Source organism: Serratia sp. B501, from assembly GCF_051172315.1.
GTDB lineage: Bacteria > Pseudomonadota > Gammaproteobacteria > Enterobacterales > Enterobacteriaceae > Serratia > Serratia ureilytica.
The window spans coordinates 1-229,513 of sequence record NZ_JBPIZB010000003.1 but is presented as its reverse complement, the minus strand read 5'-3'; the positions used below and the strand labels follow the sequence as shown (position 1 = coordinate 229,513).

198 protein-coding genes, 4 tRNA genes, 6 pseudogenes and 1 riboswitch (1 of these 209 cut by a window edge) are annotated in these 229,513 nt (G+C 60.3%); of the genes and pseudogenes, 121 read left to right on the top strand and 87 right to left on the bottom strand.

Translation table 11 applies throughout. The annotated features are described in order from the left end of the window. The 4 genes from ACSBQV_RS11670 to ACSBQV_RS11655 form a co-directional block, all read left to right on the top strand. Positions 1–83, top strand: partial view of a FecCD family ABC transporter permease gene (locus tag ACSBQV_RS11670; RefSeq protein WP_099782245.1) — the final stretch only. 928 nt of this gene lie to the left of the window's left edge; only the last 83 of its 1,011 coding nucleotides appear in the window; the start codon falls outside the window, past its left edge; its stop codon occupies positions 81–83. Then, complete coding sequence (locus ACSBQV_RS11665) at positions 70–837, top strand: ABC transporter ATP-binding protein (protein WP_046896420.1); 768 nt, start codon at positions 70–72, stop codon at positions 835–837. Before ACSBQV_RS11670 ends, ACSBQV_RS11665 begins: the two co-directional genes overlap by 14 nt. 102 nt (positions 838–939) lie before the next feature. After that, a complete protein-coding gene (gene hchA, locus ACSBQV_RS11660; protein WP_033643728.1) occupies positions 940–1,815 on the top strand; it encodes a glyoxalase III HchA in 876 nt (291 codons plus the stop codon). Further along, positions 1,812–2,540: a PA1136 family autoinducer-binding transcriptional regulator gene (locus tag ACSBQV_RS11655; protein WP_042784996.1), complete on the top strand. Its 729-nt coding sequence runs from the start codon at positions 1,812–1,814 to the stop codon at positions 2,538–2,540. Before hchA ends, ACSBQV_RS11655 begins: the two co-directional genes overlap by 4 nt. On the opposite strand, the gene ACSBQV_RS11650 is transcribed toward ACSBQV_RS11655, so the two are convergent. Beyond that, entirely contained in the window at positions 2,537–3,427 is an 891-nt protein-coding gene (locus tag ACSBQV_RS11650) for a LysR substrate-binding domain-containing protein (RefSeq protein WP_099782243.1), read from the bottom strand. The genes ACSBQV_RS11655 and ACSBQV_RS11650 overlap by 4 nt on opposite strands. 129 nt (positions 3,428–3,556) lie before the next feature. Here ACSBQV_RS11650 and ACSBQV_RS11645 point away from each other — a divergent pair, with 129 nt between their 5' ends. Next, entirely contained in the window at positions 3,557–4,129 is a 573-nt protein-coding gene (locus ACSBQV_RS11645; protein WP_099782241.1) for a hypothetical protein, read from the top strand. Positions 4,130–4,180: 51 nt separating this feature from the next. Here ACSBQV_RS11645 and ACSBQV_RS11640 read toward each other — a convergent pair whose 3' ends face one another. Next, positions 4,181–5,887, bottom strand: a complete 1,707-nt coding sequence (locus tag ACSBQV_RS11640) for a hemolysin (RefSeq protein WP_099782239.1) — start codon at positions 5,885–5,887, stop codon at positions 4,181–4,183. Positions 5,888–6,407: 520 nt separating this feature from the next. Here ACSBQV_RS11640 and leuE point away from each other — a divergent pair. Beyond that, positions 6,408–7,052 carry a leucine efflux protein LeuE gene (gene leuE, locus ACSBQV_RS11635; protein WP_099782237.1) on the top strand — a complete coding sequence of 215 codons (645 nt, stop codon included), beginning with the start codon at positions 6,408–6,410 and terminating at the stop codon, positions 7,050–7,052. Positions 7,053–7,192: 140 nt separating this feature from the next. Here the strand turns inward: leuE and ACSBQV_RS11630 are convergent. The 3 genes from ACSBQV_RS11630 to dpiA form a co-directional block, all read right to left on the bottom strand. Next, positions 7,193–7,268 (bottom strand) — tRNA-Asn (locus ACSBQV_RS11630). A 114-nt stretch (positions 7,269–7,382) separates the two neighbouring features. Further along, positions 7,383–10,472, bottom strand: coding sequence for a beta-galactosidase (locus ACSBQV_RS11625; protein WP_434991444.1), 3,090 nt, complete (start codon positions 10,470–10,472; stop codon positions 7,383–7,385). Positions 10,473–10,574: 102 nt separating this feature from the next. Further along, a complete protein-coding gene (gene dpiA / locus ACSBQV_RS11620; protein WP_033654924.1) occupies positions 10,575–11,261 on the bottom strand; it encodes a two-component response regulator DpiA in 687 nt (228 codons plus the stop codon). A 313-nt stretch (positions 11,262–11,574) separates the two neighbouring features. Here dpiA and citC point away from each other — a divergent pair, with 313 nt between their 5' ends. The 11 genes from citC (at position 11,575) to dhbA (ending at position 22,737) form a co-directional block, all read left to right on the top strand. Further along, positions 11,575–12,645, top strand: a complete 1,071-nt coding sequence (gene citC / locus ACSBQV_RS11615; protein WP_004940809.1) for a [citrate (pro-3S)-lyase] ligase — start codon at positions 11,575–11,577, stop codon at positions 12,643–12,645. After that, the gene (gene citD, locus ACSBQV_RS11610; RefSeq protein WP_046687418.1) at positions 12,645–12,953 is read left to right on the top strand and encodes a citrate lyase acyl carrier protein; all 309 of its coding nucleotides are present in this window, start codon (positions 12,645–12,647) and stop codon (positions 12,951–12,953) included. The genes citC and citD overlap by 1 nt, the downstream gene beginning before the upstream one ends. Beyond that, on the top strand, positions 12,937–13,857 hold the full coding sequence (citE, locus tag ACSBQV_RS11605; RefSeq protein ID WP_049272699.1) for a citrate (pro-3S)-lyase subunit beta: 921 nt from the start codon (positions 12,937–12,939) through the stop codon (positions 13,855–13,857). Before citD ends, citE begins: the two co-directional genes overlap by 17 nt. Further along, on the top strand, positions 13,857–15,362 hold the full coding sequence (gene citF / locus ACSBQV_RS11600; RefSeq protein ID WP_028130661.1) for a citrate lyase subunit alpha: 1,506 nt from the start codon (positions 13,857–13,859) through the stop codon (positions 15,360–15,362). The genes citE and citF overlap by 1 nt, the downstream gene beginning before the upstream one ends. A gap of 3 nt (positions 15,363–15,365) precedes the next feature. Then, positions 15,366–15,914 (top strand): citrate lyase holo-[acyl-carrier protein] synthase, encoded by a 549-nt coding sequence (gene citX, locus ACSBQV_RS11595; RefSeq protein WP_099782233.1) that lies wholly within the window; start codon positions 15,366–15,368, stop codon positions 15,912–15,914. Further along, a complete protein-coding gene (gene citG / locus ACSBQV_RS11590; RefSeq protein WP_033651844.1) occupies positions 15,895–16,779 on the top strand; it encodes a triphosphoribosyl-dephospho-CoA synthase CitG in 885 nt (294 codons plus the stop codon). The genes citX and citG overlap by 20 nt, the downstream gene beginning before the upstream one ends. A 25-nt stretch (positions 16,780–16,804) precedes the next feature. Next, the gene (locus ACSBQV_RS11585) at positions 16,805–18,268 is read left to right on the top strand and encodes an anion permease (protein WP_033643712.1); all 1,464 of its coding nucleotides are present in this window, start codon (positions 16,805–16,807) and stop codon (positions 18,266–18,268) included. A gap of 146 nt (positions 18,269–18,414) precedes the next feature. Beyond that, the gene (agp, locus tag ACSBQV_RS11580; RefSeq protein WP_043143150.1) at positions 18,415–19,644 is read left to right on the top strand and encodes a bifunctional glucose-1-phosphatase/inositol phosphatase; all 1,230 of its coding nucleotides are present in this window, start codon (positions 18,415–18,417) and stop codon (positions 19,642–19,644) included. 161 nt (positions 19,645–19,805) lie between these two features. Next, entirely contained in the window at positions 19,806–20,498 is a 693-nt protein-coding gene (locus ACSBQV_RS11575) for a 4'-phosphopantetheinyl transferase family protein (RefSeq protein WP_099782231.1), read from the top strand. A 189-nt stretch (positions 20,499–20,687) separates the two neighbouring features. Beyond that, the gene (locus tag ACSBQV_RS11570; protein ID WP_033643708.1) at positions 20,688–21,878 is read left to right on the top strand and encodes an isochorismate synthase; all 1,191 of its coding nucleotides are present in this window, start codon (positions 20,688–20,690) and stop codon (positions 21,876–21,878) included. A gap of 100 nt (positions 21,879–21,978) precedes the next feature. Next, positions 21,979–22,737 carry a 2,3-dihydro-2,3-dihydroxybenzoate dehydrogenase gene (gene dhbA / locus ACSBQV_RS11565; RefSeq protein WP_099782229.1) on the top strand — a complete coding sequence of 253 codons (759 nt, stop codon included), beginning with the start codon at positions 21,979–21,981 and terminating at the stop codon, positions 22,735–22,737. A 1-nt stretch (position 22,738) separates the two neighbouring features. On the opposite strand, the gene rarD is transcribed toward dhbA, so the two are convergent. After that, entirely contained in the window at positions 22,739–23,617 is an 879-nt protein-coding gene (gene rarD / locus ACSBQV_RS11560) for an EamA family transporter RarD (protein ID WP_033643705.1), read from the bottom strand. A 139-nt stretch (positions 23,618–23,756) separates the two neighbouring features. Here rarD and alkB point away from each other — a divergent pair, with 139 nt between their 5' ends. Further along, the gene (gene alkB / locus ACSBQV_RS11555) at positions 23,757–24,404 is read left to right on the top strand and encodes a DNA oxidative demethylase AlkB (RefSeq protein WP_099817884.1); all 648 of its coding nucleotides are present in this window, start codon (positions 23,757–23,759) and stop codon (positions 24,402–24,404) included. On the opposite strand, the gene ACSBQV_RS11550 is transcribed toward alkB, so the two are convergent. Beyond that, on the bottom strand, positions 24,387–25,322 hold the full coding sequence (locus ACSBQV_RS11550; RefSeq protein WP_099782226.1) for a LysR family transcriptional regulator: 936 nt from the start codon (positions 25,320–25,322) through the stop codon (positions 24,387–24,389). The genes alkB and ACSBQV_RS11550 overlap by 18 nt on opposite strands. An 85-nt stretch (positions 25,323–25,407) precedes the next feature. On the opposite strand from ACSBQV_RS11550, the gene ACSBQV_RS11545 reads away from it, so the two are divergent. Continuing rightward, entirely contained in the window at positions 25,408–26,037 is a 630-nt protein-coding gene (locus tag ACSBQV_RS11545; protein WP_099817885.1) for a hypothetical protein, read from the top strand. A 5-nt stretch (positions 26,038–26,042) separates the two neighbouring features. On the opposite strand, the gene ACSBQV_RS11540 is transcribed toward ACSBQV_RS11545, so the two are convergent. Beyond that, entirely contained in the window at positions 26,043–26,285 is a 243-nt protein-coding gene (locus tag ACSBQV_RS11540) for a hypothetical protein (RefSeq protein WP_015378427.1), read from the bottom strand. Between the two features lie 319 nt (positions 26,286–26,604). Here ACSBQV_RS11540 and ACSBQV_RS11535 point away from each other — a divergent pair, with 319 nt between their 5' ends. Beyond that, the gene (locus tag ACSBQV_RS11535) at positions 26,605–27,360 is read left to right on the top strand and encodes a glycosyltransferase family 2 protein (RefSeq protein ID WP_094143562.1); all 756 of its coding nucleotides are present in this window, start codon (positions 26,605–26,607) and stop codon (positions 27,358–27,360) included. 112 nt (positions 27,361–27,472) lie between these two features. On the opposite strand, the gene ACSBQV_RS11530 is transcribed toward ACSBQV_RS11535, so the two are convergent. The 4 genes from ACSBQV_RS11530 to ACSBQV_RS11515 all read right to left on the bottom strand — a co-directional run bounded on the left by ACSBQV_RS11530 (position 27,473) and on the right by ACSBQV_RS11515 (position 33,661). Continuing rightward, the gene (locus ACSBQV_RS11530) at positions 27,473–29,113 is read right to left on the bottom strand and encodes a Na+/H+ antiporter (RefSeq protein ID WP_099782220.1); all 1,641 of its coding nucleotides are present in this window, start codon (positions 29,111–29,113) and stop codon (positions 27,473–27,475) included. 194 nt (positions 29,114–29,307) lie between these two features. Then, on the bottom strand, positions 29,308–31,647 hold the full coding sequence (locus ACSBQV_RS11525) for a membrane-bound PQQ-dependent dehydrogenase, glucose/quinate/shikimate family (RefSeq protein ID WP_232099495.1): 2,340 nt from the start codon (positions 31,645–31,647) through the stop codon (positions 29,308–29,310). 457 nt (positions 31,648–32,104) lie between these two features. Next, on the bottom strand, positions 32,105–32,278 hold the full coding sequence (locus ACSBQV_RS11520; protein WP_154219870.1) for a hypothetical protein: 174 nt from the start codon (positions 32,276–32,278) through the stop codon (positions 32,105–32,107). Between the two features lie 495 nt (positions 32,279–32,773). Next, positions 32,774–33,661 carry a helix-turn-helix domain-containing protein gene (locus tag ACSBQV_RS11515; RefSeq protein ID WP_033643699.1) on the bottom strand — a complete coding sequence of 296 codons (888 nt, stop codon included), beginning with the start codon at positions 33,659–33,661 and terminating at the stop codon, positions 32,774–32,776. A 696-nt stretch (positions 33,662–34,357) separates the two neighbouring features. On the opposite strand from ACSBQV_RS11515, the gene ACSBQV_RS11510 reads away from it, so the two are divergent. After that, positions 34,358–35,206: a helix-turn-helix domain-containing protein gene (locus ACSBQV_RS11510; protein ID WP_223524802.1), complete on the top strand. Its 849-nt coding sequence runs from the start codon at positions 34,358–34,360 to the stop codon at positions 35,204–35,206. Between the two features lie 717 nt (positions 35,207–35,923). On the opposite strand, the gene ACSBQV_RS11505 is transcribed toward ACSBQV_RS11510, so the two are convergent. Then, positions 35,924–37,843, bottom strand: coding sequence for a sigma-54-dependent Fis family transcriptional regulator (locus tag ACSBQV_RS11505; protein WP_099817886.1), 1,920 nt, complete (start codon positions 37,841–37,843; stop codon positions 35,924–35,926). A 280-nt stretch (positions 37,844–38,123) separates the two neighbouring features. Here ACSBQV_RS11505 and ssuD point away from each other — a divergent pair, with 280 nt between their 5' ends. Beyond that, positions 38,124–39,296, top strand: coding sequence for an FMNH2-dependent alkanesulfonate monooxygenase (ssuD, locus tag ACSBQV_RS11500; RefSeq protein WP_099782214.1), 1,173 nt, complete (start codon positions 38,124–38,126; stop codon positions 39,294–39,296). Next, positions 39,296–40,675, top strand: coding sequence for an FAD/NAD(P)-binding protein (locus ACSBQV_RS11495; protein ID WP_099782212.1), 1,380 nt, complete (start codon positions 39,296–39,298; stop codon positions 40,673–40,675). The genes ssuD and ACSBQV_RS11495 overlap by 1 nt, the downstream gene beginning before the upstream one ends. Positions 40,676–40,703: 28 nt before the next feature. On the opposite strand, the gene ACSBQV_RS11490 is transcribed toward ACSBQV_RS11495, so the two are convergent. Beyond that, on the bottom strand, positions 40,704–41,333 hold the full coding sequence (locus ACSBQV_RS11490) for a flavodoxin family protein (RefSeq protein ID WP_099782210.1): 630 nt from the start codon (positions 41,331–41,333) through the stop codon (positions 40,704–40,706). Between the two features lie 115 nt (positions 41,334–41,448). On the opposite strand from ACSBQV_RS11490, the gene ACSBQV_RS11485 reads away from it, so the two are divergent. The 3 genes from ACSBQV_RS11485 to ACSBQV_RS11475 all read left to right on the top strand — a co-directional run bounded on the left by ACSBQV_RS11485 (position 41,449) and on the right by ACSBQV_RS11475 (position 43,426). After that, on the top strand, positions 41,449–42,345 hold the full coding sequence (locus ACSBQV_RS11485) for a LysR substrate-binding domain-containing protein (protein WP_099782208.1): 897 nt from the start codon (positions 41,449–41,451) through the stop codon (positions 42,343–42,345). Between the two features lie 69 nt (positions 42,346–42,414). Beyond that, complete coding sequence (locus tag ACSBQV_RS11480; protein ID WP_033643691.1) at positions 42,415–43,002, top strand: nitroreductase family protein; 588 nt, start codon at positions 42,415–42,417, stop codon at positions 43,000–43,002. Positions 43,003–43,132: 130 nt separating this feature from the next. Next, positions 43,133–43,426: a DUF2623 family protein gene (locus ACSBQV_RS11475; protein WP_033643690.1), complete on the top strand. Its 294-nt coding sequence runs from the start codon at positions 43,133–43,135 to the stop codon at positions 43,424–43,426. A gap of 12 nt (positions 43,427–43,438) precedes the next feature. Here ACSBQV_RS11475 and ACSBQV_RS11470 read toward each other — a convergent pair whose 3' ends face one another. Next, entirely contained in the window at positions 43,439–44,008 is a 570-nt protein-coding gene (locus ACSBQV_RS11470) for a helix-turn-helix domain-containing protein (RefSeq protein WP_099782206.1), read from the bottom strand. 38 nt (positions 44,009–44,046) lie between these two features. On the opposite strand from ACSBQV_RS11470, the gene ACSBQV_RS11465 reads away from it, so the two are divergent. Further along, positions 44,047–44,565 (top strand): GNAT family N-acetyltransferase, encoded by a 519-nt coding sequence (locus ACSBQV_RS11465; RefSeq protein ID WP_099782204.1) that lies wholly within the window; start codon positions 44,047–44,049, stop codon positions 44,563–44,565. A gap of 17 nt (positions 44,566–44,582) precedes the next feature. Then, positions 44,583–45,023 (top strand): DMT family transporter, encoded by a 441-nt coding sequence (locus ACSBQV_RS11460; RefSeq protein WP_033651828.1) that lies wholly within the window; start codon positions 44,583–44,585, stop codon positions 45,021–45,023. Positions 45,024–45,080: 57 nt separating this feature from the next. Here the strand turns inward: ACSBQV_RS11460 and ACSBQV_RS11455 are convergent. Further along, positions 45,081–45,156: transfer RNA gene (locus ACSBQV_RS11455), tRNA-Asn, on the bottom strand. 328 nt (positions 45,157–45,484) lie between these two features. On the opposite strand from ACSBQV_RS11455, the gene nac reads away from it, so the two are divergent. Beyond that, positions 45,485–46,408 carry a nitrogen assimilation transcriptional regulator NAC gene (gene nac, locus ACSBQV_RS11450; RefSeq protein ID WP_033643686.1) on the top strand — a complete coding sequence of 308 codons (924 nt, stop codon included), beginning with the start codon at positions 45,485–45,487 and terminating at the stop codon, positions 46,406–46,408. Between the two features lie 36 nt (positions 46,409–46,444). Here the strand turns inward: nac and ACSBQV_RS11445 are convergent, their stop codons facing one another. Together ACSBQV_RS11445 and opgB are read right to left on the bottom strand one after the other, a co-directional pair. Beyond that, a complete protein-coding gene (locus tag ACSBQV_RS11445; RefSeq protein WP_099782202.1) occupies positions 46,445–47,908 on the bottom strand; it encodes an AMP nucleosidase in 1,464 nt (487 codons plus the stop codon). A gap of 139 nt (positions 47,909–48,047) precedes the next feature. Continuing rightward, positions 48,048–50,351, bottom strand: a complete 2,304-nt coding sequence (opgB, locus tag ACSBQV_RS11440; protein WP_099782200.1) for a phosphatidylglycerol--membrane-oligosaccharide glycerophosphotransferase — start codon at positions 50,349–50,351, stop codon at positions 48,048–48,050. 286 nt (positions 50,352–50,637) lie between these two features. Here opgB and ACSBQV_RS11435 point away from each other — a divergent pair, with 286 nt between their 5' ends. Continuing rightward, the gene (locus ACSBQV_RS11435) at positions 50,638–51,378 is read left to right on the top strand and encodes a transporter substrate-binding domain-containing protein (RefSeq protein ID WP_033651824.1); all 741 of its coding nucleotides are present in this window, start codon (positions 50,638–50,640) and stop codon (positions 51,376–51,378) included. Here ACSBQV_RS11435 and ACSBQV_RS11430 read toward each other — a convergent pair whose 3' ends face one another. The 4 genes from ACSBQV_RS11430 to ACSBQV_RS11415 are packed head-to-tail and all read right to left on the bottom strand — an operon-like array spanning position 51,379 to position 54,534. Beyond that, positions 51,379–52,314 carry an ABC transporter substrate-binding protein gene (locus ACSBQV_RS11430; protein WP_099782198.1) on the bottom strand — a complete coding sequence of 312 codons (936 nt, stop codon included), beginning with the start codon at positions 52,312–52,314 and terminating at the stop codon, positions 51,379–51,381. A gap of 35 nt (positions 52,315–52,349) precedes the next feature. Further along, positions 52,350–53,117 carry an ABC transporter permease gene (locus ACSBQV_RS11425; RefSeq protein ID WP_042784966.1) on the bottom strand — a complete coding sequence of 256 codons (768 nt, stop codon included), beginning with the start codon at positions 53,115–53,117 and terminating at the stop codon, positions 52,350–52,352. Further along, complete coding sequence (locus tag ACSBQV_RS11420; protein ID WP_099782196.1) at positions 53,114–53,854, bottom strand: ABC transporter ATP-binding protein; 741 nt, start codon at positions 53,852–53,854, stop codon at positions 53,114–53,116. The genes ACSBQV_RS11425 and ACSBQV_RS11420 overlap by 4 nt, the downstream gene beginning before the upstream one ends. Next, complete coding sequence (locus ACSBQV_RS11415; protein ID WP_099782194.1) at positions 53,851–54,534, bottom strand: TenA family protein; 684 nt, start codon at positions 54,532–54,534, stop codon at positions 53,851–53,853. The genes ACSBQV_RS11420 and ACSBQV_RS11415 overlap by 4 nt, the downstream gene beginning before the upstream one ends. 62 nt (positions 54,535–54,596) lie before the next feature. Further along, positions 54,597–54,699, bottom strand: a riboswitch (TPP riboswitch). A 149-nt stretch (positions 54,700–54,848) separates the two neighbouring features. Here ACSBQV_RS11415 and ACSBQV_RS11410 point away from each other — a divergent pair. From ACSBQV_RS11410 to gap, 4 genes are all read left to right on the top strand, one after another. After that, entirely contained in the window at positions 54,849–55,871 is a 1,023-nt protein-coding gene (locus tag ACSBQV_RS11410) for an LLM class flavin-dependent oxidoreductase (protein WP_042784962.1), read from the top strand. A 12-nt stretch (positions 55,872–55,883) separates the two neighbouring features. Further along, positions 55,884–56,618, top strand: a complete 735-nt coding sequence (locus tag ACSBQV_RS11405; protein ID WP_099782191.1) for an SDR family NAD(P)-dependent oxidoreductase — start codon at positions 55,884–55,886, stop codon at positions 56,616–56,618. Between the two features lie 126 nt (positions 56,619–56,744). Continuing rightward, positions 56,745–57,719, top strand: coding sequence for a GlxA family transcriptional regulator (locus ACSBQV_RS11400; RefSeq protein ID WP_099782262.1), 975 nt, complete (start codon positions 56,745–56,747; stop codon positions 57,717–57,719). A 77-nt stretch (positions 57,720–57,796) separates the two neighbouring features. After that, positions 57,797–58,807, top strand: coding sequence for a type I glyceraldehyde-3-phosphate dehydrogenase (gene gap, locus ACSBQV_RS11395; RefSeq protein ID WP_096242382.1), 1,011 nt, complete (start codon positions 57,797–57,799; stop codon positions 58,805–58,807). A gap of 54 nt (positions 58,808–58,861) precedes the next feature. Here the strand turns inward: gap and ACSBQV_RS11390 are convergent. Beyond that, positions 58,862–58,937: transfer RNA gene (locus ACSBQV_RS11390), tRNA-Asn, on the bottom strand. Positions 58,938–59,036: 99 nt separating this feature from the next. Then, positions 59,037–59,837, bottom strand: a complete 801-nt coding sequence (gene mtfA / locus ACSBQV_RS11385) for a DgsA anti-repressor MtfA (RefSeq protein WP_033643675.1) — start codon at positions 59,835–59,837, stop codon at positions 59,037–59,039. Positions 59,838–59,929: 92 nt separating this feature from the next. On the opposite strand from mtfA, the gene ACSBQV_RS11380 reads away from it, so the two are divergent. Next, positions 59,930–60,019, top strand: a tRNA-Ser gene (locus ACSBQV_RS11380). 112 nt (positions 60,020–60,131) lie between these two features. Here ACSBQV_RS11380 and ACSBQV_RS11375 read toward each other — a convergent pair. After that, entirely contained in the window at positions 60,132–61,505 is a 1,374-nt protein-coding gene (locus ACSBQV_RS11375) for an MFS transporter (RefSeq protein WP_046687396.1), read from the bottom strand. Between the two features lie 256 nt (positions 61,506–61,761). Further along, on the bottom strand, positions 61,762–63,657 hold the full coding sequence (locus ACSBQV_RS11370) for a bifunctional sugar phosphate isomerase/epimerase/4-hydroxyphenylpyruvate dioxygenase family protein (RefSeq protein ID WP_099782189.1): 1,896 nt from the start codon (positions 63,655–63,657) through the stop codon (positions 61,762–61,764). 229 nt (positions 63,658–63,886) lie between these two features. Here ACSBQV_RS11370 and pcaH point away from each other — a divergent pair, with 229 nt between their 5' ends. The 3 genes from pcaH to ACSBQV_RS11355 are packed head-to-tail and all read left to right on the top strand — an operon-like array spanning position 63,887 to position 66,236. Beyond that, on the top strand, positions 63,887–64,624 hold the full coding sequence (pcaH, locus tag ACSBQV_RS11365; RefSeq protein WP_016927158.1) for a protocatechuate 3,4-dioxygenase subunit beta: 738 nt from the start codon (positions 63,887–63,889) through the stop codon (positions 64,622–64,624). Next, positions 64,624–65,244: a protocatechuate 3,4-dioxygenase subunit alpha gene (gene pcaG, locus ACSBQV_RS11360; protein WP_016927159.1), complete on the top strand. Its 621-nt coding sequence runs from the start codon at positions 64,624–64,626 to the stop codon at positions 65,242–65,244. The genes pcaH and pcaG overlap by 1 nt, the downstream gene beginning before the upstream one ends. 59 nt (positions 65,245–65,303) lie before the next feature. Next, positions 65,304–66,236, top strand: a complete 933-nt coding sequence (locus tag ACSBQV_RS11355) for a LysR substrate-binding domain-containing protein (protein WP_069100813.1) — start codon at positions 65,304–65,306, stop codon at positions 66,234–66,236. 9 nt (positions 66,237–66,245) lie between these two features. On the opposite strand, the gene pcaDC is transcribed toward ACSBQV_RS11355, so the two are convergent. The 5 genes from pcaDC to ACSBQV_RS11330 are packed head-to-tail and all read right to left on the bottom strand — an operon-like array spanning position 66,246 to position 71,311. Further along, the gene (gene pcaDC / locus ACSBQV_RS11350) at positions 66,246–67,400 is read right to left on the bottom strand and encodes a bifunctional 3-oxoadipate enol-lactonase/4-carboxymuconolactone decarboxylase PcaDC (RefSeq protein ID WP_099782260.1); all 1,155 of its coding nucleotides are present in this window, start codon (positions 67,398–67,400) and stop codon (positions 66,246–66,248) included. Then, a complete protein-coding gene (locus ACSBQV_RS11345) occupies positions 67,391–68,740 on the bottom strand; it encodes a 3-carboxy-cis,cis-muconate cycloisomerase (RefSeq protein WP_033651812.1) in 1,350 nt (449 codons plus the stop codon). Before ACSBQV_RS11345 ends, pcaDC begins: the two co-directional genes overlap by 10 nt. Positions 68,741–68,743: 3 nt before the next feature. Then, positions 68,744–69,946 (bottom strand): 3-oxoadipyl-CoA thiolase, encoded by a 1,203-nt coding sequence (gene pcaF / locus ACSBQV_RS11340; RefSeq protein WP_099782187.1) that lies wholly within the window; start codon positions 69,944–69,946, stop codon positions 68,744–68,746. 10 nt (positions 69,947–69,956) lie between these two features. Then, positions 69,957–70,610, bottom strand: a complete 654-nt coding sequence (locus ACSBQV_RS11335; protein ID WP_046687390.1) for a 3-oxoacid CoA-transferase subunit B — start codon at positions 70,608–70,610, stop codon at positions 69,957–69,959. A gap of 11 nt (positions 70,611–70,621) precedes the next feature. Next, on the bottom strand, positions 70,622–71,311 hold the full coding sequence (locus tag ACSBQV_RS11330; RefSeq protein WP_016927165.1) for a 3-oxoacid CoA-transferase subunit A: 690 nt from the start codon (positions 71,309–71,311) through the stop codon (positions 70,622–70,624). A gap of 189 nt (positions 71,312–71,500) precedes the next feature. Between ACSBQV_RS11330 and ACSBQV_RS11325 the strand changes: the two genes are divergently transcribed. The 3 genes from ACSBQV_RS11325 (at position 71,501) to ACSBQV_RS11315 (ending at position 74,319) form a co-directional block, all read left to right on the top strand. Beyond that, a complete protein-coding gene (locus ACSBQV_RS11325; protein WP_033643667.1) occupies positions 71,501–72,313 on the top strand; it encodes an IclR family transcriptional regulator domain-containing protein in 813 nt (270 codons plus the stop codon). A 127-nt stretch (positions 72,314–72,440) separates the two neighbouring features. After that, positions 72,441–73,073 (top strand): helix-turn-helix domain-containing protein, encoded by a 633-nt coding sequence (locus tag ACSBQV_RS11320; RefSeq protein ID WP_033643666.1) that lies wholly within the window; start codon positions 72,441–72,443, stop codon positions 73,071–73,073. A gap of 283 nt (positions 73,074–73,356) precedes the next feature. Continuing rightward, positions 73,357–74,319, top strand: a complete 963-nt coding sequence (locus ACSBQV_RS11315; protein WP_099782185.1) for a hypothetical protein — start codon at positions 73,357–73,359, stop codon at positions 74,317–74,319. Positions 74,320–74,367: 48 nt separating this feature from the next. Here the strand turns inward: ACSBQV_RS11315 and ACSBQV_RS11310 are convergent, their stop codons facing one another. Next, complete coding sequence (locus tag ACSBQV_RS11310; protein ID WP_099782183.1) at positions 74,368–74,802, bottom strand: DoxX family protein; 435 nt, start codon at positions 74,800–74,802, stop codon at positions 74,368–74,370. Positions 74,803–76,411: 1,609 nt separating this feature from the next. On the opposite strand from ACSBQV_RS11310, the gene ACSBQV_RS11305 reads away from it, so the two are divergent. The 18 genes from ACSBQV_RS11305 (at position 76,412) to ACSBQV_RS11220 (ending at position 100,207) form a co-directional block, all read left to right on the top strand. After that, positions 76,412–77,377 (top strand): ImpA family type VI secretion system protein, encoded by a 966-nt coding sequence (locus ACSBQV_RS11305; RefSeq protein WP_033643664.1) that lies wholly within the window; start codon positions 76,412–76,414, stop codon positions 77,375–77,377. Between the two features lie 24 nt (positions 77,378–77,401). Then, positions 77,402–77,959: a type VI secretion system contractile sheath small subunit gene (tssB, locus tag ACSBQV_RS11300; RefSeq protein WP_033643663.1), complete on the top strand. Its 558-nt coding sequence runs from the start codon at positions 77,402–77,404 to the stop codon at positions 77,957–77,959. Further along, positions 77,956–79,482, top strand: coding sequence for a type VI secretion system contractile sheath large subunit (tssC, locus tag ACSBQV_RS11295; RefSeq protein ID WP_033643662.1), 1,527 nt, complete (start codon positions 77,956–77,958; stop codon positions 79,480–79,482). Before tssB ends, tssC begins: the two co-directional genes overlap by 4 nt. 231 nt (positions 79,483–79,713) lie before the next feature. Further along, the gene (locus ACSBQV_RS11290) at positions 79,714–80,238 is read left to right on the top strand and encodes an Hcp family type VI secretion system effector (protein WP_004935369.1); all 525 of its coding nucleotides are present in this window, start codon (positions 79,714–79,716) and stop codon (positions 80,236–80,238) included. 81 nt (positions 80,239–80,319) lie between these two features. After that, positions 80,320–80,766, top strand: a complete 447-nt coding sequence (locus ACSBQV_RS11285) for a type VI secretion system baseplate subunit TssE (RefSeq protein ID WP_015378391.1) — start codon at positions 80,320–80,322, stop codon at positions 80,764–80,766. An 11-nt stretch (positions 80,767–80,777) separates the two neighbouring features. Next, positions 80,778–82,619: a type VI secretion system baseplate subunit TssF gene (gene tssF, locus ACSBQV_RS11280; protein WP_033643661.1), complete on the top strand. Its 1,842-nt coding sequence runs from the start codon at positions 80,778–80,780 to the stop codon at positions 82,617–82,619. Further along, complete coding sequence (gene tssG / locus ACSBQV_RS11275) at positions 82,612–83,640, top strand: type VI secretion system baseplate subunit TssG (RefSeq protein WP_099782181.1); 1,029 nt, start codon at positions 82,612–82,614, stop codon at positions 83,638–83,640. The genes tssF (ACSBQV_RS11280) and tssG (ACSBQV_RS11275) overlap by 8 nt, the downstream gene beginning before the upstream one ends. A 16-nt stretch (positions 83,641–83,656) precedes the next feature. Continuing rightward, the gene (gene tssH, locus ACSBQV_RS11270) at positions 83,657–86,242 is read left to right on the top strand and encodes a type VI secretion system ATPase TssH (protein WP_099782179.1); all 2,586 of its coding nucleotides are present in this window, start codon (positions 83,657–83,659) and stop codon (positions 86,240–86,242) included. A 64-nt stretch (positions 86,243–86,306) separates the two neighbouring features. Further along, positions 86,307–88,568 carry a type VI secretion system tip protein VgrG gene (vgrG, locus tag ACSBQV_RS11265; RefSeq protein WP_099782177.1) on the top strand — a complete coding sequence of 754 codons (2,262 nt, stop codon included), beginning with the start codon at positions 86,307–86,309 and terminating at the stop codon, positions 88,566–88,568. Positions 88,569–88,580: 12 nt separating this feature from the next. Beyond that, positions 88,581–90,806 carry a DUF2169 family type VI secretion system accessory protein gene (locus tag ACSBQV_RS11260; protein ID WP_168177251.1) on the top strand — a complete coding sequence of 742 codons (2,226 nt, stop codon included), beginning with the start codon at positions 88,581–88,583 and terminating at the stop codon, positions 90,804–90,806. Continuing rightward, the gene (locus ACSBQV_RS11255) at positions 90,796–91,950 is read left to right on the top strand and encodes a pentapeptide repeat-containing protein (RefSeq protein WP_232095693.1); all 1,155 of its coding nucleotides are present in this window, start codon (positions 90,796–90,798) and stop codon (positions 91,948–91,950) included. The genes ACSBQV_RS11260 and ACSBQV_RS11255 overlap by 11 nt, the downstream gene beginning before the upstream one ends. Continuing rightward, positions 91,943–92,557: a DUF3540 domain-containing protein gene (locus ACSBQV_RS11250; RefSeq protein WP_033643657.1), complete on the top strand. Its 615-nt coding sequence runs from the start codon at positions 91,943–91,945 to the stop codon at positions 92,555–92,557. Before ACSBQV_RS11255 ends, ACSBQV_RS11250 begins: the two co-directional genes overlap by 8 nt. 6 nt (positions 92,558–92,563) lie before the next feature. Beyond that, entirely contained in the window at positions 92,564–92,929 is a 366-nt protein-coding gene (locus tag ACSBQV_RS11245) for a PAAR-like domain-containing protein (protein WP_046896502.1), read from the top strand. Positions 92,930–92,938: 9 nt separating this feature from the next. Beyond that, positions 92,939–93,445, top strand: coding sequence for a type VI secretion lipoprotein TssJ (locus ACSBQV_RS11240; protein ID WP_033643655.1), 507 nt, complete (start codon positions 92,939–92,941; stop codon positions 93,443–93,445). A 1-nt stretch (position 93,446) separates the two neighbouring features. Further along, positions 93,447–94,805: a type VI secretion system baseplate subunit TssK gene (tssK, locus tag ACSBQV_RS11235; RefSeq protein WP_021505816.1), complete on the top strand. Its 1,359-nt coding sequence runs from the start codon at positions 93,447–93,449 to the stop codon at positions 94,803–94,805. Further along, positions 94,802–96,313 carry a type IVB secretion system protein IcmH/DotU gene (icmH, locus tag ACSBQV_RS11230; RefSeq protein ID WP_033643654.1) on the top strand — a complete coding sequence of 504 codons (1,512 nt, stop codon included), beginning with the start codon at positions 94,802–94,804 and terminating at the stop codon, positions 96,311–96,313. The genes tssK and icmH overlap by 4 nt, the downstream gene beginning before the upstream one ends. A gap of 35 nt (positions 96,314–96,348) precedes the next feature. Then, complete coding sequence (gene tssM / locus ACSBQV_RS11225) at positions 96,349–99,828, top strand: type VI secretion system membrane subunit TssM (RefSeq protein ID WP_033643653.1); 3,480 nt, start codon at positions 96,349–96,351, stop codon at positions 99,826–99,828. Positions 99,829–99,853: 25 nt separating this feature from the next. Next, positions 99,854–100,207 (top strand): DUF6277 family protein, encoded by a 354-nt coding sequence (locus tag ACSBQV_RS11220; protein ID WP_033632662.1) that lies wholly within the window; start codon positions 99,854–99,856, stop codon positions 100,205–100,207. Between the two features lie 265 nt (positions 100,208–100,472). On the opposite strand, the gene ACSBQV_RS11215 is transcribed toward ACSBQV_RS11220, so the two are convergent. Continuing rightward, positions 100,473–100,700, bottom strand: a complete 228-nt coding sequence (locus ACSBQV_RS11215) for a hypothetical protein (RefSeq protein WP_004935320.1) — start codon at positions 100,698–100,700, stop codon at positions 100,473–100,475. A 245-nt stretch (positions 100,701–100,945) separates the two neighbouring features. Here ACSBQV_RS11215 and ACSBQV_RS11210 point away from each other — a divergent pair, with 245 nt between their 5' ends. The 18 genes from ACSBQV_RS11210 (at position 100,946) to ACSBQV_RS11125 (ending at position 124,443) form a co-directional block, all read left to right on the top strand. Next, on the top strand, positions 100,946–101,236 hold the full coding sequence (locus ACSBQV_RS11210) for a hypothetical protein (RefSeq protein ID WP_004935318.1): 291 nt from the start codon (positions 100,946–100,948) through the stop codon (positions 101,234–101,236). A gap of 706 nt (positions 101,237–101,942) precedes the next feature. Then, positions 101,943–102,518: a helix-turn-helix transcriptional regulator gene (locus ACSBQV_RS11205; protein ID WP_004935315.1), complete on the top strand. Its 576-nt coding sequence runs from the start codon at positions 101,943–101,945 to the stop codon at positions 102,516–102,518. A gap of 108 nt (positions 102,519–102,626) precedes the next feature. Continuing rightward, on the top strand, positions 102,627–103,496 hold the full coding sequence (locus tag ACSBQV_RS11200) for a hypothetical protein (protein WP_033650782.1): 870 nt from the start codon (positions 102,627–102,629) through the stop codon (positions 103,494–103,496). Between the two features lie 34 nt (positions 103,497–103,530). Next, positions 103,531–109,317, top strand: coding sequence for a non-ribosomal peptide synthetase (locus tag ACSBQV_RS11195; protein ID WP_099782173.1), 5,787 nt, complete (start codon positions 103,531–103,533; stop codon positions 109,315–109,317). Between the two features lies 1 nt (position 109,318). Beyond that, positions 109,319–110,146, top strand: a complete 828-nt coding sequence (locus ACSBQV_RS11190) for a Cof-type HAD-IIB family hydrolase (RefSeq protein ID WP_033643650.1) — start codon at positions 109,319–109,321, stop codon at positions 110,144–110,146. A gap of 131 nt (positions 110,147–110,277) precedes the next feature. After that, positions 110,278–110,511: a hypothetical protein gene (locus ACSBQV_RS11185; RefSeq protein ID WP_004935304.1), complete on the top strand. Its 234-nt coding sequence runs from the start codon at positions 110,278–110,280 to the stop codon at positions 110,509–110,511. Positions 110,512–110,595: 84 nt separating this feature from the next. After that, the gene (locus ACSBQV_RS11180) at positions 110,596–110,994 is read left to right on the top strand and encodes a hypothetical protein (protein WP_042784953.1); all 399 of its coding nucleotides are present in this window, start codon (positions 110,596–110,598) and stop codon (positions 110,992–110,994) included. 69 nt (positions 110,995–111,063) lie between these two features. Beyond that, a complete protein-coding gene (locus ACSBQV_RS11175) occupies positions 111,064–112,572 on the top strand; it encodes a PhoPQ-activated protein PqaA family protein (RefSeq protein ID WP_099782171.1) in 1,509 nt (502 codons plus the stop codon). A gap of 639 nt (positions 112,573–113,211) precedes the next feature. Further along, positions 113,212–113,751, top strand: a complete 540-nt coding sequence (locus tag ACSBQV_RS11170) for a fimbrial protein (protein WP_004935293.1) — start codon at positions 113,212–113,214, stop codon at positions 113,749–113,751. A gap of 56 nt (positions 113,752–113,807) precedes the next feature. After that, entirely contained in the window at positions 113,808–114,491 is a 684-nt protein-coding gene (locus ACSBQV_RS11165) for a fimbrial biogenesis chaperone (RefSeq protein ID WP_033632666.1), read from the top strand. Between the two features lie 54 nt (positions 114,492–114,545). Beyond that, positions 114,546–117,122 (top strand): fimbria/pilus outer membrane usher protein, encoded by a 2,577-nt coding sequence (locus ACSBQV_RS11160; protein WP_099782169.1) that lies wholly within the window; start codon positions 114,546–114,548, stop codon positions 117,120–117,122. 42 nt (positions 117,123–117,164) lie between these two features. Beyond that, positions 117,165–118,106, top strand: coding sequence for a fimbrial protein (locus ACSBQV_RS11155; protein ID WP_033643645.1), 942 nt, complete (start codon positions 117,165–117,167; stop codon positions 118,104–118,106). A 137-nt stretch (positions 118,107–118,243) separates the two neighbouring features. Beyond that, the gene (locus tag ACSBQV_RS11150) at positions 118,244–118,603 is read left to right on the top strand and encodes a hypothetical protein (RefSeq protein ID WP_004935280.1); all 360 of its coding nucleotides are present in this window, start codon (positions 118,244–118,246) and stop codon (positions 118,601–118,603) included. A 73-nt stretch (positions 118,604–118,676) separates the two neighbouring features. Further along, positions 118,677–119,972, top strand: a complete 1,296-nt coding sequence (locus tag ACSBQV_RS11145; protein ID WP_099782168.1) for an HlyD family secretion protein — start codon at positions 118,677–118,679, stop codon at positions 119,970–119,972. After that, positions 119,959–122,094, top strand: coding sequence for a peptidase domain-containing ABC transporter (locus tag ACSBQV_RS11140; protein ID WP_004935271.1), 2,136 nt, complete (start codon positions 119,959–119,961; stop codon positions 122,092–122,094). Before ACSBQV_RS11145 ends, ACSBQV_RS11140 begins: the two co-directional genes overlap by 14 nt. A gap of 115 nt (positions 122,095–122,209) precedes the next feature. After that, positions 122,210–122,410 (top strand): hypothetical protein, encoded by a 201-nt coding sequence (locus tag ACSBQV_RS11135; protein ID WP_015378375.1) that lies wholly within the window; start codon positions 122,210–122,212, stop codon positions 122,408–122,410. Between the two features lie 86 nt (positions 122,411–122,496). Beyond that, positions 122,497–122,895 carry a type II secretion system pilot lipoprotein GspS gene (gene gspS, locus ACSBQV_RS11130; protein ID WP_099782166.1) on the top strand — a complete coding sequence of 133 codons (399 nt, stop codon included), beginning with the start codon at positions 122,497–122,499 and terminating at the stop codon, positions 122,893–122,895. A 114-nt stretch (positions 122,896–123,009) separates the two neighbouring features. Further along, positions 123,010–124,443: an EmmdR/YeeO family multidrug/toxin efflux MATE transporter gene (locus tag ACSBQV_RS11125; RefSeq protein WP_099782164.1), complete on the top strand. Its 1,434-nt coding sequence runs from the start codon at positions 123,010–123,012 to the stop codon at positions 124,441–124,443. Positions 124,444–124,501: 58 nt separating this feature from the next. On the opposite strand, the gene ACSBQV_RS11120 is transcribed toward ACSBQV_RS11125, so the two are convergent. Both ACSBQV_RS11120 and ACSBQV_RS11115 read right to left on the bottom strand, forming a co-directional pair. Continuing rightward, positions 124,502–124,765, bottom strand: a complete 264-nt coding sequence (locus ACSBQV_RS11120) for a FaeA/PapI family transcriptional regulator (protein WP_096242373.1) — start codon at positions 124,763–124,765, stop codon at positions 124,502–124,504. 11 nt (positions 124,766–124,776) lie between these two features. Further along, positions 124,777–124,980, bottom strand: a complete 204-nt coding sequence (locus ACSBQV_RS11115; protein ID WP_143557030.1) for a hypothetical protein — start codon at positions 124,978–124,980, stop codon at positions 124,777–124,779. A gap of 559 nt (positions 124,981–125,539) precedes the next feature. On the opposite strand from ACSBQV_RS11115, the gene ACSBQV_RS11110 reads away from it, so the two are divergent. The 10 genes from ACSBQV_RS11110 to ACSBQV_RS11065 all read left to right on the top strand — a co-directional run bounded on the left by ACSBQV_RS11110 (position 125,540) and on the right by ACSBQV_RS11065 (position 133,899). Further along, entirely contained in the window at positions 125,540–126,064 is a 525-nt protein-coding gene (locus ACSBQV_RS11110; RefSeq protein ID WP_033643642.1) for a fimbrial protein, read from the top strand. 84 nt (positions 126,065–126,148) lie between these two features. Then, a complete protein-coding gene (locus ACSBQV_RS11105; protein WP_042784946.1) occupies positions 126,149–126,694 on the top strand; it encodes a fimbrial protein in 546 nt (181 codons plus the stop codon). A gap of 56 nt (positions 126,695–126,750) precedes the next feature. Continuing rightward, positions 126,751–129,291, top strand: a complete 2,541-nt coding sequence (locus ACSBQV_RS11100) for an outer membrane usher protein (protein WP_099782162.1) — start codon at positions 126,751–126,753, stop codon at positions 129,289–129,291. Positions 129,292–129,324: 33 nt separating this feature from the next. Then, the gene (locus ACSBQV_RS11095; RefSeq protein ID WP_033643639.1) at positions 129,325–130,083 is read left to right on the top strand and encodes a fimbria/pilus periplasmic chaperone; all 759 of its coding nucleotides are present in this window, start codon (positions 129,325–129,327) and stop codon (positions 130,081–130,083) included. A gap of 84 nt (positions 130,084–130,167) precedes the next feature. After that, positions 130,168–130,737, top strand: coding sequence for a fimbrial protein (locus ACSBQV_RS11090; RefSeq protein ID WP_099782258.1), 570 nt, complete (start codon positions 130,168–130,170; stop codon positions 130,735–130,737). A gap of 9 nt (positions 130,738–130,746) precedes the next feature. Continuing rightward, the gene (locus ACSBQV_RS11085) at positions 130,747–131,238 is read left to right on the top strand and encodes a fimbrial protein (RefSeq protein WP_226886093.1); all 492 of its coding nucleotides are present in this window, start codon (positions 130,747–130,749) and stop codon (positions 131,236–131,238) included. Between the two features lie 15 nt (positions 131,239–131,253). Next, positions 131,254–131,745, top strand: a complete 492-nt coding sequence (locus ACSBQV_RS11080; protein WP_099782160.1) for a fimbrial protein — start codon at positions 131,254–131,256, stop codon at positions 131,743–131,745. Then, positions 131,742–132,299 (top strand): fimbrial protein, encoded by a 558-nt coding sequence (locus tag ACSBQV_RS11075; protein ID WP_099782158.1) that lies wholly within the window; start codon positions 131,742–131,744, stop codon positions 132,297–132,299. Before ACSBQV_RS11080 ends, ACSBQV_RS11075 begins: the two co-directional genes overlap by 4 nt. A gap of 39 nt (positions 132,300–132,338) precedes the next feature. After that, the gene (locus ACSBQV_RS11070) at positions 132,339–133,181 is read left to right on the top strand and encodes an MrpH family fimbial adhesin (RefSeq protein WP_099782156.1); all 843 of its coding nucleotides are present in this window, start codon (positions 132,339–132,341) and stop codon (positions 133,179–133,181) included. A gap of 112 nt (positions 133,182–133,293) precedes the next feature. Then, positions 133,294–133,899, top strand: coding sequence for a helix-turn-helix transcriptional regulator (locus tag ACSBQV_RS11065; protein ID WP_099782154.1), 606 nt, complete (start codon positions 133,294–133,296; stop codon positions 133,897–133,899). 46 nt (positions 133,900–133,945) lie between these two features. Here the strand turns inward: ACSBQV_RS11065 and ACSBQV_RS11060 are convergent, their stop codons facing one another. The 4 genes from ACSBQV_RS11060 to pqqU all read right to left on the bottom strand — a co-directional run bounded on the left by ACSBQV_RS11060 (position 133,946) and on the right by pqqU (position 139,198). Beyond that, positions 133,946–134,125 carry a hypothetical protein gene (locus ACSBQV_RS11060; RefSeq protein WP_015378373.1) on the bottom strand — a complete coding sequence of 60 codons (180 nt, stop codon included), beginning with the start codon at positions 134,123–134,125 and terminating at the stop codon, positions 133,946–133,948. Next, on the bottom strand, positions 134,122–134,307 hold the full coding sequence (locus tag ACSBQV_RS11055) for a hypothetical protein (protein ID WP_033643635.1): 186 nt from the start codon (positions 134,305–134,307) through the stop codon (positions 134,122–134,124). Before ACSBQV_RS11055 ends, ACSBQV_RS11060 begins: the two co-directional genes overlap by 4 nt. 226 nt (positions 134,308–134,533) lie before the next feature. Further along, entirely contained in the window at positions 134,534–136,906 is a 2,373-nt protein-coding gene (locus ACSBQV_RS11050; protein ID WP_099782152.1) for a glucose/quinate/shikimate family membrane-bound PQQ-dependent dehydrogenase, read from the bottom strand. 147 nt (positions 136,907–137,053) lie between these two features. Continuing rightward, a complete protein-coding gene (gene pqqU / locus ACSBQV_RS11045) occupies positions 137,054–139,198 on the bottom strand; it encodes a TonB-dependent receptor PqqU (protein ID WP_046896518.1) in 2,145 nt (714 codons plus the stop codon). Positions 139,199–139,724: 526 nt separating this feature from the next. Here pqqU and ACSBQV_RS11040 point away from each other — a divergent pair. Together ACSBQV_RS11040 and ACSBQV_RS11035 are read left to right on the top strand one after the other, a co-directional pair. Further along, positions 139,725–149,741 (top strand): non-ribosomal peptide synthetase, encoded by a 10,017-nt coding sequence (locus ACSBQV_RS11040; RefSeq protein ID WP_099786181.1) that lies wholly within the window; start codon positions 139,725–139,727, stop codon positions 149,739–149,741. Between the two features lie 59 nt (positions 149,742–149,800). Continuing rightward, positions 149,801–149,962: pseudogene (locus ACSBQV_RS11035) on the top strand (aldo/keto reductase); the annotation flags it as partial. Here the strand turns inward: ACSBQV_RS11035 and ACSBQV_RS11030 are convergent. Then, a pseudogene (locus tag ACSBQV_RS11030) lies at positions 149,955–150,296 on the bottom strand (LysR substrate-binding domain-containing protein); the annotation flags it as partial. The pseudogenes ACSBQV_RS11035 and ACSBQV_RS11030 sit on opposite strands and share 8 nt — an antisense overlap. Before the next feature lie 214 nt (positions 150,297–150,510). On the opposite strand from ACSBQV_RS11030, the gene ACSBQV_RS11025 reads away from it, so the two are divergent. Beyond that, on the top strand, positions 150,511–152,427 hold the full coding sequence (locus tag ACSBQV_RS11025; RefSeq protein WP_099786207.1) for a hypothetical protein: 1,917 nt from the start codon (positions 150,511–150,513) through the stop codon (positions 152,425–152,427). Positions 152,428–152,564: 137 nt separating this feature from the next. Here ACSBQV_RS11025 and gabD read toward each other — a convergent pair whose 3' ends face one another. Continuing rightward, on the bottom strand, positions 152,565–154,040 hold the full coding sequence (gene gabD / locus ACSBQV_RS11020; RefSeq protein WP_099786180.1) for an NADP-dependent succinate-semialdehyde dehydrogenase: 1,476 nt from the start codon (positions 154,038–154,040) through the stop codon (positions 152,565–152,567). A 211-nt stretch (positions 154,041–154,251) separates the two neighbouring features. On the opposite strand from gabD, the gene ACSBQV_RS11015 reads away from it, so the two are divergent. Continuing rightward, on the top strand, positions 154,252–154,467 hold the full coding sequence (locus ACSBQV_RS11015; RefSeq protein ID WP_004935234.1) for a glycogen synthase: 216 nt from the start codon (positions 154,252–154,254) through the stop codon (positions 154,465–154,467). Between the two features lie 37 nt (positions 154,468–154,504). On the opposite strand, the gene ACSBQV_RS11010 is transcribed toward ACSBQV_RS11015, so the two are convergent. Together ACSBQV_RS11010 and ACSBQV_RS11005 are read right to left on the bottom strand one after the other, a co-directional pair. Continuing rightward, positions 154,505–155,419, bottom strand: a complete 915-nt coding sequence (locus ACSBQV_RS11010; RefSeq protein ID WP_099786179.1) for a pyridoxamine 5'-phosphate oxidase family protein — start codon at positions 155,417–155,419, stop codon at positions 154,505–154,507. Positions 155,420–155,423: 4 nt separating this feature from the next. Next, the gene (locus tag ACSBQV_RS11005; protein ID WP_099786178.1) at positions 155,424–156,041 is read right to left on the bottom strand and encodes a glutathione S-transferase family protein; all 618 of its coding nucleotides are present in this window, start codon (positions 156,039–156,041) and stop codon (positions 155,424–155,426) included. Between the two features lie 98 nt (positions 156,042–156,139). Here ACSBQV_RS11005 and ACSBQV_RS11000 point away from each other — a divergent pair, with 98 nt between their 5' ends. The 5 genes from ACSBQV_RS11000 to ACSBQV_RS10980 all read left to right on the top strand — a co-directional run bounded on the left by ACSBQV_RS11000 (position 156,140) and on the right by ACSBQV_RS10980 (position 161,033). Then, a complete protein-coding gene (locus ACSBQV_RS11000) occupies positions 156,140–157,051 on the top strand; it encodes a LysR family transcriptional regulator (RefSeq protein WP_094142872.1) in 912 nt (303 codons plus the stop codon). 147 nt (positions 157,052–157,198) lie between these two features. Beyond that, positions 157,199–157,996 carry an alpha/beta hydrolase gene (locus ACSBQV_RS10995; protein WP_060660544.1) on the top strand — a complete coding sequence of 266 codons (798 nt, stop codon included), beginning with the start codon at positions 157,199–157,201 and terminating at the stop codon, positions 157,994–157,996. A gap of 1 nt (position 157,997) precedes the next feature. Continuing rightward, positions 157,998–158,369, top strand: a complete 372-nt coding sequence (locus ACSBQV_RS10990) for a RidA family protein (protein WP_033643621.1) — start codon at positions 157,998–158,000, stop codon at positions 158,367–158,369. Between the two features lie 58 nt (positions 158,370–158,427). Beyond that, positions 158,428–159,615: an aromatic amino acid transaminase gene (locus tag ACSBQV_RS10985; RefSeq protein ID WP_099786177.1), complete on the top strand. Its 1,188-nt coding sequence runs from the start codon at positions 158,428–158,430 to the stop codon at positions 159,613–159,615. A 20-nt stretch (positions 159,616–159,635) separates the two neighbouring features. Further along, the gene (locus ACSBQV_RS10980) at positions 159,636–161,033 is read left to right on the top strand and encodes an amino acid permease (RefSeq protein ID WP_069100630.1); all 1,398 of its coding nucleotides are present in this window, start codon (positions 159,636–159,638) and stop codon (positions 161,031–161,033) included. 37 nt (positions 161,034–161,070) lie between these two features. On the opposite strand, the gene paaY is transcribed toward ACSBQV_RS10980, so the two are convergent. The 13 genes from paaY to paaA form a co-directional block, all read right to left on the bottom strand. Next, entirely contained in the window at positions 161,071–161,667 is a 597-nt protein-coding gene (gene paaY / locus ACSBQV_RS10975) for a phenylacetic acid degradation protein PaaY (protein ID WP_033643617.1), read from the bottom strand. 12 nt (positions 161,668–161,679) lie between these two features. Beyond that, entirely contained in the window at positions 161,680–162,618 is a 939-nt protein-coding gene (paaX, locus tag ACSBQV_RS10970) for a phenylacetic acid degradation operon negative regulatory protein PaaX (RefSeq protein WP_046687375.1), read from the bottom strand. 78 nt (positions 162,619–162,696) lie between these two features. Beyond that, positions 162,697–164,004 (bottom strand): phenylacetate--CoA ligase PaaK, encoded by a 1,308-nt coding sequence (paaK, locus tag ACSBQV_RS10965; protein WP_099786176.1) that lies wholly within the window; start codon positions 164,002–164,004, stop codon positions 162,697–162,699. 15 nt (positions 164,005–164,019) lie between these two features. After that, on the bottom strand, positions 164,020–165,225 hold the full coding sequence (pcaF, locus tag ACSBQV_RS10960; RefSeq protein ID WP_099786175.1) for a 3-oxoadipyl-CoA thiolase: 1,206 nt from the start codon (positions 165,223–165,225) through the stop codon (positions 164,020–164,022). Then, a complete protein-coding gene (gene paaI / locus ACSBQV_RS10955; RefSeq protein WP_099786174.1) occupies positions 165,222–165,662 on the bottom strand; it encodes a hydroxyphenylacetyl-CoA thioesterase PaaI in 441 nt (146 codons plus the stop codon). The genes pcaF (ACSBQV_RS10960) and paaI overlap by 4 nt, the downstream gene beginning before the upstream one ends. Beyond that, positions 165,659–167,191, bottom strand: coding sequence for a 3-hydroxyacyl-CoA dehydrogenase (locus ACSBQV_RS10950; protein ID WP_099786172.1), 1,533 nt, complete (start codon positions 167,189–167,191; stop codon positions 165,659–165,661). Before ACSBQV_RS10950 ends, paaI begins: the two co-directional genes overlap by 4 nt. Before the next feature lie 2 nt (positions 167,192–167,193). Further along, positions 167,194–167,985, bottom strand: a complete 792-nt coding sequence (gene paaG, locus ACSBQV_RS10945) for a 2-(1,2-epoxy-1,2-dihydrophenyl)acetyl-CoA isomerase PaaG (protein WP_047025413.1) — start codon at positions 167,983–167,985, stop codon at positions 167,194–167,196. Positions 167,986–167,988: 3 nt separating this feature from the next. Continuing rightward, complete coding sequence (paaF, locus tag ACSBQV_RS10940; protein ID WP_099786170.1) at positions 167,989–168,762, bottom strand: 2,3-dehydroadipyl-CoA hydratase PaaF; 774 nt, start codon at positions 168,760–168,762, stop codon at positions 167,989–167,991. Between the two features lie 8 nt (positions 168,763–168,770). Beyond that, a complete protein-coding gene (paaE, locus tag ACSBQV_RS10935; protein WP_099786168.1) occupies positions 168,771–169,829 on the bottom strand; it encodes a 1,2-phenylacetyl-CoA epoxidase subunit PaaE in 1,059 nt (352 codons plus the stop codon). 13 nt (positions 169,830–169,842) lie between these two features. After that, positions 169,843–170,340: a 1,2-phenylacetyl-CoA epoxidase subunit PaaD gene (gene paaD, locus ACSBQV_RS10930; protein WP_033643609.1), complete on the bottom strand. Its 498-nt coding sequence runs from the start codon at positions 170,338–170,340 to the stop codon at positions 169,843–169,845. A gap of 9 nt (positions 170,341–170,349) precedes the next feature. Further along, positions 170,350–171,108 (bottom strand): 1,2-phenylacetyl-CoA epoxidase subunit PaaC, encoded by a 759-nt coding sequence (gene paaC / locus ACSBQV_RS10925; RefSeq protein ID WP_033650808.1) that lies wholly within the window; start codon positions 171,106–171,108, stop codon positions 170,350–170,352. Positions 171,109–171,116: 8 nt separating this feature from the next. Beyond that, positions 171,117–171,404, bottom strand: coding sequence for a 1,2-phenylacetyl-CoA epoxidase subunit PaaB (gene paaB, locus ACSBQV_RS10920; RefSeq protein ID WP_099786166.1), 288 nt, complete (start codon positions 171,402–171,404; stop codon positions 171,117–171,119). Between the two features lie 21 nt (positions 171,405–171,425). Then, positions 171,426–172,364: a 1,2-phenylacetyl-CoA epoxidase subunit PaaA gene (gene paaA, locus ACSBQV_RS10915; protein WP_181937697.1), complete on the bottom strand. Its 939-nt coding sequence runs from the start codon at positions 172,362–172,364 to the stop codon at positions 171,426–171,428. A gap of 317 nt (positions 172,365–172,681) precedes the next feature. Between paaA and paaZ the strand changes: the two genes are divergently transcribed. Next, complete coding sequence (gene paaZ, locus ACSBQV_RS10910) at positions 172,682–174,745, top strand: phenylacetic acid degradation bifunctional protein PaaZ (RefSeq protein WP_099786162.1); 2,064 nt, start codon at positions 172,682–172,684, stop codon at positions 174,743–174,745. Between the two features lie 43 nt (positions 174,746–174,788). On the opposite strand, the gene ACSBQV_RS10905 is transcribed toward paaZ, so the two are convergent. Both ACSBQV_RS10905 and ACSBQV_RS10900 read right to left on the bottom strand, forming a co-directional pair. Continuing rightward, positions 174,789–175,682: a Kdo hydroxylase family protein gene (locus tag ACSBQV_RS10905; RefSeq protein WP_047025418.1), complete on the bottom strand. Its 894-nt coding sequence runs from the start codon at positions 175,680–175,682 to the stop codon at positions 174,789–174,791. Between the two features lie 494 nt (positions 175,683–176,176). Then, positions 176,177–177,730 (bottom strand): sensor domain-containing diguanylate cyclase, encoded by a 1,554-nt coding sequence (locus ACSBQV_RS10900; RefSeq protein ID WP_060660554.1) that lies wholly within the window; start codon positions 177,728–177,730, stop codon positions 176,177–176,179. Positions 177,731–177,890: 160 nt separating this feature from the next. Here ACSBQV_RS10900 and ACSBQV_RS10895 point away from each other — a divergent pair, with 160 nt between their 5' ends. After that, a complete protein-coding gene (locus tag ACSBQV_RS10895; protein ID WP_033643602.1) occupies positions 177,891–178,085 on the top strand; it encodes a hypothetical protein in 195 nt (64 codons plus the stop codon). Between the two features lie 15 nt (positions 178,086–178,100). Here ACSBQV_RS10895 and yjdN read toward each other — a convergent pair whose 3' ends face one another. Both yjdN and ACSBQV_RS10885 read right to left on the bottom strand, forming a co-directional pair. Next, positions 178,101–178,520 carry a VOC family metalloprotein YjdN gene (gene yjdN, locus ACSBQV_RS10890; RefSeq protein WP_046687369.1) on the bottom strand — a complete coding sequence of 140 codons (420 nt, stop codon included), beginning with the start codon at positions 178,518–178,520 and terminating at the stop codon, positions 178,101–178,103. A gap of 176 nt (positions 178,521–178,696) precedes the next feature. Then, positions 178,697–179,617: a Kdo(2)-lipid IV(A) acyltransferase gene (locus ACSBQV_RS10885; protein ID WP_033650814.1), complete on the bottom strand. Its 921-nt coding sequence runs from the start codon at positions 179,615–179,617 to the stop codon at positions 178,697–178,699. 628 nt (positions 179,618–180,245) lie between these two features. Between ACSBQV_RS10885 and ACSBQV_RS10880 the strand changes: the two genes are divergently transcribed. From ACSBQV_RS10880 to ACSBQV_RS10870, 3 genes are all read left to right on the top strand, one after another. Further along, positions 180,246–180,446, top strand: a complete 201-nt coding sequence (locus ACSBQV_RS10880; RefSeq protein WP_033643599.1) for a glycine zipper domain-containing protein — start codon at positions 180,246–180,248, stop codon at positions 180,444–180,446. A gap of 11 nt (positions 180,447–180,457) precedes the next feature. Then, positions 180,458–180,706: a GlsB/YeaQ/YmgE family stress response membrane protein gene (locus ACSBQV_RS10875; RefSeq protein WP_004935146.1), complete on the top strand. Its 249-nt coding sequence runs from the start codon at positions 180,458–180,460 to the stop codon at positions 180,704–180,706. 95 nt (positions 180,707–180,801) lie between these two features. Further along, on the top strand, positions 180,802–181,191 hold the full coding sequence (locus tag ACSBQV_RS10870; protein ID WP_019453502.1) for a YidB family protein: 390 nt from the start codon (positions 180,802–180,804) through the stop codon (positions 181,189–181,191). A gap of 3 nt (positions 181,192–181,194) precedes the next feature. Here ACSBQV_RS10870 and ACSBQV_RS10865 read toward each other — a convergent pair whose 3' ends face one another. After that, positions 181,195–182,127 (bottom strand): LysR family transcriptional regulator, encoded by a 933-nt coding sequence (locus ACSBQV_RS10865; protein WP_099786160.1) that lies wholly within the window; start codon positions 182,125–182,127, stop codon positions 181,195–181,197. 110 nt (positions 182,128–182,237) lie between these two features. Here ACSBQV_RS10865 and ACSBQV_RS10860 point away from each other — a divergent pair, with 110 nt between their 5' ends. After that, on the top strand, positions 182,238–183,290 hold the full coding sequence (locus tag ACSBQV_RS10860; protein WP_099786158.1) for an SDR family oxidoreductase: 1,053 nt from the start codon (positions 182,238–182,240) through the stop codon (positions 183,288–183,290). 43 nt (positions 183,291–183,333) lie between these two features. Here ACSBQV_RS10860 and ACSBQV_RS10855 read toward each other — a convergent pair whose 3' ends face one another. From ACSBQV_RS10855 to ACSBQV_RS10845, 3 genes are all read right to left on the bottom strand, one after another. After that, positions 183,334–184,341, bottom strand: coding sequence for an NAD(P)H-quinone oxidoreductase (locus ACSBQV_RS10855; protein ID WP_033643596.1), 1,008 nt, complete (start codon positions 184,339–184,341; stop codon positions 183,334–183,336). Between the two features lie 156 nt (positions 184,342–184,497). Beyond that, positions 184,498–184,707, bottom strand: coding sequence for a hypothetical protein (locus tag ACSBQV_RS10850; protein WP_004935132.1), 210 nt, complete (start codon positions 184,705–184,707; stop codon positions 184,498–184,500). A 509-nt stretch (positions 184,708–185,216) separates the two neighbouring features. After that, a complete protein-coding gene (locus ACSBQV_RS10845; protein ID WP_099786156.1) occupies positions 185,217–185,594 on the bottom strand; it encodes a hypothetical protein in 378 nt (125 codons plus the stop codon). Between the two features lie 375 nt (positions 185,595–185,969). Between ACSBQV_RS10845 and cspE the strand changes: the two genes are divergently transcribed. Both cspE and dsrB read left to right on the top strand, forming a co-directional pair. Continuing rightward, positions 185,970–186,182, top strand: a complete 213-nt coding sequence (gene cspE / locus ACSBQV_RS10840) for a transcription antiterminator/RNA stability regulator CspE (RefSeq protein ID WP_004935122.1) — start codon at positions 185,970–185,972, stop codon at positions 186,180–186,182. A gap of 319 nt (positions 186,183–186,501) precedes the next feature. Continuing rightward, a complete protein-coding gene (dsrB, locus tag ACSBQV_RS10835; protein ID WP_033643594.1) occupies positions 186,502–186,702 on the top strand; it encodes a protein DsrB in 201 nt (66 codons plus the stop codon). A gap of 217 nt (positions 186,703–186,919) precedes the next feature. On the opposite strand, the gene rcsA is transcribed toward dsrB, so the two are convergent. Then, entirely contained in the window at positions 186,920–187,549 is a 630-nt protein-coding gene (gene rcsA, locus ACSBQV_RS10830) for a transcriptional regulator RcsA (protein WP_019453510.1), read from the bottom strand. A 794-nt stretch (positions 187,550–188,343) separates the two neighbouring features. On the opposite strand from rcsA, the gene ACSBQV_RS10825 reads away from it, so the two are divergent. Continuing rightward, entirely contained in the window at positions 188,344–188,985 is a 642-nt protein-coding gene (locus tag ACSBQV_RS10825) for a GNAT family N-acetyltransferase (protein ID WP_033643593.1), read from the top strand. A gap of 12 nt (positions 188,986–188,997) precedes the next feature. Here the strand turns inward: ACSBQV_RS10825 and ACSBQV_RS10820 are convergent, their stop codons facing one another. Next, positions 188,998–190,437 carry a pyridoxal phosphate-dependent decarboxylase family protein gene (locus ACSBQV_RS10820; protein ID WP_434991443.1) on the bottom strand — a complete coding sequence of 480 codons (1,440 nt, stop codon included), beginning with the start codon at positions 190,435–190,437 and terminating at the stop codon, positions 188,998–189,000. Between the two features lie 101 nt (positions 190,438–190,538). Between ACSBQV_RS10820 and ACSBQV_RS10815 the strand changes: the two genes are divergently transcribed. Then, positions 190,539–191,414, top strand: a complete 876-nt coding sequence (locus ACSBQV_RS10815; RefSeq protein WP_099786154.1) for a LysR substrate-binding domain-containing protein — start codon at positions 190,539–190,541, stop codon at positions 191,412–191,414. On the opposite strand, the gene ACSBQV_RS10810 is transcribed toward ACSBQV_RS10815, so the two are convergent. Continuing rightward, positions 191,411–192,796 carry a CoA transferase gene (locus ACSBQV_RS10810; protein ID WP_099786152.1) on the bottom strand — a complete coding sequence of 462 codons (1,386 nt, stop codon included), beginning with the start codon at positions 192,794–192,796 and terminating at the stop codon, positions 191,411–191,413. The genes ACSBQV_RS10815 and ACSBQV_RS10810 overlap by 4 nt on opposite strands. A 61-nt stretch (positions 192,797–192,857) precedes the next feature. Next, complete coding sequence (locus tag ACSBQV_RS10805) at positions 192,858–195,044, bottom strand: glycoside hydrolase (RefSeq protein WP_099786150.1); 2,187 nt, start codon at positions 195,042–195,044, stop codon at positions 192,858–192,860. Between the two features lie 501 nt (positions 195,045–195,545). Here ACSBQV_RS10805 and ACSBQV_RS10800 point away from each other — a divergent pair. Both ACSBQV_RS10800 and mgtA read left to right on the top strand, forming a co-directional pair. After that, positions 195,546–196,244 carry an MgtC family protein gene (locus ACSBQV_RS10800; RefSeq protein ID WP_025303346.1) on the top strand — a complete coding sequence of 233 codons (699 nt, stop codon included), beginning with the start codon at positions 195,546–195,548 and terminating at the stop codon, positions 196,242–196,244. Between the two features lie 243 nt (positions 196,245–196,487). Beyond that, entirely contained in the window at positions 196,488–199,187 is a 2,700-nt protein-coding gene (gene mgtA, locus ACSBQV_RS10795; RefSeq protein WP_099786148.1) for a magnesium-translocating P-type ATPase, read from the top strand. Positions 199,188–199,235: 48 nt separating this feature from the next. On the opposite strand, the gene ACSBQV_RS10790 is transcribed toward mgtA, so the two are convergent. The 4 genes from ACSBQV_RS10790 to ACSBQV_RS10775 all read right to left on the bottom strand — a co-directional run bounded on the left by ACSBQV_RS10790 (position 199,236) and on the right by ACSBQV_RS10775 (position 202,206). After that, entirely contained in the window at positions 199,236–200,009 is a 774-nt protein-coding gene (locus ACSBQV_RS10790; protein ID WP_033650823.1) for a DUF3307 domain-containing protein, read from the bottom strand. 2 nt (positions 200,010–200,011) lie between these two features. Next, entirely contained in the window at positions 200,012–200,608 is a 597-nt protein-coding gene (locus ACSBQV_RS10785; protein ID WP_094142847.1) for a hypothetical protein, read from the bottom strand. Between the two features lie 213 nt (positions 200,609–200,821). Next, positions 200,822–201,001 (bottom strand): hypothetical protein, encoded by a 180-nt coding sequence (locus tag ACSBQV_RS10780; RefSeq protein WP_004935085.1) that lies wholly within the window; start codon positions 200,999–201,001, stop codon positions 200,822–200,824. Between the two features lie 95 nt (positions 201,002–201,096). Then, positions 201,097–202,206 carry a YbdK family carboxylate-amine ligase gene (locus ACSBQV_RS10775; protein WP_099786146.1) on the bottom strand — a complete coding sequence of 370 codons (1,110 nt, stop codon included), beginning with the start codon at positions 202,204–202,206 and terminating at the stop codon, positions 201,097–201,099. 150 nt (positions 202,207–202,356) lie between these two features. On the opposite strand from ACSBQV_RS10775, the gene ACSBQV_RS10770 reads away from it, so the two are divergent. The 3 genes from ACSBQV_RS10770 (at position 202,357) to arsC (ending at position 204,488) form a co-directional block, all read left to right on the top strand. Continuing rightward, positions 202,357–202,683 (top strand): metalloregulator ArsR/SmtB family transcription factor, encoded by a 327-nt coding sequence (locus ACSBQV_RS10770; protein WP_033650826.1) that lies wholly within the window; start codon positions 202,357–202,359, stop codon positions 202,681–202,683. Between the two features lie 69 nt (positions 202,684–202,752). Continuing rightward, positions 202,753–204,042: an arsenic transporter gene (locus ACSBQV_RS10765; protein ID WP_099786144.1), complete on the top strand. Its 1,290-nt coding sequence runs from the start codon at positions 202,753–202,755 to the stop codon at positions 204,040–204,042. A 14-nt stretch (positions 204,043–204,056) separates the two neighbouring features. After that, positions 204,057–204,488: a glutaredoxin-dependent arsenate reductase gene (gene arsC, locus ACSBQV_RS10760; protein ID WP_047574689.1), complete on the top strand. Its 432-nt coding sequence runs from the start codon at positions 204,057–204,059 to the stop codon at positions 204,486–204,488. A 26-nt stretch (positions 204,489–204,514) separates the two neighbouring features. Here arsC and ACSBQV_RS10755 read toward each other — a convergent pair whose 3' ends face one another. Genes ACSBQV_RS10755 through fdhD form a run of 3 tightly spaced genes read right to left on the bottom strand, consistent with a single transcriptional unit; the run spans position 204,515 to position 207,330 of the window. Beyond that, positions 204,515–205,477 (bottom strand): Dyp-type peroxidase, encoded by a 963-nt coding sequence (locus tag ACSBQV_RS10755; protein WP_033643584.1) that lies wholly within the window; start codon positions 205,475–205,477, stop codon positions 204,515–204,517. Positions 205,478–205,511: 34 nt separating this feature from the next. Further along, positions 205,512–206,429 (bottom strand): bestrophin family protein, encoded by a 918-nt coding sequence (locus ACSBQV_RS10750; RefSeq protein WP_033643582.1) that lies wholly within the window; start codon positions 206,427–206,429, stop codon positions 205,512–205,514. A 58-nt stretch (positions 206,430–206,487) separates the two neighbouring features. After that, the gene (gene fdhD / locus ACSBQV_RS10745) at positions 206,488–207,330 is read right to left on the bottom strand and encodes a formate dehydrogenase accessory sulfurtransferase FdhD (protein ID WP_033650829.1); all 843 of its coding nucleotides are present in this window, start codon (positions 207,328–207,330) and stop codon (positions 206,488–206,490) included. A gap of 295 nt (positions 207,331–207,625) precedes the next feature. Between fdhD and ACSBQV_RS10740 the strand changes: the two are divergent. From ACSBQV_RS10740 to ACSBQV_RS10705, 8 genes and pseudogenes are all read left to right on the top strand, one after another. After that, a pseudogene (locus ACSBQV_RS10740) lies at positions 207,626–207,817 on the top strand (DNA polymerase V); the annotation flags it as partial. A 14-nt stretch (positions 207,818–207,831) separates the two neighbouring features. After that, positions 207,832–208,077 carry a hypothetical protein gene (locus tag ACSBQV_RS10735; protein ID WP_016927225.1) on the top strand — a complete coding sequence of 82 codons (246 nt, stop codon included), beginning with the start codon at positions 207,832–207,834 and terminating at the stop codon, positions 208,075–208,077. A 117-nt stretch (positions 208,078–208,194) separates the two neighbouring features. Further along, positions 208,195–208,407 (top strand): annotated as a pseudogene (locus ACSBQV_RS10730) (resolvase); the annotation flags it as partial. A gap of 75 nt (positions 208,408–208,482) precedes the next feature. After that, positions 208,483–208,854 (top strand): hypothetical protein, encoded by a 372-nt coding sequence (locus tag ACSBQV_RS10725; RefSeq protein WP_126502249.1) that lies wholly within the window; start codon positions 208,483–208,485, stop codon positions 208,852–208,854. Positions 208,855–209,167: 313 nt separating this feature from the next. Further along, positions 209,168–209,347 (top strand): annotated as a pseudogene (locus ACSBQV_RS10720) (SOS response-associated peptidase family protein); the annotation flags it as partial. Positions 209,348–209,535: 188 nt separating this feature from the next. Then, positions 209,536–209,970: a translesion error-prone DNA polymerase V autoproteolytic subunit gene (gene umuD, locus ACSBQV_RS10715; RefSeq protein ID WP_046687360.1), complete on the top strand. Its 435-nt coding sequence runs from the start codon at positions 209,536–209,538 to the stop codon at positions 209,968–209,970. A gap of 2 nt (positions 209,971–209,972) precedes the next feature. Continuing rightward, positions 209,973–211,325, top strand: coding sequence for a translesion error-prone DNA polymerase V subunit UmuC (gene umuC / locus ACSBQV_RS10710; protein WP_232098136.1), 1,353 nt, complete (start codon positions 209,973–209,975; stop codon positions 211,323–211,325). 378 nt (positions 211,326–211,703) lie between these two features. Continuing rightward, a complete protein-coding gene (locus ACSBQV_RS10705; RefSeq protein WP_099786142.1) occupies positions 211,704–213,053 on the top strand; it encodes a colicin-like pore-forming protein in 1,350 nt (449 codons plus the stop codon). A 52-nt stretch (positions 213,054–213,105) separates the two neighbouring features. On the opposite strand, the gene ACSBQV_RS10700 is transcribed toward ACSBQV_RS10705, so the two are convergent. The 4 genes from ACSBQV_RS10700 to ACSBQV_RS10685 form a co-directional block, all read right to left on the bottom strand. Further along, complete coding sequence (locus tag ACSBQV_RS10700; protein WP_033643572.1) at positions 213,106–213,522, bottom strand: RbsD/FucU domain-containing protein; 417 nt, start codon at positions 213,520–213,522, stop codon at positions 213,106–213,108. Positions 213,523–213,568: 46 nt separating this feature from the next. After that, the gene (locus ACSBQV_RS10695; protein WP_099817838.1) at positions 213,569–214,333 is read right to left on the bottom strand and encodes an SDR family NAD(P)-dependent oxidoreductase; all 765 of its coding nucleotides are present in this window, start codon (positions 214,331–214,333) and stop codon (positions 213,569–213,571) included. 21 nt (positions 214,334–214,354) lie between these two features. Next, positions 214,355–215,590 (bottom strand): MFS transporter, encoded by a 1,236-nt coding sequence (locus ACSBQV_RS10690; RefSeq protein ID WP_226772921.1) that lies wholly within the window; start codon positions 215,588–215,590, stop codon positions 214,355–214,357. 269 nt (positions 215,591–215,859) lie between these two features. Next, the gene (locus tag ACSBQV_RS10685) at positions 215,860–216,897 is read right to left on the bottom strand and encodes a LacI family DNA-binding transcriptional regulator (RefSeq protein WP_099786052.1); all 1,038 of its coding nucleotides are present in this window, start codon (positions 216,895–216,897) and stop codon (positions 215,860–215,862) included. A 294-nt stretch (positions 216,898–217,191) separates the two neighbouring features. On the opposite strand from ACSBQV_RS10685, the gene kynA reads away from it, so the two are divergent. Continuing rightward, on the top strand, positions 217,192–218,034 hold the full coding sequence (gene kynA, locus ACSBQV_RS10680) for a tryptophan 2,3-dioxygenase (protein WP_099786050.1): 843 nt from the start codon (positions 217,192–217,194) through the stop codon (positions 218,032–218,034). A 22-nt stretch (positions 218,035–218,056) separates the two neighbouring features. Next, positions 218,057–218,524, top strand: a complete 468-nt coding sequence (gene sbmC, locus ACSBQV_RS10675; RefSeq protein ID WP_099786048.1) for a DNA gyrase inhibitor SbmC — start codon at positions 218,057–218,059, stop codon at positions 218,522–218,524. A gap of 188 nt (positions 218,525–218,712) precedes the next feature. Here the strand turns inward: sbmC and ACSBQV_RS10670 are convergent, their stop codons facing one another. The 8 genes and pseudogenes from ACSBQV_RS10670 to ACSBQV_RS10635 form a co-directional block, all read right to left on the bottom strand. Further along, positions 218,713–220,641 carry a type VI secretion system Vgr family protein gene (locus ACSBQV_RS10670; RefSeq protein WP_042784895.1) on the bottom strand — a complete coding sequence of 643 codons (1,929 nt, stop codon included), beginning with the start codon at positions 220,639–220,641 and terminating at the stop codon, positions 218,713–218,715. Between the two features lie 141 nt (positions 220,642–220,782). Next, the gene (locus ACSBQV_RS10665) at positions 220,783–222,228 is read right to left on the bottom strand and encodes a serine/threonine protein kinase (protein WP_099786046.1); all 1,446 of its coding nucleotides are present in this window, start codon (positions 222,226–222,228) and stop codon (positions 220,783–220,785) included. Positions 222,229–222,277: 49 nt separating this feature from the next. Beyond that, positions 222,278–224,932, bottom strand: coding sequence for a type VI secretion system ATPase TssH (gene tssH, locus ACSBQV_RS10660; RefSeq protein WP_033643564.1), 2,655 nt, complete (start codon positions 224,930–224,932; stop codon positions 222,278–222,280). A 56-nt stretch (positions 224,933–224,988) separates the two neighbouring features. Further along, entirely contained in the window at positions 224,989–226,059 is a 1,071-nt protein-coding gene (tssG, locus tag ACSBQV_RS10655) for a type VI secretion system baseplate subunit TssG (RefSeq protein WP_060660567.1), read from the bottom strand. After that, positions 226,056–227,942: a type VI secretion system baseplate subunit TssF gene (tssF, locus tag ACSBQV_RS10650; protein WP_099786044.1), complete on the bottom strand. Its 1,887-nt coding sequence runs from the start codon at positions 227,940–227,942 to the stop codon at positions 226,056–226,058. Before tssF (ACSBQV_RS10650) ends, tssG (ACSBQV_RS10655) begins: the two co-directional genes overlap by 4 nt. Before the next feature lie 4 nt (positions 227,943–227,946). Continuing rightward, on the bottom strand, positions 227,947–228,522 hold the full coding sequence (locus tag ACSBQV_RS10645) for a type VI secretion system baseplate subunit TssE (protein ID WP_074053859.1): 576 nt from the start codon (positions 228,520–228,522) through the stop codon (positions 227,947–227,949). 2 nt (positions 228,523–228,524) lie between these two features. Further along, positions 228,525–229,346, bottom strand: a complete 822-nt coding sequence (locus ACSBQV_RS10640; RefSeq protein ID WP_275087400.1) for a type VI secretion system accessory protein TagJ — start codon at positions 229,344–229,346, stop codon at positions 228,525–228,527. A 14-nt stretch (positions 229,347–229,360) separates the two neighbouring features. Further along, a pseudogene (locus ACSBQV_RS10635) lies at positions 229,361–229,513 on the bottom strand (type VI secretion system-associated protein); the annotation flags it as partial.

The following is a 229,513-nucleotide window of genomic DNA, read 5'->3' as shown; positions in this document are numbered from 1 at the left end:
CGATCGGCATCCTGACCGCGCTGATCGGCGCGCCGCTTTTCGCCCTCCTTTTTATTATGAGCAGCAAACATGATCACCGTTAGCCAGTTGACCCTGGGGTTCAAAGGGTGTGAGCCCATTCTCGACAACGTCAGTTTTCATCTGAAACGCGGTGAGATCCTCAGCGTGCTCGGGCCGAACGGCGCCGGTAAAACCACGCTGCTGAGACATGTCGCGGGCCTGTGCCGGCCCTTGTCAGGCGTGTGCCAGATCGGCCGCATCGACAATCGGCCCGCCCGACTGGCCTATGTGCCGCAGGCGAAAACGCCGCATTTCGCGTATGGCGTGCTCGATTTTGTCACTTTCGGCTGCGCTCGCCAGGCGGGGTGGTTCGCCGGGCCGCGGCGGCAAGATTTCGCCAAGGCGCAGGCGGTGTTGCACGCGCTGGAGATCGCGCCGCTGGCGCAGAAAAACATCAATCAGATCAGCGGCGGGGAACTGCAGATGTGTTATTTCGCCAAGGCGCTGGCGGCGGACCCCGACGTCATGATCCTCGACGAACCGGAGTCGAACCTGGATTTTTACAATCAGGCTAAAATGATCGAGATGCTCTGGCGCCTCGCCAAAGAGCGGCAGATGACGATCGTGCTGAATACGCATTTTCTGCATTACGCCGATCGCATCTCCGACAAGTGCCTGCTGATGAATAAGCGACAGTGCATGTTTGGCGATAAAAACGCCTTGCTGCAAGAGGATATCCTGGAGCGCTACTTCCAGGTGCCGGTGAGAAAGTGCCGGTACGAATATGCCGGCGTCAGCGAAGAAACGTTCATTGTCGCGCTACGGCACCCCGCTTGAGCGCCGCCAGTGCGAGGGCGATTGAGGGATATCCCTCATTGCGGCCCCGCCGGCGGTTATTTAAGCTGAAAGAGAAATGCAACGGTGAATATGGAGATAATCATGACTGATTCAGTATCCAACGATCGTAATCCCACCCCGGATGTGGCGGAAGACAACGCGTTCTTCCCATCACCTTACTCCCTCAGCCAGTACACCTCGTCCAAAACCGACTTCACGGGCGCCAGCTACCCGAACGCCTATCGCGGCGGCAAGTGGAAGGTGCTGATGATCGCCTCGCAGGAGCGCTACCTGCTGATGCAAAACGGCAAGTTCTTCTCCACCGGCAACCATCCGGTCGAGATGCTGCTGCCGATGTATCACCTGGATCTGGCCGGTTTCGAGATCGACATCGCCACGCCGTCCGGCGATCCGGTGAAGCTGGAGATGTGGGCGTTCCCGCATGAAGACCCAGCGGTCAAGGCCACCTATGAGAAGTACCGCAGCCAACTCAAGCAGCCGAAAAAGCTGACGGAAGTCGTGAAGGATCTGGATGGCGGCAACTACCTCGGCGTTTTCATTCCCGGCGGCCACGGCGTGCTCAACGATATCCCGTTCAGTGAAGAGGTGAAAAAGACGCTGCACTGGGCCCATGACAACGATCGCTACGTGATCTCGCTGTGCCACGGGCCGGCCGGTTTGCTGGCGGCGGGCATTGGCGAGAGCAAAGACGATTTCCTCTATCGCGGCTATGAGATGTGCGTGTTCCCGGATGCTCTCGATACAGGCGCCAACATCGACATCGGCTATATCCCCGGCCCGATGCCCTGGCTGGTGGGCGAACGCCTGCGTGAGCTGGGCGTGAAGATCGTCAATGCCGACATCACCGGCAAGGTGCATAAAGATCGGCGCCTGCTGACCGGCGACAGCCCGCTGGCTTCCAACAACCTCGGTAAACTGGCGGCGGAGACGCTGCTGGCCGACGTCGCTGCGCGATGAGCGACGAGATCGCGCAGCGCGCTTTCCAGACGGCGTTGGCGATGGACCACGAGCGAACCCTGTCCGCCATTCAGGGGCGGGTTCGCGCCTTCGCCGCGCCGTTCGGCTTCGATCGCTTTGTGCTGTTTTCCGCTTCCGCCACGGCGGAGGCGGGGATCGAGCATATCTATTGGGTCGAAGGCGACTGGTTCGGCGAGGGGGAGGCGGTCGATGCGCTGACCTACGTGCGGCACTGCCCGGTGACTCGCCACATGCTGCGGGCCAGCGAGCCGTTCTTCTGGACCAAGACCCGGGCGCAGCAGGGAGAGCGCTACCGGATTGTGCGCACGCCGCGCGGCGCGGGCCTGCACGGCGTGCAAATCCCGGTGTTCGGCCCCGCCGGCCTGGAGGGTGCCGTCAGCCTGGGAGGCGAGCGCATCGACGCCTCGCCGCCGGTGCGGTTGGCGCTGTCGCTTGTGGGCACGGCGGCCTTTTTGGCAGCGCGGCGGTTGTTCGAACCGGCGGCCGGCAAAGAAGAAGGCCGGCTGTCGGCGCGCGAACGTGAGGTGCTGAGCTGGACCGCCATCGGCCGACGACAGGCGGATATCGCCGCGATGCTCGGCCTGTCTGAACGCACGGTGGAAAACCACCTGCGCCGCATTCGCCGGCGCCTTGGCGCCGCCACCACCGCGCAGGCGATCAGCGTGGCGATCCGCCTGGGCGAAATTGCCCCCGAGAGCCGTTAGCCTGCCGCCATTTGCCGCAGCAGCCACTCGCGCAGCGCAATGATATCGGGGCGCTGCGCGGTCTCTTCGGTGGTCATCAGATAGTAGTTGGCGCCGGGTAACGCCATCTCGAACGGTGCGGCCAGCACGCCGCGCTGCAACAAATCGCGCGCCAGCAGCCGGCTGGCGATCACCACCCCCTGGCCGGCCACCGCCGCCTGCAGCGCATGGGTTTCGTCGCTGAAGGTCAGCCCGGCTTCCACGTTCAACCCTTCCGGCCCGTAGCGCCGCCGCCAGTTCTCCCAGGTCGGCGAGTCGGCGGGCACCTGCCGATGCGCCACGTGAAACAACGTCACCCGCTGCAAATCCTCGATGCGCGCCAGCGCCAGCGCCGGGCTGGCGACCACGATAAAGCGATCCTCATGCAGCAGGGTGCAGTGCAGATCGGTTTCCGGCGTTTCACGGTAGCGGATGGCGACGTCCACGGTGCGCTGGCTGAGATCCACCCGCTCGACGCTGGTGTGCAGGCGCAGATCGATGGCGGGAAACTCCGCCTTGAAATCCGCCAGGCGCGGCACTAACCAATGGGTGAGAAAATTGGAGGTGGTGGTGACGGTCAGCGCCGGCGGCTGCCGGGCGCGGGTGATTTGGGCGACGGACTGTTCCAGCGCGGCGAAGGCGCGCTGGGTGCCGGCATACAGGATCTCGCCGGTCTCGGTCAGGCTGACGCCCTGCGCGCTGCGCTCGCACACCCGGCATTCCAGCACCGATTCCAACAGCTTGATCTGGTGGCTGACCGCCGTCGCGCTGACGCCCAGCGCCTCGGCGGCCAGTTTGAAGCTGCGGCAGCCGGCCACGGCGTGGAAAGCGCGCAGCGCGCCCAGCGGCGGCAAACGGGGTTTTCTCATGGCTGAGTTATTCTCATCTAAGGCTGAAAACTATGAGTTTGTCTGACCGATTATACAAGAGATAGGCTACTGACATGTGAAAAGGGAAATGAATTTATTTCATCATTTCCACCCTATCGGGAGTGAGCGATGAGCCTTTCTATCAACAACGGCGCCCTGGGCGCCATGACACACACGGGAACGGCGGCGAGCGCCCTGGCGCTCAGCGTGCCGGTCGCGGCGGGCGCTTTGCTGCTGGAGGCGGAGAGCCTGCAGGGCATCGGCGCGACCCTGATGCTGCTGACGGCATTGGCGCTGGCGTTTCTCGGCGGCGCCGCACTGGCCCGCTGGCAGCCGCTGCGGAACCGGCCTGCGCTGGCGATTCTCCGCCACGGCTTTTTGCTGGCGGCGGCGGGATGGCTATTCACATTGCTGATGCTGTTTGGCGGCCATGACTGGCCGGCTCTGCTGGCGGGTCTCGCCCTCGGCGGCCTGGGGCAGGGCGTTGCCTACCGCACGGCGGTGGAGGAGAAAGCGGCGTTCGCCGTGGCCTGCAGGCTGACGACGGTGGTGACTATCGTGGCCGTAGTGATTGCCGCTTCGCTGGTGCAAACCTACGCCGCGCCGGGCGTGAGGGGGAGCTGTTTCGCGCTGGCGTTGCTGGTCGATCTGGCGTTGCTGGGGGCGTTGCTGGCGCGGGTGGCGGAACGGGATGGGGAATGAACTGTCACGCTGAAGGTAAACAGCCCGCCCGGGGGAATGGGCGGGCTTCGCTTAGGCGGCCGCCAGTTCTTGCGGCGTAACGGTTTGCAAACCGACAAGCTGAATGGCCGGCTGCTCCAGATTGATGCCAAAGTATCCTTGATCCCAATTGTAGATATTGACGATGTGCTGATTGAGCGCGCTTTCGCCCTGCATGAATATCGACAGATCCTGCGTATGGGTTTGCGCGTTGTAGTTCAGTGAGAAGCTGCTGTTTGATCCTTCGGCGCCGAAGGCCAGCAGGTGGTTGTCGATAGACAGGGAGGAGGACTGTAAAAAGCCCAGCTCGAAGCTGTCGTCGATGTAGATATTGTGGGTCTGCTTCACGGGAATATTCAGCAGGCTGTTGGGGAAAGGCACATCGTTGGACAACATGCTCAGGTTCACGCCGAGATAATCCTGCGGCGCGCTCCCTCCCGGCGCAGTGGTATAACCGTGCTCGAAACGAATCTCGCTGGAGCCTTTGCCCAGGTTGACCTCCAGGCCGTTGGCCGGCGTCAGCACCCGATCGTTAAAGGTGACGTTGTCCTTAAAGTCGGTCAGTTTCACCGCTTCGATGTTGTACAGCCCGTCCTTAAAGCCATACAGCCCGATGCCGTTTTTCTCGATCACCCCGCGTCCGCCGTAGCTGCCCTGGGCGTCAAACTTCAGGTTTACCCCGTGCGACAGGCTGGAATAATCGACCGTATCGTGGCCGCTGCCGCCGTCGATCACCGTCCAGCCGTAGTTGCCGGCGTTGTTTTGCCAGCCGCGCGGCACGCTGATGATGTCGTCGCCGCTGCCTGTGTTAACGGCGATATTGCCGAACGCCAGCGTGAAATCGTCGTCATGCAGCGTACCGACGCGGTACAGATTCGGCGTAGACAGCACGTCGGCAATGTCGTTGAAAATCGCCGAGCCGATATCCAGCTTGCCGGGAATGAGGCTGCCGCCGCCGGTCACGCTGCTGCCGTAGGATTCGGTGTAGAAATCACGCGCCGCTTCGGCGGCGAGGCGGATGGTTTCGTGGCCAATGCCGAGGGTGGTCAAATAGGTGGGCACTTCGCCCGCCAGCAGCGTTTCAACTACGTAGCTGAGGTTTTTCATCTGCATGGAGACCTGCGCCGCCGCAATCAAATCGTAGGTGCCGCTTTCGACCTTAAAAGGTGAGGTGTCGTTGGTCGCCACCCATTCGGTAAAGAACGAGGTGTCGCCTAAATAAGAGAACAGCGTGGTGCCGGCCCAGGGGGAATAGTTGGGGGCGCCGGTCGAGGAGGCGTCGGTGAACACTTCGGACGCCGCCGCGCCGGCGTCGATCAGGCCGACCTCGTGAATGTCCGGCACTTTGGCGCTGGTGGGCGGGGCATCCGGCAGCGGCGCGTTGGGATCGCTGCTCAGATCGACGCCAAACAGCGTTTTGGCGAAGTTTTTGGCGATGTTGTCGGAGGCATTCTGAATGCGCGCCTCCCAGTCATCGGGCACATGCCCGGTGCGCAGCTCATACTGCAGCTTGGTTTGGTCGCGAATGTAATGGGCAAACGCCCCCTGATTCGAGTTCACGCCATAGGCGCCTTTGATCCAGGTATACACCGCGATATCCACGCCCTCAATGGGTTGGTTGGCATGGTTGGGATCGGTGAGCGCATCGACGGATGCGGCATACACGGCCGGCCAGTCGCCGGCTTTGGCGGCCTCCCAAATCGCTTGCAGTTTTTCTCGGTCGGTAATGACGTAAGCCATATAAACACTCCTTGTTGCTGAGAGATTGCTGTGAAATTCAACATGATGAATGGAAGCGCGCGATGGAATAAACCGAAACCCGAACAGCCAGAAACGCGCATGCCGCGATCTGCAGCGAACGATGGGCGGCAGGCGCCCATAGCGAAAGGATAGACGCAACTTGCTGAGCGAGAGAGATTGGCTTATCGATTGTTTTTTCAGGATTATTGCTGTAAATCGGCGGGTAAATCCGCGTATTGGCGTCAGGAAGGCATTTCCGTCAGCTCGGTTAGGAATCTTCTTAGATAAAAGAGTGGGTTTCGCTGGAGGGATTGGCCAAGCGTTGGCGGCATTGCGGTGATGGATGCAGGGAGGGGGATTGCCCAGGGGCGAAACGGGTAGGGAAAGGTTGACTGAGTAATCTGACGGTCGGCTTTGAGCCAACAGCAGACATTGGCTGAATAATGCAGCCGTGATGTGTTTTCATTAACGCCGGTTACGTTAGAATAGCCTCGTTGAAAGTGAGAACACTGGAGTAAAAATGTTTGCTGATTTTGGTGTCGTGAATTTCTGGACGTACCTGCTTGGTGCGACGCTGATAGTCCTTGCGCCTGGCCCTGAAACCATGTTCGTGATTAAAACGAGCATCACCAGCGGCATCAAGCGGGGCTTTGCTGCAATATTTTCCATTCTCCTGAGCGACGTTATTCTGGTTCTGCTGGCATGGTGTGGGCTGGCCGCGGTCATAAGCTCAACCCCTGCTTTGTTTAACGCCATCAAATACGCAGGCGCTGCTTATCTTTTCTATCTCGGTGTCCAGACGCTACGCGCTATCTTTAAGCCAGCTGCCGAAACGAGTGAGGAAAAGAAATCTTCAGCTGATGCCGGGGGGATCATTGGACGCGGAATGCTGGTTACTCTACTGAACCCAAAGACGCTGCTGTTCTATATCTCTTTCTTCGCCCAGTTCATCAATGTTCAGGCTGAACACTCTTGGATGGCGTTTATCATTCTTGCAGCAGTGATGTTCGCAATTACTCTCGTTTATTTCGGCTTTCTCGTTTTCTGCGGCTCTTATCTGCTCAGCCGTGTAAAAGGTAACCGTAGGTTATCTGCCATCGGAAACGCGCTGGTAGGTATGTTCTTCATTGGATTTGCAGCACGACTTGCAAGCGCAACTTCCTAACTGGATAGCCTCACCGCCGTGAGGCGGTTTTTTTACGTTCTTTCGCTGGATGGACTTCTGCTCTTCGCTCATAACCGCCCATGGCTAACGCCAAAAGCAAAAAGCCCGCTTAAGTTTCCTTAAGCGGGCTTCTCTAAATATGGCTCCTCTGACTGGACTCGAACCAGTGACATACGGATTAACAGTCCGCCGTTCTACCGACTGAACTACAGAGGAATCGTGTGAACGGGGCGAATAATAGCGAGGCGCCGTCGGCATGTCAAAGGCGGATTACACATTCTGTGACTGTTTGCTTACAGAATGCGCAACCCGTTGAGTTTTTTGGCAGATTTAGCCCTCGGGCGCTCGCTGCAGGCGCAGCTGATAGCGGTAAACGCCGGCGGTGAGCAGGTAATCCCGGTGCACGCTCGGGCTCCAGGAGTCGTCGCCGCCCACCCCCATATGGAAACCGTCCAGATGCAGCCAGGTGCCTGCTTCCGGCTGCAGCAGATGCTGGTGGCTGCAGGCCATCAGCTGTTGCAGGCCGTAGCGGCTGAGCGAGAAGTGGAAGCGGCCGTCGATGCGCCAGTCGCCGTAGCGCAGGCTGCGGGTGTCGCAGCGCAGGCCGTTCTCGCCGGGGAAAATATACGGCGTGTGCAGATCCGCCAGCGGCAGGCGCCAGCGCCCGTGCTGCGCGGCCAGGCGGCGATCCGGGTAGTTCTCGTGTGGGCCCAGGCCCAGCCATTCCGCCTGCGGCTGCACCGTCGCCAGTTGGCAGTGCAGGCCGATGCGCGCCGGCGGCGGCAGGGCGTCGGCCACCTCGACCTCCACGTTCACGCTCACCGCGCCCAGCGTGTCGAACAGCCACTGCTTGCGGCTAATCAGCAAAATCTGCCCGTCCACGCCGAACTGGTGTTCGCTCACCACCCGCACGCCGTTTTGCAGCGCATCGGCCTGCAACTGCGTGCAGCGCTCTTCCAGCCGGTACAGGCCCGCCAGCTTCCAGCGTTCGATCCAGGCGTTGGGATCGATATGGTCCGCTTCGCTGACGCCGATGTCGTTATCGATCGGCGCGCGCGCAAAACCGTCGCGCAGCGGCGTCAGCAGCTGCGGCTGCTGGTTCTGCCACCACTGCGTCAGGTGGCCGCTGCTGCGCTCGAAGCGCCAACGCTGGTCGCCGTGGGTGAGCGTCAGCCCCTGATCGTCTTCAATCAGCGTGGGCGGCACGCCCTGCGCCGGCGGCGGCGCGGGATGCAGCGCGCGCGGCACCCGCCACTGATCCCAGGCGCAGCGGTGGTGCGCTTCGGACCAGTCGGTGGCCTGCGGCTGCACCACTTCCACGTTCAGCCACAGCTCGCCGGGCTGATGCAGCATCGGCAGCCGGTCGAGCAGGGTGACGCGAGTGCTGCCCTGCGGCGGCAGCGCCAGATCGAAGCTGCCGCTGGCGCGCTCCACGCCGTCCAGCTCCAGCCGCCAGTTGAGCTGTTCGTTGTCGGTGTGGCGGAACAGGTAATCGCTGGTGACGGTCAGCGTCAGCGAGGCGGCGTCGAAGGCGAAGCGGAACAGCTGCTGCGCCCGCTGCGCTTCGAACAGCGCCGGGTGCGGGGTGCGATCCGCGAACACCAGCCCGTTCAGGCAGAACTGGCGATCGTTGGGGGTGTCGCCGAAGTCGCCGCCGTAGGCCCAGAATTCTTCGCCGCGATCGTCGCGTTTGATCAGCGCCTGATCGACCCAGTCCCAGACAAAGCCGCCCTGCAGGCGCGGATATGCGTGGAACGCGCGCCAGTAGCGCTCGAAACCGCCGAAGCTGTTGCCCATCGCGTGGGCGTATTCGCACAGGATCAGCGGGCGCGGCTCCTCCGGCAGGCCGATCCACTTGCCGATCGCCCATTTGGGCACCGCCGGGAACGGCTGATCCTGATCCACTCGCGCATACATCGGGCAGATGATGTCGGTGGCGGCGGTGTCGGCGCCGCCGCCTTCATATTGCACCGGGCGGGTCGGATCCTGGCTTTTCACCCAGCGGTACAGCGCGTCGTGGTTCGCGCCGTGGCCGGACTCGTTGCCCAGCGACCAGATAATGATGCAAGGATGGTTGCGATCGCGTTGCACCATGCGGGTGACGCGCTCGCTCATCGCCGGCAGCCACAGCGGATCGTCAGCCAGGCGGTTCATCGGCTGCATGCCGTGGGTCTCGATATTGGCTTCGTCCACCACGTACAGCCCGTAGCGATCGCACAACCGGTACCACAGCGGGTGGTTGGGGTAATGCGAGCAGCGCACCGCGTTGAAGTTGTGCTGCTTCATCAGCAGGATGTCGTGGCGCATCGTCGTCTCGTCCATCACCTGGCCGTGGCGCGGATGATGCTCGTGGCGGTTAACGCCGCGGATCAGCAGCGGCTGCCCGTTGAGCTTCAATAGCCCGCCGCTGATCTCTACCTGGCGGAAGCCGACGTCATAGGCCTCCACCTCGATAATCTCCCCTTCGGGCGAGAGCAGGGCGACGGTGGCGCGATACAGCGCGGGCGTTTCGGCGCTCCACAGCGCCGGGCGTTCCACCGGCAACCGCAGCGTGACGCGATCGTCATAGGCGCCGCGCTCGTCCACGATCTCGCTGCCGAGCGGCTGGGTGCGTTCGGCCACCCGCGAGCCATCGCGCCACAGCTGAACCTGCACCTGCAGCGGGCCGGGCCGGCTGGCGCGCGCCGTCACCACCAGTTCGCCGCGGGTAAAGCGGTCATGCAGCGGCGTGGTGATGCGCACATCGCTCAGGTGGGCGGCGGGTTTGTGCAGCAGGCTGACGTCGCGGAAGATGCCGCTCATGCGCCACATGTCCTGATCTTCCAGATAGCTGCCGTCGCACCAGCGCAGCACCATCACCGCCAGCCGGTTTTCACCCGGCCGCAGCCACGGGCTGAGATCGAACTCCGCCGGCAGGCGGCTGTCCTGCGAATAGCCGACCCAATGGCCGTTGCACCATAAATAGAACGCCGAGTTGACGCCGTCGAAGATGACGCGCGTCTGGCCGGCGGCCAGCCAGGCCGGATCGACGCTGAAGGCGCGCGAGTAGCAGCCGGTTGGGTTGTCTTCCGGCACGCGCGGCGGATCGACCGGGAACGGGTAGCGCACGTTGGTGTAGATCGGCGCGTCGTAGCCGGCGAGCTGCCAGTTGCCCGGCACCGCCAGCGGGGCGGCGTCCGGCAGATCCTGCTGCAGCCAGCTCTCCGGCGCCGCCTCTGGGCGCGGGAAATAGCTGAAGCGCCACTCGCCGTTCAGCGACCGGCGGCTGGCGCTGGGGGCGTCGTCGCGCGCGTCTTCCACCGTGCGCCAGCTGGCGAACGGTGGGTGGGCGTCCAGCCGGCGGTAGTGGGTGCAGGCGGGGTTTTGCCAGTCACGGCGGGCGAGGATCTCGGTCAGGGAAGCTAGGGGCGCAGCAGGCATCGGCGATCGTCCAGTCGGCTAGGTGATGCTCACCAAGATGCTGACCGGCGCATAAAAAGTAAAGCGGTTACACGCAACCTTGCAAGGGCGATCAAATAACCGTTAATGCGGCTCGCCGGCACGATAGATCCGCTGTGGGCGGCCTACCTTGCCGTAAATGATCTCGGCGCGCAGCTGCTGCGCGGCGGTGCAAAACTCCAGATAACGGCGCGCGGTGGTGCGGCTGAGCCCCATTTTTTGCGCAACGCTTTCAGCGGTGTGCCGCGCGGCAGGTTCGGCGAACAGCGCGCGGACCTTGCCCAGCGTCAGCTCGTCGATGCCGGCGGGCAGCGCCGCCTGCTGCTCGCCGCGGGCGTAGGTATTGAACATCTCGTCGATGCGGCGCTGGTTGAGGCGCGCTTTGTCCTTCAACGCTTCGCGGCGCTGGCTGAAGCGCAGCAGCGTCTGGCTCAGCCGGTCATAGGCCAGCGGTTTGATCAGGTAGTCGAACACGCCGTAGCGCAACGCCTCGGCCACGGTGGCCATGTCGCTGGCGGCGGTGATGAACACGATGCCGCCGCGATACCCGCTCAGCGTCAGTTCGCGCAGCAGGGTGATGCCCTGGCCGTCCGGCAGAAAGTTGTCCAGCAGGATCAGATCCGGCTTGAAGCGTTCGGTCATGGCGCGCGCCTGCGCCAGCGTGCCGGCCAGCCAAATCTGGCGGCAGCCGCCGTTCTGGCGGATAAACTCCGCGTGCATCTCCGCCAGCGGCGTTTCGTCTTCAACGATCAGGATGTTCAGCCATTCCATAGTGCGACCCGTAATTGCAATAAAAATGCTAAGTGAATGTAAGTGAATTGCGGCGCCAAATAAAGATTATCTCAATAATAAACACCATAAGATTAATTAAGCAAATAAAGAACATTAAATAACTTATTAACCGGGATCGGTTTGTGAAATAGGTCAATAATCCGCGTTTTTTTTCTGCTTACCATGGGTTTATAGAACGAGAGGATGATTTTATCTTCATGGTTTTTAAGGTTTTAATTGCTATTTCTGATGTTAATTAAAATGCCTTTTTGTATTTCATTTGTTGTTTGCCAGTTAACCCAGAGAGCGTGTTATGTTAGGCGATGCCGTATTTAATCGGGTAAAGCGATCGGATCATAAAGCGATTTCGGAAATAAGCGCCTTCTTGCGCAGTAACGATCTGAATATCGACACCACGGTTGAAATATTTATTACCGTTACCCAGCACGACAAATTGGTCGCCTGCGGCGGCATCGCCGACAATATTATCAAATGTGTCGCCATCAGCCCGCTGATGCGCGGCGAAGGGTTGGCGTTGGCGCTGGCGACCGAGCTGGTGAACCTGGCCTACGAGCGCCATCACACTCAGCTGTTTATCTACACCAAGGTGCAGAACGAGCCGCTGTTCCGCCAGTGCGGTTTCTACCCGATCGCCACCGTGCCGGGCATCGTGGTGCTGATGGAAAACAGCCCGTGCCGCCTGAAGCGCTACGCCGCCCAACTGGCGAGCCAACGTCGGCCGGGCGACACCATCGGCAGCATCGTGATGAACGCCAACCCCTTTACCCGCGGGCACCAGTATCTGGTGCGTCAGGCGGCCAAGCGCTGCGACTGGCTGCACCTGTTTCTGGTGAAGGAAAACACCTCGCGCTTCAGCTATGAAGACCGGCGCCGGCTGGTGCTGGCCGGCACCGCCGACATCCCCAACCTCACGGTACACGAAGGCTCGCAGTACGTGATCTCGCGCGCCACCTTCCCCTGTTACTTCATCAAGGACCAGGGCGTGGCCGACGACTGTTACACCGAAATCGATCTGAAGATCTTCCGCCAGTATCTGGCGCCCGCGCTGGGCATCACCCACCGCTTCGTCGGCAACGAGCCGTTCTGCGCGGTGACCGCGAAATACAACCGCGACATGCGCTACTGGCTGGAAACGCCGGCGCTGCCCAGCCCGCCGATCGCGCTGGTGGAAATCGAGCGTTTGCAATATCAGGGCACGGCGATCTCCGCCTCCTGGGTGCGCAAGCTGCTAGCGGCGGGGGACTTTCACGCCGCCGCGCCGCTGGTGCCGCCGGACACCCTGTACTACCTGCAGGATCTGCAAACGCAGCGCCGGGCCAAGGCGGCCCCGCATCCTTTTGAGTCCGCACAATCAGGTGAATGATGAAAATTATCCGAGAAGCAATGGCCGGCACGCTGGAATCCAGCGATGTCATGGTGCGCATCGCGCCCGCCGAGGGGCCGCAGCACGATCTGTTGATCGCCAGCAGCGTGGAAAAACAGTTCGGCGCGGCGATCCGCCGCACCCTGCTGGAGGTGCTGCAGCGTTATGAGGTGGAGCCGGTGCAGGTGATCGTCGACGACAAAGGGGCGCTGGACTGCGTGCTGCGCGCCCGGCTGGAAACCGCGCTGATGCGCGCCTGCGAGAGCGGCCAATTGCCGTGGGAGGCGAAAGATGAAAACGCTGAATAAAACCCGGCTGCGGCGCAGCATGCTGTTCGTTCCCGGCGCCAACGCGGCGATGGTCAGCAACGCCTTTATCTATCAGGCCGATGCGCTGATGTTCGATCTGGAAGACTCGGTTGTCCTGCGTGAAAAAGACGCGGCGCGCCGGCTGGTGTACCACGCGCTGCAGCACCCGCTGTACCAGGAGGTGGAAACCATCGTGCGCGTCAATGCGCTCGACTCCGCCTACGGCCTGGCGGATTTGCAGGCGGTGGTGCGCGGCGGCGCGGACATCGTGCGCCTGCCGAAGACCGACAGCGCGCAGGACGTTGTTGACATGGAGCGCGAGATCGCCGCCATCGAGGCGGCCTGCGGCCGGCCGGTCGGCAGCACCGGGCTGCTGGCGGCGATCGAATCGGCGCAGGGCATCACCAACGCGGTGGCGATCGCGCACGCTTCGCCGCGTCTTATCGGCATCGCGCTGGGGGCGGAAGACTATGTGCGCAACCTGCGCACCGAACGCTCGCCGGAGGGCATTGAGCTGCTGTTCGCCCGCTGCTCGCTGCTGCAGGCGGCGCGCGCCGCCGGCATTCAGGCGTTCGACACCGTGTATTCCGACGCCAACAACGAGGCCGGCTTCCTGCAGGAAGCGGCGCTGATCAAACAGCTCGGCTTCGACGGCAAATCGCTGATCAACCCGCGCCAGATTGAGCTGCTGCACAACCTGTACGCGCCGACCGCCAAAGAGGTGGCGCACGCGCAGCGGGTGGTGGACGCCGCCGAAGCGGCGGAGCGGGAAGGGCGCGGCGTGGTGTCGCTCAACGGAAAAATGGTCGACAGCCCGGTGATTGAACGCGCCCGGCTGGTGCTGGAGCGCGCCGCGCTGTCCGGCTTACGGGAAGAACCGGCGCAGCACGGGGAGGAAGCATGATGAACCGCCAACAACGATTGATGACCTTCGCCAACCCGGCGGATCTGCCGGGCTATCAGGACGTGTCCAAAGCCAACCTGCAGGCGCGTAAACCGCGCGATCTCAAGCTGTGCGACTCCTTGCAGGAAGCGGTGCGCCGCAGCGGGCTGCAGGACGGCATGACCATCTCCTTCCACCATGCGTTTCGCGGCGGCGATCTGGCGCTCAATCAGGTGATGGAGACGCTGGCGGCGATGGGGTTCCGCAACCTGACGCTGGCCTCCAGCTCGCTGACCGACTGCCATGCGCCGTTGGTTGAGCATATCCGCCACGGCGTGGTGAGCCGCATTTACACCTCCGGGCTGCGCGGCCCGCTGGCGGACGCCGTTTCGCGCGGCCTGCTGGCGGAGCCGGTGCAAATTCACTCGCACGGCGGCCGGGTCAATCTGATCGAATCCGGCGAGCTGAAGATAGACGTGGCCTTCCTCGGCGTGCCGGCCTGCGATGAGTTCGGCAACGCCAACGGCTACAGCGGTGAAGCCTGCTGCGGCTCGCTCGGCTATGCGCGGGTGGACGCCGAGGCGGCGGGCACCGTGGTGTTGCTGACCGAGCAGCTGGTGCCGTATCCGCATCATCCCGCCAGCCTGGCGCAGGATCGGGTGGATCTGATCGTGCAGTTGGAGCGGGTGGGCGACGCCGACAAGATCGGCGCTGACGCCACGCGCATGACTTCGAACCCGCGCGAGCTGTTGATCGCCCGCCGCGCCGCCGAGGTGATCGCCGGTTCCGGCTACTTCACCGAAGGGTTCTCGCTGCAAACCGGCACCGGCGGCGCCTCGCTGGCGGTGACCCGGTTCCTGGAGGACAAGATGCGCGCCCGCGGCATTCGCGCCGCGTTCGCCCTCGGCGGCATCACCTCGACCATGGTGGATCTGCACGAGAAAGGGTTGATCGGCAAGCTGCTGGACGTGCAGAGCTTCGATCGGGCGGCGGCGACCTCGCTGGCGCGCAACCCGCGCCATATCGAAATCAGCGCCAATCAGTACGCCAACTTCAGCTCCAAGGGGGCGTCGGTCGATCGGCTCGACGTGGTGGTGCTGAGCGCGCTGGAAATCGACACCGGCTTCAACGTTAACGTGCTGACCGGCTCCGACGGCGTGCTGCGCGGCGCGTCCGGCGGCCACTGCGACACCGCCGCCGCCGCGCGGCTGGCGATCATCGTCGCGCCGTTGGTGCGCGGGCGCATCCCGACGCTGGTGGAGCAGGTGACCACCTGCGTCACGCCCGGCTCCAGCATCGACATTCTGGTGACCGACCACGGCATCGCCGTCAACCCGGCGCGGCCGGAGCTGGCGCAGCGCCTGCGGGAGGCCGGGCTTGAGGTGGTGAGCATCGACTGGCTGCGCGCCCGCGCGCTGCAGCTGACCGGCGAACCGCAGCCGATCGCGTTTACCGACAAGGTGGTGGCGGTGGTGCGCTACCGCGACGGCTCGGTGATCGACGTGGTGCATCAGGTGGCGGAGTAAACGATGGCCGCCGTCGATCCTCAACTGGCCGCCGAACGTGCGGTCAGCCTGCCGGAGCTGCTCACCAGCCGCGAATGCCGTCAGGCGCGCCAGCAGGCGTGGCTGGCGCAGCACGAGTGCACGTTGCTGGTGCTGACGCTGGTGGTGCCCGGCCCGGTGAAGGACAGCGCGTTGACGCGCGGCATCTTCAACCTCGGGTGGGCGGCGCTGCTGCGGCTGTGCGCCGAACAGGGCTGGCCGAGCCCGCAGGCCGAGGCGCTGGCGCTCGCCACCGGCTGCGAAGGGTTTGTGGCGCTGTGCGCCGACGCCCAACGGGTAAAAGATTGCGCCATGCAGCTGGAGGTGAGCCGCCCGATCGGCCGGCTGTGGGATATCGACGTGCTGGATGCGCAGGGGCGAATTCTGTCGCGCCGCGACATCGGTCTGCCGGCGCGGCGCTGCCTGCTGTGCGGCCAACCGGCCAAGATCTGCGCCCGCCAGCGGCGGCACGGCAGCGAGCAGCTGCTGCAAGAAATGGAAAGGATGTTCAACGATGCGATCTCTGCCGATTAATCCACCCGCCCGCCGAGCCGAGCCGGCCTGCGACTTCGCCCGCGCCGCCTTTCGCGCGCTGTTGGTGGAGGTCAACCTCACGCCCAAACCGGGGCTGGTGGATCGCCATAACACCGGCGCCCATCGCGACATGGATCTTGGGCATTTCTACCGCAGCGCCCGCGCCATCGGCGTGTGGCTGCCACGTTTTATCCAGCGCGGCCGCGAAGACGCCTGCCGGCCGGCGGAGCGGCAGTTGGCGCGGCTGCGGCCGCTCGGCCTGGCCTGCGAAAACCAGATGTTTCGCGCCACCGGCGGCATTAACACCCATAAGGGCAGCGTGTTCTCACTCGGGTTGCTGTGCGCCGCCTTCGGCCGCCTGCAGCAGCAGGGCCGGGCCATCAGCGCCGCATCGTTATGCGCCGAAGTGGCGGCGATGTGCCGAGGGCTGGTGGACAGCGAACTGCGATGCAACAACGCCGGGCAGACCGCCGGCCAGCGCTTGTTCGCTGCGTATGGCCTCAGCGGCGCGCGCGGCGAGGCGGAATCCGGTTTTCGGTTGGTGCTTGACGGCGCGCTGCCGCTGTATCGGCAACGGCTGGCCGCCGGCGGCGACGAACAGCGGGCGCTGCTGGACAGCCTGCTGTGGCTGATGGCCCACAACGATGACACCAACGTCGCCTCGCGCGGCGGCCTGCGCGGGCTGCGCTGGCTGCGGCGCCGGGCGGCTTTGCTGCTGGCGCAGGGCGGCTCGGCGGGGGAGGCGGGCCTGGCGCGCCTGCGGCGCTTCGATGCCGATTGCATTGCCCGCAACCTCAGCCCCGGCGGCAGCGCCGACTTGTTGATAGTGACCTGGCTGCTGGCGCAGCTGGGTGCCCAAGAATAATAACCAAGCCTTCAGGAGAGTCCCTATGTCCCAAACCCAGGAAAAGATCTGGAAAGCGATAGCGCCGCTGGCGGTGCTCGCGATCCTGTTATTGATACCGGTGCCCGACGGCATGCCGCCGCAGGCGTGGCACTATTTCGCCATCTTTGTGGCGATGATCGTCGGCATGATTCTGGAGCCGATCCCGGCCACCGCCATCAGCTTTATCGCGGTGACCGTCAGCGTGCTGAGCGCCAACTGGGTGCTGTTCGGCGCGCAGGAACTGGCGGAGCCGGGCTTCAAGGCCGGTAAAGAGGCGCTGAAATGGGGGCTGGCGGGTTTCTCCAGCACCACCGTCTGGCTGGTGTTCGGCGCCTTTATCTTCGCGCTGGGCTACGAGGCCACCGGGCTGGGGCGGCGCATCGCGCTGTTCCTGGTGAAATTCATGGGCAAGCGCACGCTGACGCTGGGCTATGCGGTGGTGATCATCGATATCCTGCTGGCGCCGTTCACGCCGTCCAACACCGCGCGCACCGGCGGCACGGTGTTCCCGGTGGTGAAAAACCTGCCGCCGCTGTTCGATTCCTTCCCTAACGATCCCTCTTCGCGCCGCATCGGCGGCTACCTGATGTGGATGATGGTGGTCGGCACCAGCATCAGCTCCTCGATGTTCGTCACCGGCGCCGCGCCGAACGTGCTGGGCATCGAGTTCGTCGGCAAGATAGCCGGGGTGCACATCAGCTGGATGCAGTGGTTCCTGGCATTCCTGCCGGTCGGCCTGTTGTTGCTGATCATCGCGCCGCTGATCTCCTACTACCTCTACAAGCCGGGCGTGACCCACAGCAGCGAAGTGGCCGCCTGGGCGAATACCGCGCTGGGGGAAATGGGCAAGCTGACGCGCAAGGAGTACACCCTGATCGGCCTGGTGCTGCTCAGCCTGTGCCTGTGGGTGTTCGGCGGCAAGGTGCTGGACGCCACCGCGGTGTGCCTGTTGGCGGTGTCGCTGATGCTGGCGCTGCACGTGGTGTCGTGGAAAGACATTACCAAATACTCCAGCGCCTGGAATACGCTGGTTAACCTGGCGACGCTGGTGGTGATGGCCAACGGCCTGACGCGCTCAGGCTTTATCGACTGGTTCGCCCAGACCATGAGCACCCACCTGGACGGCTTCTCGCCGAACATGACGGTGGTGGCGCTGGTGCTGGTGTTCTACTTCGCCCACTACCTGTTCGCCAGCCTGTCGGCGCACACCGCCACCATGCTGCCGGTGATCCTGGCGGTCGGCAAAGGGTTGCCGGGCGTGCCGATGGAGCAGCTGTCGATGCTGCTGGTGCTGTCGATCGGCATCATGGGCGTGCTGACGCCGTACGCCACCGGGCCGGGGGTGATTATCTACGGCTGCGGCTATGTGAAGTCGAAAGACTACTGGCGCCTGGGCGGCATTCTCGGCGTGGTGTACATCGCCGCGCTGCTGCTGATCGGCTGGCCAATCATGAGCCTGTGGTACTGAGTTGACGCACAGCGGCCGCCGCCCGGTGGCCGCTGGTACGATCTTTTCTCGTGAACCCTGTCACACACTTGTCACACTAACCCCGCCATCATACGCAGGCAAACGCTAACACCTTAAAAATAATCATTTTCCGGGAGCCTCTGCGGATGAGAAAAAAAACGTTATTGCTGTGCCTGCCTTTGTTATTCACCGGGAACGCGCTGGCGGACGCCGGCGGTTATCAACTGGAACAGGTGCTGGTGATGAGCCGCCATAACCTGCGCGCGCCGCTGGCCAACAACGGCAGCGTGCTGGCGCAGTCCACGCCGAAGGCCTGGCCGGCCTGGGAAACGCCGGGCGGCCAGCTGACCACCAAGGGCGGGGTGCTGGAAGTGTATATGGGGCACTATTTCAACGCCTGGCTGAAGCAGACCGGCCTGTTGCCGCAAGAGGGCTGTCCGACCGCCGGCAGCGTGTACGTCTACGCCAACAGCCTGCAGCGCACGGTGGCCACCGCGCAGTTCTTCAGCAATGGCGCATTCCCGGGCTGTGACGTCAGCGTGCACCATCAGGACAAGATGGGCGAGATGGATCCGACCTTCAACCCGATCATCACCGACACCAGCGAAGCCTTCAACCAGCAGGCGCTGGCGGCGATGAACGCCGCGCTGGGATCGCTGAAGCTGGACGCCTCTTATCAGCAGCTGGCGAAGATCATCGACTACAAGGATTCCGCCGCCTGCAAGACCGACAAACACTGCGACCTGACCAAAGAAGCCAGCGTGATGAGCGCGGTGCCGGGCAAAGAGCCGGGCGTCTCCGGCCCGCTGCGGGTGGGCAACTCGCTGGTGGACGCCTTTATGCTGCAGTACTACGAAGGTTTCCCGATGAAAGAGGTGGCCTGGGGCAAAATCGCCACGCCGCACCAGTGGCAGCAGCTGGCGCAGTTGAAAGACGGCTATCAGGATTCGCTGTTCACCTCGCCGGTGGTGGCGCAGAACGTCGCCAAGCCGCTGCTGACCTACATCAACAACGCGCTGCTGGGCGAGCGCAAACCGGACGCGCCGAAGCTGACGGTGCTGGTGGGCCACGACTCCAATATCGCCTCGCTGCTGTCGGCCATGCAGTTCCAGCCGTATCAGCTGCCGCAGCAGTACGAGAAAACGCCGATCGGCGGCAAACTGGTGTTCCAGCGCTGGCGCGACGCGCAGAACGACCGGGAATTGCTGAAGATCGAGTACGTCTATCAGTCCACCGAGCAGTTGCGCAAGGCGACGCCGCTGACGCTGCAAACCCCGCCGCAGCGCGTGACGCTGGCGCTGAAAGGCTGCCCGATCGATAAAGACGGCTTCTGCGCCTGGAGCGATTTCGAGAAGACCATGAAAGGCATCTTGTAATGCCCGGCCTCTCTCCCGAATGCGGGGGAGAGGCCTTTTCCCACTTCGTCCAACGCGCCGCCGCGCGGGACTTAACGCCATTTATTTTGCCCAGGGTCATTGTTGCAGGCCGTTTCGGGGGCTAACATCATCAGCCTGCCTGCTTATCATGGATACCGCCGTTGCCCACTTTTATCCGCAATATCGAATTTTTCACGCCGGACGGCTATCCGGGCCAGGTGGCGCGCTGCCAGTTTGCGCTGGCGGAGTATCGCGACGACAGTTTTCCCGGGGCGGGCTTTGCGCTGCCGGATCATCTGGCGCGCGCGGTGCCGAAACGCCGCGCGGAGTATCTGGCCGGGCGTGTTCTGGCGCGGCAGCTGCTGGCGCCGCTCGGTTTCGCCGACTTCACCCTGGCGCGCGGCGAAGATCGCGCGCCGCAGTGGCCGCCGGGTATCGCCGGGGCGCTGAGCCATAATTCGCATACCGCGCTGTGCGCCGTGCACCCTGAGCGCGGGCTGGGCGGTGTTGGGCTGGATGTGGAGACGCTGCTGTCCGTGGCGCGAGCGGAGGAGCTGTGGAGCGCGATCGTTTCACCGGCGGAGCGCGAGACGTTGCTGGGCGAAACGCTGCCGTTCAACGAGCTGCTGACGCTGACGTTTTCCGCTAAAGAGAGCCTGTTCAAAGCGCTGTACCCGCAGGTGCGCCGATATTTCGATTTTCTTGATGCGCGGATGGTGGCGGTGGATGCGCAGCGGCAGACGTTCGAATTGGCGCTGCTCACCACGTTGACGCCGCATTGCTGCGCCGGACGGCGTTTCGCCGGGCGGTTTTGGCGTGAAGGTGACGATGTCACGACTTTTATTTTTTGCTAAAACACAATAATAACAGTGTGTTATTTCTTGTTGTGGCGTAACGCGAATTTGCCGCGGCGTGCGGAAAGATTCATTCATCGGAGATTGACCGACGGTGGGGATCCGGTGTAATTTACCCACCCTTTACAGCTAATGATAATTATTCGCATAAACATTATCATTGGTGAGGCGCAACAAAGGAGTGGTCTTGTGGCGACACTGACGACAGAAAACCAAACCTTCTCCGGGTTTGAGTACGCCGAACAATCGACCTTTTTGTACCGGTCAGAATTCCGTTCCCTCTCCGCCCACGGCGTGTTTGAGCGTATCGAGACGCCGGCGTTCGGCGGCGAGCAGGAAGGCAGCGCGCTGGCGCAGCATATTCGCCAGGCGCTGGCGCGCGCCAAAGCCGCCGGCCAGGCGGCCCCGGTGGTGGTGGGCGCCATTCCGTTCGACACGCGCCGGCCTTCCTGCCTGTATATACCTGAAGAAAGCCGATTCGTCGCCAACGACAGCTTTATCCGCGCCGCGCGCCCGATGCTGCAACAGCCGCATCGCCTGGTCGCCTGCACCAGTATTCCGGACGAGCCGCGATTCAAACACGCGGTCGCGGAAGCGGTCAGCCGTTTTAAACAAGGCAAGCTGGACAAGGCGGTGCTGTCGCGCATCCTCGATATCGAGCTGGAGCAGCCGGTGGCCGGCCACCGGATCCTCAATAACCTGATGGTGCAGAACCCGACCGGTTACCACTTCTCTCTGCCGCTGGCCGATGGCAGCGTGTTGATCGGCGCCAGCCCTGAACTGCTGATCCGCAAGCAGGGCGGCGAGATCCACACCAATCCGCTGGCGGGCTCGGCGCGCCGGCAGGACGATCCGCAGCAGGATCGCCTCGGCAGCGAGCGCCTGATGCGCTCGACCAAAGACAAATACGAACACAAGCTGGTGATCGACGACATTCGTCGGCATCTGACGCCGCTGTGCGCCACCCTGAGCGTGCCCAGCGGCCCGTCGCTGCTCAGCACCGGCACCATGTGGCACCTGTCCACCCGCATTCGCGGCGAGTTGCTGAACCCGGCTCTCAACGTGATGCAGCTGGCCTGCCTGCTGCATCCGACGCCGGCGCTGTGCGGCTTCCCGACCGAAAGCGCCCGCCAGCTGATCGCCGCTCTGGAACCGCACGATCGCGGCTTGTTCAGCGGCATCGTCGGCTGGTGCGACGCCAACGGCGACGGCGAGTGGGCGATCGTCATCCGCAGCGGGCTGCTGCGCGGCAACCGGGTGCGGCTGTTCGCCGGCGCGGGCATCGTTGCCGCCTCGACGCCGCAGTCCGAGTGGATGGAAACCACCGCCAAACTGGGCACCATGCTCAACGCTTTCGGCCTGAACAGCGGCGCGCTGTAGGCCTCTTTGCGGCGCAGTCCGCGCCGCGTCATAGCCTTTCGCAGGAGACAACGATGAACAACAACATGACCTGGCGGTGCGCCCGGATGGCGGTGCGCGCATGAGCATTCAGATGGATTTCACCGGCAAACGCGTGTGGGTGACCGGCGCGGCGCGCGGCATCGGCGAGCAGATCGCCCGCCACTTTTTAACCCAGGGCGCCGAGGTGGTGGGGTTTGACCGAGAATTCGCCAATTCGGATCTGCCTTACCCCTGCGTGACGCTGGACATCAGCCGGCCGGAGCAGGTGGAGTCGGTGTGCCGCCAACAGCTGGCGGAGAACCCGCGACTGGACGTGTTGGTCAACGCCGCCGGCATTCTGCGCATGGGCAATACCGAAGATCTGAGCGTGGATGACTGGCACCAGTGCATCAACGTCAACGCCTCGGGGGCGTTTTACCTGTTCCGCGCCGTGCTGCCGCACTTCAAGGCGCAGCGCAGCGGGGCGATCGTCAGCATCGGCTCCAACGCCGCGCACGTGCCGCGCGCGCAGATGGCGGCCTACTGCGCCTCCAAGGCGGCGCTGACCAGCCTGAACCACTGCGTGGGGTTGGAGATGGCGCCGTTCGGCGTGCGGTGCAATCTGGTGTCGCCGGGCTCGACCGACACGCCGATGCAGCGCGGCATGTGGCAGACCGACGATGCGCAGCAACGCACCATCGCCGGCTTCCCCGAGATGTTCAAGCTGGGGATCCCGCTGGGTAAAATCGCGCGTCCGGACGAAATCGCCAACGCGGTGCTGTTCCTGGCCTCGGATTTGGCCAGCCACATCACCATGCAGGACATCGTGATCGACGGCGGCGCCACGCTGGCCGCCTGAGTCAGACCCGCTGGCGGCGCAGCAGGTGCCGCGCGCCTTCCGCCGCCAGCAGCAGCACCGCCAGCCAGATCGCCAGATAGGTTGGCCATTCGCTTTGGCTGATGCTCTCGCCGAGCAGCAGCGCGACAAGCACCAGCAGCACCGGTTCCACATAGCTCAGCAGGCCGAACAGGCTGAACGGCAGCATGCGGCTGGCGAGGATGTAACACACCAGTGCCACGGCGCTGATGACGCCGAGCAGCGGAATGCGCCAATACAGCTCGGCATTGATCTGCAGCGCCGCCGCGCCGCCGTCGCCGAAGGCGAACCAGGCCGCCGCCGGCAGCATCAGCGTCAGCTCGCACCACAGGCCGCCGAGATTGTCGGTGCCGAAACGCCGCCGCAAAATAAAGTAGAGCGGATACCCCAGCGCTACCACCAGCGTCGGCCACGATACGCCGCCCGCCTGATACAGCTCATTGCCCACCCCCGCCACGGCGCACGCCACCGCCAGTTTTTGCAGCAGCGACAGCCGATCGCGGTAGATCAAACGGCCCGCCAGCACCATGGTCAGCGGCAGCAGAAAATAGCCGAGCGACACGTCGAGCGCCTTGCCGTGCAGCGGCGCCCACAGGAACAGCCACAGCTGCACCCCCAGCAGCGCCGAGGTGAGCAGCAGGCCCAGCAGACGCGGCGGCCGTTGGCCGATCCCGACCAGCGTGTCGCTCACCTTGCGCCAATCGCCGGACAGCGCCATGAACAGCGTCAGGAACGGCAGCGTCAGCAGCGTGCGCCAGCCGTAGACCTGTTCGCCGTTCAGCGGGGTGAGGGTAGAGGTGAAGTAATACATCGCGCCGAACAAGATGGAGGCGACGACCGAAAGAGTGATGCCCTTAATCACGCGCATTCCTGGTGAGTGATTGATTTTATGGCGGCTACTGTAGAGAAATTTGCCGCCAACGACAATGGCGCAGCCGGGCGCTGGACAATCGGCGGCGGCGGGTTACAATGGATACTGTGTATTCATACAGGTTTTGGCGATGACAATCGATCTTTTTGAAGACGCGCTGCCGCCGCCGTGGCGTGAAGAGATCGCCCCCGGCGCGGTGGTGATGCACGGCTTTGTGCGCGATCACGGGCCGGCACTGCTGGCGGCGGTGCGGGGCGTGGTGGCGCAGGTGCCGTGGCAGCATTTGACCACCCCCGGCGGGCACGTGATGTCGGTGGCGATGAGCTGGTGCGGCAACGGCTGGACCAGCGACAGCCGCGGCTACCGTTACTCGGAACGCGACGCGCGCAGCGGCAAACGCTGGCCGGCCATTCCGCCTATTCTGATGGCGTTGGCGGACGAAGCCGCGCAGCAGGCGGGCTTTGGCCCCTTCGTGCCGGATTCCTGTTTGATGAACCGTTACGAGCCGGGCAGCAAGCTGTCGCTGCATCAGGATAAAGACGAGCACGACTTCGGCGCGCCGATCGTCTCGGTGTCGCTCGGGTTGCCGGCGGTGTTTCAGTTCGGCGGCCTGCAGCGCAGCGATCGGGCACGGCGCATCCCGCTGGCGCACGGCGACGTGGTGGTGTGGGGCGGCCCGTCGCGGCTCTGTTTCCACGGCATCCTCCCGGTCAAGGAAGGCTACCACTCGCTGGTGGGGCCGCACCGCATCAACATCACGCTACGCAAGGCGCTTTAGCTGCGGCTCCTGTGCCAGGCAGGCGACGAGATAGTCGATAAACACCCGCAGTTTGGGCGGCAGATACTGGTTGGGCGCGTAAAGCAACCACAGGCCGCCGTGATAGCTGCTGAGGAAATCCCATTCCGGCAGTACCTGCACGATCTCGCCCTCGTCGAGCGCCTGGCGGGCGGTAAAGTACGGTAGGCTGCCGATGCCGATATGCCGTTTCACCGCGTCCAGCCGCACGCCGGTGTGGTTGGCGGCGTAGCGGCCGCGCACGTTGACCGTCACCGTTTTGCCGCTGCGGCGGAACTTCCATTGCGCGTCGCTCGGCGTTTCTCCCAGATAGATGCAGCTGTGTGCCGCCAGATCGTGCGGGTGCTGCGGCGCGCCGTGCTGCGCCAGATAGTGCGGCGTGGCGCACAGCAGGTGGTCTATTCGCATCAGCTGACGGCCGATCAAGCCCGGCGACGGGCGATCGGTAATGCGTAGCGCCAGATCGACGCGGTCGTCGATCAGATCCATATAACGATCTTCCAGCCGCAGCCTCACGTCCACCTTCGGGTAACGCCGCAGGAACGCCGGCATGTGCGGATGCAGGACGAAACGGCCTACCGCCTTGGGCACGCTGACGCTGACCAGCCCTTCGGGCTCTGCGGCGCCGCGCCCGCCGATCGCCATCACCGCGTCGGCCGCCGCCAGCAGGGTGCGGCAGTGCGCAAACGCCTCTTCGCCGCTTTCGCTCAGCCGCAGTTTACGGGTGGTGCGATGCAGCAGCTGCAGCGTCAGCGCCTGTTCGAGCTTCGCCACGCTGCGGCTGACGGCGGAAGGTGAAGCGCCCAGTTTGCGGGCGGCGGCGGAAAAGCTGCCGCTCTCCACGACCTGGACGAAAACGGCCATTTCGGCCAACAGCGCGTAAGAAAGATTTGTGCTCATGACGCAAAGGTCCATTGTGATGGCGACGGATTATGCTCCGATTATGACATGAATATAATGGCTCTTCGAACCGAGGAGAAAAATGATGACCGAGCGACGTTATTACTACAGCGACGATTTACAGGGCCAGGCGCAGGTATTGAGCTGTGAGCCGGCCGAGGCGGGCGCTTACGCCGTGGAACTGGACGCCACGCTGTTTCACCCGCAGGGCGGCGGGCAGCCGGCCGACGTGGGAGCGTTGAACGGCGTCGCCGTGCTGCGGGTGCAGCAGCAGGGGGATAGGGTGTTGCACTATACCGCGGCGCCGCTGCCGATCGGGCCGGTCAATATGCAGGTCGACGAAGCGCAACGCCGGCTGCACGCCCGCTGGCACTCCGGCGGCCATCTGATCGGCTGGCTGGGGGAAACCCGCGGTTGGCGGCCGATGAAAGCGCATCATTGGCCGGGAGAAGGGCGCATCACGTTCACGCCGGGGCCGGACGTACAGACGCTGGAGGCGGCGTTTTTACACGCGGAGCTGGCGCGCCTGATCGCCGCCGATTTGCCGCGTCGCCAACAGGCGGTGGACGGGATGCGCCAGATCGGTTTCGGCGATCTGCCCGCCTACGGCTGCGGCGGCACGCATGTCGCCACGTTGGGCGAGGTGGGCGCGATCGCGATTACCGGCGTAAAGATGAAGAAAGGGCAGCTGATCGTGCAGTATGCGCTGGGATAAAAGCGTCAGCGCCCGGCCTGCCGCAGCTGGGTGCAGAAGGCGCACTGGCATCCCGCCACCGGCACCGCCTCACAGCGGCCGATATTCACCGGCTGGGCATCCATAGCGTGAAAGCCGTAAAACAGATTTTCGATGTTCTGTTCCGCCGCACGCGCCTGTTCGGTGCGCGGCTCGGGCACTTTTGACTGAAACGCCGCAGCCTTGCCGGCCAACAGGCTGAGAAACAGCAGCGACAGCTGGATTTTCATCGTCGTCTTCCCTTCGCTTTTTTTGATACGTTATAACAAAACCAAAGCGCCGCCAAGCGCCGCTCTCGTGTTCGGCGCCCGCCGGCGCGTGAGACGGTGCGGTGAATGCCCGAGCTCAATTTTTGTTACTCGTTGATTTTATTGAAATTGATGAAATAGTCAGATGCCATCATCCAGGGCATGACAGGGCAGCCAATATTCTAAATACTTAATCGAAGAGGCGCTCGGGGCAGGAGAAGCGCTTTGGGCGCGCGTTTTTGCACGGCGCGCCCGCCGTTTTTGGCATGGACTGCATTTTCTCAGTGTCGTGGATTGTAAAATGGATTTTTGTAACCGGATTTCCGTGTGTTTATTGACGTTTAATTCATCGCGCCTGCTGCGTGACGTGTTGCAACCTGTGGCGGCGTTCGCCGATGAAATCATCGTGGTGGATTCGGGCAGTACTGACGGCACGTTGGCCATTTGCGACGATTTCAATATCAAGCCTCTTTATCACCCGTTTGAAACCCATGGCCGGCAAATGAATTACGCCATATCCCGCGCGCGACATGACTGGGTTTTGTGCCTGGACAGCGATGAGATCATGGATGATGAAGCGGTTGACGCGATGCGGCTTTTCAAGCGCACCCCAGGCCCCGACAAAAATAACGCCTATCGCATTCGTCGCGATTGGTTTGTGTTGGGACAGGCGGTCAGAACGCTTTATCCCGTCTCGTCACCGGATTTCCCCATTCGCTTTTTTCATCGCCAGGTGGTGAAGTTCAATGATGCGCCGGTAGATGATGCGGCGGAAGGGGGCGCATCCACCTTGATACTGGCCGGGCACGTTAAACACGACACTTTTTTCTCAATCGAGGAAGTGTTTGCCAAGCTGAATAGCTATACGGCGCGCGTGGTGAAATACAAGGCGATAAGGCCATCGATTCTCCGAGGGGTGATTAGCGCCATCGGCGCATTTTTCAAGTGGTACATTTTCAGCGGCGCCTGGAAAGCGGGCCGGGTCGGGGCCGTGACCGGCGTTTACGCGGTGTCCTACAGCTTTTTGAAGTATTTCAAGGCGTGGTACCACAGATAGCCGAACGGCGGGCGTGGCGTGAGAGCTCCCGTTCGATTGCGGCGCGCGATTGCGGCGTTGGGCCGGCAACCGCGCGCCGAAGGCGGGGGGTGAACCGCCTTCATCTCCTCGTTTAAACGCTGTCTTCAGCGATCAGCACCTCAGTAATATCAATGCGATGCAGCAGCTTTCTCTGTTTCTCATGGCTGATTTTCTTCATGCGGCGCAGCCGGTACAGCTCTTCTCTTTCTGCGTGCAACGAGGCTAAGTACAGCTGCTTTTCCAGCCGCTTCAGCGCCACGATATTCTTAACGTCTTCTTTGGTCAGAATTTTACGTTGCAGCACGTCCAGCATCCGCCGCGTCGTTTCTTCAATCAGCTCCGGCGTGGCGTCGTCCGGCGGGGCCACGAGCAGCTTTTCCTTGGTTTCGTTGACGGCTTTGGTCGCCGCGCTCGCCAAGGCTTCTGAAACGGAGAAAGCCTCTTCCTGATCCTCTTCCGGCGGCAGATTGCCGCGCAACAGGAAGGGCAGCGTGACGATGCCGACGACGATCGACAGCAAGATGACCCCCGAGGCGATAAACACCAGCTGATACCGCCCCGGGAATGGCGAGCCATCCAATAAAAACAGCGGAATTGACAGCACGCCCGCCAGCGTCACCGCCCCTCGCACCCCGGCAAAGGCGGCGACGAACAGATCGCGCGTGCTGAATTTTGCAAATAACAGCGGATCTTTGCGCATCAGGGTCGCGCTGCCGACCTTCATCAGCCACAGCCAAATCAAACGCACGGCGATCAAACTAAAATAGATGATCACCACGTAAGCCAGCAGCGTCTCCAGGCTGATGGAATGATCGATACCGGTTTGCGCCACGGTGAAGTTCAAGATGCCCGGCAGCTGCAGCCCAAGCAGAATAAACACCATGCCGTTAAACACGAACTCGAGCATTTCCCAAATGTTATTGGTGCGTAAACGCACCAGCGGCATGCTGCGATTCACTTTGGATTGGCCAATCATCATGCCGGCGCTGACGGCGGCCAGGATGCCGGATACGCCGATTCTTTCCGCAATCAGATAGCAGGAAAAGGGCAGTAACAGCGAGAAAATAATCTGGGTGGCGGAATCGTTATACATCCATTTATGGATGAACTTAACCATTTGATTATACAGAAAGACAATAATGATGCCGCACAGCACCCCGCCAATCGATACCTGTAGAAAGGTCAGAAAGGCGCTCTCCAGGGTAAACGCCATCGCGCCGAGCGCGACAGCGATGGAGAAGTTGAGGGAAACCAACCCGGAGGCGTCGTTCATCAGCGCCTCCCCTTCGATCACGCTCATCACGGGTTTGGGCATGCGCCCTTTACCGACGATGCCGGACAGCGCCACGGCGTCCGTTGGCGACAGAACGGCGGCCAGGGCAAATGCGGCGGCGAGGGGGATTGACGGGAGCAGGACGTGAATCAGATAACCCACCCCGACGACCGTGATGATCACCAGCACCAGGGCCAGACAAAGGATTTCTCTGCCGTAATGGATGAACTCTTGCGCCGGCGTTTTCCAACCGTCGGCGAACAGCAGCGGGGGAATAAACAGCATCAAGAAAAGCTCGGGATTGAAGTCGATATGCAACCCAAACTGCGGCCAGGCCAACATGGCGCCAACGATGATTTGCATCAGCGGAAGCGGGATTTGGAAGGGCAGTATGCGCGTCACGACGCCGGACAACGAGACGGTGAGCAATAAGATCAATATGGTGAAGAATGTTTCCATCGTGAACCTTTTGTGGATTTAATTTTTCTCGCCGTTATCACACGGTTTTTCTGCGTGCCGGCCTTCAGGCGGGCACGCCGGTCAAGGCTGAACAGCGGCCATGGCGGCCGCTGTCGATAAAGAAAGCGCAGTTGCGCAAGGCCGGCCTTCGCCCCGCTTGTCTGTGGGATGGCACAGGCAAACGGGGCAAAGGGTTAAGGTAGCGCAAACGCCATCACGTAATCGCCGGTTTCTGACGAATGCGCGGCGCCGCCGACCACAATAACGATGTATTGCTTGCCGGTTTTAGGCGAAACGTAGCTCATCGGCGTCGCGCTCGCGCCGACCGGCAGCGCATATTTCCAGACTTCTTTACCGGTGCTGCTGTTGTAGGCGCGCAGATAATAGTCCTGGAAGCCGGCGAAGAAGACCAGGCCGCCGGCGGTCGTCATGGTGCCCGCGTAGGTGGGCATGCCAACCGGCATCGGCAGGTGCGATCTGATGCCCAGCGGCCCCATTTTTTCGGCGGTGCCGGCCGGTATCTGCCAGGCGATCTTTTTGTTTTTGTAATCGACGGCGGTGATCGTGCCGTAAGGGGGTTGGTTGCAAGGCACTTCGAGCGGCGACATCCACATCAACGTGATCATGCCGTATGGCGTGCCGATCATGGGAGAAGGCCCGTGGCCATCGATCACTTTTTGCGGGTACTGCTTCGCGACGCGTTCATAGCTGTCGCGCGCCACTAACCAAAACACATTCGGGATGCGCACATCGTTCATGTAAGCCATATGGTTCACAGGATCAATCGACATGCTCCCCCAGTTGAGTCCGCCTAAATTGCCGGGCTGCTCGAGCGTTGGGTGGGTGCCGATCGGGGTCATGTCGCCCTGGTAATTCATCTGTTTGAACAGGATGCGGCAGGCCATCTGGTCAAACAGGGTGGTGCCCCACATTTTTTCTTCGGTCAGGCGTTCGGCGCCAATGGTCGGCATGCCGACGGAGAACGGCTGGGTTGGCGAGAGGCGCTCTTCCTCTGCGGCGCCTTGCGTCGGCACGGCTTTCTCTTCAACCTGCGCCAACGGTTTGCCGGTCTCCCGGTTCAGGTAGAAAATCTGCCCGCGTTTGGTGCCGAGCAAAAGGGCGGGCACCGGGCGATGTTGCTCATCAAAACCGTCCACCAGCGCGGGTTGGGACGCGAGGTCATAATCCCAAATGTCGTGATGCGTGGTTTGGAATTTCCAGCGCTCACGGCCTGTTTCAATATCAATGGCGACCAGGGCAGAGTTGTACTCATCCGAATTTTCCGGGCGATTCATGCCGTAATAGTCGGGCGTTGCATTGCCAAGCGGCGCATACAACAAGCCTAATTTGTCGTCATAGGCGGCGGTGGTCCACATATTCGGCGTGCCGCGCGTATAGGTGCTTCCGGCCGGCGGAGCCTTGGTGATGCCCGGATTGCCTAAGTCCCACGCCCAGTCCAACTCGCCGGTTTTGGCGTCGAACGCCCTGATGACGCCGGAAGGCTCGCCTTTCATTACGTTATCGATAACCCAGCCGCCGACGATAATCTTCCCTCTGGCGATGGTCGGCGCCGAGGTTTGGAAGTAATAACCCGGTTTGACTTCCCCCATATGCTGGCCGAGATTCACCTCACCGTTTTGACCGAAGGCGGGGCATTTCTGGCCCGTTTGGGCATCCAGCGCAATGAGGCGGGCATCGATCGTGGTGTGAACGATCGTTTTCTCGCACAGAGCGCCTGGCGCAACATCCTCATTTTTGTAGTAGCCAAGCCCGCGGCAGCGTTGCCAAACGGGGGAGGTGGAATGCGAGTCAAATTTCCAGCGCGCTTTACCCGTATCGGCATCGATAGCGGTGATAAGGCCGTTGGGCGTGCAGCTATACACCACATCATCAATTGCGAGCGGGGTATTTTGGTCCACGCCCGGCCGGAAATCGCCGGTGCGATACACCCAGGCGAGTTTCAGATCTTTGACGGTTGAACGGTTCACCTGATTGAACGGCGCGTAGCGCGTTCCTTCCGTCGTGCGGCCATAGGCGCTCCAATCGGCAGGCGCATTGTCGCTTTTGCTCTCGATAAACGTCACGTCGCCAGCAGGGGTAATTTCGCCATGGGGAAAGAAGGCGCCGATAAAGAAAGCGACAAAGGCCACGGATAATGCCGAACCGGCGATGTAAGCCTGCTTTTGACTCTTGGCGCCGTGCAGGTACGAGGGAAGTAAAAACGCGGCGATAATAGAGAGGCCGGCGGGCACCAGCAGACGAGGGAACAATGCCCAGTAGTTAAGCCCCGATTCCCAAAGCGCCCACAGCACCGTCATCAAAAACAGCAGGCCGGTTAAGTAACAAGCCGATTTGCTGCGCTTGAGGACCAGCACTGCGGCGGCGATGTAGCCTATCCCGGTAATGGCATAGTAGAACGATCCGCCGAGGGCGATCAGCCAAATTCCCCCCACGGTTAACGCGACGCCAGAAAAAACCAGCAAGCAAAAGAACGTGATTATTGCGGCTCTCTTACCAAACGATGTTCTAATCATATGTTTTCCTTTGACTTTTAAATCCACATTGGATCACCATCCCATCGCTGCCAACGCGTGAAAATGCCGGCGCGAAAGGCAAGGCATGTCCCGCCTTGAGACTTTTTATTCTTTAACGCTTTAGGGGCATTGAGTTGTCGTTTTGATATCCATTTCAACAGTGGCCATTGCGGCTTGGATCAGTCGCCAGACCAAGATAAGGGGTTTTTATTGGGCGATGACAGAACGCGCGCGATAAAAATAACCATCAACATTTTTATTTAATACCGGGTTGTAACCGTCTCGCAGAGATACGGTTTTGGGTGCGCTGGACAATCCGATATTTTATTGCAGTGATAAGCGCATTGAATGAAAGAGCCTCTCTGGACTAATTATTTAGAGTGATGATGAATGCGAAATTGCTTTTAATCACGAGGTTGCGTAGAGGTTTACCCTGCGTTGAGTTCAGGATGAAACGTCATTCTTTATCAAGCCGGTGTCGATAGAAACGGCGAAAAAAATGATTTAATGCCATTCTTTCCCCATCGACATAGACAATATAACCTTTCCCGCGTTCGCCGACGGTGACTTTTTCAACATTAACATTAGGATAGTGTTTTTTTAGGTTTTTAGACCATACTTGAATACTCATAATTCTATTTTCCTGACGCGCTTTATTCTTGTTTAAGGCATATTGATAGCACCCGTAAAAATAAGTCTCGTAGAAATAAAATATCGTCACTACCTGGGGATGTCTACAAGCGTGCGGGCGGGATAAAGCGAAAAATGCCGGTTGCGCTCAGGCGGGGTATTTAGTGCAAATAGAATAAAAACAATAAGTTATCCAATCGGCCGCACAAAAAGCAAATGTGGGTAACACATTGATATTTAAGGTTTTGGTACGTAAGTCATATCGAAGTCAACGCTTAACGGATAAGCGGTGATTCCTTGTGGGGGCGAGAAGAACTCATCTTGGCGCGATCTTCATGGCGATATTGATGTGTTTTCCAATTAGATAAGTCTTAAAGTTGGCGCTTTGCAGCGAGTGGGTAATGAGTGGTTTTGAGCCTAAATTCATCATAACTCTTTATTGTTTAATATAAATCATTACCCTTTTTAATAAATAGCAACGCCGATAGTGACAGGGTTACCGCGCTGGCCCTGGCGCTACCTCTTTCTCTCTGTGCTTGATAGGGAAGACAATGGGGATATAGGTCTTCATCTCTATTCTATCGCCGCCTTTGGGGGTGATAATTTCAATGAGAAAGCGATCGATCATGCCAACTTTATTTATCGGGAATGATTTGGTGTAGATACTTTGCGTGAATTTTTGCGCCTCATCGCTTGCGCCGTCATAACTGAACTCTGCATAAAGTTGCATGTCTTTTTTTCCCTGGGCGTCGGCCAGAGAGGCAAGCACGCTGCCAAGACAGTCCTCTTCAGAAATATAGAGGGTCTTCAAATAGATGCTGACGTAATTCTCTTTCTTGATGCTCGCGCCAAAATTGAAAAAGTTAATCACGCCGCTATCCGTTTTTTTCATGTTATCAATTGCCGCCAATCGCAGCGCGGAAACCGCAGGATGGAAGTGATCTATCTCTGCATCAACGCCATCCCCTGAATCGTCGAAAAATTTTGGCAGGTGCACATAGCGATGCTCGGGAATACCGTCGAGAAACAGCAATGGGATGGCGGAGGACACGTCCCACGATTTACTTTTGCGATACTGCATCGGCGAGGTTCTGAATTGCTTGCGAAACGCCCGTTCAAAGGATTGATATGACTGAAAGTTCAGCGCTTTAACGATATCGGAAATAGAGAGGTTCGTCGCTTTCAACATAAATGCGGCGCGAATGAGTTTTCTGCCCCTCACATAGCTCCCGAAAGTCATCCCTGTTTCATCTTTAAACGCTTTTTGGATATGCCCGCGTGAATATCCGCTTTTTTCTGACAGCATCTCAACGGTGAGCTTCTCATTGAACCCACTTTCTTCCACCCAGGCGAGCAGCTCCTCAATGACTTTGGTTATAAACATGCAGGAGCTCCCTTTTAGTTATCTGCCTAATGGTTGCGTTGGGTAAAATAACGCGTTATCGGTATTCAGCGATAAGCCCCCAATTTATCCGTTCTTTTAGGCAATATCCTGAGTATAGAACGCTTGCAATATTAACGCGGTAAATTAAAAAAAATGTACTTAAAAGTGTCATTTACCAGATAGCAGCGTATGGCGAAGAAGGAGAAAGTGCAGGGATACATTTTAAGTATATTAATTTATTGATTTTTATAAATTTATATGAATGAGCCAAGGTGGTGGGAGCACATTTTTTGCTCATTGATAGATAAAAACTCTATATGGCTGTCAATTTATTGACAGTAACATCTTTTCGAATCGAAATAATTAACTATTCTATGTTTAAGAGTGGGTGGTTAAGCGGTAAATAGGCCAGGCAGGGGATTGCGCAATTAAATAATGGTTAATCCAAGGGGGTATCAAGGATAATGACATTCAGGGAGGAGTATGAGGGGGGTATTTTCACGAAAAATAGCGTTTGCTATTTATCTTCTGGCTGTGGCCTGCGTTTTTTGAGGCAGAATAAACGCTGAGCGTTTTCTGTCTTGGCGTCCGTGGTTTATCAGCGTTTTTCCACACGACTTCTTTGTGAATCTCATCTTGTGCGAGAGGTGAATCGGCATCTTTCGCCCTGGAAATGATTTTTGTGCAACGTGATGCGTGGATATATTTGAACGGATATGGGAATGCCATTCTTCGAAAGAAAGCAAGCCGGACAGCTTTTGGTTCCGCAAGAAGAGAGATGCATTCAATAATAAAAATAGCAAGATGACAGGCTTTACTATGGATTGTTCTAACAAGTTCAGACGCAATATTTTAGATGAGATAATCGCTATCATTGAAAAAGCTATTGATACACAAAGCCATGTATCAATAAGGGCGCTATCCATTAAGTCAGGGTATTCCATCGGGCATTTACAGCGGATGTTCTATTTGTATGAAGGGATGAAGATAGGGACTTATATCAGAAAGCGCAGACTAAGCCGCGCGACGTTATTGCTGAAATGTACCGATATGAAGATCTATGAAATCGCGTTGCTCTCCGGATTTAGTTCTCAGCAATCATTTAGCCGTGCGTTTTCAAATCAATTCGGTTGCCCGCCGAGAACATTCAGAACCCTGCGCGATTGGCCTTTTCTCAATTATCAACCGATTATTGGCTTCGATAAAGAGCCTTTCCCCAGCAGCATCGTGTACTTGAATCTGCATGAGTATTACGAGAATAAAAGGATCGTGCAACTGCTTTCGCCGGTAATCAGCCGGGGGCAGATGAAGGTAAACGTAAAGAATCCAATAACCTGTAGCCTGTACAACGCATCAGCAAAGTACATTGCGATCAGACGCAATGAAAAAAAGATGAGCGAAAACGAGTTCATCCTATCGCTCTATGAGGGGGTGTTGGCTTCCCTGGATATCTTCATCACGCAAAGCGTAATCTTTAAAATTCACGATCACTGCCCAGGTGAAAAGGAAAACGTCAGCATGTGGTATTTCATCCCGATAAAATGAGATTTGTTTATCGCGCGCGGCAGAAGGTTGCCTGATCACAACGGAAAGCTTGGGTTATGCCATCGATATTTTGATGGCGCCCTCCCGTCAACGCCCCATAAGCCTGTTTCCGCCAACGGAAAGGTTGATGAGGAAGAAAAAAAACCGACCGCGAGGGTCGGTAAGCATGGGGTATTCAATAGGTATGACAACACTACAATTAAATAATAGCGCGCGTTGAGGTTTTTTCTTTACCGAAAAGTGTTATCTCACGGAACAATGGACTCGGCATGCGCGCATCCTCTTTGGCAATAAGACGTGGGGCCTGCGATGCGCAGGCGTCATGAAATGAAGATAAAAAAAGCCGGCGATTAACGCCGGCCAATGAAACATCGACAATCTCTCTGAGATGCACGGCCCTACACGGGAAATAAGGCCATGCAGTTGCTATGTAATCCTACCTGGCGCGCTTTTTTTTACCAAAAAACGATATTTTTGGCAGGGAAGCGGGGAAATAAAAAAGCCGGTCGTGACGACCGGCGAATGCGAAAATAACAGGGTAACGTTAATTGAAAGTGCACATAAAATGATAGCGAATTAATCCTAGCACTGACATCGGCGGTATATTTTACCTAAAAATGTCTTTGCGGCATTGGCATTACCGCCCGGCTCCGACGGCGATATGAGTTTGCGCGCAGAGGAGAAAGGGCGGCCGATGCTGCGCCCCCCGAAGCCAGGCTAAGATCCCAGCGGCCAAACCGCCTCGCGCACGGCGATCGCTTTGGGCAACAGCCCCAGGGCGTAGAAGCGGTCGGCGATGCTTTGCTGCTGGCGGATCACCTGCAAATCCATGGCGCGGATCTCGTGGCTGCGGCGCGACAGCGCGAGTTCCAGCGAGGCGCTCGCCAGCCCCAGTTCGTCGGAAAGGTGACGAGCGGCTTCTCTCGGCTGCGCGGCAATGTAGCGGCCGGTGTGCTGCAATGCTTGGATCAGCGGCTGCAACAGATCGCCCGAGCGCTCGGCGAACTCGCGGCGCGCCAGATAGAATTGCTGATTGAGCACCCGTTGGGTGCCGTCGGCGATCACGCGCAGTTCCCCGCTGCGCTGCGCGTCGCTGAGCAGCGGATCCCACATCATCCAGGCGTCCACCGCCTGCAGGTCGGTCGCCGACAGCGGATACTTCGGCGGCGCATAGACGATGCGCACATCGTTCAACGTCAGTCCCTGTTCGTCCAACATCTGCAGCAATAAATAGTGCACGTTGGAGCCTTTGTTGAGCGCGATGCGTTTGCCGCGCAGATCGGCGGCGCTGCGTATCGGGCTGTCTTGCGGCACCACCATCGCCACGCTTTGCGGCGCCGGCGGCTCAAACCCGACATACACCAGCGCGTTGCCCTGCGCCTGGGCGAAGATCGGCGGCACTTCGCCGGTGGTGCCGAAGTCTATTTCATCGCCGTCGAGCGCGTGCAGCAGCTGCGGCCCGGCGGGAAACTCGCTCCACAGTACGCTGATGCGCTGTGCGGCGAAGTGCTGTTCCAGGCTTTGCCGCGCCTTGAGCACGCCGAGGTTGCCAAATTTTTGATAGCCGATGCGCAGTTCGCGTTCGGGCAGCGGCGCTGCGCTGATGGCCGGCGAATGTGCGGGCGCGCCGACGCTGCGGCGGCGCGGTTTGATCAGGCCAAGATGCGCCAAATGGGTGCGCAGGGTATTGCGGCTGACGCCGAGCAAGGCCGCCGCCTGCAGCTGGTTGCCGCCGCTGCGTTCGAAGGCGTTGCGCACCAGCGCATCCAGCACCCGTTGGTAGAGCTGGGTACCGTCGCCTTGCAACTGCTGCTGCACGAAGCGATCGATGGCGTCGTCACCGCCGCCGCCGTGATCCGTCAGGCGTTGCGTGAGCCGCAGTTGCTGCGGGGCGATCGGCCCCTCCTGGCTCAGCAAGACCGCATTATGCAGCGTGTTCTCCAGCTCGCGCACGTTGCCGGGCCAGGGGTAGTCCAGCAGCGCCTGCTGCGCCTCCACCGTCAACTGTAGCGGCGGCCGTCCCAGCCGGCGGGCGTACAGCGCAAGAAAGTGTCTGGTCAGCGCCGGAATGTCCTCCGGCCGCTGGCGCAACGGGGGTAAGGTCACCGCCGCGACGTTCAGCCGGTAATAGAGATCTTCGCGGAAGCGCCGTTGGCGGATTGCGCCGGCCAGATCGACGTGGGTGGCGGCGATGACCCGCACATCGATCTTCAGCGGTTTGCGCGAACCGACGCGGGTGATTTCTCGTTCCTGCAACACGCGCAGCAGCTTGACCTGCAGCGACAGGTTGAGTTCGCCGATCTCGTCCAGCAGCAGGGTGCCGCCTTCCGCCGCTTCGAACCAGCCCTGATGGGTGCCGACGGCGCCGGTGAAGGCGCCTTTCTCATGGCCGAACAATTCGGCTTCCGCCAGGCTTTCCGTCAGCGCGCCGCAGTTGACCGCCAAAAAAGGGCGATGGCGGCGCGCGCTGTGGTGGTGCAGATAGCGCGCCACCACCTCTTTGCCGGTGCCGGTTTCGCCGACGATCAATACGGTGGCATCGGTGGGGGCCAGCCGATCGAGCACGCTTTGCAGAGCGAGCGACGCCGGATCGATCAGCACCGGTTTGTCGGCGGCGAACGGTTGGGGATCGTACATGGGCGTCTCCTGGCTGACGGCGAAGGGGGAAAAAAATCTTATCCCAGCCCATGAGCGGCCGCGAGAGGGTAAAAGGCGCATGGTGCTGCATTGGCAACAGCTTTTCGCCGCCGCCTGCTGCCAATGCAGCAGCGCTCGGGCGGTAATGTCTTTTCAACGCATTGATATGTATTGCTTTTTAAAATCCGCCACTGTGGCATGCATCCTGCTTTTCGTTTTATAACCAAGCAAGATTTTTCTATCGATAAATATTGAGAATAGTTATATAGGAAAAGCATAAATGACTGAGTCAGCGAAAGAACGCATCAACGTTTTCTGGTTTCTGCCGACCCACGGCGATGGCCGCTATCTGGGCACGGCGCAGGGCGGGCGCCCGGTAGACCTGCCTTACTTGCAGCAGGTGGCGCTGGCCGCCGATAACCTTGGCTATTACGGCGTGCTGATCCCAACCGGTAAAAGCTGCGAGGATTCCTGGCTGGTGGCGGCGGCGCTGGCACCGATCACCCGTCGGTTGCGCTATCTGGTGGCGGTGCGCCCCGGCCTGCAGCCGCCGAGTCTGGCGGCGCGCATGGCCGCGACGCTGGATCGGTTGTCGGACGGGCGCCTGCTGATCAACGTGGTGACCGGCGGCGATCCGGTGGAAAACAAAGGGGATGGCATCTTCCTCAGCCATGCCGAACGCTACGAGGTGACACAGGAATTTCTCACGGTGTATCAACGGCTGCTGCAAGGGGAGAAGGTGGATTTCAGCGGTAAGCATATTCGCGTCGAAGGCGCCGAACTGCTGTTCCCGCCGGTGCAGGAAAACGGCCCGCCGCTCTATTTCGGCGGCTCCTCGCCGGCTGCGCTCGACATCGCCGCCGGGCAGATCGACACCTACCTGACCTGGGGCGAGCCGCTGGCTCAGGTGGCGGAAAAGCTGGCGGCGGTGCGCCAGCGCGCCGAGCGGCAGGGGCGTAAACTCAGCTACGGCATTCGCCTGCACGTTATCGTGCGCGAAACCGAAGACGAAGCCTGGGCGGCGGCCGAGCGACTGATCGCGCATCTGGATGACGACACCATCGCGGCGGCGCAGCAGATCTTTGCGCGCATGGACTCCACCGGCCAGCGCCGCATGAGCGAGCTGCATGGCGGCTCGCGCGAGAGTCTGCGCATCGCCCCCAACCTGTGGGCCGGCGTCGGCCTGGTGCGCGGCGGCGCCGGCACCGCATTGGTGGGCAATCCGCAGCAGGTGGCGGCGCGCATACGCGAGTATCAGGCGCTGGGCATCGACAATTTCATCCTTTCCGGCTATCCGCATCTGGAAGAGGCCCACCGCTTCGCCGAACTGGTGATGCCGCTGTTGCCGCTGGCGCAGCCGGCCCATCAGACGGCCCGCACGATCAATACCGGCCCGTTCGGCGAAACCATCGGCGGCGATCGTCGTCCCGGCCCGGCGCAGCGGGAGGGCTGATGGCGAAGCGTGCCCATATTATCGTTATCGGCGGCGGTTTCACCGGCGCGGCGCTGGCGATCCAGCTGGCGCGCGGAGCGGTGGATGTCACGGTGATCGAACCGCGCGCCGCGCCGGGCTATGGCGTGGCCTACTCGACCACCGAACCGACCCACCGCATCAACGTCCCGGCCGATCGGATGCAGCTGGCGGATGAGCCGGCGGGGGATTTTGACCGCTGGTATCGCCTGGGCGGCGGATTGGTGGCCGATCCGCAGGCGTTGTGGCGCGACGGTAAAGCCTATCCGCAGCGCGGCGCCTTCGGCCGCTATGTCGAGGAACGTTTCCATCAGGCGGCGCAGTTTGGCCGGGCCCGCTTGCGGCACCTGCGCGATCGGGCGCTGCACCTGCAGCCGCAGGCGCAGGGCGCGACCGTCATCACCGCCGGCGGCGAACGGCTGTGGGGCGACTATGTGGTGTTGGCGACCAGCCATCCGCCGCCCGCGCTGCCGCGGCAGATCGCCCCGGAGCTGGCGCGCGATGCGCGTCTGATCGCCAATCCCTGGGCGGCGGAGGCGCTGGACGAAGTTGAACCCGGTGAGGCGTTGGCGATCGTCGGCACTGGGTTGACGATGGCCGATACGGTGGCGGCGTTGCACCGCCGCGGGCATCGCGGGCCGATTACCGCCTTCTCTCGTCACGGCCTGCTGCCGCGCCCCAATGCCGAAGGGGAGTACCCGACATGGTCGTTTGCCCCGCCCGCCGGACTGCGCGATGGGGTGCGGCAGGTGCGCCTTGAGGTGGCGCGCGCCGCTCGGCAACGGGTGCCGTGGCAGGCGGTGTTGGACGCGGTGCGCGCCCAGGGGCAGCGCCTGTGGCAAGCGTTGACGCCGACCGAACAGCAGCGCTTTCTGCGGCATCTGCGCGCCTATTGGGACGTGCATCGCTATCGCCTTGCGCCGCAGGTGAGCACGCTGCTGTCGGAGCAACAGGCGGCGGGCACGCTGCAGGTATTGGCCGCTCGTTTGCGTCGAGCGGAGCGAACGCCGCAGGGCGTAAGGTTGACGATTCTGCCGCGCCAAGGCGCAGAGCGGGCGCTGCAGGCGCAGCGGCTGCTGATCACCACGGGCCCGGCCCATGCCGGCCTGATCGCCGCCAGCCCCTTGCTCCGTTCACTGGCGGAGCAGGGGGCGCTGCGCGCCGATCCGCTGGGGCTGGGGCTGTGGGTCAATGCCGACAGCCAGGCGATCGGCGGCGACGGCCTGGCCAACCCGCGCCTGCTGGTGGCCGGCCCGACGGCGCGCGGCCGCTTCGGCGAACTGATGGGGCTGCCGCAGGTGGCGGAACACGCCGAAAGCGTCGCGCGTCATCTGCTGGCGGCGATCGCCGCCGGAGGGTGACAGCGCGGTTTGCCGGCAGACTCAAGCGTCAGTCCGCCCACACCTGCGTGCTGCGCGGGCTGTCCATCTGATAATCCGAATAGGGGCGAGTGAAGAACTCGCGCCCCAACTCGCGGGCGGCCCGCAGCGGGTTGCGTGGATCGCGGGCGATCTCGCCGCGTTGGTTGCCGGCGCTGTGCACCAGCCCGACGAAGGCGGAATGGGTGTAGCGGCTGAACTCCTGGATCTGATGCACGATGCCTAACGCCGCGCCGGGGTAGGTCTCTTCCGACGCCACCGCCAGCCCGATGCGCTTGCCGCTCATGCGTTGGTGCACGTCCGCCGCCTGAGGGTAGGCATTGGAATAGAAGCTGAATGAGCGATCGAAAAAGGCCTTGGTTTGCGCCGACATGCCGTACCAGTAAATCGGCGTGCAAAACACCGCGCCGTCGGCCGGCAGGAAATGTTCCAGAAACAGTTCGGCGTAGCGATCGGTCGGCGTGTGGCGCTCATCGCTCAGAAAACCGCTCAGGTAATCATCGAGAAAATACAGGCTGGCGGAAGTGCCGGCTTCGGCGGCGCCCGCCATGATCGCCTGCGCCAGCGTGGCGCTGTTGCCGTCGCGGCGCGGGCTGCCGACCAGCACCGCCAAACGCTTGTATTGATGAGTTGTATTCATGTCATATTCCCCTGTGTGAAATGAATTCAGCCTTACTCTAGAAACAAACCCCGACGGGCGACAAATGACGGCTTTTCTGCCAGGATGAATTCAACTCACCTGGAGAGGCTTCGCCATGTTCGCTACGCTGCCCGTCAACGCATTACGCACCTTCGAATCCGCCGCTCGCCTGCGCAGCTTCAAGCTGGCGGCGGCCGAGCTGGCGGTGACGCCGACGGCGATATCACACCAGATCAAAGCGCTGGAACAGCAGTTGGGGTTTGCGCTGTTCGAGCGGGTGCCGCGCGGCGTGCGGCTGACACCGAAGGGGGAAACGCTGTTTGCCGGGGTGCACGGCGCGCTGCTGGACGTCGCCGCCACGCTCGAAGGCCTGCGGCCGCAGCCCAGCGCAGGATCGCTGTGCGTTTCGGTGACGCACTCGTTCGCGGCGCTGTGGCTGGTGCCGCGCCTGGGGCGCTTCTATCAGGCGTATCCGCACTATCTGGTGCGCCTGGAGGCCTGCGCCGAGGTGATCGATCTGCAGCAAGACGCCAGCGTGGACGTGGCGGTGCGCTACAGCCGCGCGCACTATCCCGCGCTGCATCAGGCGGCGCGGCTTGAGGAAAGCTTTGGCGTCTACGCCGCGCCGGGGCTGGCCGCCGCCGAGCCGGAAAATCCGGTGCTGATCACCGTCAAGTGGGGGGATTCGGCGCTGTACGACAGCGGCTGGCATGACTGGTGCCGGGCCGCCGGGGTCGATTGGTGGCGACGCCATGCGGCGATGCGCAGCTATCACGAGGAGCATTACGCCCTGCAGGCGGCGGTGGCCGGGCAAGGGTGGGTGCTCGCCAGCTCGGTGATGGTGTCCGAGATGGTGGACAACGGCCTGCTGGTGGCGTACCGGCCGGAGGTGCGCGTACCGGGCGCCGCATACAGCGTGCTGTGCGCGCCGGGGCGCGAGCGGCATCCGCCGGTTAGGGCGTTTCTGGCCTGGCTGCAGCAGGAACTGCCGCAGGACAATGGCACGAAATAAAAGTTTTACCGTCCTAAGCTGTGGGAATATCAGCGAACTTTTGTTTTTACTTCACTGCGAGAACCTATCATGAGCCAGCCAAGAATCTCCGATTACCCGATTGATGCGCAATTTATCGAGCGCTGGTCGCCGCGCGCGATGACCAACGACGCCATCGACGATCAAACGCTGCTGAGCTTCTTTGAAGCGGCGCGCTGGTCGCCTTCGGCCTACAACATTCAGCCGTGGCGCTTTGCCTACAGCAAGCACGGCTCCGACAGCTGGGAGAACTACCTGGAGTTCCTGATCGACTTCAACCGCGGCTGGGCGCAACACGCCTCGGCGCTGGTGGTGATCGTCTCCAAAACCACCAGCCTGAACGGCGAGCGACTGGTGGACAACCCGACCCACGCGTTCGACACCGGCGCCGCCTGGGCCAACCTGGCGCATCAAGCGCACCTGAAAGGTTGGCTGACCCACTGCATGAGCGGCATTCACCACGACAAGATTAAGGCGGCGCTGCAGCTGCCGGACGACTATGCGGTGCACGCCATGGTGGCGATCGGCAAACCGGGCGACAAATCCCGCCTGCCGGATTTCCTGCAGGAAAAAGAGGCGCCGTCGGGCCGCCTGCCGCTGGGCAACACCGTCAGCGAAGGGCTGAATTTCACGCTGTGATCGCGCGTTCTCGCCGAGGCCCGCTTGGCGGGCCTTTTTTATGCGGCGAGTAAAACTTTGGGAGTATGTTCGCGTTCGCTCATTCGCTGTATATTTTGTTATATAGCGATTGCGTGATAAGGAGGAACCGATGGGGGATCATTTTGGCAAAGGGCTGTTGGCGGGATTAAAAGCGGACAACCTGAAACCGGAGGCGGAGCTGTCGCGCTTTTGCTCCGACTACAAGCGCGGTTTCGTGCTCGGCTATGCGCACCATTTGGCGCAGCGCTGCGGCGACGAGAACCGGGCGGCGTTCGAGGCCGGGCAGCTCAGCCGCGCCTATGGGCTTGGCAGCGAGCCGATGAGCGAGTTCTTCTCCGGTGGCGACAGCCGGTTGGCGGAGAAGTTTTTCCGCGCCGGCTATAACCGCCCGGCGCAGGGTTAGGGCAGACGGCCGTCAGGCGGCGCTCAGCACCGCCACCATATACACGCACGGTTGGTCGCTCTGATTTTCAAATCGGCAGTCCGCCGGCGGGCCGAGCTCAAGGCAGTCTCCCTCGGCCATCTCATGGCGCGCGTCACCCTCGATAAAGACCAGTGCGCCGGATAAGACCCAGATCAGCTGACGTTTGAACGCGTACACCGAAGCCGGCATCGGGATCGCCGCGCCGGCCGGCAGTTCGATGCGCACCAGATCGAGCGGCAAATCGGTGCGGGGCGACACGTGGCGCCGCACGTAACCGCTCTCGGGATCGACCCAGACCGGTTGATCTTCCCGGCGCAGCAGCCGGCCTTCCTGCGTTTCCGCTCGGGCGATCAGCTTGGACATGCTGAGGCTGAACGCGCCCGCCAGTCTGCCCAACAGCATCGCCGTCGGGCTGCTCTCGCCGCGCTCGATCTTATGAACCATTGCCCGTGAGACGCCCGCCCGTTCGGCCAAATCGGACAGCGACCAGTGGCGCGCTTCGCGTTCAACGCGAATGCGTGCGCCGATCAGCTGATTTAGATTGTCTAATTTAATATTCATATCGTAGTATTATAGTGGACAATTGGCCGGGGTAAACCATGATTATACGAAATGCGACGTTCAACGATAGCGCGGCGATTGCCGCTATCTATAACGACGCGGTGTTGAACAGCACCGCCATCTGGAATGAACAAACCGTGGATGCGGCCAATCGCGCGGCGTGGATCGGCGAACGGCAGGCGGCGGGTTACCCGGTGCTGGTGGCGGTGAACGCCGAGGACGAGGCGATCGGCTACGCGTCGTTCGGCGACTGGCGGGCCTGGGACGGCTATCGCCACACCGTGGAACATTCGGTGTATGTCCATCAGGCGCATCGCGGCGCAGGGATTGGCAAGGCGCTGCTGCTGGCGCTGATCGCACGGGCGCGGGAAATCGGCAAACATGTGATGGTGGCCGGCATCGAATCCGGCAATCGGGCCTCGATTAAGCTGCATCTGGTGCTGGGGTTCCGCGACGTGGGGCGCATGGAACAGGTGGGCGCCAAATTCGGCCAATGGCTGGATCTGACGTTCCTGCAGTTGAGGCTCGACGAACGGGCGACGCCGCCCGCGCGCTGATCCCGGGAGACAGGGCGATGAATATGCTGTTACTGCTGATCGCGGCCGGGATGGGGCTGGTGGTGCAGAATTTGCTGATGGTGCGCATCACTGAAAGCGTCTCGACCATCCTTATCACGCTGGTGATCAACTCCAGCGTCGGTTTGCTGCTGCTGGTGGGGTTGCTGCTGGCCAAAAACGGCCTCGGCGCGGTGGCGGAAGTGACCGGCGCCGCCAAATGGTGGATGCTGTTGCCGGGGCTGCTGGGATCGCTGTTCGTGTTCGCCGGCATCCTGGGCTACCAAAAACTGGGCGCGGCGGCCACCATCTCGATCCTGGTCGCCAGCCAGCTGTGCATGGGGCTGTTGGTGGACGTCTACCGCGCCGGCCCGGCGGCGCTGCGCGAGAATCTGCCGGCGCTGTTCGGCGCCTTGTTGCTGGTGGCGGGCGCCTATCTGGTGGCGAAGCGCAGCTTTTGACGGCGGCTGAAAGGCAAAAAGCCCGCTCGGGTTTCCCTGAGCGGGCTTCTCTAAATATGGCTCCTCTGACTGGACTCGAACCAGTGACATACGGATTAACAGTCCGCCGTTCTACCGACTGAACTACAGAGGAATCGTGTGAACGGGGCGAATAATAGCGGGGCGGTTGCGGCTTGTAAAGCGCGAAAACGCCCGGCGCGCGCGTTTGCTGCAAGATTGCCCAACCTGCTGCTTTTTCTCGCTTTTATCGCTTACCTCACGCGCAGCGCCGCCGGATTGCCCGCTGAGGCGGCGCCGTTGCCTGCCGGTGGTGCAACGCGTGCCCTGCGTTGTGGCGCGTCTCGCCCGATAATCGGCCATTTGCCGCCGTTTTTGGCCTTTTGACGACTCTGGCCTGGATCTTGCTGCGGTTGCATGACCGGATTTCGGCATTCTCAATTTAGCGGCTCGCTGGAGGCACTATGAATCTCAGACGTCTGAAGTACTTCGTGAAAATCGTCGATGTCGGCAGCCTGACCCAGGCGGCGGAGGTGTTGCATATCGCCCAGCCGGCGCTCAGCCAGCAGTTGGCGACGCTGGAGGGGGAGCTGAAGCAACAGCTGTTGATCCGCACCAAGCGCGGGGTGCAGCCGACCGAGGCCGGCAACATTCTGTATGCCCACGCGCAAACCATTTTGCGCCAGTGCGAGCAGGCGCAGAGCGCGGTCAACAGCGCCGGGCAGGCGATGAGCGGCCAGGTGTCTCTCGGGCTGGCGTCGGGCAGCACCGCGGCGCAGCTGGCGCTGCCGCTGTTGCAAACCCTGCGCGATCAGCAGCCGGGCATTTTGCTCAGCCTGCATGAAAACAGCGGCGCGGCGCTGGCCGGACAGGTGGCCAACCAGACGCTGGACATGGCGATGGTCTACGGCGCCAAAATGCCCGCCGGTCTGCACACCGTCGCGCTGATGCGAGAGGATCTCTATCTGGTGGCGACGCGCGCCGTGCCGCATCCCGGCAACAGCGTCGAGCTGCTGGACGTGGCGCGGCTGAACCTGTTCCTGCCGCGCGAGGGGGATGCGGTGCGCAACCAACTGGAGGAGGCGATGGCGCTGCGCAAGCTGGCTGTCAACGTGGTGGGGGAGATCGAATCCTCGGGCGCGCTGAGCGCTGCAATCGCCGGTGGGTTGGGGGCGACCGTATTGCCGGAGTCAGTGGCGCGCGCGATGATCGGCCCGGCCAAGGCCTGGATGGCGCGCATCAATGCGCCGACGATGTCGGTGCCGCTGTCGCTGTGCATGTCGGGTCAACAGTCGCTGTCCGCCCCGGCGCTGCTGGTGAAAGACCTGCTGCTGTCGATCGCCGGCGGCCGCAGCCAGGAGAAGCGCGCGCTGGCGCTGGTGCGTTGAGGAAAAAACGGCCCGCCGCAGCGGGCCTGAGCACCGTTATCGGAACGGCGGTTCGTTGAAGGTGCGCAGCTTGCGCGAGTGCAGGCGATCGCCCTCGGCACGCAACAGATCGATGGCGCAGATGCCGATCTGCAGGTGCTCGGAGATCGCCCCTTCATAGAAGCGGTTGGCCTGGCCCGGCAGTTTGATCTCGCCGTGCAGCGGTTTGTCGGAGACGCACAGCAGCGTGCCGTATGGCACCCGGAAGCGATAACCCTGAGCGGCGATGGTGGCGCTCTCCATGTCGACCGCCACCGCGCGGCTGAGGTTGAAGCGCCGCGCCGAAGCGGAGTAACGCAGCTCCCAGTTGCGATCGTCGGTGGTGACCACGGTGCCGGTGCGCAAACGCTGTTTGACCTCTTCACCGGGCATGCCGCTGACCATCTTGGTGGCGTCGTACAGGGCGCGTTGCACCTCGGCGATGCTCGGGATCGGGATATCCGGCGGCAGCACCGCATCCAGCACGTGATCGTCGCGCAAATAGGCGTGGGCCAGCACATAGTCGCCGATCTTCTGGCTTTCGCGCAGGCCGCCGCAGTGGCCGATCATCAGCCAGGCGCTGGGGCGCAGCACCGCCAGATGATCGCAGATGGTTTTGGCGTTGGACGGGCCGACGCCGATGTTGATCAGCGTGATCCCTTGGCCGGTGCGCGAGATCAGGTGATAGGCCGGCATCTGGTGGTTTTTCCACGCCAGATCGGACACCGCCTGTTCGGGGGCGCTGGTTTCCGGCGTGATGTAGGTACCGCCGGCGCTGGAGAGCGCGATGTACGGGCTGGCCGGATCGGCGATCTGCGCGCAGGCCCAGCGCACGAACTCGTCCACATAGCGGGTGTAGTTGGTGAACAGCACGAACGGCTGGAAATGCTCCACCGGGGTGCCGGTGTAGTGCCGCAGACGCGCCAGCGAGAAATCCGCGCGCAGCGCATCGAAATGCGACAGCGGGAAATGGTTGTCGGTGGCGTGATACAGGCCGTCGGCGGTCTCGTCACCGATCTGCGCCAGCTCGGTGGTGGGGAAATGCTGCGCGATACCGGCGCTCATTGAGCGATCGAGCGCCAGGCTGGAGCCGTCGATCACATAAGGGAACGGGATCTCCTGCTGCGACGGCGCCACCTCGATATGGGCGGCGTAGTCGTGTTCCAGCATCGCCAACTGTTCGGCCAGATAGTGGCGGAACAGCTGCGGCCGGGTCACGGTGGTGCTGTAGCTGCCGGGATGGGTAAAGCGGCCGAAGGCGCGGGTTTTGTTCGGGCCGGATTGCTGCCCGTCCCAGCTGACGCGCAGCTCGGGATACACGAACAGCCCGGCGGCGCGCGCCTGCGGCTCCGGCAGTGTGCCGTGGCTGATAAAGTCACTGACCGCCTGCCGCAGCGCGTCTACCGCGGCGTCATACAGGGCTTCCAGTTGATCGAGTGCCTGATCGGCGCTGAGGCCGCTGCGAGGTGGGGCATAGCTCATACTTTCTCCTTCGAGGTCCCGGCTCTGTGGCGGGATTGGCGGCGTTTCACCGTCACAGGTTAGCCGAAGCAGGGCGTAAAAGCTTGGTTGAAATGATGGGCGCGGCAAAGAAATTACCGCGCCCGTGAAGGCGGGGGGATCAGGAGGCGGGATCGGCCGCTTCGACCTTCAGCGATACCAGGCCGATGCCCAGCTTCTTCGGCGTGAAGCCGCCGCTGGCGCTCTCTTTCGGCTCGGTCGGTGCCGGCGGGGTAATGCTGATTTTCTGCGCGCCGCGCGGGTTGTCGAAACGCAGGGTGACGGTGCTGTCCTGCTCGCCGAGCGACACGAAGCGCTCTTCGTCGCCGACGCGCACCGAAATCGGTTCGCCGACGTTGTTGCCGTAGGCGCGGGCGCGCAGCACCAGATCGAAGGTTTTCGGCAGCGGATCGACATAATCGATGTCGACCGCCGGCGCCAGGTTGGCGTCGGACCAGCGGCCCCACTCCTCGACGGCGGAGACGCCGGTAATGGCTTTCACCTGTTCCGGCATGCCGGGCAGCATGAACTCGATGGCGTCCGCCCGGTACTTCATCGCCGCGTCGTCCACCTGCAGGCGGGCGACGGCGTTTTGGTAATCGGCGACGCTGTCCGCCGCCGGGCCGGTAAAGTTCACCTTGCCACGAAAGCGCTCGCCGCTGGCCTGCACGATCTGCGGCGGCGAGGCCAGGGTGCCGGAGGCCACGCAGATGTCGGTGCTCAGCGCCAGCTGCGGCGCCCAGACCCGGCCGATCTCGTAGCATTTATCGACCCAGACGAATTTCTCCCCCGCCCCCAGCCCGGCCAGCTGCTTGCGCAGCGGGGTGGAGAGGTAGACGTTGAACATCGGTTCGATGCGGTTGTCGCCCACCCGCAGAATGAACGGCACCTTGTAGGTGACGCCGGAGAAGCTGAAGCTGCGCTGGCGCGTGTCCACGCTGTAGTCGCTGATGCGGTTCGGCAGGCCCCACTGATTGATCACCGCCGGTTTCCAGCCGTTGATTTTCTCTTCGATATTCAGGAACACCGTAGACAGCGACGGCGCCGACAGGCTGCTGCGGCCGAGGCCGATATAGTTGTCACCGCCCATCACGTCCAGCACCGTGGCACCGTTATCCAGCGTGCTGCGTTTCTCGTTGCGCTGCTCCGCCTGCGGCCGGGTGCCGTCGATGATAAAGAACAGGTTGCGGCGCTTCTGTTTGGTCAGGATGTCGTAGGCGGTGTTGTTCATCGCCAGATGATCGGAGGACACCACGATCACGGTGTTGCTGAAATAGGGCGAGCGTTTGATTTTGTCGATCAGCGCGGCGATGTGTTGCTGGCTGCAGGCCACCGCGCTCAGCGAGCGGTTTTCCTTGTTCTGCCAGGCGTAGCTTTTCTTGCTGCAGCCGGCGGAGATAAAACCGTCCGGGTGATGGGTATCGACGGTCAGGGTAAACAGCGAGAACGGCTGGCGCTGTTTGGACAGCTCGACGAACTTGCCGTACACCACGTCCAGCACACTGTCGTCGTACCAGCCCCAGTCGTTTTTGTAGCTCGGATCGGCGACCTGTTCGCGCAGCTCTTTGAAACCGTAAACGTGGTCGAAGCCGTGGGATTTCAGGAAGGTGTCTTTACCGGCGAACGCCAGCTCGGCGCCCTGATAGAAAGAGTTGCTGTAGCCGGCGGCCTTCAGCACGTCGCCCAGGCAGACGTTCTCCGGGTAGAAGGTGGAGACCGCGCTGGAGGCGTTGCCGTCGAAGGGCGCGAACAGCGGAATGCCGCACTGTGAGGCGACCATGCCGGCGATGGTGTAACCGGTGCCCGGCAGCTGCTGGGTGTTGCTGAAATCGATGCTGTCTGCGCGCAGGGCGTTCAGCTCGTCGGCCAGGCCGGGAAACAGCTCGGTATCGAAGTAGGTGCGCTCCAGGCTCTCGGCATAGATGTACACCAGATTCGGCCGCTTGCCCTGCACGGTCTTTTTCGGCGCCTTGTAGTAGGTGGTGAAATCGGCGGTATCGCCGACGATCTGGCTCTTGACCAGCAGCGAGATGTCTTGAAACGCCGGGGTGGTGCCGACCGAAAACAGCGCCAGCAGCACGGCGACGAGGCTGTAGGCCACGCTGCTGCCTTTGGCCTTGCGGCGCAGCAGGCTGCGGGCCAGCACCGCGAAGATAAGCCCCAGCGCCGCCAGCAGGCCGATGAACGGCAGCACGTATTTGCTGATGCCCGCGCCTTTGAGGCTGCTGGTGACGGTGTAGATCACCGCATCGGTGATGCCGTCGCCGGTAAAGTAGTTGCTGGCGATCAGGATGACGTTCAGCACCAGATAGCTGCCGAGCAGCGTCAGCAGAATGGCGAACCACCAGCGGTTGGCGGCGGCTCGGGTGCGATAAATCAAAATCGACGCCAAAAAGAGAACAAACGAAACGACTGCTAAAACCATCCGCCAAACCTTGTCTGATTGGGAAAAAAACGTTGCTGCCCTGGTCTGCGCCGCCGACCGTGCCGCGGCGCGAAAAGTGAAGGGTATAGCCTATTGCCGGCGGCGGAACAACGCGCGATCTCCCGCTACGGCCGACGAACGGCGGCTATTGTACATTTTTATGACAATAGTGTGACGTTAATCACGCCGACGGCGGCCGCGGCGGCGAAAGCTTGCTGGTCGGAGGTTTCGCTCTACGCTTAATGAGCGCCACGACGGCGCGTCCATCAGCCATTCAGGAGGAAGTATGCAGACGATTTCCGCAGCGGTACTCGACGATCTGGCCCCGCAAGGCGTGTTGCGCGCGGCGATCAATCTCGGCAATCCGGTGCTGGCGCAGGCCGGGCCCGGCGGTAAACCGCAAGGCGCTTCGGTGGAGCTGGCCGCCGCGCTGGCTCGCGAACTGGACGTGGCGCTGGAGCTGGTGACCTATGACGCGGCCGGCAAGGTGTTCGCCGACCTGGACAGCGGCGCCTGGAACCTGGCGTTTATGGCCATCGAGCCGGTGCGCGCGGCGCAAATCGCCTTCAGCGAACCCTACGTGATCATTGAGGGGACTTACCTGGTGGCGAACGACGCGCCTTACTTTGAGGTGGCGCAGCTCGACAGGCCGGAGGTGCGCATCGCGGTCGGCCAGGGCGCCGCGTACGATCTGTTTTTGTCGCGTACGCTGCAGCAGGCGCAGCTGGTGCGGGCGGCTACTTCCGCCGAGGCGATAGCGCTGTTTTTCGAACGCGGGCTGGAGGCGGCGGCCGGCGTGCGTCAACCGCTGCTGGCCGCCGCGGCCGCCCATCCCGGCTACCGAGTGCTGGATGGGCATTTCACCGCCATTCGCCAGGCGATGGCGGTGCCGCGGCAAAAAACGCAGGGCGCCGCCTACGTGAACGCGTTTATCGAACGCTGCAAGGCCAACGGGCTGGTGAAGGCGGCCCTGCAGCGCAGCGGCCAGGGCGAAGTGACGGTGGCGCCGCCGGCCGCTTCGGCGTGATCAGTTCAGCTCCACCGCATACTGTTCCACCGGGGTGATTTTCTTGATCAGCTTGTTGTCGAACAGGAACTGTTCGTAAGCCTCATAGCGGGCCCGATCCAACTTGGCCGGATCGCGCGCGAACAGCGGCAGGCTGGCTTGCCACGCCTGTTTGTTCAGCTCGGTATTCAGCTCCGGGTGCGCCTTGGCGAACGCCAACCAGGTCTCCTGCGGGTGTGCATGCAGGTAGTCGCTGCCTTGCTTCAGCGCGGCGAGGAATTTGCGGATTTTCGGCTCGTTCACCGCATCGCGGTTGGCGACGATGATCAGCTCGTCGTAGGCCGGCACGCCGTAGTCTTCGACGTTAAACACCACCGGTTTTTTGCCCTGCAGCTTCAGCTCCAGCGCTTCGATATTGCGGTAGCCGCCGATCACCGCATCGACCTGGCCCGCCAGCAGGGCGCTGGTCAGCTGGAAGTTGACGTTGATGAGCTTGATGTCCTGCGGCTTGAGGTGCTCGTGTTCGACCATGGTGGCCAGCGTCGCCTGTTCGATGCCGCTGACCGAGTAGCCCACCGTTTTGCCCTTGAGATCCGCCGGCGACGTGATGTTTTTGTCCAGCGCGATCACCGTATTCAGCGGCGTGTCGATCAGCGTGCCGACGCGCATCAGCGGCAGGCCCTGATCGGCGAAGAAATGCAGCTGCGGCTGATAGGTGATGGCGAGGTCGGCCTGTTTGGCGGCCACCAGCCGCGGCGGCAGCGCCGGATCGGACGGCGGCACGATCTTGACGTCCAGCCCTGCGGCCTTGAAGGCGCCGATCTGCTCGGCCACCATAATCGGCGCGTGATCCGGGTTGATGTACCAGTCGAGCACCAACGTCAGCTTGTCGGCCGCGCCGGCCTGGCCGGTGAGGGCGGCGCCGAGCAGCAGCCCGCAAACGGTTTGTTTGATCATGGTCGTTCCTTTATCCCTGGTTATGGTTGCAATCATCAGTCGTTTTCCGGCGCCCAGGCGATCAGGCGCCGCAGCAGCGCATCCACCGCGGCCCACAGCAGCACGGTCATCAGCACCAAAATAAACAGCGCGGCGAAGCAGACGTCGGTCTGCATGCGCGCGTTGGCGTTCAGCATCACGTAGCCCAGCCCCTCGGCCGAGCCGACCCATTCGCCGATAATGGCGCCGATCGGCGCGACGGCGGCGGCCATGCGCAGGCCGGAGCCGAAGGCCGGCAGCGCCGCCATCAGCCGCACGTGCCGCAGCTGCGCCCAACGCGAAGCGCGCATCGTGCGCGCCAGATCGAGATAGTCGTTGTTAACCCGGCGCAGCCCGTCGAAAAAGGCCGACACCACCGGGAAGAAGATCACCAGCACCGCCATCGCCACTTTGGCGCTCATGCCGAAGCCGAACCACAGCACCAGCAATGGGGCTAGGGCGAACACCGGTATCGCCTGGCTGGTGAGCACCAGCGGCATCAGCCAGCGTTGCAGCCGCGGCGAGAAAATCATGCACAGCGCCAGCGCCGCGCCGAGCAACACGCCGAGCGCCAGCCCGCTGACGATCTCCGAAGCGGTGACCAGCGTGTGCCAGGCGAGATAGCCGCGCCCGTCCCACAGCGCCTGCGCCACTGCGCCCGGCGTGGGCAGCAGAAAGGCCGGAATGCCGCTTTGCGCCGCCAGCCACCACAGCAGCAGCAGGCCGATGAAGACCGTCAACCCACGCCGCAGGCGGGTGAAGCCGCGCTCTTTGGCGATATTCATTGCGCTGCCCTCACCATTTGCAGCAGCAGCTCGGCCTGGCTTTTCAGCAGGTCGGCGTCATCCGGCGCGCGCGGCGGTTGCCCGCTGATGCGGTGGGTATCGTCGAGGCCCAGCGGCCAGGGCGATAGCACCAGCAGCCGGTGGCTCAGGCGGCAAGCCTCCATCGGGTCGTGAGTGATCAGCAGCACGGTATTTTGCGCCAGCAGCTCGGCGGCCAGGCTCTGGATCTCGGCGCGGGTAATGGCGTCCAGCGCGGAAAAGGGTTCGTCCATCAGCACGATCGGCTGGCGTTCGTAGAGCGTGCGGGCGATGGCGGCGCGCTGGCGCATGCCGCCGGACAGCGCGGCGGGCAGGCTGCGGCTATGCGCGGCCAGGCCTACGCGTTCGAGCAGGTGCGCGGTCCATGCCCGATCCGGCGCTTCGCCGCGCAGCCGCGAGCCGAGGGCGACATTGTCTTCGACGCTCAGCCACGGATAGAGCAGGTCTTTTTGCCCCATGTAGGCGATGCGCCCGGCGATCGGCAGGCCGTCGCTGCCGCTCACCGTGCCCGAGCTGGCCTGCGCCAGCCCGGCGATGATCTTCAGCAGGCTGGTTTTGCCGGCGCCGCTGGCGCCGAGCAGGGAGACGAAGCTGCCGCCGACGATGTCGAAGCTCAGCCCCTCAAAGATCGTCTGTTGACCGAAGCGCAGAGTGAGATCCCGCACCTGGATGCCGGGCGGGAGGCGCGGGGAGATCATGAGGCGTTCAGCCCCATTTGCCAAAATGCCGCTTCCAGCTGAGTGGCGGTGGTGAAAATCTGCGCCAGCTCGGTAAAGCGGCTTTGTGCGCCGCGCTGGTGGCCGACGGTTTCCAGCAGTTCGATGGCGGCGCGCACGCCGGCCAGATAGCCCTCGTCGCCGTAGTTGCGGATCCAGGAGGCGTAAGGATTGCCCTCCATTTGGGTGGCGGGATCGTGCAGCAGCCGCAGGCCGATTTCGGCATAGCCGGCCACGCAGGGCAGCAGGCCGGCCAGCAGATCGAGGGCGTCGCCGGCATGGCCGATGTCCAGCACGTAGCGGGTATAGTTCATGGTTTCCGCCGCCTCCGGCTGGGCGGCGATCTGCGCTTCGCTCAACCCCCATTCGGCGCAGTAGGCCACGTGCAGCGGCAGCTCGGCGACGATGCCGTTGAGCGAGGCGGTGGCGGCGCGCATTTCCGGCAGGGTGCGCAGCTTGCTGACCAGTAGCGCATAGGCGCGGGCGAAGTGCAGCAGGAACAGGTAGTCTTGGGTCAGGTAACGGCGAAAAGCGCGTTCAGGCAAGGTGCCGGCGGCCAACTGCTGCAGAAACGGGTGATCGACGTAATTTTGCCAGTGGCTGCCGGCCTGTTGGCGCAGCCGGCCGTAAAGGCCGCTTTCGAACAGGGTGGTGATGGACATGGGACCTCCTTGAGTCAGTGGAGATCCGGGCACGCTGAGGTATGAACAGGCAACGGGTGATCGCGCGGTTGCCTAACCGTCCCTTCGCTGGCATGACCCAGATCAGGTTCAAAGGGTTCGGCTTACGCCATCTCAGCCCGTAACAGGACACCCCTCGGAGCTGCCTGTTATACGACATTTGTTTTTTGATTACAATCGCCGGGCGGCGCGGCGGCAATCGGTTCGTTTAGTGCGATCGGGGGCGATTTTGCTGGCGCAAAGCGCGCGATTTTTGTCACTGTAGGCCCATGTTTTGCCTTTGAGGACGATGCCCGATGAAAAAGATTGGTTTTCTCTCGTTTGGCCACTGGACGCCTTCTGCCCAGTCCGGCACCCGTTCAGCGGCGGATGCACTGCTGCAGTCCATCGATCTGGCGGTCGCCGCCGAAGATCTGGGCGCGGACGGCGCCTATTTTCGCGTGCACCATTTCGCGCGTCAGCTGGGATCGCCGTTCCCGCTGCTGGCCGCCATCGGCGCCAAAACCCAACGCATCGAGATCGGCACCGGCGTGATCGACATGCGCTATGAAAACCCGCTGTACATGGTGGAAGACGCCGGCGCGGCGGATCTGATCGCCGGCGGGCGGCTGCAGCTTGGCATCAGCCGCGGCTCGCCGGAGCAGGTGATCGACGGCTGGCGCTATTTCGGCTATGCCCCGGCCGACGGCGAAACCGACGCGGACATGGCCCGCCGCCATACCGAAGTGTTCCTGGAAGCGCTGCGCGGCGAAGGGTTCGCCGAACCCAATCCGCAGCCGATGTTCCCGAATCCGCCCGGGCTGCTGCGGCCGGAGCCGTTTTCCGCCGGGCTGCGCGACCGCATCTGGTGGGGCGCCGGTTCGAACGCCACCGCCGTCTGGGCGGCGAAGCTGGGCATGAACCTGCAAAGCTCGACGCTCAAGAACGACGAAACCGGCGAACCCTTCCATATCCAGCAGGCCAAGCAGATCCGCGCCTATCGCGCGGCCTGGCAAGAGGCGGGCCATGCGCGCGAGCCGCGGGTTTCCGTCAGCCGCAGCATCTTCGCGCTGGTGGATCAGCGGGATCGCAACTACTTCGGCGGCAGCGGTAAGGAAGGCGACCAACTGGGGTATATCGATGCGCAAACCCGGGCGATCTTTGGCCGCAGTTACGCCGCAGAACCTGACGCGCTGATCGAACAGCTGGCGCAGGACGAGGCCATCGCCGAAGCGGATACGTTGCTGCTGACCGTGCCTAATCAGCTGGGCGTGGATTACAACGCGCACGTCATCGAATCGATTTTAACCCATGTCGCGCCGGCGCTCGGCTGGCGCTAAACGGAGGATGGCATGTCACGCATTTTCATTACCGGTTCGGTGGACGGGCTGGGCCGCGCCGCCGCGCAAACGCTGTTGGACGAAGGGCATCAGGTGATTCTGCATGCGCGCGCACCCGGCCGTCTGGACGCGGTGCGCGATCTGCTGGATCGGGGGGCGCAGGCAGCGATCGGCGATTTGTCCGATGTGCAGCAGACTCGGCAGCTTGCCGAGCAGGTCAATCGCCTCGGCCGTCCGGACGCGGTGATCCACAACGCCGGCATGTTCACCGGGCCGCAGGTGATGCCGGTGAACGTCATAGCGCCCTACCTGCTGACGGCCCTGATCGAACGTCCCAAGCGTATCGTCTACCTGAGCAGCAGTATGCACTTTGACGGCGTGGCGGAGCTGAACGGCGTAGATTGGCTTGGCGGCGCCGCCGGTTCTTATTCGGACAGCAAGCTGTTCGTCACCACGCTGGCCGCCGCCGTGGCGCGCCTGTGGCCCGACGTCATCAGCAACGCGGTCGATCCCGGCTGGGTGCCGACCAAAATGGGCGGCGCGGACGCGCCCGACGATCTGGCGCTGGGGCATGTGACGCAGGCATGGCTGGTGAGCAGCGATGAACCTCAGGCCCTGGCGTCCGGCGGCTATTGGCATCATCAGCAGCGGTTCGAGCCTCACGCGGCGGTACACGACGAGGCGTTTCAAACGGCGCTGCTGGCGCAATTGGCGCGCGCCGGCGGGGTGACTCTGCCACAGATTTAAATGACTATTCCTTCCAGGCCCGTCGGGGTTATCGGCGGGCTTTTTTATGCCCGCAGGGTGAACCGGCGGCGCTTTTCTTATACAGTGGCTTCCTGACCTGTTTTGACCGTTCTCTCTATTATCGCCATGCACACATTCCTGATTATCGTCCCTGAAGGGGGCATGCTGTTCGAAGCGGCGGGCATCGCCGATATCCTGATGCAGGCTAATCGCCTGAGTGCTGCCGAGACGCCGCTGTATCAGATCGCGGTCGCCACTACGCAATCTCACCGAGTGGTGCACGGCCTGTCAGGCCTGAGCCTGCTGGCCGACCATCGCCTGGCGGATCTCGATCCGTTCCTGCCGCGCGATACCGTGATCGTCGCCGGCAAAGGGGCGAGCGAAGAAGAGGGCGCCCTGGTGGCGGATTGGCTGCACCGCGCGGCGCCGCAGACGCGCCGTATCGCCTCCGTTTGCGGCGGCGCACTGTTGCTGGCCGAAGCCGGGTTGCTGGACGGGCGGCGGGCGACCACCCACTGGCGGCTGGCGGAAACGCTGCAGGCGCGCTTCCCGCAGGTGCAGGTCGAAAACGGCCCGATCTACGTGCAGGACGGGCCGATTTGGACCTCCGGCGGCGTCAGCTCCGGCTTCGACCTGACGTTGGCGCTGGTAGAGGACGACTACGGTTTCGTGCAGGCGCGCGAAGTGGCGCAGGATCTGGTGATGTTTCTGCGCCGCCCCGGCGGGCAGGCGCAGTTCAGTCGCTACCCGCTCAACCAGGCCAAATCGCCGGGCCCGATCCGCGACTTGCAATCCTGGATCCTGGAAAACCTCGCCGACGATCTCAGCGTTGAACGGTTGGCCGAACGCGTGGCGATGAGCCCGCGCAACTTTACCCGCGTGTTCACCCGCGAGACGGGCATTTCTCCCGCCAAATTCGTTGAAGAAGGGCGGTTGCATACCGCCAGACAGCGCCTGGAGCAGAGTGCGCAAGGCATCGAACAGATCGCCCTGGCCACCGGCTTTGGCAACGGCCTTAACCTGCGGCGGGTGTTTGAGCGAAAACTGCAGCTGACCCCGAGCGAATACCGCGAACGCTTTCATGCGCGCAATTTGGCGTAAATTGATCGGTAAACGTCATTTACGCCGCTTCGGGGCAGGGCTAGAGTTGAGGCAAAGCCCAAAACGAGGAGTGCATCATGGTGAGAGTAGGCATTAATGGATTCGGCAGGATCGGACGCAACGTGCTGCGCGCGGCGCTGGGGCGCAGCGATTTTGAAGTGGTGGCGATCAACGATCTGACCGACAGCAAGACGCTGGCGCACCTGCTGAAATACGACACGCTTTCCGGCACGCTGGCGGCCAGGGTCGAAGCCGGCGACAACCAGCTGCTGCTGGACGGCCGGCCGATTCAGGTGTTTTCGCAGCGCGATCCCGCCGAGATCCCCTGGCACAGCGTGGGCGTGGACGTGGTGATCGAAGCGACGGGCTTCTTTACCGACAAGGCCAAGGCGGAAGTGCACATCACGCACGGCGGCGCCAAGCGGGTGATTATCTCGGCGCCGGCCAAGAACGACGACATCACGCTGGTGATGGGGGTTAACGATCACCTCTACGATCCGGCGCTGCATAAGGTGGTCAGCAACGGCAGCTGCACCACCAACGGGCTGGCGCCCGCCGCGCAGGTGCTGCATCAGGCGTTCGGCATCGAATACGGGTTGATGAACACTACGCATGCCTATACCAATAGCCAGGCGCTGCACGATCAGCCGGAAAAAGATCTGCGCGGCGCGCGGGCGGCGGCGGAGTCTATCGTGCCTTACTCCAGCGGTGCGGCCAAGGCGCTCGGCAAGGTGATCCCGGATCTCGACGGCAGGTTGACCGGTTACTCGCTGCGGGTGCCGGTGCCGGTCGTCTCCATCGTCGATCTGACGGTGACGCTGAAACGCCCGGCGACGGCGGAGGAGATCAACGCGGCGTTCCGCGCGGCGGCGGCATCCGGCCCGCTGAAAGGGATCCTGGGCTACAGCGATGAGCCGCTGGTGTCGAGCGACTACCGGGGCGATGCGCGCTCGTCGATTATCGACGGCTTGTCCACGCTGGTGATCGGCGGCAATCTGGTGAAGGTGCTTGCCTGGTATGACAACGAGTGGGGCTTCTCCAATCGGTTGGTCGATCTGGCGCTGCTGATGGAAAAGCGCGGGCTGTAAACGCCCAACAGCAAAAATCCCGCTTAAGTTGCCTTAAGCGGGCTTTTCTAAATATGGCTCCTCTGACTGGACTCGAACCAGTGACATACGGATTAACAGTCCGCCGTTCTACCGACTGAACTACAGAGGAATCGTGTGAACGGGGCGCATCATATCCAGCTGCCCCAGGTGTGTCAACGCTAAATTGCCCCAGGCGGTGCGACTGCTCGGTATCTGAGCAATGAGCCTGTCAATCAGCCCATTGCGCGTCGTTTTCCGCCTGGGCGCGCAGCAGGCGCGCCAGCGGATCCTGGCGGTAGAAGCGGCAAAAGTGCTGATACAGCGCCGGGAAGCGTTCGGCCAGCAGCTCGGGGGCGCTGAAGAAGTACTCCGACAGCACGGCGAAGCACTCGGCCGCATCGGTGGCGGCGTAGGCATCCATGCTGGCGGCCTCTTCGCCGACCATGTCGATCTCGTCCTGCAGGCTTTCCATCGCGGCGTGCAGATCGTGCTCCCAGGCGGCCACCTCGCGCAGCGGGATCGGCGGTACGCCGGTGGCGACGCCGCCGTTGCGCATATCCAGCTTGTGTACCGCTTCGTGGATCACCAGATTGAAACCGGAAAGGTCGAAAGAGTCCTGCACGTCTTGCCAGTTGAGCACGATCGGCCCCTGTTCCCAGCTTTGGCCGGACTGCACCACCGGCCCCGAGTGCACCAGGCCGATCTCGTCCTGCCATTCGTCTTCCACCACGAAGGGGGTGGGGTAGAGCAGAATTTCGTTGAAGCCGTCGAGGCACTCCGCGCCCAGCTCCAGCACCGGCAAGGCGAACAGCAGGGCGATGCGCGCCTGCATCTGCGAGGTGAGCTGCAGCCCCTGCAGCGGCACGATGCGCTTTTGCTGCAAAATCTGCCCGGCGACGGCCACCAGCCGCTGCCGCTCTTGCTCATTCAGCGGCGAGAGCAGCGGGATCGCCAGCGCGTCCCGCCACTGTGCCTGGGTATCCGCCTCGGGGTGAGAAGGTTGAGTCGCTTTCCACGGCCATTTAATCATCAGGTTGCTCGTAAAGTCGTCACTTGAACGTTCAGCGGTATGCTAATGCTGTAAAAATGCCGTAAAAGCGGGCATGATAGCAAGCGTTGTCAGGAGAGATGCCGGAGCGGCTGAACGGACCAGTCTCGAAAACTGGAGTAGGGGCAACTCTACCGGGGGTTCAAATCCCCCTCTCTCCGCCATTATTCAATCACTTACGAAAAAATCTTTCAACGATCCCCATCACAGTTAAAGCGCCCCGGCCCTGCAGGCCGACACGCCTTCCCCTTTGTTCTCGATTATTTCCCGACGCAATCAAACATCATTCGAACGCGCATCCAGATAGGCGGCATATTGATGCTCTGTCGCTTGACGCGCCTGATGACGCCGTTTGGCGACGATCATCGCCACCGTCAGCAGGGCGGGAAGCGCCAGGACGGCGAAAATGGTGCTGAAGCTCCAACCGAGCGCCAGCATTTCAGCCCCGGCCAGCGCGCTTAAGATAGCGCCCAAACGGCCGATGCCGTGCATCCAGCTGGAGCCGGTGGCCCGCGCTTCGGTGGGGTAAAAGCTGGCCGACAACGCGTTCATGCCGGTGTTGGCGCCCCCGATGCAGAACCCGATGGCCATCGCGCAGCCGCCCATCAGGAGGGGGTAACCCATCGCCATCCCCATCAGCAGAGTGAACAGCGCCCCCAACCCATAAATCGACGCCAACGCGCGATGCGGTTCGGATCTGTCCATCAACCACCCGGAAAATAGCGATCCTAATGTCCCGCCCGCCTGAAACAGCGCGGTGATGACCGCCGCTTGCGCGATGTTGAAACCGCTGTCTTTAATCAGCAGCGGCAGCCAACTGCCTAAGGTGTAGTACAGAAACAGCGCGCTAAAATACGCGCCCCACAGCATTAAACTGCCGAAGCGGTACCGTGCGCTCACCACCAGTTTAACCGGATGAGTGCAGACCTGGCCCGGCGGGGGCAGAACGACGGTAGAATGTCGAAAATCGCGATCGGGCGCCAGTTTCGCCAGAATGCGCTGAATGCCGCCCTGATCTGCCCGTTTCGCCACCAGGAAACACACCGATTCGGGTAACGCCGCCATCAGCACGGGCGCGAACAGCAGGGGCAAGATCCCGCCGAGCAGCAGCACGGCATGCCAGCCGAAGCGCGGCATCAGCCAGGACGCGGCGAATCCGCCCAAGGCGGCGCCAAAGGTGAAGCCGCAGAAAACCACGGTAATCAAGAAAGCGCGGCGTCGGGCGGGCGCGAACTCCGCCACCAGGGTGCCGACATTCGGCATGGCGGCGCCGAGCCCCAATCCGGTGAGCAGGCGAAATAACATCATCTGCTCCATATTTTGAGAAAACGCCGTCACCAGCGTCCAAACGCCAAAAAAGAACACGCTGTTGATGATGACGACTTTGCGGCCGAATCTGTCTGACAATGGCCCGGATAGCATCGCGCCCAGCGACAGGCCAATCAGCGCCGCGCTGATCACCAGCCCCAGTTCGCGGTTAGTGATTTGCCAATCCGCCTTAAGCTCTGGCGCAATAAATCCCATGATAACGATATCGAATCCATCCAGAGCAATGATGCAAAAGCCGAGCAGCACGATCATCTTTTGCCATTTGCCTAACGGGCGGTCGTCGATCAGCGCCCGAACATTGATTGCGTTGTTTCCCGACATGGGGGTGCTCCCGGTGCAGTAGTTGAGTGTCATCACTATAAGCAGCCCCTGGGTGGACGTTAAACGGCGATAATCGAAAAAATGTGCGTTTATCGGACAATCGAACCGGCGGTGAGTGACGAGGCAGTGTTAACTTTATGTTATGAAAAGGGATTGCCGTGAGAATGGCGGCGCCGGAGGCCACTGAGAGTGTGAGCGCGATCATTAACCTTTTCAGTAAGATGGAAGAACAGGCGGGCCTTGATGGCCCGCGCGATTAACGCATGGCGGTGAGCCGAACCGGGGCGTTGGCGGCCCCAAAGCCGCGGTAGCCGCCTCGGCGCTCCAGAAGTTCGAAGAAGAAGCGGCCTTTTTCATAGGGCACGGTGTAGACATGCAGCAATTCACCGCCCTGATCGTCTCGATCGTAGAGCACATTGCCCGCTTGCAGCTGTGAGAGGAAAGCGGGGTCCAGATCGAAACGCGCTCTGAGATCGTGATAGTAGTTATCGGGAATACGCAGCGTTTTTAATCCGCGCGCCTGCGCCGCTTTCACCATGCTGAACAGATCCTCGCAGCCAAAGGCGACGTGCTGCAAGCCTGCGCCCTGATAGGCGGTTAGCGCCTGGGCAATTTGCGTTTCCCGGCTCACCGACATATTCAGCGGCAGCCGGATGGCGTCGTTGGGGCTGCGCAAGACGCGGCTGCGAACCAAACCCAGCGGATCGGGCAATTCCCACTCGTTGTCCTGCACAAAACCCGGCACGCTGCGCAGGAACATGATCCAGTTGCCGCTCGATTCATCCGCCAGCGCAATCGCCAGGTGATCGATGCTTTGCAGCGCGGGCGGCGGCGCGCTGCGATGCGTCAGATGAAAATCGGCGTGATAAATATCGTTCTTGGGATCTTCGTCCGCTTCCACCAGATAAATCAGGCTGCCGTCCGGTGCGCACAGCGCGGGGATTTGCCGCTCGTTGGGGCCGGTTTCTCCTTGCCAGATGGCGTACCCGTAGTCTTGCGCCCGTTGCAGTAAACGCGCTACGCCGCGCACCCGCCACGCCACGGCGCACAGGGAAATGCCGTGCAGGTGATAATAGCCGCTGGCCTGGCTTTCCGGCTGGGCATTCAGAATGACATTCACTTTGCCGTTGCGATAGAGGGCGACGCTTTTGGAGCGGTGCTCGCCGGCGTGAACCAATCCCAGCTGCGTCAGCCATTGGCCCATCGCCAGCCCGTCGTTGTGCGAGACGGCAAATTCGATAAACTCCAGCGCCCGCAAGGGCGGATGCGGCTGCGAATGGAATAAGGAACGTTCCATGAGCGAGGCCATGGCGTTGGGCAGCAGAGGCTGTTTGGCCAACCAGTCATAGGTTTGCTCCTCCAGCCACAACAACGATCGGAAACCGTCCTGGGCCGTGGGGAGCACCGGCGAGGCGCGGAAACCATCGTTAAATATCTCCAGCGACCAGGCGCCGCGATAGCCATGCGCGGAAAGTTGGGTCATGAACTGGGTCAGATTCAGCTCCCCTTGGCCGGGGAAGCAGCGGAAATGGCGACTCCAGGCGAGCACATCCATCTTCAACAGCGAGGCGTCCGCCAGTTGGACAAACACGATTTTTTCGGGCGGCACGTCCTCGAGGCCATCGAGGTTATCGCCGCGCGACAGGATATGAAAACTATCGAGAATGATCCCCAACGCCGGATGATCTACGGCCTTCACGCGCGCCCAGGCGTCGCGCCACATATTCACGTGACGTCCCCAGGCCAGCGCTTCATAACCGACAGTAATATCATACTCGGCGGCCAACTCTGCCAACGCGCGCAAATCGCTCACTTGCGTGGCCATGTCTTCGCTGCTGTCGGGCGAGACATTGCTGCAGAGCAGCATGCGAGAACAGCCCAGTTGCTGCATGACTTCGAACTTGCGCGCCGCGCGGGAAAGGTTCTGCGCCAGCGTTTCGCGCGGGCCTCCTTCGAAGTCCCGAAACGGTTGGAACAGTAAAATTTCCAGGCCCAGTTCGGCGCACAACTCACGGATTTCCGCCGGTGAGCCGGGGTAGTAGACCAGATCGTTATCGAAAATTTCGACGCCATCAAAGCCTGCGGCGGCGATAGCCCGCAGTTTTTCCGGCAGCGAACCCGATACCGAGACCGTCGCGATAGAACGTTTCATCATTGCCTCCAGTTAAGCGGTCATGGATGACCTGAAAGCGACCATTCAGCAGCGAGGCGGACCACCGACGGGAATTGAATCATGTTATGGACCAAATGAAATGTTTCGTCAATTCAGAACATTCCATTACTTTTGGTTATATAAATCGATCGGTTTTCTCACTTTACTTTTACATATTGCGCTTCCTACACTCTGACGACATGTACCCTCAAATAATAAGGATACCGGGATGAAAAGTGATTGGATGGCGCGAGAACTGGTGCATCGCGATTACAGTCATCACCCGCCGGCGCTGGCGCCGCTGTATAAAACCAGCGTGCTGCGGTCGCCGCGCAATGCATTAATTTCATTGCAAAACTCGCTGTCTGAACTGACCGCCCCCGTCTTCACGCCAACGGATATCGGCCCGCTGGATCACGATCTGATTCTGAATTACGCCAAAGACGGCTTACCGATCGGCGAGCGGATCATCGTGCATGGATTTGTGCGGGATGCCTTCGGGGCGCCGGTGCGCAACGCCCTGGTCGAGGTATGGCAGGCCAATGCGGGAGGGCGCTATCGTCACAAGAAAGATCAGTATCTGGCGCCTATCGATCCCAACTTTGGCGGCTGCGGCAGGATGCTGACCGACGACAACGGGTATTACTGTTTTCGTACGATCAAGCCGGGCCCGTATCCCTGGCGCAATCAGGTCAGCGACTGGCGTCCGGCGCATATTCACTTCTCGCTCTCCGGCGAGGCGTTCGCGCAGCGGTTGATCACGCAGATGTATTTTGAAGGCGATCCGTTGCTCGTTCGCTGCCCCATCTTGCAGTCGGTAGGCAGTGACGATGCGATGCGCACGCTGATTGCCGAGCTGGATATGCACGCCGCCGTGCCGCTGGACAGCCTGGCTTACCGCTTCGATCTGGTGCTGCGGGGCCATCGAGCCACGTGGTTTGAGAACCGTACACAGGGAGCCGCGTGATGAAAAAGTACTTGTCTGAAACGGCCTCGCAAACCGCCGGGCCTTATGTGCACATCGGTTTGGCGCCGCATGCCGCCGGCTTTGATATTTTCGAGCGTAATTTCACCCATGTGTTGACGCAACCGGAGACGCGCGGGGAGCGCATCGTGGTGGAAGGGCATGTCTATGACGGCTCCGGCACGCCGGTTCGAGACGCGCTGGTCGAAGTCTGGCAGGCCAATGCCGCCGGGCGATATCAGCACCCCGCCGACGGCCAGTTGGATAAACCCGACGATCCGGCGTTTCGCGGCTGGGGGCGAACCTGTTCGGATTTCACCAGCGGCCTGTGGCAATTCGAGACGATTAAACCGGGGCGCGTGACGGGGCGCGACGGCCGGTTGATGGCGCCCCATCTCAATCTGTGGATAGTGGCCCGCGGCATCAACATCGGGTTGAACACGCGTCTCTACTTTGCCGACGAACAGGCGGCCAATGCCGAAGATCCGGTGTTGAATCTCATCGAGTGGGAAAAACGGCGCAGCACGTTATTGGCGCAAAGGCGGCAGCGCGGGGATCAGACGGTGTACCATTTCGACATCTGGTTACAGGGCGAGAACGAAACCGTTTTTTTTGATATTTGATCCTCCGTTCGCCCTGACAATGAGCTTGCCGCGCCGGCGGCAAGTTAATACTATAAATCATGAACATGACTTCTCGCTTTAGCCAACGCATCCGCCTTCGTCATCTGCACGCCTTTGTCGCTACCGCGCAACAGGGGACGTTGGTGCGTGCCGCACAGCAATTGGGCATCACGCAGCCCGCGCTCTCTAAAACGCTCAACGAACTGGAAAGCCTGGCCGGCGAGCGCCTTTTTTCGCGCAATCGGCAGGGGGCGGAACTGACCGCCGCCGGAACGCGTTTCCTGCAGGATGCCAGCCGTGTTTTGGATGCGCTGAATGTGTTGGGGCGCACGCTTGCCTCGGACAGCGAGGCGCTGCCGGCGCCGCTGCATATCGGCGCGCTGCCCACCACGCTGGTGAGCCTGGTCGCGCCGGTCGTGGTGGGGTTGCAGCAGCAATCCCCCGGCTGGCGCATGCAGGTTACGACGCTGGCCAACGATGCGCTGATGATGGCGGTGAGATCGGGGCAATTAACGTTAGGTATCGGGCGCATGTCAGACCCCTCCCGCATGGAAGGGCTCAACTTCGAGCTGCTGTACCATGAAACGCTGCGGCTGGTGGTTGCGCCTCATCATCCGCTGTTGCATTCGGATGTCTCGCTGGCGGAGGCGTTGAGCTGGCCATTGGTGCTCTCCCCGCGGGGTACGGTGCCGCGTCAGAATGCGGAGGCGCTCATTGTCAGCCACGGGCTGGCGGTGCCGGAAGGGTGCGTCGAGACGTTGTCGGTTACGCTGGCGCGCTGCCTGACGCTACAGTATGGCTATGTGTGGCTGGTGCCTTACGGCGCGGTGCGTGACGACTTGTTCAGCAATCACCTGCGTGCGCTGCCGTTGCCTACCCAGGGCATGGCCGAGCCGCTGGGCATCATTACCCGGCAAGAGACGCTCTCGCCCCCTGAGCAGCAGCGCCTGATTGCTGCGCTGCGCCAAAGGGTGCTGGATGTGCCGGTATAACCGCGTCTTCTAGTCGTCCGGTCGCCGCCCGGCGTCGTGTTCGGCAAAGACGGACTGCGCCAGATGAAAAGCGGCGTTCGAGGCGGGTAAGCCGCAGTAAAGCGCCGCATGCATCAGAACTTCTTTGATCTCTTCACGCGTGACGCCGTTATTGAAGGCGGCCCGGATATGCATTTTCAGCTCAGCTTCGCGATTCAAGGCGATCAGCATCGCGATGGTGATCAGGCTGCGGGTATGGCGCGACAAGCCCGGACGCGTCCATATTTCCCCCCAGGCGTAGCGAGTGATGAAATGCTGAAACTCCTCGTTGAGCGGCGACAGCGCCGCGAGGGTATTATCGACATGCTCATCGCCCAGCACCGCTCTGCGCACCGTCAGGCCTTGCTGATAACGTTGCCGCTGCGTGAGCTGCTCATCCAAAAAGGCCCGGAACGCGCGGTTAAATGCCCGCCAGGCTTCGATGCTGGACAGGTGGGCGGCGGGCAGGATGACGCATTGCGCGTCGGGAATGCCTGCCGCCAAGGCTTTTGCATCGTCGACGGTCGTTACCGCATCCTCATGTCCGGCGATAACCAGCGTCGGAACGCGGATGCCTGCCAGCTCGGCGCGTAAATCGGCGGTCGCCAGCGCGTCGCAGCAAGCGGCATAGCCCTCGGGATCGCAGGCGGTGAGCTGTTGCACGACGGTTTGCACCTTGACGGGGGCGGATTGGCAAAATGCCGGGGTGAACCAGCGCGCTGCCGCGCCATCGCTGACGGCGGACATGCCGTACTGGCGTACCCGCGCGGCGCGTTCTCGCCAATGCTCCGTCACCCCGATTTTCGCGGCGCTATTGGCGATCGTCAGCGTCAGCAAGCGATCGGCATGAAAGCGCGCCAGCCATAACCCCGTCAGCCCCCCCATGGAGATGCCGCAGAAATGAACCCGATCAATCGCCAGAGTGTCCAGCAGGGACAGCACCTGTTCACCCAGTCGCGCCAGCGAGCCGGGCCGTTCATCGGGCGCAGAGTCGCCGTGGCCGGCAACGTCGTAGCGCAGAATGCGATAGTGGGCGATGAACGCGTCGCGCTGCGGCTGCCACATTGCCAATGAGGTGCCCAGCGAGTTGCCAAACAGAATAACCGGGGCGTTTTCAGGCCCCTCAAGGACATAATTCAACATGATTGCTCCCTTTCGGCCATCGCCAGGACTTGTTGAATGAAACGCTGCGTGCTGCCGGTGGCATTGGCCGGATCGAGCAAGGTTTCCAGGGTTTCCCGGCTGAGTCGGGAAGAGACTTCCGCATCGGCGCACAGAAGGGTTAACAGGGGTTGCTGGGTGGCCAGGGCTTGCCGGCAGCACCGTTCTATATGATGGTGCGCCTGTTGACGGCCGAGGGTGGGGGCCAAGGCCAGGGTAACCGATTCAGCCATGATCAGCCCTTGCGTCAGCGCCAGATTGCGCCTCATCGCCGCTTCATGCACCTCCAGACCGTTAATGAGATCCAGGCTTTGCGCCAATGCCGCCCCGCTCAGCACCAGGAGCTGCGGCAGGCTTTGCCACTCGGCCTGCCAGCCGCCCAGCGCGCGTTCGTGCTCCTGCACCAGGCCGGCATACAATCCGGACATCAACGCAGGCAGACGGTTGGCCGCGCTGAGGATGGCAGCGCAAAGTACCGGATTGCGCTTATGCGGCATCGTGGAAGAGCCGCCGCGTCCGGGGGCCGACGGCTCGCTGATTTCAGCGACTTCGGTCTGCATCAACAAAGACATGTCGCGCGCCAGCTTGCCGAGCGAGCCCGTCAGGCCGGCATACCAACTCGCCAGCTCCAACAACCGATCGCGTTGGGTATGCCACGGCGTGGCGCTGCGCGGCAGGGCCAGCGCTTGCGCCAGCGCCCGCTCAACGCGCTCGCCCTGTTCGCCGAGCGAGGCGAGCGTGCCGGCCGCGCCGCCGAATTGCAACGCGAGCACGCGTGGCCGCATTTCAGCCAGACGAGCCCGATAGCGCAGCAAGGCGTCCAGCGTGCCGGCCAGCTTCAGCCCCAGCGTCGTTGGCAAAGCGTGTTGCAGCCAGGTGCGGCCCACCATTAACGTTGCGCTATGGCGCCGGCATTGCGCCGTCAGCGCCGCAATCAGCTGATTGAGCAGCGCGTCGGTTTTATCGAGCGCGCTGCGCAGTTGCAGCATCAGCCCGCTGTCAATCGCATCCTGACTGGTCGCCCCCCAGTGAACGAAACGCGCCGCTTCCGGTGAGGTTTGCGCCACCAACGCCGTCAATTGTTTGACGAGGGGAATGGCTAAATTGCCCGCCAATCCGGCGGACTGCGTCAGCGCGGCGGCGTCGAGCTTTTCCGCCTGGCAGTGGCTGCGTATGATCCGCGCGGACGCGTCATCGATAATCCCTGCAGACGCCAGGGCCTGCGCCAGGCCGGCTTCGAAATCAAGCATGCCCTGCAGCAGCGCCGTGTCGCTGAAGCAGGGCGTTAATGGCGAAGCCATAAACATTGCGCTATAGAGAGACATTCGTTATATCCGTTCCAGAATCAAGGCGACGCCTTGCCCGACACCGACGCACATGGTGCACAGGGCAAAACGCCCGCCGGTGCGCCGCAGTTGATAAGCGGCGGTCATGGCCAACCTGCCGCCGGATGCCCCCAGGGGATGCCCCAGCGCGATAGCGCCGCCGTTAGGGTTGACCCGTTCCGCGTCATCCGGCAGTCCCAGGGCGCGCGTCACGGCCAGCGCCTGGGCGGCAAAGGCTTCATTCAACTCGATGACGTCCATTTGCGCCAGGCTCAAACCGGTTTGCGCCAGCACTTTGCGGACCGCGGGAACCGGCCCGTAACCCATGATGCGCGGCTCTACGCCGCAGGCGGACATGCCGACCACACGCGCCAGCGGGGCGAGTCCATACTGCACCGCCGCGCGTTCGCTGGCAATGAGCAGGGCGCTGGCCCCGTCGTTGATGCCCGAGGCGTTGCCGGCGGTGACGCTCCCCTCGGGGCGCACGACGCCTTTTAGGGCGGACAGCGCGGCCAAAGAGGTGCTGCGGGGATGTTCGTCGCGAACCAGGCTGAGCGGCTCGCCTTTGCGTTGCGGAATGCTGACGGCGATCAATTCCTCATCAAACAGGCCCAGCTCCTGAGCGCGGGCGGTGCGCTGTTGGCTGCGCAATGCAAAGGCGTCTTGATCGGCGCGGCTGACGGCGAAATCGCGAGCCACATTTTCGGCGGTTTCAGGCATGGTTTCGACACCGAACCGCGCGCGCATCTGCGGGTTGATAAAGCGCCATCCCATCGTCGTATCTTCCATTTTCAGCGATCGGCTGAAGGCGCTGTCCGCTTTGCCGGTGACAAAGGGCGCGCGCGACATGCTTTCCACGCCGCCCGCGATGATGACCTCCGCTTCGCCGCATTTAATGGCGCGCGCCGCCATGCCTACCGCGTCCAATCCCGAACCGCACAGGCGATTGAGGGTGGTGCCCGGCACGGTGTGGGGCAATCCGGCCAACAGCAGAGCCATTCGCGCCACGTTGCGGTTGTCTTCACCGGCCTGGTTGGCGCACCCCAGAATAACGTCATCAATGGCGTGGGGATCCAACTGCGGCAGTCGGGCAAGCAGCGCCTTCAGGGGCAGAGCGGCCAAATCGTCGGCGCGCAGCGCGGATAATGCGCCGCCGTAACGGCCGAATGGCGTACGAACGGCATCGCAGATAAAAGCCTGTTGCATGGCGATTTCCTCAAGCGGGGATCAAGTCAGATTGCAGTAAACGTATCGGGGTTAACGCTTGCAGCGCGTCAAAGGTGAGCCCCGGACACAGCTCCAGCACCTGCGGGCCGTCCGGGGTGATATCAATGATTGCCATATCCGAATAAATGCGGCTGACGCAGGCCAATCCGGTCAGCGGGTAGCTGCACTGTTCCACCAGCTTGCATTCGCCGGTCTTGGTCAGGTAGTCCATCATCACATAGACTTTGCGCGCGCCGATGGCCAGATCCATGGCGCCGCCCACCGCCGGGATCGCGTCTTCGGCGCCGGTGCTCCAGTTGGCCAGATCGCCGGCAGCCGAGACCTGATACGCCCCCATCACGCAGATATCGAGGTGGCCGCCGCGCATCATGGTAAAAGAGTCGGCGTGATGGAAATAACTGCCGCCGGGCAGCAAGGTCACCCGTTCTTTACCGGCGTTGATGAGTTCCGGATCTTCTTCGCCCGGCGCGGGTGACGGCCCCATGCCGAGCAGGCCGTTTTCGCTGTGCAGAATCACCTCTTTGTCGGCGGGCAGGTAGTTAGCGATGCGGGTCGGCAGCCCAATCCCAAGGTTGACGTAGGCGCCTTCCGGAATATCGCGCGCTACCCGTTGGGCTAATTGGTCGCGGGTTAATTTTTGCATGTTATGACTCCTCAGGCAGAGAGGGAAAAGGTCGCGGGGTGCGCCACCGCCACCAGGCGCTGGACGAAGATGCCCGGCGTTATCACGTTTTCCGGATCCAGTGCGCCAAGCGGCACCAATTCAGCGACCTGCGCTATCGTCGTGGCGGCGGCCATCGCCATCACCGGGCCAAAATTACGCGCCGCTTTGCGGTAAACCAGATTGCCCCAGCGGTCACCCCGATGGGCCTTTATCAAGGCGAAATCCGCCTTTAAGGGCGTTTCAAACACGTAATGCCGTCCGTCGATTTCACGCGTTTCTTTGCCTTGCGCCAGCGGCGTGCCAAAGGCGGTTGGGGTGAAAATGCCGCCCAACCCGCTGCCGGCGGCCTGCATGCGGGCGGCAAGGTTGCCCTGAGGCACCAGTTCCAGCTCGATCGCGCCGCGGCGATAAAGGTCGTCAAAGACCCACGAATCGGCCTGGCGCGGGAAGGAACAAATCATCTTTCGCACACAGCCGGTCTTGAGCAGCGCCGCGAGGCCGCTGTCGCCGTTGCCGGCGTTATTGCTGATTACCGTCAGCTCGCGGGCACCGCGTTCAATCAGCGCATCGATCAGTTCCAGCGGCTGTCCCGCGGGGCCAAAGCCGCCAATCATGATGCTCGCGCCGTCCGGAATGATGGACACGGCGTCTTCCAGGGTGGCCACACTTTTATCGATCATCTGTTGTTCCTTTCATTCGGCGCCCGCCGGGGGAGTGTTTATCGTCAATGGGAAAAGTAGATCGTCCCTTTCAGGCAAACAATACCGATTATCGAAAAAGTGTGCGATTATCGGCTATTCTTTGAGGGGCATTCGCAGGTTGTGATGGTCGGCACACCGATATTTCAAGCAGACAGCGGGGTAACGAGAATGGAAAAAGAACAGGAAATTACGCGCAGCAGCACCGATCCCTGGAAGGGGGATCCCGACTTTATGGCCTCTTTGGCGCGAGGATTGGAGGTCCTGCAGGCTTTTACGCCGCAGCGGCGGCTGATGTCGGTGTCGCAGATTAGCCAGCGTACCGGCATTCCGCGCGCGGCGGTGCGCCGCTGCCTTTACACCCTGAGTAAGCTGGGCTTTGTGTACGCGGAAGACGGCAAGAATTATGAGCTGCGCCCGCGCGTCTTGTCGCTGGGTCACAACTGGCTGGGGGCTTCGCCGTTGGCCAACGCCGCGCAGCCGGTGTTGAGGCAACTCAGCCAGACGCTCAATGAGTCCTGTTCCATGGCCATATTGGACGGCGATGACATTCTTTATATCGCCCGCGCATCAACTTCGCGGATCATGACCATCGATTTGCACGTCGGCAGTCGCTTACCCGCCAGCACGACGTCGATGGGGCGGGTGCTGCTCAGCGGGCTCGCCAGTGAGACGTTGAACGACTATTTGGCGCGATTGACTCAACTGCGTTACACCAGCCATACCCTGGTGAGCGTCAGCGCATTGCGGGAAGAGCTGGCGCGCGTGCGTCAGCAGGGATATGCCATCAACGATCAGGAACTGGAGATTGGCCTGCGTTCACTGGCGGTGCCGCTCACCACGCCGGACGGCCGCATCGCCGCGGCGTTGAACGTCGGCGTGCATGCCGGCCAGGTTTCCGCAGAGCGTTTGCATCAGCACCACCTGCCTTTGTTGCGCTCGGCCGCCGAAGAGATATCGCTGCTGTTGCACGACTCACCTTGAGCGAGCGCGCAGGGGGCGTATGCGCCCGATTTTTTCCGCGTCTTGCGGCGCGATGCGGTGTTGTATTGTGGGCCGCGGGTAAGGTAATTTGCTGAGGGCATGATGACTGACGCGGGGGCCAACGGACATGAACGAAAGAATCGACTACCACATCGAGAAATACCATTTCGCGCCGCTGGATGAAGCCCCGCGGCTTGCGCGCCAGTGGAGCGAGGTGTTGAACGAGTGTCGCCAGACGCAGGCGGGCGCGGAAGAGCGCCTGCGCATTGCGTTGCTCAACGTGGACTATGTGACCAGTTTCGAATTGCCGTTTCGCTTATTGCTGGTGCGGGCGCCGCAGCTGATTGCCGGCCTGCGCGATGAGCTGTCGATCAGTCAAAAAAATGTGGTGTTCAACGGCAAGCGCTTTGGCTGCGTTTACAGCCTGAAGAGCGATTTAAGCGACGTGCCCGAGGCCTTCCAATACGGTCTGTCGACCCGCATTCACCGAACCTCGGCGTCGGGCGTGGACGCGCTGCCTTACCGGGAAATCGCCAAGGCGCTCAAGGCGCCGCGTGAGCGGCTTAAGCTGGCGCTGGAGCAGGGGCTGCGCGTCACGGCGCTGGACGGACTGTTCTGGTTCGGCATACAACGCATCGCCGCCGAAGTGCGCAGGCTAAGAAAAACCGGCATGACGATCGTGACGGCGGAAACGGAGATTTTCGACACCCTGACCGGCACGACGCGCAAGGTACCGGTTTACCGGCTGGCCGACCGTTAATGGCCGATGACTGGCGATTCATTATGCTGGTTTAAACCTGATTTCCGGCGGGGACAGTCTGACCCCGCGGTGGCTTCCTCTTTTTCTACCCTCATTTCCTCGTCGCTCGATAAGAAAATAGGCGCGATTTCTTCTCAAACCCTCCTCACCGTTCGATCGGCTGCAGCACAACGCAAACGGCGGGCCGTCTTCGATGGCGGGTGTCACGATAGCGTCTCCGGTTGATGGCACCGTTTGCTGTCCACCGTTGGCTTACAACGATGAAGATTTGAAGGAGAAGAGCATGTTGAAACGTTTTGCGTTGCTGTGCGGGTGCCTGTTCGGTGCCCATGCGCTGGCGGCCGGCCCCAACGCCAATATCAAGCATTACGGCTATGACTGGCTGGATTTTTATGAAACCGCCACGCCGTCTTTCAGCGCTACAGAGGCGCTCAAGGCCATTTCCGGCACCGGTTTCAGTATGACCAATCTGAACGTGGTGCACAGCCTGGAAAGCCTCAATCTGCCCGTTTGCGCCGAGGGAACATGCGCCGTGAACATACAGGCCGGCTCGGGGGCGCTCTCGGGATCGCCGTTTATCGATATCTGCTCTGGCGCGGACTCGAACAGCAGTTGTCAGGCCGCAGGTTCCTGGAATGCGATCTGGACGGTTGTGAAGAAGATCGCCGCCGCTAAATATAAACCCGGCGCTATTTATTTTATCGATGAGCCGTTCGATGTTCCGGCCTTACAGACGGCGGGAAAATATGACGCTTACCAATATTCCAGCTATGTTTGCACCCTGCGTCAGGCTATGCAGCAGTATGGGATCGCGATCCCCATTTACACCATTTTGTCCTACCGGCATGCCAATAACGCCGAATTGATCCGTGAAATGCAGCAGGGCGCGCCCGCGACCGCGTGTCCGAGCAATGTAAAAAGCACGCTCGACTGGGTTGGCGTGGACAACTACAACTGGTCGGTGGCGGATATGTGGAGCACATACAATCGTCTGGCGCCGATGAGCTCTGCTGGGCAGAAGTGGGTATTGGTGCCGCCTTCGACGGCATCGTTAGGAATGAATGACCAGCAGTTGCATGCGCAAATTCAATTGTATTGGGATTTTATTAACCAATATCCCAATGCACCTGTGGTTTACATCATGAACTGGCGGTTTGATCGCGAGGTCACCGAGAACCGTGCGGCCTACCCTCAATCGACCGCCTTATTGTCTTTCATGGCTAACACGTTGCTCGGCAAACCTTAAAGCCTAAAAAAGGAGGTTCGACGGGAACCTCCTTATTGATAGCGCGGTTTATCGATAAGCTTCATTGCGCGCGATGGCATACTTCCCGCTGCCCAGCAGCAGTATGGCGACCCCACCCATAAAGAACACCAGTTCGTTTTCAATGCCCCAGGCGCCGACGTCGGTGACGGTGAAGACCTTGCCGGTGCCCACCATCAAAAACGCCACCACCAGCGTGAGGGCGTAAACCCCTGCGGCGGGGCGGGTGAACAGCCCCAAAACGATCAGTATCGGCGCCAGGATCTCCCCAACATATACGCCATAGGCGATGAAGGCGGGCAGCCCTTGTTGTTGTAACGCATCGGCGATCCAGCCGACGCCATGCTGAATTTTCGCGACGCCGTGAAACAGCATCAGCCCGCCGAAGGTTAGCCTGAGCGCCAATTTGCCTGCGTCCGGGTGGTCAAAAAAGCGAGTGAATGCCGCATTGAGTGACTTAACCATGGCTTTTTCTCCTGAATAGGAATGATTTTCAATCAATATATCAGTCGGATGAATGCGAAAGCTGTTCTGGATCAGGAAAACGGCGGGCTTGGCGCTAAATCGCCGGACGAGGCCGGCGATGCGGCCTGATTTTTAGGCGGAATAACCTGTGCGCACGGGCCGAACCGGGGATGAGAAAAGTCATCGGCAGGGTTGGCCCGCCGCGTAGCCCATCTCTTTTCTGTATGTGTTGGCTACCTGATTTGCGTTTCCATCAATGATTGTCAAAGGACGGGCAACGTAAAGATTCATAAGGTTTTTTTGCAGCAATGAAAAGGTGCGCGTTTTCGCTTTAATAACCCAATAGAGTTACCTTTATTTTTATTTTGAACCGCTAAATCATTAACGCTTTTTTTCGGCCTTTTTATTGGGAATTATCTTGCTTATTTTGCCTTGCGAAAGTTGATCCTGTGGGACGCACGGCCAGTGGCGGGTTTTATTTTTATAGATTTTCTTATTTTTTGATGACAATTCAATGCCGAAGAGAATGAGTGAGATTGACTGAGGGGGTTATGAGTGGGTGTAAATTTCCATGAACTATTTTTCCTGGCGTAAAAGTAATCGATTCAGCGCTGTTTTAAGTTATTGAATTGTTTGTTTTATGTATATTGATTTGTTATTTTTTTATTAAAAAAATAATATTTTTTCTTGATATTGGGTTTGCCTTTGCTAGTATCAAATTAGTGGTCTTATCAGTTAGGGAAACATTTCTTGTATATGGAACAGATCGCTGGTCTTAACACGGTTACTGTCGTTGCAGCGCTTACGTGGTTATTTCGCGGTCATAGTAAATGATATCTCTAATGCCACTTTAGTCTGCGAGACCCTTTACTGCAGTGGTGCTTTTGCCGCGGTAAGACGTATGAGAACACACATGAAGGGGAATTGAATCTTAAATTATTCTGATCATTACCCTGAGTTAACTATAAAAGAACGATACTTTATCCACCAGGCTGTTTGTGTACCAATAGGTATTCGGTGCACCACGGCGGAATGTTAATCTGTGCTTTAGCTTTAAAATTAATAATCAAAACTCTCGCCAAATTGTTTATTTTCACACCAGGTTTCGCATGTGTAAGTACTGAGTGCTGGAAATGAAAGTCACACTGCCATCGTCTTCTATTGATCATTGCGTGCTACCCGCTTGCAAGAAACGACTGGCTGTCATGGTTTTATGAAAAAATTTCACTATTTACTGTGGTTATCATTTGCTAATTAAATTATTTGTATCCAGTGGTATTACTGGAATTATCCTACCAAGGATGAAACGTTGTTTTTAGGGCAGTTTTTGATTTTTTTCCTATTCTTAGCTTGCATAATTATCGTTTGCAATTTATTGATTTTAAAAGGAAAAAATAAATATGTAAATGTAAAATAGTTTAAACCGATCACTGTGATTCTATTGATAGGCTCAATCTATTATTGTTGTTAATATTAATACATCTAAACAATTTGCGAGCTTGGTGACGACTAACTTACGCTAAAAGGACTCTGGGAAAGACTGGCGAACGTAAAAGCCCGCTTTATTAGGCTTTATGTTTCTAGTGCTGATTGAAAAGGATATCAGGCCATGAATGAAGTCATCTCAACGGAAGTGAATGGCGTCGAATTTGATCCACGATACAGTGAAATTGAATTCACGCTTTCGGAATATGACAGCCAAACCGATCCGCTTAATGCCGTAGACAATGCGCGTGATATCAATTGGCACGCCATTCGCGAGCAGTCTGCCGCGTTGCTGGAACAGTGCTTCGATTTACATGTCGTGCTGTGGTTTATGCGCGCCAATCTTCATATCGACGGTTTTTCGGCCTTCTACCAGGGCATTAAGGATATTGACGCCAAATATGCCGAGGAGGGCGCCACCATTTTCCCTCAGGCGGATATGGAACCCTCATCGGACAGCTTTCATGCGGCCGCATTAGGGTGGCTCGCCACATCGTCCTGTCTGCACGAAATCAAGAACAGCAAGATTTTTCCCGACACGCCGTTAACCACCGACGAGCTGCTGAATATGCGGCTTGACGAGCAGGAAGGCAAAAGCCTGCATTTTTCGGAGGTGGTAAAGGTGCTGGGGCAAGCCGACAGTTATTTTGCCGGCAGAAATCTGCCTTCGCTGAAAGAGCAATTGGCGCTGGAAATCGATGCGCTGGAGCGCGTCGAGAATTACGCCAATCTGCAGGCTGAAGATTATCGTTTGGACTGCCGGCAGGTGCGCGACTATTTGAAACAGTTCAACCGCCAGCTGGCTTCACTGGAACAGCAGGAATTGCCGGCTGAACGGGATGACGCGGAGATTGACTCGCCGGATGCTGACGCGCCTGTCGCCATGCCCGGCAAATATATCCGTTCCCGGCAGGATGTCATCTTGCTGTTGGATCAGGTTTTGGACTATTTCCAAAACTATGAGCCCAGCCATCCGGCCCCCATTCTTATTCGACGTTCACAAAAAATGATCGGTATGGACTTCGCGACGATTGTTGAGGAGCTTTTGCCGGAATCTCTGGCCTCGTTAAATCAATTGTCCGGGAAGTAATTTTTATCACAAAGGAGTTTTCCAATGGCTAAGGACTCAAGCTCTCAGAAATTTATCGGTAAAAATAACGCGCCGCGCGTGCAAATTGAATATGACGTAGAGCTTTACGGTTCACAAAAGAAAGTGGAGTTGCCCTTTGTTACGGGGGTCATGTCCGATCTCTCTGGGCATCGGAAAAAGCCTTTGCTGCCGATCGAAGAGCGGAAATTCCTGACCTTTGATCAGGACAACTTCAACGATCGCATGCGCGCCATCAAGCCTCGTCTGCAATTTTACGTCGAGAACACCCTGAGCGAAGACGATGCGTTGCTGGACGTGGAATTGGAGTTTGAATCGATGGATGACTTCACGCCTGGCGCCATCGCCAAACGGGTTCCGCAGATGCAACGCCTGCTTGAAGCCCGGGAGCATCTCACTGAGCTGATCACCTATATGGATGGTAAATCCAGCGCGGAAGAGGTGGTGAAGAATCTGCTGGAGAAACCCGATTTTCTGCATCGTTTGGTGACGGATGCGCGTAAAACGGTCGCGGATGCGGAACAGGATGTGCAGGATTCCGGCAATAAAGGAGATGAGGAATGAGAGCGAGGCAACGACGCTATTCGGCTAAGCAGCAGGCTACGGCAGTCGCTGAAGTTGAAACGCAGGAAACGGAAAATGAGCTTGACGGTTTGCTCAAGCGTTCATTCCGGCCCAGAACGAACGAGGCTTCGGAAGCGGTTCGTCGGGCTATCGGCACGCTGTCCGAGTATGCCAATAAAGGCAAGGTCAAGGTCAGCCAGGATGTCGTATTGACCATTGAATCGTTGATTGCCCAGATCGACGAACAGCTTTCGCAACAGATGAACAATATCTTGCACCACAAGGAGTTCCAGAAGCTGGAGTCCGCCTGGCAAGGTCTGAGTTATCTGGTCGATAACACCAACGTCAGCGAAACGCTCAAGATCCGGGTGTTGAACATCAGTCAGGATGAGCTGACGCGCAATTTGCGCCGCTATCGGGGCTCCGCCTGGGATCAAAGCCCGGTGTTCAAACAGATTTACGAACAGGAATATGGTCAGTTCGGCGGCGAGCCGTTCGGTTGCATCATCGGCGATTTTGAATTCGATCACAGCCCGATGAGCGTCACGTTGCTGACCGAGTTGGCGAAAATTTCCGCGGCGTCGCACTGCCCGTTCATTTCCGCCGCGTCGCCGTCGCTGCTGCAGATGAGCAAGTGGAACGAACTGGGCAACCCGCGGGATATCGGCAAGATTTTCACCACGCCGGAATATGCGTCCTGGCGCCGCCTGCGCGAAAGCAACGACTCGCGTTACCTGGTGTTGACGATGCCGCGTTTCCTGTCGCGTTTGCCTTACGGGGCGAAAACCAACCCGATCGAAGAGTTCGCTTTCGAGGAGTCCGTCAGGCCGGATGTGGATGATGATTTTTCCTGGGCCAACTCGGCGTATGCGATGGGCGTCAACATCAACCGCGCGTTCCATGAGTACGGCTGGTGTTCGAAGATTCGCGGCATCGAATCCGGCGGCTCGGTGGAAGAACTGCCCGCCTACGCGTTTCCATCCGATGAGGGCGGATATGAACTGACGTGCCCGACGGAAGTGGCCATTTCCGATCGGCGCGAGCAAGAGCTTTCCGACGCCGGGTTCTTGCCCCTGGTCTATCGCAAGCATTCCGATTTCGCCGCTTTTATCGGTTCTTGCACCATGCACGCGCCGGCGAAATACGAGGATCCCGACGCGACGGCCAACGCCAAGCTGTCTTCGCGCTTGCCTTATATTTTCGCCACGTGCCGATTCGCGCACTATTTGAAATGCATCGTGCGCGACAAAATCGGTTCTTTTCGGTCCAGGGACGATATGCAGCTGTGGCTGAATGACTGGCTGATGAACTACGTCGATGGCGATCCTTCCGTCTCGACCGAGGCGACCAAGGCGCGTCGTCCATTAGCCGCCGCCGAGGTGCGCGTTGAGGATGTAGAAGACGATCCGGGTTATTACCGCGCGCATTTCTATTTGCGCCCGCATTACCAGTTGGAAGGCATGACCGTGTCCTTGCGACTTGTATCAAAACTTCCGTCAGCCAAAAAAGATGGGAGCAGATAAGTTACGGCTGGTCATTGGTTTGGATATTGCCGACGTTAATTATTAAATGGCGTTGGTGGGAATTGATATTTCATTGAAATTTAGTGGCGCTGTTTTTTACGCTATTGCTATTTATTAATGGCTAATGGGTTCTCATTGTCGCTATTTCAATGATCGCGTAGGCAATATAACGACTTATCTGAATAGACTTTTCAATTAACGAAGTAGACCTATCAGTCAAGGAGACAAAAAATGAGCACGAAAGCTTTAGTAGACTATTTTTTGAAAATTGAGGGTGTTGATGGTGAATCACCCGACCAAACCTACCCTGGCTGGATTCAGCTGCAAGCCTGGCAATGGGCGGAAGAAAACGCCGGCCGTTGGGGGTTCGGGAGCGGCGGCGGTTCAGGCAAAGTCGAGATGAAAGACTTTGAGTTTCGCATGGTGAGCAATAAGGCTTCGCCGAAACTGTTCCTGATGTGCGCCACCGGCGAGCATATTCCTCAGGCAAAACTTGTTTGCCGTAAATCAGGCCAGGGTCAGCAAGACTTCATTGCCGTGACCTTCAGCAACTGCCTGGTTTCCTCATTCAAGACCGTGGGTAATATGCCGCTGAATTCCACCATCGGTACTGAAATCGATACCGTGCTGCCAACCGACGTTATCAAGCTGAATTTCGCACGTATCGAAGTTGAGTACAAAGAGCAAAACAATGATGGCTCCATGGGTGCGGTAATTAAGACGGGGTATGACCTCAAGCTTAATGCCCGTATCTGATCATTGATGTCACAACACTAATTGCAGGCTGTCTGCCCGCAGCGATTGCGGGCAGACATAAGCCTTATCGCGAGGTGTTAAATGAAAGCGTCATTGCCCATGCTATTCGATAAGCTCAGCGTGAGACATCAAAGCGCCAGCGCCGATAATTGGCGGCGTGTTTTGGTGCGTGATATCGAATTTTTACTGAATGACGCATCGCGCAGCGCTGATTTGAAACTTCATGATTATGCGCACAGCGAAAGTTCGGTATTGAATTATGGCCTGCCGTCGCTGAGCCAACGCATACCGATTAATACCGATCCGTTAACGCTGGCGAGACATATACAAAGAATCATTACTTCGTTTGAGCCGCGTCTGGATCCGAAAACGATTCGTGTGGTGCCTGTAGTGAATGAACGCCAATCGTATGTGCTGGCGATTTTATTCGATATTTATGGCACCTGCTCATTACCGGGTGACGAAATGCTGGTTAATTTGCGCATCGCTCTTGATTATTCCTGTGGCGCCGTACACGTATTTGATTAATAGGGGTGACTATGTTCAGTGAGCGCTTTCTCCAATTATATAATGATGAGCTGCGTTATTTTCGCGAGGCCGGTCGTCAGTTCGCCTCTTCTCATCCCCAGGTCGCCCAGCATTTAGGCATGCATATCGACGGCGTGCTGGATCCTTTCGTTGAGCGTCTGTTGGAGGGCTCCGCGTTCCTTTGCACCCGCATCCAGGAAAAGCTGAACAATGAGCAGCCGGAATTTGCCCTGCAAATGCTCTCACGCTTGGCGCCGCTGTGGTATACGCCGGTTCCCGCGATCGCCACCGTCGCGATTAAGCCCGATCTCTCTTTTCCCCAGTGGCACAGCCAGGTTGACCTGCCGCGCGGGAGCCGCATGACCCTCAACGATATCTCGCTGAACAACAAACCCGCCACGTTCACCACGGCACGGCATATTAAAGTGCAGCCCGTTGAGATTTCACTGGCGGAATGCGAGATTTTGCCGCCGCACCATTTGCCTGACGGTGCCGCCAGACACATGCAGGATTGCTCGGCCTACGTCAGGATATGCCTGACGACGCACGGCGTGCTTCCCGTCTCGGAGCTGGATCTCGAGCCGCTGCACCTGACGCTGGCGGAAGATACGGTGCGGGCCAATCAACTGCTGGCCGCGTTGCTTAATCGCACCTTGCGCATCGTGCTATGGGCGAAAAGCGACGACCGGCCAATCGTCAAAGTCTTGCAGCCGGACAGCTTGCGCCTGGGCGGCGTCAGCGATGAAGAAGCCTTGTTGCCCACCGTGGTGGGGGAACTGCCCGGCAACCGGCTGATGCGCGAATACTTCGCCGCGCCAAGCCGCTTCTTCAGCCTGGAGCTGCATGGCGTGCAGGATTTTCTGCGCCAATGTGAACGCGTTCACGAGTTCGAGATCTTGTTCGCGCTGGAGCAACGCCCACTCACTCTGATCGGTCGCGTCAACGCCAGGGATTTTCATCTTTTCGCGACCCCGGTCATCAACCTGTATCGCCGCCATTGCTCGCCGGTGCTGCTGACGGATGAGCGCACGGAGCACCAGCTGGTGGTCGATCGTTTGAACACCTCGCTGTATGAGATACACAGCGTAAAACAAGTGAAAGGCATGCTGCCCGACGGCAACCCGGTGATTTTCTCTTCGCTGCAGGCCGACGTGCAGTACGACTGCGAGCGGGAGCCGGCCGGTTATACGCTGCACCGTCGCCGGGAGCCGTCGCCCTCCAAGTACAACAATCCGCACCTGCCCAACGAAGATACCTTCATCGCGATATCGCCGGGCAAAAGCGGCATCGACATCGACGACATCACGTCGCTCAGCGTCGAGGCGCTGGTATGCGAACGGCATCTGGTGCCGGCGCACCTTCAGCAGCCGCATTTCCAGCTGGAAACGGCGATGCCGATCCACCAGGTGGAGATCGTCCGCTACCCGAGCAACCCGGTCGCGGTGCCGAACATCAGCCAGGCGTGGCAGGCGATTCAGATGCTGGCCTCCAATCCTTTGCGCCATGCGCGCCCCGACGTTCAGGATTGTTCGGCGCTGTTGCGCGACTGGCTGTCGTTGTTCTGCCACCAGGATGACTCCAGCCAGCGCAAGCGCATCGCCAGCATCAAAAACGCCTGGGTGGAGCACCACTTCGAACGCAATCAGGGGCCGGGGCCGCTGGCCTGGATCCGCGGAGCCGAGATCGCCGTCAACTTAAGCGCCAACCATCATGCCGACCACGGCGCCTATCTGTTCGGCAAAATATTGCACCACGCGTTGAGCCAATACGGCGACCTGAACCAAACGTTAAGCATGAAGCTGTTGCTGGATGGGGAAACCCACGCCGACTGGGGGGCGCTCTACTATGGCTGATATGTCGTTGATGCGTGAAACGGCGCTCTCGTTGGAACAGGCGCCGACGCCGGGGGCGCAAAGCGAAAGCGCGGGCCAGGCCGAAATCCGCGGGCTGTCCAATCGACAGGATTTTTTCGAGCTGCTGCGGCGTATCGAACGCGCGCAGCCGGATGCGCCGCGGCTCGGCGTCTCCAACGATCGCAGCCGCGAAAGGCTCTGCATTACCCAGCCGGCGGATATGGCGTTCGCTTCGCGTGAAATCGCCTCTATCGTGCAGCGCCCTAAGCAAGTGCTGATTCAGGCGCGGCATTTCGGCATGTTCGCCCCCTACGGCCCGCTGCCGATCCATGTGACAGAGCACGCGCGCACCGAAGTCATCGCCAGACGCAACCAGGCGTTCCAGCAGTTCGTCGGCATCGTCAGCCAGCGCTTCGCCGTATTGCACTACCGGGCCTGGGCGCAGCTGAAGTCGATGATCGGCCATGAGCATGACGATGATAAAAACCCGTTCTTGCGCCATTTGCGCCAGACGGTGGGCGTCGATACGGCGCTGACGGTGAACCCGCATATCCAGCGCCTGCGCGAGGCGTACCCCGGCACTTATCTGCCCGGTCGCCGCTCGCTGCGGCAACTCAACAAGATGTTGGCGGCCTATTTCGCCGTTCCCATCACGATTACGCCGCGCTACGCCAAATGGATCGACGACGGCAAGCAAAGCGGCAGCCAAAAGCTGGGCAAGTTGGGCAGCACGCGCATCGGCAGCCGCTTTTTCGATGCCCAGTACGGCGCGCATATTCAGATCGGCCCGCTGGGGGCCCCGCAGTATCAGCAGTATCAGCGCGGCAGCCGGCGGCTGCAGGCGCTGGTGAGCATCTGTCATGACTTTACGAGCCATCAGCTGATGCTGGATGTCAGCCTGCTGATTGCCACGGAGCCGGGCATGGCGGCGCAGCTGGGCGGCAAGTCGCTGAGTAAAGACAGCTGGCTGAAACCTAAGACAGGGACGTTTAGGCAGCTGGTTTATCAATCAACAACTTAATATAAGGAAATTTAAGGTGTATCAACGAGAACGTCTTTTTTCGCGATTGGGCCACTTTGCCTATCAGTCGTTCGTCGAAGCGACCAAGCTGTGCCGAACCTTCAGGCACGAATACGTGGAGCTGGAACACTGGCTGAAAGTCCTGGTGGACAAGGAGCGCGGCGACTTGCCGATGATCCTGGCGCACTACGCCATCAACAGTCAGCGCATCAGCGATGCGTTGGATCGCATTCTTCATACCTTGCCTAACCGGACGAATGCGGTGGTGGATCTGTCGACGCAACTGGAAACGGTGGTGGAAAGAGGGCTGCTGATGAGCCAGCTCGCCGAAACGCCGTCCGGCGGGGTGCGCACCATTCATATCCTGGTCGGCATTCTGCAGGATCCCACGTTGCAGCGCAGCCTGTACCGGCTGAGCGACGAGTTCAAAAAACTGCCGATCCCGCAGCTGTTCGACGATTATCCGGCGATCCTGGCGGAGTCCGTCGAGCATGAGGAAGAGGAAGAAGAGGTCTACAGCGCCCACGGCGATGTGCCGGAGGCGTCCGAGACGGTCGATATTCTCGATAAATGGTGCGCCGATCTGACCCGCCAGGCGCGCGACGGTGAAATCGATCCGGTGATTGGCCGCGAAGCGGAGCTGCGCCAGGTGATCGACATCTTGCTGCGTCGCCGGCAGAACAACCCGATTTTGGTGGGCGAAGCCGGGGTCGGCAAAACGGCGGTGGCGGAAGCGCTGGCCTGCAAGATAGCCCAGGGGCAGGTGCCGCCGCTGCTGCAGGGCGCCCGGCTGCTGTCTTTGGATCTGGGGCGCATGCAGGCCGGGGCGAGCATGAGGGGCGAATTCGAATCGCGCCTGAAAGCGCTGATCGACGCCATCGCGCATTCGGCGGTGCCGGTGATCCTGTTTTGCGACGAGGCACATACGCTGGTGGGCGCCGGCGGGCAGGCCGGCACCGGCGACGCCGTCAACCTGTTGAAACCGATGTTGGCCAGGGGGGCGCTGCGCATGGTGGCGGCGACGACCTGGTCGGAATACAAACAGTTCATCGAGCCGGATGCCGCGCTGACGCGCCGTTTCCAGTACGTGTTGGTTTCTGAACCCGACGAAGAGAATGCGGTGAACATGATGCGCGCCATCGCCCCGCATTTTGCGCAGCACCACAGCGTCAAGATCCGCGAGTCGGCGCTGCAGGCGGCGGTGCATTTGTCGCTGCGCCATCTGCCGTCGCGGCAACTGCCGGACAAAGCCATCAGCTTGCTGGACACCGCCTGCGCGCGGGTGGCGCTGAGCCAGCATGCGCTGCCTGAAAAAATCGAGTCGCTCGAGGCCGGGTTGGCGGTGAAGCGCACCGAAATGAACGGCCTGCAGGAGGAAAGCAAATTCGACGATCTGGCGCTCACCCGCATCACTGAATTGCAGCAGACCCTCAGCGATATGGAAGGTGAACTGGATGCGCTGCGTCAGCGGCAGGCGCAGGAGCAACAGGCGGTCACCACCTTGCTCGACGCGGAGCGGCAGTCGCCGGAGCGCTTGCCGCAGTTGGCCTCCGAGCTGGGAGCCTTGCAAGACGGCGGCCTGCCGTTGGTGTATCCGTGGGTGGATGACCGCGTCGTGGCGGAGGTGTTGTCGGATTGGACCGGCATCCCCACCGGCCGCATGCTGCAAAGCGATCTGGACAATGCGCTCAATCTCAACCAACTGCTGAGCCGCCAGATATTCGGCCAGCAGACGGCGATCGATGAAATCGCGCAGGCGGTGCGCATCTCCCGCGCCGGCATTCAGGCGCACGATCGGCCATTGGGCGTTTTCATGCTGTCCGGCCCGAGCGGCGTCGGCAAAACGGAGACCGCGTTTGCGCTGGCGGAGGCGATGTACGGCGGCGCGCATAACCTGATCGTCTTCAATATGAGCGAGTTTCAGGAATCGCATACCGTTTCCACCCTGAAAGGGGCGCCGCCGGGCTATGTCGGCTACGGCAAGGGCGGCAAGTTGACGGAGGCGGTGCGCCGCAAACCTTATTCCATCGTCTTGCTCGACGAATTCGACAAGGCGCATCCCGATATCCACGAGGCGTTTTATCAAGTCTTCGACAAGGGCGTGATGGAAGACGGTGAGGGCCGCATGATCAGCTTCCGCCAGTGTTTCATTTTAATGACGAGCAATATCGGCGCCGGCGAAATAGAAGCGACGCTGGCGGAAACGCCGGATCTGAAAACCGAAGCGCTGCGGCCGATGCTGCACGACGTGCTGGCGCGCTTCTTCCCGGCGGCGCTGTTGGCGCGCATGAACGTCATTCCCTACGTGCCGCTTTCTACCGAAGCGATAACCCATATCGCCACCAAACAGATTTCGCGTTTACAACAGCGTTTGCACAAAGAAGTGGGCGTGTCGCTGGTGCTGGAAGGCGACATTCCAGGCTGGATAGCCAAACGCATCAGCGCCCATCCTTCGCGCGGCAGAGCGGTCGAGTCGCTGCTGCAGCAGGCGATTTTGCCGCCCATCAGCAATGAAGTGCTGCAGCGCAAACGGACGGGACAGGAACTGCAGAATATCCAACTCATGGTCGAGAACGATAGTTTAAGTGTTTATTTCGACTGATTTTTAATTTGCCGCCGGCCCGCAAACGCGGGGCGGGGTTCGATATCGGATCAGAGAGGTTGTTATGCCTTTAATCGAAATTGATAACCCGGTGTTAGCCGAATTAAATGCGTTTCCACTCAGCTTCACCACCAAAGAAGGGTTGTCGAGCAACTCGCAATATACGCTCGAATTCGAATGTGAACAGGCGGACGTTGATTATGAATCTCTGCTGGGTCAAGGGATCAGCATTCAAATAGAAAGGCCGGATTTCGGCGCGCGGCCGTTTTACGCTTACGTGATCGGCGCCTCCGATTCGGGGCAGCATCAGGATAAGTTCGTTTATAAGCTGGAGCTGAGCACCTGGCTGTGGTTTTTGATGCAGAACCGCAACAGCCGCATTTTTCAGGATTTGAACGTGCTCGACATCATCGAGCAAATCTTCTCGCGCTACGGTTTTGCCGACTACCGTCTGGATATTGAAGGCACCTATCCGACGCGTGAATATTGCGTGCAATTTTCCGAAACGGATTTCGCGTTTATCAGCCGCCTGCTTGAAGACGAAGGCATCTGGTATTACTTCGATCACGCCGAGGATAAACACACGCTGGTGATCACCGACCGGCAGAATTTCGACGATCTGGATTTCGGTTACGCCGTGTTGCCGTTCATGCCGGACAGCGAAGAAAACCGCGCCATCCGCGAAGGGATCCAGCGCATCCAGCGTTCCCGTAAAGTGCGCCCGAATGAAATCGTGCTGCGCGACTTCGACTTCCAGAACCCGCGCAAGAACCTGCAAACCAAGGTGGAAGAGAGCCGCCTCGGCCTGCAGAACACCCCGCTGGAATGGTACGACTACGCGGCGGGTTATGTGGATACCGAACGCGGTGAAAACCTGGCGCGGCTGCGCCTTGAGGAAATGCAAAGCGACGGCCATCTGCTGTTTGGCGAGAGTAACGCCGTCGGGCTGATGGCCGGCAAGGATTTCTCCTTGATTTTGCACCCGGACGCCAACCGCAACCGCCGCTTTAAACTGACCCGCTGCGACTATGTGTTCGTGCAAGACGGCCCGGACAGCAGCAGCGACGGCCGCAACGTCACCTGCCGTTTCAATGCGTTGAATGACGACGTGCCGTTCCGCCCGCTGCGCGAAACGCCAAAGCCGCAGATGCCGGGCATCCAGAGCGCCACCGTGGTCGGCGCGCCCAACTCCGAAGTGCATACCGACAAATTTGCGCGCATCCGCGTGCATTTCCACTGGGATCGCTACAAAACCACCGAGGAGGACAGCTCTTGCTGGATCCGCGTGGTGCAGGCCTGGGCGGGGAAAGGCTGGGGCGTGATCGCCATGCCGCGCGTCGGCCAGGAAGTGTTGGTGACCTATGTCGACGGCGATCTCGATCGCCCGATGGTGACGGGTATCGTTTATAACGGCGACAACCCGCCGCCTTATCAGTTGCCTGAATACATCAACTACTCGGGGATGGTGTCGCGTTCGCTGCGCTTCGGCAAGCCGCAGCATGCCAGCCAGCTGACCTTCGATGACAACCGCAACAACGAACGCGTCATGTTGCACGCCGAGCGCGATCTGCAAACCACGGTGGAACGCAACCAGGCCACTGAGGTGGGGATGGACAAGTTCGACATCATCCGCCGCACCTTCACCGACTGGTTCACCAACCACGTTTCTTACAAGGATTACATCTTCAGCATCACCGGGTTCAGCGCATCGATCACTGGCGTCAGCGCGTCGTTGACCGGCGTCAGTCTCTCCGCCACCGGCGTGAGCACCTCGTTCACCGGCGTCAGCACCTCATTCACCGGCGTGAGCACGTCATTTACCGGCGTGAGCACCTCGTTCACCGGGCTGAGCACCTCGTTTACCGGGCAGAGCACCAGCTGCACCGGCGTGTCGAACTCGATGACCGGTGAAAGCAATTCCTTCACCAGCATCAGCAACAGCATGACCGGCGAAAGCAACAGCTACACCACGGTCAGCACCAGCCAGACCGGCAGCAGCACCAGCTTTACCGGCGTCAGCGTCAGCACCACCGGATCGTCGACCAGCACCACCGGCTGCAGCATCAGCACCACCGGATCGTCGACCAGCACCACCGGCTGCAGCATCAGCACCACCGGCAGCAGCGTGAGCACCACCGGCAGCAGCGTCGGCACCACCGGCAGCAGCGTCAGCAGCACCGGCAGCAGCGTGAGCAATACCGGCAGCAGCGTCAGCAATACCGGCAGCAGCACCAGCACGACAGGGGTGTCGATCAGCTATACCGGCGCGTCACTGTCCGAAACCGGCGTCGATTTGAAAAAAGTCGGGATGCAAAGCAAAAACTAACGAGGCGCGGCAATGAGAATCATACGGCCACAGCAATTGGTGGCGATTAAAGGAAGTTACCAGATCGGGACAGACAGCCGGCTCGGCATCAGCGTCGTGGCCGGGTGCTACCTGTCCCGGCCGGAACACTTCGTGAACGAAGCCGAAATCTGGGAGGCATGGAAGCGCGTGCCGCTCAGCCTGCCGATATTGGATGTTGCCGAGCCGAAGCCGTTCGCCGAATACCTGATCGCCGGCCATGCCGGCATCGGTCAGCCGGTGAAAACGCTGAATGTCAGCGCCGACATCGGCGGGCTGAAGCGCCGTTGGCGGGTCGAGGGCGAGGGACGGCGCGGCGCGATGGAGGTGGAACCCTTCCTCAGCGTGCCGCTGGATCACACCTCCGCCTGGGGTGGCAAAGACAACAAGGAGAACCCGTTTGGCCGCGGCTGCAATGACGGGCTGCGGCCGCTGCTGATGACGCTGTCCGCCGAGGGGACAGCGCAGGAGCGCTCTCCGCTGGCGGCGCCGGCGCCGGTGCCGCACGAGTTTGCGCTGCGCAAGGCGCATATCGATAAGGTGGCGGGCCAGATCGCCGGCAAAGCCTATCTCGAGACGGCCTTCCCCGGGCTGCCGGCCACTATCGATCGGCGTTATTTCCAGATGGCGCCGCCGGCGCAGTGGTTGCCGGAAGCGGCGTGGCCGGATCGGGTGCGTTTCGAGCTGCAGGGCGTCGGCGCGCAAAGCGAGGCGATTCGCGGCGAGCTGCCGGCGGTGCACGGGCGGGCGTTCATGCGCCGTCACGATAGCGACAGCCTCGAAGAAATCGAGCTGCAGCGCAAAACGCTGTGGTTCCTGCCCGACAGCGACGTCGCTTTGCTTATCTTCACCGGCAATGCGCCGCTGACGCATCTGCTGGACGAGTCCATCGAGTCCGTCATGCTGGCGTTGGATCGCTGCGATGCGCCGCGCTCCTTCGACTATTTCCAACAGGTATTCCGCAAGCGCAGCGACGATGACGCCTCGCCCTTTGAGTTTTTGTTCGATCCGGATCTGATGCCGGCGGAGATGGGGTTGAACGTCATCCAGGCGGTGTCGGATCACCCCAGCGATTTGCGTTATGAGCCGTCGCCCACCTCTCTGGGCGATTCCGCCGTGTTCTATCAACGCATCCGCGAGGCGATCGCCTTGCACCAGCAACAGACGGCGGCGGAGCCTGCCTCCGTGACGTTGCCCGATTTGCCGGAGCTTCCCGCCGAGGACGGCAATGATGCGTTTTTCCCCGATAGCGCGACCGTGGAAGGGAAGACCTTCACCGGTTTGCGCTGCGAGGCGCTGTCGGGCAGGCATTTTCTGCAGTGCCGTTTTGAGCGCTGCGATTTCTCGCAGGCTTCCCTCGACGGCTGCACCTTCGAAAACTGCGTTTTTGATGCGGTCAACTTGACGCAGGCGGCGCTGCGCCAGATCCGCATGATCTCGTGCACGCTGCAAAAGCCGTTGCTGGCGGAAAGCGTATGGCAAGAGACGGTCTTCGAACGGGTGACGCTGGCGGAGCCTCAGGGGCAAGGCCTGCGCGCCGACCACGTGAAGCTGGATAACTGCGTTTTCGAGCGGGGCGATTTCACCGCGAGCCGCTTTGAACACGCGGCGATCGGTAACGGCATGTTTAATGGCGCGACGCTGATCCGCGCGCAGTTTCTGCAAGGCGAGCTGGACGCGTGCGTGTTTAACCGCTGCCTCGCCGAAGAGGCGGTTGCGCTGGAGATGACGCTCACCAAAAACTCGTTCCTTGGCGGCAACTGGCGCGGCGTGCGCGTCGAACGCTGCCGCGTCGAGAGCTTGACGGCGGGCATGCAGGTGAACTTTTCCCACGCCGTGTTCAGCGATAGCTGTTTCACCAAAGTGGGGTTGAAAGCGGCGCGTATGGATCGGTGCCAACTGCTGTACAGCGTTTTCACTGAATGCAACTTTGACGAGGCCGATCTGACGGCCTGCGCGATCGCCGGCTGCGACCTGGCCGGCGCGCGGTTCAAAGACAGCCTGTTGACGCACTCACGTTGGCAAAACAGCAGCGCTCAGCAAGGTCTGTTTTATAACGCCGATCTGCGCGATGCGGAATTTGACCAGTGCAACCTGGCGGCGGCAAATCTGGCGATGACCTGGCAGGACGCCGGCACGCGATACAGCGGTTGCCTGCTGGAGCGCGCGTGTTGGGTGCCGCGCAGAATTATTCAGGGGGACTATGCGCATGAAAACTGAACGCCGCGTGATTCAACAGGCGCTGCCTGATCGAGAGGCGATCGAACTGGAAGTCGCCCAGGCGGTGGCGCAGACGCCGCCCATGCCGCGGCTCTTCAAGAAACGCCGATTCCACGATCGCGAGCTGAAAGGATTGACGCTGAGCGACTGCTTTTTCATCGACTGTCATTTCGAACGCGTCACGTTTGAAGGCTGTGATTTGCGGGCGGTGCGCTTTGAGGGCTGCACCCTGCAGCAGGTCAACGTGGTCGGCGGCAACTTGACAAGCCTGTCGTTCAACGAATGCCGGTTTGAGAACCTGACGCTGCAACAGGGGCTGCTGTGCAATTTGGCCTGCAACGACACCACGCTGCAGGGGTGTTACGTCGGCGATTGTCTGCTGGATGACTGCGGTTTGATCCGGTGCGAGGTCAACGGCGCGGAAATTGAACGCAGCAGCCTGGGGCATCTGGCCGTGCAGTCCAGCACCCTGACCAACCTGATGTTTCACCAGGACGTGATACAGGACGCCAACTGGTACGCCTGCCAGCTCACGCAGTGCCTGTGGCAGGCGTCGACCCTCGAGCGCCACATCATGGGGAGCTGCCGGCTGGAGACGTGCAGCTGGCAGACGATCGCGGGGCAGGCGCGCATCTGGTTCACCTGCCGCCTGTCGGGCTGCACTTTGGCTCAGCTACAGCTGCAGGGCGCCAGTTTTCACCGCAGCGAGCTGGAGGGGTGTTCGTTCGCCGACAGCGATCTGACCTCGGCGATCTTCGCTGAAGCGCAGGCGCTGCGCTGCGATTTCGAGCGCGCGACGCTGATCCTGGCGCAGGGGCAGAAGGCCCGGTTCAGCGAATGTGCGATGGGCGGCGCCAACTGGGGGCGCGCCATCTTGCCGCAAGCGGAATTCAGGGCGTGCGATCTGGCGTTAGCCAATCTTGAGCAGGCCGAGCTGCGGGAAGCGAACCTGATCGAACAGCCGTTGACCGCCGCTCAGCAACAGAGCGCTCGCCTGCATGGCGCGCAGCGTCATCGCGCCGAAAACGTGCCGCTTACCGCCGATCCGTTCTTGAGCGCGATCGACGCCTGGTATGCGCATCAACAACCGGGGCCGCGGCAACCGTCGTATCAACGGCCAACAGGAGTAAGCAGATATGTATAAATCCAGAAGAGAGCATCAGAAGGTCTATGCCAACGCCAGGGTGACGCCTTTGCAGTTGGTGCGCAGCGCTCCGCTTCCCGAACAAGGGGGGCGCAAGGTGGTGACGCTGGCGGCCGACGCCAACGGCGGTCTGTATGTCGACGGCATGCGCGCGCATTGTCTGGCGGTCGCCACCAGTTGCCTGGTTCAGCCGCTGGCGGGCGATCGCGTTTGCGTCATCGCCGACGGCGACAAGTTGGTCATCACCGAGATCCTGTCGCGGCAACAGGCGAACGCCGTCATGACGCTGGACAGCCGCTGCGCCAACTTGCGCATCGTGGCGCCGGAGATCGAGCTGCAGGGCGGCAAGCGGCTGACGCTGCGCAGCCCGCACTTCACGCTGCTGACGCGCAGCAGCCGTTGGGTGGCCGAAACGCTGCACCAAATCTCTCAACGTCTGTTTGTGCGCAGCAAGCACGCGAGTCGGCGGGTGGAGGAAACCGACGAGGTGCTGGCCAAGCACATCATTCAGGATGCGCGGCAATCCCTCGTCATCAACAGTGAAATTGGTTCCCTGAAGTCTTCGGCGGTGCTGAAGATCGACGGCGGCCAGATACATATGGGGTAAACCACCATGACTGCAGCCAATAACAACATGGCCGGGATCAGCTTTGCCGGCTGTGACCCGATGATACCGGCGCCGGGCCCGAACACCGCGCCCAACAACACCGGCATACCGAACGTGCCTAACTATTTCCTTTGCGGCGGCAATGAACAGAATCTCGGCAGCATTCGCGCGGCCACCGTCGATTCGGGCGGGGTGATCGGCGCCGCCTCCGGGACGCATTCGGCCCAGATGCAGCCGGTGCAGGGATCGGGCAAGTATTTCACCGGCGGCATGCCGGTCACGCGGCTAGGCGATTCCAGCACGACGAACAATAACAACATGGTCGCCACTCAGGTCGCGCCGAGCCAGACCAAATGTTTTGTTAATGCGTAGGAGTTCAGCATGGTGAAAACGCTCCGGGGGATTGCGACAGGGGGACTGTTGGCGGTGGGGATGCTCGGTGGATGCAGCTGGTTTTCTCACGATGAGGCTGCGGATGCGGGGCGTCGGTTGCGGTTTATCGACGTCGAGGTGACCGCCAACGACAACGTGAACCCGAATGCCGCCGGGGAGGCGCAGCCGGTCAAGGTGTGCGTGATAGAAACCAATCGCTCGGGGTGGATGCCCGAGGGAATTGGCGACGGCGCCCCTTGCCGCGAGACGGCGCCGTCGGAAGGGGCGCTGAGCCGGCACCAGAGCATTTTGCAACCGAGGGAGACGTTGCGTTATCGCTTCGAGGTGCCGGCGGGGCAAGAGCGATGGGTCGTCGTCGGGGCGGAGTTTCAGCAAATCAGCGGCGTGTTGCCGCTCGCCGAGCAAAAGTCCCCTGCGCAGGCTGATTCGCAAATGAAGGTGATGGTGGGGATGACGTCACTCAGCATAGTGACTAACGACAAAATGGATGAATGACATGTTACCTAAACAACGCGTCGCCTGGGTAGAAGGCATGTTGATGGAACCGCAGCATTTCCAGCAGCAGGAACGTTTTTTCGAGCACTTGATTGAAGCGCGCTTGCGCAGCGTCGAAACCTTCACCTGGGGGTTCCTGACGCTGGAGATCGACAACGGGCTATTGGAACAGGGCAAGTTTGCGCTGAAGAAAGCCAAGGGCGTTTTCCCCGACGGCACGGCGTTCAGCATGCCTGAGGATATTCCGCTGCCGCCGCCGCTGGTGCTGGGAGAAGGCTGCCAGGGGAAAGTGGTGTGCCTGTCCGTGCTGATGGACATCGCCGGCAATGCCCAGATCGATCTTATCCAGGATGCGCGAAAAAGCAGCCGTTTTCGCACCATGGACGCCGAGGTGCCGGATCGCAACCACGGCGTCAGCCTGGAAGGGACCCCGCGCGTGTGCACGATGCAGCTGGGCAGCCTGGTGACGCGGCTAAGCCTGGAGGACGCGGTCAGCAGCGCGGAAAGCGTGCTGCCGGTCGGTTTCGTGCGCGAGCTGACCAGCGATCGTCGGGTGCTGCTGGATGAGCGCGCCTTGCCGCCGATGCTGGATTTCCGCGCCATCGGCTGGCTGCCCGCTTTCACCACCGAATTGCTTGGGCTGATCAGCCAGCGTCTGGAGTCGGTTTTCCGCCCGGACGTGCATATGACGATCGGCGGGCTTTCCGAGCTGCTGGAACTGCTGTTGCTGCAAACCTTGAGCGAGTTCAATTTGCGCATCAGCCAACTGCTGGCCAGCCCGCAGGTGCATCCTGAAACCCTGTTCGACACGTTGCTGAGCCTGCTGGGGCGGCTCAGCATCATTCCCGGCGGCGAACGCCTCTGGGATCGGGCTGATTTGGTGTATCTGCACGATGAACCGCACAACTGCTACTTCCAACTGTTCGCCTCGATTCGCCGCGCGCTGTCGCTGGTGATCGAAGCGCCGGCGGTGGCGTTGCCGTTTATCGATCGCGGCGACAGCATTTATCTGTGCCCGAACGATTCGCAGCTGCGCCTGGAAAAACTGGTGTTCGCCGTCAGCTGCGGTTTGTCCATCGAGCATCTGCGCTCGTATTTCCCCGCGCAGGTCAAACTGGGGCCGGTCGAGAAAATCATTCAGCTGATCGATCTGCAATTACCGGGCGCTCGCTTGCTGCCGATGGCTTCGCCGCCGCGGCACATACCGTATTACCCGAACAGCATCTATTTCGAGGTTGATCATGCCGACCCGATTTATAAGGAAATGATGGCCGGCTCGGCGATGGCGCTCAGCATCGTGGGTGATTTCCCCGACCTGCGTTTTGACGTCTGGGGATTAAGGCAAGGGAGGGTGGGATGAACGAATTCGAGAGAAAAATACGCGAGGCGATGGCGGTAACGCGCAACAACGCGACGCCGCGCCTTCCCGCGTCCGGCTCGGTGGGCAAAACGACGGCGGAGATCGCCGCGCTGTCCTTCGGCGCGCGGGCGCTGGCCGCCAAGCTGCGGCCGGGAAGCGCCGGGGTGGCGACGCCCCCCGAACCCAAGCCTTATGAAGCGGAAAGCGTTGCGCCGGAAAGCAGCGAGCCCGCGCCGGGCGAGCGCCCGGCCGAGGCGGCGCCGACCTCGAGCGGGCTGTTCGGCCGCGCCGCGCTGAGCAAGCCCGGCGTGATGATGGGCCATTGGGACAACCCGCTGATCGCCGCCGCTATCCCGGTCCTGCTGCAGGTGGAGCGGGTGCGCGATCAGAAACAGCTGAATCCGGGCGCGGTGCGCGCGCAGATCGTGCGCGAGATCCAACAATTTCAGCAGACGCTGCTGGCGGATCACATCGCGCCGAGCGATGTGGACAAGCTGGCCTATCTGCTGTGCTCCTACGTGGATGAGTGCTGCATGAGCACGCTCGAATCCGGCGAACTGAATCTCAGCCTGCTGGTGGAGTTTTATCGCGACGCCTGGGGCGGGGAAAAGTGCTTCGAGCACCTGCAGGCCTATCTGGCCGCCTCGCCGCGCAACAAGGAGATCCTGGCGTTTTACGATCTGATCCTGTCGCTGGGCTTCGAAGGGCAATACCACGTAATGGAACGCGGCGCGGTGCTGTTGGCCGACGTGCGCAACCGTCTTGACGGCTATCTGTACAGCCAGAACCCGACGCAGACGCTGGCCGATGCCGAGCCGAGCAACGTGGTGCGCAAGGCGACCCGCATCACGCCGCTGAAGCTGCTGTGCTACGGCCTGGCCATCGCGCTGCTGGCGTATGCCTCGGCCGCCTGGTATCTGCACGATCAGTCCCGCGCGCTGCGCAACGCCATTTTGGCCTGGACGCCGCCGCAGCCGCGCAAAATCAACATCATGGAGACGCTGCCGCAGCCGCTGCCGCAAATCCTCAGCGAAGGGTGGCTGGAGGTGCGTGCCGATCCGCGCGGCTGGCTGTTGATCTTCACCTCCGACGGCGCATTCGCCACCGGGCAGTCGAAGCTGTCGGAAGAGTTTAAAAAGAAACGCAACATCGAGCGTTTGGGGGAAGCGCTGGCGCCGTGGCCGGGCGATCTGGAGGTCATCGGGCATACCGACAACAAACCGTATCGCAACACCTCCAACAACTCCAACCTGAAACTGTCCGAGGCTCGCGCGCAGACGGTCGCCGACAAGCTGCGCGAATCCTTGGCCAACAGTAAATACAACCGCACCGTGACATCGGTCGGCAAGGGCGATCAGGAGCCGCTGGACGACAACGCGACGGAAGAAGGGCGCCGCCGCAACCGCCGCGTGGACATCCTTTGGAAAATCGGCGAGAGGGAGATGGCTTCACCGTCTGCAACGTTAAATCAGGCAGGGGTAGCCGCCGAGGTCCCCGAGGATAACTAAGACATCCGCCGGCGTAGAGATAATAAGGAAATTATATGATACGTAGATCATTCATATTGGTGATTGCCTTGCTGCTGTGTGCGGTGGTGTGGTGGATTGGGCCGTTGATCGCCATCGGCACCTATCGGCCGCTGCTGTCGGTCTGGGTCAGGGGCATCATCATCGCGCTGATCCTGTGCTGGGCGCTGTGGCCGTTCGTGGCGACGTTCTTATCCTGGGTGTTCCGCCACGCGCGAGCGCCGGCCCCGGCCAAACGCAAGACCGCCCAGCGAGATCGCGTGACCTCGCGCTTTTACGACGCCTTGCGCACCTTGCAGTACGTCGGCACGGCGAAGCAGCGCACCCCTTGGCAGCGCTTCAAATACCGCCTGACGCGCCGTTACGTCAGCGAAAAGCCGTGGTTTCTGGTCATCGGGCCGCCGGGCAGCGGCAAAACCTCGCTGATCGGCGAAAGCGGCGAACGCTTCTTGCTGGCCGAGCACTATGGCCTGCAGCAGACGGTGGACGTGGGGCCGACCCAGGATTGCAACTGGTGGTTGGCGGAGAATTCGGTGTATGTCGACACCTCCGGCGAATGGCTGCAGTTGAACGGCCTGGGGGAAGAGGGCGCCAGGGCGCGCGACACCCTGTTCAAACTGATCCGCCGCCATCGCCGCCATCCGGGCATCGACGGCATCATGCTGTGTCTGGATGCGCGTTGGTTGCTGCACGCCTCGCTGACGGAGAGAAAGTCGGTCGCCGACGCGCTGCGCGTGCGCCTGCTGGAGATGGCCTCGTGGTTCCGCAGCGAGCTGCCGGTCTATCTCACCATCAGCCACCTCGATCAACTGGTCGGCGGCGAGACCTTCCTGTCCATGCTGGGCGACGATCTGTTGCAAAAAGGTATGGGCTTCAGCCTGAACCGCGCCGAACAGGGAGAAACCCCCTTCGAGCAGTATGAAACCCTCTACCGGGAGATGGTGGCGCGCGTCAGCCATCACGTGCTCGAACTGTTGCACGATGCGCCGGACGGCCAAAACCGCCAACAGCTGCTGTTCTTCACCGAATCGCTCGGGTCGCTGGGCAACCCGTTGTATTCCCTGTTAGAGCAGATCTTCCCGCAAACGCCGGTGGGCTACGCCTGCCATCTGCAGCAGGTGTGGCTGGGCAGCACCATCGCCTTGCCGCCGCAGGGGGCGATCTACAACGCGGAAGCGGCGGATATCTATGAAGCTCGCCCGACCGGGCGCATTTACCACCCGGAGCTGGATTACGCCCGGCAAGAACGCGGGGTGATGCAGCAGTCTTCGCACGCCAGGCCGCTCGGCAGCCGCATGAGCTCCCTGGGCCGCTATGTGCTGGTGCTCATTCTGTTGGCGGTCTCGTTTAACCTGCTGGCGATGCGTTACCTGTGGGAGAGCGATTACATCTCCTACATTGCGGCGCGCTTCGATGAGACAAAGCGCATCGTGCGCGAAATTCCGGTGACTAACCGCGTCAGCGACGATGTCATTTCCGCCTATGAGCAGCTGGGGTACATGAACGCGCAATTGGGCGGCGAAGTGTCGCCGGTGCCGAATCCCTATTTCGAGCACAAGCTGATCAACAGCGCGGCGCAAAAAACCTACCAACGCCATTTGCTGCAGATCTTCTGGCCGGCGGTGGAAAACTATATCGCCGACGAACTCAAGAATGACGTCTCGGCGTCCAACAAGGACGTCTACGGCACCCTGAAAGTGTACCTGATGATGGGCGAACCCTCGCACCGCTCCGCCGAAGCCTTGGTCGACTGGTTCATGGCGCGCTGGGAAACCTTTATGCCGCAGGGTTACACCGACATGAACAAAGGCATCTTTGCTTACCATCTGCGGGAGATGTTCTCTTTGCCGGACGCGCCGGTCATGAAGATGAACGGCGATCTGCTGCGCCTGGCGCGGGTGAAAGCGATGAACATTCCGATGCAGGTGCGGGTGGTGCGCCGCATCGAAGAGAAACCGTTGCCGGCGGCGATCAACGATATTTCGTTAGCCGACGCCGCCGGGCCGAACGTCTCCTTGATGCTGCGCCGCAAGAGCCAGGCGACGGTCACCGATACCGCCGTGCCGGGATTCTATACCCGCGCCAGCTATCGCGACGTTTTCCTGGCGCAGCTCGATGACGCCGCCAAGGACATGATCGAAGAAGAGTCCTGGGTGCTGCGCGACAGCGCGGAAGGGAAAAACGCGGTGAACTCGCTGGCCTCGGCGCAGAAGCTGGCCGACGAGGCGAGGAAGCTATACCTCATCGAGTATGCCGACAAATGGGATGCTTTCATGCGCGACGTGCGCGCCCGGCCGGTCAACGGGCTTGAGGATGCGGCGATCCTGGCGCGTCAACTGTCCGACCCTTCTTCCCCGCTGGCCAATCTGGTGCGCTTCGCCGCGCGCGAAACCAGCATGACCGGCACCAACCAGGGCGATGCGGCAAGCTGGTTCGATCGCCAGCGCAACCGCATCGAGCAGCAGCGGCGCGACATCCTCGGCGAGATTTCCGGCGAGCGCGCGCGTTTTCGTCTCACGCCGGAACGCGCGGTGGAAGATCGCTTCGAGCTGCTGCGCCGTCTGGGCTATCAGCTGTTGCAGACCACCAACGCCAGCAACGATCCGCTGAGCCGCAGTTTCGAAGCGCTGTACAGCCAGTTGACCACCTTGTCCACCTCGCTGCGCGGCGGCCAGGTGGTGCCCGCCGGAGGCACGCTGAAGCGTCTGCAGTTGGATGCGGCGCGCCAGCCGGAACCGGTGCGCAGCGTGATGATGGATCTGTTGCAGGTCGGGGACAGCCAGACTATTCAGCAGAGCCAAAAGAACCTGAGCAAAGGCGCTTCGTCGCTGGCCTCCGGCTTGTGCAAGAGCAGCATCAGCGGGCGTTATCCGTTCTCGCGCAACGCCAGAGCGGAGGTCGGCATCGAGGACTTCTCGCGCATGTTTGGCCAAAGCGGCGCGATGCAGCAGTTCTTCGATGAGAACCTGGCCCCTTATGTGGACGTCAACGCGCAGAAATGGAATGCCAAACCGGGTTCAGAGGGGATCGTCAATGCCAGCACGCTGGGCGCGTTTGAAAATGCCCGCCTGATCCGCGATACCTTCTTCACCGCCGGCGACAAGCTGTCCTTCTCCATGTTCATCAGGCCGTTGTCCCTGACGCCGACCATTACGGAAGCGACCCTGGATATCGATGGGCAGGTGATTAACTACAGCCATGGCTTCAGCCAGCCTACCCGTATCGATTGGCCGGGCCCGAAAGGCGGCAGCTATGTTCGACTCACCTTCCGTACCGGCACCGGCCAGATCCAGGTCGCCAGTTTCGACGGGCCTTGGGCCTTGTTCCGAATGTTCGACGCCAGCAATCCCGTGCCGCTCGCCAGCGACAGGCGAGAGCTGACGATGTCGATGTCGTCGGTGGTGGGCGTGCTCAAACTGGAATTGCGCTCGACGATGAAAGATTTCCCACTTTGGTCACGGGCGTTGCGAGGATTCTCGTGCCCGAAAGCGATGTAAACACAACCGTAAAGAGGTGATAAACATGTTAGATCCAGCCAAAATTTTAGAAACCATGAAGGCCGGCGGCAATTTGGGCACCAATTCCCAATCGTCGCTGAGTCAACCGTTTATGCAAGGCGTCAGCAATATTCAAATGTCGGGGCCGGATGCGGCCAAGTCGGTCATGAGTAATGTGACAAAATCTTGCGATGATATGTTCGGCAATATGAAGGGCATTTTTAATGGTCTGCAATCGAATGTGAACGCACACCAAAAAATGCAAACGAGCGAGCAGCCGAAAGATTTTAATGTTTCCATGGACGATCTTCGTCCGGCGATTGCGAAAGGGTTCCCGCACGAAATGGCGGACTTCTTTTCCAAAGTGCCGAAACTGTAATCAAAAACTCGATGGATAAAATACCGGGAGGCGGAAATGCCTCCTGGTATTCACAAGGAGTGTTGCGATGATCTATGACTGGATGCTCAAAAACGCCAATAAACGCATGGGTTTTTTTATCATGGTGATACCCAGCCTGTTTTTTTGGATATTGGTTTTTCTGACCTTATCTATTTTTTGATTCTTTGATGTAAAAAAAAGCACCCGCGAAGGTGCTTAAAATGAAGCGAATTAAAAAATAGGAAGGGATGATTATGAGTTGTTATTACAGTTTAGAGATGATCTGCAATCCGCTGGAAATCAGCGCATCGACGGCCAGACCAATACCTTTACCGATGGTGCCGACAACGGTTTTGGCATCCGGGTTAACACCGGCAATCGCGGAAATGGTATCAATACCTGTACCTACCGCACTGCCAATCAGTGTGCCTACGTCACCAAAAAAACCAGCACCGTTAACTTGTTCAATTTCTACTGCGGATAGTTCTTTCATGATTGAAACTCCTTTTTCAGTTAGCCCTTTACTTCAGGCAATTTCATTATTGCAAATCAGGTCATTTTTTCAATAAAACTCGCGCTGTTTTTTTATACTATTGTGTTTTTTGTTAGATTGATTTTGCATCGTTAGATTATATATTGCCGAAGCCTGGGTTTTTATATCTCACTCGCCTTGAACGGTGGCGGTTTTATGAGGTTATTATTTTAAATCGGAATGATATATACCAGAAGGGAGACCTTATGAAGGTATTGACGACGCCGGAAAGACCTTTCCGGTATGATGAGCTTGCGGATAAAATCATCCGGGAGGCCAGGAGCCGCTTGGGCTGCGCCGTTCTGCGGTTTTTAGACTGCATGATCCTGGGTTATGGCCCGCCGGTGATAGTCTTTGATATCTATAATAATCACGGTAAGTTGCAAACGTTCAAAGTCATTCTTCCTCTTGGGAGCGACAAGCAGCTAAAAAAAGATCACCTCGGGTTGGTTTCCTGCCTGGAGGCTAAAAAATTGATGAGGATCAAAAAAATATAATTCATCCCGCTCGTCAACGATGCCGCGTTATCTTTCTACGCTGCGCATCACTCCAGAAAAATCTTTACTCCTACCAGGCATTTCTTGCGCGGGCGGCCGATGGGTTCGCCTTCTTCTTTTTTGTTGCCGTCTACATGAAAGGGCGGGAATCACTTACTGCCATAAAGTGTAGCTTTTTTTTATGCAATTTTTTTACAATAAAATGAATATGGTTATACTCTGTTTAATAGGGTCTGCGATGACCCCGCCGACTCGTGCGAAAAAAGCATTATCCTGCCTTTATCATAAGTAAATTCCTAATGCATAAACGGATTCTCTTAACAATCAATGTCGCGCAATGTTATGTTCTATATTATGTGTTTTTTCGATATTTATCTGGATATATTGCGCTCTTGGAGTAAAATTAACGTATCAGAGAAAAATCTTAGCACCGTGATGCTGATGGCAATGATGCCTTATAAATATATCTTACGATAACAATTTCCCTTGCGAAGCGCGGCAGCTTACCGCGTCTTGCTTTTGTATGCTCTCCAGGGCAGATGATTTATATAACCCTATATATAAAATGCACTTTTGCGAGGCAAGGTCTTTTTTGCTTCGCCTATAACGCTTTTTTATTAAAAAGCACGTTAAAACAAAAAATAATCACAGCAATGATATTGCAGTAAGGAGAGTGAGCAAGCGTAGTCAAAAGGGAGGTTTGTTAATGGAGCGCGTCAATATCGCTATTGTGGATAAAAATCAATTCTTCAAGCTGGGGTTGAGTCTTGCCTTGCAAGAAGGTTTTCTCACGAATGGCATTAAGGCCAAGATCACGGGAGAAGAACGTGCCAACATCATATTCAGGGCGCCGGACAAGCGGGTGTCCATAAATTTTTGTCATACCCAGCTTTTGCAGGGCAACTTTTCTTCTATTCCGCTCTATTTTTCAATATTGGAGCATAAAAAGACATTCCCTAAAATTCATTGCAATTTGGAAGCCGGAAGTATTACGCGCAAAGACAGCGTGGCGGCGATCGTGGACAAGGTCATGTTCTGCTATCGCAAGAAAAATAGTTTGGTTTCAAGCTATTGCCCGCGTTGTCGTACCCAGTTGACCTTTAGCGAGGGGAAAGTGTGCCGTTTAATCCATCTGGGCTATTCACAAAACCAAACGGCGATGTTGCTCGGCATCAGCCCGAAAACGGTGAGCATTCATAAACGTTCGGCCATGAGAAAACTGAACATCGATAATAATATTGAATTCTTGCGCTGGTTAAAAATGCACAGCGACTCTTGTTAATCAGGGAAAGGAAGCGAACGGTCCGGCGCCGTATTATCAGCGGCGCTGAGCGGTCATCTTTTATTGATTTCCGCCCGGCATGGAATCGGTTTTATAGGGAGATAAAACATGGCTGTCTTTGTGAGAGAAGCGGTTTCTCATAATCATTTCAAATTATTGCAAGAGCTTTATGGCAGAGATTTGGGCGGTGAGCGTTTCCTGCACTGGAAGCATTTGCTCGATCCGCATTGTGGGGCGCCGATGGAAAAAACGGGCATATTTTACAAGGATCAAGAACGTTATCTCGGGATGTTTGTATCCAGTTTTTATCCTTTTAAAATCAATGAATTATCCTTTAATGTCAATATGCTTGGCGATCTTGGGATCCACCGTCAGGTCAAATCCTCCACCGTCTTGAAAGATTTTTTCCTGCAGGCCAGGCGTTCGGATGTGGCGGCGGATATCTGCTTTTCCGATGACAGGAAGATCAGGGTTTATGAAAAGATTTTTAGAAAGTATTTAACGACCAATACGCAAATCTATCCCTTCGTCGAATTAACCTTAAAGCCTGATAAGTTTATGGCCTTTCGTTTTACCGAGGGCGACCAAGCGCGGCAGGCCAGCTTTATCAATAATCTGGGGCGAGAAAAAGATCATCGCGCATTTGAATATATTGAAAAACATCCTCTGTATCATAAAATTCATTATATTAATAAAGGCAATCTCTACGCTGTGATTGGCTGTTCCAGTGAGTGTGCCGAACTTTTGGATATTTCCAATCCCTCCAGGGAGTGTTTTTCCTGGGCCATCGGCGTTTGTCGGCACCTGCATAGCCGTTGCAAAGTGATGATCCCTATTGGTTTTTACAAGTCGATTTGCGCTCAGGCGGCGGAGGTCATTGCAGAAAAGCGCATCAACATGCTGATCGGTTATTACTCAGAAAAGATAAGCGAGCTGATGCCGAAAGAGGTTTGGGTATGCCGCATGGATCGCCGTTAAGCAGGGCACGTGTATTCTAAATGGAGTGTTTGTCATGGAAGAGATTCCTGTATCACCCTATTCAAAAGTTTTTATCGATGAATATGACCGCCATCCAGAGGGCTGTAATTACAACGTATTGGTGCTGCAGCGTATTGAGGGCGCGCTGGATCCCATCAGATTACAAGCTGCGCTGAATGCGCTGGTGCAAGATCATGTCCTGCTGAACAGCCATATTCATGAACGGAATGGCGAACTGTATTGGCGTCGCAATGACGCAATCCATCCTTTGCAGCATTACACGGACCGCACGCTGCTGACCCAAGTGATTCGCCAGCCCTTCGACATTTACCGCGGGCCGCTTTATCGTTGGGCGCTTTTCGCCGAGGGGCCGGGGCGCTATACCCTGGCGTTGGTGGGCCATCATCTGGTGATCGACGGCGCGTCTTCCGACGAGTTTTTCTCATTGGTGAGCCAGTACTATGGTCAACAGCGGCTATCGACACGCCTCGAGGCGGCCGAGATTGCCGCCATCAACCGGCAGCTGCAGCGCGAGGTGGAACAACTGGCCGCCGATGGAGCGCTGGCGCACTGGCGGGCCGAAGCGGCAAATTTGGGCGCGATAGACGTGCCCTTTGAGAAAAGCGGCGCCGTGCGAAACGATGAGGCGGCCGAGCTGCGTTTCCAGGTGCCCAAAGCGCAATGGAAAGCGCTAAAACAGGGCGCGGGAATACGGCGAATAAATGACTTTCTGGCGTTGCTGGTGCTGTGGGGCATCTTGATGGCGCGCAGCGGCAATCAGGAAACGGTCTATATCAGCTATCCGGTGTCGATAAAAAAGGGGCAAAGATTTGCGCTTGGCGGGCATGTCAACACCAGCGTGATGCCCCTCGCGCTGCGTGACGGCGAAGGCTTCGCCGCCGTTTATCAACGCGCGCTGGCGTTTATTACCGCCGCGGCGCCGCACTCGCGCCAACGGTTTAACCAACTGCCCACGCAACAGGTGGTGCAGGCGTTGGGGATCCGCGCGATGCCGATTTCCTTTGCCCAGACCAACCTGCGCGATGCGGCATTGGCGCTGGCCGATTGCGCCACTTCGCCGTTGTTTGAAGCCAACCACGATATGGCCAGCGCGTCGCTTTCCCTGGAATATGAGGATCGGGCCGACAGCGATGCCTTGCAGTTCCGGCTGCGTTTTCGTCAGGACATGTTTGACGAAGATGACATGCGCGACTGCGCGGAACATTTCATGCGCTTGATGCAAGCGGCGATGCGCGCGCCTGACGCGCCTTTACGCCACCTCGCCTTTTATCCCGCCGCCGACATGCCGCCAGATGACGACGCGGCCCCCGCGTTGCCGAGAGAAACCCTCAGCGCCCGGTTTGAGGCGATCGCGCTGCGTTATCCGGATAAGATTGCGCTGGAGTTTGAGGGGCTGCATGTCAGCTACCGTGAGCTGAACGGCATGGCGAATAGCCTGGCGCGCGAAATCACGCTCCGCTACCAAGCGCTGACCGGGGTCGCCCCTCAGGCGGACACGCTGATTGCGCTGTACAGCGAGAAAAGCCTGGAAATGGTGGTGGCGCTGCTGGCGGTGCTGAAAACCGGTGCGGCCTATGTGCCGCTCTCCTGCAATTATCCTCAGGCGCGCATTCGGCATATTCTCGAAGAAACGCGCGCGCCGGTGCTCATCGCTGGGGAAAGCCTGCAGTCGGCCGCCGAGGCGCTGGCGGCGATGATGCCGCACGCCGTGTCCGTCCTCACGCTGGGCGATCTGAACCGCCTGCCGCACGAGCGGCAGAATCTGCCGGCCGTCACCGGCGCCGACCGGCTCGGCGCGGTGATCTATACCTCGGGATCGACGGGGACCCCGAAAGGCGTGATGCTCGAGCAACACGCGATGTGCGGGTTGGCGACCGCATCCGGCATCGCTGTCACGCCCGATGACGTGTTGCTCTTCCTCTCGAGCCCGGCGTTCGATGCGGCGACGTTCGAGGTGTGGGGCGCATTGCTCAACGGCGCCAAATTGGTCGTCGTGCGCGACACGGAGGATATCGCCGGCGATGTGCCGCAGCTGGAGGCCTTGCTGCGTCGGCAGCAGGTATCGATTCTGTGGGCGACGCGCAGCCTGTTCGATCATCTTTACCTCAGTCACCCCGACCTGTTCGCCGGGCTGCGCTGTCTGCTGGTGGGCGGGGAGGCACTGACCGCCACGCTGATGCAGCGCTTGGTGCGGCAAGCCAACCGCCCGCAGCAGGTCATCAATGGCTATGGCCCGACGGAATGCACCACGTTCACCACGATGTACGCCATCGCGGCGGACGAAACCCGCAGCAGCATCCCGATTGGGCGAGCCATACCGGGGCGCGAACTTCATGTGCTGGATCGCTGGCTGCAGCCGTTGCCGCCAGGGCTGGCCGGCGAGCTGTATATCGGCGGAGACGCGCTGGCGCGCGGCTATCTCAACCAGCCGCAGCAGACGCAAGAGCGTTTCATTACGTTGAACGGGCGACGCTTGTATAAAAGCGGCGATCGGGTGCGAGAGTTGCGCGACGGCAATCTGGAGTATCTCGGCAGAAACGATTGCCAGGTGAAAATCCGCGGTTTCAGAATTGAACTCAGCGAAATAGAAAATACGATCAATGCGCTGGAGGGCGTCGAGAAATGCGTCGTGGTGGATGTCGTCCATCGCGATAGCAAGCGCCTTGCCGCGTATGTGCTGATGACGCGGGGCGAGCCGCTGGATCCTGCCGATTTGCGCGCCCGGCTGGAGCGGATCTTGCCGGATTACATGGTGCCGTCCAGCTATGTCGCGCTCGATGAGATACCGCTGACGGTGAACGGCAAGCTGGATCGCACGGCGCTGCCCGCTCCGCAATTCGCGCAAAGCGAGCGATATGCCGCGCCGCAGAATGCGCTGGAGGCGTTGATTTGCGCCCTGTGGGCGGAGATCCTCGGCGTTGAACGGGTTGGGGTGGATGACGACTTCTTTCGTCTGGGCGGCGATTCGATCCAAAGCATCGTGTTCACCAGCGAATTGAGCAAGTCGGGCTATCACAGCAACTCGCGTGCGGTGTTCGAAACCCGGAATGCGCGGGCGCTGGCCAAGCGCATCTTGCAGCAACGGGACGCGATTGCGCCGCTCAATGAACAGGGCGAGCTGCAGGGCGAATTCGAATTGCTGCCGATTCAGCGCTGGTACAACGAGCAGCCGCCGCAACATCGTGCCTTCTTCAACCAGACTTTTTTGGTGCGGGTGCCGCCGATGTCCGCCGAGCGCGTGGCCGATCTGGTGAACGGGCTGGCGTCGCGCCATGACATGCTGCGCGCGCGGTTTAGCGCCGACGATGCCGGCGCGCTGGTCGCGCAGCGCTATCTGTCGGTGGCCGACGGCGGCCCTTCATGGGGATACTATGACCTGGCGCTTTGTCGCCAAAGCCGCGCCGAACTTCTGCATCAATGGCAATCGGGGTTTGATCCGGTAGAAGGGCCGCTGTGCCGCTTCGTCTACATTTTCGACAGCAGCGCGCCCGGCTACGCGTTGATGTTCTGCGCATTCCATCATCTGATCATCGACGTGGTGTCCTGGCGCATCATCGTCAGAGACATGCGACGATTGCATCAGGGGGAATCGCTGTCGGCGAAAGGCACCAGCTACCGGCAGTGGGGCGAGACGTTAAGGCACTACGCGGCGAGCCGGCATGACCAATGCGCTTACTGGTTGGCGATGATCGCCGGGCAACCCGATTACGCCACGCTCAGCGAGGGGGCGCAGAGTCCGGCGTTTTGCCGCTTAGAGTGCGACGCGGCGTTGACGACGCTGTTGATGGACACTTGTCATCAGGCCTACCGTACCTCGACCCGCGATGTGTTGCTGGCGGCGCTGGCGCCGGTGCTGCAGGCCTGGCATGGCCGTGCGGACAGTTACCTGACGCTCGAACACCATGGCCGCGATATCAATGACGATAAGATCCAGCTCGACGACACCGTCGGCTGGTTCACCGCCTTACTGCCTTTGCGCATCACCGCGCATCAGAGCCCAAAACACACGCTGCGCGCCATCAAGGACACATTAAGAAAGATGCCGGATCACGGCATCGGCTATTCGGCGCTGAAATACGGTTCAGCGTCGGACGACGAAGCGATAGCCTGTCTGCGGCGCCACCGCTTGCCGGCCATTTCATTCAACTATCTCGGCGTCTTTAACGAACAGACTGACGACGCCTTGTGGGCCTTGATCGACCAAACGGCGGATCTGGAAAACGGCGCGCTGCCGGCGAGCGACAATGTGCTGGATCTGGTGCTCTACGTGCACGGCGACCGGCTGAGCATCGTGATGTCGGGCTTATTGCCGCAGGCGACGCTGGCCCGGATCGGTTCGCACTATAGGGAGAGCGTGTCGGCGCTGGTCGAACACTGTTGCCACGAGGCGAGCCAGGGCGTTCGCCTCGCCAGCCCGGGGGACTTCCCCCATGCCGACGTCAGCCTCGCCGAGTTGGACCACTGGCAGCAACGTCATCGCATCGCCGCCGTTTTCGAGGCTACGGTCACGCAGCGGGAACTGATGTATTTCAACCGGCTTAACCGCGAGTATCAGATCGATCAGGCCGTTTATGAGGTGGCCGGCCCGCTGCAGCCGGAGGTGTTGAACCAGGCCTGGTCGCTGGCGCTGCAGCGATTTGAAATGCTGCGCGCCGGGTTTGGCGATCAAACCCGCCGTGGGCGGCCCAACGTCTTCATCTGCGAGACGCTGCAGGCGCCGATCGCGATCGAGGATTGGACCGATGCGCCGCCGTCCTCGCTGGAAGAAAGGATGGAAGCGCTGTTGGCCCGGGAACGAGAAACCTCGTTTGAGCTGGATGCGCCGCCGTTGATCCGCTGGCGCCTGATCAAGTTGAACGCCGATGAGCACTATTTGGTGCAGACCTTTAACCATATCTTGTTCGACGGTTGGTCCCTCGGCGTTCTGTTCGAACACTGGTTCAACGACTACCTCACCTTGCTGGAAGGGGGCGCGCCGACGCTGGAAATTAACCGATTTGAGCCGTTCGCCGCTTATGTGCGCGCGCACGGCGACGATCCCGAAGCGCAGGCGTTCTGGGCGGACTATTTGCGCGGAGCTCCGGTCAACCAACGTTTGCCGTTGAGCGCTTCGCCGGATGCCGCGCCGCAGGGGCGACGCATGCGGCAATATGGCGCGGAATTCACCGCGGAACAGGCGGCAAGCCTCACCGCGTTTTGCCGGCGCCAGGGGATCACGGTCAATCAACTGACGCAGCTGGCCTGGATGCTGGCGCTGGCCGAAGCGCTGGCCTGTGACGATATCGCGATCGGTACGACCATGAGCGAGCGCCCGGCGGATATTGAGCAGGTGCAGACGCTGTTTGGCCTGTGTGTCGCCAGCCCGGTGCTGCGCCTGCAGGCGATTCGCCGCCGGCCCATTTATGCGTTGCTGGCCGATATCGCGGATTCCCAGACGCTGAGGCAGAAGTACGCCTTTTCCGAACTGAACCGCTACGACGAACAATGGGTGCCCACTTCGCCGTTCGGCAGCCTGTTTGTGTTTGAAAACATGCCGCAACCGCAGAAGGATCCGCGCTTGCCGTTTACGTTCCGGGTGACGGATATCGTCAGCGGCAGCAACCACCAGACGGTGCTGTGCTTGTTCCCCGAAGCGGAACGGCTCGCCATTTCACTGTTTTATGATTCTCACGAGATAGCTCAGGAGACCATCGTTGCGGTAGGACGCCGTTTTCAGGCCATTGCGCTCGCGATCGCCCACCTTCCGCCCGACAGCGAAATCCGCGCCGAAGACGGGATTATCCAGGCGGAGGAGGCGTGATATGTGGCTTGCTATCGACGGCAAAATAAAATACCGGGCGATCGTGAGCGATCTTGACGGAACCTTGCTGGATCCTGCCGGGAATCTGTCTGATCTGACGGTGGAAACGCTCAATATCCTGCATGCCCGCGGGCTGGAAATCGTCATCGCGACAGGCCGTTGCGATGCGGATGCGCGCGGGATTGTGGATGGCTTGGGGTTCTCGCCGGCGATCGTCTCCTGCAATGGCGCGATGGTCAATATCGAGGGGCGGCCGGTGGCGGATAAACGCTATTTCCTGCCTCGCGACAGCCAAATGATGTTGATGGATTACCTCTTCGCCTGTCCGCTCCACGTGACGTTGTTCACCCAGGAAGGATGGATGATGGCCGAAGAGAATCCGCATTTTGCCGACTATATCAAGACCTCTGGCGTCGCTTGCCGCTATGTCGAGCCGGAGGCGATGAAACGGCAACCGATCCTGAAAGTGCTGCTGCAGGGTGAAGCGGCGCTGATCGAGCGGTTTTACGACGAGGTCAGTCAGGCTTTCGGAAAAACGCTGTCCATCTGTAAGTCCTCTGCGGAAACGATAGACATCATGGATAAGCATATTTCCAAGGCCAGAAGCGTGGCCGACTATCTGAGCGCCAAACAGATAGCGATGCGCGATTGCCTCTCTTTCGGCGATGCGATGAACGATTTGGACATGCTGCGCTGGGCCGGAACGGGGGTGGTGATGGGCAATGCCATGGGCGAATTGAAGCGCGCGCTGCCGTTTAACCCGATTGCGCTGCCCAACAGCCGCAATGGCGTCGCCGATTATCTCTGCCGTGAGTTCGGCCTGTTCTGACATTGTCACCGCCGCGCGGGTGAACGCATTGGCAACAGGGTCTTTCGTGGGCAGATAACAAGGAGGTGAACAAACAGTGAGGGTTTCATTTTTTCATTACTAAACATGTCGATAAATACAAAGGAGACAGTATGAAAGAACTGACTGAAGCAGAAGTCATGGCGGTTTCCGGCGCAGGCATCGCTTCCGATGCCGGCAAAATCCTGGGCAATGGCATTGGCGCCATCGTAGATGCCGGTACCGGTCTATTCGGGATCCACGCGGATGCGGCGGGCGCCGGCGCCAAACTCGGTGAGGGCATTGGCGCCGTCATCGATGCCGGGATTAGCGCCTTCTCGCAGCTGTTTGGCCGTAAATCGTCATAAGCCCGGCCCCTAATGAAAAGTGCCCGCAAGGGCACTTTTACCTCGCTCATGTCGGGAGCCGGAAGAACGGCAAAGGGAGAGTTCATGGCGAATAAAATCATCTTGATCATGGTCATCAATCTGTTCGTGGCGGTGGCGTTGGCGGTGTTTAACTTTATCTATATCCAAAAGAAGGTGGATATACGCGCCCCCAATGACGCCACGCCCTTTCAGGTGACCGAGAAAGCGCAGGGCAGGATCGTCTCCATGCAGCAGACTTCGGTATTTCTGAACAACAATCCTGTGGTGGCGTTTACCTTGGAAATCAACGCCAGGCGCAAACAGTTTACGATCGCTGACCATCGGGAGGTGGTGCTGTATATCGCCATGAGCCGTTATGAGGAAAACGGCGTTTACAGCCTATTGCTGGGCGAGAACGACAGAGACGTGGCGTTCGAAAAGGACAGCTTTGGCTATCCGATACGCTTTCATCAGGTGCTTTAGGCGCGCGGAAGGTTTCCTGCCGCCAGGCGGCGTAAAAGGGATTTGCCACGGACAAAGGGGGAGGAAAAAATGCTGAAACGCATCGGATACATCGCGCTGATTTGCCTGGCCTTAATCGGCGGGCGGCAGGCCATGGCGGCAGAGGAAGATCGCTGCTTTGCGGACGAACATCCCGCCTTGCACACCGTTATTCCTTGTTATAACAATCAGTTGGCCATATTGCCTCTGTCATATTCGTTAAAGGGCGTGGATAACGGCCATGACGTGTCGATACGCCATTATCGGTTGATGTCGCAATCCTGGTCGCCGCAAGACGCCATCCGGCCGACGCAATGGTGGCATGATGTGGATATTTATATCCCCAATGGGACGCTTGCCCGTAAAGCGTTGGTGCTGATGAGCGATGACTGCGCTTGCGCCGCCGCAGGGGCGAGCGGGCCAGGCAAGCAAAATGCGGCGTTTTCCGTCGCTACGCCGGCGGCCTTGGCGGCGGAAAGTCACACCATCGTGATTGTCGTCAACCGGCTGCCTTATCCGTACCTGGAATATCAAAATGAGGGGCGGCGTCGTGCGGGGGAGGACAGCCAGGCCCGAGGCTGGCGATTATTCCTGGACGATGCGGATGAATACTTGATGATGCCGCTGGCGATCCCCATGACGGCGGCCTTGTCGCAAACCATGACGCTGGCGCAGCGCGAATTGAGCCGGTGGGGGATAGATAAATTCATCGTGGCGGGCGCGGCGAGCGGCGCAACCGCGGCGTGGCTGGCGTCATTGTCGGATGAGCGCATCGATGCCGTCGTCGCCATGTTCCCGGATGGGGTCGCGGCGCGGCAGGTCTTGAAGCATACCTATCGTACGTATGGCGGCCGTTGGCCGTTGGCGTTTCATCCTTATTACCAACTCGGCATCGATCGGCGCATAGAGACGCCGGCGTTTGACAAACTGATGCAAATAGCGGATCCCACCGCTTATCCGCCGCCGACGGCGGGAGAGCGGCCAGCGGCGGCGAAATATGTCATCATCGCCAGCGGCGACGAACGCTATCCGCCGGACAGCACGCGATTCTATTTCAGCGCCTCACCGGGAGAGGCTTCGCTGCGCGCGATTGCCGACGGGGATCGCGCGGCAAGCCGGCCGGCCGCCGAACGCGCCATACTGGCGATGATCAAGCGCCGCCAGCGCGATATCGCGTTGCCGACGATCGAGGTGCAAGGCAGCGCCGCGGATGCTGCGGTGCGCACGCTGCGTTTTTCCGAACCGCCGGCCACCGTGCGACGTTGGAGCGCGCACAACCGCACGGCCCGAGATTTTCGTTATTCGTGCGGCGTACGCTTTACCCCGGAGCCGTTGGCCGCAGCGGAGGCCGACCGCGGCGAGTTTCGTCTGGCCGCCCCGGCGCAAGGCTGGGAGGCCACCTTTATCGAGGCGGTGTTCAACGATGGGTTTATCGCGACCACGCCGGTCTTTATCACGCCTGACGATAACTATCCGTCCGCCGTTCCCGCGGGCGATGGCCTGGCGTGTGAAACCCTACCCGGCAGAGGGTTGGGTGAAGATTATCGCCATGATGATTAATTAGCGGCGCCGAATAACAATAAGGCGGCAATGCGTTATTCTGCGCGACAGAGCGCATTGCCGCCTTGTTTTCGAAATAGTGAACGGCGCCAGACAGAATATTTCTGCGTAACGCCATTTTCTCGTTGTCACATGACCGCGCCGGTTTCATGAACGGCGAGTGCCTTATTCTCCCTCCTGTTCGATAAACCGTTATCGCCATGCTTTTCCTATTCTTCTGCTCCTCTTTCTGCCGCCGCGTCGTGATGCCTTTCGTAATATAAATGTCATTTATTTCAGGGCGAGTTTTATCGCCCGGCTTTCATTTTACGGCGATGTCGCCCGATTTTCCGTCTGAGGGGGAAATGAGGAGGATCTGGCGAAAGCGCCTTCGAATAGCGCGAGAATAAATTCCCTGGCGGCCAGATGATTGAATCAAGAAACGCCGATTTGGCGGTTTTTTCAAAATAAAATTAAGAATGATGCTAATTCTATTTGGGGTAATTATCTTTTCTCATCTTTACATTGATTTTATGTATTGCTAAAGGGGGAAAGCTAAGCATAATTAACTGTGAAAGGAGCGGAGCTCCTATTCTCCCTGTCCGGGTTCTCCGTGGCGGGGATATTTTGAAGTCTGTCTAATCAAAAGGAGAAGTACCCATGATGGAAAAAAAAGTGATTATGTTGGCATTTGTCGCGGCAGCGTGTTCAAGCGCTTTACCTGCTCTGGCAGCAGATGGGCAGGTTAATTTTACCGGGAATATTGTCGATGCTGCGTGCAAGGTCACGAATGACTTGAGTAATCCATTAAATGTTGTTTTGGGTGATGTGGCCCGAACGGCATTTGCGGGTGGCAAGGGATCAACGTCCAGCGCGACAAAATTCACGCTGGAAGTCACCGATTGTCCGGATACGGTAAAAAGCGCCACCGTTAAGTTCGACGGCGCGGCCGATAACGGCGACAGCAACGTATTGCAGCTGACCCAGGAAACGGATGTCGCTACCGGCGTCGGTATCCAACTGTCTGATATTTCTAACAGTGTTCTGCCGCTTTACACGGCGTCGACGGCTTATCCGTTGGCTTCCGGCAGCGGCGTGAAAAATAACCTCGATTTTACCGCCCGCTATATTTCCACGCAGGCAGATGTTACCGCCGGTAAAGCTAATAGCGTCGCCACCTTTACGCTGAATTATAACTGATAATATTTTCTTGCCCGCTGGTTCACAGCGGGCTGTATTGCCTCGGAGATAATATTATGCGTTTTAATCGCTACGGCGCCTTAGCGGCTTTCATTATTTTATTGTTTGCGTCTACGGTTCACGCCGGCGTGGTGATTGGCGGGACGCGGGTGATATTCAACGGCGAAAAAAAAGAAGCGTCAATCAGCGTGGAGAATCCGGATAAAGAACCGTATTTGATTCAGTCCTGGCTGGAGAATCAACAAAGCGGGGTGGATAAAATCGCGTTTATCGTTACGCCGCCTTTATTTCGGCTGGACGGCAACCAGGAAAATATGCTGCGCATCGTGAAAGTGGGCGATGACTTACCGAAAGATAAAGAAAGCTTGTATTGGATGAATATTAAATCCATTCCTTCAACAACCCAGGCGGGTAAATCGAATACGCTGCAAATAGCGGTCAAGACCCGCATTAAATTGATTTATCGGCCGGCGCCGCTGCTCCGCCAGGTGCCCGAAGAAGTGACGCAGCAGCTGAAATGGCAGCGTGTCGGTTCAGAATTAAAACTCACCAACCCAACGCCTTATTATATGAACTTTCATTATGTCCGCATCGGGGGGCGGGAAATGAAAGAGGTGGCGTATATCGCGCCGATGAGCAGCGAAATGTTTGCATTGCCCGTGGCGGGCGCAACGTCGGTAAGCTGGAAATTAATTAATGATTATGGCGGCACAGGGAAAGAACATCAGTCAGGTATTTAATCTGTAAGGGAAGGCAGACAGAGGGATAAAACATTTCAATAATGGAGCTAATGAATGATAACTCAAAAGCGTATATTAGCGAAGCGGGATGCTTGGCTGAAACGCATAGCCTTATTCACGGCAACAACGGCGGTATGCGGCAACATGGCTAATCCCGCCTTCTCTCGTGACTATTTTAATCCGGCGTTGCTGGAAACCGGGCGCTCAGGTCAGCAGCACGTCGATCTGTCGATTTTTGAAAATGGCCAGCAGGTTCCCGGCACGTATCGGGTCGATATTTGGGTGAACGACATGCTGCTGGAAACGCGCGAGGTGTCGTTTGCTCTGCGGGCCGGCAGCGACGAGAAGGCCGATCTGCAGCCTTGTCTGACGCGGGAAGATCTGAAAAGGCTTGGGGTGAAAGTTGAGCTGTTTCCCGGTTTGGCCGGTGCCGATCGCTGCGCGAATTTGGCCGCGATCCCGCAGGCCTCGGCGCAATTTCAATTTAACCGCCAACGCCTGATGCTGAGTATCCCCCAGGCGGCGTTGGAAAATAAGGTGCGCGGATACGTTCCGCCGGAACAATGGGATGAAGGCCTGCCGGCGATGCTGCTGAACTATGGCTTCACCGGCAGCAACAGCAAGGGGCGCGATCGATTCACCCAGAGCGCAAGCAGTTATTACCTCAACCTGCGGCCGGGCTTCAACCTGGGCGCCTGGCGAGTGCGGAACTACACCACCTGGAGCTACAACAGCGCCGGCGGCGGGCGAGCGTCGGAGGATCGTTGGGACTCCGTCTATACCTACGCCCAGCGCAATATCATCCGCCTGAAAAGCTTGCTGACGCTCGGCGAAAGCAGCAGCCCGTCCGATGTGTTTGACAGCGTATCGTTTCGCGGCGCGCAACTGGCTTCCGATGACGACATGTTGCCGGAAAGCCTGCGCGGTTATGCGCCGGTGGTGCGCGGCATCGCGCGCAGCAATGCGCAAGTGGTCATTCGCCAAAATGGCTATGTCATCTACCAGAGTTACGTTGCGCCGGGCGCGTTTGAAATTTCGGACATGTACCCGACCGGCGGCAGCGGCGATTTGGAGGTGACTATCAAGGAGGCGGACGGCAGCGAACAGCACCTGACCGTTCCCTTCGCCAGCCTGCCGGTGCTGCAACGCGAAGGGCGGCTGAAATATGCGCTGACCTCGGGGCAATACCGCACTTACGATCACAGCGTAGATAAAAAGATCTTCTCGCAGGCCAGCCTGATTTATGGCTTGCCCGCCGGTTTCACCCTGTATGGCGGCGGCCAATTCGCCGGGCCGTATCAATCGCTGGCATTGGGTCTGGGCAAGAACCTGGGCGAGTTCGGCGCCCTGTCGGCCGACGTCACCCAGGCGTGGGCAAAGCAGGAGCATCAACCGAAAAGCGATGGTCAGTCATGGCGCGTGCGGTACAGCAAAAATATCGTCGAGACGGGGACGAACTTCGCCATCGCCGGCTACCGCTATTCGACCAGCGGCTACTATGGGCTGCAGGAAGTGCTGGACACCTATCGCAGCGGCAACCGTTACGCCCCGATAGACCGCCGCAAAAATCGCGGCGAAATCACGCTGAACCAGAATTTATGGGAAGGGGCGGGGTCGCTTTCACTCAGCGCGGTCTCCGAAGACTATTGGGGATCCGAGCGCAATATGCAGTCGCTGAGCGCGGGTTACAACAATAGCTGGAATGGCATCAGCTACGGTTTTAACTACAGCTACAGCCGGAATTCACAGGCTATTTACGGCGATTCGAACCGCGGGCGCATTTACGATCGCGATCAGATCTTCGCTTTCAACATCAGCGTGCCATTAGAGAAATGGCTGAGCAACACCTACGCCACCTACAACCTCAACACCAGCAAAAAAGGCAATACCAGCCATACGGCGGGCCTCAACGGCACGGCGCTGGCCGGCGGCAACCTCAGCTGGAGCGTACAGGAAGGGTATGGCAGCCAGGGCCAGGGCAACAGCGGCAACGCCAACGCCGACTGGCGCGCGACGTACGGCGAACTCACGGCGGGCTACGCCTACGATCGCAGTCAACAGCGCGTCAACTACGGGGTGAAGGGCGGGGTGATCGCCCATGAAGACGGTGTGACCTTCGGTCAACCGTTCGGTGAAACCGTCGCCCTGGTACAGGCGGCCGGCGCGAGCGATGTGGCGGTCGGCAATCAGGTCGGGGTGAAAACCGACTGGCGCGGCTACGCGATCGTTCCTTACGCCACGCCTTATCGCAACAATTCGATTCGCCTCGATGTCGACAGCTTGCCGGATGATGTCGATCTCGAGTTGACGAACCAGTCGGTCACGCCGACTCGCGGCGCGGTGAGCCGGGCGAATTTCAAAGCCAACGTCGGCAGACGGATTTTGATGAAGGTGACGGACTCGCAGGGGGCACCTCTGCCGCTGGGCACCAGCCTGCGTCTTGCCGAGGGGGCGACTCAGCCGTTCCTGGTCGGCGGCGACGGCGTGGTCTATCTGAGCGGCATGGCGGAAAAGGGCCTGCTCATTGCGAAGTGGGGCAGGAATGGCGAGAACCAATGCCGCATCCGTTACCAGTTGCCGGCGGAGCCGCCGTCAGCGGGTCTTCAAACCCTAAACGGCGTTTGCCAATAGATCTCGCTCTATTTCCATCATGACTTTTAAGTGAGAGTGAAAATGAACGTTTTTCTCAGGATATTCGGTTACGGCGCCCTGGTGTGGCTGGCGACGCTCACGACGGCGGTTTATGCCGGCACCTGTACCACCAACGCGAAAACCGCCCGTATGGGGTTGCTGACGCTGGCCGTGGATCCGCGCATTGAAGTCGGCGAGCAGTTGGCTGTTCGAACGGAGAACAGCATTAACGGCACGACGTTTTCTTTTCTTTGTTCCGGTTCGGTCGCCTATCGCTCCATGTCGCCGCTGACGCCGAGCGCGCTGCCCGGCGTATTTGAAACGGGCATCGAGGGCGTGGGGGTGACGATTTCAGACTTATGGCAGAGCAATAAGAACGTGCCCGTCAACACGGCGATTTCGCCCAACTTGCTGACGCCGTGGATCAATCGAAACGATGTTCGGCTGACGTTTATTAAAACCGGCCCGATCAAAACCGGCGGCGATATGGGCGGGAAAATTATCGCCAGATATTATCTGGATTCGACCTCCATTTTGGATATCAGTATTTCCGGCATGAAGGTCATTCAGAAAAGTTGCCTGGTTGATTTGAACTATAAAAATCAAACGGTAAATCTGGGCAGCCCTAAACGCAGCGAGTTTAACGGCGTCGGCAGCACGGCGGCGTCTTCCGAACGCAATTTTTCCGTGGTTCTGCAATGTCAGGAGGACAATATTCCGGTTCAGGTCACGTTCGAGGCGGCCGGAAATTCGCCAGGCGTGGGAATGATTGATATCGCCGACGGCGCCGATGCGGCGAAGGGCGTCGCCGTGGAAGTGTTGGATGAGAACCGTAATCCATTAACGTTTTCCAGACCGATCAATTACCACACCGCGGCTGAAAAAGAGATCAGGATCCCCTTGATGGCGCGCTATAAGCAAACGGGAGCCATTAGCCCCGGACAGGCCGACGCGGTGATGACATTCACCATTACGCAGAATTAAAGAGACCCCCATTAAAAATATAATGTCGTCTGTTCGCGCGACATTATTGGTGGCATCAGGCGCTGCAGGCCGATGCCAATGCAATGACAACACGCATGTATGGCAGTGTTTGTCCGTTTAAATATGGAGATTAACCAATGAAAGAACTGTCTGTTATCGAAATGAATGAAGTGTCAGGCGCTTATTCCTGGGATATGAGCAATGGACTGTCGGGGCTGATTGGCAGCGCCGTCTCCAATGCCGCGGAAGCCGTTTCATCCATCGCTCTGGGCGCCTCCGTGGGCAGTATGGCGGGCGCCGTCATCGGCGGTAAGCACGGTGGCGACGGCGGCGGCCTGCTGGGCGTCGGCTCGATTGGCCAGGGCGTCGGCATGGTCGCCGGCGGCATCCTGGGCGGCGTAGCCAGCGGCGTGGCCGCAGCCGTTATTGGCTGGGACACCACGCTGGAATACTCCAAAAAAGGCCTCGATGGGCTGATTAACGGCACCATCAGCTAAATCCATACGCGGTCCAAAGCCGCAGCGTTCTCGCTGCGGCTGTCTCCCGGTCAGGCAAGCGCAGGTTCTTCCTATGAGTGATAATAAGAGCAGGAATATTTTCCGCCAGGAGGCGGTCAATTATCAACGTCAAAGATGGACCGGCAGGGCGCTGTTAATTTCCGGCGCGTCGAGCCATGTGATTGCCGCCACCTGTTTCACTTTTATTCTGATCCTGGCGGGCGCGCTCTATTTTTGCGAGTACACGCGCCGGGTCGATGTTGAAGGCGAGGTGATCAGCATCCCGCATTCCACCAATGTGTTTTCCTCCCAATACGGCTACGTGAGCCAGGCATTCCATAAAGCCGGTGACGTCGTGGAAAAGGACGAACCGCTGTATGTTATTGATGTCTCGAGAAGCACCACGTCCGGCAATGTCAGCCATATCGCGGCCAGCGAAATAAGCAAACAGATTAGCAATCTGGATTCGATAATCAGCAAGCTGAATAAAAATAAAACCGCCATGCTGGATAATTTGCGCAAACAGATCAATAGCTATGAAAACGCCTATAAAGAAACCGAGAAACTGAACCTCAGCGCCAAAGAGGGGATGGATAAAATGCGCGATAGCCTGAAAAATTACGAACACTATTTGACGAAAGGCCTGATCACCAAAGATCAGTTAAATTATCAGCGCTCGCTCTTTCAACAACAGCAAAGCTCGTATCAGGCGCTCTACAGCCAAAAGATCCAGCAAAATATTCAACTGTCGCAGTTGCGCAGCGATTTGCTGATTCGCGCCGCCGATTACGACAATCAGATATCGCAAAGCGAATCGCAACGCAGTGATTTACAACGCCAGCTGGCGGAGTCCAATGCCGGCGGCCAGGTCATTATCAAAGCGCCGCTCAAGGGGAAAATCGAGTCGCTGAGCGTGACCGCCGGGCAGGTGGTCGAGAGCGGCAGCAGTCTGGCGCAAATCAAACCGATTGATAACATCAAATATTATCTGGTTTTATGGCTGCCGAATAACAGTTTGCCCTACGTGAAAATCGGCGATGGCATCAACATTCGCTATGAAGCCTTCCCGTCGGATAAATTCGGTCAGTTTCCGGGAAAAATAGAATCCATCTCGTCGGTTCCGGCTTCCCCGCAGGAAATGTCGGAATACAGCAGCGGAAATAAAAGGGAAAGGAACGCCTACTACAAAGTGCTGGCGTCCATCAGCGACACGCAATTCAGCGATAAAGGCAAATATCTCGAAATCAGCAGCGGGCTGCAGGCCAGGGTCATCGTCTTCCTGGAGAAGAAACCGCTTTATCAGTGGGCGGTCGCGCCTTTGTATGACATAAAAAACAGCGTCGTGGGGCGAGTCGATGAAGGACAATAATCTCTTTGAACGGATCAACGAGAAGTTAACATTCTCACTGCGCAAGCGGGTGCCGAGCATCTTGCAGTCGGAGTCATCGGAATGCGGCCTGGCGTGCCTCGCCATGATCGCCTCCTATTACGGGTTTAATGTGGATATGCTGAGCCTGCGGCAGCGATTCGGCATTTCCACCCAGGGTGCGACCCTGGGGACGATCTCTCAAATCGCGTCGCAAATCCAGCTGAAGACGCGCGCCTTGTCCTTGGACATCGACGAAATCAATCAGCTGAAAACGCCCTGCATACTGCACTGGAATATGAATCACTTCGTGGTGTTGGTTAAGGTGCAGCGCGCCGGTTTTGTCATTCACGATCCGGCCTTCGGGCGCAGAGTGATCGGGCTGCAGGAGATGTCGAATCATTTTACCGGCATCGCGTTGGAGCTGTGGCCCGACAGGGCCTTTCAAAAAGAGACCCTCAAGACCCGTTTGCGCCTGCTGGATTTGATGAAAAACATCGAGGGCCTGCCGGGGACGCTGCTCAAGATCTTTGCGTTATCGATAGTCATCGAATCGGTCAACCTGCTGCTGCCGGTGGGAACGCAACTGGTGACCGACCATGTCATTCAGGCGCATGACTACAGCCTGCTGACGGTCATCTGTTTGGGGCTGATCTTCTTCACCTTGTTCCGCGCGGTGGTCAGCATCGCCAGGGCCTGGATCTCCATCGTGCTCGGGACGCTGACCGATATTCAGTGGAAGACGACGCTGTTTGAACACCTGATGAAGCTGCCGCTGGATTTTTTCGAGAAACGGCACCTGGGGGACATTCAATCGCGCTTTTCCTCGCTGGATGCGATCAGAACCACCTTTACCAATAATATCGTCAGCGGGATCATCGACGGCATCATGACGGTCGGGCTGTTCGCGATGATGATGGTCTACGGCGGCTGGCTGGTCTGGGTCGTGGCGGGCTTCACTCTGATCTACATCCTCATCAGGATGATGACTTACAGAACCTACCGTCAATTCTCGGAGGAGCAGATCGTCAAGGCGGCCAAGGCCAACTCGCATTTCATGGAGACGCTGTACGGCATCTCGACCGTCAAGGCGCTGGGCATCAAGGAAACGCGCTCCAGCTATTGGCTCAATCTGAACGTCGACGCCGCCAATACCAATATCAAAATCACCCGATTCAATATGATGTTCGGCGGGATCAATACCTTTATTACGACGCTCGATCAGGTGGCGATCCTGTGGCTTGGCGCCATGATGGTCATCGACAATTCCATGACGCTCGGCATGTTCATGGCGTTCAATGCCTATCGCGGCCAGTTCTCTCAGCGGGCCTCGAGCCTGATCGACCTGGCGATCGGCTTGCGCATGCTGTCGCTGCACAATGAGAGGATATCCGACATCGTCTTTACCGATGCGGAGACGGAGTCCGCGCCGCGACAGGTTTTCCCCTCGGGCACGGGGATTGCCATTGAGGTAAAAAATCTTACGTATCAATATGACGCGCTGTCGCGGCCGATCTTCAAAGACCTGAACATGCGCATTGCGGCCGGCGAAAGCGTGGCCGTCGTGGGCGCCTCCGGCGCGGGCAAGACCACCTTGCTGAAGGTGATGTGCGGCTTGCTCAGCCCCACTTCCGGCCAGGTTTTGGCCGACGCGATGGATATCCATAAAGTCGGGGTGAATAACTACCGTAACGCGATCGCCTGCGTGCTGCAGGACGACCGGCTGTTCTCCGGGTCGATTGCGGAAAACATCAGCGGGTTTGAGGTCAATGCCAATAAAGAGCTGATCATGGCCTGCGCGATCCACAGCAATATCCACGATGAAATCATGCAGATGCCGATGGGCTACGAAACCCTGATCGGCGAGTTGGGCAACGGCATCTCCGGCGGGCAAAAGCAACGTCTGTTTATCGCGCGCGCCCTCTATCGCCGCCCGAGCGTGCTGTTTATGGATGAAGCGACCAGCCATCTGGACGTTGAGAATGAGTCGGCGATCAACCGGGCGATATCTTCGCTGAATATTACGCGCGTGATCGTCGCCCACAGAAAGTCGACCATCGACTCGGCCGACAGGGTAGTGGTGCTGGGGGCCGAGAGCGGCGCGCCGGCAGGCGGCGGTGAATAAAGGGCGCTTGCCGGCGCCGGGGCGAAGCCGGCAATGCAGGCTGTCCCCACGGCGAAAATCGCGGTAAAATGCAGCAGTTGACCCTATCGCATTCCATCAGGCCGTCGAACCCGCTATGAAAACGCGCAAACCGCGCCGCCCGCCCGGGCGGTGGATCTATTACATCCTGCATGAAGACATGCTGTGGCCTTGCCCGGTCAAATGGGAGTGGGAGAGCGGCTATAACGCCTGGCTGCCGTTTTACTATTCCCCCACGCTGGAATTCGTCGCCGGCAACCCCGCCCGCGCCACCAAGGTCAGCAGCGGCCGACGTTAAGCGGGCCGTGCGTGCTGCTCACCTTGCCGCCCGACGTCCGCTCACCTAAGATCATCTCATCACCCACAGGTTTTCCCGGAGCCCCCATGTCTACTCTGTTTCGCACGTCTCTTTGCGGCGCGGTGGCATTGCTGCTGCTCGTCGGTTGTCAGCAGACGGCGCATAAACCGGCGCCGCCGCTGCAGGCGCAGCTGGATCACATCGCTTCGATGCTGGCCGGCGGACACTTCCTGCGCGTGGACTGCGGGCGCAGCGAGATACCGGACGACGTGAAGCTGCAGCGCACCGCAATGCGCGCGGCGCAGCGCCGCGGCTGGGACACGCAGGTGGCAGGGTATCGGCAGTTGCCGGCGCTTACCCAGGCGCGTTACCTGACTCTGCAACAGGACAATCAGCTGCTGACGGAAAAATGCGCTGCGCTCAGCCGCAGTACCGCCCGCTTTATCGCGGCGGCGCAGGCCGATCAGGAAGATTACATGGAGTAGCGCGCCGGCATGCCTTTCGGGCGCGCTTCATGGGCGCCCCAAAATTCTTTGCAGGATAACGATTTATCGATCATCATTTGAAATGATGTTTCACTTTTACCCATCGAGCCCATCTTGAACCTGTATGCCGCACTGCGTCAGCGCGTGGAAAATACGCGCTGGTACGCCAAACGGAAAAGCTACCGCGTGCTGTTCTGGCGCGAGATCACGCTACTGGCGGTGCCCATCTTTCTGGAGAACGCCTGTGTCCTGCTGATGGGGGTGCTGAGCACCTTTCTGGTGAGCTGGCTCGGCAAAGAGGCGATGGCCGGAGTGGGGCTGGCGGACAGTTTCAACATGGTGATCATCGCCTTTTTCGCCGCGGTGGATCTCGGCACCACCGTGGTGGTGGCCTTCAGCCTCGGCAAGCGCGATCGCCGGCGGGCGCGGGCGGCGGCGCGTCAGTCGCTGGTGCTGATGACCGGCGTGGCGCTGCTGTTGGCGGCGGGCATTCACCTGGCGGGCGAGCCCATCATTGATGTGATCGCCGGCGCGGCCTCGCCGGAGGTGAAAGCGCTGGCGCTCTCTTACCTGCAAACCACCGTGTGGAGCTACCCGGCGGCGGCGATTGCGCTGATCGGCAGCGGCGCCCTGCGCGGCGCGGGCAACACCAAGATCCCGCTGCTGATCAATGGCGGCATGAATATCCTCAATATCATCATCAGCAGCATCCTGATTTACGGCATGCTGGGTTGGCACGGCCTGGGGTTCGTCGGCGCCGGGCTGGGGCTGACGATTTCCCGCTATATCGGCGCCATCGCCATCCTCTACGTGCTGGCGATCGGCTTTAATCCGGCGCTGCACATCACGTTGAAAAGCTATTTCACGCCGCTCAAGATGAGCATCCTGTGGGAAGTGTTGGGGATCGGCATTCCCGCCAGCGTGGAGTCGGTACTGTTTAACGGCGGCAAGCTGTTGACGCAGATGTTTGTCGCCGGCATGGGCACCAACGTGATCGCCGGCAACTTTATCGCTTTCTCCATCGCTTCGTTGATCAACCTGCCGGGCAACGCGTTGGGATCGGCCTCGACCATTATCGTCGGCCGGCGGCTCGGCAAAGGCGAGATCGGCCAGGCGGAGCGGCAGCTGCGCCATATTTTCTGGCTGTCGACCCTTGGGCTGACCGCCATCGCCTGGGGCACCGCGCCGCTGGCCGGGGTGTTCGCCGCGTTTTATACCTCGCAGGATGATGTGAAAACGGTGGTGAAAACCCTGATCTGGCTCAACGCCGCCTTTATGCCGATCTGGGCCGCTTCCTGGGTCTTGCCCGCCGGGTTGAAAGGCGCGCGCGACGCCCGCTTCGCCATGTGGGTGACGATGCTCGGCATGTGGGGGTGCCGCGTGGTGGCCGGCTACGCGTTGGGCATCGAACTGGGCATGGGCGTGGTGGGCGTCTGGTTGGGGATGTTCCTCGATTGGGCGGTGCGCGGCGCCTTATTCTACTGGCGCATGGTCAGCGGGCGCTGGCTGTGGAAATATCCGCGGGCCAGGCGCTCGGACGCCGAATAAGCTCGCCTGCGCGCAGCCTGCCGGCGGCCTGAGAGGCACCGGCAGGAAGAACCTCTATTCAGAGGGAAGGGTACCAACGCAATGACTTCTTGACCGGCCCCGGTGTGACCAACACCTTACCTCGACCGGCCAGATTCAACAGCAGATTGCGCGCCTGATAGATCGTGATGTCGTTAGACTCCGCCAATTGGCGGGTCGTGGGCCACTCGCCGGGAGGAGGAGGCGCCGTGCCGTTGGCCGAAGGGCAGAGGCGGTGCAGCGTCGTTAATAAATGCTGCTGCAGGTTTTGTAATTCTTGTTGTTTTGACGTGCGTTTTATCATGTCAGCCTCCCTTAAACTTCAGCCGAATTTTGATATAACGATAAGCGTCGCCCGGAAAATAATGCCCTATCCCGGCAATACCCTTCCTGAACCGGTAGCGAACACTTGCCTGAACCCGATATTTCCACTGCAATAAACCAGCGGCGTTCACGGATCGGGAGCGGTAATGAGGTGGCCAAATTTTCAGCCTGCTGTGCGTAATGGCTGTACTTCATCGTTTTTCTCCATGGTTTACTGCCCGGTGCTGGTTTTTACCAGACCGAATTGATAAGCCTCCCTTTTCTTTTCCAAATCATTATACCGCAAATAGGAAAAAGGCGATCAATAATGTCGTGTGGTATATATTTTACGAGATAATCGACTATCGTTATTAATTTTACGATCTGTTGTCTCGAAAAAATATATTTGTCTTGTGGTTTTTGGGCTTATATCTCGTATTTATTACTTTTGCTTTGAATGACTTTTCAAATTACAACGATTTTTGTAACAATATTTGGGCCAAAACAAGCGGTAAGTTGAATCTTAGTGTAATTCCCATGGCAAGAGTTAAAATCTTGCGGGAATTTACTGGTTCGGTTGTTTTCTTTCTCATCAGTGTGGTTTTCGTTGAATACCTAAAATGGGTGATGATGAAATAAAGGTCGCGATTTAATTATCGTGAGGGTTTGCTTTGGCTGCGGGTAATACCGTTTTCATTCTGGATTGTATAAATAACCGTTAAAGGAACGGGAGCGATCCTGCGCTTTTTACATAAATTAAAGGAATAAGTGAATTATGAAACTGAACAAAATCATGCTGACAGCAGTTCTGGCGTTTGGCGTTTCTTCTCTGGCGCATGCCGCCGACCAAGGGCATGGCAAAGTGACGTTTACCGGTTCCATTATTGATGCGCCTTGCTCCATTTCTCCTGAGACCGTGGACCAGACCGTGGATATGGGCCAGGTATCCAACGTTGCGTTGAAAAATGGCGGTAAATCAGCGCCGCGTCAGTTCGATATCAAACTGGAACAGTGCGACAACTCGACGCTGAAAACCGTCACCACCACCTTCGAAGGCAAAGCCTCTACCGCCAATAAGGATCTGCTGGGCATCGTCGGGACCGCCAGCGGCGCCAGCATCGCCATCACCGACACCGCCAGCAACCCGATCAAACTGGGCACCGCAACGGCCCCACAGAACCTGGGCACCGGCACCAACACGCTGCGCTTCGCGGCTTACCTGCAGGGTGACGGCGCTTCCGCCACCGTCGTTCCGGGTGATTTCACCGCCGTTGCCGATTTCAAGCTGGCATACCAGTAAGCCTGCGCCATTGGCGTGACGTTTTGCATGCGGGGCTTCCCCGCATGCTTTTTCCCAGATGGAAGGTCTGTGTCAGGAGGTTCAATGCGCCGGTTTATTCACCCTTTAGTGTCTCCTTGCATATTGACGGCTACGCTGATGAGCCCGGCCGCGCCGGCGGCATCCGGTTCTCAGGGCTGGGGACGCGTAAATATGCAAGGAGCCATTATTGATACCGCTTGCGCTATTGCCGCCGGCAGCCGCGAGCAGACTATCGATATGGCCGTGATGCCGACGGGAAATATCATGCGTGATGGCTTAGGCAATACGCATCCGTTCACCATCGAATTAATCAACTGCACGCTTGAACGCCCGAAACCGAATTTGCCGGACTGGCGACAGTTTCAGGTTGTTTTCGATGGCGATGCCGATGGCGACTTATTCGGCGTGCACGGTGAGGCGAAAGGCATCGCGCTGCAAATATCCGATGATATGGGGAATATCGCCGCACCCGGTCGTCCGTTGCCGCTGGGGGATATAACGCCAGGCAGCATGTCGCTTAATTACTCCATTAAATTGGTTGCCAATAATCAACCGATGCGTGCGGGGGACTATTTTTCCGCCGTGCGGTTCAAGCTGGATTATTACTGAGCGCTGTTATTGCGGCAAGCCGCAACGCCAGAATTATACGATATAAGGTTAGGGATATGATGTTGTCGCCTGCTGGGAAGCTATTTCGTTTTCAGGTACTGGGGTTATGTATCACGCTGGCGCTGGGAAGTTCATCAACGTGGGTATATGCCGAAGACGGTATTCAATTTAATGCCGACATTTTGGACGTGAACGATCGCAAAAATATCGACCTAAGCCAATTTTCCCGCAGCGGATACATTATGCCGGGAAGTTACGGCATGGTGGTCCATCTCAATAAAAGCGAGTTGCCCGAACAGAAGATCCCTTTTTATCCGCCGGACAACGATCCTGACGGCAGCCGCGCCTGCGTGGGCAAAGCGCTGGTCGAGCAGTTGGGGTTGAAGCCGTCGGCATTGCAAGCGCTGACCTGGTGGCATCAGGGGGAATGTCTGGATGAGTCCAGCCTGAAAGGCATGGTGTCGCGTGGCGATCTGGCGACGGGCTCGCTGTATCTGAGCGTCCCGCAGGCTTATCTGGAATACAGCTCCGACGACTGGGATCCGCCGTCGCGCTGGGATGAAGGCATCCCGGGCTTGCTGTTCGATTACAACGTCAACGCCCAGAGTCGGCAGCAGCAGCAGGGCGGCACGCGCGGGTACAGCGTCAGTGGCAACGGCACCGCCGGCACCAACCTGGGCGCCTGGCGTCTGCGTGCCGACTGGCAGGGGCAGATCAATCACCAGACCGGCAGCGGGCAATCCACCGACAAACGCCTGGACTGGAGCCGTTACTACGCCTATCGGGCCATTTCTGCGCTGCGCTCGCGCCTGACGCTGGGTGAAGACTATCTGGATTCGGGGATTTTCGACAGCTTCCGTTTTTCCGGCGCGAGCCTGGTATCGGACGACAACATGCTGCCGCCGAACCTGCGCGGCTATGCGCCTGAGGTGGTCGGGATCGCCAAGACCAACGCCAAGGTGACGATCAGCCAGCAGGGGCGGGTGATCTATGAAACCCAGGTGGCGGCGGGGCCGTTTCGCATTCAGGACATCAACGATGCCATCACCGGCGAACTGGATGTGCGGGTCGAGGAGCAGGACGGCAGCGTACAGGCGTTCAAGGTCAACACCGCCAGCATTCCGTACCTGACGCGGCCCGGATCGTGGCGCTTCAAGCTGGCCGCCGGCAAACCGTCGGATTGGCAGCACCATTCGCGCGGGCCGCTGTTCGGCACCGGGGAGTTCTCCTGGGGCGTTAGCAACGGTTGGTCGCTGTATGGCGGCGCACTGCTGGGCGGCGACTATAACGCGCTGTCGCTGGGGATAGGCCGCGATCTGATGATGTTCGGTGCGCTCTCGTTCGACGCCACCCAATCGCGGGCGCGGTTGCCGCAGCGGGAGGAGACGCTCAGCGGCGGCTCTTATCGGGTGAGCTATTCGAAGACGTTCGATGAACTGGACAGCCAGGTCACCTTTGCCGGCTATCGCTTCTCGGAAGAGGACTTCATGAGCATGAGCGAATATCTCGACGCGCGTTATTACGGCAGCCGGGTCGGCAACAACAAGGAGATGTACACCATCACCTTCAACAAACAGTTCCGCGACTGGGGCCTGAGCAGCTATCTCAACTACAGCCACCAGACCTATTGGGATCGCCCGTCCAACGACCGTTACAACCTGACGCTGTCGCGCTATTTCGATCTCGGCGAAATAAAAAACCTGAACCTGTCGTTGTCGGCTTATCGCAACCGTTACAACGATTCCAACGATGACGGCATGTACCTGTCGCTGTCGATGCCGTGGGGCAACGGCGCCACGCTCAGCTACAACAGCACGGTGAACCGCAACGACACCACGAACCGGGTGGGGTACTACCAGCGAATCGATGAACACAACAACTACCAACTGAGCGCCGGCAGCGCCCGCCGCGGCGCTAACCTGAGCGGCTACTACAACCACGAGGGCGATGCGGCGCGCCTGAGCGCCAACGCCAGCTATCAGGAAGGGCGCTACAGCGCCGTGGGGCTGTCCGCGCAGGGCGGCATGACGCTGACGCCGGAAGGCGGCGCGTTACACCGCGTCGGCATGATCGGCGGTACGCGCCTGTTGGTGGACACCAACGGCGTGGCCGGTGTGCCGGTGCGCGGCTACGGCAGCACCGTCAGCACCAACCGCTTCGGCAAGGCGGTGGTGGCGGACGTCAATAGCTACTACCGCAACAAGGCCAGCATCGATCTGGACAAACTGGGCGACAACGCCGAAGCCACCCGTTCGGTGGTGCAGGCCACCCTGACCGAAGGGGCGATTGGCTACCGTCAGTTTGACGTTATCGCGGGCGAAAAAGCGATGGCGATCGTCAAACTGGCGGACGGCAGCACACCGCCGTTCGGCGCCACGGTGCTGAACGCCCGCAAACAAGAAACCGGCATCGTCAACGATGGCGGCAGCGTGTACCTGAGCGGCATCAACGCCGGGGAGATCATGACGCTGCACTGGAGCGGCGCGGCACAGTGTCAGGTGCAGCTGCCCGCAACGCTGCCGGCCGACATGCTGACGCGTACGCTGCTGCTGCCGTGTCGGCCGATCGCCGCGGCGCCATCGGCCCCGGTTGAATAAACCCATCACCCTGAATTTGGAGTTATCGACAACATGCAAACTTTTTCTCTTAAAACCGCCGCGGCGCTCGCGCTGTTGGGCGCCACGGCAGCGCAGCACGCGCAGGCGGCAATCGCGCTCGATCGCACCCGGGTGATCTTCGACGGCGGCCAGAACTCGGTCAGCCTGAATCTCAGCAACCAGAACAAGCAGCTGCCGTACCTGGCGCAGGGCTGGCTGGAGGACGAGCAGGGCAACAAGATCCAGAGCCCGCTGGTGGTGTTGCCGCCGGTGCAGCGCATCGAGCCGGGCAAGCCGAGCCAGATCAAGATTCAGGCGCTGCCGGCGGCCAAACAGCTGCCGCAGGATCGGGAGACGTTGTACTACTTCAACCTGCGCGAGATACCGCCGAAGAGCAACAAGCCCAATACGTTGCAGATCGCGCTGCAGACGCGCATCAAGCTGTTCTATCGCCCGGCGGCGATCGTGCCGAACCGCACCGATATGGCGACGCCATGGCAAGAGCAACTGACGTTGACGCGGCAAGGGGAGAGCTATCAGGTCAATAACCCGACGCCGTACTACATCACGATCGTCGATGCGGGCAGCAAAAAAGGGGGGGAGGGCGTAAAGGGATTTGAGCCTTTCATGATCGCACCGAAGAGCCAGGCGCGCCTGACCGTGGGCGCAGCGGGGCTGGGCGGTAGCCCGGTGCTGACCTACATCAACGATTACGGCGGCCGGCCGCAGCTGAGCTTCAGCTGCAGCGGCGTGAGCTGCAAGGTGGTGCCGGAGAAACGGACGGCGTCATAACCCGCCGCAGGCGGTGCCGACGGGAGAGCCATTCAGGGGGAAAGGATGAAACGAGAACGGAAAAAGGCCGGCGGGAGCGCGTTGATGCTGGCGCTCAGCCTGGGTGTGATAGCGATGCCGCCGGCGAAGGCCGACGTGGTGGACAACTGGCAGGTGGAGGGCGCCAATGGCGTACTGCAGGTATATGGCGCGCTGACGGAAAGCGCCTGCCGGCTGGAGATGAGCAGCGCGCGGCAGGACATCTGGCTGGGTGATACCGGCACCGCGCGCTTGCGTCAGGCCGGCGATCGCGGGCAGCCGGTGGCGTTCGAGCTGCGTTTGCAGGATTGCCTGCGCACGCCGGGGGGCCAGCGAGATGCGCGTACCGGCGCGTTGGTCTGGGCGCCGAATCAACCGGCGGTGACGGTCAGCTTCGGTTCGACGGCGGACAGCGACAATCCGCAGCTGGTGAAAGCGCAGGGCACTTCCGGGCTGGGGTTGCGCCTGCTGGACGGCCGCGGTCGCGACGTTCGGTTGGGCAGCCGCGGCGAGCCGCTGCTGCTGACGCCAGGGCAAGAGGCGTTGAGCTACAGCGTGGCGCCGGAGCGAACCGCGGCGCCGCTGATGGCCGGCGCGTATCGGGCGACGGTGGATTTTAGGCTGAATTATGACTGAGGCGAGGCGATGGTACCGAGGATAAAACGCGGCCGGGTGCCCTTCTGGCTGGCGGGAGTGCTGGCGCTGGGCCAACTGCCGGCGCAGGCGACCACGGTGAACGTACGGGTCACCGTGCTTTCTCCCCCCTGCATCATCAACGGCGGACGCCCGATCGAGGTGGACTTTGGCGATGAAGTGATGACCACCCGCATTGATGGCGCCAACTATCGGCGGGCGGTGAGTTACACGCTGACGTGCAGCGGGCAGAGCAGCAACGGGCTCAAACTGCAGGTGCAGGGGGCGGCGAGCGGCTTCGACGGCCAACTGCTGCGCACCAGCAAAGACGGCTTGGGCATTGCGTTGCTGAACGGCGGCCGCCGTTGGCCGATCAACCAGTGGTTGAGCTTTACCTATCCGGCCGCGCCGACGCTTGAGGCGGTACCGGTGAAATCGGCCACCGCCAGGCTGGCGGCGGGTGAATTCACCGCGGGCGCCACCATGAAGGTGGATTATCAGTAACGCGGGAGCGAGAGCATGAAACAACGTTTTACGGCGAGCGTGCTGCTGTGCGCCGGGATGGCATGCCATCTCGCCTGGGCGGAGAAAACGGTCGACATGCAGTTTCGCGGCACGTTGATCGAGCCGCCGCCCTGCACCATCAACGATGACGGGATCATTGACGTGAACTTCGGCGATCGTGTCGGCATTAACAAGATCGATGGTGCGAACTATCGGCAAAGCATCGGCTACCGCATTCGCTGCGAGCCGGGGATCGGCAAATGGGACATGTTGCTGAGTCTGACCGGCAACGCCGCAACGTTTGACGAAGCGGCGGTGCAAACCAACCGGCGCTATCTCGGCATCCGCATTTACCAGAACGCACAGCCGTTCAAAGTGGGCAGCGCGCTGCCTATCGATCCGGCCAAACCGCCGGTGCTGGAAGCGGTGCCGGTCGGCAAATCGGGCGAAACCCTGACGGAAGGCGCGTTCGAGGCCACGGCGACGCTGCGGGCCGACTATCAATGAAGGAGGAGGCGAGCGTGAAAACAACACAAGGCGGCTGGGGCGTTATCGGCCTGTTGCTGTTGGCGCTGGCCGTGAACGGCGCAGCGCAAGCCGCGGACAATCTGCGCATGCGCGGGGCGCTGGTGGCGGAACCTTGCGTCATTCAGCCGGGCGACGAGAGCATCGCGCTGGATTTCGGCACGCTGGTCGACAAGTACCTGTACCTGAACCAGCGCACGCAGGGGCAACCGTTCGAGTTGCGGCTGGCGGAGTGCGATCTCAGCCTGGGCAAGACGGTGTCGATCACCTTCAAAGGGACGGAGAATGCGCAGCTGCCGGGGCTTTTGGCTTTGGCGGCGAGCAGCCAGGCGCGCGGGATCGCCATCGGCATGGAGACGCTGCAGGGGCAGCCTTTACCGCTCAACAGCGCAGGCGGCAAGTACCCGTTGCAGGACGGCGGCACGGTGATTGGCGTGCAGGCCTATGTGCGCGGCGAACCGGAAGCGCTGGCAAAGCGAACCATCGGTCGCGGCGCTTTCAGCGCCATTGCGACTTTCAGTCTGGATTACCAATGAGCGCCGGGCTCCGGCACCACAGAACAAGGATATGACGCGATGCAGCGTGTTCACTTCAGAGGGATGTACTTACTGTTTGGCCTGCTGCCGGGGCTGTGCTCGGCGCAAATTTATTCCTATGTGACCAAGAGTACCGGCTCTCCCAGCAATGCGGCTTATGAGTATGTGCTTGAGAGCTGGGATAAGGATGACTCATCGCCTAATCCTTGCTACCAGCAAAGCATGTGCGCTGTGGGGATCAACCACCGGCACACCAGCGCCAATACGGGCGGCAGCACGGCCGTGACGCCTTCGGCCTCTATCGTCGGGTCGGGGCGCTACCCGCAGATTACCCAACTGCGGACGATGGGTGAACTCAGTCGCTTCTACCAGAGCATTTATCCGTTGCCGATCGTCGGTGCGACTTCTCATGTGGGGGATGCCATCACTCAGGAGTGTGTCGGGCTGTTTTATACCACCTCGTCCTCCTCCGCCGTTGAAGGCAACAGCGCACGGTTGATGCCGAGCAGCGTCTGCGGCATCGCGCCGCCGCCGGTCGGGGTCTGCGGCATCGATGAGCAACAGCTCGATCTGAACCACGGCGTGTTGCCGGATACCGACCTGGTAGGCAATACGGCGCGCGGCAGCCTGCGCGTAGTGTGCTCGCAGAAGATGAACATCGTCATGTATATCCGCGTCGGCAGCAATGGCCGCCTGGATCTGGGGAATTCCGGCGTCTACAGCACGCTGCGCATCAACGGCGCCCTGGGCAACCTGGGTTATCAGTTCACCGCGGATACGCGCGGGGTCACGGTGCCGATCACTTCCACCCTTGGCGTGACGGGAACGATCAAGGCTGGCAATTACTCGGGGCAATCGGTCGCCATTCTGGCGTTGCCGTAGCCGCATTACCCGCGCCGCGCGCCGTTGCATTATGCCGTTGAGTCACCCGCCATCAGGGGGGGAATCGCGCTCGGCGGCGACCGGGAAGGATGATTTCAAAGGGAGCGTGCCGATGGAAACTACCATCACTCTGGCGTTTATCGATAACGACCGTTTCTTTATTGAAGGATTGCAGCAGCTGCTGTTGCCGTATTTTGCGCGCCGCGGCATGCGGGTTCAGGTGTTCGACGCCACACAGGCGCATCGGGCGGATATGGTGTTCCAGTCCGTGGAGCGTGATTGGCAGGCGCGTTTCTGCCTGCGTTCAGCGAATGGCGGCCAACCGATCAACTTTGCGCTGCGAGAACCCGGCGATACCCGCTGGCGCGATAACCCGCGCTGTATCAGTGAGGCGGGCGTTATTTTCCGCAACGACTCGCCGGGCAGCGTATTAAGCCAGCTGGAGCGGGCATTGGCGGCGCGGACGCATGGCGACGCAGCGCACCGGTGCTATTGGTGTGAACGGCAGCGCATTACCCGCCGTGAGCAGGATGTCATGCGCTACCTGGCCTGTGAATTGCCGCAGACCGCCATCGCGCGCAACCTGCATCTGAGCGTGAAAACCGTCAGCAATCACAAACAGGCGGCGATGAGGAAGCTGGGGTTTAAACGCAATGCGGATCTCTACCATTGGTTGCGGTTGGGCGGGTTGAAAACCGTAGAGCGGGCGCGCGGATGAGAGGGCGGCTCAGGCGCTCAATTTGGCGCCTGAGGGGCAGGAAGCGTCAATACAGCAGCGTCATCGCGCTGAAGAACAACAGCGTCAAGGCGATGATGATGAGGTTTTGCGTGGCTTTGCGCACCAGTTTGCTGGCGCTCAGGCGGCTGTCGATGACGTAGAGCAGCGGCACCATCAGCAGCACATAGGCGAACATCAGCATGGCGGTAAAGGGCTGCAGATTCATTCATGTTCCTCCTGGGCGTCATCATGGCCGATCAGGTGTATCAGCACGGCTTGCGTCTGGCGGTGCTGGCCGATAAAGGGCGACGTGGCCGGCGACGCCGGCGCGAACGTCAGGCCGGCGCGTCGCGTTTTCACCGCCGCTTGCAGAATCTTCTTTCGATGCTTTCGAGTATGGTCGACCATGCGCCTCCGAATAGGGCCGCCCGAAGGCGGCCGATCGTTGTATTGCCCATTAAGCGGGAGAGGATCGCAGCCGCTGCCGGGGCCGCAGAGATATAATATTGCGAATGATAACCATTATCAATAATGAGAGTGAAAAAATTAAGGGTATTGCGAGGGGACAGCCGGCGGGGCGGGAAAAGAAAAAGCACGCCTTGCGGCGTGCTTTGCGGGGTACTAACGGCGGTGGTTACTTCTGATCGGGCAGGGCGTAAGCGACCACGTAGTCGCCCAGCTTGGTGCCGAAGGAACCGTGGCCGCCGGCGTAGATCAGCACGTACTGCTTGCCGTTGACCTCATAGGTCATCGGCGTCGCCTGGCCGCCGGCCGGCAAGCGCGCTTCCCACAGTTTTTCACCGTTGGTCACGCTGAAGGCGCGCAGGTAGTTGTCCGCGGTGGCGCCGATGAAGAACACGTTACCGGCGGTGGTCACCGGGCCGCCCAGCATCGGCATGCCCATTTTGAACGGCAGCGGCAACGGCGAGCTGTCGCGCACGGTGCCGATGCGTTTTTTCCACACGATGTCGTTGGTTTTCAGATCCACGGCGGAAATGTAACCCCAGGCCGGCTGTTTGCACGGCAGGCCGAACGGCGACAGGAACGGGTTCAGGGTGACGCCGAACGGCACGCCATACTGCGGCTGTACGCCGGACTCGGTACCGCTGCCGCCTTTGTCGCCTTCCGGCGGCTCAATCGGGTTGCCTGGGCCGCGCGGGATCAGTTTGGAGACGAACGGCAGCGCGATCGGGTTGGCGATGGCGATTTCGCGATCGGTATCGACGGCCAGGCCGCCCCATTCGAACATGCCCAGGTTACCCGGGAACACCAGCGTGCCCTGCTCGGAAGGCGGGGTGAAGGTACCTTCATAACGCAGGCTGTGGAACATCACGCGGCAGACCAGCTGATCATAGATGGTCGCGCCCCACATGTCGGCGCCGGTCAGTTTCTTCTCAGGACGGAAGGTCAACTCGGAGAACGGCTGGGTCGGTGACAGGCGATCGCCCTTGGCTGGGCCCTGCGGTACCGGTTTCTCCGGCGCCGGCACCACCAGTTCGCCGTTGGTGCGGTTCAGCACGAAGATGTTGCCGGTTTTGGTCGGCACATAGATGACCGGCACTTTTTTACCGCTCTTGTCGGTAATGTCCGCCAGGGTCGGCTGCGCCGGCACGTCCATATCCCACAGGTCATGGTGGACCGTCTGATAGAACCAGGCCAGTTTGCCGGTGGAGGCGTTCAGCGCCAACAGGCCGCTGGCGTAGCGTTCCATTTCCGGGGTGCGATCGCCGCCCCAGATGTCCGGAGTGGAAACGCCCATCGGCAGGTAAACGATATCCAGCTTGGCGTCATAGGCGGCAGGCGCCCAGGAGTTCGGCGAGTTCGGCACGAAGTGGTGCTCGTCCGCCGGGATGGCGTTCGGATCTTTCGCGCCCGGATCGAAGGCCCACAGCAGCTTGCCGCTGTTGACGTCGAAGCCGCGGATCACGCCGGAAGGCTCGCGGTTGGAGTAGTTGTCGGTCACGGCACCGGCGACGACGATCACTTTATCGGTGATCACCGGCGGCGAGGTCGGCTCGTAGTGGCCCGGCGTCGCATACGGCATATTGCTCTGCAGGTTCAGCTCACCGTTGTTGGCGAAGTCCGGGCAGGGTTTGCCGGTTTCGGCGTCCAGTGCGAACAGACGGCCGTCGTTGACCGGCAGAATGATGCGGCGTGCGCACATCGCCGGAGCGGCGTCGCTGGCGGCGCCTGCGGCTGCGGCGGTTTCGTGGTAAGACACGCCGCGACAGGTGATGTGCTGGAAGGTTGGGTTGTATTTCAGCTGCGGATCAAACTTCCATTTTTCTTTACCGGTGGCGGCATCCAGCGCGAACAGCTTCTGGTGTGGCGTACACATGTAAAGGGTATCGCGGATCTTGATCGGCGTGACTTCGTTGGTGATCTCACCCGGATCGTTGGCGGTCTTCAGATCGCCGGTCTGGAAACGCCAAACCTCTTGCAGCTGGCCAACGTTTTTGTCGTTGATCTGGCTCAGCGGCGAGTAACGGGTGCCTTCCTGGGTGCGGCCATAGGCCGGCCAGTCGGCGCCGGTGGCGTCTTTCGGTTGTACCTGGGCGGCGTCGAGGGTGCCGTTAATCTCTTGCGGATCGTTGAATACGGCATAGGCCAGCGCGATGACGGTGATCGCCAGCGCCGCGCTCAGCGCGCCGTAGGCGAATTTGCCGTTGGCCACCAGCTTGCGGTAGATAAACGGCAACACCAGCCACAGGCCGAAGAAGAAGGTGACGTCCAGGCGCGGCGTCAGCGCCCAGAAGTCCGGGCCCACTTCCCACAGGGCCCAAATCGTGGTGCCCAGCAGAAATACCGCGTACAGCAGCAGCGCGGTGGCGCGGCGGCGGAACAGCAGCCAGGAAGTCGCCAGCAGCACCAGCCCGGCGATGATGTAATACAGCGAACCGCCCAACTTGGCCAGCCAGATGCCGCCGCCGAGCAGATAAAGCCCGCTCAGCGCGGCAAACAGCGCCGTTATGACGATAAGCGGCGATAGTGACGCTTTATTTTGCATAGCAATACCCTTACCAAAAATGAAAGTCCCCGATTTAGAGATTAAGCCAAATCGGAAAAAACACGCGGTTTCTCCCTATTATTTCAGCGAGAAGCCGCTAGGGTGACGTAAAACCCATCCCGTTTTTTAACCTTAAGGTGCTTTGCCTTATTCAAAGCGATAAGACAAGGTGGCGCCGCCACCCCAGTTGCGCCCCGGCGCCGGCTCGAAGTAGCGGCCGTTGCCTTCGTTGACGATCACCGAACCGACGTATCGGCGATCGAAAACATTGTCCACCCGGCTGAACACGTCCAGCGCCCAGCGGTTCCAGGTAAAGCGATAACCGGCGTTTACGCCGGCCACGGTGTAAGAAGGAGCCTGCGCGCTGTTGGCGTCATTGGCCTGAATGTCGCTCATGTAGCGCAGTTCCGCGCCGGCGTGCCAGCCTTCCGGCGGGGCATAGGCCAGCGAGGCGTAGCCCATGTTGCGGGCGATGCCCGGCAGGCGATTGCCGGCAGGAATGGTTTGGGCCGGGGTACAAACGGCTTTGCCGCACATTTCGCTGCGGTAGGTGGCGTCCAGCAGCGTCCAGGCCATATGCAGGCGCCAGTCCAGCGCGAACTCTTGATCCAGCGCCAGTTCCAGGCCGCGCCGCCGGGTTTTGCCGGCGTTGGCGTAGCTGGTGCGCCCACCGCTGCTTTCCGCCACCACCAGCTCGTTGTCGGTATCGGTCTGGAACAGGGCGGCGCTCACCAGGCCGTTGCCGAGGCGCAGTTTGCTGCCCAGTTCGACGGTGTCGCTGGTGGACGGCTGCAGACCGATGTTCAGGCCGGCCTGGCCGTCGGGGCGATAGGAGAGTTCGTTGATGGTCGGGGTTTCAAAGCCGCGGCCTGCGGAGAGATAAACGTTCCACGCCGGATTGATTTTATAGTTGAGCGAGCCCATCGGCAGCCACTGGTGGTAGCGTTTGCTGCCGCTGTCGTCGCCGTTGCGCGGCGTGATGTAGTAGTCGGTCGAGTCGAAGCTGACCGTGCTGTAGCGCAGGCCGGCGTCCAGCGTCCAGTGCGGCGTCAGTTGCCAGGAGGTTTGCAGGTAAGGATCCAGGTTCCAGATGCGGTTTTTCTCGTTGCGCCGCTGGTCGCCCTTCTCGCCGTAGTCCACTGTGCCGTCTCGCAGAATAAAGTTTTCAAACCCCTGCCGGCGTTCGGTCATGGTTTCATAATCCAGACCGCCGATCAGTGTTACCGGTAACGAGGCGAGAGTATCCTCATGCTTCCAGCGAGTGTCAATGCCCTGATATTTTCTTTCCAGCACGATCACCCCGCCGGCGTGGGTAGGGTTGAGCTGCGGCCCGCGTGGAATGGATTGGTACTGCGTGGTGTGGCGCTCGCCGTGGTAGGCGGTCAGCGTCAGTTCGTCGCGCTCGCTCATCTGGCGCTGATAGCGCAGGCCGGCCTGGGTCTGATCGAGCGACTTGCGGGTGTTGTATTGATCCGCGCGCGGCGCCTGGCGCGGGTTTTCCTTCCATTCCGCTTCGGTCAGGCCGCCCGGATCGCCGGCGTCAATGGAGACGCTGTTGAACATCAGCGTCAGGGTACTGACGTCGTCCAACCGCACGCCGAGCTTGCCGTTGCCGAGGTTTTTCCGCGCGGCGCTGTGATCGCGATAGCCCTGAGTGGTGAAGCGGGTGCCGGAGATAGCGTAGTTGACGTCGCCGGCCTGGGTGCCGTCGCCGGTGGCGCCGGTCGCTTTCACCCCGTAGCGCCAGGTGTTGTCGCTGCCGAAATAGCTGCCGGCCTCCAGCGTTGGCGGCTGGGCGCCGGTCTGGGTGTCAACGTTGATCACCCCGCCTGAAGCGTTGCCGTACAGCGCGGAATAGGGGCCGCGCAGCACCTCGATGCGCTCGACGGAGTTGATGTCGATGTTGGAGGTTTGTCCCTGGCCGTCGGGCATGGTGGCGGGGATGCCGTCGACGTACATGCGCACCCCGCGCACGCCGAACATCGATCGGCTGCCGAATCCGCGTATCGACAGCTGCAGATCCTGCGCATAGTTTTGCCGGTTTTGAAGCTGCAGGCCCGGCACGCTGCCAAGGTTTTCCGACAGGTTAATCTGCGGTGCGGCGTTGCGCAGGTCCTGGCCGTCGATCACGCTAACGGACACCGGCGATCCCAGCTCGGTCAATCCGATGGGTTGCGCCATTACCACCAGCGTATCGCTGTCTTTCTGATCCGCCGCCAGGGCCGAACCGATGCAGACCGGCTGCAGCAATAACAGGGTTGCCGGGGTCAAGACGGGACGTTTTTTATTCATCAGATAATTCTGCCAATAATGCTGAAAAAATTGCCCGCAAGTGGGCGAAAATAGCCATTTGTGACTCCCTGTACTGGCATTCAATGGGAGGGAAACTGCATCCTGCAACGAGTATAGGATATTCCGACACCGTACGCTTTGGAATAGCGCAACTGAAAGATGCGTGTTTTCATTTAAGAAGATTCTCTTTTTTATCGATTTTCCTGCGATGCCTTTAAATTAGATTTATTTATATTAAATATATTCCCATCCTTGATTTTAATTTATTTACAATGGTTATTTTATTTATGAATGTAAAACAAGGAGTCATTTTTAAATGATAAATTATTTTTTATGTCATTGTTTTTAATGATTTTAATTTATTTATTTTTTTGTGGCTTTATTTTTTATAAAAATAAAATAATATTCGCTCTTATGTTTTTTAAGTTTTCGCCTAACAGCTCAATCGCATAACCATCACGGTATTTATGCCATGCATAAATATCTATTCATATATTATCGGAATATATTAAAAGGGAATTGATTCATGGGCGCGATCATCGCTTCACCCTATACCCACACGTTTTGGAATGAATACGTCCTCAATCCACACTCCTGCGAGTACAACCTGGTGCTGGATCAGACCATTGAGGGGGCGCTGGACGTCGATCGACTGCGCGCGGCGATCGACGGGGTGTGCCGGGACTATATTCTGTTTCACCATGTCCTCGACGACAGCTCGCCGCAATTACGCTGGGTAAAGACGGAGAAGAAAATTGCGTTGGAAACGCTTGATGCCGATTGCGATGTCGGCAAATTAATCAATACGCCGTTCGATCTCCGGGAGGGGCCGCTGTGCCGCTTCTACCTGATTGAGTTGGCGCCGCAGCGCTATAATTTGATCATTGTCGTTCATCATATCCTGATCGACGGCCTGTCCGGCCAGGAGTTCTACAACGCCGTTTCCGCCTATTACAATCGCGGGGCGGCCGTGGCGCCGCCGCAGGCGGATGAAACGGACATTTGTCGATTGTACCGGCGCTATGAGGCGGATATCGCGGCGTTGAAGCAGGACTTCGCTTCCGCGTCATTCTGGGGCGACCGGTTGGCCGAATGCGCCCCGCGCGTAGCGTTGCCTTATCTCCCCGGCGAAGCCCCCGAAGCACCCGGCGCCGGCGAAGTGCGCTTTACGTTGCCGTTCGCCGAGTGGCAGGCGCTGAAGTCCGGCGTCAGGTATGCCAACCCATTCCTGATATTCAAAACGCTGTGGGCGTTACTGATCGCCCGGCAATCCGCGCAGGACACGGTGCATATCGGTTATCCCGTCGCGCCGGACGGCGGCGAGCCGCTGTTCTTCGGCGCCCAGGTCAACACCGCAGTGTTTCCCTTAACGCTCGCCCCGGGAGCCACGTTCAACCAGCTGTACCGCGCGACGCTGGCCTACAGCAAAGCACTCAAGGCGACGGGTAAGCTGCGGCATAGCCAATTGCCGGTTTATGACATGCTGAACCTCAGCCCGGTGCGCGAGCTGAACGTCAATTTCACCCAGGCTTACCTGAAAGATGCGCCGCTGGCGCTTGACGGTTGCCGCATCGGCGTCAATCACCGTTACAACGTCGATCTGGCCGGTTCGGAACTGCTGCTGGAGTATCAGCCGACCGAGCAGGCCTTTGAGTTTCGCCTGCGTTATCGGCCCGATCTGTTCGACGCCACGCAAATGGCGGAGATGGCGGATCAGTATCTCGGGCTATTGCAGCGTGCGCTAACCGAACCGGACGCGCCGATAGCCGCGTGGCCGCAGCTCACGGCGCAGCAGGTTTTACGCTGCCGCGACGCCTGGGAGAGCGAGCCGGACACGGCCGACCCAGGGGCGACACTGCTCGACGGCGTGGCCCGCCAGACGCGCCGTCATCCGGAACGCATCGCCGTAACCGATGCCAACGGTTCGCTCAGCTACCGCCAACTGGCACAGCGCAGCGATCGCCTGGCGATACGGCTGCGGGAAGAATATCGCCGGTTGCGCGGCGCAGCCATGCCGCCAGAGACGCTGATCCCGCTGTATCTGCAGCGCAGCGCGGAAGCGGTGGTGGCGATGCTGGCCATCATGAAGGCGGGCGGCGCCTATGTGCCGCTGGATCCCGCGGCGCCAGCGCAGCGCCTGGAATATATTCTGAAAGAGGTGAACAGCCCCATCGTCCTGACGGAAAGCGCATTGCAAGGGGCGGCGCAGCGACTGGCGCCGGACGGCGCTTGCCTGGCGGCAGATGAACCGCTTGCCGATGCGGATGCCGCGAGTCTGCCGAATGTCGAAGCCCGGCAATTGGCCTACGTGATTTACACCTCCGGCACCAGCGGTCGGCCGAAAGGCACGCTGTGCGAACACCGGGGCGCGGCCAACATGGTGTGGGGTCATACGCAGCGTTTGCTGCGCAATGAATCGGGCGCGCTCAACTGCCTGCAGTTCGCGTCGCTGGCCTTTGACGCGCACGTGTTTGAAGTGTTCATGGCCCTGAGCAACGGCCACCGGCTGTTCATCGCGGGCGAGGCGCAGCGACGCGATCCGGCGCTGTTGTGCGGCCAAATGGCGGCCTGGGGCATCGAAGCCTGTTTCCTGCCGCCGGCGCTGCTTGGCACTTTGCCTGACCTGCCGGCTTCGGTGCGCTATCTCGCGACCGGCGGCGAGGCGACCGCGCAGGAGGCGCTCGACCATTACCTGGCCTGCGGCATGCAGGTTGCCAATCTGTACGGCCCAACCGAGGCTTCGGTCAGCGCCAGTCTGAATATCTATCGCCGCAACGGCGCGCGCAATATCGGCCACGCCATCGCCAATATGCGTTGTTATGTGGTTGACGAGCATGACAATCTACTGCCGCTGGGGGCGGAGGGCGAGCTGTGTCTAGCCGGCGTCGGCCTGGCGCGCGGATACCTGAACCTGCCGGCGCTGACGGAAGCCGCATTCGTCGCCAATCCTTTTGAACTGCGTGAGCCTTACCGGCGCCTGTATCGCACCGGCGACCGGGTACGGCGCTTGGCCGACGGCAGCCTGGACTATCTTGGGCGACACGACCAGCAGATCAAGATCAACGGCTATCGCATCGAGTTGGGCGAGATCGAAATGCAGCTGCGCGCGCTGCCCGAGGTGGCCGAGGCGGTGGTGACCCTGCGCCCCGGCACGACGGACCAACTGGCGGCCTGGTATGTGCCGAAGCCCGGCGCGACGCCGCAGGCCGGCGACATCTTGCAACGCCTGGCGGCGCAGCTGCCGCATTATATGTTGCCGTCGGCGCTGTCGGCGCTGTCAGCGCTGCCGCTGACGGTGAGCCGCAAGGTCGATTACCGGGCATTGCCGGAACCGCTGCCGGTGGAGCGGCAAACGGCGTTTCGCCAACCGGGCACGCCGCTGGAGACTCAGCTTTCTGCACTGTTCAATCGGCTGCTGGGCGGCCATGTCGGCATGGACGACAACTTCTTCCGCCTCGGCGGCAACTCCATTATGGCCATCAGGCTGTGTCACGAAGTGAATAAATTGCCGGGGGCGAAGATCTCGGTGCTGACGTTGAATCAGCATCCGACGGTGGCCGCGCTGAGCGAGCATATCGCCGCTCAACGGCAGGCGCCGTCGGATGAGCCGCCCATCCTCGTCGGCGGGCTGCGGGAGGGGCCGCTGTCGCTTCAGCAGTCGCGATTGTGGTTTGTTCAGCAACTGTCGGCGGACGCCACGCACTATCTGTCGCCGGTGCTGCTGCGGCTGGCGCCGGACATCGATGACCAACGTTTTGCGGACTGTCTGCAGGCGCTCGTCGAGCGCCACCAGATCTTGCGTAGCCTGATTCGCCAGAATGAGCGGGGCGAAGCCAGCCAGTGGGTCAGCGACACCGTGCTGCCGGTGCCTTTGCTGACGGTGAGCAGCGCTGAGTTTGACATGGCGCTGGCGCAGGCCTGCAGCCGGCCGATGGATTTGACGCGCGAGCTGCCGCTGCGCGCCACGCGCTATCGTTACCGCGATGCGGCGGGCGGGGAAACGGCCGTTTGTCTGCTGGTGTTCCATCACATCGTCTTTGACGGTTGGTCGCTTGAGGTGCTGCTGCAGGAGCTGGACGCGCGCTATCGGGGAACGTGGCATAAGGCGACAGAGCCGGCGCTGCAATACCTCGACTATGCCTGCTGGCAACACGCGCCGGAAAATGTGCAGCGCCGGGCCGACGAATTGGCCTTTTGGCAACGAGAGCTGGCGGGTTGGCAGCCGCTCTCGCTGCCGGTGGATTTTTTGCGGCCGGCGGTCTTCGACGTACGCGGCGACAACAGCGAAGTGCCGCTGCCGGCGGCGCTGGTGAAGGCGCTGGAGGCGTTGGCGCGCCGAGAGGGCGTGACGCTGCATGCTGTGATGCTGGCGGGGTTCATGCTGTTGCTTGCCCGCTACAGCGGTCAGAACGATGTCATGGTGGGCACGCCGCTGGCGAACCGCAATCGCCCTGAGCTGGAGAATCTGATCGGATTCTTTGTCAATACGCTGCCTTTACGCCGGCAGATCGACCCGCGTCAGGGCGTCGCCGAGTTTGTGCGAGATGTTGCGGCCACGACGCTGCGGGCGCAGCAGCATCAGACGCTGTCGCTGGAGGCGCTGGTGGACGCTCTGGCGCTGCCGCGCGACTTTTCGCGGCATCCGCTGTTCCAGGTCATGTTCGCGCTGGAGGGCGAGAGCGGCGCACCGACACGTCCGGACTGGCTGTCGGTGGTCGATCTGAGCGCGGATGAGCGCACCGCCAAGTTCGATCTGACGCTCACGCTGTCGCCGCAAGGGGAGCAGATGCGCGCGCGCTTCAACTTCGCGTCGGCGCTGTTCAGCAAAGCGTCGATGGATCGGTTGGCCGGCTACTATCTCGCCCTATTGCAACAGATGGCGCGCCACGATGACTGGCCGCTGGAAAATATTCGTCTGCAGCCGCAGAGCCCGGCGCTGCCTGCGGCGCCGGCCTTTAGCTATGCGTTTGAACGCTGCCTGCAACAGGATTTCGTGCGGCATGCGCAGCGCAATCCGCAGGCCGTCGCGGTGATCGACGCGCAGGGGGAAATGACGTACGGCGAACTGCACGAGGCGGCGTTAACGCTGGCCACTCAACTGCGTGTGCAGGGCAAGATGACCGGCGACGCCATCGCCGTCGTCGCCGACAAGGGGCGCCGGCAGCCGATCGCCCTGTTGGCGGCGCTGATGTGCGGCAAGGCGTTTTTGCCGATGGAGGCGACATGGCCGCCGCAGCGGCGGCTGAAGGTGATGGCGCAGGCCGGCATCAATACGTTGCTCAGCGATACGCCCTGGGCCTGCGACGAGATCAACTTGGTCGAACTGAATGCCGGCGGGCTGGCGGCGCAGTTGCCGCTGCCGGAGAGGCGTCTGCCGGCGGTGGAGGCCAGTCCTGACAGCCTGGCCTATATCATTTTCACTTCGGGCTCGACCGGCACGCCCAAGGGCGTGGCGATCGAACATCGCAGCGCGGTGAACATGCTGGAAGGCGTTCGGCGGTATTTTGGGTTCAACGAGCGGGATCGCAGCCTGGCGCTCAGCGCGTTGAGCTTCGATCTGGCGATCTTCGATATTTTCAGCCCGTTGAGCGCGGGCGGCGCGGTTGTGATGCCGGCCGAGCGAGATCGGGTCAATCCGCAAGCCTGGTATCAGCTGATGATGACACATCGAGTGACGCAATGGTTGAGCGCACCGGCCCTGATGGAGCTGTTGCTGGACTATGTAAACGGCGCGGGGCTGGCGGCCGGGCCTGCGCCGGCGCTGCGGGCGGTGATGGTGGGGGGCGACTGGATCGCCACCTCGCTGCCGGAACGCTGCCTGGCTTGGGCGCCGCACGTCCGCTTCTGCAGCGCCGGCGGCGCTACGGAGGCGGCGATCTTCACCATGCTGTATGAGGTGCCGCGAGGCGAGAAAATTCGCTCGGTCAGCATCCCTTACGGTAAACCGTTGCCGCACCAGCGTTGCTACATTCTGGATGCCGGACGACGGCCCGCGGCGCCGGGCGTGCGCGGGGAGATCTATCTGGCCGGTGAAGGGTTGGCGCGCGGGTATTACGGCGATCCGCAACGCACCGCCGAGAGTTTCTTCTGGCATGAGGAACTGCAGGAGCGGGTGTATCGCACCGGCGACGCGGGCCGGTGGCTCGAGGACGGCAATGTGGAGTTCCTGGGGCGTCTCGATCAGCAGGTCAAGCTGAACGGCTACCGCATCGAGCTGGGTGAAATAGAGCATGCCGCGCTTGCCTATCCGGGGGTGACCGCCTGTTGTTGCGTGCTCGTCACCGCCCCTCAGCCCTGTCTGGCCGCTTACTTCGTTGCCGATGAGGCGATCGCCCCGCAGGATTTGGCGCAGCATTTGAGCAGCCAACTGCCTCCTTACATGGTGCCGCAGGCGCTGATGCAGCTGGCACAGCTGCCGCTGACCGAAAACGGCAAGATAGCCCGACAGGCGTTGCCGCCGCCGAAAAGGACGGCGCGCGAGTTTGTCGCGGCGCAGAACGAGCGGGAGAACGCTTGCCTGGCGGTGTGGCGCGATCTGTTGCAGCGGCAGGATATCGGCATGGAGGACAATTTTTTCTCGCTGGGCGGCAATTCCCTTCTGGCGATCCAGGCCTGTTACCAGATCGGTCAGCGGTTGGGGAGCGAGGTGACGTTGAGCGAGCTGGGCCGGTTCCCGACGATCCGTTCATTGTGCCGTGCGTTGCTGCGGCAGGGGGAGGGCGCCGCGCCGATGTCGATCCCGCCGCTGCGGCAACGCGAGTATCCGCTCTCCGCCTCACAGCTGCAGCTGTGGTTTATCGAGAACCTGAACGGCGGCGGCAATCTTTATCATGTGCCGATGCTGTTCCGTCTCGGCGAGGAGGTCTGTCTGACGGCTTACGAGCGCAGTCTGCAGGCGGTCGTCGCCCGGCATCAGGTGTTGCACAGCCTGATTGCCCAGAAGCCGTCCCAAATTGCCGTCGCCCGGGCCTGTGAACAAACGCTTTCGCTGGAGCGCGTGGCGCTGGAGGCGGCGCGCTGGCCGGACAGACTGCGGCAGGATATCGATCGGCCGTTTGCCTTGGAGGCGGAGTTGCCGATCAGAGCGAGCGTTTACCAGGTGGTGCAGCCTGATGGCGGGCGGGTGACTTACAGCCTGATCCTGGTGCACCACCTGGCGTTTGACGGCTGGTCGCAGCCGGTGCTGCTGCAGGAGTTGGATGCGCTGTATCAGGCGCAGCGGCAAGGGCGGGAGGCTGAGCTGGCGGCGTTGCCGTTGCAATATGGCGATTATGCCGTCTGGCAGCGGCGCTGGCTGGACTCCGCGTTGGCGGATGAGGCGAAAGCGTATTGGCGACAAGCGCTGGATGGGTGGCAGGCGCTGGAGATGCCGCTCGATTTCGTGCGGCCGGCGCGCTTCGATCATCGCGGCGCCAATCACGTCATCGCGCTGCCGGAGGCCCTGACGATGCAGGCGGCGCAGTTCGCCCGGCGGCAAGGCGTCACGCCGTTTGCTCTGTATCTTGCGGCCTTTAATCTGCTGCTCGGTTACTTCAGCGGCCAGCAAGACATTCTGGTCGGCACGCCGGTCGCTAACCGGCCGGTGGCGGAGACCCGCTCGGCGATCGGATTCTTCGTCAATACGCTGCCGTTGCGCTCGCAAATAGACGATGCGGCGTCGCTGAATGATTATGTGCATCGGGTCTTTGATGGCGTGCTGCAGGCGCAGCGGCATCAGAATTTACCGTTGGATCAGTTGATTGAGCTGCTGCAGGTGCCGCGCGATCTGTCGCGCCATCCGCTGTTTCAGACGCTGTTCGCGCTGGAAGAGGCGGGTGAAGCGCTGGCCTGGCTGGCGCCGCAGGATCTGTTGACACACTATCAGGCGGCCAAATTCGATTTGACGCTGAGCATACAGTCGGCGCCGCAAGGCGGCAGGGCGATCTTCAACTATGCCACCGCCCTGTTTGCACCGGCCACGCTGGCGCTGTTGGGTGAGTATTATCTGACGATCCTCACGCAGATCGTCAATCACGGGGAGCAGCGCGTCAGTCAGTTGGCGCTGGTATCGGCGAGTGAAACGGCGCGGCAGCGCGCCTTCCGTCAATCCTGTCCGCCGGCCTACGATTTCGAACGCGCCATCCATCATGATTTTATCCGTCAGGCCGAGCGCGATCCGCAGCGGGTGGCGATCGTCGATGAATGGGGTGAGCTGAACTACGGTGAGCTGTATCGGCGTGCGTTGGCGCTGTCGTTGCAGCTGCGCGAGCATGCGGATATGCGCGCCGACACCATCGCGGTGATGGTGGACAAAGGGCGGGCGCAAATCATTGCGGTGCTGGCGATCCTGATGGCCGGCAAGGCCTATTTGCCGCTGGACGGCGCCTGGCCGGAACGCCGCCGCCTGGATATCGTCGCGCAGTCGCAGACCCGGATTATCCTCAGCAGCCGGGCGTGGGTGGCCCACGGTAACGCCAGGCTGTTGACGATCGATCCGCAAGGTGCGGTCAACGCGTTACCGCCGGCGGCGCCGGGTGAGCCGGTCTTGCCGGCGCCTTCCGCGCTGGCCTATGTGATCTTCACCTCCGGTTCTACCGGCACGCCGAAAGGGGTGGCGATAGAACATCGCGGCGCGGTGAACAGCATCATCGATACCTTACACCAGCTGGAACTCGGCGCGGACGATCGCGGGTTGGCGCTCAGCGCGTTGAGTTTCGACATTTCGGTGTTCGATATTTTCGGCCTGCTGTCGGTGGGCGGCGCCATCGTGATGCCGTCCGAAACTGAACGCTATCAGCCTGAGGCCTGGCATCGGCTGTTGATGACCCAGGGCGTAACCTTCTGGAATTCCGCGCCTTCGGTGATGACGCTGCTGGTGGAGCAACTGGAGTCCGCCGCATCGCAGGCGCAGTGGCCGCATCTGCGCAACGTGGTGCTGGTGGGCGAGGTGATCTCGCGTTCACTGCCGGCGCGCATTCGCCAATGGCGGCCAGGGTGCCGGGTAGTCAGCGCCGGGGGCGCGACCGAAAGCTCCATTTGGTCGATTTTGTACGACATTCCGGAAACGCCGATCCTGGCGCCCAGCGTGCCTTATGGCCGGGCGATGGCCCATCAGCGTTTCTATGTGCTGGATCGCCATCTGCGCGTGTTGCCGCCCTGCTTACCGGGGGAGCAGTACATCGGTGGGGCCGGCGTGGCGCGCGGCTATTACCGCAATCCGTCGCTGACCGAGGAAAAATTCATCTACCATCCGGAATTGGGGGAGCGGCTTTATCGCACCGGCGATGCCGGGCGTTATTTGCCGGACGGCAATCTGGAGTTCCTCGGCCGTATGGATTTTCAGGTGAAAATCAATGGCTACCGCGTCGAGCTGGGGGAGGTCGAGCAATGTGCGCTGGCGTTCGGCGCGATCAAATCCTGCTGCGCCGTGGTGCTGTCAGAGGCGCATCGGCAGCGTCTGGCGCTGTATTACGTCAGTGAGGCGCCGCTGGAGGAGTCGGTGCTGCTGGCCTTTATGAGCGGGCAATTGCCGCTATACATGCTGCCTGAGGCCCTGGTGCGGCTGGAAGCGTTGCCGTACAACTCCAGCGGTAAGCTGGATCGCAAGGCGTTGCCGGCGCCGACGGCGAATGAGCCGCAGGCCTATGTCGCTCCCGCGAACGCGCTGGAGCAGCAGTTGTGCGCATTGTGGCAGGAGGCGCTGCAGTGCGAGCAGGTCGGCATGACGGACGATTTCTTCCTGCTGGGCGGCACCTCGATCAAGGCGATCTCCCTGTGCGTCGGCATGGGTGCGCTGATGGCCGCGCCGGTGCCGGTGGTGCAGCTGTTGCAAAGCCGCACCCTGAAAAATCTGCTGGCCGCCAACGAGCGCCGTTTGGTCATGCCGCTTAACCGCCGGACAGACGGCGTGCCCGCGATGTGGATGATCCACCCGGCGCTGGTGGGCGCGGAGGCGTTTCATGCTTTCGCTCAGCCGTTGCAAGGGCGACTCAATTGCTATGGCGTCGATAACCACAATCTTTACCATCAACCGACCATCGACTCGCTCGGCGAGCTGGCCGAACGGTATTTAAACGACATGATTGCCGCCGGCCTGCTGCAAGACGCCGGGCCGGTGCGCATTCTCGGGTGGTCGTTGGGGGGCATCATCGCGCTGGAGATCGCCGCTCGCCTGGAGGCGCGCGGCTGCCGTAACGTGCAGCTGTATCTGCTGGACAGCTTCTATCTGCAGACCACGGCGGAGCTGCCGCTGGAGCAACTGCTGCCTGCGCTGGGCATCGAGGGCGAGGCGGCGACACGCGCCATGGCCGCCGGGCAGGCGGAGCGGCGGCTGTCTGAGGGGAGTCTGAGCCGCAGGCTGCAAACCACGAAGGTGACGCTGTTTAAGGCGACGGAGGGTAACCCGCAGTTGCCGGAGGCGATAACGGCGCCGCTGCTGGCGCTGGAAGATAATGGGCTGGGCGCGGTTTGCGCGCAGCTCAAGATTATCCCGCTGGCTTGTCACCACCATAATATCTTGCAGTGTGAGGAGGCGATCGGCAACGCACTCAATCAGGACGCCTGATTGGCTCAACGGCTCCGTACAGGCAGGCGGAGCCGGTATCAATCAGTGGGAGAGTGAAGATGCAAACACACAAGTTGGGGCGAGAAGGGCTGGAAGTATCGGCGTTGGGCCTGGGCTGCATGGGGCTGAGTTTTGGCTACGGCCCGACCACCGATAAACGGCAGGCGATCGATCTGATCCGCGCCGCGGTCGACGAAGGCGTGACGCTCTTCACTGCCGCTGGCTGTTGAAGGTCAGTAGTTGCCCCTCCACCCGCACTTTGATCTCACGGCCATCGCGGGTAAATTCCCTGGCGTACAACCCGCCGAGGGTTGGCAAACGCATGTCAATGCAGCGATGGTTTTGCAGCGCTTGTGGCGTAGCGGGGCGGCCGTAACGGGCGAAATAGGCAGGGGAGGCGGCGGGCACCATGCGCATGTCGGGCCCGATGCGCACCGCGGCCATATCCTTCGCCACTTGTTCCCCCAGCCGGATGCCGACGTCGATGTCGGCCAGACTATTGTCGACGGTGATTTCTACGTTGATGTCCGGGTAATCTATGAGGAAAGTGCGCAGAGCCAGGCGCTGGACGGCAGTCCGTTGACCTGGCTGAAGCCGGTCAGCGAAGCGGAATACCTGGGGGTGAGTTCGATTTAGTTATCGGCAGAGTGAAATCTCTGCCTTGGCTTATTCCTCGGTGGCACAACGAATAGAAAGAGCAGGGCAAGTTCACAGCCATTAGTATTGAGTATGCCGATAACGGTTCCTAAAAATACTCAAGGGTAGAATGATGGATACTTGTCCCGATATTGCTACGTTGCGAAAAACTGTGCCTGCTATTACGGGCGAGTTGATTGAGGTTACTTCTTATTATTCCGATTGGTATACGACTACCGGAACTCCTGAAGGCGGTGGCGTATTTACCGCTGTGCAATCTGCCGTATTTAATGACGATGGAGGTATTTATATCAAATCGGCAGAAAACTGGACATGGGTAAGAGCGCTTGACGTGTCTGGCCTTATTACACCCGCGATGTATGGTGCACGAGGCGACAATGTGACGGACGATACGGAATCGTTAACGCGTTGTTTCGTCTCTCCCTATAGTGTCATTTGTCGAGCGGGCGCTGTGTATTTAACTTCGAATACGGTAAACGTGAAAGACGGTAGAACGGCGCGCAAAACTATCAATTTAAACGGTGCTACGATCAGAGCCAAGACGGGGCACGTAAAACCGATGTTTGCCAATGAAACGTCACTGGCTGGAGCCTACGATTATCTTCATGGCGTAGAGATGTTTGGCGGTAAATTGCTTGGCAATGCTACTCGCAATAGCGTTTATAACGTGGTGAAAAGTCATGTGGGTTATTCCGGTGGAGAAGGAAGTTATTTTCACCATATGCAATTAAGTGGGTTCTGTGACGGATTCAGCCTTCAGGGGCGATCGCTGGCGCATGATATTATCATCGATGAGTGCCGTGATGACTTTTTTGCCACCTACAATGACGGTAACGTGATATCGGATATTACATGTGGTTATTGCCTTGGTGACGGGGTGCTGATAAAAGGTAATAATAATAATGTAACAAATATCCGTATGTTGGGCGCAGGTGTTCCCTCTGATAAACCAGAGGCTGGTTACCTTGCTGGTGCGGTTTTAAGCATTGCTCAAGATGGAGACCTTGGGAAAAATAATTTTATTTCGAACGTGCAGTGTGGTGGATGGGGCAGTGGGGTGGTTATCTGCTCCGGAGAGAATAACAGCTGCGTCAATATCAACGCGGGTGACTGTTATTTTCTAAACAATCCGACCAGTACAGCAATCAAAAATCGTGCATGTGCAGTCTATTCTTCGGGGACAAGACATTCTATACGATCTGTTTCTATTGGGGCGTGTTTGAGCGGGATTGAATTACACGATGGCTCTGAAGATACGGTAATCGATTATATTTCGCTGCGTTCCTGTTATCACAGTTTCGCGCTGTCCGCCTCCGGTCAGCAAAGCCGTTGTCGCATTGGCCGCATCGACATTGGAAAAGTCGATAGTGCGGACAGCTTTTTTATCAAAATGCCGCAACTGATGATTGACGAGATCAATGTAGGCGAATTCTCGGCTGCATACGCTGTGAACACGGCCATGTGCCGTATCTTGGCCAATTGCGTTATTCGCCGCTTGAGTTTTAATCGAGGATTGCCTGAAGGGACGCTCCCCATTGTGCTGTTGGCTGCCGATTGTGATATCGACGAATTGATTGTCAAAGGGACTAAAGCTGTTTGCTTAACGACGACGGCGACGACGATCAATGTTCCTCGCAATTTGACCATTGAACAAAGCGAAGACGCCATTGATTCACCTGTGAAACTATTAGGGAGTGGTCGAAGCGTGGCGGAGCGTTGGCGCATTACAGGAAAGAATAGCGTGCGGCCGGCTTTGCGTGGTGCCGGGATACAATTGACCCTTGGTCAGTATAGCGGATTACCTTGGTATATCGATACACCCGACTCTTCAGCCTTATATATCGGAAAACCTGTTGGCGGTAGCTATGATAGGGCTGCCAATGCGGTGGCTCAGGGCGGATTTTCGTTGCGTGAAGGGACGGAACTGGCTGCTCCTGCTGAGTTGGCGCTGGCCTGGGATGGAACTCGTATGCATGTTGCGCTCAATGGTCTGGACATCGGATTTTTAACGTTGCAAAAATACGTTTGACGATGAAATAAACGTATAGCCCCGTAGAGAATACGGGGCTATCGACGCCGAAGGTGTTGGAAAACGTTTTTAATTTTATGCAGTGAAGAGTGTCATTTCACCAAGATGAATATTTGCCTTATGCCCGGCCCCTCACATCAGGCGCCCAGGCCGCCGAGGCACAGGTATTTGATCTCGAGATAGTCTTCGATGCCGTATTTTGAGCCTTCACGGCCCAAACCGGAGTGTTTCATGCCGCCGAACGGCGCCACTTCGGTGGAGATCAGCCCTTCGTTGATGCCGACAATGCCGTACTCCAGCGCTTCGGCCACGCGCATCACCCGGCCGATGTCGCGGCTGTAGAAGTAAGCGGCCAGGCCGAACGGCGTGTCGTTAGCCAGTTCGACGGCGTCGGCTTCCTGGCTGAAGCGGATCAGGGGCGCCACCGGGCCGAACGTCTCCTCGCGGAAGATTTTCGCCGTGCGCGGCACGTCGGTCAGGATAGTCGGGGTGAAGAAATTGCCGCCCAGCGCGTCAGGCTTGCCGCCCAGCAGCACCGAGGCGCCGTGCTCGACGGCGTCGGCGATATGCTCGCGCACTTTCTCCACCGCGTCCGGGTTAATCAACGGGCCGATGGTGACGCCGTCATCCAGGCCGTTGCCGACTTTCAGCTTGGCGACGGCGGCTTTCAGTTTGGCGGCGAAGGCATCGTATACGCCGTCTTGCACCAGAAAACGGTTGGTGCAGACGCAGGTCTGGCCGGCGTTGCGGTATTTCGAGGCGATCGCGCCGGCCACGGCGGCGTCCAGATCGGCGTCGTCAAACACGATAAACGGCGCGTTGCCGCCCAGCTCCATGCTGGTTTTCTTGATGGTGGGCGCACACTGGGCCAGCAGTTGCGCCCCCACTTCGGTGCTGCCGGTGAAGGAGAGTTTGCGCACGTCCGGGTTGGCGGTGAGTTCGCCGCCGATGCCTTTGCTGGGGCCGGTTATCACGTTGCACACCCCGGCGGGCAACCCGGCGCGCTCCGCCAGCACGGCGATCGCCAGCGCCGAGAACGGCGTCTGACTGGCGGGGCGGATCACCCCGGTGCAGCCGGCGGCCCAGCCGGGTCCGGCTTTACGGGTGATCATCGCCGCCGGGAAGTTCCACGGGGTGATGGCGGCGAACACGCCGATCGGCTCTTTCTGCACGATGATGCGGCGACCGGCCTGCGGTTGTGGAATGGTGTCGCCATACACCCGCTTGCCTTCCTCGGCGAACCATTCGATAAAGGAGGCGGCATAGGCGATTTCACCGCGGCTTTCGGCCAGCGGTTTGCCCTGTTCCGCCGTCATGATGCGCGCCAGATCTTCCTGATTTTCCATCATCAGCTCAAACAGTCGCCGCAGCTTGCCGGCGCGCTCTTTGGCGGTCAGCGCGCGCCAGGCGGGCAGCGCTTTTTTGGCGGCGGCGATGGCGCGAGCGGTTTCTTCGGCGCCGAAGGCCGGCACGTGGCCGATCCGCTCGCCGTTGGCGGGGTTATGAATGGCGATCGTGCGGCCTTCCTGGGCTGGCAACCATTGCCCGTCGATGTAATTGGCCTCGCGGAACAGCGTGGGATCCTTGAGGGTGGCGCGGATACTGATGCTCATGAGTCTCTTCCTTTGCTGAGTTCAACGGAGTGGTCTATTCCATACGGCTACCCTTTACCCTAGCAAACTTTGCCGCCGCCGTTTGCCAACGCGACGACAAGATGGCCGTTTTCTCACTGCGCATCTTCTGTACAAAAAATATCCGCCGTCGGGTCGATACTGAAAGAGCAGGCATATGACCCTTTTCGATGTGATTAAAAGGAGTGTGCGAATGATGAAATCAGTGGACAGACATCTCGCGGCCTACGGCAGCGAAATGGATTTTTTGGCGTCGAGCATCGCCCTGATGGAATGGCAAGGGCGGCAGATTGACGCCGGGCAGGTGGCCGGCAATATGTCGGAGCAGCAAAGCCGCCTGTTCTTTGCGCGGTTGAATTATTTTCGTCAGCTTTATCAGGCCGCATCGGCGGCCGAACACAGCCTGTAATTTCCGATCCAGCCCCGCCGCCGCGGGGCTTTTCATTTCAGCGGTGCCACACCCCGGTCGCCAGCGTCGCCGGCGAATACTCCAGATTGCGCCCTCGCCACGGCAGCGCCGCCGCAAAACGCCAGGCGCGGCGCACGTCAAATCGCCAATAGCGTTCCGCCCCTTCGACGCCGGGATGGCCGTCAGCCTGCCAGAGGAATTGCGTTTCCCCCTGCAGATGCAGCACATCGCCGCGATCGAAATCGATGAACAGCAGCGCCGCCCGCGGTTCGGCCAGCAGATTGCCCAGCGTGTTCATGTAGCGGTTGCCGCGAAAGTCCGGCATCCACAGCGTGTCACCTTCCAGGTGGATAAAGCCGGGGCGGCCGCCGCGATGGGAAATATCCACGCCGCCCTGCGCCAGTGCCAGGTGCGCGCAGCTGGCGACGAAGCAGGTGTCCGCGGCGCGGATCAGCGCCTGCGCCGCCGCATCCAGCACGGCCAAATGCTCAATCGGCTGCGGCTGGCTGTCCACCGGGTAGAGTTCGCGGCGCTGAATGTACTGCGGGCAGTTGCCGAAGCTTTGCTGAACGAGGATTTCCACCCGGTTTTTGTCGGTGCGGCCGACGGCGCCGTTGGCGCGGTTGCGCCGCCGGTTGCTGAAATCCAGCCCCAGCGCGCCGACCGGCTTGCCGGGCAGCAACAGCGCCTGGGCGGGATCGTCGCTGCGGCGCGGCGCGCTGATGCGTAAATGCGTGTCGTCCGGCGTGCGTAAAAATCCGGGCGGGCCGGTGAACAGGGTGGCGATGGGCCAGCCTTGTTCATCCAGCGTGGCGACAAACAGGTAGGGCAGCGCGGCGAAAAACGCGCGGTGCTGATCCGGCATCGCGGGGTAGATGCCACCGCCTACGCCGCCAAACCCGGCCAGCGTCTGCGCGCGCAGCTCATCGGGATGGAACAGTTGCGGGATCATGGCGTCAGCTCCCCGCCGGTTCCGGCAGGGCCGGCATGGCAAAGAAGCCGGGCAGTGCAGCGATGCGCGCCGCCCAGCGACGTATCGCAGGGTAAGGCGACAGCGAAATGCCGCCTTCGGCCGCGACCGCTACGTAGCTGTGGCAGGCCAGATCGGCGATGGTGGGCTGTTCGGTGGCCAGGTAGTCCCGCTCGCTCAGGTGCTGTTCCATCTGCGGCAGGAAACGATCGCTGACCGCCCGCGCCGCCTGATAGTCCTCCGGCACGGCGAATTGGGCGATCAGTCGGCAGGCCGCCGGGCCGTATCGGACTTCACCGGCGGCTTTGGAAAGCCAGGCCTGCACTCGCGCCGCCGCGGCCGGCTGTTCCGGCAGCCAGTGGCTGTCCGGCGCATAGCGCTTCACCAGATAGACCAGAATGGCGTTGCTGTCGGCCAGCGTCAGATCGCCATCCTGCAAGACCGGGATCTGGCCGAACGGGTTGAGCCGGCGGAAGGCTGCGCTCTGCCGTACGTCCGCCGAGGCTTCGACCCATGCATAGGGCAGCGCCAGCATGCGCAGCAGCAACGCCACGCGATGAACGTGGCCGGAAAGCGGGGTGCCGTAGAGTGTGATGGTGGACATGGCGTTTCTCCTCAGTGCTTTTTGTCAGCATACTCTTGCGTTGAACGAGCGAAATCCGGCAATGTGGAAATTGATAATTTCACTTTTCGGAAGAATCTATGGATCGGTTAGACGAGTTGGCGATTTTCGTTGCGGTGGTGCAGCAAGGCAGCCTGGCGGCGGCCGGGCGCAAACTGCGGCGTTCGGCGCCGGCGATCACCCGGGCCATCGCCGCGCTGGAACAGCGTTTCGGCACCCGATTGGTGGAGCGCACGACCCGGCGGCTGGCGCCCACCGAGGCGGGTGCGCGGCTGTTGGAGCGCGCGCAACGGCTGCTGCAGGATTATCAGGCGGTGGTGCAGGATACCGCCGAAGCGCAGCTGAGCGGCTTGCTGCGCGTTACCTCGCCGGTGCAGTTCGGCCGCCGGTACGTGGCGCCGGTGGTGATGGCATTTCTCGATGATTACCCGCAGATGCAGATCGAAATGGTATTGAACGATCGCAATCTCGATCTGATTGACGAAGGGTTGGATATCGCGGTGCGCATCGGTCATCTGCAGGACTCTTCCCGCGTGGCGCGGCGCCTGGGGCAGGTCAGCCGGGTGACGGTCGCCAGCCCGGATTACCTGGCGCGCTGCGGTGAACCGCGATCGCCGGCGCAACTGGCGGAGCACGCCACCATCGTCGGCACCCAGCGGCCGTCGCTGCGCGAATGGCGCTTCGGTCCGCAGGAAAACGGCGAGCGCGTGCGATTGGCTCCCCGGCTGTTGCTCAACGACGTGGAAGCGCAACTGCTGGCGGTGCGCGCCGGCAAGGGCGTCGCCCGGTTGCTCTCGTATCAGGTGGCGGACGATTTGGCCGCCGGTACGCTGGTGCGGCTGTTGACGGATCATGAGCCGTTGCCGATGCCGGTACAGCTGGTGGCGCAGCAGGCACAGCACATGCCGCTGAAGGTGCGCGCCTTTTGGGATTATGCATTTGAACGGCTCAGCGCCTTGCCGCAAATTCAGCCGGACGGGCGGGGGAAATAAACGCAAAAAGTTTCATGGGTTAAACTTTTTCATTATTCATCAGGTTTTATTTTACCGGGCGCGCATTGCTGATGCGCCCGTCTTGACAATAATTTTGTCGGTGCTAATAGTTAATTCACATCTTAAATAATAAACGAAGTTTAATATATGAAACCACTTGCGGGGAGTTATGACAACGGCGCCACGGTGGATAATGAAGCGGCTATTTTGACTTCATTTCAAACCCGCAGCGCGGCTGTTTATAAACAGACGCGCCATGAAAATAATATTGCTTATGGCAACGGCGAACGCGAAACATTTGATTGGCTCTATTCTGCAAAGCAGCATCAGGGGACGTTAATTTTTATTCACGGCGGCTATTGGCAATTTTGCGATAAGGCGGATTTCGCCTTTATCGCCGCCGGGCCGCTGGCGTTGGGTTTTGACGTGGTGTTGGTGGAATATGCGCTCGCGCCGGCGGTGGATCTCGACGAAATATGCCGACAGATCGGAATGGCGCTGGATGCCATTCAGCGCCGCCTGCCGCCGCACTACGCCCATCCGGTTTATCTGTGCGGCCATTCCGCCGGCGGGCAGTTGGCGGCGCTCTGGCAGCAGCATGCGTTGGTGGATGCCGTCTTTCCCATCAGCGGCCTGTTCGAGCTGGCGCCGCTGCAACAAAGTTATGTCAATCGGGCGCTGCAGTTGACCACGCGGCAAATTGAAACGCTCAGCCCGGCGCGCCGCCTGCCGACGCGCGGCAAGCCGCTTACGCTGTATTACGGCGCATTGGAGCTGCCGGAACTGAGAGGTCAGTCGCAACACTATCATGCGGCGCTGCGCCAACGCGGGCTGCCGGCTGAACTGGTCGCGGTGCCAGGCGCCAACCATTTCACCATCCTGGATGCGTTGTTCGCCGCCGACGGCGCGCTGCTTCGCCAACTTGACCACCACGGGAACCACTGACATGCGCGAGATTGTAGAGACCGGGCTGCCGGATATCGGCCAGCCTTTTTCCTGGGCCACCCGGGGCGGCGGCATGCTGTTTACCGCCCACGGCCCGGTGCGGGCGGACGGCAGCATCGACACCGGCGCGCCGGAGCGACAGATTGCGCTGACCTTCGATAACCTGGCGCAGACGCTGAAGGCGGCGGGCAGCCACAGCGATAAGGTGCTGCAGGTGATCGTGTATCTTACCGACGTTAACGACGTTAAATGGCTCGATGATATTTACCGGAAATACTTTAATTATCCTTATCCCAATCGCTCGACGGTTATCGTCGAAAAATTGGTGGTGCCCGGAATGAAAATAGAAATTACCGTCAGCGCCATCGCCTGATTTAATTTCTCCTTAAGCCTGTCTTCATATTAATTCAATAACGAGTTAAGGATGCGTCATGTTTAAACAGATTGCACCTTCCACCGCCGATCCTATTATGTCGCTGATGGAAGCCTATTTGCAGGATCCCAATCCGAAAAAAGTGAATTTAGGCATTGGGCTGTATTACGATCGGCAGGGGAATATTCCGCTGATGCAGGCGGTTGAGGCGGCCGAGCAGCGGTTGCTGGCGCTGCGCCGCCCGCACGGTTATCCGCCAATCGAAGGTTCGCCGCAGTTCGCCCGCCAGGTGCAGGCGCTGCTGTTCGGTGAGCAACAGGCGGCCGAGATCGCCACGGTGCAGACCGTCGGCGGCTCCGGCGCGTTGAAGCTGGCGGCGGATTTTTTGCGTCACTTTCTGACGCGCGGCGAAATCTGGGTGTCCGATCCTACCTGGGCCAATCACTGGGCGATTTTCGAAGGCGCCGGGCTGCGGGTGAATACCTATCCCTACTTTGATGAAGCGGCGGGCGGCCTGCGTTTCGCCGCCATGCTCGACGCGTTGGACAGCCTGCCGCCCGGCAGCGTGGTCTTGCTGCACCCTTGTTGCCATAACCCGACCGGCACCGATCTGACGGCGGAGCAGTGGCGCGCCACGCTCGCCGTGCTGCAGCGACGCAGCCTGCTGCCGCTGTTCGATATCGCCTATCAGGGCTTCGGCGACGGGCTGGAGGAGGACTGCTTTGTATTGCGCGAAGCGCTGAAAACCGATCTGCCGTTTTTGGTCTGCAATTCGTTTTCCAAAAACGTCGCGCTGTACGGCCAGCGTCTGGGCGCGCTGTCGGTGCGCTGCGCCGACGCGGAAAATGCCGCCAACGTCAAAGGGGCGTTAAAAACGCTGATCCGCCGCAGCTACTCCTGCCCGCCGACGCACGGCAGCCAGATCGTGGAAACCCTGCTCGGCGACGCCGAACTTGGCGAGCTTTGGCGCAATGAGCTGGCAGAAATGCGCTCGCGCATCAAGCAAATGCGTGAACAGCTGGCCGCCGGGCTGGCGCAGGGCGGCTCTTCGCTGGATCACCGGCGCATACGCGATCAGCGCGGCATGTTCAGCTATACCGGCCTGAACGAAGCGCAGCTGCAGACCCTGCGGCAGCGCTATGCCATCTATCTGGTCTCGCCCGGCCGCATGTGCCTGCCAGGGCTTAACCCCGGCAACATTGACTATGTGACCGCCGCGATCCTCGACGTCACCCGTACCGCCTAACTCCGTCCGGGAGCACAGACATGCCACAGATGAATGATTTTGAGCATATCGCCCGCCGCCAGGGCGGGTTGAACAAGCATCTTACCGCCGGGCAGATGTCGATGCTGGCGATCGGCGGCGCCATCGGCACCGGGCTGTTTCTCGGCAGCGCCTACGCCATTCAGATGGCGGGGCCGTCGGTATTGCTGAGCTACCTGATCGGTGGCGTCATTGCGCTGCTGCTGATGGGCAGCCTGGCGGAAATGACCTCCGAACACCCGACGCCCGGCTCGTTCGGCGACTACGCCGAATTCTACCTCGGCCCGCTGTTCGGTTTTCTGGTGCGTTACTCTTACTGGTCCTGCGTGGTGCTGGCGGTGGGCACCGAAGTCACCGCCATCGGCATGTACATGCAGTTCTGGTTCCCGGCGACGCCGACCTGGCCGTGGGTGCTGCTGTTCTCGGCGGCGGTGATCGTTGTTAACGTGATCGGCGTGAAATCGTTCGGCCAGGTGGAATACGCGCTGTCCACCGTCAAAGTGACGGCGATCGTGGCGTTTATTCTGATCGGCATCGGCATTCTGGCGTTCTCGGGCAACCCGGCCTATGGCCTGCGCAACCTGACCGCCGGCGGCTTTATGCCGTTTGGCGTCAAGGGCATGTGGTTCGCGGTGATCGTTTCCATCTTCAGCTACCTGAGCATTGAAATGATCGCGGTGGCCGCCGGCGAGGCGAAGAATCCGGTGATTGCGGTGAAGGCGGCGTTCAAGGGCACCATCGTGCGGCTGTTCATCTTCTACATGCTGTCGATCGCCCTGATGCTGGCCATCGTGCCCTGGCGCCAGTCCGGCACCGGCGAAAGCCCGTTCCTGATGGCGATGAACGTGATCCATCTGCCCGCCGCCGCCGGTATTTTCAACTTTATCGTGCTGGTGGCGGCGCTGTCGGCAATGAACAGCCAGCTGTATATCACCACTCGCATGATGTTCTCGCTGTCGCGCGCCGGGCAGGCGCCGGCGGCGTTGGGGCGCGTCAGCCGGCGCGGCATTCCGGTCAATGCGCTGGCGATGTCGTGCATCGGTATCGTGGTGTCTATCGTGCTGAGCCTGGTGGCGCCGGAAACCTCGTTCGCCGCCATGATGTCTATCTCGGTGTATGGCGCCTGCTTTACCTGGCTGATGATTTTCGTCACCCACCTGTTCTTCCGCCGCCGGCATCGGCAGACCCACCTGAAATTTCGCATGTGGGGCTTTCCCTATACCACCTTGCTCGGCGCCGGGCTGATGACGGCGTTGATGATCTCGACGGCGTTTACCGAATTCTTCCGCATGACGCTATGGTTCGGTATTCCGTTCACCTTGCTGCTGGTGGTGGCTTATCACTTCCAGAGCCGCCGCGCGGCTACGCCGTCGCCGTTCAAGGCGCCGGAGGTGGAGTAATAAGGGGAGGGGCTGAGGCGCATCTCAGCCCCGGGGATTAAAGCTGGCTTTTCGGGATCAGGTGGTCGCCGAAGCTCAGGCGCCGGCGGCCCGGCTCGATTTCGGTCAGCGGCGCCACTTCGTGCAGCGAGGATTTGCAGCGCTGCACCAAATCCTGATACTCGCGGGTGCCGGCGATCTTCCAGGCCAGCTCCTGTTCGGTCAGATCGCGCAGCACGCGCGCCGGGCTGCCGACCACCAGCTTGTTGGCTTCGATCACCGCCGCGGCTTTGACGAACGCCATCGCGCCGACGATGGTGTTCTCGCCGATCTCCGCACCGTCCATCACCACCGCGTTCATACCCACCATCGCGTTGCGGCGAATGCGGCAGCCGTGCAGGATGGCGCCGTGGCCGATATGGCCGTCTTCTTCCACCACCGTGTCCTGCTGCGGGAAGCCGTGCATCACGCAGTTGTCCTGAATGTTGGCGCCGTCGCAGATCACCAGGCGGCCAAAATCGCCGCGCAGGCTGGCGTTCGGGCCGATATACACGTGTTTGCCGACGATCACGTCGCCGATCAGCACCGCCGTCGGGTGCACGTAACTGCTGGGGTCAACGACCGGCGTCAGGCCGTCAATCTGATACACAGGCATAGCGTGAGTTCCTTAACATGTAGGGTCGCGCGGCAGGCCGCCGAAGCGCCGATAGTAGCCGGCGGCCGGCGCGGGCAGGGCGCCGATGGTGGTCTCCGCCAGCGCGCTGACGTAGTCCGTCGCGGCGCGATCGACCTGCTGATAGAGATTGATGCACAGATTGCGGGCGATCTGGCCCTCCCACTGGGCGGGCAGCAGCGCATCCGGCAGCAGCGGATCTTTCAACACCACGCGACGGAAGAAGTGAATCAATAATAGCTTAATCTGGAAACAGCGCAGCGGCGTCAGCGCCGCCGGGTCGACTTCGCGCAGCAGCGCCATCAGCGGCCGGAAAGAGACGATAAACTCATGATAACCGGCCGCCACCTCGCTCAATGACCAGCAGTCGGCCACCAGTTTCTGCAGCGTTTGCTCGGAGCGGTTGTAGGGGTAATCGGCGCGGAAGTAGATCACCTGCTCGCTGGCGTTCAATTCGCCGAGCAGCGCCGTCACGTCGGTTTGCGCATGGGTGGGGGCGGCCATCAGGTTGTTGGCGATCTGCCCGAACCCGAGCCAGCCCAGCTCTTTTTTCAGCCGCGCGCGCGCGTTTTTTTCGGCGCATTCCAGCAGCAACAGCTCCCATTTGCCGTCCCAGGCGGGCTGCTCGCGCAGATAGATCTTCGATTCGGCGTGGCGGAACTGGCGCATTCCCTGCTCGGTCACGCGGTAGAAGCTGCGGCGGCCGATTTTCTCCACCGCCAGCCACCCCTCTTTCTGAAGGCGGAACACCGAGGTGCGCACGAAGCGATCGCCGAAACCGAAGGCCTCCAGCAGCGCGCTCAGGCTGCCGAGCCACACTTCGCCGCCGCGGTGGCTGAGCGCGTCGCCGTACAGCGAAATGATCAGCGACGTGCCGCTGATCGGCTGGGCGTCGACGGCATGGCGAATGAACTCATCCAGTTTATGTTCCATATTTTTCCATGGGTTAGCCTTCGATGAGCCACAACATTACCATAATTTGGGGCGGCGTCATCCGTGACGCCGTGCGCCTCAGCGCGGCCGCAGATCGACCACGCGCTGCGCCTTGCCTTCCGAGCGCGGAATATCGCCGCAGTTGGCGATGCTGACGTCGGTGCTGACGCCCACGATCGATTTGATGTGGTGGCGCAGCTGGTGGCAGATATCGCAACGCTGCTGATGGCTGAGGCTGAGCGCCGATTCTTTCAGCTCGACGCGCACCGCCAGCGTGTCCAGATGCCCGCTGCGGCTGACCTGCAGTTGATAGTGCGGCGACAGCTGCTCGAACTGCATGATCTGTTCTTCCACCTGCGACGGGAAGACGTTGACGCCGCGGATGATCAGCATGTCGTCGGAGCGGCCGGTGATCTTGCCCATGCGGCGCATCTGGCGCGCGTCGCCCGGCAGCAGCCGGGTGAGATCGCGGGTGCGGTAGCGGATCACCGGCAGCGCCTCTTTGGTCAGGGTGGTGAACACCAGTTCGCCGTGCTCGCCGTCCGGCAGGGCGATTCCGGTCTCCGGGCAGATGATCTCCGGCAGGAAGTGGTCTTCCCAAATGGTAGGGCCGCCGCCGCTTTCCAGACATTCCATCGCCACGCCCGGCCCCATCACCTCCGACAGGCCGTAAATATCCAGCGCCTTGATGCCCATGCGGGTTTCGATTTCGTGGCGCAGGGCCTCGGTCCAGGGTTCGGCGCCGAACACGCCGAGCCGCAGCGAGCAGCCGCGCGCATCGCCGCCCATTTTGCGCTCCAGTTCATCGATCAGCGTCAGGCAATAGGACGGCGTTACCATGATGATGTCGGGTTTGAAATCGAGGATCAGCTGCGCCTGGCGTTCCGTCTGCCCGCCGGACATCGGGATCACCGTGGCGCCGAGCCGCTCCGCGCCGTAGTGCGCCCCCAGGCCGCCGGTAAACAGGCCGTAACCGTAGGCGACGTGCACCTTGTCTTTGGCGGTGGCGCCGCCGGCGCGCAGGCAGCGGGCGACGATATCGGCCCAGTTATCGATGTCGCGCTTGGTGTAGCCCACCACCGTCGGGCGGCCGGTGGTGCCCGAGGAGGCGTGGATGCGCACCACCTGTTCCATCGGCACCGCGAAGGTGTCGAACGGGTAGTTGTCGCGCAGATCCTGCTTGGTGGTGTAGGGGAAGCGCGCCAGATCGCTCAGCTGCTTAAGATCGTCGGGGTGTACGCCCGCCTGATCGAACTTGCGCTTGTACATCGGCACATTGTCGTAGGCGTGGTGCAGCGTCCACTTCAAACGCGCCAACTGCAACGCTTCAATCTCATCGCGCGAGGCGAATTCGATCGTTTCGAGGGGCTGTGGATTTATTGTCATGGTTAGCCTCAGGGGTCAGACACGCTCAATGATCATGGCGATGCCCTGGCCGACGCCGATGCACATGGTGCACAGAGCGTAGCGGCCGGCTCGCCGTTCCAGTTCAAACAGAGCGGCCAGCGCCAGGCGCGCGCCGCTCATGCCCAGCGGGTGCCCCAGAGCGATCGCGCCGCCGTTGGGGTTGACCTGCGGGGCATCGTCCGGCAGGCCAAGCTGGCGCATCACCGCCAACGCCTGGGCGGCGAACGCTTCGTTCAGTTCGATGACGTCCATCTGCGCCAGGCTCAGCCCGGCGATCTCCAGCACCTTGCGGGTGGCGGGCAACGGGCCGATGCCCATCAGCCGCGGCTCCACGCCGCAGGTGGCGGTGGCAAGGATGCGCGCGCGTGGCGTCAGGCCCTGGCGCGCCGCCATCGCTTCGGAGGCGACGATCAGCGCCGCCGCGCCGTCGTTCAGCCCCGAGGCGTTGCCGGCGGTGACGCTGCCGGGTTGACGGAACGGGGTTTTCAGCGCCTGCAGCTGATCGAAGGTGGTGTCGGCGCGCGGGTGTTCATCCTGGCTGAACAGGGTGACTGCGCCTTTTTTACCGGTGAGGCTGACCGGCGCTATCTCCTGCGCCAGGTATCCCAGCGCCTGCGCCCGGGCGGCGCGCTGCTGGCTGCGCAGCGCAAAGGCGTCCTGATCGGCGCGGCTGATGTTGAACTGCGCCGCGACGTTTTCGGCGGTCTCCGGCATCGAATCGGTGCCGAACTCGGCCTGCATGCGCGGGTTGACGAAGCGCCAGCCGAGGGTGGTGTCGTACAGCTGCGCCTGGCGGCTGAAGGCGCTGTCGGCCTTGCCCATCACCAGCGGCGCTCGGGTCATCGATTCCGCGCCGCCGGCCAGCATCAGCCCGGCGTCGCCGGCTTTGATGCTGCGCGCCGCCATCGCCAGCGCGTCCAGACCCGAACCGCACAGGCGGTTCACCGTCGTGCCGGAAACGCCGACCGGCAGCCCGGCCAGCAGCAGCGCCATGCGCGCCAGGTTGCGGTTGTCTTCCCCGGCCTGGTTGGCGCAGCCGAGGACCACGTCGTCCAGCTGTGCCCAATCCACCTGGGGATGGCGCTCCAGCAGCATGCGCAGCGGCAGGGCGGCGAGATCGTCGGCCCTCACCTGGGCCAGCGCGCCGCCATAGCGGCCGATCGGGGTGCGCACGCCGTCGCAGATAAATGCCTGATTCATGCCCGATCTCCTAAAATGCTGTGGCCGAGGCGGTGCGCGCGGCCGCGAAACCAGGCGACGGTTTTGCCCTGTTGATTGACGATTTCGACGTCATACAGCCCGGTGGCTTTGCCCTGATGGCGCATCTGCGCGCTGGCGGTGAGGCGATCGCCGGCCAGCGCCGGGCGGACGAAGTCGATGCTGCAGCCGGAAGCCACCGCCGCCAGCCCCTGGCTGTTGCAGGCGTAGGCGAAGGCGGTATCCGCCAGGCTGAACAGCTGGCCGCCATGGCAAGTCTGGTGGCCATTGAGCATCTGCGGGCCGACGGTCATGCTGACCTGCGCGTACCCGACGTCGACGTCATCGATGTGCATCCCCATCGCCTGAGCGCAGGTATCTTGCTGGAACATCTGTTCGGCGCAGCGCTGAGCCAGCGCGCGCGGCGTATTGGCGTTCATTGTTCGGCTCCTGGGAAAGCGGCGGGGGAAGCGTAGCGGCGCAGCAGCGGCATCGGGCGATAGCGGGCCTCGCCGTAATAGCGTTGCAGGTTTTCCAGCGTCGTCAGGATGTGGCGCCAGCCGAGCGCGGCGCCCCAGGCGAGCGGGCCGCGCGGATAATTGACCCCGCGCAGCATCGCCAGATCGGTATCCTCGGCGCTGGCGGCGCCTTTGTTCACCACGTCGAGCGCTTCGTTGGCCAGCATGGCCAGGGTGCGCATCGTCAGCAGGCCGGGGTAATCCGGCAACGGGATGACGCGTTTGCCGAGGGACTGCAGCAGACGGATCGCTTTGGCATTGTGTTGCGCGCCGTTTTGCGCCGCACAGCTGATGGCGATGGCGGAGGCATGCGCATAGTCGGCACAGAGATCGAACAGCACCACAGGCGTTCCACGTTCGTCGGCCAGTTGGCCGGCGGTTTTACCATTGGTTAACATCAGTGTAACGTCGTCGATCGTGACGTGCGGGCTGGTCTGGCCAGGTTGTTTGATCGCCCCCGCATTTTCGCATAACAGCTGCGCCAAATCGGCCAGCGAAGACCAGTCGCCGTGCAGCGTAACGCGCTGCGGCAGCGCGGCCTGCACCGGTGGCGCAAAGGCGATCATCTCTGCGGTGGGGCGTTGCGCGTCGTAGCGGTAGAAGCCGCGGCCGGATTTGCGGCCAAGGCGCCCGGCGGCCACCAGCTCCTGCTGCACCAGCGAGGGGGTGAAGCGCGGATCCTGGTAGAAGGCCTGATACACCGAGTCGGTCACGGCGTAATTGACGTCCTGGCCGATCAGATCGGTCAACTGCAGCGGGCCCATGGCGAAACCGCCGGCGTCGCGCATTACCGCATCCAGGGTGGCGGCGTCGGCCACCCGTTCCTCCAGTGCGCGCAAGGTTTCGGCGTAGAACGGCCGTGCCACGCGGTTGACGATGAATCCCGGCGTCGAACGACACACGACGCTCTGCTTACCCCAGCGCTGCGCCAGGGCTTGCAGCGCGGCGAGGGTCTCGGCCCCGGTCTCCAGACCGCTGACGATCTCCACCAGCTTCATCAGCGGCGCCGGGTTGAAGAAGTGCAGCCCGGCCATGCGCTGCGGGTGTTGCAAGGCGCCGGCGATGGCGGTGATCGACAGCGAGGAAGTATTGCTGGCGAACAGCGCCGTGGGCGAGCAGATCGCTTCCAGATCGCGGAACAGGCTCTGCTTGATCGCCAGATTTTCCGCCACCGCTTCAATCACCAGCGCGCTGTCGGCCAGTTGCTCGAGCGAATCGGCGCGTTCGAGACGCGCCAGCAGCGCCTCGGTGGTGTTTGCGTCGGCCTTGCCGCCGTCGACCCGCTGCCGCAGGCGGCGAGCGAGTTCGTCGAGCGCGCGCTGGGCGGCGGCGGGGGCGATATCGAACAGCCGCACCGGGTGACCGGCGGCGGCGGCCACCTGCGCAATGCCGATGCCCATGGTGCCGGCACCGATCACCGCCACCTGGCCGTTAAGAAGGGGCGCGTTCATGGCTATTTCCCGCTGAAGTTTGGCGTGCGTTTGGCGAAGAACGCGCTGACGCCTTCGCGGTAGTCGTCGCTGCGGCCGCCCAATCGCTGCAGATCGCGTTCCAGATCGAGTTGTTGATCGAGGCTGTTGGTGGCCGAACTGTAGATGGCTTTCTTGATTAGCCCCAGACCGTAAGTCGGCTGGGTGGCCAGATGGCGCGCCAGCGTTTGCGTGCGGTCGGCCAATTCATCCGCCGGCACCACCTGCCAGATCATGCCCCACTCCAGCGCCTGTTGGGCGCTGATTTTGTCGCCCAGCATGGCCATGCCCATCGCGCGGGCGTGGCCGGCCAGCCGCGGCAGGAACCAGCTGCCGCCGGAATCCGGCACCAGCCCCAGGCGGCAGAACGACTGAATAAAGCCGGCGTTGTCGGCGGCGATGACGATGTCGCACGCCAGAGCCAGCGCGGCGCCGGCGCCGGCCGCCACGCCGTTGACCGCGCACACCACCGGTTTGGGCAGGGCGGTCAGGCGACGGATCAGGGGGTTGTAGAATCGTTCGACCGACAGGCCGAGGTCCGGCGCCTGTTGATCGGCGCTGACGTTGCGATCGTTGAGATCCTGCCCGGCGCAGAAACCGCGGCCGGCGCCGGCGATCAGCAGGCAGCGCACGTTGTCGTCGCGTTCGGCTTGCGTCAGCGCTTCGCTCAGTTGGCGATGCATTTCGTCGTTAAAGCTGTTGAGCCGATCCGGCCGGTTGAGGGTCAGCGTCAACACGCCGGCCTCGAGATGACTGAGAATCAATGCGTTATCCATAAATCAGCGCCCCTGATAGTTTGGCGTACGTTTTTCGAAAAAGGCGGCGATGCCTTCGCGGCGATCGTCGGTGGCGGCCAGGGTGACGAACTGCTGACGCTCCATCGCCAGCCCCTGGCTAAGGCCGGTTTCCTCGGCCTGTTTCAGCGCCTGCTTGGCGGCGCGCAGCGCCAGCGGCGCCTGACGGCTGATGCGATCGGCAATCTGCTGCGTGCGCTCCAGCGTCAGGGCATCGACGCACACTTCGCTGATAAGGCCAGCCTGCAGCGCGGTGCGGGCGTCGATGGCTTCGCCGGTCAGCACCATCTGGCTGGCGCGCGACTTGCCGACGCAGCGGATCAGGCGCTGGGTGCCTCCGGCCCCCGGCATCAGGCCGAGGGTGATCTCCGGCAGGCCGAAGCGGGCGCTTTCGCCGCCGATAACGATGTCGCAGGCCAGCGCCAACTCGCAGCCGGCGCCCAGGGCATAGCCGTTCACCGCCGCCAGCAGCGGCTTGCTGAACTGCGACAGCCGCTGCCACAGCTGCGGACGGCGATCCGCCAGCGCGGCCGGCAGATCCTGCCGTTGCAGCTCGTGCAGATCGGCCCCGGCGGCAAAGAAACGCGCCGCGCCGGCGATCACCACGGCGCCCACGCCGCTGTCGGCATCGGCCTGCTCCAGCAGAAACACCAGCTGTTCCAGGCAAGGGGTGCTCAGGGCGTTGCGCGCCTCCGGGCGGTGCAGCGTCAGCGTGACCACGCGGTGCTGCTGCTGGCGCAAAATAAAGGGGGTATCCATCGCGGCTCCTAGACGTCGAAGTCCAATACCACGCCGTCGCCTTTCGGCCACGACTGGCAGCTCAATACATAGCCCGCCGCCAACTGATCCGGCTCCAGGCTGTAGTTGACGCCCATCTCCACCTGGCCGGCCTTCAGACGGCATTTGCAGGTGGCGCATACGCCGCCTTTGCAGGCGTAGGGCAGGTCGGCGCCCTGGCGCAGCGCAGCGTCGAGAATGCTGTCGTCCTGTTCACCGAGCTCGATATCCAACCGGCGGCCGTCGAGCAGGATTGTCACCCTGGCGGCGTTGCGATCGCCGCTGTGGCGCGGGCGGGCGACCAGGCCGCTGGTGTTGAAGCGTTCGCTGTGGATGTGGTTGGCCGGGACGCCGGCCTGTTCCAGCACGGTCTGCGCGTCGTCCATCATCGATTCCGGCCCGCAGATGAAGGCGTGGTCATAGTCGCGGAAATCCAGCAGCGCGCCGCCGATCGCCGTCAGGCGTTCACGATCGATGCGGCCGCTGAGCAGCGGGCTGTCGAGACTCTCCTGGCTGAACAGGTACAGCGGCTGAAAACGCTGCGGGTAGCGGTTTTTCAGATCCGACAGCGCTTCTTTGAACATCATCGAACGGCTGTTGCGGTTGCCGTAGATCAGGGTGAAGCTGCTGCCCGGTTCGAGCTGCAGCGTCGCCTTGATGATCGACAGCATCGGCGTGATGCCGGAGCCGGCGGCGATCGCCAGGTAATTGCCGTGGCGCTCCGCCTGCGGCTGATAGCCGAAGCGCCCCTGCGGCACCATCACTTCCAGCGCATCGCCGACTTTCAGCATGCGGTTGACGAAGCCGGAGAAACGGCCCTGATCAATCGCTTTTACGCCGATCTGCAGCAGGCCTTCCTGCGGTGAACTGCAGATGGAATAGCAACGCCGCAGCTCTTCGCCGTTGACCCGCGCCTTGAGCGTCAGGTGCTGGCCGGGGGTGTAGCGGTATTGGTTTTGCAGCTCTTCGGGCACCCGCAGGGTGATGGCTACGGCGTCCGGCGTTTCGCGCTCGATGGCGGCGACGTTCAGGCGATGAAAGACCGTCATGGTGTCAGCGCTCCTATATGCATTTGAAGTAGTCGAACGGTTCCCGGCAGTCGCAGCAGCGGTACAGCGCTTTACAGGCGGTGGAGCCGAACTCGCTGATCTTCTCGCTGTGGGTGCTGCCGCAGCGCGGGCAGGCGACCGGGCCGTGGGCGTGCGGCCGATCGCAGGTGTGGCCCTGCGGGGGCGCTACGCCGTATTGCCGCAGCCGCTCGCGGGCGTCGGCGTTCATCCAGTCGGTGGTCCAGGCCGGGCTGAGGCGAATGTCCACCCGCACCGGGCTGAAGCCGGCGGCCGTCAGCCGCTGCTCGATGGCGTTGAGCAAAAATTCGGTGGCCGGGCAGCCGGAATAGGTTGGGGTGAAGGTCACGCGCCAGCCGCTGCCGTCGCGCACCACGTCGCGCACCATGCCCAAATCGGTGATCGACAGCACCGGCAGTTCGGGATCGCTGATCTGCTGCAGGCAGTGCCAAATCTGCGGGATTTCGGCGGGTTGCAAACGAGTGACGTTCATCGCGGCCTCCTACCACTGACTGTTTGGATAGGCGCGCTGCAGGAACTGCATCTCCGCCAGCAGCGGGCCGAGGTGTTCGCTGTGCTGACCTTGCTTGCCGCCGTGACGGAACGCCTGCTCGGCAGGCAGCGTCAAGGTCGCCTGGCGCAGCGTCTCCGCCACCAGCGCCTGCCAGGGGGCCTGCAGCTCGCGCGGATCGACGGCGATGCCTTGTTCCGCCAACGTCAGCTCCAGCGCGTCGGCATGGAACAGTTCGGCGGTGAAACGCCACAGGTTATCCAGCGACTGTTGGATCTTGCGGTGGCTGATATCGTTGCCGTCACCGAGGCGGATCATCCAGCCGCGGCTGAAACGCAGGTGGTAATCGGCTTCCTTCAACGATTTGGCGGCGATGGCGGCGATCTGCGCATCGCGGCTGCGGCTTAGCGCCTGGTGCAACTGCACGTGGTAGGCGTCGAGCAGGAACTGGCGCACCAACGTGTCGTTGAAACCGCCGTTCGGCTGTTCCGCCAGCAGCAGGTTATGGAACTGGCGCTCGTCGCGGCCGAAGGCCAGGCTGTCTTCGCTGCAGGGCGGGCCGGCCAGTTCGGCGGCGTAGCCCAGGAAGTGGCGCGCCTGGCCGAGCAGATCGAGACCGATGTTGGCCAACGCCAGATCGATTTCCAGCTCGGGCGCGTGGCCGCACCAGGCGCACAGGCGCTGGGCGAGGATCAAAGGCGTGTCGCCCTGGCGGAGCAAATAGCTGATGCGCGGATCGTTAACCGTCATGGTCGCCTCTACATGTTCTTGATGCCGTCAGGGATGGTGTAAAACGTCGGATGACGGTAGATCTTGTCTTCGGACGGATCGAAGAACGCGCCGCGATCTTCCGGCTGCGAGGCGATCAGATGGCGGGATTGCACCACCCAAATCGAGCAGCCTTCGTTACGGCGCGTATAGGCGTCGCGGGCGTTTTCCAGCGCCATTTGGTCGTCGGCGGCGTGCAGGCTGCCGACGTGGCGATGCGCCAACCCTTGTTTGCTGCGGATAAACACTTCATACAGCGGCCATTCAACTTGGCTCATGATCTCGGTTCCTTATGTTGGCTATGCGGCGGAAGCGGCGCTTTTCGCGGCGTGGGCCATGGCGCCGTCGCGCACCCAGGCGCCGTCTTCCCAGGCGCGGCGTTTGGCCTGCAGGCGTTCGTGGTTGCATTGGCCGCGTCCTTTGATCACTTCATGCAGTTCGCTCCAGTCGATCTCGCCGAAGCGATAGTGGCCGGCGGCCTCGTCCCAGGTAAGACTCGGGTCCGGCGCCGTCATGCCCAGCGCCTCAAGCTGCGGCACGGTGTTGTCGACGAACTTTTGCCGCAGTTCATCGTTGCTGTGGCGTTTGATTTTCCACGCCATGCTCTGGGCGCTGTGAGGGGAGTCGGCGTCGCTCGGGCCGAACATCATCAGCACCGGCCACCAGAAGCGATCGATGGCGTCCTGCAACATCGCGCGCTGCGCATCGCTGCCGTGGGCCATCGCCATCACCGCCTCGTAGCCCTGGCGCTGGTGGAAGCTTTCCTCTTTGCAGATTTTCACCATCGCCCGCGCGTAGGGGCCGTAGGACGCGCGGCACAGCGCCACCTGGTTGACGATGGCGGCGCCGTCGACCAGCCAGCCGATCACGCCGATATCCGCCCAGTTGAGCGTGGGGTAATTGAAGATCGAGGAGTACTTCATTTTGCCGTCGAGCATCTTTTGGTAGATGTCCTGGCGCGAACAGCCGAGGGTTTCGGCGGCGCTGTAGAGGTACAGGCCGTGGCCGGCCTCATCCTGCACTTTGGCCAGCAGCACCGCTTTGCGGCGCAGCGTGGGGGCGCGCGTCAACCAGTTGGCTTCCGGCAGCATGCCGATGACTTCCGAATGGGCGTGTTGGCCGATCTGCCGAATCAGGTTCTGACGGTAAGCGTCCGGCATCCAGTCTTTGGCTTCGATAGCGATATCCGCCGCGATCTTGGCGTCGAAATGCTGCTGATACTGTGCTTCAGTTGTCATGCTTGCCTCTTGGTGATTCGTATTTTTCACATTGAATATAAAAATGTGAATCACTTTAACCAGCCATAAGGCTACAAACTGATAACAAAAAGATCAAACGAGATTCATGTGGTTTTGCGAGCGTACTCACAAGTGATTTTATTATATTGTTGATTTTATTTGATAAATAAAAGCAATAATTCTGTGTTAACGACAGGGAAAGCGGCTTGAACGCGCTTCTTGTTCTCTTTTTGTTAAAATTGAGTTTGGCGTAAACTGGCATTTATGTGATACGTAATTAAGCTGTAGGGTGAAAATTTATGAATTTTGGAGGGCACATGCAGCAGTTACACAGTTATCTTTCTGGCGCCTGGGTGTATGGGCAGGGAGAGGGCCGCGAGATCCGCCACGCCGTGACCGGCGAGGCGCTGTATCAGGTCTGCTCCGACGGCCTGCCGTTAGCGGCGAGCCTGAGCTATGCCCGCCGCCACGGGGGGCCGGCGCTGGCGCAAATGACGTTCCAGCAGCGCGCCCAGATGCTGAAAGCGGTGGCGAAACACCTGCTGGCGCACAAAGAAGCGCTGTATCAGATTTCCTATCAAACCGGGACGACGCGCAGCGACGGCTGGGTCGATATCGAAGGCGGCATCGCCACGCTGTTCGCCTATGCCGGCATGGCCGGCCGCGATCTGCCGGATGATACCCTGTGGCCGGAGGATGAGCTGATCCCGTTGTCGAAACAGGCGCAGTTCGCCGCTCGCCACGTATTGACCTCGCGCCCGGGCGTGGCGCTGCATATCAACGCCTTCAACTTCCCTTGCTGGGGCATGCTGGAAAAACTGGCGCCGACCTGGCTGGCGGGCATGCCGGCCATCATCAAGCCGGCCACCGCCACCGCGCAGCTGACGCAGGCGATGGTCAGGCTGATCGTCGACAGCGGGCTGGTGCCGGAAGGGGCGCTGCAGTTGGTATGCGGTGGCGTCGGCGACATGTTTGCGCACCTGGATTATCAGGATGCGGTGACGTTCACCGGTTCGGCGCAGACCGGGCAGCGGCTGCGCGCGCACCCGCGGCTGTTGGAGAAATCGATCGCCTTCACCATGGAGGCGGATTCGCTCAACTGCTGCGTGCTGGCGGAAGACGTAACGCCGGAGATGCCGGAGTTTGCGCTGTTTATCAAAGAGGTGTGCCGTGAAATGACCGCCAAGGCGGGGCAGAAATGCACGGCGATCCGCCGCATCATCGTGCCGGCGGCGCAGGTGGTTGCGGTGCGTCAGGCCTTGTTGCAGCGCCTGGCTGGGGTGACGGTGGGCGACCCGCAGCTGGAGCAGGTGCGCATGGGGGCGTTGGTCAGCCACGAGCAGCGTGATGATGTGCAAAGCAAGGTGGAGTTTCTGCTGCGCAACGGCTGCGAGCCGCTGTGCGGCGCGGCGCTGGATAAGCTGGAAATCCTGGGCGACGGCGCGCGCGGCGGGGCGTTTTATCCGCCGACCCTGCTGTATTGCGCCGATCCGTTCACCCATCAGGCGGTGCACGGCACTGAGGCCTTCGGCCCGGTGGCGACGCTGATGCCGTATGCGGATACCGAGCAGGCGATCGCGCTGGCGTTGCTGGGGCAGGGCAGCCTGGCGGGCTCGCTGGTGACCGCCGATCCGGCATTGGCCAAGCGCTTCATTCGCGCGGCGGCGTGCGCCCATGGCCGCATGTTAATTTTGGATGAACAGGCGGCGGAGTCCACCGGCCACGGGTCGCCGCTGCCGATGTTGGTGCACGGCGGCCCGGGGCGCGCCGGCGGCGGGGAAGAGCTGGGTGGACTGCGCGCGGTGAAGCACTATATGCAGCGCACGGCGATCCAGGGCAGTCCGGCGATGCTGGCGGCCATCGGCGGTGAATGGGTGCGCGGCGCGCCGGTCGCCGAGCACCCGGTACATCCGTTCCGGAAATACTTCGAGCAGCTGCAGCTGGGCGACAGCCTGTTGACCGCGCGCCGCACCGTGACCGAAGCGGATATCGTCAACTTCGCCTGCCTGAGCGGCGATCATTTCTACGCGCATATGGACAAGATCGGCGCCGCCGATTCGCTGTTCGGCGAGCGGGTGGCGCACGGTTACTTTGTGGTGTCCGCCGCGGCCGGGCTGTTTGTCGATGCCGCCGTCGGGCCGGTGATCGCCAACTACGGCATGGAGAATCTGCGCTTTATCGAACCGGTGAAGATCGGCGACACCATTCAGGTGCGGTTGACCTGCAAGAAGAAGATCCGCAAGCCGCAGAAAACCGCCGAAGATCGGCCGCACGGCGTGGTGGTGTGGGATGTGCAAGTATTGAATCAGGAACAGCAACCGGTGGCGCTGTACAGCATCCTGACGTTGGTGGCGCGCCAACAGGGGGACTTCGAGGCGTGATGCGCGCTTGCCGCCGCCGGAGCTGCCGGCGGCGGCAATCTATTCAGATCAGCGGCTGACCGCGCAGCTGTTCCAGCACTTTCAGCGGCGAGCGCTGCGGATCCTGCATCTTGTTCACCGGCAGCAAGAAGGTCTGTTCCAGCATAAACTGGCCGCCCATCGCGGCGTGCGGCGTTTGATCCGAGAAGCAAATCCAGCTGCTGCCCGGCGGAAACGCCAGCGCCAGCTGCGGCCCCTGTTGTTGATAATCGCCGTCGGCCTTCATGGCGTCATGCAACTGCAGCATCAGGTGGTCATAATGGCTGCGGCGGGTTTTGGTGATGTGTACCCGGTGCTGCAACCAGCTGCTAAAGGCGGAGTAGCGCGCCAGACGCGGCATGAAGCGTTGCGCCAGCTCAGGGAACGGTTCGCCGACGCGCCATTGGCGATGTTCACCGTGCGGATTGATGTTGGTGAAAATACGCAGAATACGTTCACCGTAGTTCGGGCGCGACGGGAAAGCATCGACGTGCAGCCGGCTGTCGTCTTTGCGCCAGGAGCTGCTTGCGCGCCAGGCCGAAACCGGATGCAAACGCAGGCTGCCGGTCGGATGGTGCAGCGCCTCCTGATACTCGGGCAACAGCCCGGCGATCAGCTGGCGGCAAGATTGGTAATAACGTTCCAGCAGTTGCTGAACCTGCTGCCGGCGCTCCGCGACGGCGACGCCGGTCAGCTTGCCGGACAGCGGTTGATAGCTGATGTTTTTGCGCTTCGGATCGACCAGCGCCGGATCCAGCAGCGGCATTTCCTGCTCAGACAGGGTGAAGGCCAGTTCGGGCAGAAACAGCACTTTGCCCTGTTCCAGTTCACTGACCGCGCTGGATGCTTCCGCTGCCGCCCATTGTCGCAACGGCAGCGTCAGGACGGCCTGTTCACGCATAATATCGCCAGTAGGCATGAGATCTCCTCGCAAATCTATATCGCTTTATTCCCGCCTTTCAGGTTGCCGCGTGGTTGGCTGCACTGGCTTGCGCCGTGGCTGGCTGGAGCGACGCCAAAAGTCTTTGCGTCGGTCGCCCAAATGCAACGTGAAATTTATGGGTTCTATTATGGATGTATCAGCAGGGCGCAGTGCGCCGAAGCGTGCGATGGCTTCCTGATATATAGAATAGTCCTGCTAAGGGTATCACCGGCAATGCCAATGAAAAGTAAACGGAGGCTAAACGAGGCTCGGCGTAGGCACGAATAATCAAAAATGGCACGAATTGTTCGCTGAATAGCGCATTTTTTATCTTATTGAATTGTAATGGAAATAAATATGCTGCTTATTTATTGGCGTTATTTCATTCCGATAGCGGGGCAAATTGGGGAAATAATGTTTCGGCGGGAAATTATTTCATTTTTGTCGTGGGAATAAATCGGGCCGCCCAATTTTGGTGGCCCGATGAGTGATTAAGCGCCGTAAATGCAGTTTTTGCCTTTTTTCTTGGCCTGATACAGCGCGCTGTCCGCCTCATTGATAAAGCTGATCGGCGTATCGTTATACATATGCGGCACTTTGGCGCAGATGCCGATGCTGATGGTGACGATGCCGTGCGGGTTGCCCTGATGCGGGATCTTCAGATCGCGCACCGCCTGGATGACGCGTTCGGCGAAAATCAGCGCGCCCTGCACGTCGGTATCCGGCAGGATAATCCCCATCTCTTCACCGCCGTAGCGCGCCAGAATATCGTTGCTGCGGCACGCCAACCCTTTCAGCGTCTGGCCGATCTGCTGCAGGCACTGGTCGCCGGCGACGTGGCCGTAGCTGTCGTTGTACTGCTTGAAGTAGTCGATATCCAGCATCAGCAGCGCCACGCTGCGGTAGTTGCGCGAGGCGCGCGCCAGCTCGTTCTTCAGCGCGATATCAAACTGGCGGCGGTTGGCCAGGCCGGTCAGGCTGTCCAGCAGCGCCAGTTCTTCCAGCATCTGGTTGATGCTGGTCAGCTGATCGCGGGTGCGCATCAGCTCGGCTTCGGTTTGCATGCTGTGCTTGATTTGCCGCAGCAGCACCGCGCCCATCGCCAGCAGGATCATCAGCAGAGAGAGGCCGCCGGCGGCGAACAGGCCGGCGTCGGTGCGCCAGTCCGCCAGCGCGTCGCGTTTCGACAGCCCGGCGGCGATCACCAGCGGAAAGCGGTTGACCCGCGAATAGCCGTAGATGCGCTCCACTTTGTCGTACAGCGAGGTGATGGTGGCGTTGCCGAATTCCGAATGCGGCAATATTTCGCTGAACAACACGCCCTTGGCGATATTTTTACCTATCGAGGCCGCCGAGTAAGGGCGGCGGTAGAGAATGGTGCCGTCCGCCAGCAGCAGATTTAGCGAGGCGTCGGTGTTGAGGGCGAAACTGTCGTAAAACTGGCGAAAATAATCGACGTACAACGTCGCCAGCACCACGCCACCAAAGCTGCCGTCCGGGTTGTTGAAGCGCCGCGAAACGGGGATGATCAGATCGCCGGTGGTGCGGCTGCGGATCACCTCGCCGATGTACAGACCGCCGCCATCGCGGTTTTGGTGATATTTGAAGTAATCGCGATCGGCGTTGTTGGCGTTCTTGATGAATTTGCCCGAGGAGGTCGCCAGCCAGCGGCCGCTCGCATCGTAGATAAACATCCCGTGCAGCTGCGGCAGGTTGCCGACCTGGGTTTGCATCACCCGTTGCAGCCGGGTCAATTGTGAGGGCCCCAGTCCGTCGTTCTGGAGACGTTCGGTCAGATCGAGCAGATTGCCGTCTACCTGCATGAAGGTATCGTCGGCATGCTGCGCCAGCGAACGGGCGAGGTTGGCGGATTCATGCTCGGCGCTGCGCAGATCCCGCTGGTGCGCGTTCCAGATTTGCCAGCTGTTAAAGAGGATCAGCGTGGCGGCAACGATGATGACAAACACGCCGGCCTGAAATAATAATGGGGAGCTTTTAACGCTGCGCGGCGCCGCGGCATCCTGTATGGGTTGCTGCTGAGTCATGTCACCCTTGTTGTTTAATTACTATTCAATTTGAGTTAAGAGCAATCTTATATTTTATGCATAAATGCGCCAGACCTCTAGCCCTTAACGTGGCGATAGGGAGAAAGGCGCCTCGCACCCCGCATTTGCGGCGGCGTGAACGCGAAGGAGTAAAGGAGCCATGTCGGATTACATCATTATCGCTTTACTGACGCTGGCGGTGTATTACCCCCTCACGCTGGGGGCGCTGGCGGTGATGATGTTCTTCGCCTGGCGGCGGCGCCGGTCGCCTTACTGGCGGTTGGGGCTGGCGCTGTTGACGGTGTTGTTCGCGCTGTTCGCCAAAGCGGCGTATGACTGGCACCGCTACAGCTAGCGGCGCCATGCGGGGTTATTCGACGTTGATCATCCAGTTGACGCCGAATTTGTCGGTCAGCATGCCGAAGCCTTTGGCCCAGAAGGTGGCTTGATAAGGCATCGTCACCTGGCCGCCCTGCGCCAGATTATCGAACAGTTTGCGTCCTTGTTCCGCGTCGCTGGGGTTCAGCGACAGCGAGAAGCCTTTGTGGGAAGCGCCGCCGCTGTCATCCTGTGGACAGCCGTCGGAGGCCATCAGTACGCCGTCGCCAATCAGCAGACGCGCATGCATGATCGCTTCAGGATTGACATCCTGCGGCCCGCCTTGGCGGGCTTCTTCGGGCATGTCTTTGAAGCGCATGACCATTTCAATTTTGGCATTCAACTGCTGTACATAGAAGTTAATCGCTTGCTCACAGTTACCGCTGAAGAACAAATAGGGTTGTACCAGCATGACATTGACCTCGGTTGTGGCCCGACAGGCAACGACCGGCCCTCGGGCGGGAAGAAATGATTGCTGGCGGCAATAATTGCCGTCGGTGACTTATTAGTGTAGTCCCCCTGACGTAGAATGCTCGTGCGAGGTGAGCGCCTTCGCCGCCGGCAGGGCGGGCGAAGGCGCGAAGGCGATTAATACAGCGAAGGTTCGCCGGGTGGGCGGGTTTTAAAGCGGCGGTGCAACCACATGTATTGATCGGGCGCCAGCAGCACCTGTTCTTCCACCACGCGGTTCATCATGGCCGCCGCGCGCGTTTCATCGTCCAGCGGGAAGTCCGTCAGCGGCGGCTGCACGATCAGCTCGTAGCCGCGGGCATTCGGCAGACGGCGCGGCACGAATGGCACGATCGACGGCCGCCCCATACGCGCCAGGATATAGGTGCCGGTCGTCGTGGCGGCGTTTTCCACGGCGAAGAACGGCGCGAACACGCTGCTTTGCGGGCCGTAATCGTGGTCCGGCGCGTACCACAGGATTTCACCCTGCTTCAGGTTGCGGATCATGCCTTTGATATCTTTACGATCGATCATGAATTTATTCGAGCGCAGCCGGCCCCAGGTCTGCACCCATTCCATCAGCTTGTTATTGTGCGGGCGGTGTACGCCGATGCCGGGGTTTTGCATGCCGAAGATGCGCGCGCCCAGCTCCAGAGTGAGGAAATGCAGGCCGATCAGCAGCACGCCTTTCCCGTCCTGACGCGCCAACTGCATGTTTTCCATGCCGCTCACCTTAAACCAACGGGCGATGCGCCAGTCAGGCCAGAACCAGGCCATGCCGACTTCGAACAGGCCCATGCCGACGGACTCAAAATTTTTGACAATCAGCGCCTCTCGTTCGGCGGCGGGCATCTCAGGGAAACAGAGTTCTAAATTACGGCGCGCTATTTTTACCCGGCGTTTCATCAGGGGCATGGCGATTCTGCCAAGGCCGTGTCCAAGCCGATAAATGAGCGGGTAGGGCAATAACACCAATAGATAGAGTATTCCCAGCCCTATCCACAGCAACCAATAACGAGGGCGCAAGAATTCGCGCTCAAAGCGTTGGTTTGAAATCATTTTTTCTGTTCTTCCTTTAATTTCGCAATGGGACCTTAACCCAAATTGTTATGTGCGAAATGATAGAGCATTTTTTGTGAGACCGGGTTTTCCATTCATGCTTTTTTTTACGCTTTATTTAAGCGCAGACGGGAAACGGAACGAAATGAGATTTTTACCGAGGGAAGGGCGGATATTCACCGCTATTTCAACCGGCTGGCGACATTGAAAAATAAGGACACAATTCAGCGCATCGCAAAAGTGACAACCGCTATGTAACCTTAGAGAAACAGCAGCGCGGCGGAACCGTCCCAAACGGCCGCCAGCGCATACAGCAGCGCGAGAATCAGGACAAAAGGGGCATTGAACATCGGCGTTTCCTCCAGGAGGCTGTGTTTAAAGTTTAGCCTGTCCAGATGACAATGGGATGAAATGCGATCGCTTTTGACGCGGTGAAATTCAGACGGACGGAAATGGGTAAACCGCTGATTTTTTACTATAGTCATAGTGTGATGTTGTGCGTTTGTCGCCGTACGCCCCGTCTTGAACGGCTGTGGGCAGAGTGTCCAGAGCAAGATCGCGGAACGGGCAGCGCCGGACGTGAAACAGGTGACGAAGTTCTCAGAGGGCGGGTCTGTAAGGATTTGACATGTCATATGAAAATGACGATCTAAGCGGTGTTGAGCAACCGAGCGACTACGTTAAAACCACCGCCTGCGAAGTGCGCAGCGGCGTAAAGGCAGCGCTCGAGCAATCATGTGCCTGCATCAAGGATAACCCTTGGGCAGGGGTAGGCGCCGGCGCCGTCGTGGGCCTGGTAATAGGATTTCTGTTAGGCAAAAGGCAATAGGGAGAGTAAAAATGGGCATCATTTCCTGGATCATTTTTGGTTTAATCGCCGGTATCCTGGCTAAATGGATTATGCCGGGCAAAGACGGCGGCGGCTTTATTGTTACCGTTATACTGGGGATCGTGGGCGCCGTCGTCGGCGGCTATATCAGCACCTTCTTCGGTATGGGACGCGTTGACGGTTTTAACCTGGGCAGCTTCGTGGTGGCGGTCATCGGTGCCCTGGTGGTGCTTTTTGTCTACAGGAAGATCAAAGGCTAAGCAGCCGTTGCTCAACAGGGTCGCCGCGGCGGCCCTTTTTCGTGAAATCAATCCGGCTGTGCGGCGCGGGCCGCAGCGGCTGAAAGGGGAATATCATGGGTCTGTTCGATAGCGTATTGGGTAACATTCTGGGCGGCGGCGCCAACGGCAAAGGCATCGATTACATCGCCATTATGCAGTGGGTCGAGCAACAAGGCGGCCTGCAGGCCATTTTGGACAAGTTCCGCCAGGGGCAGTTCGGCGATATCGTCGGTTCCTGGCTCGGTAACGGCGAAAACCAGCCGATTACCGGCGATCATGTGCAGCAGGCGTTGGGCAGCGATGCGATCAATCAACTGGCTGAAAAGCTGGGCGTCGATCCGGCCCAGGCGTCCAGCACCATTGCACAGTTCTTGCCGACGGTAGCGGATGCCGCTTCGCCAAACGGTGAAGTGCAGCAAGACAGCAATGAACTGGGCGACATGGTCGGCAAACTGTTCAAATAATGATTATGCTCCCGGCGTCTGGCCGGGGGCATTCACTCCGCTAATTCCCTCGATCGCCGTCAACGCCTGTTGCAAATGCGCCACCCAGGCGCGCACTTTCTGCGGAATAAAACGTAAAGTGGGATAGACCGCATGCAGCGCCATGGGCGGGTAGCGGTATTCCGGCAAGACGGGAACCAGCACGCCCGTCGCCAGCTGTTCGCCGATCAGCGGCCGCTGAGCGCCACCGATGCCGGCCCCGGCCTCGATGGCCGCCAGCAGCGATAAGGTATTGTTGGCGCGAAACGTGGGCCGCAGCGCGACCATCTCGGCGCCGTGGGGGCCGAGCAGGGTGAGCGTATCGCCATCGTTTAGGCCGCTGTAGCGAATGTGCGCATGTTTCACCAGATCCGCCAGCGAACGAGGGGCGCCATGCCTGGCCAGATAGGCCGGCGACGCGACCAGCAGGCGTTGCAGCTCACCCAACCGTTTCGCCACCATGCCGGGCGCGTGCAATTCGCCGAAGCGCAGCGCCACGTCGATGCCTTCGCCGATGACGTCGGCGCGGCGATCGTCCAGCAGCAGCTCGATGGTGAGATCCGGATGACGTTTTTGGAACGCGATGGCCAAAGGGGTGATATGCCGTTGCCCGAATCCGGTCGGCGCATGCAGGCGCAAATTGCCCTGCAGCTGGTGGTGCTGGCCGTGCAACGCCTCTTCCGCTTCGTCGACCGCCGCCATAATCGGTTTGAGGCGCTGATAGTAATCATTGCCGGCCTCCGTCAGGGTGACCGCACGCGTGCTGCGAAACAGCAGCTGCGCCCCCAACTGCTGTTCCAGACCGGCGATTTGCTGACTGACCGCCGGCTGCGTCAAACGCAGATCGCGCGCGGCGGCAGACAGGCTGCCCAGCTCCGCCACCCGCATAAAGGTTTTCATTGCGTTCAGCTTATCCATGTCGATTTTGCCTATAGATATTTCTTATTAGTGTTAGTGGAAACCCTCATCTACCGCAAGCATCGCTAATCAATAACACTCAGGGTATCGATAATCCGAGGGGTGACAAAATGAACGCAAAGCGACAGGCGCTGGTGATCGGCGCCAATGGCGTGATTGGGCGCCGATTGATTGTGGAGCTGATTGACCAAGGTTGGCAAGTGGTGGGCGTCTCGCGCCGGGGCGGCGAACCGGCGCCTGGGGTGCGCCACCTGCAGGTTGACCTGCTGGATGCGGCGGCGACGCGGGACGCGCTGCGGCCGCTGAGCGCGATTAGCCACGTTTTCTATGCCGCCTATCAGGATGCTCCGGATTGGGCGGGGCTGGTGGCGCCGAACCTGCAAATGTTGCAACACGTTGTCGAAGGGCTGGAGCCGATTGCGCCGGCGTTGGAACATATCAGCCTGATGCAGGGCTATAAAGTTTATGGCGCGCATTTGGGGCCGTTTAAAACGCCGGCGCGTGAAAGCGATGCCGGGCATATGCCGCCGGAGTTTAACGTGGCGCAGCAGCAGTATCTGGAGCAGCGCCAAACAGGCAAGCGCTGGCGTTGGAGCGCCATTCGCCCGAGCGTCGTGGGGGGCTTCTCGCTCGGCAACCCGATGAATCTGGCGTTAAGCATCGCGGTTTACGCCTCGATCAGTAAAGCGCTCGGGCTGCCGCTGCGCTTTCCCGGGAAGCCGGGCGCTTACCACAGTCTGTTGGAAATGACCGACGCCGGACTGCTGGCGCGCGCCACGCTCTGGGCGGCGACCGAACCTGCGGCAGCCAATCAGGCGTTTAACATCAACAACGGCGATCTGTTTCGCTGGAGCGAAATGTGGCCGAAAATCGCCGCGTACTTCGGGCTGGAATGTGCGCCGCCGTTGCCGATGACGCTGGAAAACATGATGGTGGACAAAGCGCCGCTGTGGCGTGAGCTGGCGCAACGGCACTCCTTGACCGAGCCCGATTACCGGGCGGTGGCCGGCTGGCGTTTCGCCGATTTCGTCTTTTCCTGGGACTACGACATGTTCGCGGACGGCAGCAAGGCGCGGCGTTTCGGTTTCCATCAGTTTGTCGAAACCGAAGCCATGTTTTTCTCGCTGTTCGATGCATTCCGTCGTCGCCGCATCATTCCCTGAATGCGGCATAAATGTCCCCGCAGCCCCGCTGCGGGGAAAGGTCTCAGAACGTCAGCATGATTTTGCCGATGTGCTCGCTGGATTCCATCAGCGCATGCGCAGCGGCCGCCTCTTCAAGCGGGAAGGTTTTAAAGATTTGCGGTTTCAGCACGCCGCGCTCCAGCAGCGGCCAAACTTTCTCGTGCAGCTCGGCGGCAATCTGCGCTTTGTCCGCGACGCTGCGCGAACGCAGCGTCGAACCGGTATGGGTCAAGCGTTTCAAGAGCAGCGGCATCAGGTTGAGCTCTTTTACCACGCCGTTTTGCGTGCCGATTTGCACGATACGGCCTTCCATCGCTGCGGCCTGATAGTTCTTGGCCACATAGTCGCCGGCGATCAGATCGACGATCACGTCGGCGCCTTTGCCGTTAGTGGCGTCTTTGGTGCGGGCGACAAAGTCTTCGTTGCGGTAATTAATCGCCACGTCGGCGCCCAGCGCCAGGCTCGCCTGACGCTTCTCTTCTGAACCGACGGTGGTGATCACCTGGGCGCAGAAGGCTTTCGCCAGCATGGTGGCGACCGTGCCGATACCCGAGGTGCCGCCGTGGATCAACACGGTCTCGCCGGCTTTGAGGTGACCGCGCTGGAACACGTTGACCCAGACGGTAAAGAAGGTTTCCGGCAGCGCGGCGGCCTCGGTCAGGCTCAGGCCCGCCGGAACCGGCAGCGCATTGCTTTCATGCACGGCGCAGTATTGCGCGTAGCCACCGCCGGCGATGAGGGCGCAAACCCGATCGCCGATCGCGAAGCGGGTCACGCCTTCACCGATGGCCACCACTTCGCCGGCAATTTCGAGGCCGGGAATATCCGAGGCGCCGGGCGGTGGCGCATAGTTCCCCTGACGTTGCAGCACGTCGGGGCGGTTAACGCCGGCGGCGGCGATTTTCACCAGAAGTTGGCCCGCTTGCGGAACCGGCACCGGACGTTCGGCGACGACCAGAACCTCGGGGGCGCCGGGTTGGCTGATCTCAATCGCTTTCATCGTGTCGGGCAGCGGTGCATTCGTTGACATGGTTACTCTCCTCATCGTGGCGGACGCGGTTATCAGGTGGCGCGTCCACAATAAAGTCTGCTGTTAGCTTAGCGAAATCGAATGAGGTACGCGTGGTCGAATAGAGCGGTTTTGCGAGGAAGAGGAGGAGACGCCGCCGCGATGGGCGGCTGGGCATCAATCGTTAGGGGGGATGCGGAACCCTTTCAATGAAACGATAAAGTGTTCTTTTCCTTTGGAGATCTTGGCGCCTTTATCGCACCACAGGCTGGCAAGCTGGAAGAAATCGTCGCTGCCGATGTCGTAAGCCAGTTCGATTTTCTTGGCTGTGCCGGCGCGGATGAGCTTTTCTGCTTCCTGGTGGTTTGCAGCTTTAATTATGGTCATGGGCGAAATCCTTGGTGTTAAGCCAGAACGGATAATCGCTAATCATCATATGGCCATATTGTGACAGTTTTGTGATGAAAGGATGACGGTAACCGCAGGCGCGGCGTGCGGCGTGCCGCGCCTTTGCGGTGAAAATGCGTTGTCGGTTACCGATCGTGCGGGCGAACGAATGCGCTTTTCTTCTGAGATTTGAAGTGTTTATAGAGCGCATAGCCCGCAATGCCGGCCAAGACGGCCAGGAGGGCAAGAGATCCTGTGGCCATGAACATCACCTCCGAATAAGAATGGCAAGGAGGCGTATTTGTGACATTCATCACTTTGCAGGGCAATGAGACCAATCTGTAATCGGAAAGGCGAGATGCGAGAAGGGCAAAAAAAAAGCGCCTATAGGGAGGCGCATAAAGATTTGCAACACAGCTTGTCATGTTCAACACCAGGAGGAGTGGTGAACTGACGCCATTCTAAGCGGCCGTGATTGCGTGAGGTATAGGTATTCTCCGAAAGCGTCATTACCACTCATAGCCTAACTGAATGTTGTAATCGGGATCCTGGTTGGTGGAATAAGGATCGGATTGGCGGCGGCGATCGGTTTTCTTCACCGGGCCGTCATACGCGGGATAAGGTTTGGTGCGCGGCTTGCTGCAGCCCGGATGATCGCACTCGATGTCGACGCGAAAACCGTTTTTATCTCGCGCCTCTGCCCAGGCGATCGGCGGTTTCTCGGCCTTGGGCGCGGGCCCAGGCGACGCCGGCGGCTTGGGCGCGGGGGCGACGCTGGGATCGGGGGCTTGATAATTCAGCTCCAGCGCGCCAAGCGGGGCGCTGTAAGCGGCAAAGGCCAGCAGGGCGGCGGCGCTGGCGGCCGGTAATGTGAGCCATCTCGGCATGGTGGGTCTCCCTGGATGATTACGCCGGGCAACTATAAAACAGTAAAACGAGAATTACTATCATTTGACTGCGGCGTAATGGGGATTCAGCTGGCGATCCCGTAGGCAGACGGGGTCAAATCCTGTGCGTTTAGCCGAGATTAACGCCCCTGCACGGCGAAAAAGGTTGCTATTGCCGCTCGCTCGTGAGTTAATGATGTCGGCCTGTGGTACAGACCTATTTATGCACGACATTTTGAGTAAAGTAGTTCAAATTTAAAGCGTTATCCCGGATAGCCCTTCTCTGACGAATTTCCTTTCCAGTGCCTCCATAAGTAACTGATGACCGGCTATCTCGCCCATGGCGGCTAACATTATTATTGAAGGAAATTAGACATGTCCAACATGATCAAAGGTCAAGTGAAGTGGTTCAACGAAGCTAAAGGTTTTGGTTTCATCACCCCAGCAGACGGCAGCAAAGACGTATTCGTACACTTCTCTGCTATCCAGGATCAAGGCTTCAAGACCCTGGCTGAAGGCCAGAACGTACAGTTCTCTATCGAGAACGGTGCGAAAGGTCCATCTGCGGCTAACGTTACCGCTATCTAATTGGCGTCTACCGCTGATTGAATAAAACCCGCCGAGGCGGGTTTTTTTATGCCTGCAATTTGACGGCGCATAAAAAAAGCCCGCAAGTCTGCGGGCAAAAGTTCCTTGTTACTTCTTCATTTGCAAGCGCTTCTCTGGGGGGGAAACGCCTGAAGACAGGTTACGCGAGGCCGGCTTAAGATTCTGCGGTCAAACCGTTAAGAAAGTGAAAATCCAGGCGGCTGCTACGCTGATAGCAGAGACCGGCAGGGCTGGGGCGGTGTCCTTCACCCGGGGTTTTGTAATACACTGATGCCAATCGCAAAGAATGGGGAAGGGTATGCAGGTTAACGATCGAGTGACGGTAAAAACAGATGGCGGCCCACGGCGCGAAGGCGTCATTCTGGCCGTAGAGGTCTTCAACGAAGGTACCATGTATCTGGTGTCTCTTGAGGACTACCCGGCGGGCGTGTGGTTTTTTAATGAAATCGACAGCCGTGACGGCACTTTTGTGGAGCCTTGCGGCGCGCCCGGGCAGTAACTTCGAACAATCTCATTAATTTGCTAACGAAACTGTCTATTTTGAGATTATTTCAATGCGGTAAGAATTTTTTTATCGACGACATAAAAATACCCGTTGCGCCAGCGGGGGATAACGCAGCAGGTATTCTTTTGGTTATCCCAGCGTTTGAGAACCGGATTACGTTATCACCGGATATTTAACGATGGGTAAACAAAGTGGGGGCGTTCTCTACGGTTCAGCGGCTATTGACGAATATTCCACTAGTCAATGTGTCGGTCAAACGGACAACGTGGTAAATGATCTGCTTGTTGTGCGTTTTTATTTTCCGCTTGATGTTTCCCTTGTGGGAAGAGACCGTTTTGGCCTTTATTTGCATCTGGTCTGATATCTGGATGGTGCCTTGCCCGGACATCCACATGCGTAACATGTTCGATTCAGTTTGGCTCAGCGTGACCGGCGTTTGATCCAGAGAAGATTTCTCCACCCGTAGGGATTTTTTCTCGAGATAATGACTAAGTAGCTGATTCATAGTCTCTGGTTTGATGGATTTTGACGATATGATGACGTTCTTGCGAACATATAAATAATCGTCGAAATGTACATTGGTAATAGCCATGAAGATGAAGAATAACGTATCCGGGTGCAGTGAAATCACCCGTTTTATTCGCTCCGTGGCGTTTGCTTCATGGATGAAGCAGTCCTCGTTAATAAACACCAGGCTAGGATTCAACTTACTGCATTTTTCATGCAGGCTGTCAATGTCCTCGATGGCATTAATATGGCGCTTCTTCACGCCATGCGAAGTCAGATAGTCGGTTAACCCCAGTCTGGTATAGCTACATGAATCCATGATAATCGTTGGCATATCGCACCCCCACTTAAATCCGTTTTACTGCGGTAATATGAGAAAAAGCCTAAAAAGCCGAAAGGCAAAATGGAACAATAATTCAGTGTAGCGAGTGTTCTATCAATAAACACGACGGCACTCAATGATATTTTCATACTAAACTTATTAATCGCATGAATCTATAAGTTTGGCTTAAGTCAGAGCGATCCGCTACTCGCCCGGCGTCGGCATGATGGGGCTGATTCGCGCTTGGCGCCTGCGCCTGCCGGCATTGTCTGCTGATAATCTGTTCATCATGTCACGAAACAAAATTTTAGTTTGCTAGGAAAAGTCTTAAAAAAAATTCATGTGTCTTTTTTTTGAAGTCTTTTAGCGTGCTTTTTAAGTGCTCAAAAAGCACTCACTCCTGGGTTATTCTATTTTTAATCATAAAAATCATTGACTTATGATTGTCTTGGCACCTTTCGCTAATGATAAGCGCTTCTGTTTTTATCATAACAACAAACAAAAGTTAACATTATTGCTGGAATGTGTAGCTTAATTGTTGCCATAAATCACCATTTTACAATAGGTTATGTGGATATTTATTTCATATGAAATCATTTGTGTGAATGCTTATCGGTGATTGAGTGATTTTTCTAAACTATCGTCTTGCCAGCCGGTCGGCAGGGGCGGCGGCAGGTCGGAGTTGTTTCTGACACGCGCCGGTTTTAATTTGCTCTTGCACCTTTCAAAAACAGGATGTCGCGGTGAGACAAAATCAATATGGGCAGCCGATAGGCGATGCCCTCCCTCATTGGCAGCCGGCAGGCATGCCCGGGCAAGCGTTACTGTCAGGGCGGTTTTGCCGCCTGGAACCGCTGAACCTCGAACGTTGGGGCGACGAGCTTTATCAGGCTTATCAAACCGCCGAGGACGACCGCGACTGGACCTATCTGTTTTGGGCGCGGCCGCAGACGCGCGAGGATTTTCAGCATTACCTGCAGGCCCTGGCGTCCAGCGCCGACAGGCGCACGATGGTGGTGATCGATCAGGCGAACGGGCGCGCGGTAGGAACCTGCGCTTTTTTGCGCATCGATCCCGCCAACGGTGCGGCTGAACTGGGCACCATCAACTGGTCCCCGCTGATGAAGCGCAGTGCGCTCGGCAGCGAGGCCATTTTCCTGATGCTGCGCCATTTGTTTGACGATCTGGGTTACCGGCGCTGCGAATGGAAATGCGATAGCCTCAATCTGCCTTCGCGTCAGGCCGCCGAGCGTTTTGGCTTTCGCTATGAAGGCACGTTCCGTCAGGCGGTCGTCGTCAAAGGACGCACGCGCGACACCGACTGGCTGTCGATCATCGATGGAGAATGGCCGGCGCTGCGCTCGGCGTTTGCCGCCTGGCTGTCGCCGGATAACATCGGCGACGACGGGCGGCAAGAACGGCGTTTGCAGGCCTTCCAGCCCGGGTGACGCGCCAGGCGTTTAGGCCGTCTCCGCCAGGCAATGGCGCAGCGAGTCCAGCGTCAGGCGAATGTCCTGTTCCTCCGTCATCCAGTTGACCAGCGCGGCGCGGATCCCCGGCTGGCCGTTATAACGCGTAGGGGTGCAACGCGCCACCCCATGCCGGCTAAGGCGTTCGAGAAAGCGATCGCGCGCCGCTTCGCTGTCGCCCTGTGGATGACTGAGGGCAAAGCACACCACGTTCATATTCACGGGCGCCAACAGATGGAAACCGTCCTCGGCCGCTAACGCCGCTCCCAGCGCCTGCGCCAGTTCGACATTGCGCTCGACGATATCTCGTATGCCGCTGCGGCCATAGGCTTTCAGCGTCAGCCAAAGCGGCAGGGCGCGGAAGCGGCGCGAATTTTCCGGCGTCAGATGCAGATAGTTGTCTGGCCGCAGCGTCGGTGCTTCCAGGTAGGCCGAATGGTTCTGAAAGACCTGCATCTGCAGATCCAGATGGCGGGTAAATTGGATCGCGCTGTCATAAGGCACGTTCAGCCATTTGTGCGCATCGACGGTGATGGAATCGGCATGCTGCCAGCCCTCGAGCCTTGGGGCGTAGAGCGGTGAGCAGGCCGCCACGCCGCCGAATGCCGCATCGACATGCAGCCAAAATGGATAACGCTCTCGCAGCGCCAGCAGTTGCGGCAGATCGTCGAAAGCGACGGTATTGACCGTGCCGGCACTGGCCAGTACCAACGTTGGCTGGCCAGCGCCAGCGCCAGCGCCAGCGCCAGCGCCAGCGGCGAGCTGCCGCTCCAACGCCGCCATATCCATGGCTTCAGACTCCGGCAGGCTGGCGACGATCGTCAACGCCTCGCGGCCGATACCGAGCATGCTGAGCGCCTTCACGCTGCTGGAATGCGGATTGGCTCCCAGAACCCGGATCGGGCCCAGCGCCGCCAGGCCTTGTTGGGCGATATCCACGCCGCGCTGTTGCCCCAGCCACTGCCGACCAATGGCCAGCCCGGTGAAATTGGCCATGGTCGCGCCGCTGACTAGGCTGCCGCTGAACGTTTCCGGCAGGCCCAGCAGGGATTTCAATTGCGTCACGGCCGCCAGCTCGATCGTGGCTGCGATGGTATCATGGCTGAGCAGGCTATTTTGGTCTGTCACGCTAACCAGCCAGTCCGCTGCGACCGCCGCCGGGGTGCCGCCGCCGGTGACGAAGCCGAAATAACGCGGGCCGGCGCTGGCGGAAATGCCGGCCTGATAACGTTGCCAAAAGCGCTCCAGCGCTGCCAGGGCGCCTTCGCCGTTTTCGTCGAGCCGATCGTCGCCCGGTTGCAGCTGCTGATGCTCGAGCGGTGGGCAGACCGAGCGTTGCTGCAGCCCAGCCAGGAAATCTTCCGCCAGTTGGCGGGTGTGATCGAGGATCTGCGGAAACTGTGCGAGGTCCTGTTGTAAACGTGGATGCATGGCGGCTCCGAAAGCGTCAGGGATGATGGGGTAAACATAGAACATTTGCCTGCCGGTCAAAATCGATGAAAAATAACCTTTTTGGATAGCCTGGTTAACCAATGATGAGTGTACGCATTCCCTTGCATGTCTTGCCGACCTTTGCGATCGCCGCCAGGTTGGAAAATTTGCGCGCTGCGGCGCAACAGGTGCATTTGACGCACGGCGCGGTCAGCCAGCAAATTCAGCTGCTGGAGCAGGCGGTCGGCTATCCGCTGTTTGAACGGCGCGGGCGCGGCGTGCGCCTGAATGCCGCCGGGCGAGAGTTGCTGGCGGCGGTAGAGCCGGCGCTGCAGGCGCTGCAGCAGGGCGTCGCCCGCGCCCGGCGTGCGGCGGCAAGCCAGACGCTGCGCATCAGCGTGTTGCCGTCTTTTGCCCATTATTGGCTGTTGCCGCGCCTGCCTGCTTTTCATGCGGCCTGTGCCGATATTGCGCTGGATATCGATGCGTCGCTGGCGCTGCAGGATCTGTCGCAGCGGGGGTTCGATGCGGCGATCCGCATCGGCAGCGGTCAATGGGCGGGGCTGCAGGCGCAGCGCATCGCCTCGGGGGACGTGTTGCCTGTCGCTTCGCCGGATATGGCGCGAGAATGGGGGGCGGCTTTCGAGAACGGTGGCGATATTCCGTTGCTCGAGCACGACGTCAGTCCCTGGCGCGACTGGTTCAACGCGCAGGGGCGCCCGTTATGCGGGCGGCAACAGGCGTTGTTCAACGATGCCGGATTATTGATTCGCGCGGCGGAGCAAGGATTTGGCATTGCGTTGGCGAAAAAGCTGCTGGTGCAGGATGCCCTCGACGCGGGGAGGCTGGTGGCCTTGGCCGCGCCCTGTCGCCTGAGCGATGACGACGTTTATCTGGCATGGCCGCAGACCGCCGGGTTGACGCCGGCGGTCACCCGCTTGCTGCAGTGGCTTCAGCAGCAGTTGGCGGCGATTTAGCGGCGTAGCCATTCCGGTTGCGAGGTGCCGAGCGTGGTCGCCGGCAGCGCCCATTGCAGCGCCGTGCCCTGCAGACTCAACGGCGCGCGCAGGCGTTGCGCGGCCCCCCAGTAAGTCAGTTCCGTTTCAGGGTTCTCGTCGGCGCTTCCGGCCGGTGTCAGCGGTTCCGGCCGATAATGCGTCGGGTAGGGATGCGCCAGCAGCAGCTGCGCCGTCCGCGCCAGCGACAAGCGCGCGCGATAGCCGGTGCCGCGGTACAGGCGCTGCGTCATACCGGTCAGCACCGCCGCCGCCATCAAATAGCCGGTGGCGTGATCCAGCGCCTGTACCGGCAGCGGCACCGGCAAACTGGCGCTGCGCCAAACCATGCCCGCCTCCGCCAGCCCGCAGCTCATCTGCACCAGACTGTCGAAACCGCGCCGGGTGCGCCACGGCCCGCTCCAGCCGTAGGCATTCAGGCAGACGTCGATCAGGCCCGGCGCCAGCGCGTGCCTTTCCTCCGCGCCATAGCCCAGTTTCTCCAGCGCGCCGGCGCGGTAGCCGTGCACGATCACGTGGGCGTTTCTCAGCAGGTGCTCAAACGTATGGCGATCGCGCGCATTGGTCAGATTGAGGCGCGCGCTGCGCTTGCCCAACATCACTTCGTGTTCGACCCCGGGCTCATCCCACCCGTAAGGGTCGATACGCAGCACGTCGGCGCCCAAGCCGGCGAGAAAACGCGTGGCGATCGGCCCGGCGAGAATGCGCGTCAGGTCCAGTACCCGCACGCCGTGCAGCGGCCGGGCGACGGGCAGCGTCCAGCCGGGCGATGGCGCTTCCGGCTGCAATGCGGTGTGGATCAGCGGTTCGAGCGCCACGCTTTTACCCTGAATATGTTGTCGCCACGCGGCCGCCGAACGCATTTGCGCTGCGCAGCCGCCGGCCGCGATCACCGCTTCCTCCAGCTCGCTTTTTTTCCAGGCCAGCACACGTTCCGCCAGCGCGCCTTTCTTCGATGCCGGGCCCAGCACCTGTTCCACCGCTCGCCGATGGTGTGGCGCATTGGTATGCAGGCGTATCCAGCCGTCCGCCGTGGCGTAGTCGCCGGCCAGCGCGTCCCAGGCGGCGGGCAGCGTCCAACCCAGCGGGCGCAGCGTCCAGCCGAACCAAAGCGAGGCCAGGCGTTGATCGACCCAAACCTGCTGCGCGGCGGCGCCCTCGCGCCGCAGCAGCTCGGCGCAGGCTAAACCTGCGGCGCTCCAGGCGGCGGTGGCCAATTCGGTCACGGGAAAAGCCGAAGGCAATGCGCCGGTGCCGCTTACGGTGAGGCGATCGGCGGGGGCGGGGCATTGCCCGAGGCTTTGCCAAATCTCGTCGAGCAGAGTGTGGATCAGGGGCGTCATCGGCCGCTCCTTGTGGGTAAACGGAAATATAGCCTAGCGTAGCCCACTGTCGGCGGCCTTGCTAAGGTGCGACGTCGAGAGTGCGGCCGTCGGCCAGTTTGGCGCGTACGCTGTGGGGCGCCACGCCGCCGAAAGGCTGCGCGCTGAAATTGGCGGTCAGGGTCGATCCGTCACTGAACGTCGCCTGTTGCACCCAGCCGTCCCGATCGAGCCAGCGAAAGTCGGTTAGCGCTTTGTCCCACAAGGCCTGATGCAGCGGCCGGAAGGCGGCGTCGGCGCGTTTTATCGCCGGTAAGCGCGCCGCCAGAGTGGTGCGGCTCAGGTGGAACATCGGCGCGGTGTTGTACAGCTGGCTGAGCAGGCTGCGGGTGGTCTGAACGTCGCTGAATTTCAGATTGTCGTAATTCCAGTGGTGGCTGCTGACGATAGCATCGTGGAAAACGGCCTGGTACAGCGGCAGGCGGTAACGCGGATCGAATTCGACGGTACGGTAGGGCTGTTTCACTTTGGCGGGGCGGAAGAAAAACGCCGGTTGGGCGTTGGGCCACCAAGCGCCGAGATAATAGGGCGAGGATTTATCCTGATTCATCTGTTTATCTCCCCAGCCGAATCCCCAGGTTTCCATGCCGTGGGCGAACATCAGGCTGCGCGCGGTCACTGCGTTGCCATCCTCTGAGCCCAGCGGCAACTTAAGGGTGGCGCTGAACCAGGCGAGCCGGGCGTTGCGGGCTTCGGCCATCTGCGCCGCGCCGGTTGGGTGGTCGGGCTGATAGTCGTCGGACACCATGCCGGTGCCGTCCACATCGAGAAACAGGCTGTTCAACCCGGCCAATTGCACCAGTTCGCGCATGCGCTGTTGAGAATAGGGCAGGACACAGCCTGGATTGAGGTAATAACCCTGTTTACCGAAGCCGGGTTTCCTGCTGCCGTCTGCGCGCACGATGGCGCAGGATTCCCGCAGCGTCGTCGGCAACTGCGCGGTGAGCCAGCTGTCGTTGACGCCGCGCGCGATGGCGGTATCGTAGGAGTCGTAGCTGGCGATCAGATAACCGGCCGCTTTGGCGGCGGCTACCGCTTGCGGGTGCAGGAAGGCGGCGGTCCAGTTATCGGTGCCTAACCACAGGCGCGGCAAACCGGCCTGGCGCAGCGCGTCGATCACCGGTTTGGCCAACCCTTGCCCCCAACCGTCCGCTGGGGTTAACCAGCGTCCCAGCTCCCGTTGCGCCAGCGCCCGCACTGCGGCGGCCTGGCGCTGCTGCGCCTGCAGAAAGTCGGCGTCATCCGGCGTCGCGCCAAGCGCGAACTGCGCCGTCAACGCCCGGTTGATGCCGTCGATCAGGGGCTGTTGTTGCCAGCCCTCCGGCGTTTTTCCCGCCAGCCGCAGCAGCAAGCTTCTGCTCTCGGCGTCCATCTTCTGCCGCAGCGCTTCGGCGGCGGGAGAGGCGAAGTAGTGCAGTAATCCCGGCCAATCCTTGACATCTTCCGCCGCCAGCAATTGGTCGCCCCACAGATAGATATGGGTAGCGCCGATCAGCTTTTCGCCTTCGGGCGCCTGCTTGATCTTCTCGCGCATGCTGCTGAACCGGCCGTTTTGTTGCAGATAGTCGCGGTAACGGCGGGCGCCGGACAGCGGGGCGTCGCCGACGTGCAGCAGCACCTCGAATGCCTGTTGTTGATTGAAGCGATTGAATTGGTGGCTGGCGCGCATCGCCAGCTTTTCCTGCGCGGTGGCGAAGGCTATCTGGTTACTGAACGGCGTCAACATCAGCCAGCTGTAGACCTTACCCTGGTGTTGCAGGCTCCACAGCGGCAGTTTCAGATCCCAGTTGGTATCCAGCGGCGTCATTTCCGTCGTCAGGTAATGACGCCAGACCGCGTTGTCCAGCGGGATGCGGCTGCCTTCGCCGATCGGCAACAGCAGCGTTTCCCCCTGCGGCATACGATACCAGTTCAGGGTTTGCGGCCGGTCGCTGCTGAAGCTCAGGCGCAGATCGCCGCCTTCCAGATGGGCGCTGACGTTGATTGCGCGTTGCGGCCATCGCCAGTTGGCGCGTTGTGGCGTTGCGGTAAGATCCGCTACCTGTTGCGCAGGCTGCGCCAGATTGATCGGCACCGAGCCTGCGGCGATATGCAGCGTGGCAGGGTCGAGTTCAAACTGCACGTCGCCTTGTTGCAGCAGTAAGGCATCGGCGGGAAAACTGATGAGCAGCGCCAGCGCCAGCGCGAGCGGGGAAAATCGTTGTTTCATCAGGGGCGTCCTTGGAAGATGAAAGAGGGCAGTTTACCGATAAGCGCACTGTCGCCCAATGTCGCCATCTTTTATTTGTGACATCGAAATATAATCGCCGTATTCCAGTTTATTTTTCGTTTAATAAATTAGCCTTTACTTCATTACCCGACGTCACTATACTCAGCCAAAATTTCAGTGGAGAAACCCAATTGGACAGTTGTAGTTGTAATAAAACAAATAAGGCAAGCTGACCAATTCTCTTCTGATTTGTTGCTTGCCGTCATCGGCGGGCAGCACCCCTCTCCAGTTATTTCTGAGCTGTGCATACCCGAATAAGAAACGTTTCCTGATGCCTGACGGTTTCAGGTGAATTGAGTTGGACGTTATTATGGTATTCTGCAGCCACAGCCTTTTCCCTCCAGGCACAGCACGCTGATTCGCTGATTTATTTTCAGCGCGATTTCGCGTGTGCTAAACAGCACATGATTTTATCTCCTGCGGTTAATTAAGGGGACAGTCATGGCTATGACTCCTTTCGTTTTGAATTTATTGCTGGCGATGTGCCTGGGCGCGGTCATTGGCGCCGAACGCCAGTGGCGCCAACGCATGGCCGGCCTGCGCACCAATGCGCTGGTGGCGACCGGCGCGGCGGTCTTTATTCTCAGCTCCATGTCCACCGATCCGGCCAGCGCCGGCCGCGTGGCGGCGCAGATCGTATCCGGTATCGGCTTCCTCGGCGCCGGCGTGATCATGCGTGAAGGGCTTAATATTCGCGGCCTCAATACCGCCGCCACGCTGTGGTGTTCGGCGGGGATCGGCGTACTGTGCGGCCTGGGCCAGCATTGGGATGCGGTGGTCGCTACGCTGGTGATCCTGTGCGCCAATATCCTGCTGCGCGAAGCCGCGCAGCGCATCAATCTGCAGCCGCATCAGCAGGCGACCGATCTGGAACTGTGCTATCGCATTCAGGTGACCTGCGGCGAGCAGGACGAAATTCTGGTGCGCACCCTGATCCTGCAGGCGCTGAACGGCGTCGCCTTGCGGCTGCAATCCTTGCGCAGCGCCGATATTTCGAGCCCGGGGCAGTTGGAAGTGTGCGCGGAAATTACCGCTACGCCGGCCGCGCAAAAAGAAATCGAAGGTATTGTCTGCCGCGTCAGTCTGGAAAAAAGCGTGAGCGCCGTTCGCTGGCGCGTCGCGTCCGAATTACCGGTCTGATTAATGATATAAATATTGATTAACTTGATTATATGTTCAGGTTTATTCATGCACGCCTTGAATAACGCTGAACATTAAGGAGGCGTTATGGACGATGACCCCGGAAGGAAAATGATTCCAGCGTGGCTGACAGGGTAATTCCGCCATTTAGTCACGCTAATAAAAAATTCCAAGCTGCGCATAGTCACCTGTTTATCGGGCGGGGCTTCGCTGTGCGCAGAACTAAAATAAGAGAATAGCGTTATGACTCAGATTAATGAAAGAACGCGTCGCCGTGATAAAGACGCGGTGACCTACGCCATTGCGCAAGAGGCCACCAACAGCATCGCTCAAACGCTGGCGAACCTGAAGTGCAACCGCAACGGCTTGACCCAGGACGACGCCGATGAGCGGCTGGAGCAGTTCGGCGCCAACCAGGTCGCCCATGACAAGGCGCCGCATGCCCTGATCCAGCTGATCAAGGCCTTCAACAACCCGTTTATCTTCGTGCTGATGGTGCTGGCTGCGATCAGTTTCTTTACCGATTATTGGCTGCCGCTCCAGAACGGTGAAGAAACTGAACTCACCGGCGTCATTATCATCCTGACCATGGTCACGCTGAGCGGGCTGCTGCGTTTCTGGCAGGAATACCGCACCAACAAAGCGGCGGAAGCGCTGAAATCGATGGTGCGCACTACCGCCACGGTGCTGCGCCGCAGCAGCTACAGCGCGCATCCGCTGACGCTGGAAGTGCCCATCCGCGAACTGGTGCCGGGGGATATCATCCAGCTCTCCGCCGGTGACATGGTGCCGGCCGACGTGCGTCTTATCGCCTCGCGCGATCTGTTCATCAGCCAGGCGATTTTGACCGGCGAGGCGATCCCTATCGAGAAATACGATGCGATGGGCAACGTGGCGCAGAAGTCGAGCGAAGGGGAAGTGTCCAGCGAGAACGCGCTGCTTGAGCTCTCCAACATCTGTCTGATGGGCACCAACGTCGCCAGCGGTACCGCTACGGCGGTGGTGGTGGCGACCGGCGGGCGCACCTACTTCGGCTCGTTGGCCAAGTCGATCGTCGGGACACGGGCGCAGACTGCGTTCGATCGCGGGGTGAACAGCGTCAGCTGGCTGTTGATTCGCTTCATGCTGGTGATGGTGCCGGTGGTGTTGCTGATCAACGGCTTCACCAAAGGCGACTGGAGCGAAGCGGCGCTGTTCGCGCTGGCGGTGGCGGTCGGCCTGACGCCGGAAATGCTGCCGATGATCGTCAGCTCCAACCTGGCGAAAGGGGCGATCGCCATGTCGCGTCGCAAGGTGGTGGTGAAGCGTCTGAACGCCATTCAGAACTTTGGCGCCATGGACGTGCTTTGCACCGACAAGACCGGCACGCTGACCCAGGACCGCATCATTCTCGAGCACCACATCGACGTCACGGGCGCCAGGGATAACGAGGTGTTGCACCTGGCCTGGTTGAACAGCTTCCATCAGAGCGGCATGAAGAACCTGATGGATCAGGCGGTGATCCGCTTTGGCCGCGGTAAACCGGGGATTGAAGCCCTGGGGCGTTTCAGCAAGGTGGATGAGCTGCCGTTCGATTTCGTGCGCCGCCGTTTGTCGATCGTGGTGGCGGATGAGAATGGCCGCCAGCAGCTGATCTGTAAGGGCGCGGTGGAGGAGATGCTGGAGATCGCCACCCACGTGCGCGAAGGCGATCAGACGCTGGTGCTGGACGACGCGCGCCGTGCGGCGTTGCAGGCGCTGGCCCGAGAATATAACGAAGACGGTTTCCGCGTGCTGGTGCTGGCGACGCGCGAGCTGGATGCGCAGCGCCCGGCCGAACCGCTGAGCGTGGCCGACGAACGCGATATGGTGGTGCAAGGGCTGCTGACCTTCCTCGATCCGCCGAAGGAGAGCGCTCAGCAGGCGATCGCCGCGCTGCAGGAAAATGGCGTGACGGTGAAGGTGCTGACCGGCGACAACCCGGTGATCACCTGCAAGATTTGCCGCGACGTCGGGCTGGAGCCGGGCGAGCCGCTCTCCGGGTTGCGGATTGAACAGATGGATGACGAAGAACTGGCGCGCGAAGTGGAACAGCGCACGGTCTTCACCAAGCTGACGCCGTTGCAAAAATCGCGGGTGCTGAAAATGCTGCAGGCCAACGGCCATACCGTCGGCTTCCTCGGCGACGGCATCAACGATGCGCCGGCGCTGCGCGACGCCGACGTCGGCATCTCGGTCGACACCGGTACCGATATCGCCAAGGAGTCGGCGGACATCATCCTGTTGGAAAAGAACCTGATGGTGCTGGAAGAGGGGGTAATCAAAGGGCGCGAGACCTTCGGCAATATCATCAAGTACCTGAACATGACCGCCAGCTCCAACTTCGGCAACGTGTTCTCGGTGCTGGTGGCCAGCGCCTTCATCCCGTTCCTGCCGATGCTGGCGATCCACCTGTTGATTCAGAACCTGATGTACGACATTTCTCAGCTGTCGCTGCCGTGGGACAAGATGGACAAAGAGTTTCTGCGCAAACCGCGCAAGTGGGACTCCAAAAACATCGGGCGCTTTATGCTGTGGATTGGGCCGACCTCGTCAATCTTCGATATCACGACGTATGCGCTGATGTGGTATGTGTTCGCCGCCAACAGCGTGGAACACCAGGCGCTGTTCCAGTCCGGCTGGTTCATTGAGGGGCTGCTGTCGCAAACGCTGGTGGTGCATATGCTGCGCACCCAGAAAATCCCGTTCATTCAGAGCACCGCGGCGCTGCCGGTCTTGCTGACCACCGGGTTGGTGATGGCGCTCGGCATCTACATTCCGTTCTCGCCGCTCGGCGCCCTGGTTGGCCTGCAGCCGCTGCCGTGGGAATACTTCCCGTGGTTGGCCGCAACGCTGGTCAGCTACTGCGTGGTTGCGCAGATGATGAAGCGTTTCTATATCCGCCGCTTCGGCGAGTGGCTCTAAACCGCCTCGGCGTTCACTTCGGGGGCGAAATTCTTCGCCCCCGCATCGCTACAGCAGTTTGTTGACCAGCAGGCCGAGCATGATGGTCAGCGTGAAGGAAAACAGCGTGCCGAGCAGCACATACTCGGTACGCATCTTATCGTCACTTTGTCGCAGATCGCCGAAACGGAAAATCGATTTGGCCGCCAGCAAAAAGCCGATCGCCGGAATTTGCCCCAGCAGCACAAAGGTCAGGATCAGCGTTCTTTCCAGATAGCCAATCTGTTTGCCCGCGCGCAGCAGCGAATCGTTGTCGGCCTTGGCCGAAGGCGGCATTTGCGGCGTCCAGCGCGCCAGCAGTTGCCCAATCAGCAGGCTCATCGGCAGATAAATCAGGCTGTAGGCCACCAGCACCAGGCCGGTTTGCCAACTCCCCAGTTGCCGTCCCAACGCCGCGAGCAGTTCACCGGCATTCGGCGTCAGCCCCAGCCACAGCAAGGCGATCACCGCCAGATGCAATCCCTGATCGAGCAGAAAGCTGCGGGCCGGGCTCAGGCGGATCATGGCGGTGACTTTCAGCAAATCGATCAGGTAGTGGCTGACGGCGATAACCAGCAGGCTGACCAGCACCTGCAGTGAAGACAGTCCGCCGTGCAGCAGGCCGAAACCGGCCACCACCCAGGCGGCCAGCACCCCATGCAGCAACGCGTGCAACAGCAGAAAACGCGAACGCGCGCGATGTTGGATTTTATCTTCCACCCAACTCAGCGGCTGCAGCGGAAAATCCGCCAGCAGATGGACGATCAACAGCCAGGCCAGTAAAGGCGCATAGGTCAGATCCATAGTCAGACGATCCTGTTAATGGCGTGAATAAACCGCATGATCTCCTCATAGGCCGCGCGTTTGAGCGTGGCGGAGACCGTGGAAGCGGCTTTTTGCAGCTGCTCGGCTACGGCCGCGCCGCTGTCGGCGAACATTCTCGCCTGGACGATGCGCGCTTCGGTCTGCGACAAGCGGCCAATGACATGATCTAACATCGGCAGCAGATCGCTGACAATGGCGTTTGTCCGATCGTTGTCGGTTTTCAGAGCCAGGCGGCAATTTTTTGTCATGGCGTCCAGCGCGCTGCCGGAGTTGATAAAGGCGCTGCCGTAACCGGCGGCGTCGGGCCGTTGGCTACCCAGCCCGACGGCGATGCGCGCATCCCAGTGCGCGGCACCCATCGCCCGCAGCGCAGTGCGAATATACACCGCCAGCAACAGCCCGTCCTCCGGCGCGGCCTGCGCCTGGAAGGCATCGCCGCGAAAGATTTCCACCTGGCGCAGCCGCCCGTCGTGCTGCAGCCGATCGAGCAGGCTGTGCAGCCCGTTGAGGTAGTTGACGGTGTCTGACCGGCGAGAATCGACCAGATCGCCGCTGATTACGCTGATTGGCGTCGGCATGGCGTGATCCGTTGTGGATGGGGGATGACTATAAATTCGCACCTGAATACGAATATGTCAATAATTCGTCTCTAAAGGCGAATTTTCCGGGTTTTGGTCGGTGGAGGCGAAACGTCGGGGGCGAAGAGAAAGGGAGAGAGACGGCCGGGAATGCGCGGACCTGTCAGGCCCGCCACCGGCGGCGTAGACGGAAAGAGACCGGCGACCGGCCGTTCAGAAGCTTTTGACCAGCACGTCACGCGGCATTTCACTGCCGTGTTTCAGCAGGTGCTCAAACGATCTTTCGCTGCTTTTCAGCTGCTGCAAAAACTCCTGCGGCGACAGATCGTGCTTTTTGCCGCTCATGTAAGCCAGCGCCAGTTCTTTTGCCTGATAGCGGGAGAAATTGTACATAGTGTCCTCGATACGGTGAATGTCAGTGCTCACGATTGTAGCGAAAGAGCACATAATGAACAGCCGCTTTGGCGTATGGAATCGATAGCCGAAACTTAACTTGCCGGTTGCAACAGCTCATCGCACAGGCGTTTGATGACCTGGGTTTGCGGCAGGCCGTTGTGCAACATCTGGCGGATATGCTCCGAATCGCTGATGCCCCGGCGCACATGGCGCTCGACCGCCTGCAGCACGGCCCGATCCTCCTGCCGCTCGGCGAAGCCGCTCAGCGTGTCGAGGGTGTGCAGGATATGTGCGGTCAGGCTGTAGCGGCGCAGCGTGGCGGGATCGACGTATTCGGCGGCGAAACCGATGCGATAGGCGTTGATCTTGTTGTAGTTGGTGAAGGCATCGTACTCCGGCGCGATCGGCGTGCGGTGTTGCAACAGAAAATCGGCCAGCAGACGGCAGTAGCCGACCAGCAGCGTGGCGTGCGCGAGGCGCAGCGGCGTATCGCAGATGCGGATCTCTACCGTGCCCAGCTCCGGTTTCGGCCGCGCATCCCAGTAAATATCCTTGACGCTGTCGATGACGCCGGCGGCATGCAGCCGGTCATAGTAGGCGTTGAATTCGCGCCAGCTGTAGATGTGTTCCAGGCAGCCGTAATTGGGGAAAGAATTCTGTGCGCTGAAACGGGAACTGGCAAAGCGCGTATCGACGCCCTGGTACAGCGGTGACGAAGCGCTGAGCGCGATCAGCTGCGGAAAATAGGGCGTCAGCGCATGGCACAGGTACATCGCCTCGTCTCCGTCGTTGACGCCGAGGTGGATGTGTTGGCCGAATACGCAGGCCAGCTTGGAGAGATAGCCAAAGCGGCTGGCCAGCTGCCTGTAGCGCGCGTTGTCGCTGATGACCTGCTTGCGCCAGTCGTTGCTCAGGTGGCGGCCGCCGCCGCAGACGTCACAGCCCAGGCGCCGTGCGCTACGCCGGACGGTATCGGTCAGGGCGCGCAGCTCGGCGTGCAGTGCATCGAGATCGCGGTGCACCGAGCTGTTCAGTTCCACCATCGACTTGGTGAGCTCATGTTTGACGCGCCGGCGGTCGCCGACCGCGCTGACCACCCGGTCAGCCCGATCCGTAAGATCGTAGTGCTCGTCATCGACCAGCTGCAGCTCTATTTCGGTGCCGATGGAGAGTCTTTCCGACGGTTTGAATGTGAGCGGCATGGCGCCTCCTTCCCATAAAAACAGCGTAAGATAAGTATAAGTTGTTGGGCTGGGGATAACGCCTTGCGTTTTATATTTGCTTTTTCGAATATGAAGGTGATATTTTCACGAGCGATTTGTGGAACAGATAAAGGTTAACGGGAGTGCGACATGACGTCATTGACGCCGCTGAAGCTGTTTAAAAACTTGTCGGATGAGACGCGTCTGACGCTGGTGCTGGTGCTGCGCCACGCCGGCGAGCTGTGCGTGTGCGAGCTGTCTGGCGCACTGGCGCTGCCGCAGCCAAAAATATCAAGACATCTGGCGATGCTGCGTGAAAGCGGGCTGTTGCTCGATCGGCGCGATGGCAAGTGGATACATTATCGCCTGTCGCCGCATATGCCGGCCTGGGCGGCGGCTATTATTGAGCAGGCTTATCAGTGCCGATCAGAACAGATGATGGAATTGGCGCAACGCGCGGCGAAAGGTTGCCCGTAACGATAAAAAATTTGCCCTAACATATCCGAAAAAACACATATGTAAACTTAAAGAAGCAGCGAGGCGACGATGATAGTGGCAGGGACAATCTTTATTCTGACGTTGATTTTGGTGATTTGGCAACCGAAAGGGCTGGGCATCGGTTGGAGTGCGTCGATCGGGGCGGGATTGGCATTAGTGAGCGGCGTGGTGCACGTCGGTGATATTCCCGTGGTGTGGCAGATAGTCTGGAATGCGACCGCGACCTTCATCGCCGTCATCATCATTAGCCTGCTGCTGGATGAAAGCGGCTTCTTCACCTGGACCGCCTTGCATGTCGCACGTTGGGGCAACGGCAAAGGTCGATGGCTGTTTACCTACATGTTGCTGCTAGGGGCTGTAGTGGCGGCGCTGTTCGCGAACGACGGCGCCGCGTTGATTCTGACGCCGATCGTGATCGCCATGCTGTCGGCGCTCGGTTTTCGTCCTGCTGCCGTGCTGGCTTTCGTCATGGCGGCGGGCTTTATCGCCGATACTGCCAGCCTGCCGTTGGTGGTGTCTAACCTGGTAAATATCGTTTCAGCGGATTTCTTCCGGCTGGGCTTTACGGAGTATGCGGCGGTGATGGTGCCGGTCAACCTTGCCGCCGTCGCGGCGACGCTGGTGATGTTGCATCTGTTCTTCCGCAAGGATATTCCGCAGCGCTACGCATTGACGCGTTTACCAGTGCCACGGGAAGCGATTCACGATCGCGCGACGTTTCGGACCGGCTGGGCCGTATTGGCGCTGTTGTTGATGGGGTTTTTCGCCCTGGAGCCGCTCGGCGTGCCCGTCAGTTTGGTCGCCGCTTGCGGCGCCCTGGTTTTGCTGGCGGTGGCGAAACGTGGGCGAGCGATCGATACCGGTAAAGTGTTGCGCGGGGCGCCCTGGCAGATCGTCATTTTCTCACTGGGCATGTATCTGGTGATCTACGGGCTGCGCAACGCCGGTTTGACCGATTGGCTTTCCGGTGTGCTGGACGCGTTGGCACGGCAGGGGCTGTGGGCGGCGACGTTTGGCACCGGTTTCCTGAGCGCATTTCTCTCTTCCATCATGAATAACATGCCGACGGTATTGGTGGGGGCGTTGTCTATCGACGGCAACAGTGCGGAAGGCGTCATCAAACAGGCGATGATTTACGCTAACGTTATCGGCAGCGATCTCGGCCCCAAAATTACCCCGATTGGCAGCCTGGCGACGTTACTGTGGCTGCATGTGTTGGCACAAAAGAACATCGTCATTACCTGGGGCTATTATTTCCGCGTGGGGCTGGTGATGACGTTACCGATTTTGTTTGTCACCCTGGCCGCGCTGGCATTGCGGCTGTCCGTTTTGCCCTGACCGGAGAAACCGTCATGAGCGACATCAAGATTTACCATAACCCGGCCTGCGGTACGTCGCGCAATACGTTGGCGTTGATCCGTAACAGCGGCGTTGAGCCGGAGGTGATTTTGTATCTGGAAACACCGCCAAGCCGCGAACGATTGATTGCGTTGCTGGCCGAAATGGGCATGACGCCGCGCGCGTTGCTGCGCAAAAACGTCGAGCCTTACGCCGAGCTGAAACTGGACGAAGCCGGCTGGCGCGATGATCAACTGATCGATTTCATGCTGCAACAGCCGATCCTGATCAACCGCCCCATTGTGGTGACCCCGCTCGGCACGCGTTTGTGCCGTCCGTCGGAGGTGGTGTTGGAGATTCTGCCGGATCCGCAGCGCGGCGCCTTCAGCAAAGAGGACGGGGAGCCGGTGATTGATGCGCAGGGCCATAGGATAACCAACGGCTAATCGCTGCGGCCCCGCATTTCATCCAATCAGTGCAGTTCGGCGCCGCTGCGATCGGCCAGCGCTTCCAGCAGCGGGGCGGAAGGCACGAAGAACAGGGTGCCGGTCACCGCGTGGCTAAAATCGAGCAGCCGATCGTAGTTGCCGGCCGGGCGGCCGATAAACATGTTTTCCAGCATCTGCTCGATCGGCTGCGGGGAGCGCGCATAGCCGATAAAGTAGGTGCCGAATTCGCGCAGGCCGGGGCGGCCGAACGGCATGTTGTCGCGCAGAATTTTCACCTCGTTGCCTTGCTCGTCGGTGATGGTGGTCAACGAACTGTGCGACGACGACGGTTTGACCGCTTCATCCAGCTCGATGTTGGACTGTTTATGGCGGCCGATGATCTTCTCCTGCGTTTCCACGCTGAGCGAATTCCAGCCCTGCATATCGTGCAGGTATTTCTGCACCAGCACATAGCTGCCGCCGCTGAACGCCGCGTCTTCGTCGCCGATCACCGTGTAGTCGAAGGCTTCGTGCCCCTCCGGGTTCTCCGTACCGTCGACGAAGCCGATCATGGCGCGCTGATCGAAATAACGGAAGCCGTGCACCTCCTCGATCACCGTCACGGCGTCGCCGAGCTTGGCGGTCAACTGAGAGGCCAGTTCAAAACACAGATCCATTTCATCGGCGCGGATGTGCAGCAGGATGTCGCCAGGCGTGGCGACCGCAACGCGCTCCCCGCTGCCGATCGGGCTGAACGGATGCAGTTGGCGAGGGCGCGGCGCGCCGAACAGCGTATCCCAGGCCTCGGAGCCGAAGCCGCAGACGCAGGTGAGATTGCCCGCCGGCGCGCGTTTGCCGACCGAACGTACCACGGCGGCGATATCGCCGCACCAGGCGCGCACCGCCGCCAGATGGGCGGGAACGGGCGACAGGGTGGCGACGATGAAAATGGCATGGCGCGTGACCGGCGTGAATACGGCTTGCGGCGGGGTGTTATTTGCATTCATTGCATTCGGCTCCAGTGTGTTCGGGTGAAATAGATCAGATCAAATTAAAGTGCTCGTCGGGTTTCATCGGCGGTGGCAGCGGGCTTTGGTCGTTCATTTCCAGCAGGTTGCGCTCGATGGTGTTGCAAATGGCGTTTAACGGCAGATGGTTGGCCGACACGCCGAACGGATCCTCCAGCTCTTCGGCCAGTGAGTCCCAGGATAAGAAGGTATAGGAAATGAACACCGAAACAAACGGTGTCATGTAATGCAGATCGGTCACCAGGGCAAAAGGCAACAGGCTGCAGAACAGGTAAACGGTGCGCTGCAGGATCAGGGTATAGGCGAACGGCACCGGGGTGCTGGCGAGCCGTTCGCAGCCGCCGAGGGTGTGAGACAGTTCGCTCAGCTTATCGTCGATCAGCCCGAAGGTGATGTCGCTCAGCAGGCCCTGACGGCGCAATTTGCCGATTTCCTGGCCCAGCATCAGCAGGATGCGGTTGGTCGGCATCGGGCTGGCGATCACCTCTGCCAGCTCGTTGCCGGTGAGATTGTGGTACAGATCGGCGGTGGGGTCGGTGCCGCGCAGCTGATGCTTCAGGCTCCAGCTAAAGGCGATCAGCAGCTTGGCGACCTTTTGCTGCACCGCCGGTTCGTCCGGCAGCAGGCTTTTGATCTGGCGCAGCAGGGTGCGTTCGGTAATCAGCAGCGAGCCCCACAGGTTGCGCGCTTCGACAAAGCGGCTGTAGCCGGCGTTATTGCGAAAGCCGAGAAAAATCGCGATGGCGATGCCCAACAGGCTGAACGGCGCGATGGTCAAATGCACGCCGAGCTGTTCGTACCATTGGTAGCTGATCACCGCCACTATCGACATCAGCACGTTCAGCGACAGGCGAAAGGTAATTTTTGACAGCACGGAACCGTGCCAGGCGAACAGGCGGAAAAACCAGTTCTGGTGCGGGCGAATTATCATAACGTGGGTGCTTCCTGGTGTCCTGCTATTGAGAATAGTCGATTCTTATCCGGCGGCGCTATGCCGCCGTTGTCGATTGCCAGAGCCGTTGCGGGTGCGTATAGACGGTGGCGCGCCCCGGTTTGCTGAAGCCCACCAGCGTCAGGTTGCTGCGCTCGGCCACTTCCACCGCCAGACGGGTGGCGGCGGAGACGGCGAACAGGATCTCGACGCCGCACATGGCGGACTTTTGCACCATTTCATAGCTGGCGCGGCTCGAGACCAGCGCCGCCCCTTGCGACCAGGCCTGTTGGCTGCGGTAACCCAGCAGTTTGTCGAGCGCCACATGGCGGCCGACGTCTTCACATCCGCCGCTGAGTGCGCCGTCCGGCTGGATCCAGGCCGCCGCATGGGTGCAGCCGGTCAGTTTTCCCACCGTTTGCACTTCCTGCAGTTGAGCCAACGCCCGGTCGAGCTGGGCCAAATCGAAACGTTGGGTGAAGGGCAGCGGTGCGATGGGCTGAGCAACCTCCTGCAGCTGCTCGACCCCGCAGACGCCGCAGCCGGTGCGGCCGGCCAGGCTGCGGCGCTTCTCTTTCAGCTGCATAAAGCGGCGGCTCGAGAGCTCTACATGCACTTCAATGCCGTTGCAGGCCGGTTGTTGACGGATGTCGTAGATATCGTCGGGAGAGGTGATGATGCCTTCGGACAGCGAAAAACCGATGGCGAAGGCCGCCAGATCTTTTGGCGTCGCCATCATCACCACGTGGGAAATGCCGTTGTACACCAGTGCGACCGGCACTTCTTCCGCCAGCCAATCCTGCTGCGCCTGAGCCAGATCGGTGCGCTGCCAGACCGCATGGCGAGACAGGCAGGCCTGTTCGATGTCGTCGGTTTCTGCGAGGAGTAGGTGCTTGTTCATAACGTTCTCGTGACCGTCGGTGACGAGGCGCCGACGGGGATGAATGCTTATTGAGCAGGTGTGGACATTATACAGGATTCTGATCCCGCTCGCGTAGGGAATCACGCCCTGCAGGTTATCCACAGTTTTAGTGGATAACGTGTGTGCAAGGCAGCGTGAAACCGTTAGCAGGCGTAAAAAAAAATCGCTCAGAAAATTATTATATTACGCGGCAAAGCGCGATCCGCAGGGGGATAGGGGGTTGCACGCGTTCGCGTTTTGTTTATGCATTACTGTATAAATATACAGTTTGGTTATGATTATGCTGAGTACTTTAAGGTTGTATGCTTTTTCACCAGGTGAGCCCCTAACGTTACCGCTGTTTGCCGATCGCGTGGCCTGCGGTTTTCCCTCCCCGGCGCAGGACTATGTCGAGAGCCGGCTGGATATCGGCAAACTGCTGGTACGGCACCCCAACGCCACCTACTTCGTGCGCGCCAGCGGTGAGATGGAGCGAGCAGGATGGATCAGGCACTGAATTTTTCACTCAGCTATGCGCAGCTGATCCGGGAAGCAGAAGATGCGATTAAAAAATGCAATCTGAACCAGGGCGGGATGGGTTACACCCTAGAGTTGGGTAAGGCTTCTGTCATTCTGAGTTTCTGGTACGGTCTGGCGCTGCAGGGCTATCCGGGCACAATAATGGATGAACGTGTTGATGCCGACCGGCTGCGCCTGCATGTCCTCATCTATAAGAGAGAGGAGTGACATCGTGGCAACGGTTAACGTCCGCCGGCCGTCGCCGCTGTAGCGACGGATGCTGATTGTGCTGGCCGAACCTGCGCGCCCCCTGCCTGCTGCTGTGGCGCGCGGACGGAACGATCAAGTCGCCGCCAACGGCAAAAGCCGGGAATTGAACGGGCGCATACGTTGGGTAGATACCGGGGAAAGCAGGCAGATCAGGAACGACATCAGAAAGTCCTGTACTACCGACAGATTAAGAAACTGAGCATCCGAGAAACAGCAGACGCGACAGGCTACAGTACTTCCCAAGTTTGTCGCATTCAGGCCTTCTATAAAGAAGTTGAGACTGATTAAAAAGCAGCCTTAATGTACAATAATTTTCGATATCCAAACTGACCCCATAAACAATCAATGAGTTAGAGATGAAAGGTGATTTCATACAAAAAAATCATACCTGCTCTTGTCATATTCGCTTTATCTAATGCTGTGGCATATGCGAATGATTTCGACAAATCAAATGAAGCGATGGCAATTTCAGCAATAGGTTTTTCTGGCTCAAATGCTCGTGTTGCACATGATGTTTGTGGGGCAACCAATGAGAAAATTGATAAATATAAAAAACAAATAAAAGACTCATTAACTAGAACATTAAAGTATGAACAGTCAGGATTCGATACGCATTGGGATAATGGTTGGAAAAATGCTGATTTTTTGGTTAAGTCATTAAGTAATGATGAAGCCTATAAAAAAGAATATTGCCGAGAGGTTTTAGATGGAATTAATAATCCTGAAATGAATTAAGGATTATTCCTTATTCGGGGTTCTACGCCGGAACCCCAGATTTTTCCGTCCGCTAAAATTATCCCCGGTTGAGCAGCTTTATACCGTCAGCTCGCAGTGGACCATCAGGGGAAATGTGGCGGTACAGCGTTTGTCGGGTTATCCCAAGCTCCTGGCATAACGTACTGACTTTCGTCTCTGGCCGTCCCATTGATGCCATTGCCAGTCGCAATTTTATTGGCGTCATTTTGTAAGGCCGTCCGCCGTTCCTCCCGTGGGCTCTTGCTGAGGCAAGGCCTGCCGCTGTTCTTTGCGGTGCTGTACGCAGCAGAGACCGACGGCCGCGCGCGACTGGCTCGACACCCGCTTAGTCCCGCCCTCTGGTCAAATGCAGGCTGATGTGTACAGCCTGCAGGCAGAGGATTTCGTCTGGCAACCGGTATCGCCCGCCGTCGGCGCCGTTCGCAATGACAATCCCTCACTCATCCTGCCCATCGATACGCCAACGGTCTGAGTGCCGCATTATCCACAGTTTTGGTGGATATCATGTGTGCAAACACACGTGAAGAACGCCAAAAGCTGCAGGAAAAATCGCTCAGAAAATTATTATATTACGCGGGAAAGCGCGATCCGCAGGGGGATTGGGGGTTGCACGCGTTCGCGTTTTGTTTATGCTTAACTGTATAAATATACAGTTTGGTTATGATTATGCTGAGCAATTCAAGGTTGTATGCTTTTTCACCAGGTGAACCCCTAACGTTACCGCTGTTTGCCGATCGCGTGGCCTGCGGCTTTCCTTCCCCGGCGCAGGACTATGTCGAGAGCCGGCTGGATATCGGCAAACTGCTGGTACGGCACCCCAACGCCACCTACTTCGTGCGCGCCAGCGGCGAGTCGATGATCGACGGCAATATTCAGGATGGCGATCTGTTGATTGTCGACAGCGCCCTGACGCCGGAGCACGGCAATATCGTGATCGCTGCGGTGGACGGTGAATTCACCGTCAAAAAGCTGCAGCGCCACCCCGACGTGCGGCTGTTGCCGATGAATCCCGCCTACGCGCCGATCGTGTTCGACGACGAAGCGCAGCTGGAGATTTTCGGCGTGGTGACCTTTATCGTCTACGCGGCGCTGTAACCATGTTTGCCCTGGTAGACGTCAACAGCTTCTACGCTTCCTGCGAGACCATTTTCCGGCCCGACCTGCGGGGGCGGCCGGTGATTGTGTTGTCCAACAACGACGGCTGCGTAATCGCCCGCAGCGCCGAGGCGAAGGCGCTGGGCGTGCCGATGGGCGCGCCTTATTTCAAGATCAAAGAGGAGATGCGCCGTCGCAACGTCGCGGTGTTCTCCTCCAACTACGCGCTGTACGCCGATATGTCCCGCCGGGTGATGGACACGCTGGAGGAGATGGCGCCGGCGGTGGAGATCTATTCACTGGACGAAGCCTTTCTGCGGCTGGACGGCGTGGCGCGCTGCGAGGCGCTGGAACCGTTCGGCCAGCGGGTGCGCGATCGCATCCGGCGCGAGCTGCATTTGACGGTCGGGGTTGGCATTGCGCCGAGCAAAACGCTGGCCAAGCTGGCCAACTTCGCGGCCAAGAAATGGCGCGGCACCGGCGGCGTGGTGGATTTATCCGATCCGGCGCGCCAGCGCAAACTGCTGGCGTTGCTTCCGGTGGAAGAAGTGTGGGGCGTGGGCCGCCGCCTGACGCGCCAGCTGCAGGCGATGGGCATTCACACCGCGCTGCAGTTGGCGGACTGCGATACTCGACTGGCGCGTAAAACCTTCAGCGTGGTGCTGGAGCGCACGATACGTGAGCTGCGCGGCGAGTCATGCCTGCAATGGGAAGATGAGGCGGCGGCGAAAGAGCAGATCATCTGTTCCCGCTCGTTCGGCCAGCGGTTGACGCACTACCCGCACATGCGCGAGGCGATCTGCAGCTATGCCGAACGCGCCGCCGAAAAGCTGCGACAGGAAAAGCGCTATTGCCGCAACGTGTCGGTGTTTATCAAAACCAGCCCGCATTCGGCGGGCGAAGGCTATTACAGCAATATGGGCACCGCCCGGCTGCAAACGCCGAGCAACGACAGCCGCGACATCATCGCCATGGCGGTGCGCGCGCTGGAGAGCATTTGGCAGGAGGGGCGGCGTTATCTGAAGGGCGGCGTGATGCTGGGGGATTTCAGCGCCGCCGCCATGGCGCAGATCGACCTGTTCGACGACTGCCCGCCGCGCCGCAACAGCGAGCGCCTGATGGCGACCCTTGATCGCTTGAATCAGGAAGGGCGCGGGCGCGTATGGTTCGCCGGGCAGGGGATCGTCAAACCGTGGCAAATGAAGCGCGACATGCTGTCGCCGGCCTACACCACTCGGCTGGCGGACATTCCCGTGGTGCGGCTGGGGGTGCGGGAGCCGCGTGATGCCCCACGGGTTACTGCGCGGCTTAATCCGTCGAGACCTAAGGGAATAGGCGATAATAAGGCAGGGTAAGCATGGCATGATCTGTGCGCCAACGATCTTCACCGCGTCCTTCCCCTTAGTTCAGAACCCGGATGCGTCACTGGCTGCCTGGCGGCAGGGCGTGTATTGCCTCTCTTTATTCGCCATTCACCGTTTTGCGCCATCTGATCACATAGGTTCCTTGGATATTTCAGTCTCTAACGCCTGTATTGCAAAAGGCGCGCATGCGTTGGCTCGTTGATTGTTTCACCGACCAGACAGCCGCCATCCGTTGTCCTTATTTCTGCGGTTTTTTATAAATGACGGGCAGCTAAAAACGGTTTGCCGATAGGGATAATGCGCGTGTCAATCCGCGTTAAACGAGAATATCGGCATCTTAAAAATAAAACGAAATAAGGATGAAAGCATATGCCTGGATTTAATTATGGTGGTAAAGGAGATGGAACTAACTGGAGTTCTGAACGCGGTACGGGCCCTGAGCCGGGGGGCGGCGATAAAGGCCATTCCGGCGATCGCGATCGCGGCGGTGCCGGCGTTGGCAACAGCCCGGAACAGCAACAGATTGCGGCGATCCAAAACGATCCGGCGCTGCGCATGAAGCTGGAGGCGGTGATTAAGGCGGCGCGCAGAATTAACCCGGATGCGAAATTGCATATTGAAAGCGTCAGCCCATCCGGCACTCTGAGCCTTTCCGCCACCGGTTTGACGGCCGAGCAGGCGAAGCACATTGGCCTGGGGGGGCTGGTGATGGGGGTCAACGCCAAGGGGGTGACAGTGGCGATCGGGGATATCGAAACCGGCCATGCGCGCAAGCCCTCACCCCCTGGCAAAGGCGGCAACAATGGCCTGAATGCCGGGCAGATCGGCGCCTCTTCGTTAGGCAGTTTCGTGACAGACTCGCATCGCGATCGGCCCGTCAGCGGCTGGCATGGCAACGGCAAAACCGGCGAATTCTCGACGACCCGCACGACCGGGAGTTACTACGGTTTTCATCATTTGAAGGTGGAAAAGCAAGACGGAGTGGCGACCTACAACCTCTACTATAAGGCCAATAAGAACCGGCCCGCGTTTATCGCCGTGGTGAGAGGGGATAACCTGAATGCCATGGAGGTGAAATATGCCAACGGCAAGCCGGTAAAATCGCCCGGCTCGGTAAAAACGATCGTTAAGGAATTCGTCGAATATCAAAATGCGGAATTAAAAGCCATCAAGGATGGCGTCAGCCTGGCCGCAGGTATCAATAAAGATATCGCGGAAAAGATCGGCGCGAAATACGCCAAACTCGCCAAGGATTTGGAGGCGGGAATTCAAGGAAAATATATCCGCAACGTGCAAGATGCGGAGAAAACCTACGAGCAATTGACGAAGGGCCTGAACAAAAAGCTCAAGGCGCAGGACAAAGCGGCGATTGTCGCCTGGCTGAAAATGATCGATGCGGAACAGTATGCCCGCAATGCGCGGGTATTGGGCAAGGTCTTCACCGGGGTGGACTGGGCGATCAAGGGCGCGGATCTGGTAAACGCCGCGATTGAAGGTTTCTCAACCGGCAACTGGAAAGCGTTCCGCAACCAGCTCGAAGCGCTCGGGTTGTCGATCGGCGCAGGGTATACGCTCTCCGCTATCGCCGCGTTTTTCGCGCCGACGCTGGTGTCGTCGACGGTGGGCATTTTCGCCTTCGCTTACCTGTTTGGCTGGGCCACCAGCTATATCGATGCGGAACGTGCGGGGGAGCTGGAGAAGTGGGTCGCTGACCTGTAACGACATGAGGGGGCTGGCCCCCTCATTTTACCCCTCACACCCTCTACCTCTTTCACACCACCGGCGCCACCGTCAGCAGCAGATTGGCGAAGCGGCGCCGTTCGCCGGAGGCGATCACCAGCAGCGTCCGATCCGATTTGACCGCGGCGTAAAACGCCTCGCGCGGCAGGTGCTCGATCGGGCAATGTTCTGGCAGCAGTTGCCGGTATTCGGCTTCGATAGTGTTGGTGAAGTCCGGCGGGCAGGCCATCAGCGCCGCGCTTTCCACGTTGATGCAGGCCAGCAGTTTTTCCAGGATTGGCGGTGCGGCGAGCGTGCCGGGCGCCAGGTTCAGATAGACCACGGTGGCGTCTTTCGGCGCGTGCGTCACGCAGGCGTAATTGCCGTCGGCGATCAGCACCTGGGTTTTATGCCCGCATTGCGCCAGCGCGGCGAGCAGCGGCGGGTGAGTGATGGCGGATTTGATCATAAAGCGATTCCTGAATAGGGGGGTGGCCGTGCCGCCCCCAGCTGAACTACATGCGGAAGATGCCGCCGTTGATGTCGAGAGTGGCGCCGGAGATGAAGCCGTCGTATTCCGCCGCCAGGAAAGCGATGGCGCGGGCCACGTCGTCCGGCGTGCCTGCGCGGCCCAGCGGGATGGCGCGAACGGTTTCCTCCGCCGATGCCTGGGTGGTGTGGCGATTATGAAAGCGGGTGCCGAGGATCAGGCCGGGCGCCACTGCGTTCACCCGGATGCCGTGCTCGCCCAGCTCCGCCGCCAGCGAGCGCGTCCAGGTGAGCACCGCGCCCTTGGTGGCGGAATAGGCCAGCGAGCCGGCGTGCCCGCCGGCGCGGCCGGCCAGCGAGGCCAGGTTGATGATGCTGGCGCCGTTCGGCGCCGCCTTCAGGTGCGGCAGCGCGCTCTGGGTCACGTTCAGCATGGTGGTCATGTTTACGTCGATCACGGTTTGCCAGAAGGCGCGATCGATCTCGCCCAGCCATTTGCGCCCGACGATGCCGCCGACGTTATTGATCAGAATATCGATGCCGCCGAGAAACTCGGCGCCGGCCGAGACGCAGCGCAGCGTTTCGTCGGTGTTGATGAGATCGGCGTAGCCGTAGGCGGCCTTTTGTCCGAGTGAATGGGCCAGCGCCACCAGCGCCTTGGGGCCGCTTTCGTCGCTGTGGTAGTGAAAATAGATGTCGCACCCGGCCTTGATCAGCCGCTCTGCGGTGGCGCGGCCGATGCCCTGTTCCGCCCCGGTGATAAAGACCTTTTTGCCCGCAAGATCGCCCATGATTGACTCCTTATTGGTTCGTTAAGAATTGATGACGCCTTCACGCTGTTTGGCGCAGTAGAAAATGCAGATCAGGCCGGTGGCCAGCAGGCACGAGGCCAGGAAAAACAGCCCCGGCGCGCTGCTGCCGGTCAGATCGTTCAGCACGCCCACCGCATAGGGGGCGACGAAACCGCCGATATTGCCGATGCAGCTCACCACCGCCAGCCCGGCGGCCGCGGCCGCGCCGGTGGAGATATTGGCGGGCATGGATAAGAACGGCGGCACGGCGGTGTAGATGCCGATGGCGGCAATGCACAGGAATGACAGCGCGACGAACGGGTCGTATTTAAAAAATGTCACCGCGCCCATCAGGCCGATGGCGGCGATCACCATGCTGAGGCCGGCGAACACGCCGAGCTTTTTGGTTTTGCTGGCCCACAGGCTCCACGGATACACCAGCAGCGCGGCCAGGCCGTAGGGAATGAGCGCCAGCAGGCTGACGCGAAAGATATCGCTGCCGGAAATGGCGCTGATGATCGACGGCAGCCAGGTGCCGAAGCCGTAAATGCCGCATACCATGCCGAAGTTGAGCAGCGCGTAGAGCAGGTACTTTCTGTTTTTAATGCCCTTGAGGAAGTCGCCCAGCGTGATTTTTGAGCCGGATTTGGAGCGGCCGGCGTTGCTCATCAGCCAGGCTTTTTCCTCCACGTTCAGATAACCGACGTCCTTGGGCGAGTTCTTGATCAGGAAGGGGATCAGCAGGCCGATGACGATCGGCGGCAGCCCTTCGAGGATGAACAGCAGCTGCCAGGGGGCGAAGCCGAACCAGTCATGCTGAATATTGAGAATAAAGCCGGAAATCGGCGAGCCGACCGCGTTGGACAGCGGCTGGACGATGATGAACATGCCGAGAATTTTGGTGCGGTATTTTTCCGGGAAGAAGACCGTGAAATAATACACCACCGAGGGAAAGAAACCGGCTTCGCACACGCCCAGCATAAAACGGCAAATATACAGCTCCAGCGGCGTGCGCACAAAACCGAGCAGGGTCGCGAAGATGCCCCAGGAAATTAATATTCTGGCGAACCAGATGCGCGGGCCGAATTTAATGGTGCCGGCGTTGCTGGGTATTTCAAACAGGAAATAGCCGATAAAGAAAATTCCGGAAGCGAAGCCGAAAGCCGAGGCGGTCAATCCCAGATTATCTTCCAACGCTTTGGCGGCGTAGGCCATATTGTTGCGGTCGAGAAAGGCCAGGAAATACAACAAGATCATGAGGGGGACAATATGCAGCGTCAATTTCCTGATGGCGCTGCGTTCAATATCCTTTGGCATTGTTTTTTTCATCATGGTTTTTCCCATGTGGTTAATCGGAATAATAGCGGCCCGGCCCAAAGTCATGAGCGGCGTGCTGAATAACGACGTTGCGTGCATAAAGCGTCGCGCCGTTTATTTAGTGCGACGACGCTGTTTTTTCTGATTTTGGCTGCGGCGAGCCGGACGATGCTATCTGCGCATCGCCTGGGTAAGCCGTTTTTACCGTATTAACCGGCGGTTTTGACGGAACGCCGGCTGATGACCGTCGGCGGGAAGAGAAACTCGCCGGGCGGTTGTGAATCATTGTTGATGCGGCCGATCAGGCGTTCGACCATCAGCTGCGCCATCTCGGCCAGCGGCGGGCCGATCGACGTCAACCCCGGTTCGGCCAGGCTGGCAAGCGCGATATTGTCGATGCCGACCACCGAAATCTCTGCTGGCACCTGGACGCCGGCGGCGCGCAGCCCCACCATCAGCCCGATGCCCAGCGCATCGTTAATCGCCACGATGCCGTCCGGGCGCGGCGTCAGCGCGAGGATGCGGGATGCCAGCGTCAGCCCCAATTCGAACATCTCCGTGTCGCCGTAGGCGCTGGTGGCTTTGCCTTCGATCACCCGTTGGCGTTCGCTCAAGTTGTGCCCCAGCGCACTCAGAAAACCGTCGATCTTGTGGCTGCGCCCCACGGTCAGCGCCGCTTCGGTGGCGAACACGATATGTCGGCAGCCGCGTTCGAGCAGGTGCTGCGCGGCCAGACGCCCGGCGGCGAGATTGTCCATCGACACGCTGTCGAACAATCGGCTGTCGGCGGCCATCGGCTCGGCGAACGGGCTGTCATAGCTGACGATCTTCATGCCCCGCTCGGCCGCCCGGACAAAATGGGTCTGGCGGATGTCGCTCGCCGCCACGATGATGCCGCGCACGCCATGCAGAAACATATCGTCGATAAACGCGGCTTCCTCCTGTTCCTGCCGGTAGGCGTTGCCGAGCAAGACGCGGTAGCGGTGAGCGCGCGCCGCGCTGTCGACGGCGTGCGCCAGTGCCGAAAAACTCGGGTTAACGATCGACGGCAGCAGCAGGCCGATGATCTTCGCCTGTGGCGCGAGGTTCACTGCGGTGCGCGCCGGACGATAGCCCAGGGTGTCCATCGCCTGTTCGATGCGCTGACGGGTCTGTGCGCTCATCTGGTGGCTGCGATTATTCAGCAGGTTCGACACGCTGCTGATGGACACGCCGGCCAACCGCGCGACATCACGAATATTTGCCATTTGCCGATCCCTTGCTGCCTGCCGTTAGCCTGCAATCTATAAGGGAAGGCGGGCGCAGGCAAGCCGCAACCGGGGCGAAACCCGCACGGGATCGCGCATTTGTGAGAGTCGTCAGGCGCAGGGCCGGTTGTTTACTAAACAGCTAAGGGCGGCGGCCATGGGGTGACGCGGATGAGTGAGATCTGCGAAGCATCTCTCGTTTATCGCCCTTCGGGGCGGCGGGTTCTGTACTATTGTTTTCTCTTTGCGGCACGTTCCAGGCCGATGGGGCGCTGGGCGCAACGGAGATCACAGATGAACAAACGGGAATTAGAAAGCGCGATTGTCACCGATTTTTCCAAACGCATGAGCTATGGCGACTACCTGTGCCTGGACCAACTGCTGGACTGCCAGCACCCGCTCTCCAACCCGCCGCATCATGACGAAATGCTGTTCGTGATACAGCACCAAACCTCCGAACTGTGGATGAAGCTGATGCTGCACGAGCTACAGGCGGCGCTGCGGCTGGTGCAGCAGGACAAACTCAGCCACTGTTTTAAAATTCTCGCGCGCGTTAAACAGATCCAGCGGCTGCTGTTCGAACAGTGGGCGGTGCTGGAAACGCTGACGCCGTCGGAATACGTCGAGTTTCGCGATGTGTTGGGCAGTTCGTCGGGCTTCCAGTCGCATCAATACCGGTCGATCGAGTTTCTGCTCGGCAACAAGAACGCCGCCATGCTGGCGGTGTTCAGCAGCGATGTGGAAAAACACGCGGCGCTGAAGGCGATCCTCGAAGCGCCGAGCCTGTACGACGAATACTTGCTGTACCTGGCGCGCCACGGTTTGCCGATCCCGCAGGAGTGCCTCAAGCGCGACTGGACGCAGCCCTATCAGCGCAACCCGGATCTGCTGCCGGCGTTCAAAGTGATCTACGACAACCCGCAGACCTATTGGGAAGCGTATGAAATGGCGGAGAAGCTGGTGGATATCGAAGAGAGTTTCCATCTGTGGCGTTTCCGCCATATGAAAACGGTGGAGCGGATCATCGGCTTTAAGTCGGGCACCGGCGGTTCCAGCGGCGTCAGCTTCCTGAAAAAGGCGTTGGACCTGACCTTTTTCCCCGAACTGCTGGACGTGCGTACCGAAATCGGTGCCTGAGACAATGTGAGGGGGAAGGGCGATGAGCGTGAGGATTATCGATAAGGCGGCGGAGAAGGTGGTGGGGGTAAGAGTGGTGGGGCCGTATCTGCAGACCATCCCGCAGGGTTCGCAGCAACTGCTGGCATGGCGGCAGCGTCACGACGTGCCGTTCGGCAAATGGCTGGTGTTGTACTGGGACGATCCGGCAGAAGTGGCGCCGGAAAAGCTGCGCGCCGACGTGGTGATGAGCGTGGCGGACGATTTCGCGCTGCCGACGGGCAGCGCGGGTATGACCGTGCAGACGCTGCCCGCTGGGCAGTACGCGGTTTACCGCGTACGCATCAGCGATGGCGATTTCGAACGGGTATGGGGCGAGTTTTACCAGAAGCTGCTGCCGGCCAGCGGCTATCAGCCGGTTGAGGGAGTGAGCTATGAACACTATCTCAACGACTGCGAGGCCGACGGCTATTTTGACCTCGAGATTTACCAGACGGTGAAGAAGTGGTGAAGGGGAAATGATAAAGAAGGCTGAATCGATGGGCGGTACAGATTCAGCCCGTTGTGTTGACTTAACGTCAGTGATTTTGCCGCCAGCCTATTCATCTCCTTGCCAAAAGGGGCTACAGCGGACGGCGTTTTTGCCGGTACTGCCGCCCGAGGGGCGGCGTTAACCGGCTTTCCCGGCGTACCAATTACCTACTCTTTAGGGAACAGCTGATCGACGGCGCTCTGGATTGCCGCCTGATGGCCACCGCCCGGTGCGGCGGTGCGCGCGGCGCCGCCAGGCTGGTTGAGATCCAGCTGGCCGCCGGTGTTGATCGCGCCATCCTCTTTTACCGTGATATTGAAACTGGTGCCGGTGATGTTGATTTGGCCGTCCGCCAGCAGTTCGATCACGCTTTCGCCGCATTCGAGCCGCAGCGATTCGCCGGAGCCGAGGGTAAAGGCATTGACCACGGCGTCGCTGCGCGTTTTGCCGGTCAGCGCGGAGGATTCACCTTTGACGCCGGTCGCCTGATTGAGCACCACCCGTTTGATCTGGTTACCGCCCACCAGATGCGTGTGGTCGTTAGCGATGGTGTGGCTTTCATCGTTTTTCACCTGGGTGTCCATGTTGCGCTCCGCCTGGATCCACACCTGTTCGGCGCCGGCCTTGTCTTCGAAACGCAGGGCGTTGGCGTTGTCGGCGGTGCCGTCCTTGGTGCGACTCATAAAGCCCATCTGGGTGGCGGCGGCCGGCAGCGCCCACGGCGGCATGCTGGCTTCGTTATAGACGCGCCCGGTGACGATCGGCCGATCCGGATCGCCGTTGATAAAGTCCACCACCACTTCGTCGTTCACGCGCGGGATCTGCACGCCGCCGTAGCCTTGGCCGGCCCAGGCGCTGGAGACGCGCACCCAGCAGGAGCTGCCGTCGTCTTTCGGCCCGAAGCGATCCCAGTGGAACTTCACCTTGATGCGGCCGTATTTGTCGGTCCAAATCGATTCGCCGGCCGGGCCGACCACCCGGGCGGTCTGCGGTCCGTGGGTTTTCGGCCAGGTGGCCTGCTGCGGCGGGTGCCAGGGCACGTCCGCCGGCAGGACGATGAAGTCGATACGGTGTTCGCTGCTCTGATCGTCGCCGCTGGCGTAGCGATTCTCTTTCAGATGGTAGCTGGCCTGCAGCGTCAGATATTCGCGATTGTCGTCGGCATGCGGGGCGTTATACAGCGTGAAGGTACTGCCGGGGGCGATGCCCATGGCGGTGGCGGTGCCTCGGATCTGCTGATGTTCGGCCTGCCAGGCTTCCTGGCGCACGCGGGCGTAGAACTCCCCCTGCTGATGCTCGGTATAGCGGCCCGGCCAGTCGTAAACGTCGATTTGCCCCGGCGTCGGCGAGACCGGGTTTTGCCGCGCCTGGAACAGCCAGGCGTTCGGTTTGCGGAAATCGTAGTCGTCCAGGCTGTAGATGCCCGGCGTGACGCGATCGGATAACGTCCACTGGCTGATGCCTTCCTCGCTGGTGCTGCCGCCCGACGGCGTCAGGTGGTAGGGGATCATCTCATAGCCGGGATAGGGCTGGTGATGGTGGGGGGCGTCCCCGAGCACCAGCGTGTGTTTGCCCATTTCGTGTTTGAAATAGTAATAGATGCCCTCCTGCTCCATCAGGCGGCTGATGAAGTTGAAGCTGCTTTCGTTGTACTGCACGCAGTAGCCCCACAGGCGATAGTCGCCGGTCAGCTGATCTTCCAACTGCACGTTGTGCTCCGCCAGCAGGGTCTTGACGATCTGCGGCACCGTCTGTTCCTGGAAGATGCGGAAATTACGGTCTTTGGTCATCGGCCACAGATCCGGCTGCACGTGCAGGTTGTACACCGCGTAGCGCGTGCCGCCGATCTCTTCGCTGCTGACGGCGATGGCGGTGATCTTACCGTTCAGGTAACGCGGGGCGCTGAGAAAGCCCTGGGTCGGAATTTCCAGCGTCAGCGGTTGGCCGAGCAGCGCTTTGCGATCGAGGCGCGCGTCGGTGCTCAGCAATTCAATAGAGAAGTCGAAAGGAGTGGAAAGCGCTTCGATACCGTCCAGTGAGCGAAACAGCAGTTGCTCCTGGCCCAGCGGCGTGTGCGCAATAATGCGATCCAACATGAGAACGTCCTCTGTGATTGACGTCATGCCCTGCATACTCCGGCGTTGCAGCGGCCTTGCCGCGCGACCAATGAGGAGGCAGTTGCTCGTCAGTCTCATGAAATAGGGGAAACCCCGCCGAGGCGGAGTTTCAGAACGGGATTAGCCGGCAGTGGCCGGGTTGACCAGCCAGGTGCCGGCGGTGTCGATGCTGAGCTGCTGGCGGCGGAGCCGATCGTTGTGACGGATCTCCAGCTGATAGCGGCCCGGCGCCAGGTTCAGGCTGGCGAAGCCGTTTTCGCCCGGCGTCACCTGCTGCGGCTTGCCGTCGAGGCTGACCTGCTCACCCGGTTGCAGTTTGAAGTACACCAACGCCACCGGTTGCGCCGGCGGCGCCGCTTTTTCAGGTTCCGCCGCCGCAGGCTGCGCGGTTTGCGGCGCGCTCGGCTGCTCCGTCAGGGTTTTCTGCGCCGGTGACGCTTCGCTGTTTTGAGCGACGGCCTGGGCATCGTCCTTGCCGCCGCTCAGCCAGGCGATCGCGCCGATCACCAGCAGCGCGGCGACGCCGGCGCCGGCCATCATCGGCCGCGAGAATTGGGTGCCGCGCGCGGTAACGGTGCCGGCTGCGGCCGCAGCGGCGGCCGGGTTGGCGGCGACCAGCAAGTTCTCCGGCGCGGCGGCCGGGGTGCTGATGATTTCGTTTTCATCGGCGATCGGCAGATGCAACAGCTCGGCCATTTCGTCGATGGTCTGCGGGCGGTCTTCCGGCTTCAGCGCCAGCGCGCGATCGACGGTGCGCAGCAGCTCCGGCGAGTAGCCGGCGGGGCGGCGCTCGGTCAGCGGCTGGTAGCTGTCTTCGATGCTGCGCACCACGCTGACCGGCGGCGGCGAACCGACGATCAGCGTGTGCAGCACGGCGCCGAGCGCGTAGATATCGGTCCACGGCCCTTGTTCGCCGTCGCTGTTCTCGGTGTACTGCTCGATCGGCGCGAAGCCCGGTTTGAGCATGATCTCCGTTTCGTCCGACAGGTTGCCGATCTCTTTGCGCGCCGACCCGAAGTCCAGCAGCACCGGCAGCTGGCTCTCCTGGATCTGGATGTTATCCAGCGAAATGTCGCGGTGCAGATAGCCTTCCTGATGGATGGTGTTGATGGCGCTGAACAGCGGCGGCAGCAGCCGACGGATCCACGCCTCGTCGATCTTCTCCGGCTGCTGCGCCTGCAGGTTTTTCAGCGTGGTGCCGCTGTAAAACTGGGTGCCCATATAGGCGGTGCCGTTCTCTTCCCAGAAGCGCAACACGTGCAGCAGACCGGGATGCGAGAAGCGCGCCAGCAGACGCGCCTCCTGAATAAAGCTGTTCAGCCCGGCCTGGAAAGTTTTGCCGAAGCGTTCGCCGCGCAGCCCGATGCTGAGATCGTCGTTGCGTTTCGCCAGCGAGGTTGGCATGTACTCCTTGATGGCGATGGTGCGTTCCAGTTGGTGATCGTAGGCGCGGTAGACGATGCCGAAGCCGCCTTCGCCGATCGCTTCCTGGATCTCGAATTCATTGAATCGATAGCCGCTCGGCAGGCTGTTCGAATTCGGTTTGGTTATCCCGGTTCCCGACATAGTGATGACTCTCTGTGTTCAAAGGGCCGCCGTTTCGGCGGCCGCGGCGTTATGCCTGAAATTGACAAATGAATTCGTTGTTCTGCAGCGCGATATGCAGCTGGCGATAGCGCTGGTCGTTGGCGCTGCCGGTCAGCAGGGTGTGGCTGATCTGCGGCAGCAGGGTGTTGGTCAGGATGGCGTCGACCATGCGGCCGCCGGACTCCACCTCGGTGCAGCGGCTGACGATCTGCTCGATGACCGCGTCGTCGAAGGTGCAGACGATGTCGTGATTCTCCGCCAGACGACGCTGAATGCGGCCCAATTGCAGGCGCACGATGTTGCCCAGCGTGGCGTCGGTCAGCGGGTAATACGGCACCACCAGCAGGCGGCCGAGCAAGGCGGCCGGGAACACCGACAGCAGCGGTTGGCGCAGCGCGCCGCTCAGCGCCTCCGGCTCCGGCAGCAGCTCCGGATCGCTGCACAACCCGGCGATCAGATCGGTGCCGACGTTGGAGGTCAGGATGATGATGGTGTTGCGGAAATCGATATGGCGGCCTTCGCCGTCCTCCATCCAGCCCTTGTCGAACACCTGGAAGAAGATTTCATGTACGTCCGGGTGCGCCTTTTCGATCTCGTCCAACAGCACCACGCTGTAAGGACGGCGGCGCACCGCCTCGGTCAACACGCCGCCCTCGCCGTAGCCGACATAGCCGGGCGGCGCGCCTTTCAGCGTCGAAACGGTGTGCGACTCCTGGAATTCGCTCATGTTGATGGTGATGACGTTCTGCTCGCCGCCGTACAGGGTTTCCGCCAGCGCCAGCGCGGTTTCGGTTTTGCCGACGCCGGAGGGCCCGGCCAGCAGGAATACCCCGACCGGTTTGTTCGGATCGTCCAGCCGCGCTCGTGAGGTGCGCACCCGGCGGGCGATCAGATCCAGCGCATGGCGTTGGCCGATGACGCGCTGATTCAGGGTGTCGGAGAGCTGCAGCACCGCTTCAATCTCGTTTTTCACCATGCGGCCCAGCGGGATGCCGGTCCAGTCGGCCACCACCGCCGCCACGATGTTGGCGTCGACGGCGGCGAAGATCAGCGGCGCTTCGCCCTGCAGCGCGCTCAGCTGCTGCTGCAGTTCGCCCAATTGGGCGCGCAGCGCGTCGGCATCAGGGCGCGTTTGCGTCTCTTCGTCGGTGCTCGCCTCTTCTTGGGCGTGCAGTTGGGCGCGCAGCGTGATGATCTGCTGGATCAGCGCCAGCTCCTGCTGCCAACGCTCGGTCAACTGTTCGAGTTCCTGGCGCAGCGCGGTCAATTGGGCTTCAATCTCCTGCGGGCGCAGGGGATCGCCGATGCCGACCTTGGCCTCGCGGCGGGCGATATCCAACTCTATCTGCAGCGCATCGATGCGGTGGCGGCAGTCTTCGACCTGGGCGGGCTCGGCATGTTGGCTGACCGCCACGCGCGCGCAGGCGGTATCCAGCAGCGCCACCGCCTTGTCCGGCAACTGGCGGGCCGGAATATAGCGATGGGACAGCCGCACCGCGGCGTCCACCGCTTCATCCAGCAGCAGCACGCGGTGGTGTTGCTCCAGCGGGCTGACGGTGCTGCGCAGCATCAGCAGCGCTTTGTCTTCGCTCGGTTCGTGCACCTGCACCACCTGGAAACGGCGGGTGAGCGCGGGATCCTTCTCGATGTATTTCTTGTATTCCGACCAGGTGGTGGCGCCGATGGTGCGCAGTTGGCCGCGCGCCAATGCCGGTTTCAGCAGGTTGGCGGCGTCGCCGGTGCCCTGGGCGCCGCCGGCGCCGATCAGGGTGTGAATTTCGTCGATAAACAGGATGATCGGCGTCGGGCTGGATTGCACTTCGTCGATCACCGCCTGCAGCCGTTTTTCAAACTCGCCCTTGACGCCGGCACCGGCCTGCAGCATGCCGATGTCCAGCAGGCACAGTTTCACGTCGCGCAGCTGCGGCGGCACGTCGCCGGCCACGATGCGCAGCGCCAGGCCTTCCACCACGGCGGTTTTGCCGACGCCGGCCTCGCCGGTCAGCAGCGGGTTGTTCTGGCGGCGGCGCATCAGAATATCGACGATTTGCCGGATCTCTTCATCGCGGCCGGCCACCGGGTCGATCTCGCCGTTGCGCGCTCTGGCAGTCAGATCCTGGGCATACTGCGCCAGCACGCTTTCACCGCTGCGCGCCGCGCCGGGCAGGGGCTCGGCGCCGCTTTGCGCCGCCGCATCCTGGGCGTTTTCCGCCGAGTGAGCGGTAATGGCGGCGAACTGTTCCATCAGCAGATCGGCGTTGATGCGCTCGAACTGCGGGGAAATGGCCTTCAGCAGGTGGCGCAGGCTGTAGGTTTTCAGAATGCCGAGCAGCAGGTGGCCGCCACGGATGCGCGCTGCGCCGAACTTCAATGAGCCATAGACCCAGGCGCGTTCTACCGCGCTGTCGATGTGCTCGGACAGATCGGAAATGGCGCTGGCGCCGCGCGGCAGGCGATCGAGCGCCTCGACGATGTCGCGCGCCAGTTGCGCCTCGTCCAGCGCGAAGTGGCGAACGATTTGCTGCAGATCGCCGTCCGGCGATTGCATCAGCTGATGCAGCCAGTGCGCCAGTTCGACGTAGGGGTTACCGCGCAGCTTGCAAAACGCCGTCGCACTTTCCAGAGAGGTGAATAACAGGCTATCCAGTTTGCCGAATAATACCGAGCGGCTGATTTCAGACATGGTTTTCCTCAGGTCTCAGAGTGGCCTGACGCCGCCGGGCGTCGGCCGAAATAGGGTCAGAACGGGTTTTCCAGCGGTTCAGGGCTGAAGATCAGATCGTCGAGATCGCGCTGTCGCCGATGGTCGGCCAGCCAACTGCTCAGGCCCAATCGCTGCGCGCCGCCGAGCTGGATGCCGTGCGCCTGTTCCTTCGCCAGGATCAGGCGCACTTCCCAGACGAACTCGATGCCCAGGTATTGGCGCACCCAGTCGCGCAGTTGCCGGCACAGATCGGCGCCGGGCAGAAAGCGGTCATAGTCCTGCTGCGGCATCGGCCCCAGCTCGATGCGGAACTTGTGCTGGATATCCCGCACCGCGATGCCGAGAAAGGCCGACTCGCCGAGCCGCGGTGCACCGCGCCCGGCCTTGAGCCGCGCCTGCTCGCGCGGCTCCACCCGCAGCCAGTGCGGCACGTTTTCGACGATGCGCACCGGCACCTTGAAATACTGCTGCAAAATTTTGCTCAGGCCTTCCGGATCGCGGCTGTGGCGAATCAGATGACCGGCCATAAAATGTTTCGCGTGGGCGTTGATGCTGTCGCGCTCTTGCTGCGCCGGCTGGCCGATGCCGATCAGGCTCGACAGGTACTCGTCGAAGCGCCGGTTGTCGGGGCGATCCAGCGACACCGTCGGTTGCGCGTCGGCCCAGGCGCGGTAAAACAGCAGCGTCAGCCGGTGATGGAACAGATTGGTGAACGCCAGCAGGGTGGTGTCCTGATGGTGATACACCCGTTCGCGCACGTATTCGGTCAGGTGCAGCGGCAGCGGCCCGTTGGGGCCGAACAGGCCGAAGCTGAAGATCGAAACGTCGTGCAGCGGGCTGTTGGCGCGCGGCGTCACCTGCGCCAGCGTGGACGGCGCGAACGACAGCGAAGGTTCCTGGCCCAGGCGCAGCATCTCGTGGCGCGGCAGCGGCGCGCGCCCCAGCAGGTAGGGTTGGCCGCCCTGGGCGTCGATGCGCCGCAGCAGTTGAAACAGATCGTGCTTGTAAGGCGCGCTGCGCAGCCGCGGCCAGAAGTCGTCCGGCAGGCGATACAGCGCGTTGATCTGCGGCGGCGCCAGTTCGGTGGCGATCATCTCCGCGTTCATATCAGCGTCCTTTTGCCCATGCGTGCCTGCCAGTGGGCGATCTCGCCGCGCTGCTGGCTGGAGAGCGTCATCTCGGTGAAGGTGTTCATCGCCACCAGGCGCGAGAACAGGCGCTCCAGCACGCTGCCGAGCAGGTAAGGACTGTTGCCGGAGAACGCCTGCTCATCGACCGTCAGATCGATGGCGATGCCGCGCGCGAACACGATGGGGCCGGGTTCAGGCACTCGCCGATAGACCGGCCGCAGGTTGCAGTGGCGCACGCCCTGGATCTGTTTAGCGATCGCCGGCTCGCTCAGGTTGCCGTACAGCCCCAGCAGCTGGCGCAGGCTGGCGGCGCCCTGTTCCGGATCGCCGTCCATCATGCTGAGGTAATTCAGCTGCAGCTGACTGATCAACCGCCAGGTGATCATCCCTTCGGCCAGCGCCGGACGCGGCGGCGTAGGGCCTTTGCGCAGCGAGACCTGCTTGATCGGGATTGAATCGGGCATCACGAAATTGCCCTGATCCTGCTGCAACAGCATCAACGGCAGGTCGCGGCTGGTGCACAGCACGTCGGCGGTGAGGTATTTCAGATCGCTGTGCCACGGCGACTGCCGTTCGTCCACCAACGACACGAACACTTCCGAACCGGCATAACCGGTGCGGGTGCCGTAGCGGCGGGCGTGCTCCGACAGCGTGCGCTGTTCGCGCCGCAGCGAGAAGTAGGCGCCATAGTTGCCGTCGTCCGCGCTCAGGGTGCTGTAAAACGGCCGAAACTCTTGCTCGTAGCGTTTTTCGCTGGCGCTGCCGCCGAGCCGCTGCACCGAGAACACTTCGTAATCCAGCGGCCGGATATTGTCGACCACCAGATGGTATTCGTGGTTCTTTTCGTTGATCGCGATGCGTTCGGCCACTTTCGGAAACAGGTTGATCACCGGCGTGCAGTGCAGCGCCAAATGGGCGGCGTCGACCACCCGTTCCAGCGCGGCGTCGTGCCTATCGAGCAGCACCACGATTTCGAACTGGCGCAGCGCCTTTTTCCCTTCGCGCACGCTTTGCAGCAGCGGGCGCAGGCCGTTGACGCTGAAGAACTGGAAGCGCGCCGGGAAGGCGAAATATTCTTGCAGCAGCCGGTAGCCTTCGAAGTTGCGCAGATCGTTGGGCAGCAGCGCCTGATCGGCGGCGAAGCCTTCCTGTCGCAGCCCGTCCAACGCCAGCGCCCGCCGCTGCGGCTGAGCCTCCACCGTTTGGCAGACAAGCCCGACGCTGTGCTGCATCAGCAACTCCAGCAGCTGCTGCGCCTGCATGTCCGGCCCGGCCAGGTAAAACATCAATTGGTCCAGCTGCAGGTTGTTGAGCGTCACGCTTTCGTAGCACTCGAGCCGAATGCGCAGCGCGCTGACGCAGCCGCTGTGCTGCAGCCCCAGCGAGGCCAGCGGAATATCGGCCGGAATGCCGCCCAGCTCGACGCCGGCGATGCGCACCGGCTGCAGCGTGACGTCATGCGCCGTGGTGTAACTGCAGGTGATGCCGCTTTTCTTCAGCGTCTGGCTGTCCATCATGGTGCCGCGCGGCACCACGAAGCCGTTGCTGATATCGCCTTTACTGCTGTCCGGCTGCAGCTCGGCGATCGCCATCGACGGCGTCGGCGACAGGTAGTTGGGGTAGATGATCTCCAGCAAGCGCTGAGAAAAGCGCGGGAACTCGGCGTCCATTTTCAGCTGCACGCGCGAGGTGAGGAAGGCGAAGCCCTCCATCAGACGCTCGATATAAGGGTCCGCCACGTCGATGCCGCGCATGCCGAGACGGCCCGCGACCTTCGGGTACTGTTCGGCGAACTCGGCGCCCATCTCACGCAGATAGGCCAGCTCGCGGTTGTAATAATCTAACAGTTTACTGTCCATCGCCTTACCCTATGTCTTTCAGATCGAAGTGGCCGTTTTCCAGATCCACGTCGGTACGGAACAGAAACTCCAGCGGATAGGGCACGCACCACAGGCGGCCCTTGATTTCGATCGACAGCACGTTGTGCAGCTCCAGTGAGCCGGTGTCCGAAATGCAGCGCACCTGCAACCCGTCGGGCAGAATGCGCGGCTCGAAATGGAGGATGGAATCGGTCAGCGCGCGCTGAATGTCCAGCCATTCGATGTCCGACATGCGCTTGCCCGCCAGCGAGGCGATGCCGTAATTCAGGGTGGAGCGCCGCACCTGCGGAAAATCGCCGAGATCCAGATTGGATTCGCTGTTGACGCAGTTGAACAGCCACTGCAAATCGCGCAATACCCGGCGGCGCAGCTCGCTGTGCGACACCAGGTTGCGCACCTGCGCCTCCTGCTTTTTCTGCGGTTCGTCGTCGGTCAGCATGTCGAGCAGCACCGGCTGCATTTTGTCGCGTGAAGTCAGGCGTTCGCTGTCCTGACGATAGCGATAGCCCTGGCGGCGCAGATCGCCGCCGTCATAGTGGGGTGGGCGCTTGTCGTTCATGGTCAGGCGCTCGCGTCGAAGCTCAATTGCCGCAGGCTGTGCAGCGGGAATTCGTCGCTTTCGCTGAGCCAGGTCTTCAGGCCCAGCCCCGCATAGTGGGCGCCGTCGCCCAGCGGTTGCCATTCGGTGCGTTTGCCGAGCAGCAGCGCGTCGTCGCTGCCTTCGGGCAGCGGGTAACGGGCGGGCAGTTGGCATACCTGTTCGCGGCTGTCGGTCAGGCGCACCAGCGCATGGCTCCACACCAGATCGATGGCGCTCTGTGGCGCCTGGAACTGGATCGCGGCGATGTCGGCAAACGGCACCCAGTAGTAAACGCCGTTGAGCGCCAGCTCGCACACCGGCCCGAGGCGGCCGTCACCGTCGGTCAGCCAGTCGAAACTCAGCTGCCGCTCTTGGTCGCCTTCGGCCAACATTAACCGCCCGGCGCCGGTCGGGGCGGCCTCCAGCGCCTCATCGCGCAGCGTCTGGGCCTGCTCGGCCGCCCCTTGCGCATCCTGATGCAGCGCCTGCACCATCAGTTTCAGCCAGGGATGCGCCTGCCGCAGCAGCGTCGGCGCGGCCGTGCCGGCGAATACCGCCTGGCGTTGCAGCTCGGCGTTGACCGACTGCATCAGCAGCAAGGTGGTTGGTTGGGCGATCGGTTTCAGCGCCTGCCAGGATTTCAACTGCGCGTTGGCGCGCGTCCAGTTGCCGCTCAGACACAGCAGTTGCACCAGCGCGGCGCGCAGGTCGGCATCCGCCGGTTTTGCCTTGATATCGTTCTCGACGGCGGTGATGGCCGCGGCGATCGACTGGCCTTGCAGCATGCTTGCTAATGATTTCACAGGCTTTCCTTATATCAGTGAGTGGCGCCGTTAACCGACAGGTAGCTGCCGCTGGCGGGATCGACCCGGTCTGCGGCCAACTGTTCCACCAGCTTGAAGGTCAGCGGGGCGGAGGCGCTCAGCAGCGGCTGCCAGGCGGTTTGCGCCTGCTGCACGCGCTGTGTGAT

Bases quoted from the DNA above. Each gene is read 5' to 3' on its own strand.
- ACSBQV_RS11665 (WP_046896420.1), top strand. From the start codon at position 70: ATGATCACCGTTAGCCAGTTGACCCTGGGGTTCAAAGGGTGTGAGCCC.
- hchA (WP_033643728.1), top strand. From the start codon at position 940: ATGACTGATTCAGTATCCAACGATCGTAATCCCACCCCGGATGTGGCG.
- ACSBQV_RS11655 (WP_042784996.1), top strand. From the start codon at position 1,812: ATGAGCGACGAGATCGCGCAGCGCGCTTTCCAGACGGCGTTGGCGATG.
- ACSBQV_RS11650 (WP_099782243.1), bottom strand. From the start codon at position 3,427: ATGAGAAAACCCCGTTTGCCGCCGCTGGGCGCGCTGCGCGCTTTCCAC.
- ACSBQV_RS11645 (WP_099782241.1), top strand. From the start codon at position 3,557: ATGAGCCTTTCTATCAACAACGGCGCCCTGGGCGCCATGACACACACG.
- ACSBQV_RS11640 (WP_099782239.1), bottom strand. From the start codon at position 5,887: ATGGCTTACGTCATTACCGACCGAGAAAAACTGCAAGCGATTTGGGAG.
- leuE (WP_099782237.1), top strand. From the start codon at position 6,408: ATGTTTGCTGATTTTGGTGTCGTGAATTTCTGGACGTACCTGCTTGGT.
- ACSBQV_RS11625 (WP_434991444.1), bottom strand. From the start codon at position 10,472: ATGCCTGCTGCGCCCCTAGCTTCCCTGACCGAGATCCTCGCCCGCCGT.
- dpiA (WP_033654924.1), bottom strand. From the start codon at position 11,261: ATGGAATGGCTGAACATCCTGATCGTTGAAGACGAAACGCCGCTGGCG.
- citC (WP_004940809.1), top strand. From the start codon at position 11,575: ATGTTAGGCGATGCCGTATTTAATCGGGTAAAGCGATCGGATCATAAA.
- citD (WP_046687418.1), top strand. From the start codon at position 12,645: ATGAAAATTATCCGAGAAGCAATGGCCGGCACGCTGGAATCCAGCGAT.
- citE (WP_049272699.1), top strand. From the start codon at position 12,937: ATGAAAACGCTGAATAAAACCCGGCTGCGGCGCAGCATGCTGTTCGTT.
- citF (WP_028130661.1), top strand. From the start codon at position 13,857: ATGAACCGCCAACAACGATTGATGACCTTCGCCAACCCGGCGGATCTG.
- citX (WP_099782233.1), top strand. From the start codon at position 15,366: ATGGCCGCCGTCGATCCTCAACTGGCCGCCGAACGTGCGGTCAGCCTG.
- citG (WP_033651844.1), top strand. From the start codon at position 15,895: ATGCGATCTCTGCCGATTAATCCACCCGCCCGCCGAGCCGAGCCGGCC.
- ACSBQV_RS11585 (WP_033643712.1), top strand. From the start codon at position 16,805: ATGTCCCAAACCCAGGAAAAGATCTGGAAAGCGATAGCGCCGCTGGCG.
- agp (WP_043143150.1), top strand. From the start codon at position 18,415: ATGAGAAAAAAAACGTTATTGCTGTGCCTGCCTTTGTTATTCACCGGG.
- dhbA (WP_099782229.1), top strand. From the start codon at position 21,979: ATGAGCATTCAGATGGATTTCACCGGCAAACGCGTGTGGGTGACCGGC.
- alkB (WP_099817884.1), top strand. From the start codon at position 23,757: ATGACAATCGATCTTTTTGAAGACGCGCTGCCGCCGCCGTGGCGTGAA.
- ACSBQV_RS11550 (WP_099782226.1), bottom strand. From the start codon at position 25,322: ATGAGCACAAATCTTTCTTACGCGCTGTTGGCCGAAATGGCCGTTTTC.
- ACSBQV_RS11545 (WP_099817885.1), top strand. From the start codon at position 25,408: ATGACCGAGCGACGTTATTACTACAGCGACGATTTACAGGGCCAGGCG.
- ACSBQV_RS11540 (WP_015378427.1), bottom strand. From the start codon at position 26,285: ATGAAAATCCAGCTGTCGCTGCTGTTTCTCAGCCTGTTGGCCGGCAAG.
- ACSBQV_RS11535 (WP_094143562.1), top strand. From the start codon at position 26,605: ATGGATTTTTGTAACCGGATTTCCGTGTGTTTATTGACGTTTAATTCA.
- ACSBQV_RS11530 (WP_099782220.1), bottom strand. From the start codon at position 29,113: ATGGAAACATTCTTCACCATATTGATCTTATTGCTCACCGTCTCGTTG.
- ACSBQV_RS11525 (WP_232099495.1), bottom strand. From the start codon at position 31,647: ATGATTAGAACATCGTTTGGTAAGAGAGCCGCAATAATCACGTTCTTT.
- ACSBQV_RS11520 (WP_154219870.1), bottom strand. From the start codon at position 32,278: ATGAGTATTCAAGTATGGTCTAAAAACCTAAAAAAACACTATCCTAAT.
- ACSBQV_RS11515 (WP_033643699.1), bottom strand. From the start codon at position 33,661: ATGTTTATAACCAAAGTCATTGAGGAGCTGCTCGCCTGGGTGGAAGAA.
- ACSBQV_RS11505 (WP_099817886.1), bottom strand. From the start codon at position 37,843: ATGTACGATCCCCAACCGTTCGCCGCCGACAAACCGGTGCTGATCGAT.
- ssuD (WP_099782214.1), top strand. From the start codon at position 38,124: ATGACTGAGTCAGCGAAAGAACGCATCAACGTTTTCTGGTTTCTGCCG.
- ACSBQV_RS11495 (WP_099782212.1), top strand. From the start codon at position 39,296: ATGGCGAAGCGTGCCCATATTATCGTTATCGGCGGCGGTTTCACCGGC.
- ACSBQV_RS11490 (WP_099782210.1), bottom strand. From the start codon at position 41,333: ATGAATACAACTCATCAATACAAGCGTTTGGCGGTGCTGGTCGGCAGC.
- ACSBQV_RS11485 (WP_099782208.1), top strand. From the start codon at position 41,449: ATGTTCGCTACGCTGCCCGTCAACGCATTACGCACCTTCGAATCCGCC.
- ACSBQV_RS11480 (WP_033643691.1), top strand. From the start codon at position 42,415: ATGAGCCAGCCAAGAATCTCCGATTACCCGATTGATGCGCAATTTATC.
- ACSBQV_RS11475 (WP_033643690.1), top strand. From the start codon at position 43,133: ATGGGGGATCATTTTGGCAAAGGGCTGTTGGCGGGATTAAAAGCGGAC.
- ACSBQV_RS11470 (WP_099782206.1), bottom strand. From the start codon at position 44,008: ATGAATATTAAATTAGACAATCTAAATCAGCTGATCGGCGCACGCATT.
- ACSBQV_RS11465 (WP_099782204.1), top strand. From the start codon at position 44,047: ATGATTATACGAAATGCGACGTTCAACGATAGCGCGGCGATTGCCGCT.
- ACSBQV_RS11460 (WP_033651828.1), top strand. From the start codon at position 44,583: ATGAATATGCTGTTACTGCTGATCGCGGCCGGGATGGGGCTGGTGGTG.
- nac (WP_033643686.1), top strand. From the start codon at position 45,485: ATGAATCTCAGACGTCTGAAGTACTTCGTGAAAATCGTCGATGTCGGC.
- ACSBQV_RS11445 (WP_099782202.1), bottom strand. From the start codon at position 47,908: ATGAGCTATGCCCCACCTCGCAGCGGCCTCAGCGCCGATCAGGCACTC.
- opgB (WP_099782200.1), bottom strand. From the start codon at position 50,351: ATGGTTTTAGCAGTCGTTTCGTTTGTTCTCTTTTTGGCGTCGATTTTG.
- ACSBQV_RS11435 (WP_033651824.1), top strand. From the start codon at position 50,638: ATGCAGACGATTTCCGCAGCGGTACTCGACGATCTGGCCCCGCAAGGC.
- ACSBQV_RS11430 (WP_099782198.1), bottom strand. From the start codon at position 52,314: ATGATCAAACAAACCGTTTGCGGGCTGCTGCTCGGCGCCGCCCTCACC.
- ACSBQV_RS11425 (WP_042784966.1), bottom strand. From the start codon at position 53,117: ATGAATATCGCCAAAGAGCGCGGCTTCACCCGCCTGCGGCGTGGGTTG.
- ACSBQV_RS11420 (WP_099782196.1), bottom strand. From the start codon at position 53,854: ATGATCTCCCCGCGCCTCCCGCCCGGCATCCAGGTGCGGGATCTCACT.
- ACSBQV_RS11415 (WP_099782194.1), bottom strand. From the start codon at position 54,534: ATGTCCATCACCACCCTGTTCGAAAGCGGCCTTTACGGCCGGCTGCGC.
- ACSBQV_RS11410 (WP_042784962.1), top strand. From the start codon at position 54,849: ATGAAAAAGATTGGTTTTCTCTCGTTTGGCCACTGGACGCCTTCTGCC.
- ACSBQV_RS11405 (WP_099782191.1), top strand. From the start codon at position 55,884: ATGTCACGCATTTTCATTACCGGTTCGGTGGACGGGCTGGGCCGCGCC.
- ACSBQV_RS11400 (WP_099782262.1), top strand. From the start codon at position 56,745: ATGCACACATTCCTGATTATCGTCCCTGAAGGGGGCATGCTGTTCGAA.
- gap (WP_096242382.1), top strand. From the start codon at position 57,797: ATGGTGAGAGTAGGCATTAATGGATTCGGCAGGATCGGACGCAACGTG.
- mtfA (WP_033643675.1), bottom strand. From the start codon at position 59,837: ATGATTAAATGGCCGTGGAAAGCGACTCAACCTTCTCACCCCGAGGCG.
- ACSBQV_RS11375 (WP_046687396.1), bottom strand. From the start codon at position 61,505: ATGTCGGGAAACAACGCAATCAATGTTCGGGCGCTGATCGACGACCGC.
- ACSBQV_RS11370 (WP_099782189.1), bottom strand. From the start codon at position 63,657: ATGAAACGTTCTATCGCGACGGTCTCGGTATCGGGTTCGCTGCCGGAA.
- pcaH (WP_016927158.1), top strand. From the start codon at position 63,887: ATGAAAAGTGATTGGATGGCGCGAGAACTGGTGCATCGCGATTACAGT.
- pcaG (WP_016927159.1), top strand. From the start codon at position 64,624: ATGAAAAAGTACTTGTCTGAAACGGCCTCGCAAACCGCCGGGCCTTAT.
- ACSBQV_RS11355 (WP_069100813.1), top strand. From the start codon at position 65,304: ATGAACATGACTTCTCGCTTTAGCCAACGCATCCGCCTTCGTCATCTG.
- ACSBQV_RS11345 (WP_033651812.1), bottom strand. From the start codon at position 68,740: ATGTCTCTCTATAGCGCAATGTTTATGGCTTCGCCATTAACGCCCTGC.
- pcaF (WP_099782187.1), bottom strand. From the start codon at position 69,946: ATGCAACAGGCTTTTATCTGCGATGCCGTTCGTACGCCATTCGGCCGT.
- ACSBQV_RS11335 (WP_046687390.1), bottom strand. From the start codon at position 70,610: ATGCAAAAATTAACCCGCGACCAATTAGCCCAACGGGTAGCGCGCGAT.
- ACSBQV_RS11330 (WP_016927165.1), bottom strand. From the start codon at position 71,311: ATGATCGATAAAAGTGTGGCCACCCTGGAAGACGCCGTGTCCATCATT.
- ACSBQV_RS11325 (WP_033643667.1), top strand. From the start codon at position 71,501: ATGGAAAAAGAACAGGAAATTACGCGCAGCAGCACCGATCCCTGGAAG.
- ACSBQV_RS11320 (WP_033643666.1), top strand. From the start codon at position 72,441: ATGAACGAAAGAATCGACTACCACATCGAGAAATACCATTTCGCGCCG.
- ACSBQV_RS11315 (WP_099782185.1), top strand. From the start codon at position 73,357: ATGTTGAAACGTTTTGCGTTGCTGTGCGGGTGCCTGTTCGGTGCCCAT.
- ACSBQV_RS11310 (WP_099782183.1), bottom strand. From the start codon at position 74,802: ATGGTTAAGTCACTCAATGCGGCATTCACTCGCTTTTTTGACCACCCG.
- ACSBQV_RS11305 (WP_033643664.1), top strand. From the start codon at position 76,412: ATGAATGAAGTCATCTCAACGGAAGTGAATGGCGTCGAATTTGATCCA.
- tssB (WP_033643663.1), top strand. From the start codon at position 77,402: ATGGCTAAGGACTCAAGCTCTCAGAAATTTATCGGTAAAAATAACGCG.
- tssC (WP_033643662.1), top strand. From the start codon at position 77,956: ATGAGAGCGAGGCAACGACGCTATTCGGCTAAGCAGCAGGCTACGGCA.
- ACSBQV_RS11290 (WP_004935369.1), top strand. From the start codon at position 79,714: ATGAGCACGAAAGCTTTAGTAGACTATTTTTTGAAAATTGAGGGTGTT.
- ACSBQV_RS11285 (WP_015378391.1), top strand. From the start codon at position 80,320: ATGAAAGCGTCATTGCCCATGCTATTCGATAAGCTCAGCGTGAGACAT.
- tssF (WP_033643661.1), top strand. From the start codon at position 80,778: ATGTTCAGTGAGCGCTTTCTCCAATTATATAATGATGAGCTGCGTTAT.
- tssG (WP_099782181.1), top strand. From the start codon at position 82,612: ATGGCTGATATGTCGTTGATGCGTGAAACGGCGCTCTCGTTGGAACAG.
- vgrG (WP_099782177.1), top strand. From the start codon at position 86,307: ATGCCTTTAATCGAAATTGATAACCCGGTGTTAGCCGAATTAAATGCG.
- ACSBQV_RS11260 (WP_168177251.1), top strand. From the start codon at position 88,581: ATGAGAATCATACGGCCACAGCAATTGGTGGCGATTAAAGGAAGTTAC.
- ACSBQV_RS11255 (WP_232095693.1), top strand. From the start codon at position 90,796: ATGAAAACTGAACGCCGCGTGATTCAACAGGCGCTGCCTGATCGAGAG.
- ACSBQV_RS11250 (WP_033643657.1), top strand. From the start codon at position 91,943: ATGTATAAATCCAGAAGAGAGCATCAGAAGGTCTATGCCAACGCCAGG.
- ACSBQV_RS11245 (WP_046896502.1), top strand. From the start codon at position 92,564: ATGACTGCAGCCAATAACAACATGGCCGGGATCAGCTTTGCCGGCTGT.
- ACSBQV_RS11240 (WP_033643655.1), top strand. From the start codon at position 92,939: ATGGTGAAAACGCTCCGGGGGATTGCGACAGGGGGACTGTTGGCGGTG.
- tssK (WP_021505816.1), top strand. From the start codon at position 93,447: ATGTTACCTAAACAACGCGTCGCCTGGGTAGAAGGCATGTTGATGGAA.
- icmH (WP_033643654.1), top strand. From the start codon at position 94,802: ATGAACGAATTCGAGAGAAAAATACGCGAGGCGATGGCGGTAACGCGC.
- tssM (WP_033643653.1), top strand. From the start codon at position 96,349: ATGATACGTAGATCATTCATATTGGTGATTGCCTTGCTGCTGTGTGCG.
- ACSBQV_RS11220 (WP_033632662.1), top strand. From the start codon at position 99,854: ATGTTAGATCCAGCCAAAATTTTAGAAACCATGAAGGCCGGCGGCAAT.
- ACSBQV_RS11215 (WP_004935320.1), bottom strand. From the start codon at position 100,700: ATGAAAGAACTATCCGCAGTAGAAATTGAACAAGTTAACGGTGCTGGT.
- ACSBQV_RS11210 (WP_004935318.1), top strand. From the start codon at position 100,946: ATGAAGGTATTGACGACGCCGGAAAGACCTTTCCGGTATGATGAGCTT.
- ACSBQV_RS11205 (WP_004935315.1), top strand. From the start codon at position 101,943: ATGGAGCGCGTCAATATCGCTATTGTGGATAAAAATCAATTCTTCAAG.
- ACSBQV_RS11200 (WP_033650782.1), top strand. From the start codon at position 102,627: ATGGCTGTCTTTGTGAGAGAAGCGGTTTCTCATAATCATTTCAAATTA.
- ACSBQV_RS11195 (WP_099782173.1), top strand. From the start codon at position 103,531: ATGGAAGAGATTCCTGTATCACCCTATTCAAAAGTTTTTATCGATGAA.
- ACSBQV_RS11190 (WP_033643650.1), top strand. From the start codon at position 109,319: ATGTGGCTTGCTATCGACGGCAAAATAAAATACCGGGCGATCGTGAGC.
- ACSBQV_RS11185 (WP_004935304.1), top strand. From the start codon at position 110,278: ATGAAAGAACTGACTGAAGCAGAAGTCATGGCGGTTTCCGGCGCAGGC.
- ACSBQV_RS11180 (WP_042784953.1), top strand. From the start codon at position 110,596: ATGGCGAATAAAATCATCTTGATCATGGTCATCAATCTGTTCGTGGCG.
- ACSBQV_RS11175 (WP_099782171.1), top strand. From the start codon at position 111,064: ATGCTGAAACGCATCGGATACATCGCGCTGATTTGCCTGGCCTTAATC.
- ACSBQV_RS11170 (WP_004935293.1), top strand. From the start codon at position 113,212: ATGATGGAAAAAAAAGTGATTATGTTGGCATTTGTCGCGGCAGCGTGT.
- ACSBQV_RS11165 (WP_033632666.1), top strand. From the start codon at position 113,808: ATGCGTTTTAATCGCTACGGCGCCTTAGCGGCTTTCATTATTTTATTG.
- ACSBQV_RS11160 (WP_099782169.1), top strand. From the start codon at position 114,546: ATGATAACTCAAAAGCGTATATTAGCGAAGCGGGATGCTTGGCTGAAA.
- ACSBQV_RS11155 (WP_033643645.1), top strand. From the start codon at position 117,165: ATGAACGTTTTTCTCAGGATATTCGGTTACGGCGCCCTGGTGTGGCTG.
- ACSBQV_RS11150 (WP_004935280.1), top strand. From the start codon at position 118,244: ATGAAAGAACTGTCTGTTATCGAAATGAATGAAGTGTCAGGCGCTTAT.
- ACSBQV_RS11145 (WP_099782168.1), top strand. From the start codon at position 118,677: ATGAGTGATAATAAGAGCAGGAATATTTTCCGCCAGGAGGCGGTCAAT.
- ACSBQV_RS11140 (WP_004935271.1), top strand. From the start codon at position 119,959: ATGAAGGACAATAATCTCTTTGAACGGATCAACGAGAAGTTAACATTC.
- ACSBQV_RS11135 (WP_015378375.1), top strand. From the start codon at position 122,210: ATGAAAACGCGCAAACCGCGCCGCCCGCCCGGGCGGTGGATCTATTAC.
- gspS (WP_099782166.1), top strand. From the start codon at position 122,497: ATGTCTACTCTGTTTCGCACGTCTCTTTGCGGCGCGGTGGCATTGCTG.
- ACSBQV_RS11120 (WP_096242373.1), bottom strand. From the start codon at position 124,765: ATGATAAAACGCACGTCAAAACAACAAGAATTACAAAACCTGCAGCAG.
- ACSBQV_RS11115 (WP_143557030.1), bottom strand. From the start codon at position 124,980: ATGAAGTACAGCCATTACGCACAGCAGGCTGAAAATTTGGCCACCTCA.
- ACSBQV_RS11110 (WP_033643642.1), top strand. From the start codon at position 125,540: ATGAAACTGAACAAAATCATGCTGACAGCAGTTCTGGCGTTTGGCGTT.
- ACSBQV_RS11105 (WP_042784946.1), top strand. From the start codon at position 126,149: ATGCGCCGGTTTATTCACCCTTTAGTGTCTCCTTGCATATTGACGGCT.
- ACSBQV_RS11100 (WP_099782162.1), top strand. From the start codon at position 126,751: ATGATGTTGTCGCCTGCTGGGAAGCTATTTCGTTTTCAGGTACTGGGG.
- ACSBQV_RS11095 (WP_033643639.1), top strand. From the start codon at position 129,325: ATGCAAACTTTTTCTCTTAAAACCGCCGCGGCGCTCGCGCTGTTGGGC.
- ACSBQV_RS11090 (WP_099782258.1), top strand. From the start codon at position 130,168: ATGCTGGCGCTCAGCCTGGGTGTGATAGCGATGCCGCCGGCGAAGGCC.
- ACSBQV_RS11085 (WP_226886093.1), top strand. From the start codon at position 130,747: ATGGTACCGAGGATAAAACGCGGCCGGGTGCCCTTCTGGCTGGCGGGA.
- ACSBQV_RS11080 (WP_099782160.1), top strand. From the start codon at position 131,254: ATGAAACAACGTTTTACGGCGAGCGTGCTGCTGTGCGCCGGGATGGCA.
- ACSBQV_RS11075 (WP_099782158.1), top strand. From the start codon at position 131,742: ATGAAGGAGGAGGCGAGCGTGAAAACAACACAAGGCGGCTGGGGCGTT.
- ACSBQV_RS11070 (WP_099782156.1), top strand. From the start codon at position 132,339: ATGCAGCGTGTTCACTTCAGAGGGATGTACTTACTGTTTGGCCTGCTG.
- ACSBQV_RS11065 (WP_099782154.1), top strand. From the start codon at position 133,294: ATGGAAACTACCATCACTCTGGCGTTTATCGATAACGACCGTTTCTTT.
- ACSBQV_RS11060 (WP_015378373.1), bottom strand. From the start codon at position 134,125: ATGAATCTGCAGCCCTTTACCGCCATGCTGATGTTCGCCTATGTGCTG.
- ACSBQV_RS11055 (WP_033643635.1), bottom strand. From the start codon at position 134,307: ATGGTCGACCATACTCGAAAGCATCGAAAGAAGATTCTGCAAGCGGCG.
- ACSBQV_RS11050 (WP_099782152.1), bottom strand. From the start codon at position 136,906: ATGCAAAATAAAGCGTCACTATCGCCGCTTATCGTCATAACGGCGCTG.
- pqqU (WP_046896518.1), bottom strand. From the start codon at position 139,198: ATGAATAAAAAACGTCCCGTCTTGACCCCGGCAACCCTGTTATTGCTG.
- ACSBQV_RS11040 (WP_099786181.1), top strand. From the start codon at position 139,725: ATGGGCGCGATCATCGCTTCACCCTATACCCACACGTTTTGGAATGAA.
- ACSBQV_RS11025 (WP_099786207.1), top strand. From the start codon at position 150,511: ATGGATACTTGTCCCGATATTGCTACGTTGCGAAAAACTGTGCCTGCT.
- gabD (WP_099786180.1), bottom strand. From the start codon at position 154,040: ATGAGCATCAGTATCCGCGCCACCCTCAAGGATCCCACGCTGTTCCGC.
- ACSBQV_RS11015 (WP_004935234.1), top strand. From the start codon at position 154,252: ATGATGAAATCAGTGGACAGACATCTCGCGGCCTACGGCAGCGAAATG.
- ACSBQV_RS11010 (WP_099786179.1), bottom strand. From the start codon at position 155,419: ATGATCCCGCAACTGTTCCATCCCGATGAGCTGCGCGCGCAGACGCTG.
- ACSBQV_RS11005 (WP_099786178.1), bottom strand. From the start codon at position 156,041: ATGTCCACCATCACACTCTACGGCACCCCGCTTTCCGGCCACGTTCAT.
- ACSBQV_RS11000 (WP_094142872.1), top strand. From the start codon at position 156,140: ATGGATCGGTTAGACGAGTTGGCGATTTTCGTTGCGGTGGTGCAGCAA.
- ACSBQV_RS10995 (WP_060660544.1), top strand. From the start codon at position 157,199: ATGAAACCACTTGCGGGGAGTTATGACAACGGCGCCACGGTGGATAAT.
- ACSBQV_RS10990 (WP_033643621.1), top strand. From the start codon at position 157,998: ATGCGCGAGATTGTAGAGACCGGGCTGCCGGATATCGGCCAGCCTTTT.
- ACSBQV_RS10985 (WP_099786177.1), top strand. From the start codon at position 158,428: ATGTTTAAACAGATTGCACCTTCCACCGCCGATCCTATTATGTCGCTG.
- ACSBQV_RS10980 (WP_069100630.1), top strand. From the start codon at position 159,636: ATGCCACAGATGAATGATTTTGAGCATATCGCCCGCCGCCAGGGCGGG.
- paaY (WP_033643617.1), bottom strand. From the start codon at position 161,667: ATGCCTGTGTATCAGATTGACGGCCTGACGCCGGTCGTTGACCCCAGC.
- paaX (WP_046687375.1), bottom strand. From the start codon at position 162,618: ATGGAACATAAACTGGATGAGTTCATTCGCCATGCCGTCGACGCCCAG.
- paaK (WP_099786176.1), bottom strand. From the start codon at position 164,004: ATGACAATAAATCCACAGCCCCTCGAAACGATCGAATTCGCCTCGCGC.
- pcaF (WP_099786175.1), bottom strand. From the start codon at position 165,225: ATGAATCAGGCATTTATCTGCGACGGCGTGCGCACCCCGATCGGCCGC.
- paaI (WP_099786174.1), bottom strand. From the start codon at position 165,662: ATGAACGCCAATACGCCGCGCGCGCTGGCTCAGCGCTGCGCCGAACAG.
- ACSBQV_RS10950 (WP_099786172.1), bottom strand. From the start codon at position 167,191: ATGAACGCGCCCCTTCTTAACGGCCAGGTGGCGGTGATCGGTGCCGGC.
- paaG (WP_047025413.1), bottom strand. From the start codon at position 167,985: ATGGATAACGCATTGATTCTCAGTCATCTCGAGGCCGGCGTGTTGACG.
- paaF (WP_099786170.1), bottom strand. From the start codon at position 168,762: ATGGATACCCCCTTTATTTTGCGCCAGCAGCAGCACCGCGTGGTCACG.
- paaE (WP_099786168.1), bottom strand. From the start codon at position 169,829: ATGACGGTCTTTCATCGCCTGAACGTCGCCGCCATCGAGCGCGAAACG.
- paaD (WP_033643609.1), bottom strand. From the start codon at position 170,340: ATGAACGTCACTCGTTTGCAACCCGCCGAAATCCCGCAGATTTGGCAC.
- paaC (WP_033650808.1), bottom strand. From the start codon at position 171,108: ATGACGGTTAACGATCCGCGCATCAGCTATTTGCTCCGCCAGGGCGAC.
- paaB (WP_099786166.1), bottom strand. From the start codon at position 171,404: ATGAGCCAAGTTGAATGGCCGCTGTATGAAGTGTTTATCCGCAGCAAA.
- paaA (WP_181937697.1), bottom strand. From the start codon at position 172,364: ATGACAACTGAAGCACAGTATCAGCAGCATTTCGACGCCAAGATCGCG.
- paaZ (WP_099786162.1), top strand. From the start codon at position 172,682: ATGCAGCAGTTACACAGTTATCTTTCTGGCGCCTGGGTGTATGGGCAG.
- ACSBQV_RS10905 (WP_047025418.1), bottom strand. From the start codon at position 175,682: ATGCCTACTGGCGATATTATGCGTGAACAGGCCGTCCTGACGCTGCCG.
- ACSBQV_RS10900 (WP_060660554.1), bottom strand. From the start codon at position 177,730: ATGACTCAGCAGCAACCCATACAGGATGCCGCGGCGCCGCGCAGCGTT.
- ACSBQV_RS10895 (WP_033643602.1), top strand. From the start codon at position 177,891: ATGTCGGATTACATCATTATCGCTTTACTGACGCTGGCGGTGTATTAC.
- yjdN (WP_046687369.1), bottom strand. From the start codon at position 178,520: ATGCTGGTACAACCCTATTTGTTCTTCAGCGGTAACTGTGAGCAAGCG.
- ACSBQV_RS10885 (WP_033650814.1), bottom strand. From the start codon at position 179,617: ATGATTTCAAACCAACGCTTTGAGCGCGAATTCTTGCGCCCTCGTTAT.
- ACSBQV_RS10880 (WP_033643599.1), top strand. From the start codon at position 180,246: ATGTCATATGAAAATGACGATCTAAGCGGTGTTGAGCAACCGAGCGAC.
- ACSBQV_RS10875 (WP_004935146.1), top strand. From the start codon at position 180,458: ATGGGCATCATTTCCTGGATCATTTTTGGTTTAATCGCCGGTATCCTG.
- ACSBQV_RS10870 (WP_019453502.1), top strand. From the start codon at position 180,802: ATGGGTCTGTTCGATAGCGTATTGGGTAACATTCTGGGCGGCGGCGCC.
- ACSBQV_RS10865 (WP_099786160.1), bottom strand. From the start codon at position 182,127: ATGGATAAGCTGAACGCAATGAAAACCTTTATGCGGGTGGCGGAGCTG.
- ACSBQV_RS10860 (WP_099786158.1), top strand. From the start codon at position 182,238: ATGAACGCAAAGCGACAGGCGCTGGTGATCGGCGCCAATGGCGTGATT.
- ACSBQV_RS10855 (WP_033643596.1), bottom strand. From the start codon at position 184,341: ATGTCAACGAATGCACCGCTGCCCGACACGATGAAAGCGATTGAGATC.
- ACSBQV_RS10850 (WP_004935132.1), bottom strand. From the start codon at position 184,707: ATGACCATAATTAAAGCTGCAAACCACCAGGAAGCAGAAAAGCTCATC.
- ACSBQV_RS10845 (WP_099786156.1), bottom strand. From the start codon at position 185,594: ATGCCGAGATGGCTCACATTACCGGCCGCCAGCGCCGCCGCCCTGCTG.
- cspE (WP_004935122.1), top strand. From the start codon at position 185,970: ATGTCCAACATGATCAAAGGTCAAGTGAAGTGGTTCAACGAAGCTAAA.
- dsrB (WP_033643594.1), top strand. From the start codon at position 186,502: ATGCAGGTTAACGATCGAGTGACGGTAAAAACAGATGGCGGCCCACGG.
- rcsA (WP_019453510.1), bottom strand. From the start codon at position 187,549: ATGCCAACGATTATCATGGATTCATGTAGCTATACCAGACTGGGGTTA.
- ACSBQV_RS10825 (WP_033643593.1), top strand. From the start codon at position 188,344: ATGCCCGGGCAAGCGTTACTGTCAGGGCGGTTTTGCCGCCTGGAACCG.
- ACSBQV_RS10820 (WP_434991443.1), bottom strand. From the start codon at position 190,437: ATGCATCCACGTTTACAACAGGACCTCGCACAGTTTCCGCAGATCCTC.
- ACSBQV_RS10815 (WP_099786154.1), top strand. From the start codon at position 190,539: ATGATGAGTGTACGCATTCCCTTGCATGTCTTGCCGACCTTTGCGATC.
- ACSBQV_RS10810 (WP_099786152.1), bottom strand. From the start codon at position 192,796: ATGACGCCCCTGATCCACACTCTGCTCGACGAGATTTGGCAAAGCCTC.
- ACSBQV_RS10805 (WP_099786150.1), bottom strand. From the start codon at position 195,044: ATGAAACAACGATTTTCCCCGCTCGCGCTGGCGCTGGCGCTGCTCATC.
- ACSBQV_RS10800 (WP_025303346.1), top strand. From the start codon at position 195,546: ATGGCTATGACTCCTTTCGTTTTGAATTTATTGCTGGCGATGTGCCTG.
- mgtA (WP_099786148.1), top strand. From the start codon at position 196,488: ATGACTCAGATTAATGAAAGAACGCGTCGCCGTGATAAAGACGCGGTG.
- ACSBQV_RS10790 (WP_033650823.1), bottom strand. From the start codon at position 200,009: ATGGATCTGACCTATGCGCCTTTACTGGCCTGGCTGTTGATCGTCCAT.
- ACSBQV_RS10785 (WP_094142847.1), bottom strand. From the start codon at position 200,608: ATGCCGACGCCAATCAGCGTAATCAGCGGCGATCTGGTCGATTCTCGC.
- ACSBQV_RS10780 (WP_004935085.1), bottom strand. From the start codon at position 201,001: ATGTACAATTTCTCCCGCTATCAGGCAAAAGAACTGGCGCTGGCTTAC.
- ACSBQV_RS10775 (WP_099786146.1), bottom strand. From the start codon at position 202,206: ATGCCGCTCACATTCAAACCGTCGGAAAGACTCTCCATCGGCACCGAA.
- ACSBQV_RS10770 (WP_033650826.1), top strand. From the start codon at position 202,357: ATGACGTCATTGACGCCGCTGAAGCTGTTTAAAAACTTGTCGGATGAG.
- ACSBQV_RS10765 (WP_099786144.1), top strand. From the start codon at position 202,753: ATGATAGTGGCAGGGACAATCTTTATTCTGACGTTGATTTTGGTGATT.
- arsC (WP_047574689.1), top strand. From the start codon at position 204,057: ATGAGCGACATCAAGATTTACCATAACCCGGCCTGCGGTACGTCGCGC.
- ACSBQV_RS10755 (WP_033643584.1), bottom strand. From the start codon at position 205,477: ATGAATGCAAATAACACCCCGCCGCAAGCCGTATTCACGCCGGTCACG.
- ACSBQV_RS10750 (WP_033643582.1), bottom strand. From the start codon at position 206,429: ATGATAATTCGCCCGCACCAGAACTGGTTTTTCCGCCTGTTCGCCTGG.
- fdhD (WP_033650829.1), bottom strand. From the start codon at position 207,330: ATGAACAAGCACCTACTCCTCGCAGAAACCGACGACATCGAACAGGCC.
- ACSBQV_RS10735 (WP_016927225.1), top strand. From the start codon at position 207,832: ATGGATCAGGCACTGAATTTTTCACTCAGCTATGCGCAGCTGATCCGG.
- umuD (WP_046687360.1), top strand. From the start codon at position 209,536: ATGATTATGCTGAGCAATTCAAGGTTGTATGCTTTTTCACCAGGTGAA.
- umuC (WP_232098136.1), top strand. From the start codon at position 209,973: ATGTTTGCCCTGGTAGACGTCAACAGCTTCTACGCTTCCTGCGAGACC.
- ACSBQV_RS10705 (WP_099786142.1), top strand. From the start codon at position 211,704: ATGCCTGGATTTAATTATGGTGGTAAAGGAGATGGAACTAACTGGAGT.
- ACSBQV_RS10700 (WP_033643572.1), bottom strand. From the start codon at position 213,522: ATGATCAAATCCGCCATCACTCACCCGCCGCTGCTCGCCGCGCTGGCG.
- ACSBQV_RS10695 (WP_099817838.1), bottom strand. From the start codon at position 214,333: ATGGGCGATCTTGCGGGCAAAAAGGTCTTTATCACCGGGGCGGAACAG.
- ACSBQV_RS10690 (WP_226772921.1), bottom strand. From the start codon at position 215,590: ATGATCTTGTTGTATTTCCTGGCCTTTCTCGACCGCAACAATATGGCC.
- ACSBQV_RS10685 (WP_099786052.1), bottom strand. From the start codon at position 216,897: ATGGCAAATATTCGTGATGTCGCGCGGTTGGCCGGCGTGTCCATCAGC.
- kynA (WP_099786050.1), top strand. From the start codon at position 217,192: ATGAACAAACGGGAATTAGAAAGCGCGATTGTCACCGATTTTTCCAAA.
- sbmC (WP_099786048.1), top strand. From the start codon at position 218,057: ATGAGCGTGAGGATTATCGATAAGGCGGCGGAGAAGGTGGTGGGGGTA.
- ACSBQV_RS10670 (WP_042784895.1), bottom strand. From the start codon at position 220,641: ATGTTGGATCGCATTATTGCGCACACGCCGCTGGGCCAGGAGCAACTG.
- ACSBQV_RS10665 (WP_099786046.1), bottom strand. From the start codon at position 222,228: ATGTCGGGAACCGGGATAACCAAACCGAATTCGAACAGCCTGCCGAGC.
- tssH (WP_033643564.1), bottom strand. From the start codon at position 224,932: ATGTCTGAAATCAGCCGCTCGGTATTATTCGGCAAACTGGATAGCCTG.
- tssG (WP_060660567.1), bottom strand. From the start codon at position 226,059: ATGAACGCGGAGATGATCGCCACCGAACTGGCGCCGCCGCAGATCAAC.
- tssF (WP_099786044.1), bottom strand. From the start codon at position 227,942: ATGGACAGTAAACTGTTAGATTATTACAACCGCGAGCTGGCCTATCTG.
- ACSBQV_RS10645 (WP_074053859.1), bottom strand. From the start codon at position 228,522: ATGAACGACAAGCGCCCACCCCACTATGACGGCGGCGATCTGCGCCGC.